General features: G+C 40.8%; 146 protein-coding genes. 47 read left to right on the top strand and 99 right to left on the bottom strand.

Annotated elements, in window-relative coordinates:
• Window positions 1-606: 606 nt before the first annotated feature.
• Window positions 607-1,164 carry a D-glycero-beta-D-manno-heptose 1,7-bisphosphate 7-phosphatase gene (gene gmhB, locus GW828_RS12340; protein ID WP_124016049.1) on the bottom strand — a complete coding sequence of 186 codons (558 nt, stop codon included), beginning with the start codon at window positions 1,162-1,164 and terminating at the stop codon, window positions 607-609.
• A 190-nt stretch (window positions 1,165-1,354) separates the two neighbouring features.
• On the opposite strand from gmhB, the gene GW828_RS12335 reads away from it, so the two are divergent.
• Both GW828_RS12335 and GW828_RS12330 read left to right on the top strand, forming a co-directional pair.
• Window positions 1,355-2,029: a GntR family transcriptional regulator gene (locus GW828_RS12335; protein WP_182742068.1), complete on the top strand. Its 675-nt coding sequence runs from the start codon at window positions 1,355-1,357 to the stop codon at window positions 2,027-2,029.
• A gap of 132 nt (window positions 2,030-2,161) precedes the next feature.
• Complete coding sequence (locus tag GW828_RS12330; protein WP_182699013.1) at window positions 2,162-3,244, top strand: ketoacyl-ACP synthase III; 1,083 nt, start codon at window positions 2,162-2,164, stop codon at window positions 3,242-3,244.
• A 76-nt stretch (window positions 3,245-3,320) separates the two neighbouring features.
• Here the strand turns inward: GW828_RS12330 and GW828_RS12325 are convergent, their stop codons facing one another.
• From GW828_RS12325 to GW828_RS12310, 4 genes are all read right to left on the bottom strand, one after another.
• Window positions 3,321-4,010: a 3'-5' exonuclease gene (locus GW828_RS12325; protein ID WP_182723435.1), complete on the bottom strand. Its 690-nt coding sequence runs from the start codon at window positions 4,008-4,010 to the stop codon at window positions 3,321-3,323.
• Window positions 4,010-5,857 carry a DUF294 nucleotidyltransferase-like domain-containing protein gene (locus GW828_RS12320; RefSeq protein WP_273059024.1) on the bottom strand — a complete coding sequence of 616 codons (1,848 nt, stop codon included), beginning with the start codon at window positions 5,855-5,857 and terminating at the stop codon, window positions 4,010-4,012. The genes GW828_RS12325 and GW828_RS12320 overlap by 1 nt, the downstream gene beginning before the upstream one ends.
• A 128-nt stretch (window positions 5,858-5,985) precedes the next feature.
• Window positions 5,986-7,704: a sodium:solute symporter family protein gene (locus tag GW828_RS12315; protein ID WP_124016054.1), complete on the bottom strand. Its 1,719-nt coding sequence runs from the start codon at window positions 7,702-7,704 to the stop codon at window positions 5,986-5,988.
• An 11-nt stretch (window positions 7,705-7,715) separates the two neighbouring features.
• Complete coding sequence (locus tag GW828_RS12310; protein ID WP_124016055.1) at window positions 7,716-7,982, bottom strand: DUF4212 domain-containing protein; 267 nt, start codon at window positions 7,980-7,982, stop codon at window positions 7,716-7,718.
• Window positions 7,983-8,343: 361 nt separating this feature from the next.
• Here GW828_RS12310 and GW828_RS12305 point away from each other — a divergent pair, with 361 nt between their 5' ends.
• Window positions 8,344-10,506 (top strand): diguanylate cyclase, encoded by a 2,163-nt coding sequence (locus GW828_RS12305; protein ID WP_235781871.1) that lies wholly within the window; start codon window positions 8,344-8,346, stop codon window positions 10,504-10,506.
• On the opposite strand, the gene GW828_RS12300 is transcribed toward GW828_RS12305, so the two are convergent.
• Window positions 10,496-11,995, bottom strand: coding sequence for an alpha/beta hydrolase (locus tag GW828_RS12300; RefSeq protein ID WP_273059028.1), 1,500 nt, complete (start codon window positions 11,993-11,995; stop codon window positions 10,496-10,498). The genes GW828_RS12305 and GW828_RS12300 overlap by 11 nt on opposite strands.
• A gap of 176 nt (window positions 11,996-12,171) precedes the next feature.
• Between GW828_RS12300 and GW828_RS12295 the strand changes: the two genes are divergently transcribed.
• Window positions 12,172-12,738 carry a DUF6942 family protein gene (locus GW828_RS12295; protein ID WP_273059031.1) on the top strand — a complete coding sequence of 189 codons (567 nt, stop codon included), beginning with the start codon at window positions 12,172-12,174 and terminating at the stop codon, window positions 12,736-12,738.
• A gap of 7 nt (window positions 12,739-12,745) precedes the next feature.
• Here GW828_RS12295 and nadE read toward each other — a convergent pair whose 3' ends face one another.
• From nadE to GW828_RS12230, 13 genes are all read right to left on the bottom strand, one after another.
• Entirely contained in the window at window positions 12,746-13,576 is an 831-nt protein-coding gene (nadE, locus tag GW828_RS12290; RefSeq protein ID WP_182723439.1) for an ammonia-dependent NAD(+) synthetase, read from the bottom strand.
• 112 nt (window positions 13,577-13,688) lie between these two features.
• Window positions 13,689-14,993 carry an inosine/guanosine kinase gene (locus GW828_RS12285; RefSeq protein ID WP_124016058.1) on the bottom strand — a complete coding sequence of 435 codons (1,305 nt, stop codon included), beginning with the start codon at window positions 14,991-14,993 and terminating at the stop codon, window positions 13,689-13,691.
• A gap of 336 nt (window positions 14,994-15,329) precedes the next feature.
• Window positions 15,330-15,974, bottom strand: a complete 645-nt coding sequence (gene adk / locus GW828_RS12280) for an adenylate kinase (RefSeq protein ID WP_124016059.1) — start codon at window positions 15,972-15,974, stop codon at window positions 15,330-15,332.
• A gap of 136 nt (window positions 15,975-16,110) precedes the next feature.
• On the bottom strand, window positions 16,111-16,974 hold the full coding sequence (locus GW828_RS12275; RefSeq protein ID WP_273059033.1) for a tetratricopeptide repeat protein: 864 nt from the start codon (window positions 16,972-16,974) through the stop codon (window positions 16,111-16,113).
• 66 nt (window positions 16,975-17,040) lie between these two features.
• Window positions 17,041-18,954 carry a molecular chaperone HtpG gene (gene htpG, locus GW828_RS12270; protein ID WP_124016061.1) on the bottom strand — a complete coding sequence of 638 codons (1,914 nt, stop codon included), beginning with the start codon at window positions 18,952-18,954 and terminating at the stop codon, window positions 17,041-17,043.
• 400 nt (window positions 18,955-19,354) lie between these two features.
• Window positions 19,355-19,957, bottom strand: coding sequence for a recombination mediator RecR (gene recR / locus GW828_RS12265; protein ID WP_124016062.1), 603 nt, complete (start codon window positions 19,955-19,957; stop codon window positions 19,355-19,357).
• A 230-nt stretch (window positions 19,958-20,187) separates the two neighbouring features.
• Window positions 20,188-20,520: a YbaB/EbfC family nucleoid-associated protein gene (locus GW828_RS12260; protein ID WP_011637860.1), complete on the bottom strand. Its 333-nt coding sequence runs from the start codon at window positions 20,518-20,520 to the stop codon at window positions 20,188-20,190.
• Between the two features lie 145 nt (window positions 20,521-20,665).
• Window positions 20,666-23,578 carry a DNA polymerase III subunit gamma/tau gene (gene dnaX, locus GW828_RS12255; protein WP_273059037.1) on the bottom strand — a complete coding sequence of 971 codons (2,913 nt, stop codon included), beginning with the start codon at window positions 23,576-23,578 and terminating at the stop codon, window positions 20,666-20,668.
• 148 nt (window positions 23,579-23,726) lie between these two features.
• Window positions 23,727-24,278 (bottom strand): adenine phosphoribosyltransferase, encoded by a 552-nt coding sequence (gene apt / locus GW828_RS12250; protein WP_101088153.1) that lies wholly within the window; start codon window positions 24,276-24,278, stop codon window positions 23,727-23,729.
• 132 nt (window positions 24,279-24,410) lie between these two features.
• Window positions 24,411-24,776, bottom strand: coding sequence for a YbaN family protein (locus tag GW828_RS12245; RefSeq protein WP_273059039.1), 366 nt, complete (start codon window positions 24,774-24,776; stop codon window positions 24,411-24,413).
• 381 nt (window positions 24,777-25,157) lie between these two features.
• On the bottom strand, window positions 25,158-25,913 hold the full coding sequence (locus GW828_RS12240) for an HvfC family RiPP maturation protein (protein WP_124016066.1): 756 nt from the start codon (window positions 25,911-25,913) through the stop codon (window positions 25,158-25,160).
• The gene (locus tag GW828_RS12235) at window positions 25,913-26,770 is read right to left on the bottom strand and encodes an HvfB family MNIO-type RiPP peptide maturase (protein WP_124016067.1); all 858 of its coding nucleotides are present in this window, start codon (window positions 26,768-26,770) and stop codon (window positions 25,913-25,915) included. The genes GW828_RS12240 and GW828_RS12235 overlap by 1 nt, the downstream gene beginning before the upstream one ends.
• 135 nt (window positions 26,771-26,905) lie before the next feature.
• The gene (locus GW828_RS12230) at window positions 26,906-27,352 is read right to left on the bottom strand and encodes an HvfA family oxazolone/thioamide-modified RiPP metallophore (RefSeq protein WP_273059042.1); all 447 of its coding nucleotides are present in this window, start codon (window positions 27,350-27,352) and stop codon (window positions 26,906-26,908) included.
• Window positions 27,353-27,678: 326 nt separating this feature from the next.
• Here GW828_RS12230 and dusC point away from each other — a divergent pair, with 326 nt between their 5' ends.
• Entirely contained in the window at window positions 27,679-28,623 is a 945-nt protein-coding gene (gene dusC / locus GW828_RS12225; protein ID WP_273059044.1) for a tRNA dihydrouridine(16) synthase DusC, read from the top strand.
• A 408-nt stretch (window positions 28,624-29,031) separates the two neighbouring features.
• Window positions 29,032-29,337 (top strand): TraR/DksA C4-type zinc finger protein, encoded by a 306-nt coding sequence (locus tag GW828_RS12220; RefSeq protein WP_371698052.1) that lies wholly within the window; start codon window positions 29,032-29,034, stop codon window positions 29,335-29,337.
• A gap of 142 nt (window positions 29,338-29,479) precedes the next feature.
• Here the strand turns inward: GW828_RS12220 and GW828_RS12215 are convergent, their stop codons facing one another.
• The 12 genes from GW828_RS12215 to trmJ all read right to left on the bottom strand — a co-directional run bounded on the left by GW828_RS12215 (window position 29,480) and on the right by trmJ (window position 41,643).
• Window positions 29,480-32,008, bottom strand: coding sequence for a TonB-dependent receptor plug domain-containing protein (locus GW828_RS12215; protein WP_124016071.1), 2,529 nt, complete (start codon window positions 32,006-32,008; stop codon window positions 29,480-29,482).
• Between the two features lie 773 nt (window positions 32,009-32,781).
• Window positions 32,782-33,213 (bottom strand): nucleoside-diphosphate kinase, encoded by a 432-nt coding sequence (gene ndk, locus GW828_RS12210; protein ID WP_124016072.1) that lies wholly within the window; start codon window positions 33,211-33,213, stop codon window positions 32,782-32,784.
• A gap of 164 nt (window positions 33,214-33,377) precedes the next feature.
• Window positions 33,378-34,274, bottom strand: coding sequence for a 30S ribosomal protein S6--L-glutamate ligase (gene rimK / locus GW828_RS12205; RefSeq protein WP_273059048.1), 897 nt, complete (start codon window positions 34,272-34,274; stop codon window positions 33,378-33,380).
• A gap of 171 nt (window positions 34,275-34,445) precedes the next feature.
• Window positions 34,446-34,781 (bottom strand): ISC system 2Fe-2S type ferredoxin, encoded by a 336-nt coding sequence (gene fdx / locus GW828_RS12200; RefSeq protein ID WP_124016074.1) that lies wholly within the window; start codon window positions 34,779-34,781, stop codon window positions 34,446-34,448.
• A gap of 8 nt (window positions 34,782-34,789) precedes the next feature.
• Window positions 34,790-36,649 (bottom strand): Fe-S protein assembly chaperone HscA, encoded by a 1,860-nt coding sequence (hscA, locus tag GW828_RS12195; protein ID WP_182699010.1) that lies wholly within the window; start codon window positions 36,647-36,649, stop codon window positions 34,790-34,792.
• A 69-nt stretch (window positions 36,650-36,718) separates the two neighbouring features.
• Complete coding sequence (gene hscB, locus GW828_RS12190) at window positions 36,719-37,243, bottom strand: co-chaperone HscB (RefSeq protein WP_124016076.1); 525 nt, start codon at window positions 37,241-37,243, stop codon at window positions 36,719-36,721.
• Between the two features lie 55 nt (window positions 37,244-37,298).
• Window positions 37,299-37,622: an iron-sulfur cluster assembly protein IscA gene (gene iscA / locus GW828_RS12185; RefSeq protein WP_124016077.1), complete on the bottom strand. Its 324-nt coding sequence runs from the start codon at window positions 37,620-37,622 to the stop codon at window positions 37,299-37,301.
• Between the two features lie 14 nt (window positions 37,623-37,636).
• Entirely contained in the window at window positions 37,637-38,020 is a 384-nt protein-coding gene (gene iscU / locus GW828_RS12180) for a Fe-S cluster assembly scaffold IscU (RefSeq protein WP_124016078.1), read from the bottom strand.
• A gap of 70 nt (window positions 38,021-38,090) precedes the next feature.
• A complete protein-coding gene (locus tag GW828_RS12175; protein ID WP_124016079.1) occupies window positions 38,091-39,305 on the bottom strand; it encodes an IscS subfamily cysteine desulfurase in 1,215 nt (404 codons plus the stop codon).
• Between the two features lie 82 nt (window positions 39,306-39,387).
• A complete protein-coding gene (iscR, locus tag GW828_RS12170; RefSeq protein WP_011637879.1) occupies window positions 39,388-39,849 on the bottom strand; it encodes a Fe-S cluster assembly transcriptional regulator IscR in 462 nt (153 codons plus the stop codon).
• 231 nt (window positions 39,850-40,080) lie between these two features.
• The gene (cysE, locus tag GW828_RS12165) at window positions 40,081-40,902 is read right to left on the bottom strand and encodes a serine O-acetyltransferase (RefSeq protein ID WP_124016080.1); all 822 of its coding nucleotides are present in this window, start codon (window positions 40,900-40,902) and stop codon (window positions 40,081-40,083) included.
• 18 nt (window positions 40,903-40,920) lie between these two features.
• Complete coding sequence (gene trmJ, locus GW828_RS12160; RefSeq protein WP_182699009.1) at window positions 40,921-41,643, bottom strand: tRNA (cytosine(32)/uridine(32)-2'-O)-methyltransferase TrmJ; 723 nt, start codon at window positions 41,641-41,643, stop codon at window positions 40,921-40,923.
• Window positions 41,644-41,793: 150 nt separating this feature from the next.
• Here trmJ and suhB point away from each other — a divergent pair, with 150 nt between their 5' ends.
• From suhB to GW828_RS12115, 9 genes are all read left to right on the top strand, one after another.
• Entirely contained in the window at window positions 41,794-42,597 is an 804-nt protein-coding gene (suhB, locus tag GW828_RS12155; protein ID WP_273059054.1) for an inositol-1-monophosphatase, read from the top strand.
• A gap of 418 nt (window positions 42,598-43,015) precedes the next feature.
• On the top strand, window positions 43,016-43,420 hold the full coding sequence (locus GW828_RS12150; protein WP_124016083.1) for a phosphate-starvation-inducible protein PsiE: 405 nt from the start codon (window positions 43,016-43,018) through the stop codon (window positions 43,418-43,420).
• 258 nt (window positions 43,421-43,678) lie between these two features.
• On the top strand, window positions 43,679-43,981 hold the full coding sequence (locus GW828_RS12145; protein WP_273059056.1) for a PilZ domain-containing protein: 303 nt from the start codon (window positions 43,679-43,681) through the stop codon (window positions 43,979-43,981).
• 101 nt (window positions 43,982-44,082) lie between these two features.
• Window positions 44,083-44,751 (top strand): AAA family ATPase, encoded by a 669-nt coding sequence (locus GW828_RS12140; protein WP_124016085.1) that lies wholly within the window; start codon window positions 44,083-44,085, stop codon window positions 44,749-44,751.
• Window positions 44,738-45,082 (top strand): replication protein RepA, encoded by a 345-nt coding sequence (locus GW828_RS12135; RefSeq protein ID WP_124016086.1) that lies wholly within the window; start codon window positions 44,738-44,740, stop codon window positions 45,080-45,082. Before GW828_RS12140 ends, GW828_RS12135 begins: the two co-directional genes overlap by 14 nt.
• A gap of 258 nt (window positions 45,083-45,340) precedes the next feature.
• Window positions 45,341-47,017 carry a sensor histidine kinase gene (locus tag GW828_RS12130; protein WP_273059058.1) on the top strand — a complete coding sequence of 559 codons (1,677 nt, stop codon included), beginning with the start codon at window positions 45,341-45,343 and terminating at the stop codon, window positions 47,015-47,017.
• The gene (gene btsR, locus GW828_RS12125; RefSeq protein ID WP_182757102.1) at window positions 47,014-47,724 is read left to right on the top strand and encodes a two-component system response regulator BtsR; all 711 of its coding nucleotides are present in this window, start codon (window positions 47,014-47,016) and stop codon (window positions 47,722-47,724) included. Before GW828_RS12130 ends, btsR begins: the two co-directional genes overlap by 4 nt.
• A gap of 171 nt (window positions 47,725-47,895) precedes the next feature.
• Window positions 47,896-49,356 (top strand): carbon starvation CstA family protein, encoded by a 1,461-nt coding sequence (locus tag GW828_RS12120; protein ID WP_124016089.1) that lies wholly within the window; start codon window positions 47,896-47,898, stop codon window positions 49,354-49,356.
• Window positions 49,357-49,465: 109 nt separating this feature from the next.
• Window positions 49,466-49,867 (top strand): VF530 family protein, encoded by a 402-nt coding sequence (locus GW828_RS12115; protein WP_182742138.1) that lies wholly within the window; start codon window positions 49,466-49,468, stop codon window positions 49,865-49,867.
• Between the two features lie 28 nt (window positions 49,868-49,895).
• On the opposite strand, the gene GW828_RS12110 is transcribed toward GW828_RS12115, so the two are convergent.
• From GW828_RS12110 to GW828_RS12100, 3 genes are read right to left on the bottom strand one after another with little or no spacing between them, the layout of a single operon-like run.
• Window positions 49,896-50,828, bottom strand: a complete 933-nt coding sequence (locus tag GW828_RS12110) for a hypothetical protein (protein WP_273059061.1) — start codon at window positions 50,826-50,828, stop codon at window positions 49,896-49,898.
• Window positions 50,829-50,849: 21 nt separating this feature from the next.
• On the bottom strand, window positions 50,850-51,458 hold the full coding sequence (gene ribA, locus GW828_RS12105; protein ID WP_124016092.1) for a GTP cyclohydrolase II: 609 nt from the start codon (window positions 51,456-51,458) through the stop codon (window positions 50,850-50,852).
• 37 nt (window positions 51,459-51,495) lie between these two features.
• Window positions 51,496-51,852, bottom strand: a complete 357-nt coding sequence (locus tag GW828_RS12100) for a YibL family ribosome-associated protein (RefSeq protein WP_124016093.1) — start codon at window positions 51,850-51,852, stop codon at window positions 51,496-51,498.
• Window positions 51,853-52,296: 444 nt separating this feature from the next.
• Here GW828_RS12100 and GW828_RS12095 point away from each other — a divergent pair, with 444 nt between their 5' ends.
• Window positions 52,297-54,774, top strand: a complete 2,478-nt coding sequence (locus GW828_RS12095; RefSeq protein ID WP_273059064.1) for a TonB-dependent receptor — start codon at window positions 52,297-52,299, stop codon at window positions 54,772-54,774.
• Window positions 54,775-54,980: 206 nt separating this feature from the next.
• A complete protein-coding gene (locus tag GW828_RS12090) occupies window positions 54,981-56,234 on the top strand; it encodes an NADH:flavin oxidoreductase/NADH oxidase family protein (protein WP_273059066.1) in 1,254 nt (417 codons plus the stop codon).
• A 79-nt stretch (window positions 56,235-56,313) separates the two neighbouring features.
• Here the strand turns inward: GW828_RS12090 and nrdG are convergent, their stop codons facing one another.
• The 3 genes from nrdG to rssA all read right to left on the bottom strand — a co-directional run bounded on the left by nrdG (window position 56,314) and on the right by rssA (window position 60,447).
• Window positions 56,314-56,781: an anaerobic ribonucleoside-triphosphate reductase-activating protein gene (gene nrdG, locus GW828_RS12085; RefSeq protein WP_124016096.1), complete on the bottom strand. Its 468-nt coding sequence runs from the start codon at window positions 56,779-56,781 to the stop codon at window positions 56,314-56,316.
• The gene (gene nrdD / locus GW828_RS12080; RefSeq protein WP_182699000.1) at window positions 56,781-58,898 is read right to left on the bottom strand and encodes an anaerobic ribonucleoside-triphosphate reductase; all 2,118 of its coding nucleotides are present in this window, start codon (window positions 58,896-58,898) and stop codon (window positions 56,781-56,783) included. The genes nrdG and nrdD overlap by 1 nt, the downstream gene beginning before the upstream one ends.
• Window positions 58,899-59,508: 610 nt before the next feature.
• Window positions 59,509-60,447, bottom strand: coding sequence for a patatin-like phospholipase RssA (rssA, locus tag GW828_RS12075; protein WP_124016098.1), 939 nt, complete (start codon window positions 60,445-60,447; stop codon window positions 59,509-59,511).
• A gap of 183 nt (window positions 60,448-60,630) precedes the next feature.
• On the opposite strand from rssA, the gene GW828_RS12070 reads away from it, so the two are divergent.
• The 3 genes from GW828_RS12070 to GW828_RS12060 all read left to right on the top strand — a co-directional run bounded on the left by GW828_RS12070 (window position 60,631) and on the right by GW828_RS12060 (window position 63,277).
• A complete protein-coding gene (locus GW828_RS12070) occupies window positions 60,631-61,986 on the top strand; it encodes a DEAD/DEAH box helicase (protein ID WP_124016099.1) in 1,356 nt (451 codons plus the stop codon).
• Window positions 61,987-62,117: 131 nt separating this feature from the next.
• Window positions 62,118-62,555: a DUF3010 family protein gene (locus GW828_RS12065; protein ID WP_124016100.1), complete on the top strand. Its 438-nt coding sequence runs from the start codon at window positions 62,118-62,120 to the stop codon at window positions 62,553-62,555.
• Window positions 62,556-62,674: 119 nt separating this feature from the next.
• Window positions 62,675-63,277, top strand: a complete 603-nt coding sequence (locus GW828_RS12060) for a YgjP-like metallopeptidase domain-containing protein (RefSeq protein WP_259395322.1) — start codon at window positions 62,675-62,677, stop codon at window positions 63,275-63,277.
• 14 nt (window positions 63,278-63,291) lie between these two features.
• Here the strand turns inward: GW828_RS12060 and GW828_RS12055 are convergent, their stop codons facing one another.
• The 6 genes from GW828_RS12055 to GW828_RS12030 form a co-directional block, all read right to left on the bottom strand.
• The gene (locus GW828_RS12055; protein WP_273059069.1) at window positions 63,292-65,955 is read right to left on the bottom strand and encodes a sensor domain-containing protein; all 2,664 of its coding nucleotides are present in this window, start codon (window positions 65,953-65,955) and stop codon (window positions 63,292-63,294) included.
• Complete coding sequence (locus tag GW828_RS12050; protein ID WP_273059071.1) at window positions 65,952-68,531, bottom strand: chemotaxis protein CheB; 2,580 nt, start codon at window positions 68,529-68,531, stop codon at window positions 65,952-65,954. The genes GW828_RS12055 and GW828_RS12050 overlap by 4 nt, the downstream gene beginning before the upstream one ends.
• 534 nt (window positions 68,532-69,065) lie before the next feature.
• The gene (locus GW828_RS12045) at window positions 69,066-69,245 is read right to left on the bottom strand and encodes a hypothetical protein (protein ID WP_273059073.1); all 180 of its coding nucleotides are present in this window, start codon (window positions 69,243-69,245) and stop codon (window positions 69,066-69,068) included.
• An 11-nt stretch (window positions 69,246-69,256) separates the two neighbouring features.
• Window positions 69,257-69,517: an MFS transporter gene (locus GW828_RS12040; protein ID WP_273059075.1), complete on the bottom strand. Its 261-nt coding sequence runs from the start codon at window positions 69,515-69,517 to the stop codon at window positions 69,257-69,259.
• Between the two features lie 137 nt (window positions 69,518-69,654).
• Window positions 69,655-70,749 (bottom strand): NADH:flavin oxidoreductase/NADH oxidase, encoded by a 1,095-nt coding sequence (locus GW828_RS12035; protein WP_273059077.1) that lies wholly within the window; start codon window positions 70,747-70,749, stop codon window positions 69,655-69,657.
• A gap of 421 nt (window positions 70,750-71,170) precedes the next feature.
• Window positions 71,171-72,058: a LysR family transcriptional regulator gene (locus tag GW828_RS12030; RefSeq protein WP_273059078.1), complete on the bottom strand. Its 888-nt coding sequence runs from the start codon at window positions 72,056-72,058 to the stop codon at window positions 71,171-71,173.
• A gap of 212 nt (window positions 72,059-72,270) precedes the next feature.
• On the opposite strand from GW828_RS12030, the gene GW828_RS12025 reads away from it, so the two are divergent.
• The 4 genes from GW828_RS12025 to GW828_RS12010 all read left to right on the top strand — a co-directional run bounded on the left by GW828_RS12025 (window position 72,271) and on the right by GW828_RS12010 (window position 76,091).
• On the top strand, window positions 72,271-73,302 hold the full coding sequence (locus GW828_RS12025; protein ID WP_273059080.1) for a sensor histidine kinase: 1,032 nt from the start codon (window positions 72,271-72,273) through the stop codon (window positions 73,300-73,302).
• Entirely contained in the window at window positions 73,303-74,001 is a 699-nt protein-coding gene (locus GW828_RS12020; protein ID WP_124016105.1) for a response regulator transcription factor, read from the top strand. It abuts the gene before it with no gap.
• Window positions 74,002-74,071: 70 nt separating this feature from the next.
• On the top strand, window positions 74,072-74,725 hold the full coding sequence (locus tag GW828_RS12015) for a potassium channel family protein (protein WP_124016106.1): 654 nt from the start codon (window positions 74,072-74,074) through the stop codon (window positions 74,723-74,725).
• 1 nt (window position 74,726) lies between these two features.
• Window positions 74,727-76,091 carry a TrkH family potassium uptake protein gene (locus GW828_RS12010; RefSeq protein ID WP_273059084.1) on the top strand — a complete coding sequence of 455 codons (1,365 nt, stop codon included), beginning with the start codon at window positions 74,727-74,729 and terminating at the stop codon, window positions 76,089-76,091.
• A gap of 238 nt (window positions 76,092-76,329) precedes the next feature.
• Here the strand turns inward: GW828_RS12010 and GW828_RS12005 are convergent, their stop codons facing one another.
• The 10 genes from GW828_RS12005 to GW828_RS11960 all read right to left on the bottom strand — a co-directional run bounded on the left by GW828_RS12005 (window position 76,330) and on the right by GW828_RS11960 (window position 88,057).
• Window positions 76,330-76,893, bottom strand: a complete 564-nt coding sequence (locus GW828_RS12005) for a sugar O-acetyltransferase (protein WP_273059135.1) — start codon at window positions 76,891-76,893, stop codon at window positions 76,330-76,332.
• Between the two features lie 111 nt (window positions 76,894-77,004).
• On the bottom strand, window positions 77,005-77,409 hold the full coding sequence (locus tag GW828_RS12000; protein ID WP_182698466.1) for a hypothetical protein: 405 nt from the start codon (window positions 77,407-77,409) through the stop codon (window positions 77,005-77,007).
• A 113-nt stretch (window positions 77,410-77,522) separates the two neighbouring features.
• Window positions 77,523-77,903, bottom strand: coding sequence for a VOC family protein (locus GW828_RS11995; protein WP_273059133.1), 381 nt, complete (start codon window positions 77,901-77,903; stop codon window positions 77,523-77,525).
• A 103-nt stretch (window positions 77,904-78,006) separates the two neighbouring features.
• A complete protein-coding gene (locus GW828_RS11990) occupies window positions 78,007-78,702 on the bottom strand; it encodes a DUF5677 domain-containing protein (RefSeq protein ID WP_182757090.1) in 696 nt (231 codons plus the stop codon).
• Window positions 78,703-78,759: 57 nt separating this feature from the next.
• Window positions 78,760-79,158 (bottom strand): hypothetical protein, encoded by a 399-nt coding sequence (locus tag GW828_RS11985; protein WP_273059130.1) that lies wholly within the window; start codon window positions 79,156-79,158, stop codon window positions 78,760-78,762.
• A gap of 136 nt (window positions 79,159-79,294) precedes the next feature.
• Window positions 79,295-79,699 (bottom strand): hypothetical protein, encoded by a 405-nt coding sequence (locus GW828_RS11980; protein WP_182698470.1) that lies wholly within the window; start codon window positions 79,697-79,699, stop codon window positions 79,295-79,297.
• Window positions 79,700-80,592: 893 nt separating this feature from the next.
• Window positions 80,593-81,879, bottom strand: a complete 1,287-nt coding sequence (locus GW828_RS11975; protein WP_124016112.1) for a peptidoglycan DD-metalloendopeptidase family protein — start codon at window positions 81,877-81,879, stop codon at window positions 80,593-80,595.
• A gap of 312 nt (window positions 81,880-82,191) precedes the next feature.
• The gene (locus tag GW828_RS11970) at window positions 82,192-85,890 is read right to left on the bottom strand and encodes an AAA family ATPase (protein ID WP_273059128.1); all 3,699 of its coding nucleotides are present in this window, start codon (window positions 85,888-85,890) and stop codon (window positions 82,192-82,194) included.
• Complete coding sequence (gene sbcD, locus GW828_RS11965; RefSeq protein ID WP_273059126.1) at window positions 85,887-87,230, bottom strand: exonuclease subunit SbcD; 1,344 nt, start codon at window positions 87,228-87,230, stop codon at window positions 85,887-85,889. The genes GW828_RS11970 and sbcD overlap by 4 nt, the downstream gene beginning before the upstream one ends.
• 65 nt (window positions 87,231-87,295) lie before the next feature.
• Entirely contained in the window at window positions 87,296-88,057 is a 762-nt protein-coding gene (locus GW828_RS11960; RefSeq protein ID WP_124016115.1) for a TSUP family transporter, read from the bottom strand.
• A gap of 260 nt (window positions 88,058-88,317) precedes the next feature.
• On the opposite strand from GW828_RS11960, the gene GW828_RS11955 reads away from it, so the two are divergent.
• Window positions 88,318-88,995, top strand: coding sequence for an SDR family NAD(P)-dependent oxidoreductase (locus GW828_RS11955; RefSeq protein WP_124016116.1), 678 nt, complete (start codon window positions 88,318-88,320; stop codon window positions 88,993-88,995).
• Between the two features lie 15 nt (window positions 88,996-89,010).
• Here GW828_RS11955 and GW828_RS11950 read toward each other — a convergent pair whose 3' ends face one another.
• Window positions 89,011-89,208, bottom strand: a complete 198-nt coding sequence (locus GW828_RS11950) for a hypothetical protein (protein ID WP_273059123.1) — start codon at window positions 89,206-89,208, stop codon at window positions 89,011-89,013.
• 96 nt (window positions 89,209-89,304) lie between these two features.
• Between GW828_RS11950 and GW828_RS11945 the strand changes: the two genes are divergently transcribed.
• A complete protein-coding gene (locus GW828_RS11945) occupies window positions 89,305-89,511 on the top strand; it encodes a hypothetical protein (protein WP_273059121.1) in 207 nt (68 codons plus the stop codon).
• A gap of 99 nt (window positions 89,512-89,610) precedes the next feature.
• On the opposite strand, the gene GW828_RS11940 is transcribed toward GW828_RS11945, so the two are convergent.
• From GW828_RS11940 to GW828_RS11905, 8 genes are all read right to left on the bottom strand, one after another.
• The gene (locus GW828_RS11940) at window positions 89,611-89,997 is read right to left on the bottom strand and encodes a ribonuclease E inhibitor RraB (RefSeq protein WP_182698474.1); all 387 of its coding nucleotides are present in this window, start codon (window positions 89,995-89,997) and stop codon (window positions 89,611-89,613) included.
• A gap of 10 nt (window positions 89,998-90,007) precedes the next feature.
• Entirely contained in the window at window positions 90,008-90,241 is a 234-nt protein-coding gene (locus tag GW828_RS11935) for an RNA-binding S4 domain-containing protein (protein ID WP_124016120.1), read from the bottom strand.
• 50 nt (window positions 90,242-90,291) lie between these two features.
• Window positions 90,292-91,098: an SDR family oxidoreductase gene (locus GW828_RS11930; protein WP_273059118.1), complete on the bottom strand. Its 807-nt coding sequence runs from the start codon at window positions 91,096-91,098 to the stop codon at window positions 90,292-90,294.
• Window positions 91,099-91,125: 27 nt separating this feature from the next.
• Window positions 91,126-92,325 carry an HD-GYP domain-containing protein gene (locus tag GW828_RS11925; protein WP_182698476.1) on the bottom strand — a complete coding sequence of 400 codons (1,200 nt, stop codon included), beginning with the start codon at window positions 92,323-92,325 and terminating at the stop codon, window positions 91,126-91,128.
• Window positions 92,326-92,478: 153 nt separating this feature from the next.
• Window positions 92,479-93,000: a DUF2919 domain-containing protein gene (locus GW828_RS11920; protein WP_273059116.1), complete on the bottom strand. Its 522-nt coding sequence runs from the start codon at window positions 92,998-93,000 to the stop codon at window positions 92,479-92,481.
• 66 nt (window positions 93,001-93,066) lie between these two features.
• Complete coding sequence (ligA, locus tag GW828_RS11915; RefSeq protein WP_273059114.1) at window positions 93,067-95,079, bottom strand: NAD-dependent DNA ligase LigA; 2,013 nt, start codon at window positions 95,077-95,079, stop codon at window positions 93,067-93,069.
• 101 nt (window positions 95,080-95,180) lie between these two features.
• Window positions 95,181-96,233 carry a cell division protein ZipA gene (gene zipA / locus GW828_RS11910; RefSeq protein ID WP_273059112.1) on the bottom strand — a complete coding sequence of 351 codons (1,053 nt, stop codon included), beginning with the start codon at window positions 96,231-96,233 and terminating at the stop codon, window positions 95,181-95,183.
• Between the two features lie 20 nt (window positions 96,234-96,253).
• The gene (locus GW828_RS11905) at window positions 96,254-99,688 is read right to left on the bottom strand and encodes a chromosome segregation protein SMC (protein ID WP_273059110.1); all 3,435 of its coding nucleotides are present in this window, start codon (window positions 99,686-99,688) and stop codon (window positions 96,254-96,256) included.
• Window positions 99,689-99,848: 160 nt separating this feature from the next.
• Here GW828_RS11905 and cysZ point away from each other — a divergent pair, with 160 nt between their 5' ends.
• On the top strand, window positions 99,849-100,622 hold the full coding sequence (cysZ, locus tag GW828_RS11900; RefSeq protein ID WP_124016126.1) for a sulfate transporter CysZ: 774 nt from the start codon (window positions 99,849-99,851) through the stop codon (window positions 100,620-100,622).
• Between the two features lie 326 nt (window positions 100,623-100,948).
• Window positions 100,949-103,282, top strand: coding sequence for a carbohydrate binding family 9 domain-containing protein (locus GW828_RS11895; protein ID WP_273059138.1), 2,334 nt, complete (start codon window positions 100,949-100,951; stop codon window positions 103,280-103,282).
• A gap of 238 nt (window positions 103,283-103,520) precedes the next feature.
• Here GW828_RS11895 and GW828_RS11890 read toward each other — a convergent pair whose 3' ends face one another.
• Complete coding sequence (locus GW828_RS11890) at window positions 103,521-104,642, bottom strand: beta-ketoacyl-ACP synthase III (protein ID WP_124016127.1); 1,122 nt, start codon at window positions 104,640-104,642, stop codon at window positions 103,521-103,523.
• 398 nt (window positions 104,643-105,040) lie between these two features.
• Here GW828_RS11890 and cysK point away from each other — a divergent pair, with 398 nt between their 5' ends.
• From cysK to pflA, 6 genes are all read left to right on the top strand, one after another.
• Window positions 105,041-106,006 (top strand): cysteine synthase A, encoded by a 966-nt coding sequence (gene cysK / locus GW828_RS11885; RefSeq protein WP_124016128.1) that lies wholly within the window; start codon window positions 105,041-105,043, stop codon window positions 106,004-106,006.
• Window positions 106,007-106,701: 695 nt separating this feature from the next.
• The gene (locus tag GW828_RS11880) at window positions 106,702-109,569 is read left to right on the top strand and encodes a TonB-dependent receptor domain-containing protein (protein WP_182723474.1); all 2,868 of its coding nucleotides are present in this window, start codon (window positions 106,702-106,704) and stop codon (window positions 109,567-109,569) included.
• A 364-nt stretch (window positions 109,570-109,933) separates the two neighbouring features.
• Window positions 109,934-110,824 carry a LysR substrate-binding domain-containing protein gene (locus GW828_RS11875; RefSeq protein WP_124016130.1) on the top strand — a complete coding sequence of 297 codons (891 nt, stop codon included), beginning with the start codon at window positions 109,934-109,936 and terminating at the stop codon, window positions 110,822-110,824.
• 862 nt (window positions 110,825-111,686) lie between these two features.
• Window positions 111,687-113,219: a DUF3360 family protein gene (locus GW828_RS11870; RefSeq protein WP_182757081.1), complete on the top strand. Its 1,533-nt coding sequence runs from the start codon at window positions 111,687-111,689 to the stop codon at window positions 113,217-113,219.
• 401 nt (window positions 113,220-113,620) lie between these two features.
• On the top strand, window positions 113,621-115,903 hold the full coding sequence (gene pflB, locus GW828_RS11865; RefSeq protein ID WP_124016133.1) for a formate C-acetyltransferase: 2,283 nt from the start codon (window positions 113,621-113,623) through the stop codon (window positions 115,901-115,903).
• 74 nt (window positions 115,904-115,977) lie between these two features.
• Window positions 115,978-116,718, top strand: a complete 741-nt coding sequence (gene pflA / locus GW828_RS11860) for a pyruvate formate lyase 1-activating protein (RefSeq protein WP_273059137.1) — start codon at window positions 115,978-115,980, stop codon at window positions 116,716-116,718.
• Window positions 116,719-116,771: 53 nt separating this feature from the next.
• Here pflA and yfbV read toward each other — a convergent pair whose 3' ends face one another.
• Window positions 116,772-117,209 (bottom strand): terminus macrodomain insulation protein YfbV, encoded by a 438-nt coding sequence (yfbV, locus tag GW828_RS11855; RefSeq protein ID WP_182698518.1) that lies wholly within the window; start codon window positions 117,207-117,209, stop codon window positions 116,772-116,774.
• 227 nt (window positions 117,210-117,436) lie between these two features.
• On the opposite strand from yfbV, the gene ackA reads away from it, so the two are divergent.
• Window positions 117,437-118,639, top strand: coding sequence for an acetate kinase (gene ackA / locus GW828_RS11850; protein WP_124016136.1), 1,203 nt, complete (start codon window positions 117,437-117,439; stop codon window positions 118,637-118,639).
• A 61-nt stretch (window positions 118,640-118,700) separates the two neighbouring features.
• Window positions 118,701-120,848: a phosphate acetyltransferase gene (gene pta / locus GW828_RS11845; RefSeq protein ID WP_124016137.1), complete on the top strand. Its 2,148-nt coding sequence runs from the start codon at window positions 118,701-118,703 to the stop codon at window positions 120,846-120,848.
• Between the two features lie 243 nt (window positions 120,849-121,091).
• Here the strand turns inward: pta and topA are convergent, their stop codons facing one another.
• The gene (topA, locus tag GW828_RS11840) at window positions 121,092-123,731 is read right to left on the bottom strand and encodes a type I DNA topoisomerase (RefSeq protein WP_124016138.1); all 2,640 of its coding nucleotides are present in this window, start codon (window positions 123,729-123,731) and stop codon (window positions 121,092-121,094) included.
• A gap of 392 nt (window positions 123,732-124,123) precedes the next feature.
• Here topA and astB point away from each other — a divergent pair, with 392 nt between their 5' ends.
• The 5 genes from astB (at window position 124,124) to xthA (ending at window position 128,677) form a co-directional block, all read left to right on the top strand.
• On the top strand, window positions 124,124-125,458 hold the full coding sequence (gene astB, locus GW828_RS11835) for an N-succinylarginine dihydrolase (RefSeq protein WP_273059100.1): 1,335 nt from the start codon (window positions 124,124-124,126) through the stop codon (window positions 125,456-125,458).
• 311 nt (window positions 125,459-125,769) lie between these two features.
• Entirely contained in the window at window positions 125,770-126,672 is a 903-nt protein-coding gene (locus GW828_RS11830; protein ID WP_273059099.1) for a hypothetical protein, read from the top strand.
• Window positions 126,673-126,979: 307 nt separating this feature from the next.
• Complete coding sequence (locus GW828_RS11825; protein WP_124016141.1) at window positions 126,980-127,531, top strand: septation protein A; 552 nt, start codon at window positions 126,980-126,982, stop codon at window positions 127,529-127,531.
• A 40-nt stretch (window positions 127,532-127,571) separates the two neighbouring features.
• The gene (locus tag GW828_RS11820) at window positions 127,572-127,871 is read left to right on the top strand and encodes a YciI family protein (protein WP_182698485.1); all 300 of its coding nucleotides are present in this window, start codon (window positions 127,572-127,574) and stop codon (window positions 127,869-127,871) included.
• Window positions 127,871-128,677, top strand: coding sequence for an exodeoxyribonuclease III (xthA, locus tag GW828_RS11815; protein WP_182698486.1), 807 nt, complete (start codon window positions 127,871-127,873; stop codon window positions 128,675-128,677). Before GW828_RS11820 ends, xthA begins: the two co-directional genes overlap by 1 nt.
• A gap of 367 nt (window positions 128,678-129,044) precedes the next feature.
• Here the strand turns inward: xthA and GW828_RS11810 are convergent, their stop codons facing one another.
• The 6 genes from GW828_RS11810 to GW828_RS11785 form a co-directional block, all read right to left on the bottom strand.
• Window positions 129,045-130,490, bottom strand: coding sequence for a methyl-accepting chemotaxis protein (locus GW828_RS11810; protein ID WP_182741536.1), 1,446 nt, complete (start codon window positions 130,488-130,490; stop codon window positions 129,045-129,047).
• A 231-nt stretch (window positions 130,491-130,721) separates the two neighbouring features.
• Window positions 130,722-132,965: a xanthine dehydrogenase family protein molybdopterin-binding subunit gene (locus GW828_RS11805; protein WP_182698488.1), complete on the bottom strand. Its 2,244-nt coding sequence runs from the start codon at window positions 132,963-132,965 to the stop codon at window positions 130,722-130,724.
• Window positions 132,966-132,967: 2 nt separating this feature from the next.
• Window positions 132,968-133,420, bottom strand: a complete 453-nt coding sequence (locus GW828_RS11800) for a (2Fe-2S)-binding protein (RefSeq protein WP_182698489.1) — start codon at window positions 133,418-133,420, stop codon at window positions 132,968-132,970.
• Between the two features lie 2 nt (window positions 133,421-133,422).
• The gene (locus tag GW828_RS11795) at window positions 133,423-134,031 is read right to left on the bottom strand and encodes a nucleotidyltransferase family protein (RefSeq protein WP_182723482.1); all 609 of its coding nucleotides are present in this window, start codon (window positions 134,029-134,031) and stop codon (window positions 133,423-133,425) included.
• Between the two features lie 15 nt (window positions 134,032-134,046).
• A complete protein-coding gene (locus GW828_RS11790) occupies window positions 134,047-135,069 on the bottom strand; it encodes an XdhC family protein (protein ID WP_124016148.1) in 1,023 nt (340 codons plus the stop codon).
• 123 nt (window positions 135,070-135,192) lie between these two features.
• Window positions 135,193-135,837 carry an MBL fold metallo-hydrolase gene (locus GW828_RS11785; RefSeq protein ID WP_124016149.1) on the bottom strand — a complete coding sequence of 215 codons (645 nt, stop codon included), beginning with the start codon at window positions 135,835-135,837 and terminating at the stop codon, window positions 135,193-135,195.
• A 194-nt stretch (window positions 135,838-136,031) separates the two neighbouring features.
• Between GW828_RS11785 and GW828_RS11780 the strand changes: the two genes are divergently transcribed.
• The gene (locus tag GW828_RS11780; protein ID WP_124016150.1) at window positions 136,032-137,321 is read left to right on the top strand and encodes an alpha/beta fold hydrolase; all 1,290 of its coding nucleotides are present in this window, start codon (window positions 136,032-136,034) and stop codon (window positions 137,319-137,321) included.
• Window positions 137,322-137,689: 368 nt separating this feature from the next.
• Here the strand turns inward: GW828_RS11780 and GW828_RS11775 are convergent, their stop codons facing one another.
• The 3 genes from GW828_RS11775 to GW828_RS11765 form a co-directional block, all read right to left on the bottom strand.
• A complete protein-coding gene (locus GW828_RS11775) occupies window positions 137,690-138,346 on the bottom strand; it encodes a nitroreductase family protein (RefSeq protein ID WP_182741534.1) in 657 nt (218 codons plus the stop codon).
• Window positions 138,347-138,779: 433 nt separating this feature from the next.
• On the bottom strand, window positions 138,780-140,249 hold the full coding sequence (locus GW828_RS11770) for an ATP-binding cassette domain-containing protein (RefSeq protein WP_273059093.1): 1,470 nt from the start codon (window positions 140,247-140,249) through the stop codon (window positions 138,780-138,782).
• A gap of 531 nt (window positions 140,250-140,780) precedes the next feature.
• Window positions 140,781-142,748 carry a DNA topoisomerase III gene (locus GW828_RS11765; protein ID WP_273059091.1) on the bottom strand — a complete coding sequence of 656 codons (1,968 nt, stop codon included), beginning with the start codon at window positions 142,746-142,748 and terminating at the stop codon, window positions 140,781-140,783.
• Between the two features lie 177 nt (window positions 142,749-142,925).
• On the opposite strand from GW828_RS11765, the gene GW828_RS11760 reads away from it, so the two are divergent.
• Window positions 142,926-143,684, top strand: a complete 759-nt coding sequence (locus GW828_RS11760) for a tRNA (adenine(22)-N(1))-methyltransferase (RefSeq protein WP_273059090.1) — start codon at window positions 142,926-142,928, stop codon at window positions 143,682-143,684.
• Between the two features lie 525 nt (window positions 143,685-144,209).
• Here GW828_RS11760 and purF read toward each other — a convergent pair.
• The 9 genes from purF to fabB form a co-directional block, all read right to left on the bottom strand.
• Window positions 144,210-145,724, bottom strand: coding sequence for an amidophosphoribosyltransferase (gene purF, locus GW828_RS11755; protein WP_124016156.1), 1,515 nt, complete (start codon window positions 145,722-145,724; stop codon window positions 144,210-144,212).
• Between the two features lie 33 nt (window positions 145,725-145,757).
• Window positions 145,758-146,246: a CvpA family protein gene (locus GW828_RS11750; RefSeq protein WP_124016157.1), complete on the bottom strand. Its 489-nt coding sequence runs from the start codon at window positions 146,244-146,246 to the stop codon at window positions 145,758-145,760.
• Between the two features lie 152 nt (window positions 146,247-146,398).
• The gene (locus GW828_RS11745) at window positions 146,399-147,013 is read right to left on the bottom strand and encodes an SPOR domain-containing protein (protein ID WP_124016158.1); all 615 of its coding nucleotides are present in this window, start codon (window positions 147,011-147,013) and stop codon (window positions 146,399-146,401) included.
• Window positions 147,014-147,084: 71 nt separating this feature from the next.
• Window positions 147,085-148,362, bottom strand: a complete 1,278-nt coding sequence (folC, locus tag GW828_RS11740) for a bifunctional tetrahydrofolate synthase/dihydrofolate synthase (RefSeq protein WP_273059088.1) — start codon at window positions 148,360-148,362, stop codon at window positions 147,085-147,087.
• A gap of 89 nt (window positions 148,363-148,451) precedes the next feature.
• Complete coding sequence (truA, locus tag GW828_RS11735; RefSeq protein ID WP_182698500.1) at window positions 148,452-149,237, bottom strand: tRNA pseudouridine(38-40) synthase TruA; 786 nt, start codon at window positions 149,235-149,237, stop codon at window positions 148,452-148,454.
• 128 nt (window positions 149,238-149,365) lie between these two features.
• Complete coding sequence (locus GW828_RS11730; protein WP_273060435.1) at window positions 149,366-152,968, bottom strand: FimV/HubP family polar landmark protein; 3,603 nt, start codon at window positions 152,966-152,968, stop codon at window positions 149,366-149,368.
• A 290-nt stretch (window positions 152,969-153,258) separates the two neighbouring features.
• On the bottom strand, window positions 153,259-154,275 hold the full coding sequence (locus GW828_RS11725; RefSeq protein ID WP_124016162.1) for an aspartate-semialdehyde dehydrogenase: 1,017 nt from the start codon (window positions 154,273-154,275) through the stop codon (window positions 153,259-153,261).
• A 180-nt stretch (window positions 154,276-154,455) separates the two neighbouring features.
• Window positions 154,456-155,592 carry a 4-phosphoerythronate dehydrogenase gene (locus GW828_RS11720; protein WP_273059991.1) on the bottom strand — a complete coding sequence of 379 codons (1,137 nt, stop codon included), beginning with the start codon at window positions 155,590-155,592 and terminating at the stop codon, window positions 154,456-154,458.
• Window positions 155,593-155,997: 405 nt separating this feature from the next.
• The gene (gene fabB / locus GW828_RS11715; protein WP_182723490.1) at window positions 155,998-157,212 is read right to left on the bottom strand and encodes a beta-ketoacyl-ACP synthase I; all 1,215 of its coding nucleotides are present in this window, start codon (window positions 157,210-157,212) and stop codon (window positions 155,998-156,000) included.
• A gap of 132 nt (window positions 157,213-157,344) precedes the next feature.
• Between fabB and mnmC1 the strand changes: the two genes are divergently transcribed.
• The gene (gene mnmC1 / locus GW828_RS11710; RefSeq protein WP_273059989.1) at window positions 157,345-159,435 is read left to right on the top strand and encodes an FAD-dependent 5-carboxymethylaminomethyl-2-thiouridine(34) oxidoreductase MnmC1; all 2,091 of its coding nucleotides are present in this window, start codon (window positions 157,345-157,347) and stop codon (window positions 159,433-159,435) included.
• 135 nt (window positions 159,436-159,570) lie between these two features.
• Here the strand turns inward: mnmC1 and GW828_RS11705 are convergent, their stop codons facing one another.
• The 16 genes from GW828_RS11705 to GW828_RS11630 all read right to left on the bottom strand — a co-directional run bounded on the left by GW828_RS11705 (window position 159,571) and on the right by GW828_RS11630 (window position 178,163).
• Window positions 159,571-160,596 carry an acyltransferase family protein gene (locus GW828_RS11705; protein ID WP_273059987.1) on the bottom strand — a complete coding sequence of 342 codons (1,026 nt, stop codon included), beginning with the start codon at window positions 160,594-160,596 and terminating at the stop codon, window positions 159,571-159,573.
• A 132-nt stretch (window positions 160,597-160,728) separates the two neighbouring features.
• The gene (locus tag GW828_RS11700; RefSeq protein WP_273059985.1) at window positions 160,729-161,829 is read right to left on the bottom strand and encodes an acyltransferase family protein; all 1,101 of its coding nucleotides are present in this window, start codon (window positions 161,827-161,829) and stop codon (window positions 160,729-160,731) included.
• 139 nt (window positions 161,830-161,968) lie between these two features.
• A complete protein-coding gene (gene galU, locus GW828_RS11695) occupies window positions 161,969-162,859 on the bottom strand; it encodes a UTP--glucose-1-phosphate uridylyltransferase GalU (RefSeq protein WP_273059983.1) in 891 nt (296 codons plus the stop codon).
• A gap of 88 nt (window positions 162,860-162,947) precedes the next feature.
• Window positions 162,948-164,318 carry an O-antigen ligase family protein gene (locus tag GW828_RS11690; protein WP_273059981.1) on the bottom strand — a complete coding sequence of 457 codons (1,371 nt, stop codon included), beginning with the start codon at window positions 164,316-164,318 and terminating at the stop codon, window positions 162,948-162,950.
• Entirely contained in the window at window positions 164,318-165,019 is a 702-nt protein-coding gene (locus GW828_RS11685) for a hypothetical protein (RefSeq protein ID WP_273059979.1), read from the bottom strand. Before GW828_RS11685 ends, GW828_RS11690 begins: the two co-directional genes overlap by 1 nt.
• Window positions 165,020-165,022: 3 nt before the next feature.
• Window positions 165,023-165,757, bottom strand: a complete 735-nt coding sequence (locus GW828_RS11680) for a tyrosine-protein phosphatase (RefSeq protein ID WP_273059977.1) — start codon at window positions 165,755-165,757, stop codon at window positions 165,023-165,025.
• Window positions 165,754-168,024: a GumC family protein gene (locus GW828_RS11675; protein WP_273059975.1), complete on the bottom strand. Its 2,271-nt coding sequence runs from the start codon at window positions 168,022-168,024 to the stop codon at window positions 165,754-165,756. Before GW828_RS11675 ends, GW828_RS11680 begins: the two co-directional genes overlap by 4 nt.
• Window positions 168,024-168,560: a polysaccharide biosynthesis/export family protein gene (locus tag GW828_RS11670; RefSeq protein ID WP_273059973.1), complete on the bottom strand. Its 537-nt coding sequence runs from the start codon at window positions 168,558-168,560 to the stop codon at window positions 168,024-168,026. Before GW828_RS11670 ends, GW828_RS11675 begins: the two co-directional genes overlap by 1 nt.
• A gap of 7 nt (window positions 168,561-168,567) precedes the next feature.
• Window positions 168,568-169,779 carry an outer membrane beta-barrel protein gene (locus GW828_RS11665; RefSeq protein ID WP_273059971.1) on the bottom strand — a complete coding sequence of 404 codons (1,212 nt, stop codon included), beginning with the start codon at window positions 169,777-169,779 and terminating at the stop codon, window positions 168,568-168,570.
• Window positions 169,780-169,965: 186 nt separating this feature from the next.
• Window positions 169,966-171,366, bottom strand: coding sequence for an undecaprenyl-phosphate glucose phosphotransferase (locus GW828_RS11660; RefSeq protein ID WP_273059970.1), 1,401 nt, complete (start codon window positions 171,364-171,366; stop codon window positions 169,966-169,968).
• Between the two features lie 24 nt (window positions 171,367-171,390).
• Window positions 171,391-172,452: a glycosyltransferase gene (locus GW828_RS11655; RefSeq protein ID WP_273059968.1), complete on the bottom strand. Its 1,062-nt coding sequence runs from the start codon at window positions 172,450-172,452 to the stop codon at window positions 171,391-171,393.
• Entirely contained in the window at window positions 172,439-173,659 is a 1,221-nt protein-coding gene (locus GW828_RS11650; protein ID WP_273059966.1) for a hypothetical protein, read from the bottom strand. Before GW828_RS11650 ends, GW828_RS11655 begins: the two co-directional genes overlap by 14 nt.
• Window positions 173,652-174,632 carry a glycosyltransferase family 2 protein gene (locus GW828_RS11645; RefSeq protein WP_273059965.1) on the bottom strand — a complete coding sequence of 327 codons (981 nt, stop codon included), beginning with the start codon at window positions 174,630-174,632 and terminating at the stop codon, window positions 173,652-173,654. The genes GW828_RS11650 and GW828_RS11645 overlap by 8 nt, the downstream gene beginning before the upstream one ends.
• A complete protein-coding gene (locus GW828_RS11640; protein WP_273059963.1) occupies window positions 174,625-175,677 on the bottom strand; it encodes a glycosyltransferase in 1,053 nt (350 codons plus the stop codon). Before GW828_RS11640 ends, GW828_RS11645 begins: the two co-directional genes overlap by 8 nt.
• Window positions 175,674-176,957 (bottom strand): oligosaccharide flippase family protein, encoded by a 1,284-nt coding sequence (locus tag GW828_RS11635; RefSeq protein ID WP_273059994.1) that lies wholly within the window; start codon window positions 176,955-176,957, stop codon window positions 175,674-175,676. Before GW828_RS11635 ends, GW828_RS11640 begins: the two co-directional genes overlap by 4 nt.
• A gap of 39 nt (window positions 176,958-176,996) precedes the next feature.
• The gene (locus GW828_RS11630) at window positions 176,997-178,163 is read right to left on the bottom strand and encodes a nucleotide sugar dehydrogenase (protein ID WP_273059961.1); all 1,167 of its coding nucleotides are present in this window, start codon (window positions 178,161-178,163) and stop codon (window positions 176,997-176,999) included.
• 1,617 nt (window positions 178,164-179,780) lie between these two features.
• Here GW828_RS11630 and GW828_RS11625 point away from each other — a divergent pair.
• Genes GW828_RS11625 through GW828_RS11615 form a run of 3 tightly spaced genes read left to right on the top strand, consistent with a single transcriptional unit; the run spans window position 179,781 to window position 182,944 of the window.
• Window positions 179,781-180,431 carry a transglutaminase-like cysteine peptidase gene (locus tag GW828_RS11625; protein ID WP_273059959.1) on the top strand — a complete coding sequence of 217 codons (651 nt, stop codon included), beginning with the start codon at window positions 179,781-179,783 and terminating at the stop codon, window positions 180,429-180,431.
• 26 nt (window positions 180,432-180,457) lie between these two features.
• Window positions 180,458-182,548, top strand: coding sequence for a bifunctional diguanylate cyclase/phosphodiesterase (locus tag GW828_RS11620; protein ID WP_273059957.1), 2,091 nt, complete (start codon window positions 180,458-180,460; stop codon window positions 182,546-182,548).
• 3 nt (window positions 182,549-182,551) lie between these two features.
• Window positions 182,552-182,944, top strand: coding sequence for a hypothetical protein (locus tag GW828_RS11615; protein ID WP_124016185.1), 393 nt, complete (start codon window positions 182,552-182,554; stop codon window positions 182,942-182,944).
• Window positions 182,945-183,291 lie beyond the last annotated feature (347 nt).

Below are 183,291 nucleotides of genomic sequence, written 5' to 3'. Positions count from 1 at the left end.
CGAAGAACAGAAGACAATTTCGAATAACTCAATACCTGTGAATGTCCACACAGATTACTTGATAAATTGTTAAAGAGCGGACCTGGTAACCTGCGTTAGACGCCGTGTTCCGTGTCAGTGGGTTGTATTATAGGGAAAACATTTTATAGCGCAAGCGCTTTTTAAAGTTTTTATGACGATTAAGACTCAACTGCGTACTATTTAAACTCAAAGCCACATTTAAGGATGTTTTTGCTGTATTTACGAACAAAAACGGCCAACTACAGCAGACCTTGAATATATTTTCCCTGCCTATAGAAGGCTTAAGATGTGCTTCATTGAGATTTAAGTAGCTAATTTGGCTTGTTGAGGCTAAATATTTACTCAAGCAAGGTTAATACAGTGTTAACTCAACTGTATATTCGTCTCAACACACAAGATATAGGTATTTTTAATTTTACTGGCAGCAAAAGCAAAACGAAGAAAACTGTTTATAGATGAATAACAGTCAACCGATGTTCATATATAAGTAGGTTAATGCTTATATATGAACAGGTAGGAGATATTTTTTGCTTATCGGCAATAAACAGACACTTTCGCTTATCGGTTTGATGAGGGATTTGTAGACTATGACAGTAATTGATTTAATAAACTCGGTACATCAGCAATGCTATCAACCACGGCACTAGCAAGATTAATACCCGCTTCATCGACTACTTTACCTGAGCGAACCAAAATAGTGGTATTGATTCCAGCGGCTTTTGCTGCGCGCATATCATCAGCCTTATCCCCAACCATCACAGATTGGCTCATGTCTATTTTCAAGAATTCAGCGGCAGTGGTCAACATACCTGGTTTCGGTTTACGACACTCACAATCTTGCTTGTATTCGCCTAGGCCTTTTTCTGGATGATGTGGGCAATAATAAATACCATCAAGATCGACACCTTTATCGGCAAAGTTCCAATCCATCCATTCTGTTAAATGATGAAAATCATCTTCACTGTACATGCCACGAGCAATACCAGATTGGTTGGTGACAACGACTAATAGGTAACCCTTTTGCTTTAACGCTAAACACGCTTCAAATACACCCTCTATATATTCAAACTCGTCCACAGTATGGACATAACCATTATCTTTATTGATCACGCCATCACGATCGAGAAATACTGCTTTATTCAATCTAACACTCCTTAAACACTATACTGGGGTGATTATCCCATTGAGATGAATTTGGAGCCAGACAATCTGGATATTTTTATTAATTTGTTTAATTACCACCTTTATATGCATAATTGTATAGGTTTCACTTTATAAAGCGGCCTCTAAGCGGTACCCTTGCTCGAAGATATTAGTGATTATTATAGAATACATGAGCAATATACCTCCTATTATTCATAAAACTCGAACGCAACTTGTTGTTGAGGCGCTTCGTGAACAGATCCTTTCTGGTGATATTCAGGGAGGTGAACCGCTTAGACAATCTGCTATCGCAGAGCAATTGAACGTGAGTCGCATTCCTGTGCGTGAAGCTCTAGTACAATTAGAAGCAGAAGGTTTAATCAATTTCGAACCACATAAAGGTGCAACCGCAACTCTATTATCAGTTGAGCAAGTCACTGAGTTATTTGAATTACGTGCAATGATAGAATCAGATTTATTAGCTAAGGCAATTCCTAAATTGTCTGATAATGATCTTGCTGAAGCTGAAATGGTGCTCATTCAACTTGAGTTAGCATTTACACTGAAAGAGTCTGTGGCCAGTTGGAGTGAACTGAATACAAGATTTCATACTCGTTTATACCAAGCGGCTAATCGCCCTCATACAATGGATGTGGTAAACGGTCTAAACACAAATTGTGATCGCTATATTCGTCTACAGTTGCTGTTTACTGGTGGGATCCCTATCGCTGAAAGAGAGCATAGAGTGTTACTTGAGTTATGCAAGAATCGAGATATAGAAAAGGCGACAACTTTATTGCGAGAGCATATTCTGCATGCCTCTGATTCAATAAAGAAATTAGTAGAACAAAAAATTAAGTCATAAAAACAATAATAAATCTTAGTTATGGCTATTAAAAATAATGAATACCAAGAGTTTAGCTTAAGCTCGCTTAATACTTAGCACTTGATATTGTGAATAAATTTAATTAACGATTGAACGTATTGAGAGAATTTTATGCAGTATGCACATATTACCGGTTGGGGTAAGTCCGTTCCGCCAGCAACATTAACCAATGCTGATTTAGCGACATTCATGGAAACAACGGATGAATGGATTAAAACTCGCACAGGGATCAGTCAGCGTAACATTAGTCACGTTAACACTTCTGAAATGGCATCGGTTGCAGCTAAGCATGCACTTGCGGCTGCAGGAATCGACGGTAGTGAGTTAGATTTAATTATTTTAGCGACTGCAAGCCCTGATACCTTGATCCCTAATATTGCTTCAACGGTACAAGCCAATATTGGCGCTACATGTGGTGCATTTGATATCAATGCCGCATGCAGTGGCTTTTTGTATGGTGTGGGTTTAGCCAGCTCAATGATCAAAAGCGGCCAAAGTAAGAAAATTCTGATCATCGGTGCTGAACGTCTGTCTTTTTACCTTGATTGGTCTCGCCGTGAAACCGCAGTATTATTTGGTGACGGTGCTGGCGCAGTTGTTCTTGAAGCAAGTGATCAGCCGGGCGGCGTATTAGGTTATGAGTTAAACAATGACCCTGAAGGACGAGATATTTTAAAGTCTAATTTTGGCACCCAAATGGATAGATTTGATAACGATTCGTTAGATTTTTATATCCACATTAATGGTCAAGATGTGTTTAAGCGTGCGATTCATGGCATGGGAAGCTTAAGTGCTAAAGTACTCGAAAAATGTAACACCAATATAGATGATGTCGATTTTGTTATCCCGCATCAAGCTAACGAGCGAATTATCGATACGTTAGTGAGCCGGATGAAAATCCCTAAAGAAAAAGCGTTCGTTAATATCGCTGATTATGGCAATACTTCTGCAGCCACCATCCCTATCGCTATTTGTGATGCATTATCTCAGGGCAAAATTGTCCCAGGGCAAACGATTTTATCATGTGCATTTGGCGCAGGATTAACTTCTGCCGCATTACTATTAAAGTGGGGTGAACGAACCACACCAATTAATACTAGTGATGCTAAATTACCCCCTTGCGATAAAACGGCACTTGAATTAATTAAGCCTGCGGTTGATTACTTTTTCAATAAAGCGAAAGACGCTGAATAAGCCTTATTGAGTTAACTTAAATTAACTTAAGCTAAGCGTTAAAAAAGCCAGTCTAGATGACTGGCTTTTTAGTGTATTAGCGCAGCACATTAATTAAGTCTTTTACCGATAGTTTTTTTACATCGCCTATTGCAGCGACCTGAGCCAAGAGTAATTCAGCACAGGATAATGCATCTATAAGCGCATTATGCGCCGAATAAACAGGTAAACGGTAACGTTCACGACTGGCACCTAAACGTAACGATCCTTCTTTTAATACCGAATGTTGCATTAAACAGCGTTTTTTTTCTATGGCGAGGGTGTCGATAAACACCATAGGAATAGATTGACCAAAACAACGGATTAATTGCTGTTGAATGAACTCGATGTCCAGTGGTGCATGATGCGCCACCAAAATATGACCTTTCGTTTGTGTGAGAAACCATTCCATCGCGTCTTGAATAGATAACGCCATATGCAATTGATTATCTACAATACCATGAACCGTCGCGCTGTGACCGACACTACCACTGATGGCAATCATCATATGTTGTGCCTTTTCAAGCGGGATCCCCCCGTTGATAATGGGTACCATACCAATACTGATGACTTGATCGCCAATAGGATTTAAGCCGGTCATTTCAAGATCAATCGCCATTAAGGGGGCATCGAGAAATGGTTGTGTTAATGCTGGGATAATTGCGTCTAAGTAAGTATCGAGTGGCGAAGGCAGTATGGCCATTTTTTTACGCCACAATATGGCTTTTATCCACCACAAATTAACCACTAAAAACTCCTTAGAAACTTAAGTTTTATGCCCGCTTGAGCATCATGAACCACCTTAAAAGCATCCCGTAATTGGTGGCGCATTAACGAAGAGAGATGTTGTGGTTTTAGAAAGTTATTCACCGGCAGATTATGGGTTGCTTGGTAACCTTGATTCGATAAACGCATATGCGCAATAAACTCATGTGCATCAGCCAAATTAAGTGCATCTTTGCGATTAATAATATTCGCATCCATTAACGCCCTGATCCGCTTGGCGGTATTCACCTCTTTAATACCCGCACTCAAAGCATACACTCTGGCAATATCATTAATAAGCGCACTGCCCTTGTGCTTTAAATCCATGCCTTTGACTTCACTGCCATCACGCTCAAGAACAAACTTTCTAAAAAAACCCAGTGGAGGTGATTCCGTTAAGGAATTCCCCGCCATACCGGCAAGGAAAATATCGTTGTCTTGTGTTGATGCTAACACCGAATCTTGTAATTCATTGAATAGGTTTAACGGACCGAACACAGGTCGCATATCGAAAAAGATGCTTGCATGCATTAATGCTTTTGGTTCTGGCGTATTAACCCATTGCGAAAAAAGCCCTTTCCATTTAACAAGGGATATTCGCCACTTGGGGTTTTGCGCCATAATGTCGCCTGGACAATAAATATAACCACATTCATCTAAGCCCTTACACACAGCTTTGGTTAACGTGTCAAAATAAGCTGCGGCAAACTCATCAGGTTCATGGGCCAGTAATAAACCATTATCTTGATCTGAACAAGCGACTTGATCTTGGCGACCTTGTGAACCAAACGCTAACCAACAAAATGCCATTGGCGCTTGGCCTAAAATTTGTTGATTAAGCTCAATCAGTCTGCGGGTTAATGCATCGGTTACTGAGGTTAGCACACGGCCAATCTCTTCAGCTCTAGCATCGGCACTGATGAGGTTTTGCAACAACAGGGGGATTTGTTTACTCACGTGAATAAGCTTTTCTATGCTGCCTTGGCGGCCAATTTCGCCAATTAACAGCAAAGGCTGTGAGCTTTGTGAACGCAAAATATCAGTACTGGTGATCATCCCGAGCGCTTGGCTGCCTTCTACCACAGGCAAATGATGAATATTATGTTCACTCATCGCCAACATGGCTTCAAATACTAATGCATTGGCATGGGTTGTGACTGGATTAATTGTCATGGCTTGACTCACCAGAGCATTAAAATCGAACCCTTCGGCAATGATCCGATTACGCAGGTCTCTGTCGGTTAAAATCCCGGTTAACTTTTGATTATCGATCACTAATACCGATGATACCCGATGTTCTCGCATCAGTTTGGCTGCATCCATCACACTGGCGTTGGCGTCAATAATAATCGGCCTAGATGACATAATAGAAGTGATGCGGCTCGTAGTGGTCAGGTCTTTGGCGGTAAATTTAGCTTCATTACGTAAACGATTAGCAAAAGCGCGGGCAAAAAACTGATCAAAACTGCGATGATCAGATCTCAACTTGGCAAATACAGATTGTGGTAAATGATAAACTAAACTGTCTTCAAGAATGGCCACTTTATTAACCACTTTTTCACCCGATAGCAAAGTAGAAAAACCAAAGCACTCACCTTCGCCGACACGGTCGACCAACACACCTTCAGGATCGCGAACTTCAAATGCGCCGCTGCGCACCAGATATAATTTGGGGTTATCTTTGTCAAACTCAACAAATGCAGACGCTTTACTGTAATAACCCACAGTAATTTTTTTGGCACAATATTGAATGAGATCTCGAGGAAGCGTATCAAAAGGAGAATGGAGCGCTAAAAACTGCTCGACAGGTTGTAACTCGCTGGCATCCATTAATTAATTCCCTATGGTACATGGGTTAACACTTTCACTATAGCAAAGCATTTCACTTAACGCCTATAGGACTAAAGCCCAACAAAAAGAGCGCCGAAGCGCCCTTTCTAAGCTGTATTGATTATAACTTAGTGATCGTGAGCTTCACCCGATCCTTTAGGGAAACGAATCGACTCTACCATCGCCACTATTTCATCAGGAATTTTAGTGGTAACTTTACTCACAGCAAAAGCCACGACAAAGTTGACTATCATTCCCATCATTCCAATACCTTCTGGTGAAATACCAAATAACCAGTTTTCAGATGTATTAGCTGCTGGATTAATAAACTTAAAGTAAGCGATATAAGCCGCAGTAGATAATAAGCCGATAACCATACCCGAAATAGCCCCTTCTTTATTCATGGTTTTAGAGAAAATACCCATGATAATAGCTGGGAATAACGATGCAGCAGCTAGACCAAATGCAATGGCGACAACCGCGGCAACAAAGCCTGGTGGATTAATACCAAAGTAACCAGCCATAACAACCCCAAAACCTGCGGCTATTCGTGCATACATTAACTCTTTCTTGTCCGAAATGTCTGGCATCAGATTTTTCTTGAGTAAATCATGTGAAACAGACGTTGAAATAACCAGTAATAAACCCGCAGATGTCGACAATGCTGCTGCTAAACCACCCGCAGCAACTAAAGCAATCACCCATGCTGGAAGGTTAGCAATTTCAGGCGTGGCCAACACAATGATATCTCGGTCAATGTTCATTTCATTTTTTTCACCATTGGTGTAAAAAATCTTGCCATCATTGTTCTTGTCTTCCCACTTGATTAAACCAGTTTTTTCCCAGTTTTTAATCCACTCAGGTGCAGTTTCATAAGGAACACCGGTAGAATCTGGTCCATTAATGGTTTCAATCATGTTTACGCGTGAGAAAGCAGATAATGCAGGAATTGTAGTGTACATAATAGCGATAAACACTAATGCCCAACCAGCTGATATACGTGCATCTTTCACTTTAGGAACAGTAAAGAAACGCACAATAACATGCGGTAATCCTGCTGTACCAAACATTAACGCGCCAGTGATAAAGAACACATCGATCATACCTTTAGAACCTTCGGTATATTGGGAGAACCCAAGCTCTGCCGATAATCCATCGAGTTTATCGAGTAAATATACCCCCGTACCATTACCCGCGGCGTCGATCATCTCAGCACCGAAACCAATTTGTGGGAAAATATGACCTGTCATCATTACCGAAATAAAGATAGCTGGAACCATAAAGGCAAAGATAAGTACGCAGTACTGTGCAACCTGTGTGTAAGTAATCCCCTTCATGCCACCCAATACTGCATAAAAGAACACCACCGCCATACCAATATATACGCCAGTTTCTACGTCAACCTCTAGGAAGCGAGAGAACACCACGCCAACACCACGCATTTGCCCTGCAATATAAGTAAAGCAAATAAAGATGGCACAAATCACTGCTACCGTACGTGCTGTTTGAGAGTAATAACGATCACCAATAAAATCAGGAACAGTAAATTTACCAAATTTACGTAAGTAAGGTGCCATGCACAAGGCTAATAGCACATAACCACCAGTCCAGCCCATAAGATACACTGAACCATCATAACCAGTAAAAGACACAATACCGGCTAATGAAATAAATGATGCAGCTGACATCCAATCTGCTGCTGTTGCCATACCATTCAACACAGGGTGAACGCCACCGCCTGCAACATAAAACTCTTTGGTTGAACCTGCTCGAGACCAAATGGCGATCCCGATGTAAAGCGCGAAAGTTGCGCCAACAATTAAATACGTAAGTGTTTGAACATCCATCTTAGTGCCCCTTAGTCTTCCTGAACATTGTATTTTTTGTCTAATGCATTAGCTTTCGCCACATAAACAAAAATCAGCGCCACGAATACATACATTGCACCCTGCTGCGCAAACCAGAAACCCAATTTGAATCCCATAAAGGTAAATTCGTTTAACACATCTACTAATATAACGCCGCAGCCAAATGACACTGCAGCCCAAATTGCAAGCAAACTAAGTACTAAACGTAAATTCTCACGCCAGTAACCCGCTGCCTTATCGTTATTTTCAAAACTCATTGCGACTCCCCTATGTTATTTTTTGTAAAGTCATTGTTAATTTAGCAACTCAGGGGGGCACCACAATCAAGACCTTAGTCGTACTTGATCAATAAAAACTCTGGCTAATATTATAAAACACTTATATATCAATATAATAGAGAAAATAAAAACCAGAAAAACATGTTGTCCACGCCACGAAGTTAGACCAAGGTCGAACAAAAAGACATCTTTGTGGAGTCTGTGCGCTGCATCACGAAAGGCAAAAATAAATATTTGATAGCAAAAAAAATTTTGTTTGCGTTGAAAATAGTTCTATTTCCTGAGATAAGTGTTCTTAAAGGAATAAGTCTATCTAAAATACAGATAATAAGGATATTTTTTGAGCTTGCCACGCATTAATCAACAACACCTTTTATACTCGATTATATTGGGGGTAATCGGACTGCTACTCAATTTCTACCCAATACAGTTTTTTGCCAATGTGCAATTTGTGTTGGGGAATACGATGACCGTTATTGCGGCTGTTTTGTTAGGGCCTTGGTATGCATTTTTAACAGCAATGATGGCATCTACTGGGTTAATGTTGATATGGGATAGCCCTCATGTGTATTTAATCTTTGGGCTAGAAGCGTTGTTTTTAGGATATGCCCGACGCCGTGATATCTATGCGCTGTATGCCGATGCCGCTTATTGGTTATTACTGGGTGCACCACTAGTGTATCTATATGTCGTCTTTTTAATGGATATTCCCCCTTCTCACTTAGGTTTTATCATTTCAAAGCAAGGAATTAACGGTCTTATTTATACCAGTATTGCATCACTGCTTATTTTAGCTATTCCAAAATTATGGTTTTTAAAAGACAAAGTGAAAGATCGTCATCGCAGACAATTAAGCGCGCAATTGACCTATTTTTTCACCTTACTCGTGACGTTAACATTACTGTTTTCAGCGTTAATTTTTAATTATTATTCTCTAGAACGTCAACAAGTCATGTTAAAACAAAACATGACTGAAGCCGTTGCCCACATTTCCGCGTCGACACAAAGTTATATTGAAAACCATAAAACGGTTATTCAAAATACGGCCAATCAATTAACGCTAATCGCTGATAAGCCGGAAAAATGGCAGGCTATTTTATCGAGCTTTCATGAAAGCTACCCCAGCTTTATCAGCATGCTTATTGCTGATCCTGACGCTAAAATTGTTAATGCCAGCCCGGTTTCAAGGCTGATCGCAATCGACAAAAAAGCACAGGATATTAATATTAATGACCGCGATTATTTTATTGAATCATTTTATAATCGCCGCTTATTTGTATCATCTGCCTTTTTAGGCCGAGGTTTCGGCAATGATGCTATTGTCGCTATGAGTACCCCGTTTTATCTCGATGAACAACATACGCAAGTCGCCGGCATCATAGAAGGCTCGCTTGATTTGAGCTACTTTTCACATATTGATCAAGTTAGTGAATATAGTAATGATGAATCGGTGGTGATGGTCGATGAGAAAAATCAAATTATTTTTGCCTCAAAAAAGCTCAGCCTTAAACCGCTATCTCAATTTAATTTTGTCATCAATAAAGGCGGCTATCATGCCAACTTAGAGCTTATCAATATTCACAAAATGACCTCAATTGTACCTGAGTATATTTATACTCACCGTGAATTAAATAATGGTTGGACTGTGTATATTTTAAAAGAGTTCTCACCGTTATTAAAACTGGCTGAAGAACAAATGTTTGCTAGTTTTATAATGTTATTAGTGTCATTGGTATGTACTTTTTATATATCAACAAAGCTCAGTGCACTATTGACCGTGCCATTAGAAGCAGTTGCCAATCAATTTAGCCTACCTGATAGCGGAAAAGTATCGACCATTGACGACAATTCACCTAGAGAAGTCTTCAGCCTTTATCAACGATTAGTGGCCAGTAAAGAACAACTGGTTGCCCATCAAATGGAATTAGAACAAACCGTTGCCAATCGCACTGCAGAATTAGAAAAAGCCAATAAAAAACTCACCGAGTTAGTAGACCGAGACCCGTTAACTGGGTTGTACAACCGCCGTTATGCCGAACGTAAGTTCAGTGAGCTATTGGAGTTTTGTTTACGAAGCGAACAAACCATTACAGTGGCCATATTGGATTTAGATTTATTTAAAACCATTAACGATAACTATGGCCATTTGGCTGGTGACGAGTGTTTACGTAAAGTATCGCAATTATTGCAGAAGTACTTTAAACGCGACATTGATATTGTTGCCCGCTACGGCGGAGAAGAGTTTTTACTGATTTTACCCTTATCCAATACCTTACACATAGAACATCACCTCAATGGGTTTAGAGAAGCACTGTCACAATTAGAAATCACCTCGCCCGAAGATAATCAGGCGTTCAAAGTAATGGTCAGTATTGGTGCTATCACAGCGAATGCCGATTATGAGGCCGACCTGGATAAATGGATTAAAATTGCCGATGAGAACCTCTACCAAGCAAAGCAACAGGGACGTAACAGAACCATCATTGATATCATTACTGACTGATATTTGGTGACTGGTTATCTAAAACTGACTCGGATTGATGGGCTTGGGTGAACTCATCAATGCGACTCATCATATACGGATAAAATGGATTCCATTTCTGCCGTAACATATCATCTGCCGGTACACTAAAAATACCTCGCTCGCCTTGATAAATAGCTCTTCCTATCTGAATTTTTTGTGGCTTATCTTCCGCGAGTGGCCCATAAAGGGTATCTTCAATTGGAAAACTTAACGCGACATGAGATAACGAATACACATCTTTAGGCCATTCTAAGCTCAATGTTAGTACATTATCCGTTATTGATTTATCGGCTAACTCTCTGACTTGAACGTAACGATCACTTTGGGGATCATTTTCAAGCAAACTTAACCGATAAGGCAATGTTGCAGCGAGCCAGAATGGCGTAAAAGATGCCAATGGGTCTTGAAAGAGTAATTGGTTGTTACTTCGAGTTCGGTTGACGTCAAATAACACTAATTGATGCTCTTTGTTTGCGGGTAATCTTTGGTATAACAAATCAACCACAGCGAGTGAAGATACCGTATCATCGACAACGGATTGGAAGGTTAATATGGGTGGGATAGCCGTAAACTGTTGCGCTGACAATGCCGCTAATAAGGTCTGATTACGTTGAGTTAACTGATATACAACATCACCAGCATTAACTGCGAAGGATTGATATTTAAAGGGGTCGTATTCGGTTTGAATACTGTTCCAGTACAGTTTATCTTGCCCAAGCAACTTACCCAGTTGTGCTTGCCAATAAGCACCAGCAGCAATAGGCGCCAGACCGATAGCGGGTGATAACATTATAATGCCATCAAAGCTTGGCGGCTTTTGTAAGCTTATATTCTCAAGCTCATGGTTTAATGCCAGCGCTGCCCCGGTTGAAAAACCCACCACATAAATGGGTTTTCCAGGTAATTGTTCAGATAGATGCGCGACAGCCAGTGACACAGCCCCAGCAAGATCAGGCCAAGTAATATCGGTTAATCCGGAAGGAATGGTTCCGTGTCCTGGCAAACGCAGGCCTAGAACATGTGCCTGATGTTGGTAGTGTTGTGCAAGATGCGATAGCACATAGGGTGAGTCAGACATACCGTGAAGCAGTAATAGACCAAACTCAGCTTGAGGACTTTTCCATTCAAATGAACGGTTCCAATTTTGCTGCCATAATCCAGGGTCAGACAAACTATGACGCTCATAACGATTAATAGGCGACGCTATTTCAGGTTGATATTGGCGGTATACTTGCTGATCGACTTCAGCAAATAGTTTATCTTCTAATTGTAAATATTGACTAAAATCGGTTAAACCTGATTGTTGATGATATTCCGAAGTAAGATGTGTTGTGTGCCATAATGACAAATTAGGCCGCGCATTAAGTAGCCAAACGCCGGTAATAATTAATGCTAAAGCAATACCTAATGCACCATAAAATGCGGCAAATAAAAAATGTTTCGTCGACCCAATCACAATTGCACGCATAACAACCTTATAAATAAAGACTACCGATAAACATCTTGTATAAGTAGTGAGTACACTTACTGAGAACAACTAAGTAGTATAAGACACCATAAATTTAACATAATAAAAATTGTCACTCAGCTTAGGTAATGAGTCACTACTTCGCCATATTAGCCGTTAACGATTGTGGAAATAACATGTCATCTGATTGCTTTAGCCATGTCTGGGGACCGATGAATCCCGATATTATTTTTTATCTACCAACACCGCCAGCTTTACCGGCACATTGGTGTGCTTATGATGCTAATGCAATAACACAACTGGTGGATCTCAATGGTAATCACTGGCGTAAAATTGTTACTATTATGGCCAAAATTTGCTGTTTAGAGCCCGATATCAATATTGAAAAAGGGATTCATTGGAAGTTGATCCGTGATCAGCTGTTTAGCCAACCTAATGACACTCAGACAAAGGATAAACACAGGGATCCTGCTCGGCGTTTATACTGCCAATTACGCATTGTTAACCCCAACATTGATGAGAATAAAAACCAGGCGTTCTCTAGTCAATGTTGGCATATATTGTGTGGTAAAGAAGTACAACATCGAATGGGAATACTGGATGCTAGTCAGTATATCGCTCTAGATCAACAGCAAAAAATACTGCATCAGCAAACCGTATTGCTGACGCCATATTTAGATTATCGACAATATTCTAATGCGCTTATTGAACTAACGCGACAGCAGATACCATCGCATCAGTAACAAGGCGTTAATCATAAATAGTCGGGATCGGTTCGCGCTTATGTTGAGTCCGTTGATAGATACCTACAAGTTTGTCTTCCACAGATTGGATAACATCTTTGCCTTCTAAAAAGTCATCGATTTGATCATAGGTTAGCCCTAAAGCGACTTCATCTTCAAGTTGAGGTTTATTGTCTTCTAAATCGGCGGTAGGTGCTTTTTTCACTAGTAAATCGGGGGCGCCCAAATAAGCGGCTAACTGACGTACTTGGCGCTTATTTAAACCAAATAATGGTGCTAAATCGCATGCACCATCGCCCCACTTGGTATAAAAGCCGGTAATATTCTCTGCGCTATGGTCAGTACCAACGACCAAGCCTCCGACTAACCCTGCAATATGATATTGAGCTATCATCCGCATTCTGGCTTTAACATTACCTTTGACGAAATCAATCTTGTTTTCGTCGGCTAAAGCGATATTGGCTTCAGCTAAGCCAACTAAGGTCGCTTGATGTACACCAATAACACCTTGGGCAATATTCACCGTGACTTGTTTTGATGGTTGAATAAATCGACATGCCATTTGTGCTTCATCTTCATCTTTTTGAATTTGATAAGGCAAACGAACTGCAATAAATTGATAAGATGCTTCACCAAGCTCTTGATTAAGAGAATCTACCGCTAATTGGCAGAGTCGACCGGCTAAAGATGAATCTACACCACCACTGATCCCCAGCACTAAGTAATGAGTCTGGGCTTGTTTTAACTTAGATTTGATAAAAGCAACACGACGCTGAACTTCAAACTCAGGCTCAATAGCCTTAAGTACTTGCATCTCTCTTAAGATTTGTCCTTTCACGTGACGCTCCTGATTGCTGATTAAGATTCTGACTCGATATCTATTCTATAAAAATCTACACAAAAAAAAACGATAATGATGCTGCATTATCGTTTTTTTTATCGACAATTTATTAACGTTCCCAATAAGACTCTTCGAGACTGTCTTCTCGCTCAGGTAAACCACGAGACAGACGAGGACTGTGTTGTGCTAACACCTCATATGCAACCCGATTAGCGTACTTACATAATTGAGAAAATGATGAATAACATAAACCGTCTCGTTTATGTTTGCTTGAACCAGGTATATTGGTTTTATGGAACGTATTGGCTGATAGGTCATGTAAAAGCGCTGACAATGCGCCATCGCCAGCACCATTGGTATTACGGATTAATTCAGGGCCACCCATATAAGGCGCAATATGAGCGTAGACTTTTATTGGGGTGTCACAATCGGCTTGCAATTTAGGTCGAGAGAATTCGTAACGATTAAATTCAGGAATGGCGCCTGGTAGTAAAGTATGGCTGGTTTCGCGCTTTTCATTATCGTCAGTGTAACCTGCGGTATAAAGCCCTATTGCACCAGCAGTGGTTAACACCATGTCACACCATTCAAGCGCAACTTCACTGGCAAGCAGTGGGTCTTTAAAGCCCGTTAACGCTTCGCCTTCATCTTCATTCATGGCTAAGATAGTGACGTGCTCTCGAATAAAGTTTTGCCACCATTGAGGATCTTCTTGAATTAAAAAGCGCGTACCTAAGGTTAACACTACTGGCACGTCGGCTTCTTTAGCGTAATTGATTGCCGTCATTGCGGCATCAGTAATGCCATCTCCATCGCTTGCACGCATTAAGTAAGCCGTTAACACTAATGCTGAACTGCCCTGCACAACTTCTTTATCAATGTATTCAGGAGTAAGCTTATCCATACAGCCTTTGCTAATCGCAAAAGTGCGTTCACCACAGTCGGAAACCAATGTAAAACAACGGCCGATTGGACCATCAACTGGTTGTAAAAAATTAAGGTCAACCTTTGATGAAGTATTACATAAATAGCGATAAGCGTAACTGCCGACCATAATATGTTGGCTCATCACGCCAAAAAGCACTGAACGATCATCCGCTAAGATTGAATAATTGTGTACTGTATTACCAATAGTACCACCGGCAAATTCATCGCTGATCATCTCATTGGATTTTAGTTCGTGATACAAATTATGGGCTTGTTCATCATTAATGAGAGTTGAATTGCCTTTAGGCAAGCCATAGCGTTCAAGTAATTCGTCTTCTACTTTTGCCTCTATATCAACCAAGGTTTGATCAATACCGCAAATATAGGTAGAAAAAGGCTGTGGCTGCTGCGTAAGTTGAGCCAATAATGGATCACGGCTGTTTACAGGGAAATAATGCTTAGACTTACGTTGACCAGGAAACTTCATATGGGGCTCTCGTAGCGTTGCGTCCATGCAAGTGTGAAATGATTGACCACTGACACTCATTCAATGTTGAATAAGATATCGTCCGCGAAAATGGCGGCAAATTTTATCATAGGTAAGCGCTAATTTTACATCACTTTTATCATATTCGTGGCTTAAATACGCTTCGATGAGATTATCTGTGCAGTTTACGAGAGTTTAGCCCCATAACGCCGGGCAGACCACGATAAGGACTGCGTGAAAAACGTCATAAGGGAGACGAGCAGTTACACCGCTACCTTTTATTCGCCATAAAAAAAACCTGCAAAGCAGGCTTTTTATTCAGACGCTGAGCAGCGGTTATTTTAATACACTAGCCAGTTGCTCGCTCACTTTACTGACAGATTGAGTACCGTCAAACTTGTTGTACTGAGTGTTACCAGCTTCTGCAACTTTGCCATAGTAAGCAACTAACGGCTTAGTTTGCTCATGATAAATACCCAAGCGCTTACGCACTGTACTTTCTTCATCATCAGGGCGAATCGCTAAATCATCACCAGTGACGTCGTCTTTACCTTCCACTTTAGGCGGATTGAACACGATATGGTACACACGGCCAGAGCCTGAATGGACACGACGTCCGCTCATGCGCTTAACGATTTCTTCGTCTGGCACATCAATCTCGATAACATGATCGATTTCAATACCATTTTCAGCCATTGCATCTGCTTGTGGGATGGTACGAGGGAAACCGTCTAATAGAAAACCTTTTTCACAGTCGGCTTGTGCAATACGCTCTTTCACTAAACCAATAATAAGATCGTCAGACACTAATTGACCTGCATCCATTACTTTCTTAGCTTCTAAACCTAATGGAGTGCCCGCTTTAACAGCTGCACGCAACATATCACCGGTTGAGATTTGTGGGATACCATACTGTTCCATAATGAACTGTGCTTGGGTACCTTTACCGGCACCTGGTGCACCCAATAAAATAATGCGCATCTCAAAAGTCCTCTTTTAAGTTTATGTTCTTTTTAGGGCGGCGATTTTCGCACATCTGCCACAGTTTTAATAGCGCTTTTGTTATGACATTAGACCTAAATCTAATAAGGCTTGTAACAAAAAGGCATCAATCTGTTTAATACAGCAAGGTATATAATTTACGGCGATATTGATTGGCTATCATGTTGCCCTGTCCTATCGCAGTTAAGATTTCCATGAAGACTTGTTTGACTTTACCCTCTGCAGCATTAAGATCTTTTTGTAAAATGGTAAATAATAACTCCAGAGCTTCTTCATTACGATGAGCTGCATTTAATGCTTTGGCCAAAATGATTACCGCATCAAGATCATCTGGATGCTCAGCAACATTCTGCTGTAATTGGCGAATTTCAGGTGTGTCAGCTGCATCTTCCGCTAAGGCTAATTTGGCGACTAAATTATGATAGTAACTGTCTTGATCAGCCAAACCAATACGAGCAAGTAATACTTTTGCTTCAGCAAGTAAACCTAGCTGTAAGGCTACATCTGTCATAACCAATGCCACTTCAGCCGCTTGCTGTGCATCGGCATAAATCGTTTTTAACTGTTCAGCAATGTTAGTTAAGGCTTCAGACGATAACTGGCCTTGGGCTAATTGTTGCTTAATGTCTTCAAATGCTTGTATCCACATAGGCGGTAAGTGTTTGTCGAGTAAGTCACTAATTTGCTCTTGGCTTTGCACGCCAGCAAAACCATCAATCGGTCTGCCTTTATCTAAAATCAATGTGGTCGGTAAATTTTGAATCTGGAAGTAATTCGCGATTTCTAACTCTGTTTCACAGTCCACTTTGGCAAGAATAAATCGCCCAGATTTGGCGTTAGCCAACAGTTCCAGCGTCTGCAACATCTGCACACTTTCGGGCTGTTGTTGCGTCCAAAATGCCAATACCACCATTTTTTGCATCGAGGTATCAACAACGTGTTGAATATTATCTTTAGTAAGATTAATGAGGTAGTCCATATTGCCTCCGCGGGATGACAAAAACAAAAGCGGACTTATTGTCCGCTTTTGGTGCTTAAATCAAGATTATTTTACACTCGCCAATAACATTTGATTGGTGAGTTTAATAAACGCTGATGGATCAGCCAAACTGCCTTTTTCCGACAACAAGGCTTGCTGTAACAACAAGTTAGCCCAATCAGTAAACAACTTCTCGTCAGTTTCGTTATTCAAATGCTCAACCAAAGGATGAGTTGGGTTAATCTCAAACGTTGGTTTCGATTCTGGTACTGGCTGACCTGCAGCTTGCATTAGTTTAATCATCTGCGTCGACATTTCACCTTCGCCGGCTACAACGCAAGCTGGAGTGTCAGTTAAACGAGACGTCACGCGCACGTCCGATACACTGTCTGCTAATGCCGCTTTTACACGTTCAACTAAATCTTTCGACTCTTCGGCAACTTTATCATGCGCTTGTTTATCAGCAGCATCTTCAAGTTCACCTAATTCTAAATCACCACGCGTAACTGAATGTAATTTCTTACCATTGAATTCGGTTAAGTGACTCACTAACCATTCATCGATACGCTCAGACAGTAATAATACCTCAATGCCTTTTTTACGCAGCAATTCAAGATGAGGACTGTTAGCAGCTGCATCATGACTGTCAGCAACAATATAGTAAATCTTGTCTTGACCTTCTTTCATGCGCTCAACATACGCTTCTAATGACACAGTTGTCGCAGCTGAGTTGTTATCAGTTGAAGCAAAACGCAATAAACCGGCAATACGCTCTTTGTTAGCAAAGTCTTCTGCTGGGCCTTCTTTTAACACTTGGCCAAACTCAGCCCAGAATGACTGATATTGTTCAGGCTCGTCTTTCGCCAGCTTTTCAAGCATTCCAAGCACACGTTTGGTGATGCCTACACGCATTGCAGTGGTGACTTGATTGTCTTGTAAAATTTCGCGAGAAACGTTTAATGGTAAATCATTTGAATCAATTAAGCCGCGAACGAAGCGCAAGTAAGTCGGTAAAAACTGTTCTGCTTCATCCATAATAAACACACGTTGAACAAACAGTTTTAAGCCATGCTTATGATCGCGATTCCACATATCCCAAGGCGCTTTGGCTGGGATGTACAATAAGCTGGTGTATTCTTGTTTACCTTCAACCCGATTATGAGACCATTTTAATGCGTCGCTATAGTCGTGAGAAATATGCTTATAAAATTCTTGGTATTCTTCTTCAGTAATGTCTGACTTGTTACGAGTCCAAAGCGCGGTGGCCTTGTTCATCACTTTCCATTCACCTTCAGTGGCCGCGACCTTCTCGCCATCTGGTCCATCTGACTCAGGTGTGCCTTCATTCCACATTTGCACCGGAACCGAGATATGATCAGAATACTTAGTGATAATAGAACGTAAACGATAATCGTCAGCAAACTCAGTTTCTTCATCACGTAAATGCAGCACGATTTCAGTACCACGTTCATTTTTAGTGATACTTTCTACATTAAACGAACCTTCGCCTTCAGATTCCCACAATACACCTTCGTTAGCAGCATGACCGGCTGCACGAGTGCGTACGGTAACTTTTTTCGCCACGATGAAAGCCGAGTAAAAGCCCACACCAAACTGACCAATTAATTGTGAATCTTTTGACGCTTCACCAGAAAGATTACCGAAAAACTCTTTGGTACCTGATTTTGCAATAGTGCCTAAATGTTCAATCACGCTATCGCGGGTCATACCAATACCATTATCAGAAATGGTAACTGTGCCCTTTTCTTTATCGGCGCTAACACGCACGCGTAAATCGCCGTTACCTTCATATAAAGCATCATCTGTTAAGGCTAAATAGCGAAGTTTATCTGCTGCATCGGCCGCATTTGAGACAAGCTCACGTAAGAAAATCTCTTTATTTGAATACAGAGAGTGGATCATCAATTGCAGAAGTTGCTTTACTTCGGTTTGAAAGCCATGAGTTTCTTGTTGTGACATGAATAATTTCCTTGGTGTTACGTTAAATCAATCACGAGTCGAAACATCAACTCGCCTTAAAAATCTTCGTTAACCAAGAGATGGGGGACGTTACACTATTTTCAAGGGGCAACCCCATCTTGTTGAATAATAAATCGCCAGTTATGCTCAAATCAGGCAAATATCGTTGCTGATTCACCTCGATATGGCCATTAACTGAGCCATCTATTCAGCTTTGATCAAATAAAAATGCCAGCAACCCCGATTAAGGAGCCGCTGGCCGCTGGCACAAGATCGTTTCAATACCGTATCGATTTATCGCCGTGAAACACGACCATTGACTTAGCCTGCATCAGATAAAAATGCCAAAAATCCCGATTAAGGTGACGCTGGCACAAGATCGTTTTAATACCGTATCGATTTATAGCAGTGGAATACGACCATTAAATGATAGCGCTAAGGTAGTGCTATCGACATATTCAAGCTCACCACCGACAGGCACACCATGTGCAATACGACTGATGACGACATTATGTCTTCTGGCCATATCGGCAATAAAGTGTGCTGTAGCATCCCCCTCAACGGTCGGGTTGGTGGCAAGGATTAACTCACTGACATCATCAGAGGTTAAATGACGTTCCAGTAAAGCCAAACCAAGCTCTTCAGGGCCAACACCATCTAAGGGTGACAGATGTCCTAACAGCACAAAATATCGACCATTAAAATGTCCACCCGCTTCAATCGCTAGCACATCAGCAGGCGTTTCAACCACACAAATGATCCCCGAATTAACCCGGCGATGGCTACTGCAGATAGGGCATAAATCCTGTTCGGTGAACGTACGGCAACTTTGGCAATGTCCAACTTCTGACATGGCTTTTTGTAGCGAATCGGCAAGCTTGAGACCCACTTTACGTTCACGCTCAAGTAATTGAAATGCCATTCGCTGCGCAGACTTTGGCCCAACGCCAGGCAGTGCACGTAAAGATTGGATTAATTCATCAACCAAAGGACTAAATTTCATAAATTGCCAATACCTTAATAACTAAACTTATTTTGATGTCATGGGTAAAACTGTCGAGATGAAAGGCTGTGCCAATCTGCGGTCACACCAACGCAGTGCGATTATTGTCTGTGCGGCGCTCGAATGCAAAGGTTAATCCATTTGGGCGCTAAACGAGCTTTAGATATTTTGGACTGAAAATAAAAAAGCTCAAGCATTAATGCTTGAGCTTTTTTAGCAAATAAATGCGATTAAAACGGCATTTTCATGCCAGGTGGTAGTTGCATACCCCCAGTGACTTCGGCCATTTTAGTCTTTTGATTTTCTTCAATGCGACGAGCTGCATCATTACAGGCGGCAGCGATAAGATCTTCTAACATCTCTTTATCGTCTTCCATTAAACTCGGATCAATTTCAACTTTACGCACATTGTGGTTACCTGTCATGGTTACTTTAACCAAGCCAGCACCCGCTTCACCCGTCATTTCGGTGCGCGCAATTTCTTCCTGCACTTTAGCCATCTTGTCTTGCATCATCTGGGCTTGTTTCATTAAATTGCCCATACCGCCTTTTCCACCAAACATAGTCGTTTCTCTCTCTAATTAAGGTTGTTAGCAAGTCGCCATAATGACGCTAATCTTACTGAAATAAATTCGATTGGCAATCTTACTGAGATACTTTTGAGATGAAGATAACTTCATCTCAAGCAAGATTAGCGTATTTGTTCATTTATGAGGCACTAATAAGCGCAATCTCTTGGGCAATTTGCCCCAATTGCTCCGATGGATATTCAATACTGTCACTGTCTAATTGCGCTGATAAACGCTGGACCATCCACTGCACTTTATCATCAAGCAAAATAGACTGTTGCGCCTGTGCGATAAGTTCACGGTGAAAACGCTTACGTAACTCAAGCGGTGTTTCTCGTTTTGGTACAACGCCAATCTGGATCTGTACTTCAGTCGGTTGCTCAAGGTATTCAGTTAACGCCACTTGCAATTGATCGATAGCCGTTTGCGCTGACAAATGTTTTTGATCCGGTTTTAACACCAACACTATTGGATTGGACAAACCAGAGCACACTGAATTAACACCTAATTGTCGCACCCTACCACCAACAGAGACATGGGTCATCACTTTATACCAGTGCAAATCAACCTCATCACCTTGGATACTGTGTGGCTCAAACTGGGCCAATGCATGCGATTGAGTCATTTTAGGCTCTGTCATGCTCTGTGGTTTAGCGGCGACGACAGCGCTAGCAGGCTTTAGATCTTGTTGATTAACCTGATGAGAAACATTGCTCGGCTGGTTAATTGTGGCTTTAACGGCAGATTTATCATGTGATTGAACATCTGCAAATGCATTAACTTGTTCACCCTCTTTAGGCGCGACCCAAGGAGGTCTATCATAATCACTGACAGCCGGAGAAATGTCGCTTTTAGTGGCAACAGCAGATAACACTGCACTGGTATTGGGCGCAGTAGATTCAGGTGTTTTAGGCTCAGCGGCTAAGTGTTCTGAGTTTACTGCCGGCGTATTGGATGGTTTTATCACTCTTGAAGAAACTGATTTAGTGGCTTCTTTTTTGGCGAGTTCATCTTTTTGCTGTAATGCCCCAACATCAGCGATGAGAGAATCACGACTAGCGAGTACTTCGTCAAGAAAGTCGTCTAAATCATCAGCGCGAAGCAAATCTTGTTCAATGCTATGACTGACATTTTTGCTGCTAATGTCAGTGCTGTCATCAACATTATTGTCTACACTATTGCTAGCCGAGGCATCACTATGATGATCCGCCGTTTTCGGCGAAGACATCAAGCCCTTTGCAGTATCAACACTGTTCGTCTCTGGAGTCTGATTTAACGCCGAAAAAGCTATATATTCATCATGATCAGACGGCTGGTATTCCATTGATGCTTCATCAGAGGCATCATAATCCGTAAAAGAATAACCATCAAATGATCCATTATCTGCGTCCTGAGCATGCTGATTTTCTTGACTATCTTGTGCGGTATTGGCGTCGACATCGCTCTTGCTGCTTGTATCTGTGGGATTAACAGCTAATGCCTGTTGCTCACAAAACTCTTGCGCTTCAGTGGTGTCATGTTTGGGCGCATCAATCTTGCTGTCTGAAGCAGTTGATTCGCCGATTTCAGTGCTCACGGCAATATTATCAGCCGTTGAATGAGCAAACGCCTGTGCACTTATATCAACGTGGCTTTGGGTATCAACGCGGCTTTGGGTATCAACGCGGCTTTGGGGCGATTGTTCATCAAAACCTTGGCTTTGTGCTTGGCTGAGCAATAAAGCTTGTTCTGCTATTAGTGAGGCTGCGGCTGGCTCATCATCAATAACCTCGTCAATGTCAGTCTCAACATTCATCGCCGCAGCTTCTGCCTGAACTGGTAATATCGTTGCTGCTAACGCGCTATTCGCTTGAGACTGATTATCAAGCTTTGGGCCTGTTTCAATGACCTCTTGCGTGGGAGGTAAAGCATGATCAATCACGCTTAAATTAATATCTGCAGGTGTAGTTGTCACCCAACGTTTTACTTGTTTTTCAGGGGTGAATGCAACGGCGCGCAATAATGCCATTTCCAAGCCTGATTTAGGATCAGGAGCAAAAGCCAAATCTTTACGACCGTTAAGTAACATTTGATAATAAAGCTGAACTTGCTCAGGCGCTAATTGCTGTGCAAACGCTAAAATTTGTTCACTAAACAATGATTGCTGCGCAGCGGCTGGGGCAAACTGAGTCAAGGTAATTTGGTGCAGTAGCTCTAATAAACTGCGCAGAACTTCTTCTGCGTCCGCACCAAATGCTAATACTTTTGACACGGTTTGCATTAATGGACCCACATCAGCGTCACATAAGGCTTTTAATAAAGCCAGCACATGTTTTTCATCAATGCTGCCGAGCATGGTTTGTACTTGTGTCAACATGACTTGACCACTACCAAAAGCGATGGCTTGATCCGTTAAACTAAGCGCATCACGCATACTACCATTAGCGGCTTTAGCTAATAAACTCAATGCTTGTGGCTCAAAAGGTAGGTTTTCTTGGCTGATGATATACGCTAACTGCTTAGTAATTTCATCTTGCGACAAACTTTTCAAATTAAACTGTAAGCAGCGAGATAATACGGTAACAGGTAATTTATGCGGGTCAGTGGTCGCCAGTAAAAACTTAACGTGTTCGGGCGGTTCTTCTAACGTTTTTAATAATGCATTAAAACTGCTACGCGATAACATGTGTACTTCGTCAATTAAATACACTTTAAAACGGCCACGTGAAGGACGATATTGAACATTGTCGAGGAGCTCACGAGTATCATCAACTTTAGTACGAGAAGCGGCATCGACTTCAATTAAATCAACAAATCGACCTTGAGCAATTTCAATACAACTAGAACATTCGCCACAGGGTGTAGCCGTTACACCAGTTTCGCAATTGAGACCTTTAGCAAATAAACGCGCCAAACTGGTTTTACCTACACCGCGCGTACCGGTAAACAGGTAAGCATGATGTAACCTTTGCTGACTTAATGCATTGGTTAGTGCCATTAATACATGAGATTGGCCAACCATTTGGTCAAATTTAGCTGGACGCCATTTGCGGGCGAGTACTTGGTAAGACATGAAATTCCCCACAGAGAGCTATCGGGAGTCAATCCCTATAAAGGGGTTAACAATAACATGCCAAGGGCTGGCATGCTATTGTTGAGCATGTATTTGATAGTGCAGAATACAGTTAACTGCTTAATAAAATAGCAGTTTATTTTACTATTTACTCACCATCAAACTCACATAAGCTTAATACTTCAATTCCCATACCTTGCAAACGCTTCTCACCACCAATTTCTGGTAATGAAATTACAAATGCAGCGTGAGACACTTCACCACCAAGTTGGCGGATAAGCTTTACTGTTGCTTCGATCGTGCCACCCGTGGCGAGCAAGTCATCAATCACTAACACTTTATCATTGGCATTAATGGCATCGACATGAATTTCTAAGGTATCTTTACCGTATTCTAAATCATAGGTTTGGCTAATGGTTTTTCGGGGTAATTTACCTGGTTTACGCACAGGTACAAAACCAACACCTAGCTCTAAGGCTAGTGGCGCACCAAATAAAAAACCACGCGCTTCCGTACCAACCACTTTAGTGAAACCTTTTGATTGATAATGAGCCACTAAAATCGCAATAGTGGCTTTATAAGCTTCTGCATTTTCAAGCAAACTCGTGACGTCACGGAACATGATGCCTGGTATTGGATAATCAGGAATGGTTTTAATGCTTTGCTTAATAAGCGCTAAACTGTCTTGGTTCATCATAATTTTAGTTAACTCTATAAAAGTGATTACGCAATAAAAAAGTCCACGTTGCGGGTGGACTCTGGTAAAAATACTTAGCTGATCTTATGCCCGTTTAATCTCAGTTGCAACTAGCTTACCTTAACTGACGATTTATTATTCTAACTCTGGGATCCGCCACAAAAAAAATACTAAAAAAAGCATCATGCACAATAACATCATTTTCACCCAAACAATCGGCACAATGGCAATGCTAACCCCAAAGCTTAGCACGGTCATCAACATGGCTTTTTTCTTAAGAGGACGACTCAATGCCCTGTTCGATTGCCATTGACGAATACCTTCGGCAAACCATGGATGATTGACTAACCAATGGTGCAAGCGAGCATTTGAACGGGAAAAACAAAAAGCAGCCAGCAGAATAAACGGGACTGTTGGCAATAAAGGCAACACAATACCGATTAAGCCTAAAACAAGACTGCACAGGCCTATTATTAGAAAAAAACCACGTTTTACCGCCATAAGCACCCTCATCAGAAACAAAAAACCACTCTAGCAGAGTGGTTTAGTAGACACATCATGACAGGTTAACCTGAAGTTAGCGTTAAATTAATCCTGTTGCTTTCAACCATGAAAGACTCGCGGGTAATGTTGGAATTAATAAAACCAAAATAAAACCAACGAAATAAAATATGTTAAACGGGTCTTTAAAAGGCTGACTCATGATTATTCCTACATTCAGGTGATGTTGTTACTGCAATAGCTTAACACTTTCATTCGCTATGATAGGTCAACATTGGGTTAACTTAGCGAACAGCAAGTGTGAGGCCAGTCACAAAAAGTGGCTCATTTTAGACCTATCTTTATAAAATAAAAACCATAAATTTTTTAAGCCTATTATGACTAAGTTGATGAAATAATAATCCCCTTTTGCGCCAATTGTTGGAGTAAAGGTAAACAGCCTGATAATAAGGTGTCATTGGACATTTGTGGGTAGTGTTCACTTAACCACACAATAATCGCCTCTACGGTGACACCTTGTTGAGAAAGGCTCATTTGCTCAATGTAAGCCAATACTTGTGCGCTTAGAGGCGTCAGTTGCAAAAAAGCAACTTGCTCAGTTAAATCTCGAAACACACAAAAAAAGTTCGCTTGCGGTGTAGGTTCAATGGGTTGGTAGTCAACACTAATATGTTGAACATCAAAAGCGTATTGCGCGACCTTGGCACAAGTGGCCAAACATAATCGCCGCTGGGCGAGATCGCCAGAAACGAGCAACTGAGATGATGGTGTGTCTGGCGCGACTGCCACACATAACTCTAACCATTCATAATGCGCTAGCTGCAACATGAAAATCGGGTCATCTTGTGTGATTTGATATTGATGCTGCAAAAACGCTAAAAACTCACTGGCAATTTCGACAAATATTGGTGTTTGACAATCATGAGACCGAAAAAACTTCTGCACTAATGCTTGCCATTGTTCATCCTGATATAGACTGTTAAGTACCGGAAAAGCACTGGAGACAAAACCACTAATATTATTAAAAAATAACTCTCGATAGATATTCATCCGCCTAGGCTCAATACCCTCTGGTAATGGCAAGCTAGGATCACGAATGTAATCCATAAATTGTTGCTGTACTTGCATAAAACCCATTATGCCTTCCTCAGTAATGACTGCTGACGTAAAGCTTGTTGTTGATATTGATGGATTTGATTAATTTCATTGAGCAGAATGTCGGTTTTAGGAATGTTAAAGTCGCGCTCAAGTAGTGTGGGATGTACACCGTGTAATTGATAGCATTGCTGTAATAATCCCCAAACAGGATCGATAATGTCGGCACCATGGGTATCAACAACCAAATCAATGTCTTCTTGATAATGCCCAGCAATGTGTAAATATTCAATCCGCTCGGTCGGCATAGCCGCCAAAAAAGCATTAGCATCATATTGATGGTTAATTGAATTAACATAAATGTTATTCACATCAAGTAACAGCTTACAGTCAGCTTCTTGCAAAACGGCATTAACAAACTCAACTTCACTCATTTGTGCACCAGGAGCGGCATAGAAGGAAACATTTTCTAAAATAAATGGCCGCTCAAGTATCTCTTCAACCTGGTTTATTCTTTTAGCTGTGTGGATCACTGCGTCGTCAGTAAAAGGGATCGGCATAAGATCGTACATGTGACCGGCTCCCGAGCAATAACTTAAATGTTCGGAATAAATATCGATGTTATGCCGATCTAAAAAGTGTTTTATCTTGTGTACAAACTGAGTGTCTAAAGCTTGCGGGCTACCAATAGATAAAGATAATCCATGACAAAAAAAACGATGTTGTTCGGTTAATTGAGCAAATTGACGACCAAACTTACCTCCTAGGGTCATCCAGTTTTCAGGCGCAACCTCAAAAAACTCAATTGCGGCAGGCACATGCTGACAAAATTCGTCTAACATTTCTCGACGAAGCCCTAAACCGACATTGGCTAAGCCATGAGCATGATTTGTAGACATAATGCGTGTCCTTGATGATTTTTTTAAGTATTGATATAACTAAATATTCGATAAAAAACAGATAAATTTAAGGCCTGAATCTCAGGCCTTAATTGTATTAGATAAGCCTAGGCATTATCAAACAGAAGCAAACTGTTATTTTTGACCGCCGCACTTACCTTCAGTCATTTTTTCAGCAGATTGTTTCATGTCGCCACACTTGCCTTCAGCTGCTTTTTCCGCTGATTTTTTCATGTCACCACACTTACCTTCAGCCGTTTTTTCCGCTGATTGCTTCATGTCGCCACACTTGCCTTCAGCCATTTTTTCCGCTGATTGCTTCATGTCGCCACATTTACCTTCAGCCGCTTTTTCCGCTGACTGTTTCATGTCGCCACATTTACCTTCAGCCGCTTTTTCCGCTGATTTTTTCATGTCGCCACATTTGCCTTCACCACACTTACCTTCTCCGCCATCAAGTTGATAACCAGAAGTTAATTGTTGAAAACCAAATGGATTTGCTTCTACTTGCGCCGAAAAACCAGCCGTCATTACAACTGAACCTAACGCAACCGCTAACGTAGTTTGTTTGATTGAATTCATAATAATTATATCCTTAAGTCGTGATTATAATGCTGACCAGCATTATTGCCGGCTTGTGTAAAGAGACCTGCCGTTAGTAACGTTTATTACAAAAAAATATCCGAAATGTGAAAAAAATCCATTTTATTAACATTAATTGTTGCTAGGCAAGCTTAAAAATAACGCTATATACATTTAACATAGACACAACCAACATTCATATCAATATGATTATTAATAATAATTTACTTAACGTCGTGACAAAGATGGTCATGGCACTATTTAGTGCTGCTATCCGATAATAAACACGTTAAAATAGCCCACTTTTTACTGCAGCAAGGTGTATTGTGCGCGTTATTTTAGCTCCGATGGAAGGTGTGGTAGATGACCATATGCGTGAAATTTTGTCAGCCATCAATCCATTTGACTTGGTGGTGACGGAATTTGTTAGGGTAGTGAATCAACTATTACCTGAAAAAGTCTTCTACAAACTGTGTCCAGAGTTACATCATCAAGGTTTAACCGCATCAGGTACACCAGTTCGTGTTCAGTTGTTAGGACAAGAGCCAGAGTGGATGGCACAAAATGCCATTAGAGCCATAGAACTAGGGTCAAACGGTGTTGATGCAAACTTTGGTTGCCCAGCAAAAACCGTCAATAAAAGTAAAGGCGGCGCAGTGTTACTGCAATACCCAGAGAATATTTATAACATTGTTAAGGCCATGCGCGATGCTGTACCGTCAGAACATCCAGTTACTGCCAAAATCCGTTTAGGTTACGAAGATAAGTCGTTATTTATGGAAAATGCCTTAGCTGTGTATGAAGCCGGCGCAACAGAGCTGGCTATTCATGCTCGCAGTAAAACCGACGGTTATAAGCCCCCTGCTTATTGGGAATACATTACCGAAGTCAGAAAACGCCTGCCTATTCCCGTTATTGCTAATGGAGAGATTTGGAATGCTGCTGATGCGCAACGTTGTATGGACGTAACTGGTTGTGACAGTGTAATGATTGGCCGAGGTGCTATATCGCTACCGAACTTAGGTGACACCATTAAAACTGGTGCAATCCCGTTTAGCTGGCAACAAACATTAAGTTTACTCATGGCTTATAGTGACAAAGAACTCACCGGACGAAAGTCGGACTATTATCCCTCACGGATTAAACAATGGTTTAGTTACTTAAATCGTCAATACCCAGAAGCGGATACCTTATTTAGAGAATTGCGAGTGTTTAAAACAACCGAAGAAATCGTTAATACCTTACTAAACGCTCATCGCGCACTGTTATAGACTAGCAATATCGCGGCTCTAGGCTAGGATCTAACGCAGTGTGATTGGGTTATGTCATTCACCTCGTTAAACTGTGTTTATCCTAAACAAAGTTAATAGCGCAACGTTATTATTATGAGTGTTCTATATAGGGTGGTTGATTCACCGCCTATTCGTTAATAAAGCCCCTAGAGCCTCTCCAGTACAGACTATTAACCTTGGCTAACATGAATATAAAGTAAATTATTATTCATGTTTTTATCTCATAAATCTAATCGAGAATTGATCTTCGTCATAACGTCGGCTCTATTTGTGCTTAAAATAGATTATCTACATTGGCATAGTCAGTTAAGGTTATCTCAGTTGCACAATTCTCAGGATATAAAGCAAAAACTTCAACAACTTGAACTTATTTTGAGACGTGAGTTAATGCTCGTTATTAAGGATTCATTAAAATCGACTGAAGTTGCTCATGTCACAATGCAAACCCCTCTTGGGCAACTAATTGATTATCTACCACAAGTAAAACTCGCCGACACCGATATTTTTACTCGGCTAATGCGACTAGATGCTGCATATTGTCAACTTGAACTGGGTTTATATGGGCTTTGCTCAGATTGTGAAGTCGACATAGAAGCATATCGCCTAATCACAGATCCAACGGAACAACGTTGCACTCAATGCGAACAAAAATTTCGTCGAGAACATCGGCATGAATTACGCTTAGATCACTAGCCATTAACGTCTGTAAAGCACACTTAGATCTGCAACCTAGCTAGCCAGTATAAAATAATCATCATAAAAAAGGCCTACATAAATGTAGGCCTTTTCGTAATAAACATTATCAATATCAGACTGTTTTATGTGTCTCTGTTATTTAGAACTTAACAGATACGCCACCGTAGTACTGACGACCGATAGTGTCATACACTTCTGGTACAGTACCGCCGTCACTACCATTAGATACGCGTGATGGCTCTTCGTTGGTTAAGTTTTTCACGCCAGCGCTCAAGGTAATCATGTCCGTAACATAGTAAGTACCGGCAACGTTGTGGTACAGAATCGCATCCACTTTATCGCCTGTATTTAAGTCGTCCATTTCACCAATGTAACGGTTGAAGTAGTTAACACTCCAGCTGTCTTGACCAGCTTGAATATTGAAGTTGTTACGTATACGAGCATACGCGCCAAAGTTACCATCAATATTGTTGGTGTAGTTGTTATCTTCTTGCTCAAACTTGATCAAGTAAGTTGTATCGTTGCTGATTTTCCAATCTAACGATAACGCTTCAAAGTTATAAGCTAAGTTAAAGTCTAATCCGCTTGTGTCTTGGCTACCTACGTTAGTTAACGTATTTGTTAAGTTAGACAAATCACCATTTGGACCAATGTTAAAGGTTTCACATGCAGCAGCAGAAGCATTAGCAAAACATGCATCAAGACCCGCTTGAACATCTAAACGTGTAATAGCATTGGTGACTTTAAAGCGCCAGTAATCAAGCGTTAAAGATAAACCTTCAACATAGCTAGGTGAGTAAACTAAACCAGCTGTGTAAGAATCTGATTCTTCAGCTTTTAAGTTACTGTCTGAAGTATAACGCGTTAAGATCTGTGGATCTTGAGCATTGCCCCAAGGATCATCTAAATAGTCGTATGAACCGGTATCACCGCCAAATAACTCGCTGATACTAGGTGCACGGAAACCTGTTGCCGCTACACCACGAAGCATTAAATCATCAGATGCTTCATAAGTAAGGCCCACTTTCCAAGTAGATGCTTTACCGAATGTTGAGTAATCGTCATAACGAAGTGCAAAATCACCGGTTAATTTTTCGGTAAAAGGAACACTAACTTCTTCGAATACAGAGAAAACATTGTAGTTGCCGTCAGTAGGATCTTGCTGAGCAGCAGTACTATCGCCAGCTACTGTTACAGGATCTGGATTATAGAAACCACTTTCGTAACGATATTCAGCACCGATAGCAAAAGCAACTGCACCAGCACTTACATCGAACAACTCACCATTTAAGCCTGCAGAAACAACATGCTGCTCGTTACCACCATTAGCATTATCGGTAAAGCTAATGTCATTAACAATATCACCCGTTAATGGAACACCTGTGAACCATGCATCTTGGTTAGCATAAACAGATTGCTTAAGATTAGTTGCATTGATTGAGTTATCAACGCTTGAATCAGCTTTGTTTTTACCGTAAGTGTATGCGATATCCCAGTTCATACCGGTATTGATATCAAACTCACCAGCCAAAGCCGCAGAGATACGGAATGTATCAGTATCTTGAGAATAAATACGCGGACCAGCATCAGTCGTACGACGACGGTAATTTACACGACCAGTATCATCAGCTTCAACACCACCGGCTGTCATAGCAGAATCAAGAGTAATACATGCTGCGCCAGCTTCAACACCTGGAGCGCCACATACGTTTAGCATAACATCAGCAGGTTGCGGAGCAAGTTGCTGATCAGACTTACGTTTAGTGTAAAGAACGTCTCCACTTAGCACTAAATTATTGTCTAACTCTTGAATCATATTAGCAAACAAGCTGTAACGCTCGTTTGGTGTTTGGTAATAACTGCTCGTGGTGTAGTCATAACCTGTAGAGCGAGCAACCCATTCACCAGCGTCATTGCGTACTTTTCCGCCTAATGAACCAGTAGGTAAAAATGAACTTGCACCTGGCTCTGTCCAGCTACGATCTGACTGAATAACGCTTTCACGTTTTGAATACGCAGCACCGACAGTATAGTTACCGCCATCAGTATTGAAACCGTATAAACCGCTTAACTCACCTGTCTCACCGTCGCTTTCGCTAGTAGTGCTACCGTTAAGATCGAATTGGAAGCCTTCGAAGTCTTTCTTGGTGATGATGTTAACAACACCAGCAATAGCATCAGAACCGTATACCGCAGAAGCGCCATCTTTTAAGATCTCAACGCGAGCGATCATCGATACAGGAATAGAGTTCAAATCGACAGAACTGTCTGCACCTGAACCAGAGTTAACCATACGACGGCCGTTTAATAACACTAGCGTACGTTGAGAACCCATGCCGCGTAAGTCAACTTGTGCAATACCATCTGAACCGTTATTTGAACTAGAACCTAGAGCGGCACCGGCCATTGAGGTTTGAGCTTGAAGTAGTTGGTCAACTGAAGTGAAACCTTCTGCGCGAATAGCTTCAGCAGAAATGATAGTTACTGGAGAAGCTGTTTCCATGTCTTGACGTTGGATACGAGAACCAGTTACTTCGATTCTTTCAACTTTCTGTTCGTCGGCAGCAAATGCTACTGAAGAAAATAAGCCTGTTGTCGCGACACTTGTTGCTGCTACAGCTATTAAACTACGGCGAATTGCCTTAGCAGTTAATGTGACTGAACTCATGAATAAACTCCCTATAACTTGGAATAAAATAAAACAAGTCGTTATATTTTTAATTATGAATAATTGGTCAGTGCCAATCATTGAAAAACATTATTAATGAATAAAAAACCTTTAGTCAATAAGGGCAACATGTGAACAACATCACACTTGACATCAAGATTGATAATTAATTTGACTTAAACCAATCCCATTAAAATCAATAATTTAGCAAATTACACTGTATTAACTCAGTCTATTAACATTTATTAACATAAGAAAATAAACATATAAGGCACCACAAAAGAACAAACAAAAGCCAATAAAAAAAACAAACTTAAAACAAAGGCAACAAATAAATAACAATTGATCATGAAATGCATCAAAAATTAATTTTTAATATTTACAAAAAAATTTAATAATTGCCCTAAAAATCATCAGAATGACATTTCAATATTATTGATTATTTATTCAAAAACTAACTCTCCTCCTATTTTATTAGCTGAATTCCATTCAAAAAACCTAATATAAACCGACATATGCTCTGCTAATAAGCCCTAAAAAAATCAAGATTGATTATATTTAACCCAATTATGACTCATTAAAGTTGGAGAGTTTCGAACATAGCAGACTGTCAATTCACATCACACACCGAAGGTGGAATGTTACATAAATGTAGCGTTTCTGATGTGACTGGCTGCTTTATAAATCGCAGAGTAGACATTAATAGAGGAGGTATTGAGGAAACGAACAAAAAAAAGGAGCCGAAGCTCCTTTTAATCAACTTACAGCAATAATTAACGAGTGCGTGGGCACACTTCATCAGCGCTGAAGAAGTAAGCAATTTCACGAGCTGCTGATTCAAGAGCATCAGAACCGTGAACTGCGTTTTCGTCGATGCTTGCAGCGTAATCACCACGAAGCGTGCCACGAGCAGCTTCAGCTGGGTTAGTTGCACCCATGATTTCACGGTTAGCTAGGACAGCGTTTTCGCCTTCTAACACTTGAACCATAACTGGACCAGATGTCATGAAAGACACTAAAGCGCCAAAGAAAGGACGTGCGCTATGTTCAGCGTAGAAACCTTCAGCTTGTTCTTTAGATAGGTGAACCATTTTAGAAGCGATGATCTTAAGACCAGCTGATTCAAAACGGTTGTAAATAGCGCCAATGTGGTTGTTAGCAACTGCATCTGGCTTGATGATAGAGAATGTGCGTTCGATCGACATAACGAGCTTCCTTAATGTGAGCAAGTTTAAAAAATTCGCGCGGATTATACGTAATTTAAGGTTATATTCCTAGCCATATCCGCTTAAGCAGTGATATTTCATCACTTAATTGCGTCATTTATATTAACATGGCGCAATTTATGCTCCATGAGCAAACATTCATCTTACTCTGCAGCCTTAACCGTTTTGTTAATACTTTTTTCCATAAAGCTAATGATGGCGTCAGCAACGTCTTTTTGTGTCGCTTTCTCAATGCCTTCTAAACCAGGAGATGAATTGACTTCCATCACCACAGGACCATGATTTGAGCGCAGTAAATCAACGCCAGCAATATTCAACCCCATTGTTTTGGCGGCACGAAGTGCAACAGAACGTTCTTCTGGGGTTAACTTAACCAAAGTTGCACTGCCACCACGGTGCAAGTTAGATCGAAACTCACCCGGCTTTGCTTGGCGCTTCATCGCTGCTATCACTTTATCACCCAACACGAAACAGCGAATATCTGCGCCTTTGGCTTCAGCAATATATTCTTGTACCATGATGTTAGTCTTTAAGCCCATAAAGGCTTCTAGCACGCTCTCAGCCGCTTTGCGAGTCTCCGCTAATACCACGCCAATACCCTGAGTCCCTTCCAGTAGTTTAACCACCAAAGGTGCTCCGCCCACCATATCAATCAAATCAGGGATGTCGCTTGGTTTATTGGCAAAACCGGTGATCGGTAAGCCAATCCCCTGCCGCGACAACAGCTGCATTGAACGCAATTTATCCCGTGAACGTGCAATCCCAATGGAGCCATTAACCGCATACACACCCATCATTTCAAATTGGCGTAATACAGCGGAACCATAAAAGGTTACTGAAGCGCCAATCCGTGGAATAACCGCATCAAAATGGCCTAAATCTTTGCCCGCCATATGAATGCTAGGCTTGGTCATATTAATATTCATATAACACTTTAACGGGTTGATAACCTTGACCTCATGTCCCCGGGCTAATGCAGCTTCAACTAAGCGTTTAGTAGAATATAATTGCGGGCCTTGAGACAGTATTGCAATGCGCACAGAGTGCTCCAAAAGAGAAATTTTCCGGCATCATACGCTGAGTATATTTAAAATCAATGACTGCTATATCCATAGATAAAAAAAGAGCCAATCCTAATAGATTGACTCTTTTTTTGTGACCAATTACCCACAATGAATAAAGATTTTGATGGGTTAATCTACCAGTAAAGGCTAGCCTTCGCTCACCATGTTCACTGTGTATTTAGGGATATCGATGATCATATCGCAATCAACCACTTTAGCTTGGCAAGATAGACGGCTTTCAGGTTCTAAGCCCCATGCTTTATCGAGCATGTCATCTTCTAGCTCATCACTTTCTTCGAGTTGATCAAATCCTTCGCGTACAACTACATGGCAAGTAGTACAAGCACAAGACTTTTCACAGGCATGTTCAATATGAATACCGTTACGCAATGCAACGTTTAAAATCGTCTCGCCTACTTCAGCTTCAAGTACTGCGCCGTCTGGACAAAGTTCTTGATGGGGTAAAAATACTAACTGTGGCATCATTTCACCTATATGTTGTCGACCGACTGCCCTTTAAGCGCCGCTCTAATAGAATTATCCATACGTCTTGACGCAAAATCTTGAGTCTTATCGTCGAGATTTGCAATTGCTTTTTCAATAGCATCAATATCGTCTTGTTGCGCGGCGGCATCAAGTTCTGCGATCGCTACCACTAACTGTTGACGTTCTTGCTCATCCAGCAGTGCAGCATCTTTAGCCAAGGCTGCGTTAAGGGATTCTATCACCCGCGCGGCTTCAACTTTTTGCTCTGCTAGCATACGACGAGTAATGTCTTCTTTAGCATACTTCATCGAATCTTTTAGCATGGTGGCGATTTCAGTATCGGATAAACCAAATGAAGGTTTAACTTGAATCGATGTCTTAACTCCAGTGGACTTTTCCATCGCAGTAACACTGAGCAGACCATCAGCATCGACTTGGAATGTCACTCGAATATGAGCAGCTCCAGCGGCGAGCGGCGGAATACCGTGCAGTGTAAAGCGCGCCAAAGAACGACAATCGTCAACCAGCTCTCGTTCCCCCTGAACCACATGAAATGCCATCGCAGTTTGACCATCTTTAAAAGTGGTAAACTCTTGTGCCCGTGCAACTGGAATAGTGGTATTACGCGTAACCACTTTTTCAACCAAGCCACCCATGGTTTCAACACCGAGCGATAATGGGATCACATCTAACAGTAATAAGTCTGAATCGGGTTTATTGCCAACGAGAATATCGGCTTGAATAGCCGCACCAATGGCAACAACGCGATCAGGGTCAATTGAAGTCAACGGTGTTTTTTTGAAGAATATTTCAACTTGTTCACGAACTAAAGGAACTCGAGTTGAACCACCGACCATGACAGTTTCAATCACCTCATCCACGCTCACACCTGCATCACGTAAAGTGCGACGACAGCTACCAATGGTTTTTTTCACCAATGCGCCAATGAGTTCATTAAATAGATTTTTATCGACACTACAGCTGACGGTTTGGTCGCCAATGACAACAGAGGCTTCAACGCTGTCATTTTCAGTTAATGCTTCTTTGACCCGGCGAGCCTCAATCTGTAACTGACGTGCTAACTGATTATTCGGCTCAGTGATGTTCCACGTTGTTTGCAAATGGCTAACAAGTAAATGATCAAAGTCATCACCACCCAAAGCAGAATCACCGCCTGTGGCTAACACTTCAAATACGCCACGATTCAAACGCAGAACAGAGATATCAAAAGTACCGCCACCTAAATCGTAAATGGCAATCACGCCTTCTTGCTTCGAATCAAGTCCATAGGCAATAGCTGCAGCAGTAGGTTCGTTAAGTAAGCGTAATACTTTAACGCCTAATAATTCTGCAGCGTCTTTAGTACCTTGACGTTGTGCATCATCAAAATACGCAGGTACGGTAATGACCACGCCTTCTAACTCGCCACCTAACGTGGTTTCCGCACGGGCAATTAAAGGTTTTAAAATTTCGGCAGACACTTGAATTGGATTAACTTGCCCAATAGGCGTGGTAAACACCGGCAAGCCGTTTTCACTCGCGTGTAAAGCGTAGGGTAATCGATGAACGCCAGACTGAATATCAGTAAGGCTTCGTCCCATAAAACGCTTAACCGAAACGATAGTGTTTTGTGGATCTAATGCTGATTGTTGTTGAGCTTCGTAGCCAACGAGTACATTGGTATCACCATAATGCACCACAGAAGGCAAAGAATGACGTCCTTGCTCATCAGGCAAAGTCAATGCTTGAGCACTTCTTACCGCAGCAACAAGTGAGTTGGTGGTACCAAGATCTATTCCAACCGCAAGACGATGCTGGTGCGGTGCGGCGCTTTGGCCAGGTTCTGCAATTTGCAACAGTGCCATAGTGTTCCAACTTGTTGTGTTATCGATTAGCCAAGCTAATCATAAATAAGGTTCAGAATTTAAGGTAATTTAGTCGAGCAAGCTATCTTCAATACGAGCTAGCTCATCTTGCAATTTTGCCATAAATTTTAGCTTACGAATTTGATCAGCCGCTAATAATGCATCTGCATTATCATCACTGGCTAATAACGTCGCTAATTTAACCGATAATACCGACTCAAACTGTGCAAATGAATCATACAGTTCATCAATTGAAGACTGCGGATCACTGCTATGAGTTATATCTTCAAGCGCTTCACGCCACTCCATTTGTTGCATCAAAAATGTACCATCTTTGAGCGTAGTGGTTTCGTGGCTTAATTCAATACCACGCAGGCTCAACATATGTTCAGCACGGCGTAAGGGATTTTTTAACGTTTGATAGCCGTCGTTAACTTGTGCAGTACGCTGAACAGATAGCAGCTTTTTTTGCTCGGTATCATTCGCGAATTTATCGGGATGGACCGCCCGTTGCAGTTCGCGGTAGCGCTCTGCAAGTAAGGCGGTATCGATATCAAAGGCAGGTGCAACATTAAACAGATCGAAATAATTCATGGGCAGATATCATACTTACTGTTTGATATAAAACGACTTAACAGGTGAATAATGGTTAAACAGTGAAACTTTCACCGCAACCACATTCACCCTTTGCGTTAGGATTATTGAACTGAAAACCTTCGTTTAGGCCTTCTTTGACAAAATCAAGTTCAATACCTTGCAAATAAATGAAGCTTTTGGCATCGATGATGATATTCACACCATCGATGTTATAAAGCTCATCATCGTCATTGAGATCATCAACGAACTCAATGACGTATGCCATACCTGAACAACCTGATGTTCTCAACCCAAGGCGCAAGCCGAGGCCTTTCCCGCGATTAGCAAGAAACGATCTTACTCGATCAGCCGCAGCGGGGGTCATTGAAATAGCCATCTTAACTCCAGGTATTACTTAGCTTGTCTGCTTTTATACTCTTCAATCGCTGCTTTAATGGCGTCTTCAGCCAAAATAGAGCAATGAATTTTAACTGGCGGTAGTGCTAGTTCTTCAGCAATGTCAGCATTTTTAATGGTCGCTGCTTCATCAACACTCTTGCCTTTAACCCATTCAGTCACTAATGAGCTTGATGCAATTGCGCTGCCGCAACCATAAGTCTTGAATTTTGCATCTTCAATAATGCCATCAGCATTAATTTTAAGTTGCAACTTCATTACGTCACCACATGCTGGTGCACCAACCATACCGGTAACAATTGATGGGTCGTTCTTATCAAATGAACCTACGTTACGTGGGTTTTCATAATGATCGATTACTTTTTCGCTATAAGCCATGATACTGCTCCAAAATCTGTGTCGTTATCAGTTTACGAATAATGGTATTACACTTATTTAACCATCTAAATTAGTGATGTGCCCATTGAACTTGATCCAAATCGATACCATCTTTGAACATCTCCCATAATGGAGACATTTCGCGTAACTTATCGATAGATTCAGTTATCGTTTTGATAGCATGGTCAATTTCTTCATCGGTAGTAAAACGGCCGATTGAGAAACGAATTGAGCTGTGTGCCATTTCATCATTTAAACCCAATGCACGTAATACGTAGCTTGGCTCTAAACTTGCTGAAGTACAGGCTGAACCAGAAGAAACCGCTAAGTCTTTTAAGGCCATCATTAACGATTCACCTTCAACAAAGTTGAAGCTCACGTTAAAAATACCACTGTAGCGTTGTTCCATATCACCATTGATATAGGTTTCTTCTATATGTTTAATACCGTTCCATAACTTATCGCGAAGGCGAGTAATACGCTCGCTATCAGCAGCCATGTCTTGTTTGGCAATCACAGCAGCTTCACCTAAACCAACGATTTGATGAGTTGCTAATGTGCCACTGCGCATTCCGCGCTCGTGTCCACCACCGTGCATTTGCGATTCAAGACGAATACGTGGCTTACGGCGAACATATAATGCGCCGATACCTTTTGGTCCATACATTTTATGGCCAGAAATCGAAATCAAATCAACTTTAGTGGTTTGCACATCAATCGGTAATTTACCCGCACTTTGGGCAGCATCCATATGGAAGAAAATACCCTTTGCGCGGCATAACTCACCAATGGCATCGATATCGTGAATCACACCAATTTCGTTGTTCACGTGCATAATGCTGACTAAAATAGTGTCATCGCGCATCGCCGCTTCTAAGCGTTCCATTGGGATGATGCCATTATCATCAGGAACCATATAAGTGACTTCGTAACCTTCACGCTCTAACTGACGGCACGTGTCTAACGTAGCTTTATGTTCAGTTTTGCTGGTAATGATGTGCTTGCCCTTTTTGTGATAAAAATGGGCAATACCTTTAATTGCAAGGTTACTTGATTCTGTCGCACCTGAGGTAAATACAATCTCACGGTGATCAGCGTTGATTAAATCAGCAACTTGATTACGGGCGATATCAACCGCCTCTTCAGCTTGCCAACCATAACGGTGTGAACGCGATGCTGGATTACCAAATACGCCGTCCATCGTCATGTGTTGCATCATTTTTTCAGCAACACGCTTGTCTACAGGCGTTGTTGCGGCATAATCTAAATAGATAGGAAGCTTCATAATACACTCCGTACTCAGCAGTCTCAGATGAGGCTACATACAACGTACAAATAATAATGATATATCAATCAACATAGTTGAGTTATAGACTCACTCTATGTTCCTTTTGTATCTCATCTTGCTTTAACGAAATAAATCTTACATCTCGCTTTTGCATCAAACCTGCAAGAGAAATACCATCTAAAAAATCTGAAATTTGTTTACTTAAGTCACCCCATAAAGAATGGGTTAGGCAACGAGTACCACTTTGGCAGTTACCTTTTCCTTGACAACGGGTGGCGTCTACAGATTCGTCAACAGCATGCACGACCATGCCAACTGAGATATCTACGGCTTCTAAACCTAAACGGTAACCACCACCGGGTCCGCGGACACTCGACACTAAACCATGTTTACGTAACTTAGCGAAGAGTTGTTCAAGATAAGACAAAGAAATTCCTTGTCTTTCAGAAATATCAGCTAAAGGCACAGGACCAGTAGCAGAGTGAATCGCAACATCCAGCATAGCTGTCACTGCATAGCGACCTTTTGATGTAAGTTTCATAACTTGTACTGCTCCCAAAAAGTATGCAGTAATTTCAACATACCCGAGTAATTTAGTCAAGTATTAATCCTACTAAATCACTCAAGTATTATGATGTTGTTTGACTATAAACGATCCCAATTTCGCCGCGGGTATTTAACCTTTTTATCTTGTAAGATTCAATGCCGACAAGGCAATTAATCGCATTATTAACTGATTATTTGACTTGAATCGACAATGACTTATTGAATTTTAAATACTCGGGTCGAACTTATCAATGTCTTGTTTACGAATGGTCGCGGCTTCTCGCGATGCCTCATCAAATGCATCCACATTTAACTCTGGCAACTTTTTAGTACAAACTTCACCACCCATTTGCTGAATGGCATTACACAGTTCTTGTACTTTCGAGTCCATTAAATGCATGTGATCAAGCATTTGTCCTATGGCATTAGCCACAGGATCAGGATTATCTGGTGACACAGCGTACGCATCAAAGCCATACTTTTTAGCCATCTCAGTGCGACGTTCAGTTTTTTCTTTTGACTGGTTGGTCGGCGAAGACACCACACGCCCAGGAATGCCCACCACAGTGTGATCGCTGGCGACATCCTTAACCACCACAGAATTAGAGCCAACACGTGCACCATCGTGCATTGTGATAGGTCCAAGTACTTTGGCCCCAGCCCCAATCACCACATTATTGCCTAAAGTGGGATGACGTTTACCTGGCTGCCAGGTTGTTCCGCCCAAAGTAACACTATGATACAGCGTGCAATCATCACCAATTTCGGCAGTTTCACCTATTACAACGCCCATACCGTGGTCAATAAAGAAACGTCGGCCAATCGTCGCACCTGGATGAATTTCAACACCGGTGAGCCAGCGAGAAAATGTCGATAAACAACGGGCTGTGAAACGCCAGTTCGCTAGCCACAGTTTATGACTAATACGGTGGATCCAAATAGCATGCATACCCGGGTAATTAAATATTATCTCTATGGTACTGTTTGCAGCAGGATCACGATGATAAATCGATTCGATGTCTTCTTTTAACCTAGCGATGATGGCCATGGTGTGTTCCTTTACTGCTTAATCTTGTTTATCCATTTTCTTATCAATGGAAGTCAAAATGCCACGAAGAATATTCATCTCAGGTGCTTCAATACGGGCACGAGTGTATAAACGACGCAATTTAGTCATGACTTGTCCAGGATGATTTTTAATCACAAAACCAGTTTTAGACAAGGTCGACTCTAAATGAACAAAAAAGCGTTCAAGTTCAGATGTTAATGGGTATTCTTCTGTGACAACTGGCGTTGCTGTTTGCGCTAAATGCGCAACGCGAGTTTCATAACAAATAATTTGTACTGCTTGAGCCAAGTTTAGCGAGCTGTATTCTGGGTTTGCCGGAATCGCCACATGATAAGTACATTGCTGTAATTCTTCATTACTCAGGCCATGATTTTCACGACCAAAGACAATAGCAACCGGACCATTTAGGCTTTCTTGAGTTAACTTTAAACCCGCTTCTCGAGGGTCAAGCATGGGCCAATCAAGGGTACGACTGCGAGCACTCGTTGCTATCACTAAACTACAATCGGCAATGGCCTCTTCTAATGAATCAACACGAGTTAGATTTTTTAGAATATCAGATGCACCTGCAGCAAGTGCTATCGATTGCCCATCAGGCTCCGCTCTTGGCTCGGCGAGATATAAATTTGATAAGCCCATGGTTTTCATCGCTCTAGCTGTAGAGCCAATATTACCAGGGTGTGAGGTACCAACTAAAACAACACGAATATTACTGAGCATGTAGCACTTTCTTTTAGCAAAAAATATTGCCCGTATATTAACACAATCGTTAAAAATTACGTTATATGAAAATCTGCATTTGATATAACGGCTAAATTAAGTATAATGCGGGCGCTATTTTACTCGTTCTTTAACATCCAGGGGATTGCAATGCATCCGATGCTGACTATTGCCACACGCGCTGCACGCGCTGCTGGCCAAACTATTATGCGCGCCTATACTGAACTTGACCGTGTTGAGGTAAGCAGTAAAGGTATTAATGATTTTGTGACTAGTGTAGACAAGGAAGCAGAAGCAACTATTACTTATCAAATTCGTAAATCTTATCCAGACCACGCCATTATTGGTGAAGAAAACGGTGAAAACCGTGGTACTGATAAAGACTACATTTGGATAGTTGATCCTTTGGATGGAACTAACAACTTCGTTCGTGGTATTCCTCATTTTGCGGTGTCTATCGCTCTTCAGTACAAAGGCAAAATTGAAGTTGCCGTTGTTTACGATCCTGTTCGTGAAGAATTATTTTCAGCTGTTCGCGGCAAAGGCGCTAAGGTTAACGACTTCCGCATGCGCGTAACTAACGTCAATGATTTAAGCAACACTATGATTGGCACAGGTTTTCCATTTAAAGCTCGTCAACACACAGAAAGCTACATGGCCATTTTAGGCGAAGTATTTTCATTGTGTGCCGATGTTCGTCGTGGCGGTTCAGCGGCATTAGATTTAGCTTACGTTGCAGCAGGCCGTTTAGATGGTTTCTTCGAAATTGGTTTAAAACCTTGGGATATCGCAGCAGGCGACTTAATTTGTCGTGAAGCCGGCGGTACAGTGACCGACTTTACGGGTGCACATAACTATATGACTTCAGGTAACATTGTGGCAGGTAGCCCAAAAGTAACCACTCAGATAGTCAAAATTATGCGTCCTCTACTGAATGAAGGTTTAAAGCGTTAATCGCTAACTAACTTTTATTGATAAAAAAACCGCTCAAGCCTCGCCTGAGCGGTTTTTTTATGCTTATAAAATGGCATGACTGTTAGCCACAATGGTACATAATCCGCTATTAAAAGCTCATTTTTCGATGACTTAGATATTCCCGCCATCAATAGCAAACCCATAACCAGTGCACTAAACCAAACAATCACTCAATAGGCCGGTATACAGCAAAGAAGCCTTGCCGGTAAGCTAATCGCCATCACTAACAATGCGCGTTTAACCTATGTAATAACAATGCAAACGATGTCGTGTTGTTCATTCAATTAAACATCGATTGAACAAGTCACAGCTTATCTCACAAAATCGATCGAGATCACTGGGAAAATACCCTGAAGTCGTCAATAATAGTATTTTGATTTTATTGATGAAGATGAGTATGCCGTTACTGCGAAAAGTAGGATTAAAAACCTTAAAAAATATCGAACATCTAGTGTTATTAATTATCGCTATGGCGACAGTATTTGCTATTGGCGAAGAAATTCTTCATATGATCGTCATTCAGACTGTCGAATTAGCCGATTTACTCTTACTATTTATCTATCTTGAAGTATTGGCTATGGTCGTTAATTATATTGAATCAGGTAAGTTGCCTATTCGTATGCCGCTCTATATCGCGATTGTAGCATTGGCGCGATACTTAATTTTAGACATGAAAGCAATGGAAGATTGGCGTATTTTAGCCATTTCACTGTCGACTATTTTACTGGCAGGCACAGTAATTGTGATCCGTTGGGGTCAATTAAAAATGCCTTACCCTAAAAACCAAGACTACGATACTTAATCAACTTGGTGGTTCAGGTAGCCAATGCTAAGTCTTTTTATTGGCATTGGTTGCTAAATTTAGTTTTGCTTAACAAAGTCGTTATGCTAAAAATGAATACAATCAACTGAGTTAATGCTAAAGATAAAACCCTAAACGAACATCTTAGAAAAGAATGCTATAACTTTACCAATTAATTGAAATAAGTCGTGTAAATAAAATCAACATCAAATTGCAGAAAAACATACATAAAGACTCATCATTTCAAGGAGAAACAGAATGGGGCAAGAGCCAACCGGATTCGAAGAAAAACGCAGTTCTTTACGTGTAGATATGGAAGCAGAGCGGATCCGCCTAGATTGGATCAATTCACAAGGTGAATCATGCACAGATCATGCTATTTGTATTGATCTGGCCCGAAAAGGCGTGTTAATCGACTTTAAGGCTGCTTTTAAAATTGGGGATTTGATCGCCTTAACATTTAATGAAAAGACTGATAAACAAAATACCATTAAAGGCCAAGTTTGCCGTAGTTCCGAATGTTCAGTAAATAGTTACCATATTGCTTTACAGCTAATTTAGTTGATTATTTTTATGCAGCTCTCAATGGCTACTCTATAATCAAGTTACATACCTAGCGAAACTTTCGGTGCAACAAGGCGCCTATCATCAAGGATCACAACATGATATTGCTCGTTGGCGGTGAAAAAGGTGGCAGTGGTAAAAGCTGTTTAGCACAGAACATTGCTGTATATATTAGCCAAAAGCACGATGCGAATGTGCTCATGGTTGACTGCGATCCGCAACGTACCACGTCAGACTGGATCCAAGCTCGTAATAATGACCCCAGCCTAAAAGCGATTAATTGCATCCAGCTTTATGGCAAAATTCGTAATGACTTACTGAGTTTAAATGAACGATTTGACTACGTGATTGTCGATTGTGGTGGCCAAGATAACCTTGCAATGCGCGCCGCGATGTCGGTAGCCACCTATGTTGTTATCCCACTTCGTCCCAAACGTCGCGATCTTAAAACCTTACCTCACATGGAAGACATGCTCAGTACTTGTAAAATGGTTAATCCCAAGATGATTGCTGCCATTGTGATAACACAGTGCCCTGCTCTGCCATCTCAAGGTAAGCGTATTTTAGAAGCGAAAGAAGTGGTTGAGTCTTTTGGTTTACGCGCCCTTAATTCGGTCACATTTAGCCGTAATATCTATGATGATAGTGAAGAAAGCGGCTCTTCTGTGTTGGAAATCGAACCTAGCGGTAAAGCGGCTGATGAAATTCGTGCTATTGCTGATGAGCTTTTTGCCATACCACCAGAAAATAGTTATGAGTTTAACTGATCTTAAGCGCAAGAAACCCAAAGATACCCGAGTCAAGGTATCTGTAGATGACTTTATTGAGGATGCTAATAAATATGCATTAGGTCTTGACGCGTCCCATGGCCAAAGCAATATCGCCTCAAACACGCAAGAGTTCTTAAGAGGGCTAGATAAAAAAAGCACTAAAATTTATCGCCATGCCACATTTACATTAACTGAAAAAAGTATTTCGCAATTAGACGAAATAGCGAAAGTCAGTAAAGTGGCTAAATCAAAAATACTCAGAATACTCATTGATGAGTTTTATCAACAAAGCAGCACTGAGCAAACAAATTTACTCGCCAGAAAGTAATCATTAACATAAGAGTATTCACTTAACCTCAACGGGTTAATTATTAGGTTCACGGCTCTATTGTCAGATTAGGCAGGTGATATTTGGCGACATAAGTCAGGATATAATATTGAACACTTATGTTCATCACCCTAATGGTAAATCAATATTAAGATGTCAGTAATCAATAACTAATTACTGATGGCGCCTAAGCAAAATAATAAGCCAGGTGTTAACAATCCAATTTGACTGCATTTAATTACATCCTAAAGAGATAATATGGCGTTAATAGTACTACTAACACAGCAAATGTGTGTTTACTTAGTTATCGTTTACTTAGTCAGTAAAACGCCATTATTTAAATTCTTTGCCGAAACATCGAAACGATTACCTCACAAAATCTTCATCTACTTAGTGTTCTCAAGCTTTTGTATTATGGCAACTTACTTTGGAGAACAAACCTCAGGAGCAATAGCCAATACTCGTGCAATGGGCGCGGTATTAGGCGGATTATTGGGTGGTCCAATTACCGGGCTTTTGGTTGGCTTAACCGGAGGCATACACCGTTATTCTATGGGTGGATTTACCGATGTTGCTTGTGCAATATCGACTACGTTAGAAGGTTTATCTGCAGGAATGATCAGCTATTACTTCAAAAAAGCCGGCAAGTCTGAAATGGCTTATCAGCCAATGGTGGTATTTGGAGTGACATTTATGGCTGAAATTATGCAGATGTCGATTATTGTATTAATCGCCAAACCCTTTGATCAAGCGTGGGAGTTAGTTAAGCTCATCGCTCCGCCAATGTTATTGATTAATTCCCTTGGTGCTGCCATGTTTATGAGTATTGTTCGCGACCAAAAAGCGATGTTCGATAAACTCTCGTCCAGTTTTTCAACCAAAGCCCTCAAAATTGCCGAGCGCAGTGTCGGATTGCTGTCAAAGGGCTTTAATTTAGAGTCGAGCAAACAAGTTGCGCAAATCGTCATAGAAGAAACCCAAGTTGGTGCGGTAGCCATTACAGACAGGAATAAATTACTCGCCTTTATTGGTATTGGCGCTGACCACCATATTCCTAATACACCCATTTCATCTCAAATCACTCTCGAGGCCATTGCACAAAATAGTGTCATGTTTGCCGATGGCGTTGACACGCCTTATTCATGTTCTCTATCCGCAAACTGCAGCTTAGGCTCAAGCTTAGTGATCCCGCTGCGCAGTAATGACGAAGTCATTGGCACGATTAAATTGTATGAGCCGAAAAACAAGCTGTTTTTAAACATTAATCGCACCTTAGGCGAAGGAATTGCCAGATTACTATCTAACCAAATACTTTATGGGCGCTTTGAACAGCAAAAAAGTTTACTCATGCAAGCAGAGATAAAGTTGTTACAAGCCCAAGTGAATCCTCACTTCTTATTTAATGCTCTCAACACAATTAGTGCGATTATTAAGCGTGACCCGCAAATGTCTAAACAGTTATTGCAGCAATTATCGCAATTTTTACGCATTAACCTAACCCGAACAACAGGGCTAGTCACCATGGCTGATGAACTTGAACATATAGACGCTTATTTGTCGATTGAACGTGCTCGCTTTATTGATAAGTTACAAGTGAGCATTGATATACCGAGTATTTATCATCACTTAAAAATGCCTGCATTTACCTTACAACCTTTAATTGAAAATGCAGTGAAACATGGTACATCGCGTATGCTTGAAGCCGGTGTTATTAATGTACAGGCGACAATTGATGGTGATGATCTTATGCTTAATGTCACGGATAACGCCGGTTTGTATCAACCATCGAACAACACCGACGGCTTAGGAATGAACTTAGTCCATAAGCGAATTCAAAATTTATTTGGCAGCCAATACGGTATTGAAGTTGAGTGTAAAGCAGATGAATTCACCCGTGTCAGTGTGCGTGTACCGTTAAAGGAAATTGACCAATGATCTCATGTCTAATCATTGATGATGAACCGTTTGCCCGCCAAGAAGTGGCCGATTTACTCGACAAACATCCTGATATAAGAGTGTTGGGGCAATGCAGTAATGCCATTGAAGCTCTACAGCAAATTAACCTTGTAAAACCTGATCTTATTTTTGTTGATATTCAAATGCCGCGGATCAATGGTATGGAGCTGCTTGCGATGCTCAATCCAGAGCAAATGCCACGAGCAGTATTTATTACCGCATTTGATGAATATGCGATAAAAGCATTCGATAACAATGCTTTCGATTACTTATTAAAACCCATCGATGAGAAACGCTTCAACCAAACCTTAGATAAAGTTAGAGCCAATATCGCGCCGCAACGGATGTCTCAGATATTACCGACGCAATTAGCTCATTTACCCTGCTACAGTGGTAATAAGCTCAAAGTTGTCGCAACCGCTGACGTTGAATTTATTGTTAGTGATATTGGCGGTATTCATGTGTGTTCAAATAAAGGTTTAAGCCATACTCAATTAACCCTAAAAGTCTTAGAGCAAAAAACCGCACTTTTTCGTTGTCATAAACAATACCTACTGGCACCGAGTGCAATTTCTGAAATTGAAATCACCGACAGCGGCGCAGAAGTCACTACCCATAGCGGTGCTAAAGTTCCTGTTTCACGCAGATATCTCAAAGAATTGAAACTGTTGCTTGGATTTCAATAGTATTTAGTTCAAAAGACATGTGATACAGGCCACATTTACTCTGCTGGTCAAACCGCTCACAGTGAATATTTACCGCTTACGCAAGACATTCAACCTGTCACAGAGTTCGCCCCAAATTGACCACCTTGATGCTTTAAAGTGGCCACACGATATAAATGGGGAGATATAAAAATGACTTGGTTTCTACTCTGTGTTGCTTTACTCATCGGCGGTTACTTTATTTACGGGACCTTTGTCGAAAAAGTATTCGGCATTAACACTCAAAGACAAACACCCGCTTTTACACAAACAGACGGCGTCGATTTCGTGCCAATGTCTAAAGGCAAAGTCTACTTAATTCAATTATTAAACATTGCTGGAGTCGGCCCAATTTTTGGCCCTATTCTCGGTGCACTATACGGCCCAGCAGCTATGCTGTGGATTGTATTTGGTTGTATTTTTGCTGGTGCCGTTCACGATTATTTTTCGGGGATGTTATCGGTACGCAATAACGGTCAATCGGTTCCTAACCTAGCGGGTAAATATTTAGGCAAAAGCGCTAAACACTTTATGAACTTTTTTGCCATTATCTTATTATTGTTAGTTGGAGTGGTGTTTATCTCTGCTCCTGCGGGCTTGTTGAGTAAACTAACTGGTTTAGATGTCACCATTTTTGTCGGTATTATTTTTGTCTATTACTTAGTTGCCACTATCGTTCCTATCGATAAAATCATTGGCCGCTTATATCCATTCTTCGGTGCATTACTGGTATTTATGTCACTGGGTCTTATCATAGCCCTAGCAGTGTCAAGCGAACATACCATGTTGCCAGGCTTTGTAATGGGCGACTTTTTTAGCAACCTAAACCCTAATGACATGCCGCTATGGCCTGCATTATTCATCACCATTGCTTGTGGAGCCGTATCGGGTTTCCATGCAACACAATCTCCATTAATGGCGCGCTGTGTTGAAAATGAGTCAAATGGTCGCTTTGTGTTCTTTGGTGCCATGATTGGTGAAGGTGTGATTGCGCTAATTTGGTGTGCTATTGCATTATCATTCTTTGGTGGTGTGGAAGGATTAAATGCCGGCATGGGTGGCAACCCCGCTAACGTGGTATACGAAGCATCTAATGGACTACTAGGCACATTTGGTGGTTTCTTGGCTATCTTGGGTGTGATTGTATTACCTATCACCTCAGGTGATACTGCATTTCGTTCAGCACGTCTAATCTTGGCTGAGTTCTTTAACATTAAACAAGTCGAGCTACCTAAGCGCTTACTGCTAGCATTACCATTATTTGCTGTTGGTGCAATGCTCACTCAAGTCGATTTTGGCATTATCTGGCGCTACTTTGGTGTTGCAAACCAAACCACTGCGGTATTGATGCTATGGACTGCAGCGGCTTACTTACTGCGCCATAATAAGTTTCATTGGATTTGTACTGTACCAGCGATGTTCATGACCTGTGTTGTCATTAGCTTTATGTTGAACTCATCAACATTAGGTGCGGGTTTACCAATGACAGTATCAACCATTGCAGGTTTAGTCACTACCGCAATTATTGCCGCAATGATTATTATTAATACTAAAGGTAAAGGCGATATAGATTCAGATGATGAAGAAAAAGTCGTATTCGTCAAAGAGCAATAATCGCTCATATTAAATAAAAACGGCAGCCTAGGCTGCCGTTTTTGTGTAGATATCTCTTTGGTTGCAATATAGGTATAATATCACCAAACTCAATTAGCTCGCACGGTCCATGACACAAGCAAACAACCCGCTTCACGGCATAAAACTAGAAACGATAGTGACTTCACTGGTTGAAAAATACGGCTGGGAAGAACTCGCATCGAGGATAAACATTCAGTGTTTCAAAGATAACCCGAGTGTAAAATCAACCTTGAAGTTTTTACGTAAAACGCCTTGGGCGCGCGACAAAGTTGAATACTTGTACCTTAAAGCTAACAAGCTGCCATTGCCGCCACCGAAAGAAGATAGTCGCGGAGCATTGACGACTAAACCTCGGCCATCAAAGGCAAAAGTAGCCTCAACGAGACCTGCAACCCACAAAGCGGCTACAGCAAAACCAAGCTCAAGCACAGCTGCAGAAAAGTCGACAACACCTGTCAATGTGGATATTTGGGGAACAAACTCAAATTAATGTATTAAGAGGTAACCATTGCAGGGGCTTATAACGGAAACTCAAAAATCAATCGCCACACTTTAAGCCCACCACCTACTTGATAACTTAATCCAAAATGCTCTATTTCAACACTGTCTAAACCTATTGCACTCAAGGTAATAGGTTTAGAAAAAGCCAACGTAGTACCAATTTCATAAGTATATGAGGTTAATACATTATCCCCAACCGGCGAGACAAATTTTAGCTTATCGAAATACCAATGTCCGGCAATAAAAAATCTCGGTTCAACCCGAGTATCCTGCCACTGCCAATCATAATTAACCCCAAAATCAATACCGCTTTTAAACACGGAATAGCCTTCTGTACTGTCATTTTGATTACTTTGATAACCCGCATAATAAATCCGATTGACCCATACTGGAGTGAATAAAGGCGCATCGAGCTTATAGAGTGCAGAAATGCCAGTTGAAAAAATGCCTACATGGCTGGAAGTTGAAAAATTATGCCCATAGCCTAAATCAACATAACTCTCTAAGGTTAACTTATCATCCACTCGCCAGTGATATTCAAGCCCAGGGGTTAACGTTATCGTACCAACACTTTTAGGAATGCTGCCTTGAGGTAAATCGTTAAATGAATAATCAAAAAAACCCAGCGATGCGGTAAAGCGAAGTTTAAGTAAATAATCGTCGGTTGAGTCAAGCACAAACCCCAAAGGAATATTGGCCACAGCAGCACTTTGGCCTGAGGTACGATAAATACCACTGCCTAAATAATTGGCAAACGCATAATGTGAAGCATCAGGTTCAGTGATTAATTGAGGGGATGTTGGTGAAGGTAATTCAGATCCATAGCTACCCATACTGCAAAAAAACAGAAGCGCTACCAAGATTAAGCGAAAAAATAGCGCTGCAAAGCGCGCAGAAGCAAATGATGATGACCCAATAAGCTGTGTGTTCTGCCCTTGTCTCATCATCATTTAAACTATTTCTGTGCCAAACTATTCATCGTGAAAATGATATTCCGACATCATATGACCTAGCTCAGTGGACTTGGTCTTTAAATATGATTCGTTGTAGCGATTTTTACCGACTTGCAACGGAATACGTTCCACTACTTCAATGCCCACATTTTGCATTGCCATCACTTTACGCGGATTATTGGTCATCAACTTCACTTTGGTCACCCCAATTTGGGTTAACATCGGTAAAATCATGTCGTATTTACGCATGTCGGCTTCAAAACCCAAACGCAAATTGGCTTCTACGGTATTAGCACCCGCATCTTGGAGCTCATAAGCACGAATTTTATTGAGTAAGCCAATCCCACGCCCTTCTTGACGTAAGTACAACAAAAAGCCTTGGCCTTTTTCAGCGATACTTTGCATGGCGGCTTGTAATTGAAAACCACAATCACAACGTAAACTAAATAATGCATCACCGGTTAAACATTCAGAATGAACACGACCTAGCATAGGTTGAGTGGGATCCAGTTGACCAAATGTCAACGCAACGTGTTCTTTACCAGTAGCAATTTCTTCGAAACCGTGCATGGCAAAAACACCCCAAGGTGTGGGTAACTTAGATGTTGCGATATATTTTATCGGCATGAATTAACCTTACGACAACTAACTGTAAAAGAAAATATTAGAACTTAGCAGGAGCAAAACCCGTGACTTCTTTTATGCCCATCTCACGGCCTAACGCCGTTAAAGGATGAACAACCACTAAGCCTTTAACCGATTTATTTAACTTACCCATATCAGCTTGTTCAGCTTTGGTTAAAGTGCGCTTAAAACCGAGCGCTTTTAGTGCTGTACCTTCTTGACTAAACTGACGCGTTTGTTGGCCTTTAATACTCGCGATTCGCTTAGTAACAGTGGCCACTTCTTTCTTAAACTGCAGGACAATCGTGGCGTCGCCACGTGCTTCAGCCGCAGCTAATTTGCGACGAAACTTGTCTAATTTATCATTCAATGTCTGCAGTTCTAGCTTTAAATTCATTTGATTACCTTAAGTGCTTTGGTGTGTTAGTGAATCGTTTACGTTTATACGTTTATCACAACACCGTTTCGGAGGCAGATTATATACCCAAAACCCCCTAAGATGCGAATAGGAAACGCTTCTTATAGACATGTACTGGTAAAGTTTTTCAACCTCGATACACAATTTAGCCAGTACTACCCTGCGAAAAACCAACGCTACTATTCCACTTTGTCCTGACCTTGTGAGCATAATTAATGATTTTTATGGTCTCGACTCACTAATTCCTCGCTGATGTAACACTTTAAAAGCTCCTCACCGCTGTCTAATTACCACTCATCTTGTTTAATTGTTCAGCAACCACATCTAGCAAAGCCGCTTTCTACAGCATTTCCGTCAAGCCACTATTGCAATACTTATGATAATCATTATCATTCGCATAAATATTAATAGAGGTCCCATGTTATGTCGCCACTGCGTTTATCACTACTTGCTATAGCTTGCCAAAGTGTATTGTTTCCCGTTTATGTTCATGCCCAAACACCTATTCCATCGCCAGAGATTATTGCACCAGCATCAAGTGATTCGAGCAGTGCATCAGACTCAGAACACTATGAGCGAATGACGGTTTACGGCAGACAAAATCAAGTAGTAATGAACTCAGGATTAGCGACTAAATCTGATATGTCGCTTATGGAAACGCCTGCAGCGGTAGTGATCGTTGATGAGACACTCATCGACTCACAAGGCATCACCAATATGCAGGATTTAGTGCGTAACATAAGTGGTGTAACCCAAGCCGGTAATAATTATGGTATTGGCGATAACATAGTCGTGCGAGGGTTAGGTGCAAACTACACTTACGATGGTATGTATGGCGGCGCAGGTTTAGGTAACACCTTTAATCCCACTCGTTCATTGACTAATGTGAGTTCTGTTGAAGTTCTCAAAGGTCCAGCAACAGGGCTTTATGGTATGGGCAGCGCGGGCGGTGTAATTAACCTTATTGAGAAAAAGCCTGAGTTTGTCAGCAAACAACTGTTTGAAGCCGAAGTAGGTCAATGGGATACCTACTCTCTTATGGCTGATTCTACAGGCGGTATAACTGACGATCTAGCCTACCGTTTAGTGGCCAAAACCGCCCATAGTACCGGTTATCGAGATCTAGGTACCGATCGCGATGAAATATATGGCTCGCTTAAATATGTGCTTAATGAAAATCAAAACATCATGCTATCAACGGCTTATATTAATGATGCCATTCCCGTCGACTCAATAGGCCATCCTATCCGCATCTATAATGCCGCCTCTGTCGAGGGCAAAACCGCAGGTGAAGTGAACTGGCAGGATTTGATCAATGATCCAACCAATAATGGCTTACAGCTAACCGATCAACAACGTCAACAATTAGCGGATTCATTAAGTGCAAACGATGGCTTAACACCTTATCAATTTGGCCATAATGGTCTTATTTCACCGATGGCGAAAGACAACAAGGGTGAAGAGTTACGCTTTAAACTCAGCCATAATGTGTACTTAACCGATAATTTGTTTTTAAATCAGCAGTTGCAACACCGTGATTACGAAACCAGCTTTGCACGTCAAACTGGGGCTTATAATTACGTTTATTGGCGACGAAATGGCGTTATTAATGCCGATCCCCGTGCGCCTTTAGTTGAGGATGGCACCTTATACCCTTTTGCCGCCCGTCGTCAGGAATATCGCAAAGTCTCGGCAGAAGAAAAGTCGTGGCAGTATTTTGCTGATTTGCGCTATGACTTCGATATCGGCAATATCAGTAACGAATTACTGATCAATGCTAACTTTGAAGACCGCGACATCCGCTTTAAACAATATTCGATTTACGATGCCGATTACACCTTGAAAGATGCCAATGGCAATCAATCCTATCAAGGAAGCTTGCCGTACATTTATGACATCCGTAACCCCAATTGGGGCGAGGGAGAGTTTGAAGAGTACGATCCGTTATTAACCAGTAATTATAATAAATCAGTAACGGCATGGGGGTTAGGTATACAACATGTGGGCTATTTAGGCGGCGGATTTACCAGCCGTATTGGGTTTGCTTTTAACGAAATAAAACAAACTTACCAACACTTAGGCGTTGATGCTCGTTACAGCAGTAGCCTTGCGGATCCACAACCAGAAGCAGACACCACAGATAACGGTATAACCTACAATTTAGGCCTAACCTATATGCCTACTGATGATATCTCTGTATTCATTAATCACTCTAAAGGTCGCACGACTTATAGTGTATTAGGTGATGTAAAAGGTAATGAAGCTGACCGTGATGATTCACAATCAATCAGTAATGATTTGGGTATTCGGATTAAAGCATTTGATGACCAATTACTGGCATCATTAGTATTGTTTAAAACCTCACGAACCAATGTAGCCTACAGCAATCCAGATTACGACAGTAGCGCAGTCACGCCTAACATTGACCCATACTTTTATAATGGTAGCGAAGACACCAAAGGGGTTGAATTAGATCTTAATGCATATTTAAGCGAACAGTGGAAAGTCAACGTTAACGCAGTTTACCAAGATGCCAGAGACAACCAAAACCCCAATAGTAATGATTATGGACAACGCCAAAAAGGCATACCTTATGTTACTGCAGGCGCTTGGGTAACTTATGCCGCAGCATTGGGCTTACCTGCGCCACTGTCATTAAGTTTAGGCGCTAAATATGTCGATGAACGCAGCACGCAGTCTAGCTCATTTGGCATACCTGACGGTTATGTCCCCAGTTATAGCGTCATCGACTCTGCTATTAGCTATGATGTTGAGCGTTATAAAATCCAACTGAACATTAATAACCTATTTAATCAAACGTATTTCGATAAGGCCATGTTCTTAGGGGGTCTTCCTGGCGAAGAGCGTAATGCGAAGTTAACCTTAACTTATCGTATTTAAAAACATATCAATCTGGATTTTGTTTGCTCGAAATCTAGATCTCAATTTAGCGCTAAATCTAACGCTAAATTGAGTAACGAGATGATGAAAGCACTGCCTGTGGCAGTGCTTTTTTTATCGCTATCTAATGAGCATAATTGACTATTTAGGCTACATGTAGGATAAACGAAGCATTAATTCAATAGCTTATCTTAGGATGTTATTTGATGGCTAATACCATTTTTAGTCCATACACCTTGACCAATGGTGCGATCATTGCCAATCGCTTAGTCAAAGCGGCAATGGAAGAGAATCTTGCCAACGTTCAGCAACAACCAGATCAAGCATTGTTCAACTTATACGATGCTTGGGCCAAGGGCGGTGTTGGATTAATAATTACCGGTAATGTGATGATTGACCCTTTAGCCATGACAGGCCCTGGTGGTGTGGTACTCACATCCAGCAGCGCACTTGAGCCGTTTATCCAATGGGCCAAAATAGCCAAGCAAAATAACGCCAGGGTGTGGATGCAAATTAATCATCCAGGCCGTCAGGTATTTAAAGCGATGGGGGGCAAAAATATTGCACCTTCAGCTGTCGCACTTGATTTAGGTAAACACTCATCGATGTTTTCTCAGCCTAAAGCAATGACAACCACTGACATTGATGATGTTATCCAACGCTTTGTCACGACCGCAAGCATGGCTCAACAAGCGGGTTTTGATGGTGTACAAGTTCATGCCGCACATGGTTATTTGTTAGCGCAGTTTTTATCACCGTTAACTAATCAGCGCGATGATGAATGGGGCGCAAGCTTAGAGAATCGAGCTAGGTTATTAATTGAAGTGGTCAAGCAAATTAGGCATAAATGTGGTGCAGATTTTGATATTGCGGTAAAGCTTAACTCAGCCGATTTTCAACGCGGTGGTTTTGATGTCGACGATGCCGAAAAAGTGATTAATATGCTCGCACCGCATCAAGTTGAAATGGTCGAGTTATCCGGCGGCAGCTATGAAGCCCCCGCAATGCAAGGTCGCAGCGCCGATGAGCGCACCTTAGCTCGAGAAGCTTACTTTTTACATTTAACCGCACAGTTAGTACTGCGTAGTCCGATTGCGTTGATGTTAACGGGAGGCATTTATCGCCTGCCTGTTGCGCAACAAGTCGTTGATGCCGGCTTTACCTTATGCGGCATTGCCAGCGCCCTTGCCTTTTATCCTGACTTAGCCAATATATGGCGCAGCAAACCTGAGTTCACCCCCACGATGCCCACAGTGAATTGGCAGAGCAAACCTTTAGCCGGGCTAGCGACTATGGCAGTCATTAAACGCCAGCTTCGCCGAATAAGCCAAGGCAAACACCCTCAAATTAATGACTCCCCCATATGGAGTTTATTGGTCGATCAATTTAACACCAGACAACGCACTAAACGTTATCGCTATGGTCTAGGTCTTTCTAATGATCAACATGTAAACGATTAGCCTCTTAAAAATTAACGTGCTAATAATGAACCCGCTAACCATTAAAGCGCTGGCATTAAACGACTAGTCTTAAAAAATGCTAGCGCTTAAAACGATAAATCTGCTGATTGCTGCTGCCACGCCATAATAACGCCGGATCGGCTTTATCTTGTTCAAACTTACCGTCGATGAGTACATCGACTAACGCCACCACAGCTTGCTGCTGTGGCGTGAGATTGGCTTGTTGATAACCAGTCCATAACCAAATGTCTTTATCGGGACATTCAGTATTTACCCTAGTCACTAATTGCAATACGGCTTCTAGATTAGCCGGATGCAGTGGGTCACCACCACTTAACGATAGGCCGCGCCGATAAATACGGCTGTCGGTTAAATCAGCAATAATCTGATCTTCTAACGCTTGGCTAAATACATGGCCAGCATCTACACGCCAAGTACTTTGGTTATAGCATCCCTTACAGGCATGTTCACAACCGCTAACAAATAAGCAGCAACGGGTACCTTCGCCGTTGATCACATCAACACTATGGTAAGCACTGTAATGCATTATAAATGCTTCACTCTGCGTTTAACTTCTTCTTGCTTACCAAAGTTAAACGGCCGCGCATCAGGACTGCCTAAATAACCACATACACGGCGAGTCACCGATACCCTACTAGGCTCATGGTTACCGCATTTAGGGCAGACAAAGCCCTTACTGGTACAATTGAACTCTCCAATGTAGCCGCAATCGTAACACTCATCTATCGGGGTGTTAGTGCCGTAATATGGCACCCTGCTGTAGCTGTAGTCCCAGACATTTTCCAGTGCTTCAATGTTGTTTTGCATGTTAGGAAATTCGCCGTAGCAAATAAACCCACCATTAGCGATGGCTGGATAAGGTTGTTCAAAATCAATTTTATCAAAAGGATTCACTTTCTTTTCAACATCTAAATGGAAACTATTAGTGTAATAGCCTTTGTCAGTCACCCCAGGTACTACACCGAACTGGGTGGTATCAAGTAGGCAAAAGCGACTACATAAATTTTCACTTGGGGTGCTATACAAACTAAAACCATAACCGGTTTCTTGCTTCCAAGATTCAGTGGCTTGTTTTAGATGATGAATAATGGCGACCGCTTTTTCACGTAGTTGCGCGTTATCAAACACATGCTCAGCATTGCCATATAAAGCATTAACCGTTTCGTGCAGGCCAATAAAGCCTAACGAAATTGACGCACGGCCATTTTTAAAAATGTCGCTAACATCATCATCGGCATTTAAGCGTACACCGCAAGCACCTTCCATGTATAAAATCGGCGCAACACGGGCTTTAACCCCGGTTAAGCGTGCAATCCGCGTATCTAACGCTTTGCGAGCAACTAACAAACGTTCATCGAGTAATTGATAAAAACGCTGCTCATCTTTACCCGCTTCTAACGCAATACGCGGTAAGTTAAGGCTAACCACACCTAAATTATTGCGACCTTCATGTACTTGTTGACCATCTTGTTCATAAACCCCCAAAAAGGAGCGACAACCCATGGGGGTTTTAAATGAACCAGTGACTTTAACCACCTGATCATAATTTAAAATATCTGGATACATACGCATAGTTGAGCAAGTTAAGGCCATCTTTTTGATGTCGTAATTGACGTCAGTAGCTTGATGATTGACGCCATCTTTAATGGCAAACACCAATTTAGGAAAGACGGCCGTTTTGCGGTTTTTACCTAAACCAGCCATGCGCACAGTTAACATCGACCGCTGAATTAAGCGAGACTCCCACGACACACCTAAACCAAAGCCAAAGGTCACAAACGGCGTTTGGCCATTGGCGGTATGCAAGGTGTTGACTTCATATTCCAACGACTGGAATGCATCATGACACTCTTTTTCGGTTTGCGTCATTGCATAACCTTCGACATCGGCTACTTGCCATTTGCGAGCCACAGCAAGGTGTTTTTGATAACTAATTTGCACAAACTCAGCCAACACTTCATCAATACGGTTAATGGTTGTACCGCCGTAAATATGGCTCGCCACTTGGGCAATAATTTGCGCAGTCACCGCCGTTGCTGTTGAGATGGATTTAGGCGGTTCAATTTCAGCATTACCCATTTTAAAACCATGAGTTAACATGCCAGCTAAATCAATTAGCATGCAGTTAAACATCGGGAAAAATGGTGCATAGTCGAGATCATGATAGTGAATTTCTCCTTTCTCATGAGCGCTAACCACATCTTTAGGTAACAAGTGAGTTTTAGCGTAATGCTTGGCAACAATCCCTGCGAGTAAGTCTCGTTGAGTTGGAATCACTTTGGCATCTTTATTGGCATTTTCGTTTAAAATGGCATTGTCTGATTGCTCAACCAAACCACGAATAGCGCAGTTTAATTTACTCTGAGTCTCACGATGAGTATCACGGTCGTGTCGATACTCAATATAGTGACGTGCCACCGACTTAAACGGTCCTGACATTAATAAGTTTTCAACTGCATCTTGTAGCTCGTGAATATCAACTTCGGTTTTGCAAGCCATTTGCTGCTCAACCGTTTGCGCTAACTGCAGCGCATATTGATGGTCAGCTTGACCTGCAGACTCCATTGCAGCCACAACAGCCTCTTTGATCCGACATCCATCAAATGCTGTCCGGCATCCATCCCTTTTCACGACTACAAGCATACAACCATCCTTACAAGCACTATATATAGAGCTTTAATTTACAAAAGACACAATATAGAGTGTATTAGATACATTAACGCTGAGTATTACTTTGATCCAGATCATAATTGTCGGCAGTACTTTTTATTGCAAATAACTTGCTATTCGCAATAGATATTGTAGGTGTGGAAAATGATTTTTATGACGGGAGATCGCATGGTAGAAAAAATTGAAAACAGCATCGCGATGTAAGATTTTGGCAAACAAGTTATCTCATAGGTAACCGTGTAGTTGTGGTTTTTAGCCGTTCAAAATGATGATTATTTCGATGACCTGGCATCAAATACAGCGTTAATGACAGTATCAACCGTATAAGTGACTTATTCATTACGACAAGATGAATAATCAGGACGAAAAGGCGCGACATGAGATTGAATAAGTCAAACTAATACAGATTGCGCCGATAACGCATCCCAGAATAAATAAGCGCCCTCTCCTTGATGCTGAACATCCATGTGATACCAATATCTGTACCACGATTAACAGGCACTACCTGATTAATCACCCATTAAGCACTTAGACGCGAACGGGTATATTGCCATCAATACACCAGTCCGACATCGCCTAAATGTTACTTTAAGGTTGCTTCAATTAAATGATGAATATCTTTAACTGCCTGCTCACCCGCTTCAATGGCCTCTTTGGCGCGATGAAACTCCATGGTGCCAATATCAGCCACATCGGGCACAATACAAATATCAGGTGGCTCGCCCATTAAACGCGAACGTTTATGGCGTTGTTCTAAAATATCCATGGATTGTGACATCACCGCCAACATACCAGGATGAGATTTTGAGCTGCCCATGGCCAGCTTATCGGTTAAGCCACTCATGTACTCTTTGCCTTTCCCCCATAAATCCATAAAGCCGGTTTCAAGCTCACGCTTTTGTTCAATAGGTTCTGACTTACTGGCTTTGCGGCTTTTTACTTGTTCTGGGATCAAATGCATTTGGCCTCGGCGATGAGCATTTAAATCTACCGCAATAACCACATCAACGCCCATCGAACGGGCTAATGAAACAGGAACCGGATTGACGACTGCACCATCGACAACCCATCGATTACCTTGCTGCACGGGTGGTAAAAATCCAGGCATCGAACATGAAGCACGCACGGCATGGCGCAAGTCACCCTCTTTAAACCAAATCTCTTGCCCAGAATATAAATCTGTCGCCACCGCAGCAAACGGGCGCTGCAATTGTTCAATATTAAGGTCACCAATACGGTTAGCTAAAACATCAAACACTTTCTCACCACTAATAAGTCCGCCTTTACGCCAGCCTAAATCCATTAGACCAAGTACATCCCAGCTTGAAAAGCCACTGACCCAAGTTTCAAGCTCAGCCAAATGATCATTGGCATAAGCTGCGCCGACTAACGCCCCCACCGAACAACCAGCCACTTTGTCTGGGTAAATGTCTAACTTGGCTAACCCATTCAATACCCCAATATGTGCCCAACCTTTAGCGGCTCCACTGCCTAGCGCTAATCCCACGGTGAGCTTTGTCATCTTTGTTCCTTCCATACTCTGTATTCATCTTTACCATAAAGCTCGGCTTAGTCGACCAATGACCTCGTCGAACTCAGGCAATAATATAATGCTAAAAAATAGCATAACTAAAGCGACTCTTGTTGGCTATAGCAAGGTGAAACAGCTATAATCGTCGGCTTACATTTTTTAGGGGATCTACCTTTGCAATTTACCGATTTTTCGTTGGACAAGCGCCTGCTTGACAGTTTAAAGCACCTTGGCATTTCTACGCCTACCGATGTTCAAGCGCAAGCACTTCCCATTGCCTTATCAGGTAAAGATTTAATGGCATCGTCTAAAACCGGCTCAGGTAAAACCTTAGCGTTTTTGTTGCCTGCTATGCAGCGAGTGATATCCACCAGAGCATTGTCGAAAAAAGATCCGCGGGTATTGATTTTGTTACCTACGCGAGAACTCGCCCAACAAGTTTATGGCCAATTACGTTTATTAGTTGCTAATACTCAATATAAAGCCATTAGCGTACTTGGTGGTGAGAACTTTAACGACCAAGCTAAAGCCTTGGCCAGAGATCCGCATTTTATCGTTGCCACACCAGGGCGTATTGCCGATCACTTACAACAACGCCACTTATATTTAAACGGCTTAGAATTGTTGGTGCTAGACGAAGCAGACCGCATGCTCGATTTAGGTTTTGCCCCGCAATTAAAAGCCATCAACGATGCCGCCGATCATAAACGTCGCCAAACCTTAATGTTTTCGGCCACTTTAGATCATGACAGCATAGGTGATATTGCAGCAACATTACTGAAAACCCCAAGCCATGTATCCATTGGTGAGTCTTACAGTGAACACAAAGATATTGAACAACGGATTATTTTGGTTGACCATTTAGACCATAAACAAGCCTTGTTGCAGCATATATTAAGCCAAGAACAGCATAAGCAAGTGATTGTATTTACCGCGACGCGTTCAGATACAGACCGTTTAGCGACCCTGTTAGCCGCACAAGGTTTTGCGACCTCAGCGCTCAGTGGTGATTTAAAGCAATCGGCTCGTAACCAAATTATGGATCAATTTGCTCGAGGCCAATCGCAAATACTGGTGACTACCGATGTGGCATCACGTGGCCTTGATTTAATCAACGTCTCCTTAGTGATTAACTTTGATATGCCAAAGTTTGCTGAAGAGTATGTCCATCGTATTGGCCGAACAGGTCGCGCAGGCGCTAAAGGCGATGCAGTGTCGTTTGTGGGCCCTAAAGATTGGGACAGCTTTAAAAAAATCCAACTATTTTTACGTAAAAACTTTGACTTCACTGTGGTTGAAGGTTTAAAAGCCAAATTTAATGGCCTAAAAGATAAGCCTCAAGCAGCTAAAGCCGGTACCAGTGCAAAAGCCGCCGTAACCAGCAATAGAGCTAGCGTGGCGAAAAAAGCCAAAGCAGCCCCTAAAAGTGATAAACGCTTTATTACCGGGGTTGATGTGGGTGATGCACCTGTGCGCCGTAAAGTTAAACCGATTGTCATTATTGAAGACGACGGAACAACAGAAGACTAAACGGCACATCAATCGCTGATAAACTGCGATGACAGAATAATCAATGTAGGGCAGAACACTGCCCTACAACAAATGAACAATAACGAGCATGCTAACAGCATTATCGTATGAATAAACCAGTAAGGATTAACATGAAAATTTGTGGTGTGGAATTAAAAGGCGGCGAAGCCATTATCTGTTTACTGACCTATGAAGGCGAAACGTTTAACGTGCCAGCATGTCGTAAAGTTTCATTCAGTATTTCACAATCAGCTAGCACTGAATCCATTCGTGAATTTGATTTTGCGTTTAAAAAACTAATGAGCGATTATAAAGTTGACGAAATCGCCATTATTGAACGTGAGCAAAAAGGTAAATTTGCAGGCAGTGCCACCAGCTTCAAACTTGAAGCGACACTACAATTAATGGACCTTCCGGTTTCGCTTATTTCTCCTTTAACCATTAAAGAGCAACTAAAGCGCAACCCACCACAAGTTGACTTTGACTCATTGGACCTAAAACGCGTCCAGTTAAATGCTTTTGACGTTGCTTATGTTCAACATAATCGACTCATTTTCGGTAAAGTGTAAACACAGAACCGTTGTATTGTGGCGTTACCCATACCGAAAAAACGGTCGCGGTAGCGCCAGAACTAATCAGTTGATTTATGACAGACACTAAAACTAAAACGCTCAAAGCCCCGCCTAAAATGCCAGTCAAATCGGCGAGCCAGTCATTAAAACCCAAAGCAGACCTCAGCCTGCTAGTCACTAGCGCGGATATCAAAAAACAGCAGAGTGAACAGAGCCCTTTACGTTACCTAAACGGTTATCGGCCTGATGTTGTTGATAAAATCCGCCAATTGGTTGATACCAATGCATTGGGTGATCACTTTCTAACCCGCTACCCCAAAGTACACCAAGTACGTACAGACAAAGCCTTATATGATATGGCCATCGCATTAAAAAACACCTACATGCGTCAGTCAGACCCATTAGCCAAAGTCATTTTTGATGAAAAAATTAGCTTGAGCCATCACGCGCTAGGTTTGCATTCTTATGTTAATCGCCGTCAAGGCAATAAAGTCAAAGCCAAAAATGAGATTAGAATAGCCTCACACTTAAAGCATATTCCGTTTGAGCTTTTACAAATGGTCGTGGTGCACGAACTGGCCCACTTGCGCGAAAAAGAACACAACAAAGCTTTTTATCAGCTGTGTACTTTTATGCTCGCCGATTACCATCAATTAGAATTTGATATGCGAGTATGGTTAGTCGCTGAAGAAGTCGGCCAATCGCCCTACGGAAAATAATCGAAGGATTTTAATCATTGCCAACTCGCATCAGGCTTCCAGTTCTTCATCCACGCGGGGATATCACAGGCAGGCATAGGTCTGGCAATGCCATAACCTTGTGCTAATTCACAGCCTAGTTGTAATAATGCAGAGCCATGTTCAACAGTTTCAACACCTTCAGCAATCACGTCACGTTTAAATGATTTCGCTAGGGCGATTACGCCTCCAACAATGGCGAAATCGTCAATATTACTCAACATGTCTTTGACAAAGCTCTGATCTATCTTAATCAAACTGGCAGGCAAGCGCCTAAGGTAAGTTAGCGACGAATATCCAGTGCCGAAATCATCTAAAGCAAAATGGACTCCTAGGCTCATGCAGTCATTCATGATAATTGACACATGATTAACATCTTCTAATGCGCTGGTTTCCAGCATCTCTAGCTCTAAATAGCGAGGTTCAACATTGGGGTGGGCAGCGAGAAGATCCGTTAACGTCTGTATGAAGCCAGGTTGCATTAATTGTACTGCCGCAATGTTAACACTAGTACTTACCGGGAGATCAAGCGCCATAGCTTGCCATTGGCCGATTTGTGTTAATGCGGTATCAATAACCCATTCACCTATTTCAATCATCATGGTGTGATTTTCAATTACAGGCAAAAACTCGATTGGACTTAATAATCCGCGCTCTGGATGTTGCCAACGAATAAGCGCCTCAACGCCCACTACTGTACCTATCTTCATATTAACTTTAGGTTGGTAATAGAGGACAAACTGATGATGATCTAAAGCATAGCGAATAGCCTCTAGACTTTCTCGTTGTATTTTAACGGCATCATCTTGCGCGGTATCAAATAAATGATAACGATTCTTGCCGGATTCTTTAGCCATATACATAGCTTGGTCGGCATGCCTCATCAATAAATCAGCATCTACATTATCTCGCGGATAAAGCGTAACACCAATACTGGCGGATATATTGAGTACCACACCACTAACGGTTACAGGCTCTGACGCGGCCAATAATAGCCGCTCCAATACTGGCTCACAATCTTCAACTTTGGCTAAATCGGCCAACACAGCGACAAATTCATCACCGCCAATGCGGCTTAAGCTGTCACCTTCACGAAGCGCCTCTTTCATCCGGATCGATAGTGCAATAAGCAGTTCATCACCGATATCATGCCCATAGGCATCGTTGACCATTTTAAAACCATCTAAATCTAGAAATACCACCGCTAAGGACTGTCCGTGTCGACTGCACTGCAGCATGGCTTGAGATAATCTGTCTGCCAGCAATACCCGATTGGGCAAATTGGTCAGTACATCATAATGCGCAATACGTTCTAATTGTTCTTGATGCTGTTTCATCGGCGTAATGTCGCTCGCTAAAGAGACATAATGGGTCGTTATACCGTTTACATCACAAACTGCACTGATGGTCTGCATTACTGCATACACTTCATTATTTTTACGGTGATTCCAAATTTCGCCATACCAGTATCCTTCGTTGACGATGGCTTGCCACATATCAACATAGAACTCTGGTGATTGACGTTCTGACTTGAGAATGCGAGGGGTTTTCCCTATCGCCTCTTCACGGCTGTAACCTGTGATGTCACTGAAGGTCTTATTGACTTCGATAATAAGACCTTCAGCATCCGTGATCATAATGCTTTCACGAGCATGAGTGAATACCTTGGCGGCAAGGGCTAATTGTTTTACGCGCTGCTCTTTCTCTGCGTTGGCCAGAACTAACTCGTCTGCCCGCTTATCTTTCTCTTGGTTTTGAAAAGCCAGTTCTATGTTAGCAAGGGCTAATTCATTAGCACGCAGCTCTTTGTCTGCATTGGCCAGAACCAACTCGTCTGCCCGCTTATCTTTCTCTTGGTTTTGAAAAGCCAGCTCTATGTTAGCAAGGGCTAATTCGTTGGCGCGCTGTTCTTTGTCTGCGTTGGCCAGAACCAACTCGTCTGCCCGCTTATCTTTCTCTTGGTTTTGAAAGGCCAGCTCTATGTTAGCAAGGGCTAATTCGTTGGCGCGCTGTTCTTTGTCTGCGTTGGCCAGAACCAACTCATCTGCCCGCTTATCTTTCTCTTGGTTTTGAAAGGCGAGCTCTTTGTTAGCTCGGTTTTGACTATCTTCAGCTTGTTTTCTATCACTGATGTCAATCATAGCGGCAAGACAATCTGTGCCTGTGATACCGAGATTAGCCTCAATATCGAGCCAAAGCGTATTATTACTCACTTGGCCTAATACTTCGCAAGATTGAATACCACTACCGCTAAAGGCTTTTCCTAAGCAACGTTTAAAAATTTCACGATATTGTGCTGTGACATAGTGTGAAAACGGTTTGCCGACTAAGTGATCGCGATCAATACCCAATAGGCTGGCACCTCGTAAATTGACTTGACTAATCATGCCATTGAGATCAAATACAAAGTAAGCAATCGGAGCAAATTCAAATAACTCGGTGTAACGATAATATAACCGTTCTGTTATCCGAGCTTGCTTTAACTCCTCATTTTGCATTTCCAATTCAATCTGATGAACCTGCAACTCATGGAGCATCTTTTTGGCTTCATAGTCACTAGAAGGAGATTGCGTATCACTAGTTTGTTTTTTCAGTTTAGCTTCCGCACGCTCACGTAGCACTTTGGTAGACAGCTTGGCTGACTTAGGAGTAGTCTTCATAAGCTAGGCCTGATCTTACGTAACTCTGATTCAAGCAGCTTGGCTTCACTGATATCGGTAAAGGTGATCACCACACCATCAATCACATCATCTTGGGTACGGTAAGGCATGATACGGACTTTGAACCAACGTTGGTTTTTAGCAGTTATTTCTTTTTCTATGAAGATAAGCGTCTTCAATACTTCCTTTGAATCTTCTTGTAGCAGGACATAATCTAATTCCGTAACGATATCAGACAACGCACGGCCCACATCACTTTGGATAAGCTTAAATAAATGCGTCGCATAGTTAGTGAAGCGGCGAACATGCAGTTCATTATCCAGAAAAATGGTGGCAATTTGAGTACTATTAAGCAGATTTTTCATGTCGTTATTGACCCATGACAAATCATCCACTTTTGATTGCAGCTCATTATTGACGGTTTGCAATTCTTCATTCATTGACTGCATCTCTTCTTTGGATGTGGTCAATTCTTCATTGGTGGATTGCAATTCCTCATTGGCAGATTGCAGCTCTTCATTGGCAGACCTTAGCTCTTCTTGAGAAGATTGCATTTGCTCGCGAAGTGATTGGATTTCGTCATAGGCCTGTTGCAGTTCGGCCTGAGTTTCTTTGGCTAGTGAATCGCTTTTTCTACGCGGATATGGGGGCGGTGTCGCCACCTCAGTAAAGACCACCATCATCAAGCCGAGCAAAGCTTTTGGTTTAGAAATAGCTTGTACGGTCAAATTGATCGTACATGTGTCTATGCTTAGATTTTTAATGATTACGGGATCGACTTGCATCTGGGCATTCTTCATAGCCAGGTCAAGTTGATATTGCAGTTCTTCACGCACCATCACATGAATATTCCAGTTGGCTTTTCCTGCCGCGGGTTCTAAATATTTTCCAGTGCGGCCATTAATATAAATAATGTCACCTGCCGCATTAACCAAAACCGCTGCTGGAGAAAAGTGCTGTAGGAGAAGTTGATCAGCCTGCATTTGTAGATTAGTAATCGTTGTAGTCATCTTACTGGTTCTCTCAGGTTCATTTTCTACTAAAGATATAATCGGAAATATCCTGGGTAAAAAGTCGACTTTCGTCTGCGGTGCAGGGCCATCAATGCGGGTGTATATGCGTGTATTTTCTTTGAGCTCTGAGAACAACGAAGTGTAATGACCAATGGTTTCAGCACTTCCCAAAATTAACATACCTTGAGAAGTTAATGAGTAGTGGAACAAGGGGATTAACTTCTTTTGTAATTCCGGTCCCAAATAAATCAGCAGATTACGACAGGTAACAATATCTAACTTAGTGAACGGTGGATCCATGATGATATTTTGTGGCGCAAAAATGACCATGTCTCGAATGCGCTTATTAATGCGATAACCACTTCCATCTTTAATGAAGTATCGATTCAATTGCTCTGGCGAGACATCAGCCTCAATACTTGCTGGGTAATAACCTTTTCGTGCAACATTGATGGCATCCTCACCAAGATCAGTTGCAAAGACCTGTAATGTGAAATGCCCTTTTGGCTTAACATCATCCAATACACCCATAATCGTCATCGCAAGCGAGTAAGCCTCCTCGCCGGTAGAACAAGCCGTTACCCATGCTCTAAGTTGTTTACCTTGTGGATAATGAGCCAACAGTGCAGGAAGTGAGACGCGCTTAAGCTGCGCCCACACTTTTTGGTCTCGAAAAAAATGAGTAACCCCTATTAATATTTCTTTGAACAGCAGGTCTTGCTCTTGCGGATTATCACGCAAATAGTGCGCGTAGAGTTCAATGTTTTTAAGCTGATGCAAATCCATACGTCTTTCTATACGACGATAGATAGTGTTTTTCTTGTACAGTGAGAAGTCATTGCCACTGCGTCCACGTAAGATAATAATAATCCGCTCAAGCGCGCTTGTTGACATGAGCTCCGCACTCGACTCAAAATCGTTTGGTACACCGCGAGGGCTATGTTTGAGAAAAGCGATAATCTGTTCTGGTAAAGCTTCAGCAGGAGCAACGATGTCAGCCAGTCCAGTATTAATCGCGCTATAAGGCATTGAATCAAATTTGGCAAACTCAGGTGATTGCACCACAGACACCCCAGCATTTTCTTTAATGGCGCGTAAACCTAGGGTGCCATCAGACCCCATACCAGACAAAATAACCCCTACAGCCCGCTCATTCTGATCATTAGCCAAGGCCCGAAAAAAGAAATCAATCGGTAAACGCAATCCGCGACTGGCGATTGGATCAAGCAGAAATAGCGATCCGTGAAGCATAGATAAATCTTTATTAGGTGGTATCACATATACACAGTTCGGCTTAACTTCCATCCCATTGCTGGCTTGGGTGACTTTCATTAAGGTGGTGCGTTGCAAAAGCTCAGGCATAATGCTTTTGCGAGTTGGGTCAAGGTGTTGAATAACAACAAATGCAATGCTGCTGGGAGTTAATACATGGGAAAAAAAATCTGCCAATGCTTCCAAGCCACCAGCTGAAGCACCAATACCCACAATGATAGGTGTATTCACCACAGCCAACCTACTGTAATCCTTAAGTGGCTTAGTCAATGTTTTACTTTGGTTTTTCATTGGGTGAGCTTTTTATTATGCATGCATTGATTGTAGACGAATTAATCAGACAAGTATGTCAACTCAATCACTGCGGGACAGTAATTTATCCATTAAGCATACCTTTGGCCTAAATATGAGTGACTTTATTAACGCAGACCTTTGTTTGTTGATAAAAAGCGTCTAAGTTTGTGCGTGAAACGGTGAGGCGGTTTATTTTTAAAAGTGCTTAGCTTGTACTTTTAGCGGTCAAATAAATTGAACACCGTTTGCGATTTTTTTCTTAAGGTTGTGAGTACCGAAAACGGATAAAAGCTACAGAGCTAAGTGATTGAGGCCATATCTCTGAGGCGGTCGAAAACAGCAACTATTCCGGAGTCTCCCATTAAATTCATCTCAACATTATAAATACTTATATATTTATTACCCCCTGCCGAAGGCAATTGATTGTATTTAATTGATGCTCTAAACAAGCTTTGAGACATAACAGTGACGGGCAAAGATGTCTGAGTTTGAGGGCAAACGGTTGGTGTATCCCCCCTCGGTTATATGAACTTAGACATGCACCTGTTTTTGACTATTTGTACTACTTAGCGCTGATATTCTCATAAATAGGATGAGTGCCAACAATGGCAAAGCACTGCCAATTGCCGCGACGTAAATCCAACCACCATGGGCATACACAACACTGGCCAATATAGAACCAAGGGCGCCACCAATAAAAATACTCGTCATATATAGTGCATTCAAACGACCACGACTGTGTGATCAAGTGTGTAGACGGCTCGCTGACCTAGCACCATATTCATTTGCACGGCTAAGTCGAGTAATACGCCGGTTAGCGCCAGAAATATCACACCATGCGGCAGATTAAAAAAAAACGGAACAAAACTAATCACGGCTAACACCATGGCAAAATTTGACATTTTTTCGGTGTGCCCCGCATCCGCCATTCGTCCTGCAATAGGCGCAGCAACAGCACCTATTGCACCAACTAATGCAAACAACGCAATTTGCGTTTGGCTTAACCCTTAGACAGATGACAACAGTAATGGCGCAGCGGTCCAAAACAAGCTGAATGATGCAAACATTAACCCTTGATACAAAGCACGCTGGCGTAATAAGGGATAGCGCTTAAATGGCACTACTTAATGGGCGAAGGCATACCATGAGGTGACGAGCGAAGATACTGCGGTGGTGCAGTCACTTGCGCCCCTAATTCAGCGGCCGCATGCCAAACCCAATGTGGGTTGTAAAGGATCCCTCGAGCTAATGCCACGGCATCGGCCTTGCCAGTGGCGATGATCTCATCGGCCGCCTTTGGCTTGTCTATTAAGCCCACCGCAATAACCGGGATATCAACAGCGTGTTTTATGGCGTCAGCAAATGGCACCTGAAACTCTGGTGCAACGGGGATCTGTTGTTGAGGACTTAATCCTGCTGTGCTGACATGAATAAACTGACAGCCCTTAACGGTAAGGGCTTTGGCTAATATAATACTTTGCTCAAGATCCCAGCCACCATCGACCCAATCGGTAGCTGAAATACGCACTCCAAGCGTGATCTTATCGGATACTGCAGCGCGGATGGCATCAATGATCTCGAGCAATAAACGCATACGGTTCTCAATGCTTCCACCGTATTGGTCATCACGCTGATTCGACAATGGAGATAAAAATTGATGGATTAAATATCCATGGGCAGCATGCACTTCGATGGCATCAATGCCTAATCGCTCTGCACGTTTAGCCGCTGCGGCAAAATCTGCCACAATATGACCAATATCGATAATGCTGGCGGCTTCTGGTCGCGGTCCATCAAGGGTAAACGGTATTGGTGAGGGGGCAACGGGTTGCCATCCGTTCGGTTGATCAGCAGCGATAATATTGCCACCATCCCATGGTTTTTGAGTTGATGCCTTACGGCCAGCATGTGACAACTGAATGGCAATGGGCATAGTGGAATAACGGCGAGCAACAGCCAATGATTTAGCGAGTGCCTGCTCTGTTCTGTCGTCCCATAATCCCAAATCGGCATAGGTAATACGCCCAGTCGGATTGACCGCCGTGGCTTCAAGAATGAACAATCCTGCACCAGATAATGCAAATCGTCCCCAATGCAAAGTATGCCAATCCGTTGCGGCGCCTTCATCTGCTGAATACTGACACATTGGCGCAATTATGACCCGGTTTTCCAAAGTTAACTGACCCATTTTCAGGGATTCAAACAAATGACTCATAAAAAGGTTTCCTTGTTGATATAAGGTGACACAGGTGACTCATGGATCGGCGTCAGTAGTAAATATAAATTCGTGGTAACAATAGATCTAAACGACTTAGGTTTAGTCTTATTTTTCTTCGCTACACCATTAGCCTATTTATCAACAATCAGCTAAATACTGTTAACCCGTTGATAAAATTGTTTCAAGTGGCTTAGGTAGATACGTTAAATTGTGCCATAGCTTAGCTGGTAATAATCACGCTAATGAAGAGATTATGACCCAGAGACGAGAGCTCAAGCGTACTGATGATTTTAATCAGACATGATAAAGGAATAACTATCACAGCAGAATATCGACTGGACGCAAAACACCATTGCTTATTTTGCAACACTCGCCCCGTAGCGTATATCAGTTTATGAACCTGTGAGTTAATCGCTGATTATGTAACTATCTCTCTAATGAAATCGATAAACGCATTAACCCTTTTCGAACCACGATGATTAGGTAAATATAAGGCCGAAATTGCCGCACTGGAACTGTTGGGATTAACTTGATATGACGTCAGTAAACTGATCATTTGGCCACTATTAATGTCTTGTTGAATTAACCAATCTGGTAATAAAGCAATACCATGGCCTGATAACACCACTTCTCTGATCACTTCAACATTATTGGTCTTTAGCTTACCTTTAATAGGGATCCGTTGCTCTTCGTCTTCAGACAAAAACGTCCAGACCAGCTGACTACTAAAGCGCAAACATTGGTGATATAACAAATCTGCTGGTTGCTGTGGCAGGCCATATTGTTTTATATACTCTGGACTGGCAACCACTAGCCTTCGAAACTGACCTAGGGGTCGACTGATTAATTCTTCGGTCGGTGCAGCAGAACCCAACCTGATGGAGAGATCGATGCGCTGGGTAAATAAATCAGTAATGTCATCACTGAGCTGCAAATCCAAATCTAATTTGGGGTATTGATGCAAAAAACGGCCAATGTGTGGTGCAATAACAAAACTGCCAAATGTTGTTGGCACTGTCACGCGCAGTGGACCTGATGCCTCATCTTGGCTGTCTTTTATTTGTTCATCGGCATCTAACACACTGTCGAGAATTTTCCTCGCACTCATGTAATAAGCCATGCCCGCATCAGACACAGTAATTTGACGAGTTGAACGGTTTAACAGCACGGTACCGAGCTCAGATTCAAGCGAATCGACCATGCGAGTTACCGATGACGTAGCCACCGAAAGATTGCGTGCCGCCGATGAAAATCCCTTCGCATCAACTGTCTCAACAAACATTTTCAACGCCAGTAATTTATCCATCTAAGATCGTACTACCTCATTATGGTTTCTAACTTATTCAACGCGACTTAGGTTATCACCACGATAAAAATAGCCGTTACACGCTATTTTGCAGTGTAGCCTACTGCTCTATTGTATTCAGTACAATTGATAATTTTACGGTTTTTTTACGCGATATACTGCTTATCATTTGATATTGTTACTTCACTGAATTTTAAGTGATAAACAGCATTATGTGGGCAAATTTAATTTCAACTCGCTATATTTTTAGTTTTGTAGTGCTATTTTTGGTATTAACAAGTGCCTGGATTATCGATTATGTATGGGATTCACCAGCTGTAATATTATTGCTATTACAATTGGCCATCGTGGTTATCGCGTTGCAATGTAGCATCAAGCTTGCCTATTTTTCTGCCATCATTGAAGCATTAAGCTTCAATTTTTTGTTCACCACGCCGCGTTATTCACTACAAATGTTCAACATTAACGACATCATGAATTTACTGGTGTTTATTTTTGTGGCATTTGCTACAAGCAAGCTGGCGCAACATTACCGTCGTCAACAGCATGAATTAAAGCAGGCGCAACTTAGAAATAGTATCTTATTGTCCGTGTCTCACGATCTGAGAACGCCACTGGCGACCATTATTGGCACATTAACGACACTCAAAGAATACATGGCTAAACTTAGCGAGTTTGAAAAGCAGGAGTTGCTCGATAGTGCAACTGCTGAAAGTCATCGATTACATCAATACATTGAAAATTTACTGCAAGCAACCAGAATGCAGCATGGAACATTGACGTTTAAAAAACTGCCTGTGTCTATTGTTAGTGTGATTGATCGTGTTGTTGAACGTTTTAGCGATGGCTCGAACCGAATTGCCTTGAACACGGAAAAGGTTTCGCAGTTATACATTAGTAGCTCATTGATTGAGCAGGCGATATTTAATGTTGTTGATAATGCCCTCCGATATTCCCCGAAAAATAAATCTGTCAGTATCAGCCTTTATTGCGCCCAAGATTATGTTCATATTGATGTCCAAGATCATGGCCAAGGCATTGATCCCAAATACGCAGACAATATATTTGAGCTTTTTTATTCAAGCCACGATCACCAACCTAGTGACTCTGGCAGTGGATCGGGTATTGGACTTGCCGTTTCAAAAGGCATAATTGCCGCGCATCAAGGCCATATTTCGTTCATTCCTGTTGAGCAAGGCTGCTTAATCCGCATTGCGCTCCCCATAAGTAAACCTGAGGCATAAATGACTTATAAAATACTGGTCGTTGATGATGAACCGCAAATACATACCTTTATTCGTATTTCGTTAACGGCTGAAGGTTATTGCTATGTTGGTGCGCAGTCTATTGAAGAAGCTAAAACTATATTCAATCAACAGCGTCCTGAAGTGATTATTTTAGACTTAGGTTTACCTGATGGAGATGGCATAGATTTCCTTAACTATGTTCGCCACAGCAGCAAAACACCTGTGCTTATTTTGACAGCAAGAGATCAGGAAGACGAAAAAATCCGCTTATTAGAGGCAGGAGCAAACGATTATCTGATCAAACCCTTTGGTGTAAGAGAGTTAATCGCACGTATTAAGGTATTAGTGAGAGATTTAGTCATCAATGAGCCTGTCACAGATGTAATCAAACATGGGGCATTAAGCTTACAAAAAAGTACTCATCAGTTCTGGCTTAATGGTAATGAATTAGCGTTAACAAAAAAAGAGTTCGCCTTTATTGAGCTCTTACTGGCTCAGCCGGGAAATCTGGTTAAGCAAGAAGTCCTGCTCAAACGGATTTGGGGACCGAGTCATCAGGAGGACACTCATTATCTGAGAATTATGGTTAGCCAATTACGTAAAAAACTCAATAACACTGCTGAGCAACCATTTATCAAAACCGAAGCCGGATTAGGTTATCGATTAAATATAGTGACGGATCCTGAAGATCAGTGATCGCTCGGAATATAAAGTTATCAATCGGGCTATTTCGTTTTCTTTTTATCAACAAAAATACAGGTCATAAATGGCACATTTTACAGTAATTGGCTTAGGCCGTTTTGGAGTGTCAGCTTCTTTAGAGCTGATCCATTTAGGGCACACGGTAACAGGCGTGGATCTTGACCCTAAAATTGTCGAGAAATACGCAGAAGATCTAACCGAGTCGGTTATATGCGACTCTTCAGATGAGAGCGTTTTGAGGGAGCTTAATCTGTGTACGAGTGAGGCGGTGTTGGTGGCAATTGGAGAGGACATGCAATCAAGTTTGCTCTGTACTCTGGCCCTTAAAAATATTGGTGTTAAAAATATTTGGGTAAAAGCCAGTACCAAAGCCCATCATACTATTGTGTCTAAACTCGGGGTACAAAGGATCATTCATCCCGAAGATGAAATGGGCATTCGAGTGGCTCAGTCACTCAATTATCCTATGGTGAATAATTATCTTGCCATTGGTCATGGCATTTATGTTGTGGAGATCCATATAAAACAGATCCTCAACGGTCAGACATTATCGCAAGTATTAGGCGACGTAAAAAACACCATTAAGCCAATAATGGTTAAACGGGAGGAAACTATTTTCTCTCAGCTCGAGCCTTTATTTGTATTACAGGCTAACGACATCTTGCTGCTGTGTGGCACTCGTGCTCAATTAAAATACGTTGCGCCAAGGCTGGTATAACATGATTTTATGGCATCCCTCTATCACGCCTATTGAGCGAAAACCCAAAGCGGGTAAGAAGTTATTTGCAGCACCGCCGCTTATCTTATGTGGCAGCTTTGTCGTATTAATCTTGCTCGGGTCAGTGTTATTAAAATTACCGATAGCCACTTATGTCCCAATAAGCTGGCTTCAAAGTATCTTCACTGCTACCTCAGCGGTAACGGTAACAGGATTAGTCGTTGTTGATACCGGCACGGTTTTCACGCCTTTTGGTCAGATTGTTATTGCCATATTAATTCAATGTGGTGGTTTGGGTTTGATGACGTTTGCCATTGTGACCTTAATCGCATTAGGGGGTAAGATTGGCTTTTTACAAAGTACTGTCGCACGAGAAGCATTTAATCAAACCGACTCGTCAACCTTAGTTTCAACAGCGAAATCAGTGATCATTTTTGCGCTCATTGTTGAATGCATTGGTATGCTGATTTTGACCCTGTATTGGCGTAATGAATTAGGTTGGGAAAAAAGCCTATTTCATGGCTTTTTTTATACTATAAGTGCATTTAACAATGCTGGTTTTGCACTCAGTGCGGACAGCTTGATGCCTTACGTTGATGATGTAGTGGTGAATATAACGATTACGTCGCTGTTTGTTATTGGCGGACTAGGATTTTCTGTTTGGATTGATCTTAATCGAAATCGAAAATGGGCGCGTTTAACTGTCTATAGCAGAATGATGATTTTGGGAACCATTTTCATTAATGCAATCGCTGTTATCCTGATTTACCTTATTGAATATGATAACCCAAATACATTAGCGCCATTGAGCGAGTCTGGAAAATGGTTAGCGTCTTGGTTTCAAGCATTAACCCCCAGAACCGCGGGCTTTAATACACTGGCGATTGATCAACTTGAAGATGCAACTACGGCAGTCATGTTGATGTTAATGTTTATCGGTGGCGGCTCGATGAGTACAGCAAGTGGCATAAAAGTGGTGACATTTATGATTTTAATATTAGCCACTTACTCCTATTTTAGGCGTGATGAAGCGGTTTACGTGTTTAAACGTGAAATTCCAAAAGAAACCGTCAGCAAAGCGTTTGCGTTAACCATCATGTCTATCGGAGTCAGTTGTTTAGCCATATTTTCTTTGTTACTCAGTGAGAAAGCCCCTATGTTGGATATCATTTTTGAGGCAATCTCGGCCCTAGGTACAGTTGGCTTATCAAGAGGTTTAACTGCCAATCTGTCTAGCGCTGGCGAACTTATCATTATCTTCCTGATGTTTATGGGACGCTTAGGACCGTTAACATTGGCCTATTTCCTCGCGAGCCCTCGGACTACCAAGCTGCGTTATCCATCAACCAAACTGGCTATTGGATAACTTATATCAACAAAGATTAGACAACCGAATATCATTTTTTGATTATAAAGTTTGATCACTTTCAAACTCACTTTTGGACATTTCCGAGTTGGAACATTAATGTTAATTCGTGAGTTTCAGGTTAAATTTTCTATGTGTAACGAATAGTTAAGAGGAAAAAAATTATTGACTAAAATTAGCGACGAAGGAGCAAAAGCCAACGGTTTTTTGTCCTTTTAAACGACTTATTATGAGTAAGTTACACCGTAGTTGTAATCTGTTTAATTACTTTCGCAGGATTACCACCGATGACAACATTGCTACCAAAGCTCTTTGTAACTACTGCCCCTGAAGCAACAACTACGTTATCACCTAAAGTCACTCCAGGATTAATTGTTGCGTGCCCCCCAATCCAGCAGTTATCTCCGATAGTAATTGGTTTAGCAAGTTCTAGTCCGCTATTTCTCTCAATTGGGTCTAAGGGGTGGGTTGCAGTATAAATGCCTACTTGTGGTGCAATCATACAATTGTCGCCAATTCGAACCTCTGCTACATCTAAAATAACACACCCAAAGTTAACGTAAAAATTTTCTCCAACGTGAATGTTAGAACCGTAATCACAGTTAAATATTGACTCAATATGTATATTTTTACCCGTACTACCGAACAGAGACTTTAATAATTTAGTTCTTACCTGTAAATCTGCTACAGAGGTTTGATTTAACTTCTCTGTCGTTAGGCGAGCACTTAATCTCATCTCAACAAGTTCTTTATTGCTAGGATCATACAATTCCCCTGCTAGCATTTTTGATTTTTCTGACACTTGATGAAGCTCCTTAATACAAGATTTACTCATAACACCCCAAGCAGCGGAAAGCGCGAACGCTGTGGCGCAGCCAGTGACTGATTGTCCGATAACTTGGTTTGTTATGTGTTACCAAACTCGTACCTTTATTTCTAAATAAATGGAGGTTTCGTCCAACTCTCCAGATGGCATAATTGTAATTGACTTGGTTTCAACTAATTTATCGACCGCTACAGCTTCATGCAACCAGAAGTCTTCACGATCAATAAGTTGTTCTGGATATCCACCGGCACTGTGGTAGTCGTTATCTAATATTTCGATGGAAATAACATCAACCAATTCACCATCTTCAAGCAAGGGACCTGCGTGGCTAATCTTCCCGTTTGTAATTTCAAATTCAGAAGACTCCCACCACTCATCTGAACCCACAAGAGGGTTTTGATCGAAAAAGCTGGGAAAGGCAGCAGCAATTTCTTCATTTATATCTGTTGCCCACTCACAAGATTCTGACTTAAGGTCAAAAATTATTGTCACAAAACCTCCAGTAACACATAACGCCCGCCGATGCTGCAATTATGAGTGTTTTGCAACGAAGTTGCAGCGAGTAATGTCCAAGCCCAACTTGTTGGGTGAATATAAGGCGCTTGTTATGCACGTTTGTCTACTTTCCATGGTGGGTTTAAACGATTTTTACCAGCCCAATAAAGCTTTATTTTATTACCAGACGGATCTTTAATTATCGCTTCTTTCCAAAGATAACGCTGTTCTGTTGGTTCTTGTTCAAAGACAATACCTTTTTGTGCTAGGTTTTCACATAGTTCTTCAAGGTCTTCGTGCTCGAAATAGATAACTGAATGATTTTCAAATTTGTCGTTTTCGAGAGAAAGAGAAAAGGTAGAATCGCCGTCTGGACAAGAGAAACGAGCATAATGGGGGGTATCAACTATTTGAGTGAAGCCCAGCTTTAGATAAAACTGAACAGCATCTTCCATATTTTTAACGGGTAAAGTTACCTGATTAAGTTCCATCTATCCTCCAAGTGCATAACGCTTTGCTAAGCGGCTATAAATGGCTGGCTATAATAACGAGGAACGAGCACAGCCAGCTGTTTGTGTCAGTTTAAGTAACTTGTTATACGAATTTTCTGCATAGAGCCTTAACTTTATCATGACTATCCATACATTTTACAAGCTCGGATTCTGAAGTATTATAAAAACTTAAAACATCGTGAGTTGAAGATATTGCAACATTAATTGTGGATGACAAAATAAAGAGTAAATCAGCATCACTAATTTTAGCGGTCATAACTACTCTATCATTTTCAAAATTTTTAGATGCTAATGCACTTATATTTCCGTGGGTATAACGACACAAAGTATTATAAACAGTTGAATAAAGATCTTCACAACCAGCTTTTTTGAAGCGTTCAAAGATATTAATACTATTAGTTTTTTCTTCTTTTAAGTTTTCAATATGTTTGGGACTTGCTTTAGCTATACCCTTGTAATAAGGGTTAGACTCAGAATGTTTTTTTAAGTTTTTATACATAGAGTCAGCTTCCGCTGCCATGATATTTTTTACATAGTCCTCATCTGAAATTAAACACCGAAGATCAACGAATGACTCCAGAGTACTCCGCATTAAAATCTGAGGTGAAACAAAACAATCACTCTTAACTAATACAATGGTTTCTTCACAAAGTGAATTTATTCTTACCCATAAAGCCAAAATAAATTTTGATCTGTCATCGGTAAAATTTAAACTTTCCAAATAGATATTTCGAAAATCACAAAATTCATCCCATATTTGATAAAACGACGCTTTCATAAATGCCTATTCGTATAACGCCGCAATTTGCACACGGAGTTCCGCAAGATTACCTTGTTAAATGCTGAGTTCAATGATTTCACCATCTTTATTTATATATTGAATGCCACTATATTTTTTAGTTGTTCTTGACCATTTAGCGGTTGCCTCAACAGGAAGTTGGTAGTCATTACTTAACAAAAAATTAGACATACTTTCAATATCTTTTTGCTCAGGTTTGACGACGCCATACCAAAATGAAAACCCTTGATCATTTGCTACTAAAGTAAATGATGACGCACCATCGTAAATACCTAAGGCTACCTTTCCATTTGCGAACTTAAATTCAGCCAACTCTAACTCAATGGTGTCTGCTGAGAAATCAGGATGGGTATCTGGAATTACATGTTCAAAAGCATCGAAGCCTTCTTCGTCATTTTGGTAAAAGCACCATCGATGAGACTGTAGATCTTCCAATGTTACTTCTCCAATCAGTTTAGGCTTGCACATATTATTGCCATTTAACGCCTTACTAATGGGCGCATAAATGCTTGGCTAAAATTAGCGACGAAGGAGCACAAGCCAAGCGTTTTGCGTCCTTTTGAGTAACTTGTTATAGCTCGCGTTCCCACGGTATATCTTTAGCTACCTTTACACCCTGATAATTGCAATTTACAAAATATTCAAAGTCCAACCGTTTACCATTAATTGTTAGGTTGCCAACAGCTTCGTTGCAATCCTTGGTAAATTTAATGTACCTCAGAATGTTGTTTATTTGGACTTTAGTACCTTTAGGTAATAAAACTATCAGTCTCCCGCTAGCGCAACAGTCTGATTGGCGCACTAACGCACTTTTAAAAAAGCTAAAGTTATGTTCGTTGTTTTCAAACAATGCCATGTCTTCGGTAAGATAAAAGTCTCCACCAATATATTCAGGATAATGATGTGACATGTTTTCGGTTTTTGCTGCACATGCTGCTACTAGCATGATTGATAGAAAAACGAGAATCTTACGCATACTTTCCTTGAGAGCTATAACAGCTTATTGAACGGCTCACCCGATAAAGTCGGCTGTTCAAATTATTGATTAATAACATCCTACATTTTTTATCTTATTGATGTAAAACAATAAGTTATTATTGAACCATAAAAACAAATCGAGGTTGCACGATAAAAGTGGCTAAAAAATGATAATTATTTTAAATAAATAACTATCAACAACTTAGGGGGTAACGAGATTATTCCATCATACTACTTTCGTTTACTTATTCATCGTTCTCATTCAATTTGCCCTAAAAACTTATTATAACTGTATATAAAAACAGTTAACCAATATGTTCATTAAATTAACCATAAATGGTCTTTGCTACAGAGGAATTATGATCTTTTTTATTAACGAGAAATGATGACCCATAAATGAAATAGAACGCTATTCCTAACTTGGAACGAGGCAAAACCAAGTTAGCTGTTAACTTAACATTCGTACCAAATGAAGCTAAATCGAAGAGATAGCATGAACCAGTGTAGATGCGACTGAGGGTATCGAAAACAGGGACGTTTTCGTTAAGCGGCCATGGATAGCGTAAAGCGTCCCGAAGCAGTATCTGCACATAAGTCCACTGCAGGTGATTGACTGTAATGAAGGCACAAGCTTCAAACCCATTTAACCAATACCCACTCAGCTAAATACGACTCAACCAAACATAAAAATGCCAGTTTAGCGGCAATACTGTAATGGCTATTTGCTAATGGCCAGGAAATACATGCCCATGCATAATGACATCAGCGTAACTAAATACGGTGTATGATTAAACTTAAGAAATAAAACAAAAATGCAGCCATCAGGCTGCATTTTTATTTTGTACTAACGCTAAGCAATTGAGATAAATAGCGTGGATTAATCGAGGTTAATTAGCCTAAATCCATCATCATGCTTCGGCTTTTAACCAAAGCTTGAAAGGCTTGCAATTGCTTTTTAGGTAATACTTTGGCTTCTGCGATATTGGCTTTCATCGCGTCAACAGGGCGACCATTTACAATGAATTCATAATGTAAATGAGGACCTGTTGAAGCACCGGTATTACCCGATAGGGCAATCACTTGACCACGAGTCACTCGTTGTCCTTTTTTAACCAAAAACTTCGACAAATGTAGGTAGCGAGTGCTGACTTTATTATCGTGTTGAATCACAACATAGTTACCCGCAAAAGGATGCTTAGTCACCAAGGTCACCACACCATCACCGGGAGCCACAACAGGAGTGCCAATTGGAGTTGCAAAGTCGGTACCATTGTGAGGACGCACGCGGCCTGTAATAGGATGTTTGCGATTAGGGTTAAAGCGAGAACTCAAACGGTATTGTCTATTAAGCGGTACACGTTGAAAAGCTGGGGTTAAACTTTGGCCTTGGATGTCGTAATAGTTGCCATCAGTGTTTTGAAATGCGGTTATGTCGCGACGACTGGTATTAATCCTAATACCTTCAATCGTTGTCATCCCCGTTAGTTCACCTTCAACGAACTGATCATTTACCAAAACCGAAAAGGTGTCACCTGCATGTAACTCGCGTGAAAAGTTTAATTTCGACTTTAATAATGATTCGACTTTTTGAATTTCAGCAGCACTTAAACCGGCTTTTTTAGCTGACACATAAAAAGAACCATTTATTTCGCCGCCGACGATACGATTTTGCCAAATACCATCAATATTAATGTCATTTACAGCGTAAGTTCCGTCTTCAAAACGAGTGAAAACCACTTGATGAGCAGGATTAAAATATAACTCTAACTTATCAAGTTCGCCGTTCGCGTTATCCCAGAACTGGATACGGTTACCGGGTAACAAAGTATCTAACGCTAACACTTCTAAATCAGCCTCAAGGACTTTGTACATGGTTCGTTGGTCGATACCAGCTAACTCAAATAACTGACTTAAAGTATCACCACTTTGGATCACGCGGTCTAAAATTGGCGATGTCGGCTTAACAATTTTCAAGGTACTGTCTTGCTGAGCGATATGTGGCAATAGTGAATCGATATCAATAGCCACGGGAATTCGTTGAGATGAAAACTCTTGTTGTGTTGGCCATAATAAGGCGGCACCGACAACAAACACGCTTGCTAGCAAGAATTTCTTGTGCAAGTTTGGTAAGTTCAATTGACTTACCGATGGCCGTTGGAAGGCCATTATTTTACTCATTAGCAATGTTTAATCCACCCTAAAAGATGACGTTTTATATTTATTGTTTTTTCTTTTACTGCAAACTGTTATTGCGATACTGAGAATAAAATGAGCTAACACGTTACGTTTAGGTCATTTTTGTCATCAATATGGCCTAATATTTGATACTTCGCAGTCCGGTAAAAACAGCTTAAAACGCGGGCTTCTGTACTCAAATTGCATTTCAACGCTCTTTTATATCAAAAAAAAATCATATTACAAATATAAAATGTTATTTAATTAATATTAATTTTGAACTCAATGGCAGTAATAACGGGAGTTTGAGGTAGATCAACTGCCGTTAATCGCAAATTCATGCTGTAATTTACTTATACCAAGACCATTCATTTTATTCACTTTTATCTGCACGTCGATCCGCTCTTTCATCGCTTCAATATGGCTAATCACGCCTATCATTTTGCCCGATGCATTTAAATTATCTAATGCATCGAGTGCGGTATCTAGAGTTTGGCTGTCTAAGGTACCAAAGCCTTCATCCAAAAACAGTGAGTCAATGCTCGTTTTATGACTTACCAAGTCAGATAGCGCTAACGCAAGCGCTAGGCTAACCAAAAAGCTTTCACCGCCAGACAAGGTTCGGGTATCGCGAACGGCATCACCTTGCCAGGTATCGAGCACTTGTAACTCTAATGCATCCGACTCTTTGCGCTCTAATAAGTAACGGCCCTGGAGACGTTCAAGCTGTCGATTAGCTAACGCTACTAAATGATCTAAAGTAAGCCCTTGAGCAAATTTGCGGAACTTATCGCCTTTTTGTGAGCCGATGAGAGCATGCAAATAGGCAAGATCGTCATAAACTTGCAGTGATTGCGCCTGCTGTTTTAACAGTTGCTGCTGCCCTTCTCGCCTACTGGCATCAAGTTCGAGCTCGTGCGTTAAGCGCCACAAGGTTTGGGTTAATTGTTGATGCTCTGAATCGAGCGTCTGATGCTGCTGTAATATTTCACCTTGTTGGGCTAAATCATAACGATGTTGTTGCCCAAGCTGCATCAACTCAGTTTGGCGCGCAACGGCCTGCTCAACCAAGGTTTTGGCTTTAACAATTTCATTGTCTAATTGCTGTTTAAGTTGTTGCAATCGATAACGTTCATCCGCGCTAAGTAACGCTTGCTCAAAAGCCTGTCGATCATCAAATGGACTAGCATGTAAGGCACTCATCCATTGGCGGTGTAATTGCTGCCATTCTTGATTAACTTGTGTTGTCTGAGTTTGGGTGGCGCTTTGCTGCGCACTTAAGCTAGCAAGATGTTTATCCGCTGCTTGTAATTGCTGCTGTACTGTCGCTAATTGTTGCTGAGCTTGCTCTAATGCTGTTTGGCTTAGCTGTTTTTCATCCTCAATCACTTTATCTGCAAAAATAAGCTTACGTTGTGCCTGTAGGTTGCTAAGCTGCTGTTGTGCATTATCGAATTGCTCTGTCACTGCACTTAACCTTGTACTCAAATCCTCCGCTTGCAGATTATTGGCCATGAGCTTTTCAGCCGTAATACTCAATTGCTGCTGATTATCATTTGCCTGCTGCTGCGCTTGAGTCCAAAGCTCGAGTTGCTGTTGTAACTGGTTTAGCCAATCCACGGCATCGGCTATTGTCGGCGCCGTTAACCCTGTGGCGATAATCTGCTTTTCAAGCCCGTTGAGTAATGACGTTTGCTGCGCAGTCACCGTCTCCACTTGCTGCTGATGACTGAGTAAACCTTGCTGCAAGTTATCAAGCTGTTGTTGTAACAGCGCTTGCTGATTAATCAACTCAGCAAGCACTTGTTGAGCTTGCACCACATACTGCTGATGCTTATGTAAGGTTTTTTGACATTGGCTAAGCTGAGAGATTGTGAGCGCTAATTGCTGTTGCTTGGTTTCAGTTTGGTCGATGTAATCGCTTAATGCGCACTGCTGCTGCAAATCCAATTCAAGAGATATTGATAAAGCCTCTGTTTGCTGCTGCCACTGATGAACTATGGCTTGGATGTCTGCTTGAGTTTGAGTTAACTGTTGTTGCGTATTGTCATAATTAATTTGCAGCGCCGTTTGTTGATGTTTAAGTTGCTCACCTTGTTGTTTAATCGCGTCAAGCTCAGCCTGCAACTGTTGTGCTCTTTGTTCTGTCGCTGACACATTGAGTGTTTGGTAGCGCTCAACTAACGGATGCTCGGTTGAACCGCATAAAGCACAAGGCTCACCGGCTTTAAGTTTGGCACGTTCTATGGTTAAACTGGCAATTTGCTGTTCTTGATGTAATAACATTTGCACATCTTTAACTTGCTGATTTTTATCACTCCACTGGCTTCTTACCCCAGAAAGAGACTGCACCAGAGCTTGCAACTCAGTCTCAAATTGCACCGAATGAGCAGTTAACTGCTGGCATTGCTGTTGCTGGCGGATAAATTGGCTCAACAACTGGGTTAATTGATAGCGTCCCGCTTGCTGCTCAATCAGTTGCTGATAATCAGCATTAATTTGTGCTTCATCTTGGCCGGCCAATAATGCTGCTAATGCTTTTTGGCTGTCTTCTTGCTGTGATCTTGCTTGAGCAAGCTCAGTTTGAGCTTGTTGTATTTGCGGCGCGAACGCCCCTAGCGTCAGCTGATTGTGCTTGATCGCATCTTGTTGCTGCGTACATAGGCTATTAATCTGGCTCAGCTGCTCGCTAAGTTGCACAACTTGTGTGTACTGGTTTTGCCAAGCGGCAAACTTTTTAGCCACTTCCTGGCCTTGTGGCAAACTCTCGAGCTGGTGCTGAATGTGTTGCTTTGCGGCGGTCAGTGTCTGTTGCTGCACTAATAAATCTTGTTGTTGCTCGCGCGTCTTTTGTTGCTGCTCATGGGTTTGTTGATGAGTTAATTTAATGTGGTTTAATTGATAATTGTGTTGATGGATCTGCTGATCCAACGGCAACACTTGCTCATCAATTAATGCCAGTAAAACGTTATGTGCCTGATTAACATTTTCAAGCTGTAGTAGGCTTTGAGTCTGCTTATGTTTATGCTCTTGCAGTAGCGTTTCAGCTTGCTCGGTTTGTTGACTTAATTCACTCAACTGCGCCGTTAATAGTTGCGCTTTTTCGTGCGCTTTCTGCTGTTGTTCAAATAATGGCAAAATCTGCTGCGCAGGTTCACTGCGCTGTAATTGCATTAACGCGTCACTGTGTTGTTGCTGATGTATTAGCGCCTGTTGCTGCTCAGCCTCAAGCTTAGCTAATGACTGCTGGGCTTGCTCAGAACTATTGGCCCAGGTAATAAACTGACTTAATTGAGTCAGCTGTAATTGTTGCTGCTGCAAGGTTTGGCTATATTGTTCAATCTGGTCTTTGTGTTGCTGTATTTGCTGTTGATCAAACAACTCGACACTGCCAAGTTTTGCCTCAAGCAATTTCAAATTGGTTTTGGCTTCGCTAAAATGCTGGTGAACTCGTTCTGAGATCAGTCCATAAATTTCGGTGCCGGTGAGCTCTTCTAACAATTCAGCACGATCATTGGCATCGGCATTCAAAAAAGCCGCAAACTGCCCTTGAGACAACATCATTGATTTGGTAAAACGAGCAAAGTCGAGGCCAGTAATTTGTTCAATTAATTCTGTTTTACGCTTTATTTGGCTGGCAAGAATTTTACCGTCACTTAGCTGTGCCAGCTCCACTTGTGCATCTTGCAGATTACCATCGGCTTTATCACGCGAGCGCCTTTGACTCCAAAAAGCACGATAAGCAACGCCTTTAACTTCAAACTCAACTTCGGCTAAACATTCAGCGGTGCCTCGCGTCATTAACTCATTAGTGGTTTTAGAGATATTATTTAACCGTGGCGTGCGATGGTAAAGCGCTAGGCAAATAGCATCCAGTATGGTGGTTTTACCCGAACCTGTGGGCCCAGTAATGGCAAATAAACCGTTTTCAGCAAAAGGTGATTGGGTAAAGTCGATTTTCCACTCATTTTTAAGCGAGTTAATATTTTTAAAACGAAGGCTTAAAATTTTCATGACTGTTCACCGTCTGTCGCACTTTGTGTAACAACCTCAGTGTTAACCTGATGAGACATAGTCTCTTGCAACACATGACTTGCAGCGGTTTCTTGAGTATGTCGCTCAGACTCAACCTCAGCAACCACTTGGCTAAAGCGCTGCTTAATGCGACCTAACTGCGCCTGCTGCAACTCACTGTCAAATGTTTCTTGAGCTAAACGTCGAGCAAAGACCTCATCAACACTTAACTCAGATAAGGTTTCATTATCTAACTGTTTAATATGTTGTTGACGTTGGCTACGGGCACGTTTTAATTGCAATACCTCAACCGCTTGACCTTGAGTCATGTCGGCGATACGCGATTGCAGATCTGAGAGGTAATCTTGCTGCGAGACTTCAATGCTTAACCAAGTCATGGTTGTGGCATCGGCTTGCACAGCAAATGCACTTATCTGTTGTTCAATACTGTCTAAGTCGCCTTTGAGCACCTGCATCGGCTGAAAAATGGGTACAAGCAACGGCGTAACCTGGCTGAGTGCGGCATGGCTAAACTCAACCAGAAATACCGATTTATTTGGCGTATTGTCGCTTGATAGCTCATCAAAACTGAGTGCAATAGGTGAGCCGCTATAACGAATATGGGCAGATTTCGCCACCACTTGTGGCCGATGAATGTGGCCTAAGGCAATGTAATCTGCGGCCGGGAAAAGTGCCGCGTTAAAGGCATCTAAACTGCCAATATAGATATCACGTACGGATTCAGAAGTACTTGCACCAACAGTGGTTAAATGGCCGGTCGCAATAATAGGCACTGGTGTTGCCAGCCTTGTATTAACAAGCTTTGCTTGCTCAAAACAACTTTGATAGAGCTCACTAATGGCATCACCTAATTTGCGTTGTTTATCGATTGAAGATTCACCAGATTCACTTAACACCACATCTCGTGGGCGTAAAAAAGGTAACGCACATAAAATAGCTCCTACTTCACCCATGCGATTTTTTAGGGTAAAGACATGCTCTTCAACACGTTCGAGAGCCCCTGGGATAACCACGGTATTAAGGCAAGCTAACAGGTTTTTAGATTCATTTAAGGTTGATACTGAATCGTGATTACCACCCAGTAAAATTAGCTGACAACCTGTTTGTTGAATTTGAACAATGAATTGATTATATAAGGCGCGGGCATAGCTTGGCGGCGTGCCAGTATCGAAAATATCACCCGCAACAATAACGGCATCAACTTGATGAAGGTCGATTTGCTCAAGTAACCATGCCATAAAAGCTTGATGCTCGGCTGCGCGGCTTTTGCCATAAAAATATTGGCCGAGGTGCCAATCTGATGTGTGAATAATGCGCATAACATCCCTTTTAATCAAAAACGCTTAATAATGGCGTGAGTAAACCCGAATTGCCGCTATTACGATCACATATATTGCGACCACAATAATTTACCGCTCATTCCCAATGACATGATCACCACCAAAGGTTTAATAATTTTAACTCCTTTAGTGACCACAAGGCGTGAGCCTAATGTGGCACCAATGGCCTGGCCTACCAGCATAATTAATCCTAATATCACCGCCACTTGACCACCAATTAAGAAGAAAATGAGCGAAGCAATGTTCGTGGCAAAATTGAGGAGTTTTGCATGCGCAGTGGCTTTAGCTAAACCAAAACCGGCTAATGAAACAAATGCCAAGGCAAAAAAGCTCCCAGTACCTGGGCCAAAAAAACCATCATAGAAGCCAACGCCTAATGCAGCAGTAAATGCAAATACGCTTGGCGTGAGAATTTGTTGGCGGTCTTGCTCACTGATTTTTTTAGACAATAAAAAATAACAACCAATGGCTAAAATCAAAAAAGGTAACACTACCTCTAACAGTTTCGCGTCGATCATTTGTACTAATATGGTGCCAATTGAGGCACCGATAAAGGCGCAAATCAACGACAGTTTTATACTGCGTAAATCGACCAAGCCTTTACGGACAAAATATAGACTTGCAAAAAAACTCCCACCACAGGCTTGTAACTTATTGGTGCCTAAAGCCGCTGCTGGCGGCAGCCCAGCCCACATCAATGCCGGAATGGTGAGTAACCCCCCCCCACCAGCTATTGCGTCAATAAAACCTGCAATTAAAGCAACAGCAAACAAAATAACGCCGAGTTGGAGCGTGAGTTCAAACATGAAAGTTCTCTATAATGGCAACAAATGTGAAGTCAGTAAGACAATAATAAGGCGTTATTAGACAATCTTTAACGTCAAAATACAAAGCGTTCCGAGTTATTTATTCGATTTAACTTAACTAATCGCTACTCGCATAAATAAATGATTATCAAACAGCTCAATGTTTGCATTGATTATCGTTTTAGGACACTGGCACTTTGCGCTTCAGTTGTGCATTGATATAGTAGCCGACCTAATGAACACTAGCTGAAGGCTTTATTATGATTGTTATTACCGGCGCGAGCAGCGGCTTAGGTGCCGCATTGACCCATCTTTACGCTGCAGAAAAACACAGTCTGTTGATCACTGGTCGCAGTGAGCAAAAATTGGCTAATGTCATGGCAGACTTAACCCCACTTGAACAAGCTAATGTAACCGCTCACGCAGCAGACTTATGTGTGGCACAGGATGTTAGTGATTTATTTTCGCGTTTATCGACGCCGCCTAGTCGGGTAATTCATTGTGCAGGTAGTGGTTACTTTGGCCCAATTGAACAACAATCTCCACATGCGATTAATCAACTAATTAACAATAACCTCACCTCAAGCATTCTACTATTACGAGAGCTAGTAAGTCGTTATCGTCATCACAAGGTGACGGTTGTTGTAGTCATGTCGACGGCAGCGCAGGCTGGCAAAGCAAATGAGTCAACCTATTGTGCTGTGAAGTGGGCGGTAAAAGGGTTGCTTGAATCCTTGCGACTAGAATTAAAAGACAGTCCCATGAAATTAGTTGCCGTTTATCCCGGAGGCATGGCAACCGACTTTTGGCAAACCAGTGGCAAAGACATCGATACCTCAAGCTTTATGACTGCAGCAGAAGCAGCCACGATGCTTAAGCAAGCTTTAATCGCTACTGAGCATGGTTATGTGTCGGACATTACCCTTAATCGTAGTTAACAAGCCGTTTGTTGATTAAAGAGTTGGCTTTATTGACCAATACCAGCAATATATCCAACCTGCTGGAGCAAAAACAATGTTTAACACTAAGGCATAAAATCCGACAAGCGGTAAATTAGTGGTTTTACCTTTGGCAAACTTTAAGGTGAAAAACACCACAACCAAGGTTAGAACGAAAATAATTTGGCCAATCAATGTGGCATTTAAATTCATGATTTTACCCTTTAATCATCAAGCCCGTTATGCTGAAATAGCAATATCGTTAACTGATGATACATTTAATATTAGATTATTGATAAGGCCACCACAATGTGTAAAAAAGTCGTCGTAATACTGGTGTCGATCAACCTGCTTGTTGGCTTGTCAGCTTGCGCTGAATTAAAACACACTGGCAAAGAAATCGGTCACACCACAAAAAAAGTGACCACAGCAATCGGTCACGGTACGCGCGATGCCGTAAAGGCCATTGGTCACGAAACTAAAGAAGTCATTAATGACATAAAAGAAGATGACTAAATTTCGTCGTATAAATTAAGAAAAAGCCGTTAATGCGGGGCATTAACGGCTTTTTTTGAATTGGACAATTCAATTTTTAATCATGACTAAATGGCGATATTAGTGTTTACAATGCTCACCGTGTACATGGTCGTCATCTGCAAATTCATCATCGCCACCTTGATTTTGCATTACGCCCCAACCATCAGAAATACCGTCAAATTCTTGCGCAAAGCTATTTAACTCGGTCTCTTTACCAACCAGTGCCGCGTATTCTGGCACCATTTGCAAGCAAACAATCACTTCCCACTTAGTGTTTTCTTCATCAAAATTTAGCTCAAGCTCGCCTTGCATATCAGTTTGGCTTAATGCCTCTAACGCTGACTCTGCATCACGTTGGTCATCAAACACTAAGAAGAAATCGACTTCTATTGACTTAGTAAGATCAATACCGGCATCCGCCATTGCTGCCAACATTTGGCCATTATCATCTTCTGGGAATTGCATTTATCAATCCTTACTCTGCTGGAACAATTTCAATTGTTGTACCATTGAACGACACCATATCGCCAACAACACACTTTTTACGTTTCCGCGTATCAACTTCACCATTAACGGTAACCTGACCTTCGGTAATGACATGCTTTGCTTCACCACCACCGTTAACTAAACCAAGCACTTTGAGTACTTTGTACAGTTCTACGAATTCATCACCTTGAAGTAATGCAAACGCTTGAGTTTGAGTCGTCACAATAATCGCCTTTTTATCAAAATATATCGGCTATTATAGCCTATGCCAGTTTAGCAAGCATCAAGCATTTTAAATGGACTACTAAAGGCATATTCAAAGCCTAACTGATGGCAGATTAATTGACCGTCGATAATTTTACTGGGTTGTTCCTGTTGATTAAACTGCGGCGCAATTAATCCCAGATGCTTGGTCGCAGCAACATAAAATTCACCGCGAGTAGGATGCTCATTTGCAGTAAGATTATAAATAGCTGAGGTATCTTTACGTGACAAAATCAAGCTAACGGCAGCAATACAGTCATCTAAATGCACTAAATTTACCGCAACATTGGCACCACTCACATCGGTTTTACCCGCAAAAAAACGTCCAGGATGACGTTTGGGTCCAACTAAGCCTGAAAATCGCACAATACAGCTGTTTTGCATTGCAGAAAATATCGCTTCTGCTTGTAATAAAATATCACTGCTATCATTAAACACCACCGCATCTTGTTCGGTGACGGTTTGATCTAGCGACGGATAAACCCCTGTCGTACTAATAAAAATCACTTTTTGGTATTGGCGTTCACCGATAAAGTTTTTCAATTGAGTTAAATAAGCAAGATAGTCAGTATCACCGCGCCTTAGTCCAGGCGGTATATTAATCACGATCGCATCGGCATCGAATAAAGATGAGTGCTTTGCATCAGCAATAATATGGGCCAAATCGAGTTGATAAGCCTCAATACCCGCTTGCTGTAACTGAGCTAAATCATCAGGATCACGCTTTGAAGCTTTTACCTTGAAACCTTGTTTAACTAACTGTGTGGCTAGTGGGAAACCAAACCAACCACATCCGATAATGGTAATTGTATTCATGTGTTCTCAGTGTAACTAGGTGATGTATTAGTGATTAAAGTGGTTAAAATAAAAGCTGATTGGGCTGTTAGCTTGTAATGTTTTAATCGCGCCTTCTGATAAGTCTTCTAGCTTAATGACTTCTTTTATTTGCACATCTTCATCAATTAAAAATCGAAAGCTTGGCTCTGAACCGCTGTCATGGCAGGACCATACATGAGGTTGTTTGACATCGGTAGTCGTCATCATCACCTTGGCAATATTATCGTCGGTTAAGCGAACTATTGTGCCTGGTGGATAAATACCTAATATTTTAACTAACACCGAAATCAAATTGTTACTGTGCTTACTGCTTTGAGTTTTAAATAATATGCCCAATGCAATTTGTGGACTCTGATGTTGATGTAAAAGGATTTCATAACTATTGGCCAAAGACACTATTTGGGTTGTCTGTAAAATTTTTGCTTCGGTTAAATGATTAGGAAATCCACTGCCATCAATAAACTCGTGATGATGCAGCACAATATCCAGCATGGCTTCAGGAAACAATCCGGTTCGATTAAGAATGTCATAACCAAAGTTAGGATGCATTTTCAAAAAGTTACTTTCGTGATCGGTTAATTCACCCCGCTTGCGCCTAATGGTTTCAGGCACTTTGAGTTTACCGATATCATGAAACAAACTGCCTAATGCAATGTCACGCACCTCACTTTTAGTCAGTGATAAAGTATGAGCAATCAGCATAGAAATAACCGCCACTGAAATACCGTGCTGTGTGACGCTGATATCGGTTTCACCGCTGCCCACTAAGGTTAAATGAGGGGTTTCGCTTTCATACAAATGATCAACTAAATCTTCGACTAAAGTGGCCGCTTCCCGATAAGCGCCTTCAGGATCGCTAACGATTTTGCCAAACACGGTTCGACTATCATTAACTGATTTAAGAAAATGTTGTTGGCTAACGCGCATACTCTTTTTTGCTAATGGCCGATAATCGATTTCTTCAGCAACCACTTCTTCAGGTAATTCGATGTCTTCAGGTTCTGCAATTTGCGGCAATAAATCATGACCTTCAATCACATAAACGTATGACAAATCGAGACCTTTTATCATCTCAATTTGGACTTGTTTTTCAAGCTTAACTTTACTGCGGAAAAAAGGATGGCTAGTCCAAGATAAAGGCAGCTTAACGGTTAACCCGAGCACCATTTGCGAAACAGGTATTTTTAGTAATTCTGCTTTAGCCAAAATATCGATCCTTTTCACATTCGCCAAATGATGGCGGTAATGAAAGTGCCATTGTTACACTGACATTTTCACAAATAGAGTTATGTGTATCAAGGTGTTACATCTTTACCTTTGGTGATGATCAAATATAGTGCATTTATGCCTAGGCGTACATTATTTCGTATCTTGCTTACTCTCATCTGTTGATGACGTTGCAACTTGCACCTCGGTCTCATCTTCAGTCCAATCGGCAAAGTAGTAGTATAATCGTTTTGACTTTAATACATAAATCACTGACCAAAAAAGAAAAAGTGCGTCAATTGAATAGCCAATTTTAAACAAAAAGTCATCGTGCATCATCCGCTGGAATAAAAATATGCCATCAAGGATAAGCAATGCCCATAAAAACCAACCACTGTTCTTAAACAGTGGAATGAGTATCGGCCAACTGCGTTTTCGTTCGGCAATAATAAGTCCATAAAGCAACACGGCGCCAACGCCAGCAATTAATGCTAAGACAAAGTCGCTTTTTTCAGGATAAAACAACCGAACTAAACCCGCGCGGTCATTAAACTGAGTGAGTGAGGCGATAAAAATACACCAACCGCGGGCTAAAAAAACTAAGATTAAATACAAAAACAACGGTGGTTTAATATGACCGCGGTCATCAAGCCAAGTAATATTACTAAAATTCACAATAGCCTCTTATCGGCTGTCACAAGTATAAATAAAACACCTTTATTAGCATCAATATCAGCTCGGTTAGTTTGATCCATTGAGTAAATCCAGCAAACCTTGCTCGTCGATGACCTTAACCCCCAACTCCTGTGCTTTAGCAAGCTTAGAGCCAGCAGCTTCACCAGCAACAACACAATCGGTATTCTTAGACACACTGCCGGCCACTTTTGCACCTAAGGCCTGTAATTGGGCTTTAGCATCATTACGATTAAGTTGAGTCAATGTGCCAGTTAATACCCATGTTTGACCTTTTAGGCTTAATTGTGACTCATCGGCTTGTTCTATAACCGGCCAAGTAATACCCGCAGCAAGCAATTGTTGTATTACTTCGATGTTGTGTGGCTGAGCAAAAAATTGACGAATGTGCTTTGCAACAATGTCACCAACATCTGCCACCTCAAGTAACTGTTCCACACTGGCACTGCGAATTAGTTCAAAATCAGCGAAGTGTTGTGCCAAATTAGCTGCGGTTGCTTCACCGACTTCTCGAATACCTAGGCTATATAAAAAACGCGCCAAGGTAGTGGTTTTAGCATCTTTAATTGCAGCCACGATATTGGTCGCCGACTTCATTGCCATGCGATCTAACATGGTCACCGCAGAAGCCGTTAGGGTAAATAAATCGGCAGGGGTTTTAACTAATTCTTTATCAATAAGTTGCTCGACAATTTTATCGCCCATACCATCAATATTTAACGCTTTACGTGAGGCAAAATGCTTGATCGCTTCTTTACGTTGCGCTTCACAAAATAAACCACCACTGCAACGCGCAACGGCTTCGCCCTCTAAACGCTCAACAATACTTTGGCAAACAGGACAATGCAGTGGAAACACAATATCTCGAGCATCATCAGGGCGCTGCTCTGGGACTATCGCAACAATTTGTGGGATAACGTCGCCAGCGCGGCGAATGATCACAGTGTCGCCAATCTTAACCCCAAGGCGAGCGATTTCATCTGCATTATGCAAGGTAGCATTTGATACCGTCACGCCACCAACAAATATCGGTTTTAGACGGGCTACTGGGGTAACGGCGCCAGTTCTGCCGACCTGAAAGTCAACCGACTCCAGTAAAGTCATTTCTTCTTGAGCAGGAAATTTATAGGCTATGGCCCATCGAGGGGCTTTAGCGACAAAACCAAGAGTTTGCTGCTTAGCAATGTCGTTAACCTTGATGACTACGCCATCGATTTCATATTCAAGTGCAGGGCGTCTGGCCATAATGTCAGCATAATAAGCGTACACTTGCTCCAATGACTCAGTCACTTTCACTTCATTGCTAACCGGTATCCCCCATTGTTTTAGCTGTGTTAACTGGCCAAAATGAGTGGTTTGCATCGGTTGTGATTCACCTTCAACCACACCGAGTGCATAAGCATAAAACCCTAGTGCGCGTGCAGCGGTAATTTTACTGTCTAACTGGCGTAAACTCCCTGCAGCCGCATTACGCGGATTCACAAACACTTTGTCACCTTTGCTGATTTGACGTTGGTTTAATGCCTCAAACGCCGCTTTAGGCATAAACACTTCGCCACGCACCTCAACAAGATCGGGAAATCCTTCACCACGTAATTTAAGAGGAATGGAACGGATAGTGCGCACATTTTCAGTAATGTCTTCACCGACACTGCCGTCACCCCGTGTTGCTGCTCGCTCAAACAGACCCAAACGATAAGTAATACTCACCGCGAGACCATCGAGTTTGGGTTCGCAGACATAATCAACGCTATCGACTTTATCAGTGATACGCTTGTTAAAGGCAGCAAAGTCGGCTTGTTCAAAAGCATTATCAAGGCTTAGCATTGGTTTAAGGTGGGTAATTTGAGCAAACTTTTGCAGGGCCATACCACCGACTCGCTGTGTCGGTGAGTCAACTGACTTAAATTGCGGATACTCTTGCTCTAACTCAGTTAAGCGTTTAATTAATCTATCGTATTCAGCATCGGGAATTGACGGAGCATCATCAACGTAATAACGAATATTATGCTGATTAATAGTATGAGTGAGTTGATCCATTTCAGTTTGAATAGCGTGCATTGTGGTATCCGTAATACGAGTTGTAACCGTGATTTTCTTATAAAAATGAACAGGTATAAAACAATTAAGGCCGCTGATGCGGCCTTAATAAAAACATCAACCTACGCCGCATTGAGTCGTCGTAAATACTCTTTTTTGGTCCCATCGGTCCAAGGTTGACGTTGTCCATCTAGTAATTGTGCATTGAGATCGTCGGCAATTTGATAAGCCGAGTTCAACATAATGGTAAAGTTCATCATTGGATCGCCGTATCCAGGTAAGGTCATAAATAACACCACACCTTGAGTCACAAACTGCTCCATTTCATCTGGATCAAACACGCCTGGCTTTAACATGTTGGCAAGTGAAAACAGTACTTTACCTGTACCAGCGTTATCAATGTGACGATGAAAAATATCCATGTCACCAAATTTAAAATTAAGCGATAACAAACTTGGTAATAATTCAGCGCCCTGAATTTGTTCACCTTCTTTTGCCACGATATGCAGTACTAATACATCGGTCGGCTCTAGCGGTTCATCAGCCGGGGCATCAGCTAGCTGAGTTGAATTAGCGTTATTGTCTAACTTAACCTCAGGGTTAATCTCAGCGGCAGGTGTTGGATCTGCCATTTGCGTTGCTTTATGGGGTTCGGCTTTGGCTGCCAGAGGCTTACCGGTATAGCTTTCTAACTTGGCTGTACTGGTTGAAGGATTAAATATCTTTTTAGGTGTATTCATTGATACGCTTGGCGTCACAGCAGCTTGAAGATCATCTTCAACAAACAATGTCTGTTGTGTTGGTTGCGCAGTTTTAGCTTCAGCATGGCTAGGCTCAGATGGCTTAATCGCGGGCTGACGGAGCGAGTCTTGCAAGGGTGTGTTGGAAAGCTTTGCATCACTTGAATGAGGCTTTTGGCTTAAATTAGTTTTTAATATCGGCTTAATGACCGTCTCTTCAACCTCGCCAGGTTTACGCACGCGCACCGGGCCAATACCATCGGCGTCAAAACCGTCAGAGTCGATACGTTTAGCTTGTTCTTTATAAAACCCAGCCATAGGACTTTGTTTCATTGACTTAGGTTGTTGCTTACGAATCGACCAAAAACCGTGCACTAACACCGCAATGATTGCGATTGCGCCTAATACGAATAACACCAGTTGTAGATCTTTCATAGATTCCCTGTCTTCCTAATTTATACCGCGTCAGCCATGGCGACTGCGGCTTCAATGTCCACTGCGACTATTCTTGAAACGCCAGGTTCATGCATAGTAACGCCAATAAGTTGATCAGCCATTTCCATTGTTATTTTATTATGACTGATATAAATAAATTGCACACTTTGTGACATTTCTTTCAGTAACCGACAAAAACGTTCGACGTTGGCGTCATCCAAAGGTGCATCAACTTCATCTAGCATACAAAAGGGTGCTGGATTCAGTCTAAAAATGGCAAAGACCAATGATAAAGCGGTTAACGCTTTTTCTCCACCACTAAGTAAATGTATGGTGCTATTCTTCTTACCTGGCGGCTGCGCCATGATGGTAACCCCCGTTTCGAGAAGGTCATCACCCGTTAAGGCCAAGTACGCTTTTCCGCCACCAAAGACTTTAGGAAATAGCAGACCTAAATCATGATTTACCGTTTCAAATGTTGCTTTAAAACGACTGCGGGTTTCTTTATCTATCTTACGGATAGCGTCTTCTAATATCGCTAACCCTTTATTTAAGTCGTCATCCTGACTGTCTAAATACGCTTTTCTCTCTCGTTGCGATTCAAATTCTTCAATGGCTGCAAGGTTGATGGCACCAAGACGTAAAATGTTCTGTTTCACTTTTTCAAGCTGTTGCGACCAAGCGTCAATAGATGCCTGCTCTGGCATGTCGGCAATCACTTGTTGCAGCTGGATTTGCTGTTCTTGTAGTAATTGCAGCTGACCATTGGCCTGCCCTTTTAAACCTTCACGACGTAACTTTAACGCGCTTATCTTTTGAGTCAAGTCCTGTAGCACTACAAGCTGTTGTTTTTGCATCAATACTAAACTGTCTAAGCTGGTTTGCAGCTCTGCTTGTTGAGAACGATTATGCTGTAATTGCTGCTGCAGAGCTTGCTGCTGCTCGAGTACTTGAGCTAACTGAGTTGAAAGTTGGCTCAAATCATGTTGACCGCGTTGCTGCTGATTGTCGAGTAACATTTGTTGTAACTGAGTCAATTGGTTGATTAATTCAGTCTTTTTTTCATGCTTTTGCTTTAATTTTTGCTCGCTCAATGCTTGTTCAGTGACATGCTGTTGCACTTGTGCCTGCTGGTGCTTAACACGATTGGCAGCATCAGAGCGAATAGCTTTGGTTTCTCGAAGCTTAGCTTGACTCGTTTGCCAAGCTTGTTGGGCCAGCTCGTGTTGATTCATTGCCTGTAACAATGCTTCTTCTTGAATAAGGATCTGCTCTTCAAACGCATCAACTTGTATGTGTTTATCGTCTATTTGCTGAGTAAGTTTGCTTATAGTCTGACTATATTGTTGTTGCTTTTGACGTTTATCAGCGACTTGCTGAGTTAAACTCGTGACCAAAGAGTGCAGTTTTGTCTGCTCTATTTGTAACTGATGACAGGCTTGTTGGCATTGATTCAGTTCTAGCTGAGTGGTTGCGGCCCGTTGAGTTAACGATGTCAGTGAGTGTTGAGACGATACCTGCTGTTGCTCAAGTTCTGCTAGTTGCTGACTTAAACTTAAGCGCTCTTGGCTGAGCACAATAGCTGATTGCCCTGACTGAGTATGATTAAGCACAAAACCGTGGCCAATCAAAAAACCTTCTTGGGTGGCAATATATTTTTCGGGGGCTAATGTCGGCAATAACACTTTGGCTTCAGCCATACTCGTCGCCCACACCACGTGTTGTAACCAAGGCGCTAAATTCACCGGCGTGGTCAAAGCAGGATAAGCCACGGTTTCTTGCTGTTCAAACCCCACTATTGGGCTGGTTTCATCTACCAAAGACGTTATGTCATCAGCTAAAATAGGTAACTGACTTAACCCTTGTAAGACTTTATCGACCGCTTTGTCCCAGCCGGGCATCACCTCAATCACTTGCCATAATTGTTGACCCTCATCTTGAGTGTGCTCAGCCAATAGCTCGTCAATAAACTGCAAGCGCGAATGATGATGAGTCACCGATTGCTTGAGTTTTTGATAGGTTTCGCTTGCTTCAGTCACAGCTTGCTGCCGTTCAACTAAGGTCAATTTAAGTTGACTGTGTTGCAGCTGTTTATCAGTAAGTTGTTGATCAACTTTGGCTAATTCGGTCTCACTGAGTTGCAATTCTTGATGGTTATTCTGTTGTGCCAAAGCAGCGAATTCGCTTTGAGATTGAGATAAACGCTGCTCGTCTTGCCGAACACTTTGCTGTTGATGACTGAGGGTTGATTGACTCAGTGCCAACTGCATTTTATTGCTCGCCAAGGTTTCGGCATATTGGGTTAGCTGGCGTTGCTGATCATCACAAGCTTCTTCAATAGCAAACACCTGCTCATCGATCTGCTCAAGCGCCTGGTTTGCCTGATCATAAGCGGGTTGATGAGTATTCACTTGTTCAACTAACTGCTGGTGAACGTCAGTCATCCTGACAATATGTTCCTCAGCTTGCTCAACTTGCTGTTGTAACGACTGAATTTGTTGTTGCAGCTGGTTATCTTGTTGCTGTTGATGCGCAAGCTGTTGCTCAAGCTTGGTGGTGGTATTGCCAGCTTGGTAATACTGTTCAACCAGTTTATGTTCGGCATCACTGAGTTCAGCCAATTGCTGTTTCAGCTGAATAACACTGGTATCGCCCTGCTGGGCATTCTTGGCTAACGCTTCAGCTCTCAGTTCACCTGCAGCCGTTTCGGTGTCGAGCTTGTCGGTTTGCTGTAATAGTTGTTGATAGCGCATAACGAGGAGCTGGCTATGTAACTGGCGTTCGCTGTGTTTTAATTCGCGATAGCGCAACGCCGCTTTAGCTTGTTGCGATAATTTATCTAACTGAGCGCCGAGCTCAACCCGAATATCATTTAAACGTTCAAGGTTTTCACGGGTATGACGAATCCGATTTTCAGTTTCACGGCGGCGTTCTTTATAACGCGAAATACCGGCGGCTTCTTCAATAAATACTCTCAACTCTTGAGGTTTAGATTCAATTAAACGTGAAATCGTCCCCTGTTCGATAATTGCGTAGCTTCGTGGCCCAAGACCGGTCCCCATAAATAAGTCGGTAATGTCTTTGCGACGACACTTTTGACCATTTAAAAAGTAACTTGATTCACTATCGCGGTTGACTTGGCGCTTAACCGATATTTCTTGATAACTAGCGTACTGACCAGTAAGTCGTCCTTGGGTATTTTCAAATACAAGCTCTACCCCTGCCACCGAAATAGGCTTGCGCGAAGATGAACCGTTAAAAATAACATCGGTCATCGAATCGCCACGTAAATGCTTGGCACTACTTTCCCCCAGCACCCAGCGTACAGCATCAATCACATTGGATTTGCCGCAGCCGTTAGGGCCAATAATGGCCGATAAGGCATTATCAAATGGGATTTTTGTTGGGTCTACAAACGACTTAAATCCAGCAAGTTTTATTTGTTTTAATCTCATGTTGCCAGTTCAGGTACGCATTAAAAGGAAAAAGCAGTTCACTTTAGCAATTGAGCCGCATTTTGTAACGATTTTTATCCTATTGATCCTGTTTATCACTTGTTTTATTGTCTCTGGCTGGTCAAAATCAATGTTATGAGTCATAAAAAAGGCGCGTTAAATGGTAAACAACACTCAGACCGTTAAAAAGAGCGGTGTAAATTATTTTATGCAAGGCTTTCAATTAATTAAACAGCCGGGGTTACGCTCGTTTGTGTTTATCCCGTTAATGATAAATTTACTGCTGTTTGCTGGGGCAATGTATTTTGCCTTGGGCCAATTGACTGAGCTATTCGATTGGATGAATGGCCAACTCCCAGACTACTTAAGTTGGTTACATTTTTTCTTATGGCCATTAGCCTTGTTAACCATGTTAGTGGTCATGTCATTTATATTCAGCTCAGTGATGAACTGGCTGGCAGCTCCCTTTAATGGCTTATTGGCCGAAAAGGTTGAACAACACTTAACAGGTAAAAATTTAAATACCGGCACATCTGTCGATATGGTGAAAGATTTGCCCCGTGTGTTAGGCCGAGAATGGATCAAACTGAAATACTATTTACCCAGAGCATTATTATTTTTAGTGTTGTTTTGGGTGCCGGTCATTGGTCAAACAGCTGCACCTATTTTATGGTTTTTATTTACCGCTTGGATGATGGCGATTCAATATTGTGACTATCCTTTTGACAACCACAAAGTCAGTTTTGATGATATGAAGTTTGCCCTTAAGAACACTAAAGGTTCAAGCTACAGTTTCGGGGCATCGGTGACCTTATTTTCGATGATCCCTATTGTTAACTTTATCGTTATGCCTGTAGCCATTTGCGGCGCAACCGCGATGTGGGTAGATAAATATCGTCAAGCCTACAAAAACAATATTATCGCTCCGGATTAATCGGCTGTTATTGGCCTCGATGAATAAATACTAATCTAACAGTCTAATGGCATACCTTCAGAGATGATTTATGAGTAAGGCGTCATTGGAGAATAGATCGACTTGATACTCCCTCAGCCCGATGCTTAGCAGCGGGCTTTTTATTATATTTACCATCAAGATTTAACACTTGGTAACAATTTATCGGTAATTTTAACACGGGCCAAACCTCCGCTTTAATAGGTTTTTTGAGATAATGGCGCAAATAACAAAAATATCAAAGAGTACCTGTGACCAACTTGTTAACCTCAGCTAAGAGCCCGCGTCCAATCAACCGTTTACGCCAAATGAATAACCTTGCTTGCGGGTTAATGTTGAGCAGCTTTCTATCCTTCACTGCACTTGCAGGTTCCAGCCAACAATTTCACCTCGACATTCCGACCATCAATGAAGATATAGTACTTGATGGCGACTTTAATGAAGCAGCATGGCAACAAGCCACTGAAGTGATGCTTAATTACGAAACTTCTCCTGGAGAAAACACTGCCGCGCCAGTCAGTACTAAGGTCAAGGTATATGCGTCAAACACCAGCCTATATTTTGCATTTACTGCCCAAGACCCTAATCCCGATAATATTCGAGTCAACTTACGTGACCGCGATAAATCCTGGGGCGATGACATGGTGGGGATTAAACTGGATACCTTCAACAATGCTCGTTTAGCGTATCAATTTTTTATTAATCCTTATGGCGTCCAAAGTGATTCCATTGAAAATGAACTCACAGGCCAAGAAAGTGATGCCTGGGACGGTATTTGGTATAGCGAAGGCAAACTCACCGCGAACGGCTTTCAAGTTGAAGTGCAGCTGCCATTAAGATTATTTAATTTTGATGGTACTAACCCTATCCAAACCTGGGGCATTGAGCTGATCCGCTTTTACCCTCGCAATGAAACCCATCGTTTATCCACCCACCAAATTGACCGCAATGTGTCATGTCAGTTATGCCAATTAGGCACGGCATCAGGCCTAGCAGGTGCCACTCAAGGTAAAGATTTACAGCTCACACCATCGATTGTTGCTAACCAAAGTCAACAAAGAGATGTCGGTCAATCCCAACCTTGGAATGATGAAAATAATGTTGATATTGGAGTTGATTTACGTTGGGGAATCACCCCGACTACATTGTTAAATGCCACCCTCAACCCTGACTTTTCTCAAGTAGAAGCCGATGCTGGCCAGCTTGATGTTAACAACACCTTTGCACTGTTTTTTCCAGAAAAACGAGCCTTTTTTCTCGATAATAAAGATTACTTTGATACTCAACTGGATTTATTGCACACCCGTAATATTAGTTCGCCAGATTATGGCTTAAAACTCACGAGCAAAACCGACGACCATACATTTGCAATACTGGCAGCCAATGATGTCCAAAGTCAGTTTTTAGTGCCCGGTAATTTAAGTTCAGACATTGCCGTTATCAACGAGCCAAGCAATAACTTAGCAGCCCGATATCGTTTCGATCCTAGTAAGCAATTTTCAGTCGGTGGTTTAGTGACGTTGAAGCAGGCGAATGAATATCATAACTATGTCGCTAGCGCCGACATCAAGTATCAACCGACAAAGCAAGATACATTAACGGCTCAATATGCCCACTCACAAACTGCCTATCCTGAGGCGCTATTTAATCAATTTTGTGGCGGCGATAATTGTAGCCAAAGCCAACTTGATTGTGACCGAGGAGATTGTGCGATAAATGAGCGCGTGCTTCGTACTCGTAAAGACGGTGAATTTAGAGATGCTATGTACAGCATCACTTACAAGCATGAACGCCGTAATTGGTATGCCAACACACAATATCAATCTATTGGCCGCGATTTTAGGGCCGATTTGGGATTCATTGATAAAGTCGATGTGAGCAAGTTTGTTGCTGGCGGCGGCTATATTTGGTACCCAGAAAATAACTTCTTCAGCAAAATAACATTCGGTGGCGACTGGGATATTAGCCATAGCCAAGATAATGAGCGTTTGGAACAAGAAACAGAAATGCTTGTTGAATTCGAAGGTGGTCTACAAAGCTATATCGCCTCAGGTATCGTACAACGTGAACGAGTGGGTCGGCGTCATAATCCAAGCATCATCAACATTGATGGCAATACCACCATGTTTGAAGAAACCTTAGGCTGGTTTTACACTAACTTCACACCCATTGGTTCACTCAAACTCGAGCTGGATGTAAACTATGGCGATGATATTGATTTTGCCAACGATCGTCCGGCAACAATTACCATGTTCAATCCAGGTGTGGAATGGAAACTAACCGAATCTCTTGTGCTGGATATCTCGCATCGTTACCAGGTATTAGACGTTGACGATGGACGTTTATTTACAGCCAATCTCAGTGATGTTCGCCTAAATTGGCAGCTGACGCTAAACAGTTTTATCCGCCTTAGTAGTGTGTACACGCGTATTGAGCGCGATGCTGATTTATACCGCTACCAACGCCCTGATTCACTTTATCAAGATATGGGTAATGAATTACTGTATGGCTATAAACTCAACCCCCAAAGCGTATTCTATCTCGGTTACTCAGATGCCTTTATTGCTAATGATGACATTGATTCATTAACCCAAGACGAAAAGACCTACTTTATGAAAGTCAGCTACGCTTGGTTACTGTAAGCATTAATCACAAAACCGTGACGAGTAAGCTAATGCGATAGATTTCTGCCATGACGAAATACCCCCAGCACCAAGCAAGTTGCTGTAGACGCAATAAGGCCGTTGATACTGAGTATCAACGGCCTTATTCATTACAGATCTTATCGGCTCACTTAGCCATAGAACAAAAGCTACTTTTATTATATTGAATCAATCGCCGCTAGCAAGGTAGGCATCTTAATGACGGCCTATCACTCAATTAGCACTTTTCAAGTACAATACTACCAATAGAATAACCCGCACCAAATGAGCACAATAAACCTAAGTCACCGGTTTTGAAATCTTGATTAAATTTATGGAAAGCAATAACCGATCCCGCAGAAGCGGTATTGGCATACTCATCGAGTACTATTGGTGCTTTATCTGCTTCAACATTGTCGCCAAGAAGCTTTTTCACCACAAACAAATTCATATTAATGTTGGCTTGATGCAACCACAAACGCTTAAATTCTTCAGGCTTTATTTGCTCATCAGTAAATTGGGCATCTAAATGCTGGTAAATCATCGGTAATAATTCTTTAAATACTTTACGACCTTGTTGATGGAACAATTTATCAGCCGTAGTAGCATTTTCAGGATCGCAACGATTTACAAAGCCAAAATTACTGCGAATATTACTAGAGTAATCAGTTAAACAACGCATAGACAATACGCTAAAGGCACGTTTTGAGGTCGATAACTCTTCGCGCTCAACCACAACTGCGGTAGCAACGTCACCGAAAATAAAATGACTGTCACGATCACGAAAATTGATTTGTGGTGAGGTTAATTCAGGATTGATGACCAATACTCTGTTTGCCGTACCACCACGAATCGCATTAACCGCATTCACAATCGCAAAAGTCGCTGATGAACAAGCCACAAGCATGTCATAAGCAAATCCTTTAGTGCCCATAGCTTGCTGGATCTCAATCGCAATCGCCGGGTAAGCCCGCTGTGTATAAGCACAAGCAACAATCACTAAATCAATGTCTTCAGCCGTCAGGTTTGCTTGCTCTAGGGCTTGTTTGGCTGCGTTAATCCCCATTTCAGCTTGCATAGATAATAATTCAGAAGACTTATCAGCAATTAATGGCATCATGATATCGGTATCGAGAATCCCCTCTTTCACCATCACATAACGGCTTTTTATCCCAGAGGCCTTTTCGATAAACTCACTTGAAGAGTACGCCATTGCAACCGTGGCTCCGGCTTCGATATCTGCTGCATTTTGCTGATTAAATAGGTCTACATAGCTGTTGTAACTGTTAACCAGTTCGTCGTTAGAGACACTGTAAGGTGGTGTGTATAAACCACTGCCTGAAATCACAACTTTATTCATTTTGCTCTACCATTTTTAGTGAATGAGTTAGCGAAAGTTCATCTGCGCCAGAGAGATCGACATCAATTCATCGATCTAATTTATTGAAAGGTTTACTCTCCCTTATCAATAAACCATGCTCGTCAATTGGGTAGCACGACATAGAAACATTTGCTGATTAACGCCATTCTAGTATTTTATGATTTATTCTTGGCATACTAAATTAAATTTATCTGATGGTCAGACCATTGAATGATGATAATTCGCCCCAAAAGCCTAATATAGCAGCACATAGAGGTTTTTTAGAATAAAGGTTTACACCTTAATAACTAAAAGGAATAAAGAAGAACAAATTATCACTTCTAAATCCTGCTAAGCAGATTATGATTAGACAATGCAACCATAGGAGCAAATAATCCATGAGCAAAATTTTCGAAGATAATTCATATACTTTAGGCAACACACCGCTAGTTCGTTTAAACCGCGTCAGCAATGGCAATGTGTTAGCAAAAGTAGAATCACGTAATCCTAGTTTCAGTATCAAATGCCGTATTGGCGCGAACATGATTTGGGATGCTGAAAAAAAAGGTCTACTCACTAAAGATATCGAGTTAATTGAACCTACATCTGGTAACACAGGTATTGCACTTGCTTATGTTGCTGCAGCGCGTGGTTACAAATTAACCTTAACTATGCCAAACACGATGAGCTTAGAACGTCGTAAGCTGCTTAAGGCATTAGGTGCTAACTTAGTGCTAACAGAAGGCGCTAAAGGTATGAAAGGTGCTATTGAGAAGGCTGAAGAAATTCGCCAATCAGCACCAGAAAAATATCTAATACTTGGCCAATTTGATAATCCTGCTAACCCAGCAATTCATGAACAAACCACGGGTCCAGAGATCTGGAATGATACTGATGGTGAAGTTGATGTATTTGTCGCAGGTGTAGGTACTGGCGGAACATTGACCGGTGTCAGTCGTTTCTTAAAAGCACAAGGTAAAACCATTACCTCTGTCGCTGTTGAGCCTGTTGACTCACCTGTTATTGCTCAAGCTTTAGCTGGACAGCCTATACAGCCTGGTCCACACAAAATTCAAGGTATCGGTGCTGGATTTATTCCTGGTAACTTAGATTTATCTCTTATTGATCGCGTAGAAGCCGTTACAAATGACGAGTCAATTGAAATGGCCCGTCGTTTAATGAAAGAAGAAGGTATCCTTGTAGGTATTTCTTCTGGTGCTGCTGTTGTTGCTGCTAACCGTATTGCAGCATTACCAGAATTTGCCGATAAAATGATTGTGGTTATTCTTCCATCTGCCGCAGAGCGATATTTATCAACAGCATTATTTGCTGGTGAATTTAGTGACAGTGAAAACGTGCAGTAATACCGGTTAGCTTAATTTAATCGTTAAGCACTAAATTAACCCAAAAATGCCAGCAAATTGCTGGCATTTTTTATCGTGAATACTAATACCCCCTCGCCTACTTTTCTGCTCTTGTGAGTTAGATATTACCGAATAAAAATTAACCACCAATCAACAACCGATTAAACAGGAATAACAAATCAAGATAACCGCATAAATACCACTTCAATTATCTTTCCTAGTAAGAAAATAATATCGCATGAGTCACTTAAGTTATTAATAGCGTTATTCATAACTCTATTAATGACTAATACTGCTTAGTCTAAAAAGGATTATTTACCCTATCATTTTCAGCGTAATTAAATAATTTCATCTTTTTTTACACTAACAAAAATTACAACCCTATAACAACCAGTAGTTAAAACCCGCTCAACACCTCAGCAAATAAACATATATACAACAATAAGCCAAAAATAACGAAACTAATTAGCATCAAATTACTCACATTCAAGTATTTTAGACACTGAATTGCTTATTTTGTGTTAATTAAAGATGTTTAATGTGTTAACGCCTATCTAGGTAACATGCTGATTTATAAGTATTGTATTTTAATCTCATTATGGTTATATCCATATTGGTGTAATTTTGTTTCATTTTTATATTAAAAATGTTTAAAAAAATCATCACATAATAAAAAATAATTCTGGGAGAGATAAATGCAAGTAAATTCACAACTAGCCAATGCGATTCGCGTAGCGCTAATCGGTGGTGCGGCACTGTCTGCTGCAACTACTTTTAATACTTTTGCAGCAGAAGACACTGCAGCTGCACCGGTAGAAAGAATATCTGTAACGGGGTCACGTATTATTCGTGAAGGCGCTGTAGCACCAACACCGGTTACAGTAATTACTGGCGACGAGTTATTATCAACAGGTGTAACTAATATTGGTGAAGCGCTAAACCAATTACCTGCACTCGGTAATACCTACTCGCTAGCCAACTCTGGGCGATTTATTGGTACATCTGGTCTTAACTTGCTCGATTTAAGAAGCATGGGCACCGCCAGAACACTAGTATTAGTCGACGGTAAACGTCATGTATCAAGCTCTGCTGGTACATCCTCTGTTGATGTTAATACTATCCCAAGTGTTTGGATTGAGAGAGTAGAAGTGATCACCGGCGGTGCATCTGCTATTTATGGCGCTGATGCGGTAACTGGTGTAGTTAACTTTATCTTAAAGAAAGACATTAACGGTTTAGATGTATCAGCAACCAAAGGTTGGGCTGATGACAGCGGCCACAATAAGGATCGTTTTTCTTTATCTTATGGAACTGACTTCGCCCAAGGTGATGGTAATGTTGCCTTCGCAGTTGAATACAGTGCTCAAGAGCAACTTCGCGCCTTTGATCGCGATCAAACATCAACTTCATTTTCGAGTCTAGCAAATAAAAATCGTCCTACCGATAATAATGACCCATCAGATCCAGATAAAATATGGACACCTAATGCTGGTCATTACACCATTAGTAATGCGGGCACTTTCAATTTAGACGGTTGGAAAAGCTTTAATCCTGATGGCTCGTTAAGAGATGTCTATAGTGGTCAAAATGTTGATGGCATTCGTTGTGCTAATTGCGATGTAACCAACTTGAATCAATTTGTTGAGTTACAACCCGAATTTGAACGTTACAATATTAACTTCAAAGCAAACTACCAGCTTAATGATAACCATAACGTTTATTTTGAAGCTAAATACGTTAACAGCCAATCAACAGATGAAGGTCAACCGGCATTTTTCTTTGGTAACCCGGTTAACAATATTAAAATTGATAACGCTTTTATCAATCCTGAGCTTGTTGCTTTAATGAAAGCAAACAAAGATAGCGACGGAAATGCTGCGCCATTAGACACTCTCAATATCCGTCGTTTTATGACGGACTTGGGTGCACGCATTGAAGATGATACTCGTGAAACCCAACGCTATGTTGTCGGTCTTGAAGGCATAGTATTTCAAGATTGGGATTACGACGCCTATGCGATATACGGTCAAACGGATTTAGAACGGGTTAATAAAAATAACTTAATCTATGATAATTATACCAACGCACTTGATTCAGTTTTAGAAAATGGTGTTGCGGTATGTCGAGATCAAGCCGCTAGAGATGCTGGCTGTGTGCCGGTTAACATCTTTGGTTTTGGCGCGCCAAGTCAAGATGCAATCAATTATATAAATACCACTTCAACAGGTACTTCAGTTATTAAGCAAACTGTACTTGGTGGCTCATTAACTAACTCGAGTTTATTTGAATTACCTGCCGGTTATGCAGGCTTCTCTACCGGTGTTGAATACCGTAAAGAAGAGAGCGAGATTTTTGAACCATCAAATGCGGCAGGTACTTTCTTTAATGCATTAGGTGAAGATAAAGGTGATTTTGATGTCAGTGAGGTTTTTGCTGAAATCACGCTACCATTATTAGCCGATTTACCTATGATGCGCCAATTAGATCTTGATCTTGCGATTCGTTTTGCCGATTACAGTACTATTGGCAATGCAACGACTTGGAAAACAGGTTTAAGCTGGGAGGTCGACGATCAACTCCGCGTTCGTACAACATACTCTGAAGCCATGCGTGCGCCAAACATCAGTGAGTTGTATGGTGCAGAAAGCCAAACATTCTTCTCAGTAAATGATTCTTGCCGTGCTAAATACTTAAATGATTTAGAAGATCCAACTCAACGTCAGACAAATTGTGCCGCTTTAGGGATCCCAGCTGGCTTTGATGCAGACTACGACGATAAAACGCTTGAAGGATTAAGTGGTGGTAACCGCGAGCTAAAAGCAGAAGAATCGAAAAGTTTTACCCTAGGGATTGTCTATCAACCTGATTTTATCGATGGACTATCGATCACTACCGATTACTGGAATATTGAGATCGAAAACGCCATCAGTGCCGTTGGTGCTCAAGATATTATTGACCGTTGTGTCGATTCTAAAACTGGTGTGAATAACGAGTACTGTAGCTTAATTACTCGTGATCCAGCGAGCCATGAAATTACTCAAATTAGACAGTTCTCGTTAAACATTGCGTCGCTTGAAGCTGCTGGTATCGACTTTGATATTGGTTATAACTTTGAAGCCTTTAGTGGTGATGTACGCACTAACCTTATTGCGACTCGCCTATTAAAACGTAAAGACTTTTCATTCCAGGATGAGCCAGATACATTTGAAGAACTTGCAGGCACTGCCGGTTATGCTAAATGGCAAGCAAACTGGAGCTTAGGTTACTCAATCGATAGCTGGGATATTAGCTGGAGAACACGCTTTGTTGAGGGTGTAAGCCTTTATACCGATAAAGAATTAGCCTTAAATGCGAATCCAAACAGCAACATGGAATTTGGTGATTACTTTATCAGTGATATGGCAGTTGCATATAACTTTAACTCAGGTATTACCTTGAAGTTTGGTATCGATAACGTATTTAACCGTGACTTGCCTTACGGCTATACAGGTACAGATACCACCAGCTCAGCTTACGATAACGTTGGTCGCTTCTTCCATACTACCGCTAGCTATAAGTTTTAAACATTGAGCGCTAAGCTATTTATCTAACCACTAAGGTTAGATAGGTTAAACGGCATCTTAGGATGCCGTTTTTTTATTGTTAATTCATTCAATTACAATCTGATGCCCATCAAAATTCAGGCAACGTCTTATAGAGATCGTAAACCTTTGTCTTGTTCACTTCGCCAGTTAATTTCATCATTTAGATTTAAGCATTGTAAAAGTGAACATTGTTAGATAGCAGATATGGCGATTTTTCCAACGGATAAATAACGATTATTGAAGCAAGGCCACAAATTTTATAGTGTTAAGTATACCTAGGATCAAAAATAGCTGATCATGGAAACATTGTTTTATATCTTGTTTTTCAGCAATAAGGGATCTCATGCATTATACGCTTAAGCAAATAGCCGTTTTCGATGCTGTTGCAAGTTTAGAGAGCGTTAGCGCAGCAGCCAAGAAACTGTCAATGAGTCAATCAGCGGTTAGCATGTCGTTAAGCCAACTCGAACATTTATTGGGCCGACCATTATTTATCCGCCAGGGAAATCGACTTATCTTGAGTCATTGGGGAAGATGGTTACGTCCAAGGGCCCAAAAACTACTGCAAGACGCACAACAAATCGCTCTGGGCCTTCACGATCAACATATTATTAGTGGCACAGTAAAACTGTGCGCGAGCCAAACCGCTGCGGAGCATTTATTACCCGCCTTGATCAGTAAAATTGATAACGATTTTCCAGAGCTCAGAATCGAAATTGCCGTTGAAAATAGCGACCATGTAGCACAAGAGGTACTCGATTATCAATTTGATTTAGGGGTTATTGAAGGTCGAATTGATGACAGTCGATTGCATCAAGAACCATGGATTGATGATCACCTAGTTGTTGTTGTCTCTCCGCACCACCCGTTTGCGCAAAACAAACGCACTAGCATCGCTCAACTTGAACAAGCCAAATGGGTTTTAAGAGAGCCAGGTGCTGGCACTAGGCGTATTTTTGATGCCGCCATCCATGGGGTAATTGTTAAATTAAATGTCTGGAAAGAATACGATCACGTCGGATTATTAAAAGCTTTAGTTAAAAATGGCGTGTATTTAAGCTGCTTGCCCTATTTGGATGTCGAACAAGATGTCGCCAATGGCGAATTAGTTGTGTTAACTACGCCTGAATTAAACTTAAAACGACATTTATCATTTATCTGGCGCCAAGATACTGGTGATAACCCACTCAGAGATTGCCTTATTGCAGAAGCAAAGTGTGTTACTCGCAGTTAAGCTTCATTATTGACCAAGAACTTGTACAACATATTTAGTGCCGGTTGTTAATCGGCATGGCCTCTATCTTCGCAGCTTAAACACCACACCATTAGCGCTAAGCGCAATAGTAACAGGTTATGCTCGCCTGCTTTACTGCATCTATTTTGATACGACCGACTAACCTGCCTCATAACATCGCGCTGTGGCAGGCTAAGTTGGCGTAAACTCAGCTAACACATGTCGATTGTATTTAACGCCAACTCGAGTTAATTATTCCTGCTACAGTCATATTAACTAAAATAATATTGAGCTTTAAGCAACAGTAAGATTCGTCATTATCATCAGTATCAAGTTTCTCGATACTGAGTTTTACCTTCAAACGATTTGCATGAGCCGAGATAATTTTTATCTCAACAAAATTTTTTGTCTAGTATTGATGCTATAACCTGCTTTGATATCAACTACGATTGAACGATGACGATACTTTGTATCAATTATATTGATGTGGCATGATATTTTTAACAGCAAAGGGCTAAGCGAGCTAACTTTTAGACTCATTTCTTCGTCTAATAATGCAGTCAACTTGTTATCCAGCTCTCACTTCCAACAAACAAAACATCAACTTTATTGATACCAAGTGATGCAATCAAATCACTATGCTAAAATTCGTGAGGTAAATTGGTCTTACCAAGAAAGACTTAAATAAGGACATCACTGTAATGCTTCACAAATGAAAGGCATTGCAGATGAGCAAAGTGATAAGAGCTATTAGCGGCTCACTGGCAAGCAGCTCTTATGGATATCGCCATCACTTCAAGGGAACACACTTAAACTTCATCATTTGATGGATTAACCTGTTCTTTTCGGAGAATGAGAAATTATGTCAGAAACTGTCAGCAATTCAGAAAAACAAGCACAAGAAGCGAGCTATCGCGAACTTCACCGCCCTGCGAGTGAATTTGATACTCGCGATGCCTATTTAGAAAACGAACTAAAAATAATGAAACCAAGACGCTGGGGACTTAACCTCCCTGGACGTGATTTTCGCTTTGAATGGGAAGACTTAGTTCCAGCTATCGCAGGAACCATTGGTATTACTGTGATGTATTCAGCAGTAATGGCTGCTTGGGCTGCTGGCTTAAGCGAAAAGTGGGACCACATCAATCTTGGCGCTGACTTTGCTATCCAAGTCGTGCGGGTAGAAATGCTCATCCCAGCTTTACTGTTCTGTATTATTAGCTCAGGTTTTATTAACCCAAGGGCAAACCTCGGCGGCAACCATGGACCAATGATCCCGTTAATTGGTACTATCGCACTCGCCGGTGCTCACCCTTTAGCCTTAGCAATTCTCATTGGTATATTTGGCTTAATTTTAAGTTATTTCAAAGGTGGCTCGAAACTGGTCAATCTCACCAGTAGCGGCGTGGCTGGCGGCTTATTAGTGTTCTTAGGCTTCATGGGAGCGAAAAGTCAAATAGGCTCGTTATTCGACTGGGCTGGCGGACTGCAAGCCAAGCATAGCTTGGACTACTCACTCGGTTATGTTGCCTTTGCCATATTGTTAATCAATGTGATCATTTATGCAGCATTAGCTAAATTTGGTAAACGCTGGTTAGCCATTCCTTTGTGTTCGATTGCAGCAGTCGCACTGGCATTTGCTTTTGGTGCAGGCTTAGATTTGCAGTTTACCACGGCGCCTGGGATTCCTAATTTAAACCCTGTGTATTGGTGGGGCTCAACTGAACACGGTTGGCAGTTAGGTTTACCTAATATGGCCCATTTTATTGCATCATTACCGTTTGCTATTCTTGCTGTTGCCATGTGGTCACCAGACTTCCTTGGTCATCGTATTTTCCAAGAATTAAATTACCCAAAAGGGGCTGAAAAAGTACTGATGGATGTCGATGACACCATGACCACCTGTTCAGTGAGACAGATCGTAGGTACAGCAGTAGGTGGCGGTAACATTACCTCTTCTTGGGGAACCTATATGATCCCTGCTGCAATAGCCAAACGTCCTATTCCTGCTGGCGCAATCTTGCTTGGTAGCTTATGTATTATTGTCGCTGTCATTGGTTATCCTATGGATATCACAGTATGGCGCCCGGTTATGTCAATTGCGTTGTTAGTCGGTGTGTTCCTACCGTTACTGGAAGCCGGCTTACAGATGGTTAAAGACACCACCAGTAGCCAAGCTGCAGGGATCTGTATTTTTGCCTCATTTGTAGCCAATCCGGTATTAGCATGGGCATTAACCATGTTGCTTGATAACAACGGCTTAATTGGTGACAAAGAACGTCCTAAAACATTATCGTTTGCCGACCGTATCGTGATCCCAACGCTAGCATTCGTGATTTGTTTAGCGGCGATGTTAGCAGTAGGCATGATTGAAGGTATCCCAGCCTTCTTATAATCGCGTTGTGCTTGGTAATATCACTCTTAAAAGGCGAAATCGGCAACGATTTCGCTTTTTTATTGGCTAATATTAATGTGTGCTACTCTTAATTCTAAACAGATATGTTAGCCAGTTAACACTTTTGTTATTCAATTATCAAAAGCTGCCGATATCGTCATTTAGCTGTGCTATTATCAACTCATGGATAAATGGTCTTACCAATTAATTCATTGACTAAAACAATATCGATTAGCGTCATTATAAAAACCAGGCGGAACATTTCTGCCACCAATGTCGCAGAAGATGTTAACAGCTCAATCTAGCGAATGCGCCTAGATGACAGAATGTAAATACTCACGGATACCAGCTCGTGCTAATTGAGACAGTATCCGTTGAAAATCAACCAGAGGGTTAAGTAAATGACAGATAAAACCGAACTATTTGCCAACGCGTGGGAAGGTTTCGTAGCTGGCGATTGGAAAACAGAAGTTAATGTACGTGACTTTATCCAACAAAATTACACACCATATGAGGGTGATGAGTCATTCTTAACAGGTGCAACAGATGCAACATTAACTTTGTGGGACAAAGTTATGGAAGGCATCAAGCAAGAGAACCAAACTCATGCTCCTGTCGATTTCGATACTGAAATGGTCTCTACCATTACTTCTCATAATGCTGGTTACATTAATCAAGAGCTTGAAACTATTGTCGGTTTACAAACTGATGCACCATTAAAACGTGCCATGTTGCCTAATGGCGGCATTCGTATGGTTGAAGGTTCATGTAAAGCATATGGCCGTGAACTTAACAGCGATGTTAATTACATTTATTCTGAATTACGTAAAACCCACAACCAGGGTGTGTTTGATGTTTATACCCCTGAAATTATGGCTTGTCGTAAATCAGGTATATTAACGGGTTTACCTGATGCTTACGGCCGTGGTCGTATTATTGGTGATTACCGCCGCATTGCTTTATACGGTATTGATTACTTAATGAAAGATAAGTTTGCCCAATTCAGTTCACTGCAAGCGCAGTTTGAAGCAGGCGAAGACTTATCAAGTGTGATTCAATTACGTGAAGAAATTTCTGAGCAGCATCGTGCTTTAGGCCAAATGAAAGTCATGGCAGCTAAATACGGTTGTGATATTTCTGTGCCAGCCAAAAATGCTAAAGAAGCCATTCAATGGACTTACTTTGGTTATCTTGCTGCAGTAAAAAGCCAAAATGGCGCAGCAATGTCACTGGGTCGTACTTCAACGTTCATTGATGCTTATATTGAACGTGACATTAAAAATGGTGTTCTTACTGAACAGCAAGCCCAAGAAATGGTTGACCATTTTGTGATGAAATTGCGTATGGTTCGTTTCCTTCGCACACCTGAATACGATGAACTATTCTCTGGTGACCCGATTTGGGCAACTGAGTCTATCGCAGGTATGGGTCTTGATGGCCGTACATTAGTCACAAAATCTAGCTTCCGTTTTTTACATACCTTGTACAACATGGGCCCAAGCCCAGAGCCAAACATTACCGTATTGTGGTCAACAAAATTACCACAAGGGTTTAAAAGCTACTGTGCAAAAGTATCAATTGACACCAGCTCAATTCAATATGAAAACGATGATTTAATGCGTCCAGACTTCGAATCTGACGATTACGCCATCGCCTGTTGTGTTAGCCCAATGATTGTGGGTAAACACATGCAGTTCTTCGGTGCCCGTGCTAACTTAGCCAAAACCATGTTATATGCCATTAACGGTGGTGTTGACGAAAAACTTAAAACTCAAATTGCTCCAAAAGCAGATCCAATCACTGCCGATGTACTTGAGTTTGATGATGTGATGTCTCGTCTTGACGGTTTAATGGACTGGCTTGCAACACAATATGTGTCTGCACTTAACGCCATCCACTATATGCACGACAAATACTCTTACGAGTCTGCGTTGATGGCATTACATGACCGCGATGTGCGCCGCACTATGGCTTGTGGTATTGCTGGTTTATCAATTGCTGCCGATTCATTGTCTGCAATTAAGTACGCTCAAGTTAAGCCTATCCGTGACGAAAATGGTATTGCCGTTGATTTTGATATTCAAGGTGACTATCCAAAATTTGGTAACAATGACGCTCGTGTAGATGACATTGCTTGCGATTTAGTTGAACGTTTTATGGCAAAAATTCGCGATAAGAAAATGTATCGTAATGCCATTCCAACTCAATCAATCTTAACCATCACTTCAAACGTGGTTTATGGTAAGAAAACCGGTAACACTCCAGACGGTCGTCGTTCAGGTGCACCATTTGCTCCAGGTGCAAACCCTATGCATGGTCGTGATGAAAATGGCGCAATTGCTTCATTAACATCAGTCGCCAAGCTACCATTTGCTCACGCACAAGATGGTGTTTCTTACACTTTCTCTATCGTGCCAAATGCATTAGGTAAAGATGACACAGGTCGTCGTACTAACTTAGCGTCATTAATGGATGGCTACTTCTTAAGCAAGCCAAATCGTGAAGGTGGTCAACACTTAAACGTTAACGTGATGAATCGTGAAATGTTAGAAGATGCGATTGTTCATCCGGATAAATATCCACAATTAACAATCCGTGTATCAGGTTACGCCGTTCGCTTTAATGCGCTCACTCCAGAGCAGCAACAAGACGTGATTACTCGTACATTTACTAAAAGTATGTAGTCTCTGCTAAAATTGGCTGTATCGATGTGTAACAAATTATCGATACAGCCTTTTTTATAGATATTTGAGGAATAATAATGACCTTAGGTCGCATTCATTCAGTGGAATCATTCGGAACCGTAGACGGTCCGGGGATCCGTTATATTACTTTTATGCAGGGCTGCCTTATGCGCTGCCAATATTGTCATAATCGTGATACGTGGGATTTGGATGGCGGCAAAGAAATATCTGTCGATGAAATAATGAAACAAGTTATTGCTTATCAACCCTTTTTAGACGCTAGCGGTGGTGGTATTACGGCCAGTGGTGGGGAAGCAATTTTACAAGCTCAATTTGTCAGTGAATTATTTAAAGCCTGCAAAGATCAGGGTGTCCACACCTGTTTAGACACTAACGGTTTTGTGCGCAAATACGAACCTGTGATTGATGAGTTACTCGACAATACCGATTTAGTATTACTTGATATAAAACAAATGGATGATGCTAAACACATCGAACTGACAAAAGTCAGTAACCATAGAACATTACAATTTGCTCAATATCTCGCTAAACGAAACATAAAAACCTGGATCAGATATGTCGTTGTCGCCGGATTTACCGAAGACGTAGAGTCGGCCATTGCATTAGCTGAGTTTATTAAACCGATGAATAATGTTGAGAAAGTTGAGCTACTGCCTTATCACCCGTTAGGTCAACATAAATGGCAAGCCTTTGGCGAAGCATACACCTTGTCTGATATTGCACCGCCAAGTACTGAGACGATGCAAAAAATTAAACAAGTGTTTTTAGATCGAGGCATTAGCGCTACATTTTAGTCATAACAAAAATAAACCGACTTAAATGAGCAACAGATTACCAAGCAGATAGATTAGAGTTCTTCCCAGTAACTTTGATCCAAACGTTCAAAAGCCAATTTCAAGATGGCGGCCATGTCTGAATAACAGGCTCTGGCACCTAGGGGTTGGCAATAGATACCCATCTCGGTCAATTTAGCACTGAGTTGATTGCCCCACTCGAATAACGATAAAGGCAATGGATGGCTCGCTCGCCAGCCTAACCATAATAAGCCTTGTAGTGGCAGGCTAATAAAAAAGAGCAGTGTTGTTAATGCTTGCGGTAAGTAATTCCAGCCCAAAACGTAGAGTTGGCTGGCCGCAACCACTAATGCCAAAATCGGCATGGCGATGATCGCTAACTGAGTCGCTTTGACGACACGGTACTCGGGGAAATAAAACCCAAGTTGCCTAACCATTGGCCAAGTCTTCATATAACGTTGACCGTCGCCAAGTAATTTAACCAGATTCATGTTCAATATACGGTTACCTTTACTGCCTAGGACATGAGTGAAACATTATCATAATACAGTGTCGTACCAAAAATGCACTGGCCGATTTGACACTTTAATGATTTAGCTTACTGTGCCAATCAGCAAAAGAACACCAAAGTGTAGCGTTTATGAATAATGTTCATAAACCTTAATCAAAATGGAATTTTACTATTTTATTTAGTTTCATTGACTTAAAAGGCGTTAACATGTCAGACAAATTAGTACTCGTGCTCAACTGCGGTAGCTCATCATTAAAATTTGCCATCATTGATGCTCAATCAGGCGATGATAAAATTTCTGGATTAGCTGAATGTTTTGGTTTAGAAGATTCGCGCATTAAATGGAAATTTAATGGCGGTAAAAATGAAGCCAAATTAGGCGCCTTTACTGCACATCGCGAAGCAGTCGAATTCATCGTTAATAACATCTTGGCGGAACACCCAGAACTGGCGGCACAAATTAAGGCTATTGGCCATCGCATCGTTCACGGTGGTGAAAAATTTACCCGCTCTGTCATTATCACCCCTGAAGTCATACAAGGCATCGAAGATTGTGCCTCATTAGCACCGCTACATAATCCGGCCCATTTAATTGGTATTCGCGCAGCGATAGCGTCTTTTCCTCAGTTGCCACAAGTGACAGTGTTTGACACCGCATTTCATCAAACCATGCCTGAGAAAGCGTATATTTATGCCCTACCTTACAAATTGTATCGTGAACATAGTATTCGCCGTTATGGCATGCATGGTACTAGCCACTTTTACGTTTGCCGTGAAGCGGCCAAAGTATTAGGCAAAGATGTTAAAGACATCAATGTTATTTGTGCTCATCTAGGTAATGGCGCATCAGTTGCAGCCATTAAAGGCGGTAAAAGCGTCGACACTTCAATGGGTTTAACCCCGCTTGAAGGTTTAGTCATGGGTACCCGTTGTGGCGATTTAGACCCATCGATTATTTTTCATTTAGTCAAACAACTTGGCTATACCCTGGATGAAGTAAACAACCTACTGAATAAACAAAGTGGTTTACTGGGCATTTCAGAGCTTACTAATGATTGTCGTGGAATTGAAGAAGGTTATCATGATGGCCATAAAGGGGCCACGTTAGCCTTGGATATTTTCTGCTACCGTTTAGCTAAATATATTGCCTCTTACACTGTGCCATTAGGGCGTTTAGACGCCATCATTTTTACTGGCGGTATTGGCGAAAACTCGAATCTTATTCGTGAGAAAGTCCTTAATTTATTAGAAATATTTAACTTCAAAGTTGACGACATCTTGAATAAAGCTGCTCGTTTTGGCCAACAGGGTGTAATAACCCAAGCAGGTACCCCTATTGCTATGGTCATACCAACAAATGAAGAGTGGGTTATTGCCGAAGATGCCATTAAGCTGATCACAGCTAAGTAAAACCGCTATTAGGTTTATATTCGGTTAACTATCATGAACACTACGCACATAAGAGGTCGTCATGTCTCGTAATATTATGCTTATTCCAATTGGTATTGGAGTAGGATTAACATCGCTTAGTTTAGGTATGGTTCGCGCCCTAGAACGCAAAGGCGTTAAAGTGCAATTTTTTAAACCTATTGCACAAATTCGATCTGGTGATACAGGTCCTGAGCGTTCAACCACTATTTTAAGTACTTCTCCTACGGTTAATCCGTTGGAGCCTTTTTCAATGGAACACGCTGAAGCTTTAATCCGCTCAGAGCAAACTGATGTCCTATTGGAACAGATTATTGCCCGTGCGTCGGAATGCGCCAATAATACTGAAACCTTAGTGATTGAAGGCTTAGTGCCAACACGAAGTCACCCTTTTGCTGATGACATTAACTACGAAATTGCTAAAGCATTAGATGCAGATGTTATTTTCATCGCAACCCCAGGCAACGATACGCCTAATGGATTAATGAATCGCTTAGAGATCGCCTTTAACTCTTGGGGTGGGCAGAAAAATAAACGCTTAATTGGCGCTATCATCAATAAAATTGGTGCCCCCGTTGACAACGAAGGTCGTACACGTCCTGATTTATCAGAAGTCTTTGATGATAAAAACATGAACGCGGTTGATAGCTCGGGGATGTTCCAACTGCCGGGTAAAAGTCCACTGCGCATATTAGGTAGTGTGCCATATAATTTAGAGTTAATTGCCCCACGCGCATCTGATTTAGCTAAGCACTTAAATGCAAAAATCATTAATGCCGGTGAAATGCATACTCGTCGTATGCGCCGGGTGACATTTTGTGCTCGCAGTCTTCCAAACTTGGTCACTCACATCAAAACCAACTCACTTTTAGTGACTTCAGGCGATCGCTCTGACGTGATAGTCTCAGCGTGTTTAGCTGCAATGAATGGTGTGAAAATTGGTGCATTATTGCTGACTGGTGGCTATTCGCCTGAACCAGAAATCATGAACCTATGTGAGCAAGCATTTGAAACTGGCTTGCCAGTATTTTTAATTGATTCAAATACATGGCAGACATCGCTTAATATTCAACGCTTTGATCATGAAGTGCCTGTTGATGATGCTGTACGGGTTGAGAAAGTGCAAGAGTACGTTGCCAGCCATATCGACCAAACATGGATTGAAAGTGTTACTCAAGATTCTCCCCGTGAACACCGATTATCGCCACCAGCATTCCGTTATAAGTTAACTGAATTAGCCCGTGCTGCGCGTAAAACTATCGTGCTTCCGGAAGGTGAAGAACCGAGAACCGTTAAAGCGGCCTCGATTTGTGCTGAACGCGGTATCGCTCGCTGTGTGTTATTAGGTAACCGCGAAGAAATTTTACGCGTTGCATTGTTGCAAGACGTCGTTTTAGGTGATGGCATTGAAATCATTGAGCCTGAAACCGTGCGTGAAAAATACGTAGAACCAATGCTTAAATTACGTCGCAGCAAAGGCTTAACCGAAGTCGTCGCCCGTGAGCAACTTGAAGACAACATGGTGCTTGGTACTATGATGCTGGCACAAGATGAGGTCGATGGTATTGTGTCTGGCGCTGTTAATACCACAGCCCACACGATTCGCCCACCGTTACAGTTGATTAAAACGGCACCGGGTTCTAGCTTAGTATCGTCAATTTTCTTCATGCTGATGCCAGATCAAGTGCTTGTTTATGGTGACTGTGCGATTAACCCAGATCCTAATCCTGAGCAGTTAGCCGATATTGCGATTCAGTCAGCGGAGTCCGCTAAAGCCTTTGGTATTGAACCTCGCGTTGCGATGATCAGTTACTCAACGGGCACCTCTGGTACAGGTTCTGATGTGGATAAAGTCCGCGAAGCCACACGAATTGCTAAAGAAAAACGTCCAGATTTAATTATCGATGGCCCTTTGCAGTACGATGCCGCAGTGATGCCTAACGTCGCTCAATCTAAAGCGCCTAACAGCCCTGTTGCCGGCAAAGCTACTGTGTTTGTGTTCCCAGACTTAAATACTGGTAACACCACATACAAAGCCGTACAGCGTAGCGCGGATTTGATCAGTATCGGTCCTATGCTTCAAGGTATGCGTAAACCGGTTAACGATTTATCTCGTGGTGCACTTGTCGATGATATTGTCTACACAATTGCATTAACCGCGATTCAAGCTGCGCAAAACAGTGCCAAATAATTTGCGATATTTCGGTTTAACGCTGAGGTAATCCGCAATACTTTATCACTAAAAAAGCACTGATTATTATCAGTGCTTTTTTGTGTTTGCTTGGCTAAATTAACTTGTTGGTAAGAGTCTAAACAACACGTTAGCCCAGCTATTCACTATACAAAAATGCAATAACCCCTATCTGGCGCAAACAAAAACGCTACCCAATCGGGTAGCGTTAATCAACAACGATGAAGTAACTAAAGCTAGAAACTATTTCTTGGCTTTTTTCTTAGTTGCTTCACTGACCCATTTACCGCCAATAAACTTAGAAGACCAACCGGTGGCTTTACCATCAACTTCAGTAGCAACATATTGCTCTTTGGTTTTACGGCTAAATTTAACCGAGGCTTTATTACCATCATCATCTTCTGTAGGTGCGTCAGCAAGGTACGCATATTTAGGCCATAACAGATCACGATACTGAACTAACTCTTCCACTAATGGCGCACGTGTTTCACGCGATTTAGGGAAAGTACTTGCCGCTAAAAATATGCCCGCAGCACCATCACGAAGCACAAAATGCGCATCTGACTTAGTGCATTTTAATTCAGGTAGAAAAATGGGATCTTCTTTTGGTGGCGCAGCTTCGCCGCTTCTTAACAACTTACGCGTATTTTTACACTCGCTGTTAGTGCAACCAAAATACTTACCAAATCGACCATTTTTCAGTTCCATATTATTGCCGCAACGATCGCACTCAATAATTGGACCTTCATAACCTTTAATCTTAAATTGCCCGGCTTCCACTTCGTAACCATCACATGAGGGGTTATTACCACAAACATGTAATTTACGCGTCTCATCAATCAGGTAACTGTCCATCGCTGTGCCACACTTACCACAACGATGTTTAGCACGTAACGCTTCCGTTTCGCCATCTTCATTGTCGCTAACCGCTTCTTCACCTGGGGTTAAGTTAAGCGTGGTTTTGCAACGTTCTTTAGGCGGTAAAGCATAACCAGAACAGCCTAAAAATACCCCAGTAGAACCGGTTCTGATCCCCATTGGACGGCCACAGGTAGGACACTTAATGTCGTCTGTTAATACCATCTCATTGGGGCGCATGCCACCTTCATCTGGGTCTAACTCAGCCAACAATAATTGTTTGGTAAAGTCACCGTAAAAACCATCGAGTACTTTTTTCCAGTCAAGCTTACCTTGAGCAACATCATCTAATGTTTGCTCCATGCTTGCGGTAAAGTCGTAACTCATTAATTCTTTAAAACTGCCCACTAAACGTTCGCTAACTATCTCACCCATTTTTTCAGCAAAGAAACGGCGATTGTCCACTTTGACGTAGCCGCGATCCTGAATGGTTGAAATAATTGTCGCATACGTTGACGGACGGCCAATACCACGTTTTTCGAGCTCTTTAACTAAAGAGGCTTCGCTGTAACGTGGCGCAGGCTTGGTAAAGTGCTGTTTAGGCGATAAGGTTTCAAGCACTAACTTGTCACCTTTTTCGACTACTGGCAGTGTTTTATCGTCTTCGTTTTTCTTACTCATCTGTGGTTGAACACGCGTCCAACCATCAAAGCGTAAGGTGCGACCACTGGCTTTTAATTCGTAATCACCCGCAGTTACGGTTAAACGTGTTGCGTCATACTGAGCAGGGGTCATTTGACACGACACGAATTGACGCCAAATGAGCTCATACAAGCGCTGAGCGTCTCTTTCCATGTCGGTTAGGGATGCAGACTGCACAGCAACGTTCGACGGTCTAATCGCTTCATGCGCCTCTTGGGCACCTTCTTTGCTACCATAACGGATAGGTTCAGCCGGTAAATACTTATCACCAAACTCAGAAGCAATCATTTCACGTAAATTTTCAACCGCTTCTTTACTTAAATTGGTTGAATCGGTACGCATATAGGTAATGTGGCCAGCTTCGTATAAACGCTGCGCCATCATCATGGTTTTCTTCACACCAAAACCTAGACGAGTACTCGCGGCTTGCTGCAATGTAGAGGTTATATAAGGTGCTGTTGGTTTGCTTGAGGTTGCTTTATCCTCACGCGCACTGACCACGTAAGACGCCCCACGCAATGCATCGACTGCCACTTTAGCTTGTGCTTCATTAATCGGCTCAAATGCAGCAGATTGATACTTCATCACCTGCATTTTCAAGCTTGCTGCGGTTGGCGTATTTAATTCTGCATGTATGTCCCAAAATTCTTCTGGAACAAATGCTTTAATCTCACTTTCACGTTCTACAACTAAGCGAACCGCAACCGATTGCACACGCCCAGCCGATAGACCACGAGCAACTTTTTTCCATAATAAAGGTGACACCATAAAGCCAACGACACGGTCTAAGAAACGACGTGCTTGTTGGGCGTTAACCATATTAGTGTCAAGTACAGACGGGTTACTAAATGCATCTTGAATCGCAGTTTTAGTAATTTCGTTAAACACAACTCGCTGATACCGTGAAGCATCACCACCAATGATCTCCTGCAAATGCCAGGCGATGGCTTCCCCTTCACGGTCCAAATCCGTTGCGAGATATATTTGGTCAGCATCTTCTGCTAACGCTTTGAGTTCTTTAACAACTTTTTCTTTACCAGGCAGGATTTGATACTTAGCCGCCCAGCCTTTATCTGGGTTGACACCCATTCGCGCCACAAGCGCTTGTTTGTCTCTGATTAGCTTGTATTTAGCTTTTTCTTCAGGAGATAATTTCTTAACTTCTGCTGCGGTTTTAGTCACAGTTGTACCGTCAGAAGTAGACGAAGTTGGTAAGTCACGTATGTGACCTACACTCGACTTCACAATGAAGTCTTTACCAAGATATTTATTAATTGTCTTGGCTTTGGCCGGCGATTCGACAATAACTAGCGATTTACCCATAGTTTTATTTGCGCCAAAAAGTCTCGAAAAAAAGAAAATTGATTCCATATATAGAGGGTTGAGACAATAGTTTCAAGTTAATCCCTCTTTTACATGGCTAGTAAGTCATTTTTTAAGCAAAATTTATTCAATAATAAAAAATGCGAAAAATAATATGCGTTTTTTAAACGTAATTTTTCACTTAATGATACTTGCGAGCACCTTCAGTGCATTTTTAGTCATTTATACACATTTGTACAAATTAACCACACCTTGTTAACCCTTATAGCTTCAGTATACTGGGGTTAAATTAGCGTTAACTGTAGTCAGCAATCACGTTCCTTTTTTATAAGTAACACAAATAAGTGCAACAACAATAATAATTATTCACTAAAAACTCTCAAGGATCACGAATGAAGCATTTTGAAGCAAACTTTGATGGCTTGGTAGGACCAACCCATAACTATGCCGGATTATCATTTGGTAATGTAGCCTCATTTAGTAATGCGGCCCAAACCTCAAATCCCAAAGCGGCAGCTAAACAAGGTTTGCAAAAAGCCAAATCATTAGCAGACTTGGGAATGATACAAGGGGTATTAGCCCCGCAAGAGCGTCCAGACCTTTATACACTGCGTCGAATTGGTTTTTCTGGGTCAGACGCTGAAGTTTTACAAAAAGCGTCTCAACAGGCTCCTGCGCTACTTAATGCTTGTTGCAGTGCATCAAGTATGTGGACAGCTAACGCGGCAACCGTATCCCCCAGTGCCGATAGCCGGGACGGTAAAGTTCATTTCACGCCAGCTAACTTAGTCGACAAATTACACCGCAGCATTGAGCCTGTCACCACAGGCAATATTTTACAGGCAACATTTAACAACGATCGCCATTTTAAACATCACCAACATTTACCAGAACATGCAAGTTTTGGTGATGAAGGCGCCGCAAATCATACCCGCCTATGTGCTGAATACGGCTATGCTGGTGTTGAACTGTTTGTTTATGGACAATCGGCAACCAATCCCGATGCACCAAAACCGAAAAAATATCCCGCCCGTCAAACCTTAGAAGCATCACAAGCCGTTGCTCGTTTGCATCAGCTTGAAGATGAAAGTTGCGTGTTTATGCAGCAAAACCCTGATGTGATTGACCAAGGTGTATTCCACAACGATGTGATTTCTGTTGGTAATCAAAACGTCCTTTTTTATCATGAACAGGCGTTTTTACATACCGAAGCAAAATTTGATGAAATTCGCCGAAAAATGGATAGTGACATGCATTTTATCAAAGTAGCAACCAGCCAAGTGTCAATTGATAATGCGGTCAAAAGTTACTTGTTTAATACGCAGATCATTACCTTACCGTCTGGTGAAATGGCCATTATTGCACCGACAAACTGCCAAGAAAATCCCGCAGTTTTTGCTTACTTAAATGAACTGATAACCTTAGGCACGCCAATCAAACAAGTACGTTATTTTGATGTGAAACAAAGTATGCAAAATGGTGGTGGGCCAGCTTGTTTACGTTTACGTGTGGCAATGAACCAACAAGAAGTTGCCGCAGTTAATCAAAACACCCTCATGAGTGATAGCTTATTTACTCGTCTAAATACCTGGGTTGATAGGCATTATCGCGACCAATTAACGGTTCAAGATTTAGCCGACCCGCAATTGATTATTGAATCGCGCACTGCGTTAGATGAGCTAACCCAAATTTTGAAACTAGGCAGTGTGTATCAGTTCCAAAAGTAAACTTTAACGGGGGTCAATAAATGATAACGGTATTTACAAAATCATAAACTTGACCCATCTCATATCAAACGAGTAATGTGTTTACCAAGCAAGAAACAATAACGTATCCAGCGCTAAGCTTTAGCAAGTTAAATTGTCCACACTAGCGGGCAAATAACGGTTTAATAAACGTTTTTTATCCCGCTTATAGGTTACTGATAAAAATAACAAAAAAGAGTAATTATTCCAGCTATTTTTTTATTGTTAACTATACTTTATTTATCATCAATCAATCACTAAATCGGCGCTGTATGAAAAGTCAGTTGATAAGGATGTTAACACTTATAATCTTATGTTCATTCAATACCTCAAACGCCTCAGAAAATGCGTTAGAGTTTGAACACACCATAGTTAATTATAATGCCTCCGTTCAAGGTGTTGATCCTAAGCAAGCCTATTTTATTTCACTGTTAGCACTTGCTCTGGATAAAAGTGCTAGCCGCTACGGTACGTTTCAAATGCGTGCAGCCATGATTAATATGCCTCAAAGTCGTACCCTAAAAATGCTGGCCGAAAACAAAAATATCGATGTCGCGTGGAGCATGACAAGTATTGAACGGGAAGCACAGCTTCAAGCGGTCTATATCCCACTATTAAAAGGGCTTATGGGATATAGAATTGGGATTATACGTAAAGGCGACCAGCCACAATTTGATCAACTCACCAGCCTAGAAGACCTAAAAAAAATCCTTATGGGTCAAGGTTTAGATTGGCCTGATACCAATATTTTGAACAGCAATGGCTTTAATGTGGTCCCAGGACCAGAAAAGAGTTTAATTAGTATGTTGCTTAAAAATCGGTTTGATTATTATCCTCGTGCTCTTTTTGAACCTTGGCGCGACCTTGCTCGTCACAGTGAATTAGTGTTAGAAAAAAATATCTTAATACGCTACACAGCCCCGATTTATTTTTTTGTCAGTAAAGACAATCCTCGGTTAGCAGAGCGAATTGAATATGGCTTACGAGTCGCCATCGATGACGGTAGCTTCAATGCCATGTTCTATAATCACCCCATCACCGATGGCATGCTCGAAAAATCCGAACTCGACAAACGTAAAGAATTTGTTCTGCATAATCCCTTGTTGTCAGAAAAAAGTGCCAGTCTTCTTGATGAGCCTAAATTATGGTTAACCATCAAAACAGCAACCTCTATTGCGGTACCACTTTACAAATAAACGCTCAACCTATGCGATGCCCATTGATGATACAGAGATTGCAGGTTTTATCAAAAATATTGATAATCAATAATTTACACTCAACCACAACAGGTTTAGCACTACTGTAATCACCTTCTATTACTCATAAACCTAATTAAAAAGGTTTACATTCTTTTGCACAATAGAGGTTTAGAATCCGCAGATTAACCACCATATTAATGCGAATGGCAATAACATCATGCTACAATTGGCCACAATTACGATTAAAAATATGATGCAATCATGTCCGAACTAGACATTATCGTTTCCCTAGCCTGAGATTTATATGAAGCAACTGTTAGATTTTTTACCATTAGTCATTTTTTTTGCGGTTTACAAGTTCTATGATATTTACGCCGCTACAGGAGTATTGATCGCGGCAACAGCGCTTCAACTTGTGATCACTTATCTGCTTTATAAACACATTGAAAAAATGCATTTAGCCACCTTCGCCTTGGTCACTGTGTTTGGCTCACTCACACTGTTTTTCCATGACGATGCCTTTATCAAATGGAAAGTCAGTATCGTTTATGCCTTATTCGCCATAGGACTAATTGCCTCACAAATGATGGGCAAACCTGCGCTTAAAAGCATGCTTGGTAAAGAAATGAAAGTTGACGATAAAATATGGGCTCAAGTCACCTGGTATTGGGTTGGATTTTTTGTCTTATGTGCCTTTGCTAATATTTACATTGCGTTTAATTTACCTCTGGAAACCTGGGTAAACTTCAAAGTGTTTGGCCTAACCGCCCTCACCTTAATCAACACCGTTATTACGGTCGTTTATTTGTATAAAAATATGCAAGATGACGATTCGCAAACAACTGATGGTCAATAAGCATTCATGTAAAATAAAATCAAATAAAGGAAGCAACGATATGTGGTATATGATTTCATCTCAAGATGTGGAAAACAGTTTAGAGAAACGCTTATCTGTTCGCGCTGAACATTTAGCTCGTTTACAAGATTTAGCTGATGAAGGCCGTTTATTAACTGCCGGACCACATCCTGCTATTGATAACGAAAACCCTGGTGAAGCAGGTTTTACCGGCTCATTAGTTATTGCCGATTTTGCCTCATTAGAAGATGCACAAGCATGGGCTGATGTGGATCCTTACATTGGTGCTGGTGTGTATAAAAGCGTTATTGTTAAGCCATTTAAACGAGTGCTCCCATAATGAAGATTGTTTCTTTTAACATTAATGGCATACGTGCTCGACTGCATCAATTGCAAGCACTTATAGACAGCCACGCGCCTGACATTATTGGCTTACAAGAAACCAAAGTGCACGACGAAGCCTTTCCGGTTGCAGATGTTGAGGCAATGGGCTACAAAGTTCATTACCATGGCGGCAAAGCACATTATGGCGTAGCCATGCTGTCAAAAGCTGAACCCATTAGTATTATTAAAGGTTTTGAATCTGATAATGAAGATGCTCAGCGTCGACTTATTATTGGCCAATTTACACAAGATAATGGCCGAGTATTAACGGTATTCAATGGATATTTTCCACAAGGTGAAAGCATTCACCACGAAACAAAATACCCGGCTAAACGTAAGTTCTATCAAGACTTAATGCTATATTTAGAGAAACATCACCAACCAAGCGATGACATAGCAATCATTGGTGATATCAATATATCGCCCACCGATTTAGATATCGGCATCGGTGAAGTGAACGCTAAGCGTTGGTTAAAAAGCGGAAAATGTAGCTTCCAACCAGAAGAACGTGAATGGTTAGCACGTTTACAACAATGGGGCTTTATTGATAGTTTCCGCCAATTGCATCCAGATCGCACTGAACGTTACTCGTGGTTTGATTACCGCAGTAAAGGCTTTGATGATAACCGTGGTCTGCGCATCGACGTGATATTAGTGACCGACTCATTAGTGTCACGCGTCGTCGAATCTGATGTCGATTACGAATTACGCGCGATTGAGAAACCGTCCGATCATGCTCCCATTTGGACTACGTTTAGTTAATCGTTAGGGTGCTGACATAACCTAGCTCCCGACATCGCTTAGCAACAAAAAAGCTATAAGCAATCTTGCTTATAGCTTTTTTAGTTTTACAGCATTCCTTCACCACCGGCTAAGCTTGATAGCTTGATAGTTTGATAGTTTGATAGTTTGATAGTTTGTCAACACGCTCACATGAGCAGAGTAAACGACTCACGTTAGTATATTACAGGCCAAATAATCGCCCTTAAAAGGTTGCTGCTATAAAAATCAAATAATGGCTAAGCATGCATATTAGTAACCCAAGTGATTATCATCACTACTATGCCATCTTTATCGAGCACCTTAACTAACTATCACTGAACGTTGTTATGGGCTGCTTGATACAAAATTAAATTCTATATTGACTTAAAATCGCCGCTAAACCTTGAGATGATTGATGTAAATCTTTCGCTAATATTCCGGCATGTTTTGCAGTACTGCGAATCGTCTCCGATTGCTGACGGATTTGATTAAGTTGCGAGGCAATATCACCAGCTGAGACACTTTGTTGTTCAGCTGAGGCGGCTATCTGGCTACTCATATCAAACACGGCATTAATCGACTCAGCCATGTCGGTAATATCGTCACCGACCGCTTTAATACTTGCACTGCCCTGATCGGCTTCGGTAACAATCACATTGGTAATGCTGGTCAGTTTTTTAGAACCTTGTTGTAAGCCTTCGATCATATTTTGAATTTCAACGGTCGCTTGTTGAGTCCGCCCTGCAAGAGTACGTACTTCATCAGCCACCACAGCAAAACCCCGGCCTTGCTCACCGGCACGCGCCGCTTCAATGGCTGCATTTAACGCTAATAAATTAGTTTGTTCAGAAATACTTTCAATGGTAGTAACAGCAACATTAATTTGGGTGGCATCATGAGATAACTGCTCTACAGATGAAAACGCTTCAGCAATGCGCTCAGACAAATAGCCAATCCGCTTAACTGCATCATTAATCTTGCCCTGACTCTGACCCATTTGGGTAGCATTTTGCTTAGTATTCAAAGATGCATCACTCGCATGATGTGATACATCTGCAATGGCTCCGGTCATTTGATCCATGGCATGCGCTACAGAATCTAAATAATGATGTTGCTGATCAATTAAGTCATCATTAGTGTTAGCTTGATGGTTAAACTCATTGGCGGCAGTCGCTAGGGTTTCTGCATTACTACGAATAGCGGTTACCATTTCACTCATATTATTAGCACAGCGATCAATTTCATTGGCGATTAAACTGAAATCGTCAGTACCAAAGAAGTTTAATCTCAAGGTTAAATCACCATCAGCTAATCGTTTGATTGCCATATACATATCCCATAAACCGCCACCTAACGAGGTTGAGATCCAGTAACTCAGTTGAAATAATGGTAGCAAGCCAACTAATGCGATGATTAGCATAAAATAGCTTTGGCTTAATGGTTCCTGTTCCCAGGATTGAACATTTTGACTCACGCTTAGAAACTGATCGCCGACACTCGCTGATGCTGTAACTTGATCACCACTGCGAAAAGTATTATCACGACCAGATAACTGTAATTGATGAGTTTGTGCAAATTGCTCCAGAGCAGTATTTGTTAAGCCTTGATTATTGGCAACCGAGGCATAACTTTCAGCACTTGCTTTAACCCGCTGTAATGATGACTGAGCAATTAAATCAGTCGTTTGTTGGTAATTCATCAGAGCAATAACACTGGTGATCAATGCAACCAGCGAACACACCACCCAAAATTTTCCATTCAGGCTAAATTTAATCAAAATTGCATCAATGGTTCTAAACTGAATTTGCTTCATATAAGCTTCCTAAGGCAATGCGTTACTATCTCAAATATGAGAATAAGATTAAATAAACAACAGCACCCACTCAATCTGAATCAATACTAAAATTCATTAACGATTCAATTGAGAGTGATTTTAAATTATCGTAAAAAAAACAATGCCTAAGTGCGAATACACTTAGGCATTTAGCTTATTTATTATCGGCTTAAGCGCAGTAAACTTAAGTGTTGTAGCTCACGAAAATGGCTAAACCGATAAAAATTTATTAAGCGGTAAATCGCGATATCGTATCCCCGTTGCCGCAAAAATGGCATTGGTTAAACTGGGCGCAACAGGAGGCACACCGGGCTCACCGACACCAGCAGGCTTTGCTATCGACTCAATAATATAAGTGTCAATCTGTGGCGATTGCGGCATACGCAATAACGGATAGTCATGAAAGTTAGATTGTTCGACTTTACCGTCTTTAAAGGTAATTTCGCCCATGGTCGCTAAACTTAAACCAAAAATGATCGCACCTTCTAATTGTGATTTCACTCGATCAGGATTAATCACTCTCCCAGCATCCATCACCGCAATAGATTTCAATACTTTAAGCTGTTTATCTACCACTTCAACTAGCGTAGCAACGGCAACATAGCTAACAAAGCTGCGATGCACCGCCATACCCCAACCTTGGTTTTTAGCCGCTTTAGGGGCATCTGCCATTACGGCTTCTAACTTGTCGAGCACTTTATGATAACGCCCTACATCCACGGGATGATCGGCTAAGTCTTCACCGTAATTTCCATAGGTAAAGTTTTGGTTTTCAAACGGTTCGATACGCGCTTTACCTAATAAATCACGCCACATTTGTACACAGGGCTTATTAGCATTTACGGCTATCTCGTCAACAAAACTGCCAATACCAAAAGCATGCTGAATATTACACACAGAACGCATCCAACCAATACGCGTATGCGCGGGCGCTTTGACGGCTTCAAGTTGAATGTGCTTAAGCGCTAATGGTACGTCACTAAAACCTAAGTCGAGCTCACCAGCTGAAGGGTATTCAACCCCTTCAGCAAATGTTGAACTGATTGACGGAAAGCCTGTACGGGCTAATAGTGCGGTGGGCATCTTATTATTGTCGAGAGCGACTTGGTACATCTGCGCACTGATAGCATGATAATAACCATTCTGAATTTCGTCTTCACGGCTCCAACATACTTTGACGGGTTTATTGAGCTTTTGCGATAAAATGGCGGCTTCAACACTAAAGTCAGGCTTAGATTTACGCCCAAAACCACCACCCAGTAAAGTCACGTTAACGGTAACTTGCTCTTCTTTTAACCCTAATGCACCAGCCACATTTTGCTGGGTACTTTGTGGGGTTTGGCTCGAAGCCCACAACTCACATCCATTAGCAGTTACATTTGCTGTTGCTACTGGTGGCTCCATCATGGCATGGGTTAAATAGGGCACAGTGTAAACAGCCTTAACTGTTGACGCTTCAGGCCAATCAGTGACTGACTCACCTAACTGGCGCATCACTTTACCTGGTTGGTTTACTCTCTCGACCAAGCCCTGCAGGTATGTGTCTGAATTGTGGCTATCGTTAATCGATTTAGACCAGGTAATCACTAACGCTTTACGCGCTTCAATCGCACTCCAACTGTTAGTGGCAATCACTGCGACGCCGCCTAAAGCCTGAAATAATGGTGCACCTTTCGGAACGGGTAAGGTAATAATATCGACCACCCCGGCTATTTTACGGGCTTTGGTGTCATCAAGACTCAGCACATCGCTGCCTAATACTGGCGGACGAGTGATACTGGCATACAACATACCGTCTAATTTAATATCATAGCCGTAAATCGCTTTGCCCGTGAGCATGGCATCCATATCGATAATAGTATGAGATTGACCAATATGGGTAAATTCACTTTCTGGCTTTAGCACTACAGAATCTAATTCTGGCATCGGTAATCTCGATGCCGCTACAGCCAACTCACCGTAACTAAGGCTTTTGTTACTGCCTTTATGATGGATCTTATGGGCTTTAGCATACACCTCCGCAACCGGAACTTGCCAAATTTGCGCCGCAGCTTGTTCAAGCATGGTTCTTGCGGTCGCGCCCATTTGACGCATACGATGATAATGTTTACGAATACTGCGGCTACCATCAGTATTTTGGCTGCCATAGCGTTTATCCGCTAAGCCTTGCACCACTACAACCTTATCCCAATCAGCTTCTAACTCGTCAGCCAAAATTTGCGGTATGCCTGTTCTAATCCCTTGTCCCATCTCAGAACGATGACAAGTCAAATACACTTTATTGTCTTCACCGATAGCAACAAACAAGTTCATCAGCGCTTGCTTGTCTTCAGCTAAGGCCATTGGGCTCCAACTTAAACTGGTTGCCCCTAGAGCGAGTCCACCACCGACTGCACCAAATAACTTTAATACATTACGGCGACTAATATTCTCAACAGCTGTGAATGTGGTCATGATCACGCCTCCGAAGCCGATTGAATGGCGGCTTTTATCCGTGGATACGTACCACAACGACAAATATTACCCGACATCGCATCAAGGATTTGGGTTTCAGTCGGTTTAGGCGTGCTGGTGAGTAAGGCTGCGGCAGACATTAACTGCCCAGCCTGACAATAACCACATTGCGGCACATTATGCGCTAACCAAGCTTGCTTTAGTTTTTCAGCCTCAAGACCTTCAATAGTGGTAACTTGCTTACCCTGAACTTGCTTTAAGCTGGTTAAACAACCACGCATTGGACTGCCGTCAACATGGATAGTGCATGCACCACAAAGCCCTGCTCCACAACCAAATTTAGTGCCGGTTAGACCTAATATGTCACGCAATGCCCAAAGTACTGGCATATTCGGGTCGGCATCAAGGGTAAAATCCTTTCCATTGACCATCAATTTTTGTGTTGGGGTTGTCATAATCAATCCTTATTATCTAACCAACGTACTAAGTCAGCAGGTGTATCAATATCAAATTGCGCTTGTTCCATCACAATAATGTTCAAGCTATTATTTTTATCATTTTGTTTTAAAATGCTTTTTGCACCATTATCGCCATCAAGAGACATCAATATTTTAATATCTTCAGCTGAAAAGATAGCAGGTACACCTACGCTATGCAGGTAAAAAGCACAGCTAGTTAACTTATTATGGATATACGCTTGGATCAATTGTAAATAATTACTGCTTTGTAATGCGACTTGGTCGGCTAACACCACCAGTAAAGCATCCGCCTGTTGCGTTTGGGCATATTGACCAGCAAGTTTCACTGAACTGGACAAACCTAAATGCCAATCATGATTAATAATTCGCTGATGATTGGCCGTTATCGCTAACACTTCATCGGTTTGATGGGCACCCAACATCACCACCGCAGGTGCAATACCTGCCGTTTGAGTCACAACATCAAGTGTCTGTAAGCTGTGTGCCAGCAAACTTTGTTCGCCTTGCACTTTAGCAACAATTTTAGCGCTGTTAAATCGGCTGCTTGCCCCAGCAGCTAGGATCACTGTAACTATGTTTGCCGTCATTTACGTATCAACTCGCTAAGACAGCATTACAGTATCAAGACTAGTTATCTTGCTTTGATAAAGTACGCCATGGCACTGGGACAATATGCTCAGTCCAACCGAACCAGGCAGCTCGCCCCCTAATGCCAACCCTGCTGGTGCCGAAAAATAACCACTAAAGTCATCGATATTAAGTTCAGCCATGCTCAACACCTTGTCACGGCGGTGAGTCGGACCTAATAATGAAATATACGCTAGGGATAAAGTTTGCAGTACCTGTAATGTTTTAGCATCAATCTGTAAATTATGACTCATCACAAAGGCAGCATCTAAACTGGCCAACAGTGAGCTTGACACATCCTTGGTCGCTTTTTTGATGATCTGGCAGCCAGGAAAATCATAAGTGCGTGCGTACGCAGTACGTTCATCAAATACAGTGACTTTCCAACCTAACGTTTGCGCCATTTGCGCAATTGGTTGGGCATCTAAACCGCCGCCAAAAATACCAATATGCACAGGTGGTCTAATAGGAATATGTAACACAGAGTGATCTTCAAAGGCTTCTTTGTGGGTTTTAGTATTGAGAGTGATAACGGTAGCTTGCTCTGATTTTTGTTCAACAAAGTGACCACTGAGTTGATCGGCCGGCGTGCCATCAGCAACGATATCAATTTGATATACACCTGAATGACTGCGCATCAAAGCATCATGAACACTCACTAAACCAAGATAATTGTTAGATTTATTCAACGACACCATCATGATATTAACGATGCCACCACAACCAAGTTGATAACTGGTATCAGACTCGTCAGTTGCATCATAGGTTAACTGAATAACTTGCTGAGTTTGAATCGCACGTTGCGCGTGACGACGGAGATCCGCTTCAAGGCAACCACCACTTAACATTCCTAAGCTTTTGCCCATGGGATGAAATAGCATTATTGCGCCTGGTTTACGGTAAGAAGAGCCTTGTACTTGAGTAAGAACGGCGAGTACCCAGTCTTCTTGATAAGAAGGTAACCAGGTATCGAGTAAATCAACGAGGTGTTGAACCATTTGAACTGTCCATCATATGTAAACGCATACTCTTAAGCTAACAGACTGGGTTTACAATGCAAAGAATCAATAGTTTCAACTTATTAATAAATAACCTCAACGACCTAATTGTGTAGAAAAGTGTTAATCAAATAACTGATCCGCAACAAAAGGGTTATGTTGTCGTTCATCTGCAAACGTCGACATTGGGCCATGACCAGGAATAAAACTCACATTGTGACCTAATGGCCATAACTTAGTGGTGATTGATTGAAGTAAGTCTTGATGATTGGATTGCGGGAAATCGGTACGACCAATTGAGCCACGAAAAAGCACATCGCCCACCCAGGCTAAATTAGCAAAAGCATTATAAAAAATAATGTGTCCCGGTGTGTGTCCAGGGCAATGCAAAACTCGTAAATGTTGCTCACCAACACTTAACTCATCATCTTCATTAAGGTATTGGGTTGGCTCAAAAGCTTCTACACGCGGAAACCCAAAGTTTTGACTTTGTTTAACCAAGTTTTCTAACCAAAATTTATCCGCAATGTGCGGACCAATGATCGGAATAGCTAATTCGCTCGCCAATGCCGCCGCCCCACCAACATGATCAATATGCCCATGGGTTAATAATATTTTTTCAACCGTTAAGCCTAACTTAGCCACCTCGGCTAAAATCCTATCAATGTTACCACCAGGATCAACTACCGCAGCCTTCAAGGTCTTTTCGCACCAAATAACACTACAATTTTGCTGAAAAGGCGTTACGGGGATGATTTGATACTTCATTGACAACCTCGTTGTTTAATAATCAGTGGCTAATTATCGGTTAATTCTACCTAGGCAGATTTGATCTAGATAGCTATTTAAGATGATTTGCATCAAGTTAGTGATTGTTAATCATTAACATGGCTCATAAAATAACGTTACTTACGGCTGAATAAGCTTGATATCACCATTAATCATGACCCAATAGGCATTTTATGCACACAGAACTCACCTTAGCAGACATTGTTGCTCGTAAGCACTTTTTCTCGGTGCCATTAGATTATCAACAAAGTCCCAGTAAACAGATTACGGTTTTCGCTCGGGAAATTGTCAGTGTTGAAAACCAACATAAAAAACTGCCTTATTTAGTATTCTTTCAAGGTGGGCCAGGATTTGGTGCCGTCAGACCGATCAGCAATAACGGCTGGATAAAACGTGCGTTAACTGAATATAGAGTGTTATTGCTCGACCAGCGGGGCACCGGATTATCAAGCCCAATCAATGCCACCAGCTTAAGTTATATGAACGCCACCGACCAAGCTGATTATTTAAGTTTTTTCCGTGCCGACAACATTATTCGCGATGCAGAATATATTAGAGCCAAACTATCCCCAGACCAGCCTTGGAGTATTTTAGGCCAAAGCTTTGGTGGCTTTTGTGTGCTGCATTATTTGTCTGCCGCGCCTGAAGGCCTAAAAGAAGCCTACATTACTGGCGGCATACCTTCACTTAGCCGCCCTGCTGATGAAGTATATCAAGCGACATATCAACGAGTCATCGCCAAAAACAATGACTTTTTCAAACGCTTTAGTGATGCCCGCAGTTTAGTTGATAACTTAGCCAGCCACCTTTATCAAAACAAAGTGTACTTAGCCACAGGCGAATTACTGACAGTTGAAATGTTGCAATTGTTAGGGATTAATTTAGGCATGGAACAAGGGCCAGAAGCGGTCTACTATTTGCTTGAACAAGCCTTAATCGAAACACCCCACGGTATTGATGTTAATCCGTTATTTTTACATCAATTTAGTCATTTCCTCGACTACAGCACTAATCCTATTTTTGCTTTATTGCACGAATCTATTTACTGCCAACATAAGGCTTCAGCGTGGGCGGCCCATCGAGTGAGAGCGCAGTTTGAACAATTCAATTACCGTCCGAATAAGCCATTATTGTTTACAGGTGAAATGATTTACCCATGGATGTTTGCTCAATTTGAAGCATTAATGCCATTACAACCTGCAGCAGACTTAATCGCGGCTAAGAAAGATTGGCCGGCATTATATGACCTTGAAACGTTAGCGAATAATAAGGTTCCGGTAGCAGCCGCTATTTACAGCAACGACATGTTTGTCGAAATGCAATACAGCCTAGAAACCGCTAAGCAAGTCAACAATCTCAAGTATTGGCTCACATCAGAATATGAACACAACGGCATCCGCATGGATGGCGAACGCATTCTTGATAAGCTTATTAGCCTCAACCGCGGTCATTGTTTACGTTAATGCATCAATCAACCAAGTTTGTGTGATGAAAATAAACTGGCATAAGATTAACTAAAACAAAGCGATAAACCTAAAGTCACCGTCCGAAGTGTTCGAAATAGCATGATGAGAACCCTGTGGTAACATCATGCAATTTATCACACATCACGGCGTCAGAGGTTTTTCACATCAGATGTACTCTCTGGGCTATGAGGTGATTGTTATTATGATATGGAAGATCAACACCTTGGCGGAATTGATGGAGTGATCAACAAGGGCAAGCAGTGTTCCCCTTGTTGATCCTCTGTGGGCGAAGCGCTACAAAGTTAATATTTTCTAACCAAGGTTTATTCGACATTGAAACGAATAAAATCAATATCAAAGCCTATTTATACGACCTGTAATACTTGCTCTTTAGCCAAACGAGATTTAGGTAACTTAGCGTTATAGTCTTCATCCGAATGATGATAACCAAATGCTAATGCAACTTCACACACATAACCGCCAAGTTCTTCAGCAAAAATTTCACCTAGCAACTCACTGTCTACGCCTTCCATCGGCGTAGAATCGATACCAAGACGAGCTAAAACATGCATAGTGTTACCTAATGCTAAATAGGTTTGTGACTTAGTCCATGCCGCATTGTTGCCCGCTTCATCAGTGTTTAAGTCAACAAATGCGTATCCACCAAATGCAGCTTCGCGATCTTCAGGCTTAGTACGGCCATCGATAATGCCTTGATCAACCACTTTGGCATAATCTTCACGGGTATACTTAGGGTTATATGCAAACAATATGGTATGTGAAGCCGCTTTAGCATGCGGTTGGTTAAACTGAAACTTGTTAGCATAAGAGTCATGTAGGCGTTGTTTTGCTTGATCACTTTCAATCACGATAAATTTCCATGGTTGAGAGTTAATAGATGAAGGTGATAACACCATTGCGTCATAAATGACGGCTAAATCTTGTTGTGATACGCGCTTAGTCGCATCATAACGTTTGGCGGTGTAACGTTTTTCTAAATCAGTAATAATAGCGTTGGTCATGTCAGACTCCATATTAATTTTAAACACTCAGAGAAAGAGTTAGCAGTGAAACGACATGTCGTAATGTTATCGATTAACCTACAATCTGGCTCAATAGACTTGATACGAACAATATAAAACAACAAAACAATATTAAAAAAATTGAGTAAATACACTATAAGACGGTTATGGTGCCAAAACATGAGGTTTTCAAGGTTTATCACTAACTAAAGTTCGATTAGGCTATTCGACCAAGCCGCCCAAAGATGCTATTTACTGCGGATATAAAGTCATTCAGATTTTCAATCCGCTTACTGACTTTAGCTGCCGCATACAGTGCCAGGATGGCAAGGTTATCGAGTGAATTTTGCCATTAAGCAGACGAAGAAAAACAGCCAACAAATGTTAGCTGTTTAGATAAGCGTCATAGCCTTAAACAATAGCCATGCAATGATTAGCTTTCAGTTACCACAGCACGATAGCCGCCTTGATGTTCGTCGGCGACAAACTCAATAAAGTGCTGAATACTATCAAGGCTATCTTCTTGATAATGTGACACATACAACAATTGGCTCAAGTGCTCTTTAGCGATGAGTTCAAGGGCATTTTTAATCAATCTTCGGCCTCGGTAATCTAAGCCTTGGTAAGGCTCGTCAAGGATCAATAACGTTGGCTGCTTCACAATAGCGCGAGCAATGAGCAACAAGCGTTGCTGGCCATATTCTAATTGTCTAAAGGCCGTTTTACTCAACTGACCCATGTGTAAAATGGCTAACCATTCGGATGCGATAGCTAACTGTTGTGCTGTCGGTTGTTGATACAAACCAATCGAGTCATAAAAGCCCGATACAATCACATCTAAGGCACTGCAATTAACCCGATACTGTAAATGCAACGCTGATGACACCATGCCGATATGCTTTTTTATCTCCCAAATACTCTCGCCTGAGCCTCTTTTTTTACCAAAAATATCAATGTCGTTACTGTAACATTGTGGATGATCGCCAAAAATAAGCCCTAGCAAAGTACTTTTACCACAACCATTTGGGCCTTTAACTTGCCAATGTACGCCATTATCGATGCGCCAATTAACCCCAGAGAAAATCACTTTGTCACTGTAAGCTACTCGGCCATTGTGTAACTGAAAGACCGGATTTGCGAATAAGGGCTTATGTCTGTGACGACGAATAAGCGCCAACATATCTTCACTTTGTTGGCCTGATTGCGCCGTAAGTTGACTAATCAGCGGATGATTATCCCACTCAGTCTTAGTCATTATGCTGTCTAACGCGCCATGATTAAATATCGCAACATGCTCAATCCAGTCAGGCATATCCTCTTCACGTGACACGACCACCAGCATTTGTACCGTTTGCGATAACAACTGTAAATATTGACTTAACGCTTGTCGATGGCCCACATCAAGCCCTGCATAAGGTTCGTCGAGGACTAAAAATGGTACTTGGGTTGCCACAGCACGGGCCAGCATGACTCGGCGACTTTCACCGGTAGAAAGCTGAGTAAACTGGCTATCGCTTAACCGAGTGAGATCCAGCTGCTCTAATAAGCGCTTTGTCAGTGCGTGATCATCACATTGGGTAAAGATCACCCCATAAACGCTAGTATTAGGGTCGATGTAGCCTAAAGCCTCGCTGTCATCTTGCTCAAGAATCTGTTCGAGTAACAGCTGCTGTTCATGCAGTGACACCAAAGCGACCTGCGAGTAGTCAACACCCGATAGTATGCCAGAATAGGCCAAAGCGTTATCTTGTGCTTGCTGAGTCAATAACTGGCCCAATATGGCGCCTAAATCACCTTCGGTACTAAACACGCCCCAAGATTGTTGTGATTCAATGAGCCAATCTTCAATGTTCATGGTGACACTAGACGAACGGCATTGCAGCTGAGTAAACCGAATTTCCATTGTGGCGCTTATCCCTGTCTATTAATACTGATTCTTCACCAGAGTTTATCTTCTGAGTGTCTCACAGGAGTCTTAAAAAAATCGACAAAAAAAGTAGAACATTTTGGTTCTACTTTGCGATTAAAATCACTTCAGTTGATCACACTGACGATTATTCACGAAAACGGCCATTTCATGTAGCGTAGATTCAATTATCGCATCCTCTGCCATTGCTACATAATCAGCTTAATACTAAGTCTGCATAGACTTGGCATAATTCACGGCTCGGCCAGATTTCATAAAACATAAAATCAGCCTGGTTAGCATCACCTTGCTGTATCGTGTTTATTGCTCCTCAAACTTGTATTTTGCCTACTCAAGCTTGCTCCTCTACTTTTGAGAAGATGTGAATAGGTTACTGGCAATAATCTTTCTTTGACACCTGACTGTTTTAAACCATGTCGTCACCAACCTAGTCTGGCCAAGGCGACTAGCCTGGGTAAGTTTGCCTGTTATCATCCCTCTTAACGATTTTCATCGCTTGCCACCCTGTTAACTTTTCGCTTTAGTTTTCTTTTTATATGGCTTTTTAAAACTGCGCTTTGGTGCACTGCTGGCAACACCTTGTAATGCAGAAGGTAATTGACTCGATGCTTGGGTAATTAGGTTATCTAATTGGCTGAGTAATGGCTGCATAAACGCATCATACTTAAGCCTTTTTTGACTGATGGCATCGAGGCTGTTTTCCCATAATGCGGTCATGTCTGGTGTGGTTGCAGATTCAGGTAAACTGCGGATCAAACCAACACCCACAGGTGTGGCCAGTATTGATTTACCTTGGCGAACTAAATAACCGCGCTTAAACAGTAATTCAATAATCCCAGCACGAGTCGCTTCAGTGCCTAAGCCATCAGTTTCTTTAAGAATTTTCTTAATATCGCTGTTTGTCACATAACGGCTAATGCCAGTCATCGCGCCTAATAATGTCGCGTCGGTAAAATGCTTGGGCGCTTGAGTCATTTTTTCTAGTAATTCACCACGCTCACATTGGAGTATTTGCCCTTTAACCAGCGGCGGTAATGATTGTACCGTGTCGTCGTTATCGTCATCGCTGCTAGTTGAACTAGAATCAGAACTCGCTTGATTTACTGTGGTCGCCCGCTTATACAGTTGTTTCCAGCCTAAGCTTTTGTCTTGACGCGCTTTAGTGGTAAACAAACCTCCAGCAATAGTCACTTCCACAGCGGTTTCAGCATACATATAAGCTGGATAAAACTGGGCTAAATATTGCCTCGCAACGTGTTGATATAACTTGGCTTCGTTACTGGATAACGATGACAAATTAGCAACTTTCTCTGTGGGTATAATGGCATGGTGAGCATCGACTTTACTGTCATCCCAAGCTTTAGACTTAAGCTTGGCATTTGGTGCCTCACAACCATCAACTAATGCAGCAGCACCTTTGAGTACCGCGTCCAATACTTTTGGTGCCAAAGCATGTTGCTCTTTAGGTAAATAGCGACTGTCTGAACGCGGATAGGTAATTAATTTATGGCGCTCATACAAACTTTGGCAAGTATCAAGTACCTCTTTTGCCGAGAGGCCAAAACGTTTAGCCGCGTCTATTTGCAATGCTGATAAGCTATAGGGTAATGGTGGATTTTGGCGCTTATCTTTGGCTTCAATTTTAGTCACTTGCGCTGGTTTACCATTAATACGAGCAACGACATTTTCAGCTAAGCCTTTGGCTAACACTCTGCCATCTTCATCCATGTATGGTTGGCATGCTTCACTCGGTTGCCATTTGGCGGTAAAGGTTTGTTGCTGATCGGTAACCAGATGGGCCAGCACTTCATAAAAAGACTTTGGCTTGAAATTGGCAATCTCATCATCGCGGCGCACCACTAAACCAAGCAAAGGCGTTTGCACTCGGCCAACAGACAACACGCCTTGGTAACCCACTTTGCGCCCTTGAATGGTATAAGCACGAGTCATGTTCATGCCATATAGCCAATCAGCGCGGCTGCGGGCTAATGCAGAAGTGGATAAAGGAATAAACTCACGGTTACTGCGTAACTGCCCTAACGCACGTTTGACTGCTTGTGGATTTAAATCACTAATTAATAGTCGCTGAACTTGATTGAGCTTGTCACCCTTGACGCCTAAATAAGCAATCACTTCATCCACCAGCAACTGCCCTTCACGGTCTGGATCGCCAGCATTAATGATTGCTGAGGCTTGCTTAACCAGTTTACGCAACACAGTAAGTTGACTGCGAGTTTTGGTTTTAGGCATGAGCTTCCACGTTTGTGGCACTATGGGCAAATGTTCTAGCTTCCATGATTTAAATGCATCATCGTAAGCATCAGGTTCGGCTTGCTCCAATAAATGGCCAATACACCATGACACGCAATCACCATTGGCGGCAGTGATAAAGCCATCACCTTTTTTATGTGGTTTTGGCAGAACATCGGCAATAGCACGGCCGAGACTGGGTTTTTCAGCAATATATAGAATCATAATCCATTATTAGGGCGCTAAAGTTCAATTAGATAAAACTCGATTGCACCGCTTAACTGTATAAATTTACAGTATAGATTAGCGCTAAATACGCCAAGCTGCAAATACGAAATAATTCACCACTTATATCGTCAAAATATTACAATACGCAGCTTAAATCCCAAATACGATGAACAGATGAAACTCGGCCAGCGTTTAGCACAAATCAACAGTATGATCCCCATGGGTTATAGCCATATTTGGGATTGTTGTTGCGACCATGGATTTCTTGGTGCGGCATTACTCGATAGGCATGCAGCAAACATGATCCATTTTGTCGATATTGTGCCGGCATTAATGCAGCAGTTAACCGCTAAGCTTGAACTTTTTTACCCACTCCAAACTGCCAATCAATGGCAAGTACATTGTGTCGATGTGTCAGCGATACCTCTGGAGCAAGACGAGCAAACCCCATTAGTGATCATTGCTGGTATTGGCGGAGATTTGATGATCGAGTTAGTGAATACGCTTTGCCAATTGCACCCTAACCGTCAAATTGATTTTATCTTGTGTCCGGTCCATCACCAGTACGAACTTCGCCACCAACTCATTGAACTTGATTGCCGTTTAATTGATGAAAAACTGATTGAAGAAAATCGCCGCTTTTATGAAATTATCTATGTGAGGCGTGACAGTCCATCGTCGCGAATAGAAAGTGATAGTGATAGTTCTACCACTAACATTAGAGCTGTGGGCGATAAACTTTGGCAATGTAACAATGACCACGAGCGCAATATTGCTATACGATATTTACACAAAGTGCTGACTCACTATCAAAAAATAACCCTGTCGAATCCGCAAAAAGCATCACAGGCGTTGCCAAATTATCTAGCAATTAAAGTACAAGTCGAGCGTGAAGAACGGACGTCGACCTCCGAGTGTACGGCCCTATTTTAGACGCTGGATCCCGGCTCAAAAGCATTACCGGGATGACGGTAAAAGGAATCATATCTGGTTGACGATAAAAGTAATCGCTATCTGATTGAAAGTGTAGAAAATATATTCATTTGACGATTAAAGCCATCTATATCTGATTGAAGGTATAGCAGACATATTCGTCTGACGATGAAAGTAATCGCTATCGGATTGATGCTGTAATAATCATATCTGGTTGCGGTGATAGCAATCGCTATCTGATTGAAGGTGTAGTAATAATGTCTGATAGAAGGTGTAGACAATATTGCTGGATGACCGTATTTGAAAGCGATCCCTTAAATCCGATGCGTATACTCTCAGGTTATCACTTACTATCGTTCTTTATCGCTTTTATAGCCTCTAGCCGCGAATCGACCTGGTATCGAGATATCTATCTTGTTATCGCCTGTTATCGCCTGTTATCAAGTAATACCGAGTGTTTAAAGCGGACATAAAAAAACCAGCATTTTCATGCTGGTTTTTTATGGCTATGAAAACCTGGCTAGCTTATGGATGACACTCGTTGTGCATTTCTAAGTTAGTTCCAATGTCTTTTGAGCGGTTAGCTTTGGCATCATCATTACGTAATTGTGTTAAATGATCCAAGTAAGCTTGGTCAACGTCATTAGTAATGTAATGACCATCAAACACTGATGTTTCAAAACGCTTAATCTCTGGATTTTCCATTCTTACGGCTTCAATTAAGTCGCTTAAGTCTTGGAAAATAATGCCATCGGCACCAATGATTTTAGCAATTTCGTCAGCATCACGACCATGAGCAATAAGCTCATTTGAGGTCGGCATATCGATACCATAGACATTAGGGAAACGAATTTCAGGAGCTGCTGATGCAAAGTACACTTTCTTTGCTCCAGCTTCACGCGCCATTTCAATGATCTGCTCAGACGTAGTACCACGTACTATTGAGTCATCAACTAATAGTACGTTTTTGCCTTTAAATTCAGTGTTAATCGCATTCAATTTACGACGAACTGATTTTTTACGTTCTTGCTGACCAGGCATGATAAACGTACGACCAATATAGCGGTTTTTAACAAAACCTTGGCGATACGGTAGATCCATGCAACGGGCAATTTCTAAGGCGATATCACACGAGGTTTCAGGAATAGGAATAACCACATCAATGTCATGATCTTCCCATTCTTTCTTAATCTTTTCGCCCAACTTGGCACCCATGTTTACACGGCTAGCATAAACAGACACTTTATCAATGCTCGAATCAGGACGTGCAAAATACACGAATTCAAAAATACACGGAGCATAGCTTGGGTCTGCAGCACATTGACGGGTAAATAATTGCCCATCAAGTGAAATATAAATAGCTTCGCCAGGTGCCACGTCACGCATCACTTCAAAGCCAACAGCGTCTAAAGCAACACTTTCTGAAGCAACCATATATTCAGTGCCGGTAGGCGTTTCATGTTTACCAAGTACCAATGGACGGATACCAAATGGGTCACGAAATGCAACTAAACCTTGACCGATGATCATGGCCACTACAGCATAAGCACCGCGGGTTTGCGCATGCACTTTGGCAACAGCATCAAACACTTCATCAGCACTTAAGGTTAAACTGCGCGTTTCTTGTAACTCATCGGCTAACAGGTTTAACAAGATTTCGGAGTCAGAAGTAGTATTAACATGACGACGCTTTGTCACTAGGCTTTCAGCCAGTTCAATCGTATTAGTCAAGTTACCGTTATGTGCTAACGAAATACCAAATGGCGAGTTAACATAAAACGGTTGAGCTTCTGATGCACTCGAGCTACCAGCAGTAGGATAACGAACATGTCCAATACCGGCATTGCCTTGTAAACGCTGCATATGTTTAGGCTCAAACACATCTTTGACTAAGCCGTTTGCTTTACGTAAACGAAACGCATTCATGTCAACAGTCACAATACCTGCTGCGTCTTGACCACGATGTTGAAGCACAGTTAGCGCATCATAAATGGTCTGATTAACTGTTGATTTTCCTACTATTCCGACGATACCACACATGGGTAAGGTTCCTCACTGTAAAGTGTTTTATGTTTATATTTGGGGTACAAAGCTTGACGTGTTTTCCAGATAGTTAAAAAACCACTGAATAACCACACCAAATTCAGGTACAAGTACAGAATCGTGCCACCATTTAGAATCTGGAAATGCTGTAAACGCATCCATGAAAAACAGTAAAGCACTAACGATCAACGCGCCACGAATGGCACCAAAACACAGGCCTAACACTCGGTCTGTGCCCGATAAGCCTGTTTTGGCCACTAGCTGGCCGAGTAAATAATTAACGAGTGCCCCTAAGATCAGGGTAATGATAAAAAGAATAGCAATCGCCACACCGTTTCTGACTAACTCGTCCTGCATTTGGGTTAAATGAGCAGCAAGATCGAGGTAAAACTGGCTAGCGATAAAGAATGCAGCAAACCAAACCACAAGAGACATGGCTTCTTTGGCAAATCCGCGGATCAAACTGATTACAGTTGATAACCCGATGACGATAATAATTGCGTAATCAATCCAAACCATGAAGATGGGGATCCGGTATAGGGTTCAAGACGGCGGGATTCTAACAGAGACAGAGATGTTTCTCACCTCTGATTGTACAAATTATTCTTGCGTGATTAAGAACAATCAAATTGTAAATATTAATCACCCAAGCAAAATACCGTCTGAATAGGTTATTGTTCTTGTGGATTATAGGCAACGATTTTGCCTTTTAATCCGGTTAATTTGAATATAGGTTGCTGACGAGCTTTAAGTTTATCTTCTGATACTTCAGGGCCAACGAACACTCGGGTGAGTTTTCCCTCGACAGGCGTTTTAGGCAGTGTGTAAGCCGTAAATCCAGCTTTACGCAGTTGAATAATCAACGCTTTTACATTAGTAATATTATTAAAACCGCCTAACTGCAGCGTAAAGCCTGCGGTGATCGGTGCAGAGGTTTTATTCGCTACCTGGACTTGAGGTTTTTTGACCGTTTTAACCACAGCAGGCTTTTCAACTACTTGAGCCACTTCTTTAGCCGGTTCTTTGGTTGCTTCCTCTTCACCTAATGCCACAATATCGTTGCTAAGGTCTTGTGGTTCTGCAATCGTTAATACTTGGAACTCTTCTACTTTTTCAGCAGAATTAGGGCGATTTGGAGCTGTTAATCTAGCTGGTCGTAAAGGAATTTCAGTGAATTCCTCAACAACCTGAGCTTTTTTACCGTCTAATAAATCAGGTAAAAAAATCACTCCCAAGGCCACGAGTACTATGGTTCCTACCAAACGATTTTGAAATTGACGATTCAAAGCTAATTCCCTTCTTTAACCAAATGACGTTTATGATGATTTCTAAAAACGACGTCTTAAACAAATAGTGTTTATAACAATTTAAACCCTGCGACAGTATAAAAAGAGCCAAATACAATGACCACATCATCGGCTTTCACTGTCGTTTGGATCGCGTGCCATGCACTGCTGATATCAACAAACTCACTGGCACGGTCACGGCAAGCATCATTAGGCAATGCTTGACGCAGAGTTTGCGCTGATGCGCCACGTGGAATATCTAAACTGACGAAGTTCCAGTGACTAATTTGCTCGGCTAATGTCGCTAATACTGACGTAATATCTTTATCTTTAAGCATGCCACACAAGGCTACAATACGACGACCTTGATACGCCTGCAATTGCTGGGCTAAATATCTGGCCGCATGGGGGTTATGTGCCACATCTAAGAGTACTAAAGGTTGCTCACTGACTTGCTCTAATCGTCCAGCGAGTTGAGCTTGCTGCAAACCTTGGTTAATCTGCTGCTGACTAATGTGCGGCCAAATATGGCTTAGCAAGGCTACAACACTCGCCGCATTGGCCAGTGGTAGCTTTGGTACACTCAGCCCTGAATATGTTTGCTGCATTGATGTAAAGTGCCATTGGTCTGAATGGCTCTGGTCTTTATGGTAATCAAACTCATGACCAACACGATAAAGTGTAGTCCCAATTTGATGCGCATATTCAGTGACGCTCATAGGCAAATCGGGTTCACCAACAATGGCCAGGCAATCGGGGCGAAACACACCGGCTTTTTCTCTGCCAACCAGTTCACGGGTATCCCCTAAATATTCTTGATGATCAAGGTCAATAGAGGTAATGATCGTGGCGGTGGAATCAATCATATTGGTGGCATCTAACCTGCCCCCTAAGCCCACTTCCAGAATAATCACATCGACTTTAGCAGCTTTAAATAAATATAAACCGGCTAAGGTAGCATATTCAAAAAAGGTTAATGAAATATCACCACGAGCGGCCTCAATGGCACAAAAGGCTTCAATAAGAGAGGCATCACTGGCGTCTTGCTGATTAATCTGTACTCGTTCATTGTAGTGCAGTAAATGCGGTGAGCTGTAAACACCCACCGACAAATCAGCTTGGCGTAAAATCGACGCCAGCATGGCGCAGGTGGTGCCTTTGCCATTGGTACCGGCTACAGTAATCACTTTAGCAGGAGCCAAATCAATCACCTCAAGACGCCTAGCAACAGCGCTCACTCGAGTTAATCCCATATCAATTTCACTAGGATGAATAGCCAGTAAATAATCCAGCCATTGATTTAAGCTTGATTGTTGATTAGGAACAGTAATTTCAGACGCGATTGACATAATTCAATACCATTTAACGTATGCAAACCTTAGCAGGTGTTGCAGTAATATACTCTGGGTTTAACAACTCAAAAATGACCAACATCACTTTAGTCGAGCATAAACAATGGCCCGAGAGACAACTTAGGCAGCTGATATTGCTCTGGGTAAGTCACATCGACTAAATACAATCCATTAGGTTTAGCCGTCGCAGCAGCTTGCTTGCGATTTTTCAGAGCCAACAGTTCAGAGATCCACTCAATAGGTTGATTGCCTAAACCGATTTGCAATAATGAACCCACAATATTACGCACCATGTGATGTAAAAATGCATTAGCTTGAATATCGACCATGATGTACATGCCTTGGCGAGTCACATTGACTTGATGCACATTACGAAATGGGGTTTTAGATTGACAATGCAGCGCTCTAAAACTGGTAAAATCGTGTTCACCAACAAAAAGTTGCGCAGCTTGATGCATCAATTTTTCATCAATATCGCCGTGATAATGACTCACTCCGGCACTGAGAATACCAGGGCGTAGCTTATGATTATAAATAACATAACGATAGCGTCTGGCCAATGCACTGTATCTGGCATGAAAACTGTCATCAACTTCTTTTGCCCATCTCACCGCTACACTGTTGGGTAAATTAGCATTAACGCCTTGTGTCCACGCCGTCATTGGACGTTGCACATTGGTGTCAAAATGCACCACTTGCCCAGTACCATGTACTCCGGTGTCAGTTCGTCCAGCACACGATACGGTTATAGGCTCATTAGCCACATAACTTAACGCTTTCTCAATCTGGGCTTGCACTGAATCGACATCGAGTTGGCGCTGCCACCCACAAAACCCACTACCATCATACTCAACACCTAACGCGACCCGCATGCCTATATCCTCTACTCAATAATGGCGCGCAGTTTATCACAAAAAAACGGCGCATGTATCTGCGCCGTTTGCTTTTATATGGTCAACATAAGCCTGTATTTTAAGCCTATGAGACCTCATTTAGTGGGTTAACTGAAACTGTTAATTAAATTCTTAGCTTCTAATTGTTGACGTTCATTACCGTCGATTTGCACTTCTTTTAATAATGCTCGAGCACTGTCTTGATCTTCAATTTCAATGTATGCCCTGGCTAAATCAAGTTTGGCATTAACAGAGTTTTCTTCATCATCAACATCAACCATATCTGGATTGCCGATTAACGAGTTTACAGAGCCCATATCAACACTAACGTCTTTATATTGATCTGTTTTATCGTCATCTTCATCCGCATCGTTCAACAATTTATCAATATCAATGTAGCCGTTTTCACGTTCAAAACGCATTAAGTCATCATCACTGGCTTTATATGCTGAAGATTTGCTACGTTCTTTTTCGTCAAGTGCCGCTAATGCTTCATCAACCGTTAAGTTGTTATCGCTAAGGATATAATCGTCTTCAGAGCTATAGTCATCATCATTGTCATCATCTTTTAATGACTGTGAAAATGCTGCCAATAAATCATCATCACTTACCTGTGGCTCATCGACTTCTCTTTCATCAGCCGCTGACTCAACCGCATTAAGTAAATCACTTTCCCAATCTAATAACTCAGGTTTAGGTTTGCTCGATTTAAGATCATTAAAGAAACCAGAATCTTTATTGGCCTTATTTTGCGCGACCGATGGCGGCGTATCGTCATCGTCCATTTGAGCCAACAATGCCTCAAGACCATCATCATCTGTCTCTGCCGCTATTTTAGTAGCAGGCTCTGGCTCAACCTCGGTATCACTATCAACATCGCTGTCAGTCGCGCTACTTGATGCTAATGCCGCCTCAAGTTCAGCCTCCAACCAGCTGTTATCTTCCTCTTCGCTGTCGACTGCAGTATCAACTTTGGGTTCTGCTGCCGCAGGAGCTTGGTTGTCTTCAATATCATCGTCTGTTGAAGCTAAGTCGGTTTCAGTTTCAGTTTCAGTAAGATATTGGTCAAACTCGTCAAATAATTCATTATCTTCAAGAGCCTCTTCGACAGATGTCGAACTATCAGCATCAGTGGCAGAAGGTGAATCGTCGGTTGCTTTCTCTTCAAAGCTGGCCAATAGAGCATTAATATCATCATCGATAGATTCATCATCGGCGACTAGTTCTTCAGCAGCGGTATCATCCTCTAACTCAGCGGCAATTTGTGCTTGTAGCGCAGCGTTGTCCTTATCAGTAGTATCAGACTCAATAACCGGGTCATTAAGGCTAGCTAACAATGCATCGATGTCATCATCACTGGTTTCATTATCGTCATTAGCATCAGTGATATCTTCATCAGTTAATTCTGCAGCAATTTGCGCCGCTAAATCATCATCTTCTTCGGCAAATGTAGAATCAATAACCGGTTCATTTAAGCTCGCCAATAATGAATCAATATCTTCATCGCTGCTCTGTTCATCCTGGTCATCTGCATCGTCTTGTAACTCAGCAGCAATTAACGCGGCAATGTCATCATCATTGTCAACTGAATCGCTGGTAAGAGGTGCCAATTCGTCTGCTTCAGCACGGTTATCGCCGCTATCTTGCGAACCGTCTTGATCACTCTCATCTTTTGTGGCAGATAAGCCAGCAAGCAGCTCGTCAGCATTATCTTCAGTATTGGTGTCATCAGTGGATAAAGTGTCATCAGCAGGTGAGTAATCATCTGCAGATATAGTCTCATCCGATTCAGCAGGCGTATCACCAGACTCGGCAGGCATGTCAAAATCAGCTAATAATGAATCGATATCATCTTCAGCGGTGGCCGCTTCGGGTTTACTCTGTGCAGGCGCAGCATCAGACTCAGCCGGCATATCAAATTCAGCTAACAATGAATCAATATCATCTTCGGCTGTGGCCGCTTCGGGTTTACTCTCTGCAGGCGCAGCATCAGACTCAGCTGGCAGATCAAATTCAGCCAATAACGAATCGATATCATCTTCGGCTGTGGCCGCTTCGGGTTTACTTGCTGCAGGTGCAGCATCAGACTCAGCTGGCAGATCAAATTCGGCCAATAACGAATCAATATCATCTTCGGCGCTATCCGCCATAATGGGTTTATCAGCTTCATCAGACTCAGCCGGCATATCAAATTCAGCCAATAAAGAGTCAATGTCATCTTCGGCAGTTGATTGCTGAGGTTTTACAGCAGCAGCTGCAGCAACCGACTCTGCTGGCATATCAAATTCAGCTAATAACGAATCAATATCATCTTCGGCAGCTGCATCTAAAGCATCAGTGTCATTATTTACAATGTCGTCAGCATCTAGCTCAGCTAATAAGCTGTTTATATCATCCTCTGACGCGTTAGAATCTAGGGATTGATCAGGATCATCATCTAACCCAGCAAGCAGACTGTCTAGATCATCGTCATCTTCAAGCGGTGGCAGATCAGAATCTTGATCATCCATGGCTTCAGCCCATAAATCGTCTAAAGAAGTGCCCTCATCTTCAGGCACTTTTTCATCAATGAACATATCTGAAGCCATGTCCATCTCAGCATCACCGCTCATTTGGACTTCAGGCTGTAAATCAACGCTATCTAAATCCAATAAATCATCAATCGACTCTTCATCATCGGTATCTAAATGAACCACTATATCGTCAGAGTCGTCAGCGGCTTGTGTTGGATCGAGCGCTTTCTCGGCTTGAGTTTCTGTATTTGCTTCAGAAAGCTGAGACTTCTTACTCCGGCGACTGAGTAACCAAAATATAAGCCCAAATATCGCCAAAAGCGGCACCGATGCAGCCAAGATCAGCAACATAGTGTTGTCCATTAAGCTGCGCCAAAAGTCAGTCGGCTCCTCAATAACGGGGGCAGCATTCTCGCCTTGGTCTACGAGTTTTTTATTTTCTAAACTTAGGGCATCAAATTTTTCGCGTAATAGCTGTAAATCTTCTTCAAGCGACGAAATGTTTAATGACATTTGTTCAATTTTATTTTTCAACGCTTGATTGTCATTGTTACTGACCATTAACTCATCTTGTGAGCGCGCTAGCTCATCGGTAAGCATTAATGTTTTTGCATTCGCTTTATCTAGCGAGCTGTTTAGCTCACTCACTTCAACAACATTCGCTTGGTTAATCGCTTTGGTTTGAACCTCAACAGCAGGGGGTTGTGGGGCTATTTGCAGTGGTTTTGTTGCTGTAGGTTTTTTGGCAATATCCACTTTAGGAGATTGCACCGGTTTGCTGGCGGGACGGGGCTGAGTTTGTCTACTCATGCGGCTGTCATCTTGCTCTGCGCGGCGTTTAGCGACATCATTGGGAATAGCGGCTATCTCATCGGCAGAAGGAATCAGTAATATCATTCCTCGCTCTAGTGTATTGTAATTATTACCGCTAAATGCGTGCGGATTAGCATCAAATAACGCCGCCATCACTTGATAAACACTAACCTTGTCACTGGGTCTGACTTTTTGCGCAATACTCCAAAAGGTATCTCTTGACGTCGTCGGACCATATTGGCGTTTGGCTGGTTGTTTAACCTCGCCATTGGGACCAGTAATTTTGAGCGTTTCAGCTTGTGCCGACTCAATAATTTGTACACTGGTTAAGCCAACGGCTGTGCAGGCGATCAAACCTACAATATATGAAGTACGCAAAGTCATCCCATCCTTCCCATTTAGCGCTATTGAGTTACCGACTTGGCAACAGGCTTTAGGCAATTTTTATCGTTAGTATTATGGTCGTTAACTATATCTGATCACATCCATGATGAGCCAATTTCGCAGGCAATTTCAATGTTATTGATGTTAAAAATGATATGTTTACGACTATAAACTAGATTTACCACACCTGCTACTATTGGGATCAGTAAAACGAAAAAAGCCTGCGCATTGCAGGCTTTTTAAACTAAATCGCGTAACTGATTAAGTCATTACTGATCATAAAAACGTGACTAGTAATAATCTCTAATCAAAATCTCGGCGATTTGCACACTGTTTAATGCTGCACCCTTACGAATATTATCGGCAGTAACCCATAAATTTATACCGTGAGAATGAGAAATATCTTTACGAACACGACCAACGTAAACAGGATCGTTACCAGCGGCTTCAGTGACAGCTGTTGGATATTCGCTATCATCATCAAATAATTCTACGCCAGGTGCGTTACGTAATACGGCTTTAACATCTTCGGCATCAACAGGTTGACGAGTTTCAATGTGGATAGCTTCTGAGTGACCATAAAAAACAGGCACGCGCACAGCCGTTGGATTAACGACAATTTCATCGTCACCAAAAATTTTCTGCGTTTCCCACACCATTTTCATTTCTTCTTTGGTGTAGCCGTTTTCCATGAACACATCGATTTGCGGCAATACGTTAAACGCAATTTGCTTTGGATAAACCGACGGCTCTGAAGGCAAACCTTGCAGTAATTTAGCTGATTGACCCGCTAACTCATCAATCGCCTTTTTACCGGTACCCGATACAGACTGATAAGTCGCCACGTTAATACGTGAAATGCCAAACGCATCATAAATAGGCTTAAGCGCCACTAACATTTGGATGGTTGAACAATTAGGATTGGCGATAATATTGCGATTTCGAAAATCAGCAATCGCTTCTGGATTAACTTCAGGCACGACCAATGGCACATCAACGTCATATCTAAAATGTGAAGTATTATCGATAACGACACAACCTGCTTCACCTGCAATAGGCGCCCATTTAGCCGAAACATCGCCACCAGCAGAAAAGAAACCAATTTGTGCTTGGGTCCAATCAAACGTTTCTACGTCAAGAATTTCAACTTGTTTACCGTGAAAACTGACCGTTTCGCCAGCACTGCGACTGCTCGCTAATGGAAACAACTTAGCAACCGGAAAATTACGCTGCTCGAGGATCTCAATCATAGTTTGACCCACTGCGCCCGATGCACCTAAAACGACTACATTAAATTCTTGAGACATAATTAACGCCCGACTCCATATTTTCCAGTTTGAACAATCAATCTACCTTAGTTTAGTTGTGCTTTACTAGGGTTAATGTACTAAAAAAGCCGACTTTGAAGTGATTTTTTCTCAACTGGCTAAAATTACTGTTTTTTAGCCTTAATCTGTGCGCTTGTCGGCAATATTCACATTAGCTTATCAATTAAAACCTAAAGCATTCAACATCGATGGGTTTATCGAACCAGCAGATAAATAGTCTACAGATTGCGTTAACGAGATAGCACTATATTCACGACGATAAGTGTGATTTTTACGCATTAGATCAAAACCTGTCGCGGTTGAAAAACACCCCCTAAAGTTAAAATCATCATCACGTAAATCATAGACCAAACGCGACAATTTCAGCAATTGGCCTTCAGTTAAATCGCCTTGGCTAACAATTTGGTTAAATTGGAACGCCGGTAATAAACTCTCCAATGATTTCTTTACTGGAAAATCAAGTAACTCACACCACTTTTGATACAACATAAACGTACCGCGAGCTTTGCCTTCAAGGCTATAACCAGCAATATGCGGCGTAGCAAACTCTGCCAAGGCAACTAATTCGGCCATTGGGTTAGGTTCACCTTCCCACACATCAAGCACCAGTTTGACATCATCGCGTTGCAGTTTAAATTTGATCAACGCTCGGTTATCAATCACCTCACCTCGACAGCAATTTAGTAACCAAGTATTGGGCTTTAACTTATTCAGTCGAGCCTCATCAAACAAGTACCAGGTTTTGTGCTCACCTTCTTTGGTGATAGGTACATGCAAACTGATAATATCGGCCTGCTCAATAATCGTATCAAGTGACACAAACTCACGGGTATCACCTTGCAAGGCTTTAATGGGGTCACACAACAACACTTTTAGCCCATAAGCTTGCATACACTTCGCGGCTGCAGTGCCGGTATTACCAGCCCCGACAATCCCCACCACTTTACCGGCTAAAGACTCACCAAAACGCTGAGCTAATTCCAACATGGCAATAAAAGCATACTCACCGACTGCTGTGGCGTTACAACCAGGGGCGTTAGTGAAGTAAATATTGCGTGTCGAAAGATACTCAACATCAACATGATCGGTACCAATGGTCGCACTGCCGACAAATTTAAGTTTATGTGCATTGTTAATTAATGCAGCATTCACTTTCGTCACCGAACGCACCAGTAACACATCAGCATCTTCGACTTGTTTAGGGGTCAAGGTTCGGCCGTTTACATATTCTATCTTGCCTAAGTAGCCAAATAAGGCATCAACATAAGGCATGTTTTCATCGGCAATTATTTTCATTTGGGTATCTTATTCACTGCGAGTTTAACGACATGGCATCGCGTTTTTTTATGGCCAGTATCTTATACCAAATTCACCCAGCTCGTCATTGGAAATAGCGCTGAATATTATCGCTGACTAAACCTAGATACTAGAGCGGACTTCGTCCTGCTAGTTCGCTTCGCGGCTATAAAAGCTAAGCAGTTACAATCAGAAATAACCGACAAATATCTACGATATACGCTTAAATCGCTTTCGCTTTTATAGCATCTAGCCGCAAAGCGACCTAGCATCTAGGCATTTAGGCATTTAGCCGCAGCGTTCGCTTGTTATCTTTTTTTCTCTAGGCAAAAGGCAACAAAAAAGCCAGCAAGGTTACCCAAGCTGGCTTTAACATCATTCGCGGCTTAAACCACTAACAACGCATTATGCTTTATATTTACGCATCACTAATGTTGCGTTAGTGCCACCAAAACCAAAGCTGTTGCTCATAATGGTGTTCAACTCAGTGTTACGCATTTCACGAACCACAGGCATGCCAGTCGCTTTTTCATCAAGATTATCGATGTTGATGCTTGGCGCAATGAAACTGTCTTCCATCATGATCATGCTGTAAATCGCTTCATGAACACCCGCAGCACCTAAAGCGTGACCAGTCAAAGACTTGGTTGACGCGATAGCTGGCATTTTTTCACCAAATACTTCGCGTAACGCTTCAAGTTCACGCATGTCACCTACTGGAGTAGAAGTACCATGAGTATTGATATAATCAACCGGCGTATCTACATCGGCTAATGCCATCTGCATACAACGCACCGCACCTTCGCCAGACGGAGCAACCATGTCATAGCCATCAGATGTTGCACCATAGCCAATAATTTCAGCATAAATCTTCGCACCACGTGCTAATGCATGCTCTAATTCTTCAACAACAACAATCCCGCCGCCGCCAGAAATAACAAAACCATCACGGTCAGCATCATAAGTACGAGACGCTTTTTCAGGGGTATCATTGTATTTAGTTGATAACGCACCCATAGCGTCAAAGCCCATGGTTAATGTCCAATCAACTTCTTCAGCACCACCAGCAAACACCATATCTTGCTTACCCATCTGGATAAGTTCAACAGCATGGCCAATACAATGGGCCGAAGTGGCACAAGCTGAACTAATTGAATAGCTCATACCTTTAATTTTAAACGGTGTCGCCAAGCAAGCACTTGCGGTACTAGACATAATACGAGGTACTATATAAGGTCCTACACGCTTAACGCCTTTTTCACGCAGCGTATCAGCGGCCTGAACTTGGTTTTTTGACGATGCGCCACCCGTACCAGCAATCAGACCGACACGGAAATTAGAATACTGTTCTTCTGTTAAATTAGCATCAGCAATCGCTTCCTGCATAGCTATGTAAGCATATGCAGCAGCATCGCCCATAAAGCGAAACGCTTTACGATCGATATGATCAGCTGGGTTCATTTTAATGTCGCCCCAAACTTTGCTGCGTAATTGCATTTCTTCAAACTGTGCCGAGTGAGTAATACCGCTACGACCCGCTTTCAATGACTCAGTCACTTCTTGCTTGTTATTGCCGATACTTGAAACAACACCCATTCCGGTGATCACGACTCTTTTCATTTTTATACTATCCATTTGGTACATGTCGGTACTTAATTGTGGCAATCATAGCTGCTTTAACGCAATTAAGTGGTCAGCTTTCCATAAACGCAGGTAAAATAATGCCAACTTATCGGCTCTGAGTAAAATATTTTGAATAAAACTACTTTGTTATCTACATCTAACAACTTACACACATTACCAATCTGTGAATTGTTAGGCGACAACGTCAATCAAAACAGTCGATATTCACAACAAGTTAACCACTATATCAGTACTGTATTGCAAACCAGTGACTATGATGCAAAATCTAACCGCAATCAGCGTGAATTATTAACGCTAGGTCAATTTGGTTTTGGTAATGGTCATGAAATCATACTGCTATTAGCAGCCTTACAACAGGTAAACCTGCAAAACGACTTAAAACAGGTCCACAAACGAGTTCATATTAGTGTATTTGAACCCATCGCCATAAACCGCAAGCAAATCGAACATCAATGGCAACAACAAGGGCTACTAAATACACATAATCCATTATGCCCTTTTGCTCAAGCTTTGCTCGATTGTGAAATAGCTGCAATCGAAGGTTGCCAACGCCTAAGTCTTCTGCAAAGCCAAGTGACGATTGACCTATATCAAGGTTCGCCACTGGAGCAAGTTAAAACTATCGCTACGCCGAATAAACAAAGGATAACACATTGGTTTGCCCTACCCCATACGAGCCTAGAGACTTATTCGGATCATTATTTTAATCAGCAACTGCTTTGGCAATGTGGACGCATTAGTACTGATAATGCAACATTTTTTGCCAGTACAAGTCATGACGATGTTGCGCTATCCATTAATGAGCAATTATCACGTTGTGGTTTTTTAACTGCCACATCATCGCAAGAAAATGATGACATAGCTATCGCAGAACGTCAGGCACTGAGACAACAAACCCGCCAGCAATTTGCTTATAACCCCATACCTCCTTTACCTTCTCGCGACGGCAGTCCTATCGCTATTATAGGTGGCGGCATTGCTTCAGCAAGTCTTGCCCTATCTTTAGCTGAACGTGGTAAAGAAGTGGTCATTTATTGTAAAGACGACACATTAGGACAAGGCGCCTCGGGCAACAAACAAGGCGCTATTTATCCTTTATTAACGCCAGAAAATGGCCCACTAAGTCAGTTTTTTCAACAAGCCTTTCTATACAGCCGACGAAGAATTCAGGCTTTAGCGGATAATGGATTTAATATTAGTCATGACTGGTGTGGTGTTTTGCACACAGGCTTTGATCAGCGTAGCCAAACAAGATTAGATAAAATCATTGATGGTCAAGCATGGCCAACTGAAATTGCTTTTAAGGTAAACCCGAGCCAAGCGACACAACTGGCCAAAGTGGATATCGATAAGTCGGGCTTTTATTATCCATTAGGTGGCTGGGCCTGCCCGTTTGAATTCGCACAAGCTAGCATTATCAAAGCACAATCATTAGCCAAGGTTCGCGTTATCTATAATAGTGACATTAGCTCACTGGAATCACATCCATCTGGCTGGCAACTGCTTAGTGGCGAAAATAACACCCTTATAGCAAGGCACGACCAGGTCGTCATTGCATCAGGTGCTGAACTGACTCGCTACAAGCAAACAAAACAGCTACAAATCACCGGTTTTAGAGGCCAAGTGAGCCATGTTCCTCCACAAGGTGAATTGGCACAACTCAATACTGTTATCTGCGCTAATGGTTATCTTACGCCACAACACAATCAACTTCATTGCGTTGGAGCAAGCTATGTCAAAGATCCTAAGCACTTAGATTTTTGCCCATTAGAACAACATGAAAACAGTCTAAAAATGCAACAAAGCTTTCCCAATTCAAACTGGCCTAATGATATTGATGTTTCAAACAACGATGCCAGAGTTGGCGTAAGGATGGTCAGTCGCGATCATTTCCCAGTAATGGGCTGCGTACCTGATGTTGAAGCGTTATTTACCCGATATGCCGTGCAGCAGCAATCGAAAGACAAGCCCAGCCTATGGCAACGTTACTGGCAAACAACACCAGCACCAATTTATGACGGGTTATATGTATTAGGAGGACTCGGCTCACGCGGCCTAAGCTCAGGCCCACTCGTAGCCGAATGCTTAGCAGCAAACCTCTGCGGCGAGCTATCACCACTAAGCCTAGAGCTACAAGCTTTGCTTAGCCCCAATAGAATGTGGCTGCGTAAACTGCTAAAAGGTAAGGCGTTGATTTAATAAGAGCTGTTACCGAATACAAAGCAAAGTAGACAAAGACCTGGGTCTGAAGTTTTTACTTTTGGGGGCCAGAATTGTCATCATCTTAACGAATCGTATATATTCCTCATTGGTTTGAATAATTATATCCATAAATTATTCACATGACTTATTCCATCCACCTAAGCGCTGCAACCGTAAACTTGACTTATATTTATTACGAATATAACGCATAGCTGGCACTTCTATCAGTCTCGCCATTAGACTTGCAATAATCAGACTAATGAAAATAGCACATACTATACCGACGTAAGGATTTAAACCTTGGGAATAAAATTTATTGATTATTACATACCCAATATTCTGATGAATTAAGTATAGTGAATAAGATATACTTCCTAAAAAAACTAATGGTCTCAATGACAAAAACTTCAAATAACCAAATAGAGCACAATAAAATATAATATAAAAACAAATAAACAAAAAACAAAAACCTATAGAATAAGTAAATAATGTTGAAGCCAATGAGAATAAAAGATAGAAATAAGTAGACTTACTTGGATTTACACTAGATAGTTTATAAAAACAAATTCCAGCTAGAAAAAAAGACAAATGTTTAAGTAAAAAAATAACATAAATTGATGATGGAAGTGTATAAAAACCTAATGAGTTAAAAATACTAATCAAAATTATAAACGAGAAGATTTTCTCTACGTGTTTTAAAGTAGAAGATAAGTACAATAAAAAGATCCAAAAATAAAATGTCAGTTCAACAGTTAAAGTCCAATAAACACCATCTACATTGGGTACTTTTAAATATTCCTGGAACATAAGAAGATTAAAAACTGCATCAACAAATGTAACTTCACGTCCCGGTAATGAAAAAATTGCTACGACAGAGAAAGTTAAAAAAACAGCAAACCAATAAGCAGGATACAGTCGAGATATACGAGATATAATAAAATCTAAAGGTTTTTCTGTCCGATTAATGGTCCAAAAAATAACAAAACCACTAACCATAAAAAAAAGCTGCACACCGAACTGCCCATAGTAAGACCAGTCAGTAATAACATTACTGTGTCCATATATGTTATTGTAGTGATGAAAATAATGAAAAAAAACCACTGCAATTGCTGCGATACCCCTTAAAGCGTCTAACTCTAACAATCTTTTTTTACTCATAACGATTCTCTAAAATTATCAAAACAAGCCTATTACTCTCAAGCATTATTGACTGTAAAAATACTTGAACATAAATATTGAATATGTTGTGTTATTACTATTAAGTATTTAATAATAGCTACAACCTTACTATTATCTATTTGATTTTTTATTATTAAATAGTTGCCCTGGAACTTCTATATATTTATATGTAAATATTGATACAGTTACAACCATAGCTAATATAATAATTGAGATTATATTGTTGATAAAACCTGAACCAAATGTTAAAAACCTAACATTGTCAATCATAGGTGCTAACTTTTCTCCTGTTAATTTCTGAGCAACCATGGCAACTGAAATAAAACAAAACAATAGTGCAGCATGAGTCATATAGATAGAATAAGATAACTTACCAATAAATTGAAAAAAATTAGCCTTTAATATTCTTGAAAAAAAACCTGACTCGAATGAGAATAAAAGCACGGTAAATAAAAACAGTAATGGAGCTAATGTTTCACGATTGTCAATCTTTGATTGGGTAATAAAAAAAACACAAGCTAACAAAGAGAGTTCCATTATACTTCCAAGAAGATATGATGGTTTATGGTTTAATGTTTTTTTATAAACAAAATATGTAAAAGCACCACCAAAAAAGCAAAATAGACCGCTAAAAGCCTGAGGTGTTAAAATTTTGACATCCAAATTAATACACAAAAGAGATAATAAAAAAATAAAAAACCAAGAGTACACACGTTTAAATTTAAAGATTGATACTGATAAAAAAAGAAATACATACAGGTAAAACTCAATACTTATACTCCAAGATGGATAATTAAACGACAGGTGGTTAGCAGACCATATCCATGATTGTAAAAGTAATAAATTTGGCACTAACTCTTCAATAGAGGCCGCATTTGTAAAGGGCATATTTGTAAATATAAACCCACCAAAATTATAAGCAAGTAACTTTCCAACTTCAATAATAATGAATACAATCAGCATAAATAAGTGTAATGGGTAGATCCTAAAAAATCTTGCTCTCATAAAGTGAGCAAATTTTATTTCAGGTTTAAACCCATAACCATGCGCTAATACAAAACCACTTAATACAAAAAAGAATTCTACAAATATTGCACTACCTCTAAAAAAATCAAGCTCTGTAAATGAACCAACCAAACGTGTGTGAAAAAATACAACAGAAAGAGCACACAAACCTCTAAATGAATCTAATACTAAAAACCTTTCTTTCATTATATTTGACCTTTAAATCAATATGACCGATGTTATACTAAGTAAATTAAATATCAAAATGAAAATAGACATATTACATTTAAAATCCAAATAAACCATATGCTTATTAAAATAAGCATATGGTGAGTTTTATAATTAATCACTTATAATGATTTAACAATAATGTAATTTCTTTAGTAAAATCACTACCTAGTTTAGGGTCACGTAAGCCGTATTCAACAAACGCTTTCATGTAGCCCAACTTGTCACCACAATCGTGTGACTTACCAGTCATATTGAAGGCTTCAACCGTGTCAGATTCAATCAGCATATCAATAGCATCAGTTAATTGAATTTCATCACCGGCACCCGGTAAGGTTTTAGCCAGAAGATCCCAAATCTTTTCTGACAACACATAACGACCAACAACTGCTAGGTTAGAAGGTGCTTTTCCAATCTCTGGCTTTTCGACCATATTAAATATTTTAGTCGAGTCACCTGGATTAATCGTTTCACCGTGACAATCGGCAATACCATACTTATTAACTTGGTCATCCGGAACTGGCGCAACCATAATTTGACTGGCATGAGATTCACGATAACGAATTAACATTGACGCTAAGTTTTCGGTGCGTTGATCAGCAGAATACGAATCTAAAATTACGTCAGGTAACACAACCGCAAAAGGATTATCACCAATACACGGCTTAGCACATAAAATAGCATGCCCTAGCCCTTTAGCTTCGCCTTGGCGAACATGCATGATGGTGACGTTTTTAGGGCAAATAGCCTGTACTTCGTGTAATAACTGACGCTTAACACGTTTCTCTAAGGTAGATTCAAGTTCATAAGATTTATCAAAATGGTTTTCAATGGCGTTTTTACTGGCATGAGTCACCAATACAATTTCTTTAATCCCTGCGCTCACACATTCATCAACAATATATTGAATCAATGGTTTATCTACCAATGGCAACATCTCTTTCGGGATGGCCTTAGTCGCTGGTAACATACGAGTACCTAAACCAGCAACGGGAATAACAACTTTCATAAATATCCTTATTTAGCTGACGCTAAGACTAAAGTGATTAAAAGTGAAAAGTAAAACTGAAATTTAAAAGTAAATAACAAGAATAAAACTAAAATACATTAGGCATGGCTTGAGACCTTGGCGTATCTGAAGGCAAATAACGCACTAACCAGCACAAGCTTAAGATGGTTAAAAAGAGTAAGGTATTGGAAGGAGACTGAAGATTAAAATCAACAGAAATATGCAGTAGCATATGCACAATAGCCATTGCACAACCAAAAGCGACACCTTTATAAAGTTTATTGTTGCGTAAATACATGGTTCGGCACGCCAACCAAAATGCATACAACACCCATAACCCTAAAATAGCTGTCATCACCACGCCGTACTCCACTACAAATTGTATATATTCATTGTGGGCATGATCATAAAAGCCAGAATAGAACTGCGGCTGGTATTGTGGAAATACGGTATAAAAACTGCCGCCACCTGTGCCGGTGAACAAATGCTCTTCAATAATTGGAATACTATCAATCACCACCTCATCACGAGTTTCTGACGCAAATGAAGTATCGTCTAAACGCTGCTTGAGCTTATCAACGCCAAAAATTGAACCGACAATCAACAAATCGAGAATAAAAATACTCACCACTAGAGGCTTAAACAAGGTGGGTGGACGACGGTAAATAAACATCGACAATAAAGACACAAGGCCCAAGGCGGTAAAAAATCCGGCATTGCCCATGCGTGAGCGACTTAAAATTAACCCAATCACCATGATGATGATGGCTAAACGTAAAATAAGTTTACGGCTGAATAATGTCGACAATAACCCAACGATGATGTCTCTGACGTCATGATCATTTTTAGTGGTCTTTAATTCAGATAGCAGCCAACCAAACGCGATAGAAAGACATAACGCCAAATAATTAGCAAAGTGATTTTGATAAACAAACGAACCTCTTGCTCTATCGCCGTCGTGGTAACCAAATATAGGCGATACATCGAGTTGTAATAAATGAATCAAGGTACCATAAAATGCTTGCAAGCAACCTGAAACGATAATCGCAATCAATAACCAACGAAGCGCTCGAGCATGTTGAAAGTATTGAGTTAATAACAGAATAAACAGGCTATAACAGAATGTTTTTAATAATTGCTGAGCAGTTTGATAAGCATCAACCGTATTAATAGCGGGGATCCAATTCAAGATCTGCAAACACAAATAGGCCAGCATTATTCCGGTTGGGATCAGTAAATGTTTTTGCCAACGATATCGTAATAAGAGTGCATTATGTTTAAAACAGTACACCACATGGCTAATCGCAAGTACTACGATAACAAACTCTAAAATGGCTAAGGCCCAAATACGATTACTGCCTAACGGAATTGGCATCCACACAATCAATGCGCATATTGCCAATATCATCACGCGATCAAACACCCCAAAAGACTGAGAACTACGTATACGATCATCCATTACCGGCACATATCCTTTTCAATCCATGTAATATCATTTTGGTTAACATCCACAGGTAAGTACTTGAAGTAGGTACATATAGTCGGCGTTAATTGATATTGTAAGGCGAGCATTTTTAAATCATTGCGCATAGTCCAATTAGCCATTGCAGCAATTTTTGCAGTGCTAAACACCAACTGTTTTTGCGTCGCCGTTAAAGATGACCAATGAGCAAACCCTATCGCTAATATTTGATGTAACACTTCTGGTGTATAGGGGCCATAGTGGAGTGCCTGTTGTAAATAAGGCCAAGCTGCTGCTAAGTCATGCTGAATAAAGGCTAGATTATAGGCATAATCGCTATAAGCATTTGGCCATGTTGGTCGTTGATTAATCGCATCGCGGTAAAGCTGATTAAAAACCTCATTATTGGGGGTAACTAATTGTGAAAAAGCGCCCCACTCCATCACTTTCACTAGCGTGAGCAAATAATGCGGATTCTGATCATCAATTTTAACCGCATAGTCGGCAGCCAATAACGCATTCGAATATTGTAGTGATGTCGGTGTATTGCCACTTTGCCACTGATCAACGTAAAAACGTGATTTAAAATAGTAGGCATTGGCCAAACCTTTCTGCAACAAAATGGGCAATAAACCCAATAAAACTAAAATAATGAGTGCGTATGTCACACGTCTTGCAGACCAGGTCATCTTACTCATTTACTACCTCGCCTGTTCAAATAATGGACTGGAAATACTATCCGGCATTGCTGTCGTCATCGAATAAGCATAGTCCTCATCAACTAACTGACGTATGGCATCATAAGCTAAGGCTAACTTAGGCGGGCGACGATTTAACGAATGACAATCGGATGCAACAATCGAATACAACTTGCGTTTAAGCAGATATTCACTCAATTGCTGTGGGCTAGGCCCCATATCACCAATCAGAGATGCGGCGGTTAATTGCAGCAAACACCCAGCCTTTACAAAAGGCATAATCCGATCCGGATGTGCTTGCAACTCTCTGTTTCGCTCAGGATGAGCGATCATTGGCAATACATCGTGGGCAAGTAACCACTGGATCAGTTTATCGGTACCCGGTGGAATATGGCTGCTAGGCAGCTCAAGCAGCAACACATCTTTTTTCTGGTGACGGCCTAAAAAAGGCAGTTGCTGTTGTTCAATAAACTGCAAAATCTCGGGAGTAATGCGCACTTCTGCAGCCACGCAAACTTCGATATTAAGATCAGTTAATGCTAATGCATCCGACAACACACCATAAGCGGAATGGATCGTTTGCAAGTTATTGTCAAAAGTCCCTAAATGAATATGAGGGGTTGCCACCATACGAGTTACCCCTTGCTCGACGGCTAATGCTACCAAACCAAGGGCCTCGTCAATTGACCTCGCCCCATCGTCGATATTCGGCAATATGTGGCAATGTAAATCTATCATGCCTTAGTGCTGTCCTTGCCTGATTGGCTATTATCCTTTATGGAATAGTCTGCACCATAAGCTTGATAGTAGCCATAATCACCCTGATAACGTTGTGCATCTTTAGTATTAAATTGATTTAACACCACACCAAACACTTTACTGCGGGCTTGATTCAATTTAGCTAAGGTTAACTTAATGGCTTCGCTACGGGTATGACCGGCTTTAACAACCAATACTGTGGCATCGCACAAGGACGTGATAATTAACGCATCACTAACCGCATGAACCGGCGGGGTATCGATAATGATTTTACCGTACTGAGTTTTAAGCTCGGTAAGTAGTTCAGCAAACTGAGCTGATGCCAATAACTCTTGTGGATTTAATGGCACAGCACCCGCTGGCATCACATCCACATTAGGCTTAACATCTTTTACAATACAGTGCTGTATACTGTCGGTACCCGATAACACATTAGCAAGCCCTGGCTGATAGGTGGGTAACCCAAAGCGCATACCTAAGCTAGACTTACGTAAATCAGCATCAATTATTAGCACTTTTTCCATGGTGGCATAAGCAAAAGCGATATTCATTGAGGTAGTGGTTTTACCTTCATTTGGATTTGACGAGGTCACTTCAATCGTAGCAAGTTTACTGCCCATGGCCATTAATGACATCGATGTTCGAATCGTTCTAACCGCTTCAGCATGTAAAGGTAAACTCGCATCATAAAAAGCAAAGTTAACCTCTTCGTAACTAGTACCTTTTTTCGCTTTCGGTACATAGCCCAAGGCTCGTTGTGATAAGAGTTTTTCAACATCATCACTGGTTTTAATAGTGTCGTTTAATGCATCCAGCACCAATACTAGTACCATGGCAAAACCTAAACTGGCAAAAAACGCCATGATAATGATGATTTTCTTTTTAGGTTTTTCAGGAAATAAAGGAACTACTGCACGGTCGGTAAAACGTGCCACAGGCGAATCAAAATCACCGGTAACAGCGGTTTCTTTTTGACGAGCTAAAAAAGTATCAAATAACTGTCTATTAGTATCTACTTCACGAAGTAAACGCTGATAATCAGTATCTTTAGTGCTTAAATTTTGAAAAGCGCCCTTTGCTTTACTAAACTGGGCTTCTAATGCCTGCAGTGTTTGCTCTGCAGTTTGCGCCTCATCCTCAATGCCTTGTACTAAACGACTAATTTGTTTGCGTAAATTTTGCTGCACCGTATTAAGTTCTGCTTGAGCAGCTATCATTTTAGGATGTTTAGGACCATACACTTGTTCAAGTTCTGACACTTTTCGTTCAACTAGGACGACTTCACGTTTGACGTTTTGAATTGATTGATGGGATGTGACCTCTGGTAGACTTTCTAAGCGACTGATATCTGTGGCACCGTAACGCTTAACCACCGCCATAAAACTATCAGCTTGAGCTTTGCGCGATCTTGCAACAGTAATTTCATCACTTAAACGTTCGAGTTCTTTGGCATCTAATGCAGTCACACCTTCTACGTCAATCAGACCATTTTCGGTACGAAACTGCTCTAACTTATGTTCAGATTGATCTAACTTCAAACGTAAATCTTCTAAACGACCGCCTAACCACACATTGACTTTTTGCGTCATGCCGAGCTTAGCTTCAAGCTGACTTAAAATGTAAGCATCACCTATAGCATTAGCAACCTTCGCCGCTAATTCTGGATCAGAGCTCTCATAACTAATATTAACTAACTGTGTGCTCCTTACCGGGTAAACACTTATTCCATTCACAAAATCATCGATCATTTTATGTTTTTCAATGTCTAAGTTTACTTGAGGATTATCCTTGATCTCATCTGGAATAAAATTAAATTGTGATTTAAACTTAGAAAACCAACTTAGAGGCTGATTAAAGTTTGGATGATTAACTAAATCTAATTCATTAAATACCCTCTCAGCAATGCTACGTGATTTAATAATTTCGAATTGAGTTAAGTAATATTCCTGTTGAGTTGAATTAATCCCATACACTTCGTCAATTTTAATAGCTTGCGCTTGAGTAGCCTCAATTAACATTGTTGATTTGGTGCTATAAATAGGAGTCATATTCAATACAACAAATACTGTTAACGCTGTTACGAGCAAAGCAAAAACTAAAATACGCCACTTGTATCTTAATAGTGGTAACAATAATTTACGAGCATCATTTAATTGATCAATTTGCATAAAATTTGGTGTATGTTGTTGTGTATTTGAGTTAAAACCCGATACTGGTTGACTATTACGTCTATCTATAAAACTCATTAAAAAAATCTCTGCTCAATAGTAATGGTATCACCAGCCTGAATTAAGCTATTGATAGTGCCGCGCTCAGAGTCAACTTTACTACCTTCACGCGATATAGCGATTTTTTCTTGCGACGCTCGTTCGGTAAATCCCCCAGCTAAAGCAACTGCTTGATTGACTGTCATCCCCGGCTGATATGGATAGCCTCCGGGTTGTTTAACTTCGCCATGAATATAAAAAGGACGATACTCGACCATACCCACAAACACATTAGGCTCAACAAAATAATCACCTTTTAAGCCGCGATAGACTATTTGCTCAACCTCTTTAATGGTTAAACCAATTAAAGTTAATGAGCCTAAAAATGGATAATTAATCGTGCCACTGTTAGTGATTTGGGTTTCTAACGTTAAAGCATCCTCGCCATACACTTTAATAACAATGGTATCACCAGCACCTAAACGATAACTTTGTATTTCAGCGGCAATAGATGTTGTTGTGAATATGATTAATGCAGCGAAGCATTGAATCAAAAAGGTTAAAAAATACTTCATGGGCTTCCTATAAGGTCATTTCGGCATTAATAAAGTACACATTTCTATCGAATGCATATTGGCTATCAGTCGAATCAACTTGATTGATCATTACACCACTTTTTAGTGTCAACCAACGGGTAGCATTATAATTCAAACCGAACTGATAAACTTGTGTTTTATCCTCACGATCAATACCCGTGTAGGTATCACGTATTTGATTAAAACCAATTATAGAAGTGAATAACTTGCTCCACTCATGATTCCATTTAAATCCGTAATTTGTTGCCTGGATGAAGTCACCGGCACCATTAGGATCTTTACTTGCTCGGCCGGTGGTCAAATCAAAGGTTGAATAAGTCAGTGGCTTCCAAGTAATTTTGGCATCCCAAGATAGACCACTAAAATCCTCTCGAGCATCGTTATCAAAATTTTTCTGTTGGTAACCTATCTTAATGCTACCTTCTGTAGCAGCAGTGGCCTCCCATTCAACACCTAATCTTGCGGTATTAGTCTGGCTATCACGGTCGCCAGTTGGATCGTTCTCATCATAAGCGGTATCTACACTTTGTAAGTCAATGAAAAAGCTAGTATCGACCTGAGAATCATAATAAAAAGTACTACCAAAAGTTGTATTAGCAAAATTACGATATTGAGTTACTGTTTCAAAATTAGTGTATTCTTTACTGTAATAGTTCGCATTAATTCTAACCCTTGCAGGTGTTGATTTCGCTCCGTACTCATAAAACCCACCTAAATTTAATATATCAAAAGTGTTAGCTTCATCTTGTAAGCCACCACTAGTACCTTCAAAAATGCCACTACCACGATCCTCATGACCCGATACATAAAAAGCTTCAAACTGTGCTCGATTAGACTGATTAAATTCGATCTCTGATTTGGCTTTCAATAAAGCATCTAAATAATTATCATCACTACTATTGAAATAGTCACCGTACTCAAAACCAGCCTCAAGCGTATATACATTGTTGCCATCAAGTAACTGTGCTAGTAACCCTGGAGTCACTGTTAATACCCAACTATCTAGTTTATCCGCAGAAACGCTAGCACTGGTAATGTTATCATCGTATTTAAATCCAGAATTTAAACCTGGAATAAAATCAATTCCCGATTCAGTTTGGATCATTCCAGCATTTTGCTCTGCAGAAAAGGCTGAATTAACCAGTAAGATTGAACTAATGACGGTAGCAATACAGCTTAATTTTAACGGTCTGTTCATGACAAATATCCTTATAAAGTAAATATTTTTAATTTTGAAAATGAATGCTTCATATGATGATTTTCATTTTCGTTTTTAATATTAAATAAATTTTTGATTAGAAATCTCAGCTACTTCGTAATGTTCTAACGATCAAATCCAAGATTAAATTTTTTAGTTTTTAAAGTGAAAAGTATTGCCATAACATTAATAAACGTTTTTACCGACAAAACCTTTAAAAAGTGTCAAAAAGACAATCTTAACATCCCACCAAAGTGACCAATTACGAATGTAAGCAAGATCGAATTCAATTCGTTTTTCCATTTTATCTAAGGTATCAGTCTCACCACGCCAACCATTGACTTGCGCCCAACCAGTAATACCAGGTAATACCTTATGGCGTAACATGTAATAGCTTACTAAATTTCTGTATTCCTCATTATGAGCAACGGCGTGTGGTCTTGGGCCTACTACAGACATGTCACCTTTGAGCACATTAAAAAACTGCGGTAATTCATCCAAGGACGTTCTGCGAATAAATGCGCCTACATTAGTAATACGAGCATCACCTTTATGTGCCTGGGTAACCTTGTCGGCATTTTCAGTTACCGTCATTGAGCGGAATTTCCAAACCTTAATTTTTCTGCCATCTAAACCATAACGATCTTGTTTAAACAAAATGGCTCCTGGAGAAGATAGATAAACCGCTATCGAAACGGCAATTAATACAGGAGAAATAGCGATAATCGCGCATAGGCTAAAAAGAATATCAAAGGTTCGTTTATAAAAACGTTTAGTCCCATTAACAGGAGATTCAAACACACTTATAGTATCAACTTCCCCAACATTACCAATGCGAGCATGCATTAAGTTTTTCATTAAAAAATCAGGAGTAATTAATACGTCAATAGTCGAGTTACCCAGCTGTTGAATAATATCGGCAATACGCTTTTCTGCTAGCATAGGCAAACAAACATATAATTTTTTAATATTACCACTTTTAGCTAAATCAATGGCTTGGCTAATTGATCCTTGAATTAATTGGGTATCTAAATTATCTATTCTGTTAGCATCACGGTCATCAAAAAAACCTATACAATTAAAACCTAACTCATTATGCTTTAATATTTCATCATACAGAAGCATTCCTGTTTCAGTAAGGCCAACAATAGCAACATTCTCAATACTCAACCCTTTTGAACGTCGGATCAACTTTATTTCTCGAACACATAAACGCCAACTGAGTAGTAAAAAAACTGATAAAGAGAACCAACCAATCATAACCACACGAGAATATAACGCCGCATACTTAAAAAAGAAAAGCGCAGTAAAGGTGATCAAAAAACAAACAGTGACTACAGCAAATAATAGTCGGCACATATGAGAAAATTTACCTAAACGCCAAGATCGATATAGACCAAACAATTCACTTATATAACTAAACAAAAGTAGAACAGCAGCAACGACCAATAAATAATCTTTACTAAATTCGACATGATAGCCTTGCATTACTACAAGTAATGCAAAAACAACTAATGACATGTCAATAATTCGTAATAAAAAACTTGAAGGAGAACCAACAAATTGAAACTTGGAAGGATTATCCATTATAAAAACCTATATTAAAAACAACTAAGCCGCAATTGATTTAAAGTATAAAAAGTAATCTTTATTCATAATATCTTGATGATATAATCTAGAAAATACATCTCTACACGTTGAACTTCGTTTAAGAACGGACTCCTTGTTTATACTACACAAAGAATCTTCGAGACTTTTTAAATTATCTATATCATAAACCCAACCTATTTCATCAGTTACAATTAATGGTAAAGCCCCCTTATTTGAAACTAATACAGGAGTTGAGTTACGTATTGATTCAATAACAACTAAACCAAATGCTTCATATAGTGATGGAATAATAGTAACATCACTTTCAAAGTAATAAGAGTCTAAATCAGCATTATCAACCCAACCTAAAAACTCAACGTTAATATTTTTAAATTTATTTGACTTTAAAAATTCAAACTTATGTATATCATCAACAACCGGCATACCGATAACTTTCAGATTTATTTCATATGGAATGTTGACTTGATTTATTGAATTTAAAAATTCGAAAAGACCTTTTTGTCGATCTAACCTACCTACAAATAAAAAATTTGCTGTGAAAGAACTATGTTTATCTATATTTTTAAGCTGAGTGTCTCTAACACCATTCTGAATAACTTTTAAATTACGAAGGTTATATTTATTGGCAGAAAAATAGTCATGGTTTGAAACACAAACAACACCATGACAAAAAAAGGATAAAACATATTCTACAAAAACATATATGTACTTTGAAAGTATACCTTTCTCACTCATATCCCAAGACCAACCATGACTACAATAAACAACCTTAAAATCATAAAAAAAACTAAAAAGATATAATATAGGCCTTAATAAACCAGCAAATGTTGAGTGTAAAAAAATAAATTTATATTTTTTAAAGTCTAACTTATATAAAATAATTATCAAATGAATCAAATTATTGAAACGCTTATTGCTTCTGGTATATTTATATATTGAAAAATCATAATCTGGCAATAAAAATTCATTATTCACAAATTCAGATGTACGAAGAGAATTCATAAAGGTCTCAATTCCACCTTTAGTAGTTTCAGATATATTTAAAACATTAATGTTGGACATTACCTTTACCTTTAAAAATTATTCGCGAAAAAAGAATTGCATATGCAAAAGGTGCTATGTATCTAGTTTCAATTGGCACAAAAGCACTAAGAGACAAAAATAGAAAAAGTGTAGTAATGAATTCAATAAATAAACTAGACCTGTAAAAATTAATCAACATAAAATAATTAATATAAAGATAACCAATAAAAAATGGTAACCCCATAAAAATAATCCAATCGAATAAGAAAGATTTTGTTCCTACACTTTCTGTTTCACCGACAATAAAATAATTTATAACTTCGCTAAAATTATTATTAAATGGTGATAATAATACGTACAAAGAAATAGTCTCTTCACCGTAAGAGTAAAATGCAGGCAAATATCCAAAAAAACCTGTCCCCAACGGATTGTGAAACATAGTTACGATTGAAAGAAGCATAACGGAACCACGAGTGGTAACCGTTGTATATTTGGCAATATCATTTGCAAAACTTGGTAATAAAAACTCAATAAAAATAAAATATCCAATAATTAGAGAGAATATTAAAAGAGGATACTTTAATTTACTTTTATTGCCGATAAAGTAATAGCAACTGCAAGAAATCAATAAACAGATTAACGCTCCTTTTGATGTAGTGGATATACAAGCAGCAATCAAAATAGGGAAATACAAAGGATTTTTCTTTATATAAATCAACACTAAAAGTGAAGATAGCACTAATTGAAACCCAAAAGTACTAGCCTCTAAAGTAAAACCACGATATCGGTCGCTAGAGAATGCAGCAGTACTTTGTATTATAGATTTAGAATTAATAATGTCAGGAGCAACAACATTAATTACATATGAAAAAATTACTACTGAGAAACAGATAAAAACACCATACTTTATAACATCTAGATCCTGCCTTAAGGCATACAAAAAAATTATACATGGTGGTAAACTAAGAAGAAGAAATCTAAGACCTCTATCAAAAACAAAAAATTGATCATATTGGATATACAAGAAATAAGTACAAAATGAATAGACACAGAAAACAAAATAAACAGATATAAATCTTATCTCATAAGACCTAGGATTTCTTATAAAAAACAAAGCAAGTAAAACAGTGAAGTATGGTATAAAAACAATCCCGGCAGACTTTGTGAAAGCTCCTCCTAACAAGCCCAAAACAGTATTTTCAAATGGAATTAAAAAACAAAAAAAATAAAATAGTACTTTATTCAACTTGTCGCCTTTTCAATTTAAACCTAACAATTCTATACATAAAATTGAATGGAAGTAAAAATAAAAAATCTACAAAAAATACTATATAAGTAAGCTTATTAAGTATTAGTTTAGGATTTGAAAAAACATTAAAATTAATATATTCTCTCTTAGAATAAATCAAGTCCCATATATGTAGAGACTCCACACCAAATATCAATACAAATTTAACAATATTTATGTAGCATAATGATACATAGAATTCCTTACTCGAACTCATATGTTCATCAATTTCAACTCTTAAAATTTCATCAAAAGACTTAAAATGACTTAAAGATTTAATACTGACTGGTGAGTTTATTGCTGATCCACCTCTGAAATTATATTTAAAAAGCACATCAGATATAGAAAATGATTTTTTTGAAACTGAAAAGCTTCTAGCAATAAAACTTAAATCCTCACTATGACTTACGCCTTCTGTAAAAAGTAAAAAATTATCTAAAATCATAGTTCTTCTAAATAAAATAGAGCAAATATGAGGTTTTATTTTTTTACAAAAAAATGAGGCTAACAACTCTGAATTAAGATACTTTCCATTCGGATTTATTACTTTTATAACTTTATTATCAAAAACTTTTTCATATGAAAAAACAACTACATCTAACTTCGAATCAACACTAACTATAAAGTCATCTAAAATAGTAAAGATTTCATCATGATAAACATCATCAGAATCTAGAAATAATATAAACTCACCAATAGCTTTAGAAATACCATAATTCCTGGCACTTGAAACGCCACCGTTAATCTTGCTATAGACTTGTATACCATCGTGTAGAAATTCGAATGCATTTAAATTTATTGTTGAACCATCATCAACTAATATTAACTCAACGTCATTTCTGGTTTCCGCAATTCTATCATACCAATTGATAATATTTTTCACATAAGACTGCGTATTATAATAAGGTACTATAACTGAATATTTAATCATTGATCAAACACTCCCACATCTCTTTAATCGCACTAGCCTCAGTTTCCTTAGCTTTATTTAACGCATTTTTTGACGTTTTGTTAAAAATATTAGTATCATTGGTTAAACTACATATTTTATCTATAAAGTCATTTTTATCATTAGGATCTATACAATAACCATTTATCCCATCATCAACAATCCAACTCAATGCATCAAAAGTATTATATGCGACAATTGGTAACCCTTGGCTTCTTGCCTCAATTAGTGATTGACCAAACCCTTCATAGTTAGATGTCATAATAAATAATGAGTATTTTCTCAATACCGTTTTAACATCATTTGTTGGTCCCATGAATCTAATTTTTTTGTTATTTCCAATTATAAATTTTAAATTTGATATTTCGTCTATTGTACCATCACCATAAATATCAAGATTATAATCTGATGGTAAGTCTTTCAATATTAAATTCATAGCTTTGAAATTTTTTTGATGATTATCAATACGACAAATCGTTACAAGTTTCTTACTCATTGCTACAGGTGATGTTGATGTTTCTAACTTGCAACCTCGAGGAATAACCTTGACAATATTATTAAGCGATGGATATAAACTTAAAAGCACCTCTTTATCCTTCTCAGTATAAACAGTGAATGCCCATATAGATTTATAATAAAACCTCATAACAAATTTAGAAACACCTTTAAAAAACACGTTAAACTTATTTGTTTGTACTAGTACGACTTTGGTTTTTTTTAGTATCCACAATGGTATATACAATATATCATTAGGATGATATATAAAAATAAAATCAGGCCTAGCATAACTATTTAATAGATATGCTAACCTAAGTTTAGTTAATATTTTGTTTTTTAAACTTAACCTGTCATAACCGAATTTAATATACTTTACATTTAAATTATAACTTAAAAGATCGGCATTCCTTTCATGCTCATAAAACTCATAAAATTCAGTTATATTATCTAGACCGTGTAACTGACGGATCAAGGACTCCACCCCACCTAACGTGCTTGATTTTTGAGGATTTATTGAGAAAACTATCATGCGGCATCACTCATATAATAAACAAATAATAAAATAACTAGAATAGGAGACAATATACTTACAATATATTTAATACTACTTTTCTTAAATATATACTTATACATCAAGTAGTAACATTGAATGAATGATATATGATATACAGCAACTACTAACCAACACATTAATGTAATGCTTTTAAACTCCATAATGAGTGCTGCAGAAAAAATCATTAAGAAAGAAGTAAACAAACCATTAGCAAATAACAATGTTACTTTTGAGAAAGCTTGATAAAAACTAGCGCTAGTTGAAAGCACACATTGAATGGGAATGGCTAATGATAGGATCTTAATAAGAGGTATAACATCCAGCCATTGCTCACCAAGAACATAATAAACTATATATTGAGCACTGAAAAAAACGAAAATTGATGCAGCGATACCAAGCGCGGTTAATTGAAGTGTAAATTTAAAATGTAAAGATTCTACAGCTTCAATATCATTTATCTTATCTCTTAAAGTAGGCTGAATGGCTGGTGTCATCGCAAAAGTTAGCAACATTAATGGATAACGCATCAATTGATAAGCTCTATCGTATAATCCAATTGACGTAATACCTAAGACTCTAGCAACTATTATGCTGTCTATATTTCTTGTAAAAAAATTAACTATATTATATCCATATTGAAAAATAGAAAAAGACAAGAATGGTTTAATTGCAAGCAAGTTATATCCTACATTAGGTCTACCAAATTCAGTTTTTCTTGATGAAAAATAAATACAAATAAAATTTACTATTGGTATACACACTAATCGACTAACTAAAGCATATTTTGGTTCAAAAAAATTAATCAATATTAATGTAAGAGCTAACCCCGTAAGTTCAGATAGAATATTTGAAAATGCAATAACATAATATCTTTGTTCCCTAAGCAAAAATGCATTCGGTAAGACAGTTATTGAAAAGAAAAATGTACTTACTACAACAAAAGGTATTAAGTCTTTTATCTCTTCATTGTTATATAATATTGATATCAATGAAGATGAAAAATATAATATCAGAGACAAAACACATCCCATAATAAGAGTTATACTAAATATTCCATCTCTTTCATTCTTAGTTAATTTATTACAATTAATAATTGCCGGGCCGACACCACCTTCACTCAGAAATTGAAAGAATATGTAAAAAACATTAACCATTGCAACTAAGCCAAACACATCTGGCGTAAAATAACGAGCTAACACCATTAGTGTTATTACATTTGATATATAAACAGCATATTTACTGCTCATACTTTTCAATATACTTTTATAAAGCCCCAAAATTAGCCCTTATTAGAATCAGTCATTACCAAATAAATCTCTGGTATATAATTTTTCAATTACATCAATCAGCTCTTCTGACTGACGGTTTGATATAATAATATCTGCATCTATTTTGAACTGCTCGAGATTTTTATATACCTTTGAGTTAAAGAATTCATCTTGCTCCATGACAGGCTCAAAAATGATCACTTCAACGCCTTTGGCTTTTATGCGTTTCATTATCCCTTGAATACTTGATGATCTGAAGTTGTCTGAGCCGGACTTCATGATTAGGCGGTAAATACCAACAACTTTAGGGTTACGTTTTAAAATTGATTCGGCAATAAAGTCTTTACGGGTAGTATTTGAATCAACAATTGCGCCAATTAAATTATTAGGAACATCGGCATAGTTTGCACGTAATTGCTTGGTGTCTTTTGGTAAACAATATCCACCATAACCGAATGAAGGATTATTATAGTGATTGCCTATTCGTGGGTCCAAGCAGACTCCATCGATAATTTGTTTACTGTTGAGGCCGTGTGCTTCTGCATAAGTGTCTAACTCGTTAAAGTAAGCCACTCGCAATGCTAGATAGGTATTTGAAAACAACTTAACGGCTTCGGCTTCGGTTGAGTGAGTAAACAAAACCTCGATGTCTTGCTTAATTGCACCCTGTACTAACAAGTTAGCAAAGATTTGAGCGCGCTCACTTTGTTCGCCAACAATAATCCTTGATGGATACAAGTTGTCGTGGAGTGCCTTGCCTTCGCGTAAAAATTCTGGTGAAAATATAATATTGTCACAAGAAAATTCTTGCTTGATGCGTTCGGTATAGCCCACTGGCACAGTCGACTTAATGATCATCACTGCACTTGGGTTTATGCTGATTACATCTCTTATGACTGACTCTACCGATGAGGTATTAAAATAGTTTGTCGCTGGATCATAATCTGTGGGTGTCGCGATAATGACAAAACTTGCATCTTTATATGCTAACGCTTTATCTAACGTCGCAGTAAAATTTAGCTTTTTATTTGCTAGAAAGTCTTCAATTTCTGTATCGGCAATCGGTGATATTTTGTCATTAAGTAAGGCAATTTTTTGTTCTATTATGTCTACCGCTACAACCTGATTATGTTGTGCCAATAGCATAGCGTTAGATAAACCGACATAACCTGTTCCTGCAATGGCTATTTTCATTTAGATAAACTTCCTGGTGATCTTGAATAATTTTTATTGGTAGCTTTTTAAGCTTACATATCGGTATTTGCGATGATTGGTCAGGAGAGTGCTAAAGCAAACATCTACAGCTGGATTCCCAATAACAGATCTTGGGAATGACGGCGCTTATGGATCTAATAATGACAACGTTTGTGAATCTAGTAATGACGGCCTTTATAAATCTATTAATAACGGTGTTTATAAATCTTATAGTGATACTGTTAATTAATCTAACGAGATACTATTCATGGTTCTAGCATTGGCGAAGTTGATTATCTAGTAAGACACCGTTTATGAATCTAGTAATAACATTGTTGATTAATCTAGTGATAACACCGCTTATAGGGCGAAACTTATACTATTGATTAATAAGATTATATTTTATCTTATCAATCTCAATAGGCAGATTTCCAGCTAAAAAAGACACGCTACCGCCACTAGATTACAGCTTCCAGATTGCTATGACGCGTTTCAAATTGTCTGTTTTTTGAGGTTTAACGCTTCAGAACGAAGCAGTAGAAGGTCCCTTGGTAGATGCTTTTTAGCACTACTTACTGATTTTTGACTTAAGTACTTAGACATTATTAAGTAAAATCAGTTTTACCCTATCTAACAGGTAGTTAGCACAAAACCACTAACCCGAAGTGATAGGCTGGGATGTAGCGGAAAATAGTAATGATATGAGTTCACGTTGGAAATAAGCTAACGAAGCAAAATCTTCTGATTTTAAGCTCAACAATAGTTATTTGTGGCCTCATGCCTTATTTACAATTCCTTCTCTACTATTCGTTTTATCTTCGTTCCTCTAATTCGCCGGGATTATAATGTATACCGTAAGTTAATGACAGTTTTTTTGACTAATTTAATTAAACGTCATTTTTTCGTCAATCTGTGCATTCTTTACCCGTATTTTTCGTCAATAGCTACTTTTTGAGCATATGCTTGACTGGCATCGTTTCAAACTAATCTGTGTTTACTTGCAACATGATGTTAATGCTTATTAGCAACATTCTTAACTAGCCTACAAATTTATGACGCACCACTTAGCCGCAAAACCTAATAATTCGCACCTTTTTAGTGCAATGTAACGTCATAGTCTGACACTCTGCTGAGGCGGTATAAGTGAAACCCTTTATCACCTACATAACTAGTAAAACTAAAACTAGAACACTGTTTAATAACTATTAAATATCATTATTAATTTTATTACTCTATGTTGACTATCGAAGTGACTAGGTTTGTTAGCCGCTTAATTAGACTGTTCAGTACAACATTTATGTTGAAATAGTCCTTTTCACCCCTCGGGTTAATCAAGTTACGTGCCAACAAATTGACACGGTCAAAAAAACCATCCGCCTAATTGCTTTTTGGTTAAAAATAAGACTAAATGCACTTGTTGAATTTTTACGCTATGCTGATGCAGTTTTCTGGACGCGTTATATAAATTTATGTAATACGTCATTTTATTGTCGTTTTGACATTAACTAGATTATGATGTGTATAATTATTACTGCCATTTATGTATCTTTATTACACTTAGCTAAATTTGCTCACATGATTAGTAGGAATTAACGTATTAAGTTTGCTGTGTTTGGCATGGATAAATATCGCCATTGGCTAGTAATGTCTGTGGTGTTTTCTGCTGTGTGTTGGGCAACCATAAGTGACGATTTGTTTACCGACGATTTCTTTAAACAAATTCAACAACGTTATGGTGAAGACAGGCTAGAAGATTTTAGTGATTGGCGAGATACCATCTCTGAAGGAAGTACGCTTAGTGACATGGATCGTTTACATTTAGCCAACCAGTTTGCTAACAGGCGTATCCGTTTTGTAAGCGATAATGATCATTGGCAAAAAAGTGATTATTGGGCGACTCCACTTGAATCATTAGGCAGTAAAGGTGGTGATTGTGAAGACTTTGCCATCTTTAAGTATTTTACATTAAAGGCCATGGGGGTTGATGAAAGTAAGATGCGCTTGATGTATGTGCGTGCTTTATTGATAAATGAACCCCACATGGTGTTAATTTACTTTGAAAACCCAAAGGCAATGCCCTTGGTGTTAGACAACTTAAAAACACAAATTTTACCTGCTAGCCAACGCCGAGATTTAAAGCCTGTTTATTCATTTAATGGCCAAGGGTTGTGGTTAGCAAAAGCGCAAGGGTTAGGCAGTAATAAGCCAACTAGCGGTGGCACTAAAAATTGGACTGATTTAATCAATCGAATTGAAAATGGCGAATAATCGTTACAAAGGATCTGGAGCAAACCATGTTTTCTAAAGGAATGTCGTTACGAGTACAGTTGTATCTCCTAATAGGCTGTTTATCGATTTTTAGCTTTGGCGCTGCGTTATACAATAACGTATCGAATATGCGTGGCTATTTAAATGAGCAGTTGGCATCTCATGCACAAGGTGCTGCACATAGTTTAGGATTATCGATATCACCTTATATGGATGAAGAAGGCCTGGTAATTGCAGAAACAATGACCAATGCTATTTTCGATTCTGGCTATTATCAACACATTACATTTACCGATCTTGATGGCAAAGTATTATTTGAACGCACCAACCCTCAAGGTAACTTTGCTGTACCAGAATGGTTTATCAGTTGGTTTACGCTGCATCCTCCTGTAATGACCAGTGAAGTGAGTGACGGCTGGCGTATTGCCGGTAAACTGGAAGTGCAATCGCATGCGGGAACGTCATATAAAAGTTTATGGGATCATGCGGTTAGTAATTTAACTTCAACGTTATTTCAACTTGTTATAGCCCTATTGTGTGCTTACTTCATTTTAAAGTCGGTGTTAACCCCTCTTAATAGTATTGAGAAGCAAGCTGAGTCGGTGATTCAAAAACGCTTTGAGCTTAATCCTATTAAGCCCTTTACCACTGAATTACGTACTTTAGTTAATGCGATAAATCGTATGATTGAGAATATTCAACGATCATTTAACGAACAAACTCAATTGGCAGAAACCTTGTCGCGTGAGGTTTACATTGACTCGCATACTGGGTTGCCAAATCGCCGAGCATTGTTAAAAAAGTTTGAGTCAATCCAAGCTGAATATGAACAACACGGAAACCGATTTTATTTAGGCTTGCTGTCGATGACCTCTTTAAAGCAGGTGAATGACGATGAAGGTTATGGCAGTGGTGATGACTATATTTTATCTGGAGCACAGCTTTTTAGTAAGCAGATAAACAGTTTACAAGAGTCGACCTTATACCGTATTTCTGGGTCTGAATTTGCCTTTTTGAGTTCACTTACTGAAGATGAAGCCAAAGAAGTCGATGAGCACATTGCTGAGAGTATTTTGATTGAAAGCTCATCACGTTTTGGTAATGGCTTTGCAAAACATAGCCTCACACGCGTAAACCATCAAGAAGACTTTGCTGATGTCGTTATGCGTTTAGATAATCAGCTTGTTCATAATCAATATGCAGATAAGGCCAAGGGGCTCGTTTCTGCTCAGGGGATGCAAAAGAATCATTCACGTGAAGAATGGGTTGGAATTTTGACTCAGTTTACTGAGTATTTCAAAAACGAAATTAACCACTCTAGCAGCAAAGATTTTGCCATTAAGTGTATTCCGTTAGATAAATTATTCGATTTAATGCTCCAGCCTGTAGTAGATGATAATCAATCGATTTTATATGTTGAGTCGTTTGTTCGCTTTAAAATAGCGGGAGAAAATTTATCGACTTTAGACGTGTTTGCCATGGCTGAAAGATTGGGCTTGTTGCAAGATCTTGAACAAGCTGTTGTGTGTTTTATTTTTTATAAGCTGCAACACATTGAACACACGCGTGTGGCGATTAACATTAGCAACCGTGCGCTGCATAACCCAGTGTTTACCGATTGGTTGTTTGATTTATACCAAAAATTGCATAGAACCCTTCCACCACTTTTGTATGAATTTAACGAGTCTGGTGCAATGCTTTCGCTTGAATCGACAGAGAAGTTTATTAGCCGAGCGAAACAATTAGATATTGATATTGCCATTGAACGTTTTGGCTCTAGCTTGAGCTCATTTTGCTACATCAGAAACTTAAACATTGATTACATTAAGATTGATCCTAGCTATGTGCGTGACATAGCTCAATCTGACACACGCTTTTTTGTTCAAACGGTGATTCAAATTTGTCATGGTATTGGCATTAAAATCATCGCACCACAGGTAGAATCGGTCGTTATAGGTGAACATTTTTCACTCATGAATATCGATGGTTTACAAGGTAATGGATTGTATGCTGTACGAAATTTCAGTACAATTATCCCCGCTAACGCAACAAGTACATGGATCAGTGCATTGCAACTGAATAACTTTAGTCATTCAACAAATATCGAGGCAGAATAAATAATGCGCAAAAGTAAATTAACCCTGTTATTGGTTTCAGCATTATTGACTTCGGGCATGTCTGCCGGTGTTATGGCTGAAGATACTTTAACCGCTAGTACTCAAAATACTCCTGTTTCAGATGCTGCAACACAATTAGCTAGTTCTCTTGTTGCCGCTAATGGCGATGAAGCATTGATAATCGAAGCATTAAAAGCTGCTGTTGCTGCAGGTTTGAGCTCTGATGACATCTTAGCTATTGCGATTGCTAACGGGATTGACCCTGCTATTGTTGCAGCCAATCTTGAAGATGCACAAACTGCTGGCGGCGGTGCATTTGGTGCAGCTCCAGCTCCAGGTGGCCCAGGCTTCGGTGGCGGCTCAGGCGGCGGCGCTGGAACAATATCTAGCAACTAATTTTTTAACGCGGTTTCGTTTTATTACAGTTTACATAACTACAAAACGAATTTGCTTTAAAACAAAAAACAGCGCAATTTGCGCTGTTTTTTATGCCTAAAATTCAATATATTCTTTAGCCGCCATACAGAATCATTATCCAATCGTCATCCCCGAGATCTGTTATATGGTTCTAGCTGATGATTAGATTTGGGTTCCTAGGTTCTAGATTCTAGGTGTTGCCCTACCCACTCATCATCCCTGAATGCTTGTATCAGGGTTCCAGGTGTTGCTGTTGATCTTACTTAAAAGCGTAAAAACTAACACCTGGATTCCGGCTCAAAAGCATTGCCGGAATGACGGAGTAG

The organism is Shewanella vesiculosa (assembly GCF_009994065.1).
GTDB classification, from domain to species: Bacteria; Pseudomonadota; Gammaproteobacteria; order Enterobacterales; family Shewanellaceae; genus Shewanella; species Shewanella vesiculosa.
The sequence above is the reverse complement of the archived record's forward strand: the minus strand, read 5'-3'. Positions and strand labels throughout refer to the sequence as shown.

What these genes read in the sequence shown, in the direction of transcription:
- GW828_RS11775 (WP_182741534.1), bottom strand. Translation starts at nt 138,346, where the DNA reads ATGACCAACGCTATTATTACTGATTTAGAAAAACGTTACACCGCCAAA.
- GW828_RS11905 (WP_273059110.1), bottom strand. Translation starts at nt 99,688, where the DNA reads ATGAGATTAAAACAAATAAAACTTGCTGGATTTAAGTCGTTTGTAGAC.
- GW828_RS11825 (WP_124016141.1), top strand. Translation starts at nt 126,980, where the DNA reads ATGAAGCAACTGTTAGATTTTTTACCATTAGTCATTTTTTTTGCGGTT.
- GW828_RS12115 (WP_182742138.1), top strand. Translation starts at nt 49,466, where the DNA reads ATGACACAAGCAAACAACCCGCTTCACGGCATAAAACTAGAAACGATA.
- GW828_RS11955 (WP_124016116.1), top strand. Translation starts at nt 88,318, where the DNA reads ATGATTGTTATTACCGGCGCGAGCAGCGGCTTAGGTGCCGCATTGACC.
- GW828_RS12245 (WP_273059039.1), bottom strand. Translation starts at nt 24,776, where the DNA reads ATGGCGGTAAAACGTGGTTTTTTTCTAATAATAGGCCTGTGCAGTCTT.
- hscB (WP_124016076.1), bottom strand. Translation starts at nt 37,243, where the DNA reads ATGAATTATTTCGATCTGTTTAATGTTGCACCTGCCTTTGATATCGAT.
- nrdD (WP_182699000.1), bottom strand. Translation starts at nt 58,898, where the DNA reads ATGCTTGTAGTCGTGAAAAGGGATGGATGCCGGACAGCATTTGATGGA.
- GW828_RS11870 (WP_182757081.1), top strand. Translation starts at nt 111,687, where the DNA reads ATGTCAGAAACTGTCAGCAATTCAGAAAAACAAGCACAAGAAGCGAGC.
- GW828_RS11980 (WP_182698470.1), bottom strand. Translation starts at nt 79,699, where the DNA reads ATGCGTAAGATTCTCGTTTTTCTATCAATCATGCTAGTAGCAGCATGT.
- ribA (WP_124016092.1), bottom strand. Translation starts at nt 51,458, where the DNA reads ATGCCGATAAAATATATCGCAACATCTAAGTTACCCACACCTTGGGGT.
- GW828_RS12055 (WP_273059069.1), bottom strand. Translation starts at nt 65,955, where the DNA reads ATGAAGACTACTCCTAAGTCAGCCAAGCTGTCTACCAAAGTGCTACGT.
- GW828_RS11645 (WP_273059965.1), bottom strand. Translation starts at nt 174,632, where the DNA reads ATGATTAAATATTCAGTTATAGTACCTTATTATAATACGCAGTCTTAT.
- GW828_RS11940 (WP_182698474.1), bottom strand. Translation starts at nt 89,997, where the DNA reads ATGCAATTCCCAGAAGATGATAATGGCCAAATGTTGGCAGCAATGGCG.
- truA (WP_182698500.1), bottom strand. Translation starts at nt 149,237, where the DNA reads ATGCGGGTCGCGTTAGGTGTTGAGTATGATGGTAGTGGGTTTTGTGGG.
- dnaX (WP_273059037.1), bottom strand. Translation starts at nt 23,578, where the DNA reads ATGTCTTACCAAGTACTCGCCCGCAAATGGCGTCCAGCTAAATTTGAC.
- GW828_RS12260 (WP_011637860.1), bottom strand. Translation starts at nt 20,520, where the DNA reads ATGTTTGGTGGAAAAGGCGGTATGGGCAATTTAATGAAACAAGCCCAG.
- GW828_RS11725 (WP_124016162.1), bottom strand. Translation starts at nt 154,275, where the DNA reads ATGTCTCAAGAATTTAATGTAGTCGTTTTAGGTGCATCGGGCGCAGTG.
- GW828_RS12135 (WP_124016086.1), top strand. Translation starts at nt 44,738, where the DNA reads ATGAGTTTAACTGATCTTAAGCGCAAGAAACCCAAAGATACCCGAGTC.
- GW828_RS12140 (WP_124016085.1), top strand. Translation starts at nt 44,083, where the DNA reads ATGATATTGCTCGTTGGCGGTGAAAAAGGTGGCAGTGGTAAAAGCTGT.
- GW828_RS11990 (WP_182757090.1), bottom strand. Translation starts at nt 78,702, where the DNA reads ATGAAAGCGTCGTTTTATCAAATATGGGATGAATTTTGTGATTTTCGA.
- GW828_RS11760 (WP_273059090.1), top strand. Translation starts at nt 142,926, where the DNA reads ATGAAACTCGGCCAGCGTTTAGCACAAATCAACAGTATGATCCCCATG.
- GW828_RS11930 (WP_273059118.1), bottom strand. Translation starts at nt 91,098, where the DNA reads ATGAATACAATTACCATTATCGGATGTGGTTGGTTTGGTTTCCCACTA.
- GW828_RS12240 (WP_124016066.1), bottom strand. Translation starts at nt 25,913, where the DNA reads ATGGGTTTTATGCAAGTACAGCAACAATTTATGGATTACATTCGTGAT.
- GW828_RS11660 (WP_273059970.1), bottom strand. Translation starts at nt 171,366, where the DNA reads ATGGATAATCCTTCCAAGTTTCAATTTGTTGGTTCTCCTTCAAGTTTT.
- GW828_RS12320 (WP_273059024.1), bottom strand. Translation starts at nt 5,857, where the DNA reads ATGGATGCCAGCGAGTTACAACCTGTCGAGCAGTTTTTAGCGCTCCAT.
- GW828_RS11995 (WP_273059133.1), bottom strand. Translation starts at nt 77,903, where the DNA reads ATGGAACTTAATCAGGTAACTTTACCCGTTAAAAATATGGAAGATGCT.
- GW828_RS11960 (WP_124016115.1), bottom strand. Translation starts at nt 88,057, where the DNA reads ATGTTTGAACTCACGCTCCAACTCGGCGTTATTTTGTTTGCTGTTGCT.
- GW828_RS11780 (WP_124016150.1), top strand. Translation starts at nt 136,032, where the DNA reads ATGCACACAGAACTCACCTTAGCAGACATTGTTGCTCGTAAGCACTTT.
- hscA (WP_182699010.1), bottom strand. Translation starts at nt 36,649, where the DNA reads ATGGCACTGTTGCAAATTGCAGAACCTGGCCAAAGCGCCGCACCGCAC.
- GW828_RS12330 (WP_182699013.1), top strand. Translation starts at nt 2,162, where the DNA reads ATGCAGTATGCACATATTACCGGTTGGGGTAAGTCCGTTCCGCCAGCA.
- GW828_RS11795 (WP_182723482.1), bottom strand. Translation starts at nt 134,031, where the DNA reads ATGACGGCAAACATAGTTACAGTGATCCTAGCTGCTGGGGCAAGCAGC.
- iscU (WP_124016078.1), bottom strand. Translation starts at nt 38,020, where the DNA reads ATGGCTTATAGCGAAAAAGTAATCGATCATTATGAAAACCCACGTAAC.
- GW828_RS12285 (WP_124016058.1), bottom strand. Translation starts at nt 14,993, where the DNA reads ATGAAGTTTCCTGGTCAACGTAAGTCTAAGCATTATTTCCCTGTAAAC.
- GW828_RS11665 (WP_273059971.1), bottom strand. Translation starts at nt 169,779, where the DNA reads ATGAACAGACCGTTAAAATTAAGCTGTATTGCTACCGTCATTAGTTCA.
- GW828_RS12235 (WP_124016067.1), bottom strand. Translation starts at nt 26,770, where the DNA reads ATGTCTACAAATCATGCTCATGGCTTAGCCAATGTCGGTTTAGGGCTT.
- nrdG (WP_124016096.1), bottom strand. Translation starts at nt 56,781, where the DNA reads ATGCATTACAGTGCTTACCATAGTGTTGATGTGATCAACGGCGAAGGT.
- astB (WP_273059100.1), top strand. Translation starts at nt 124,124, where the DNA reads ATGAAGCATTTTGAAGCAAACTTTGATGGCTTGGTAGGACCAACCCAT.
- fdx (WP_124016074.1), bottom strand. Translation starts at nt 34,781, where the DNA reads ATGCCACAGTTAGTATTTTTACCCCATCAAGAACTTTGTCCAGACGGC.
- GW828_RS11950 (WP_273059123.1), bottom strand. Translation starts at nt 89,208, where the DNA reads ATGAATTTAAATGCCACATTGATTGGCCAAATTATTTTCGTTCTAACC.
- GW828_RS11675 (WP_273059975.1), bottom strand. Translation starts at nt 168,024, where the DNA reads ATGAGTTTTATAGATAGACGTAATAGTCAACCAGTATCGGGTTTTAAC.
- ndk (WP_124016072.1), bottom strand. Translation starts at nt 33,213, where the DNA reads ATGTCGATCGAACGCACATTCTCTATCATCAAGCCAGATGCAGTTGCT.
- GW828_RS11640 (WP_273059963.1), bottom strand. Translation starts at nt 175,677, where the DNA reads ATGATAGTTTTCTCAATAAATCCTCAAAAATCAAGCACGTTAGGTGGG.
- GW828_RS11670 (WP_273059973.1), bottom strand. Translation starts at nt 168,560, where the DNA reads ATGAAGTATTTTTTAACCTTTTTGATTCAATGCTTCGCTGCATTAATC.
- GW828_RS11770 (WP_273059093.1), bottom strand. Translation starts at nt 140,249, where the DNA reads ATGGAAATTCGGTTTACTCAGCTGCAATGCCGTTCGTCTAGTGTCACC.
- GW828_RS12100 (WP_124016093.1), bottom strand. Translation starts at nt 51,852, where the DNA reads ATGAATTTAAAGCTAGAACTGCAGACATTGAATGATAAATTAGACAAG.
- yfbV (WP_182698518.1), bottom strand. Translation starts at nt 117,209, where the DNA reads ATGAATCTGGTTAAATTACTTGGCGACGGTCAACGTTATATGAAGACT.
- GW828_RS12295 (WP_273059031.1), top strand. Translation starts at nt 12,172, where the DNA reads ATGTCATCTGATTGCTTTAGCCATGTCTGGGGACCGATGAATCCCGAT.
- GW828_RS12060 (WP_259395322.1), top strand. Translation starts at nt 62,675, where the DNA reads ATGCCAGTCAAATCGGCGAGCCAGTCATTAAAACCCAAAGCAGACCTC.
- GW828_RS11970 (WP_273059128.1), bottom strand. Translation starts at nt 85,890, where the DNA reads ATGAAAATTTTAAGCCTTCGTTTTAAAAATATTAACTCGCTTAAAAAT.
- GW828_RS12130 (WP_273059058.1), top strand. Translation starts at nt 45,341, where the DNA reads ATGGCGTTAATAGTACTACTAACACAGCAAATGTGTGTTTACTTAGTT.
- GW828_RS12150 (WP_124016083.1), top strand. Translation starts at nt 43,016, where the DNA reads ATGCCGTTACTGCGAAAAGTAGGATTAAAAACCTTAAAAAATATCGAA.
- GW828_RS12015 (WP_124016106.1), top strand. Translation starts at nt 74,072, where the DNA reads ATGGCACATTTTACAGTAATTGGCTTAGGCCGTTTTGGAGTGTCAGCT.
- rssA (WP_124016098.1), bottom strand. Translation starts at nt 60,447, where the DNA reads ATGACAAAGCTCACCGTGGGATTAGCGCTAGGCAGTGGAGCCGCTAAA.
- GW828_RS12065 (WP_124016100.1), top strand. Translation starts at nt 62,118, where the DNA reads ATGAAAATTTGTGGTGTGGAATTAAAAGGCGGCGAAGCCATTATCTGT.
- ligA (WP_273059114.1), bottom strand. Translation starts at nt 95,079, where the DNA reads ATGCACGCTATTCAAACTGAAATGGATCAACTCACTCATACTATTAAT.
- cysK (WP_124016128.1), top strand. Translation starts at nt 105,041, where the DNA reads ATGAGCAAAATTTTCGAAGATAATTCATATACTTTAGGCAACACACCG.
- GW828_RS12025 (WP_273059080.1), top strand. Translation starts at nt 72,271, where the DNA reads ATGTGGGCAAATTTAATTTCAACTCGCTATATTTTTAGTTTTGTAGTG.
- GW828_RS11975 (WP_124016112.1), bottom strand. Translation starts at nt 81,879, where the DNA reads ATGAGTAAAATAATGGCCTTCCAACGGCCATCGGTAAGTCAATTGAAC.
- GW828_RS11820 (WP_182698485.1), top strand. Translation starts at nt 127,572, where the DNA reads ATGTGGTATATGATTTCATCTCAAGATGTGGAAAACAGTTTAGAGAAA.
- GW828_RS12175 (WP_124016079.1), bottom strand. Translation starts at nt 39,305, where the DNA reads ATGAAGCTTCCTATCTATTTAGATTATGCCGCAACAACGCCTGTAGAC.
- GW828_RS11630 (WP_273059961.1), bottom strand. Translation starts at nt 178,163, where the DNA reads ATGAAAATAGCCATTGCAGGAACAGGTTATGTCGGTTTATCTAACGCT.
- folC (WP_273059088.1), bottom strand. Translation starts at nt 148,362, where the DNA reads ATGTCAATCGCGTCTGAAATTACTGTTCCTAATCAACAATCAAGCTTA.
- GW828_RS12145 (WP_273059056.1), top strand. Translation starts at nt 43,679, where the DNA reads ATGGGGCAAGAGCCAACCGGATTCGAAGAAAAACGCAGTTCTTTACGT.
- GW828_RS11945 (WP_273059121.1), top strand. Translation starts at nt 89,305, where the DNA reads ATGTGTAAAAAAGTCGTCGTAATACTGGTGTCGATCAACCTGCTTGTT.
- iscA (WP_124016077.1), bottom strand. Translation starts at nt 37,622, where the DNA reads ATGGCTATTTCAATGACCCCCGCTGCGGCTGATCGAGTAAGATCGTTT.
- GW828_RS11730 (WP_273060435.1), bottom strand. Translation starts at nt 152,968, where the DNA reads ATGACTTTGCGTACTTCATATATTGTAGGTTTGATCGCCTGCACAGCC.
- purF (WP_124016156.1), bottom strand. Translation starts at nt 145,724, where the DNA reads ATGTGTGGTATCGTCGGAATAGTAGGAAAATCAACAGTTAATCAGACC.
- suhB (WP_273059054.1), top strand. Translation starts at nt 41,794, where the DNA reads ATGCATCCGATGCTGACTATTGCCACACGCGCTGCACGCGCTGCTGGC.
- htpG (WP_124016061.1), bottom strand. Translation starts at nt 18,954, where the DNA reads ATGTCACAACAAGAAACTCATGGCTTTCAAACCGAAGTAAAGCAACTT.
- GW828_RS11620 (WP_273059957.1), top strand. Translation starts at nt 180,458, where the DNA reads ATGTTTTCTAAAGGAATGTCGTTACGAGTACAGTTGTATCTCCTAATA.
- GW828_RS11880 (WP_182723474.1), top strand. Translation starts at nt 106,702, where the DNA reads ATGCAAGTAAATTCACAACTAGCCAATGCGATTCGCGTAGCGCTAATC.
- iscR (WP_011637879.1), bottom strand. Translation starts at nt 39,849, where the DNA reads ATGAAACTTACATCAAAAGGTCGCTATGCAGTGACAGCTATGCTGGAT.
- GW828_RS11655 (WP_273059968.1), bottom strand. Translation starts at nt 172,452, where the DNA reads ATGTCCAACATTAATGTTTTAAATATATCTGAAACTACTAAAGGTGGA.
- GW828_RS11800 (WP_182698489.1), bottom strand. Translation starts at nt 133,420, where the DNA reads ATGACAACCCCAACACAAAAATTGATGGTCAATGGAAAGGATTTTACC.
- GW828_RS12110 (WP_273059061.1), bottom strand. Translation starts at nt 50,828, where the DNA reads ATGATGATGAGACAAGGGCAGAACACACAGCTTATTGGGTCATCATCA.
- GW828_RS12095 (WP_273059064.1), top strand. Translation starts at nt 52,297, where the DNA reads ATGTCGCCACTGCGTTTATCACTACTTGCTATAGCTTGCCAAAGTGTA.
- GW828_RS11875 (WP_124016130.1), top strand. Translation starts at nt 109,934, where the DNA reads ATGCATTATACGCTTAAGCAAATAGCCGTTTTCGATGCTGTTGCAAGT.
- zipA (WP_273059112.1), bottom strand. Translation starts at nt 96,233, where the DNA reads ATGAAAGATCTACAACTGGTGTTATTCGTATTAGGCGCAATCGCAATC.
- GW828_RS12310 (WP_124016055.1), bottom strand. Translation starts at nt 7,982, where the DNA reads ATGAGTTTTGAAAATAACGATAAGGCAGCGGGTTACTGGCGTGAGAAT.
- GW828_RS11890 (WP_124016127.1), bottom strand. Translation starts at nt 104,642, where the DNA reads ATGAATAAAGTTGTGATTTCAGGCAGTGGTTTATACACACCACCTTAC.
- GW828_RS11805 (WP_182698488.1), bottom strand. Translation starts at nt 132,965, where the DNA reads ATGACCACATTCACAGCTGTTGAGAATATTAGTCGCCGTAATGTATTA.
- sbcD (WP_273059126.1), bottom strand. Translation starts at nt 87,230, where the DNA reads ATGCGCATTATTCACACATCAGATTGGCACCTCGGCCAATATTTTTAT.
- xthA (WP_182698486.1), top strand. Translation starts at nt 127,871, where the DNA reads ATGAAGATTGTTTCTTTTAACATTAATGGCATACGTGCTCGACTGCAT.
- adk (WP_124016059.1), bottom strand. Translation starts at nt 15,974, where the DNA reads ATGCGCATTATTTTATTGGGTGCACCAGGTGCCGGTAAAGGTACCCAA.
- ackA (WP_124016136.1), top strand. Translation starts at nt 117,437, where the DNA reads ATGTCAGACAAATTAGTACTCGTGCTCAACTGCGGTAGCTCATCATTA.
- GW828_RS12045 (WP_273059073.1), bottom strand. Translation starts at nt 69,245, where the DNA reads ATGACGAGTATTTTTATTGGTGGCGCCCTTGGTTCTATATTGGCCAGT.
- GW828_RS11705 (WP_273059987.1), bottom strand. Translation starts at nt 160,596, where the DNA reads ATGAGTAAAAAAAGATTGTTAGAGTTAGACGCTTTAAGGGGTATCGCA.
- GW828_RS11680 (WP_273059977.1), bottom strand. Translation starts at nt 165,757, where the DNA reads ATGATAGATTTACATTGCCACATATTGCCGAATATCGACGATGGGGCG.
- galU (WP_273059983.1), bottom strand. Translation starts at nt 162,859, where the DNA reads ATGAAAGTTGTTATTCCCGTTGCTGGTTTAGGTACTCGTATGTTACCA.
- GW828_RS11690 (WP_273059981.1), bottom strand. Translation starts at nt 164,318, where the DNA reads ATGGATGATCGTATACGTAGTTCTCAGTCTTTTGGGGTGTTTGATCGC.
- GW828_RS12035 (WP_273059077.1), bottom strand. Translation starts at nt 70,749, where the DNA reads ATGAGTCATTTGTTTGAATCCCTGAAAATGGGTCAGTTAACTTTGGAA.
- GW828_RS11830 (WP_273059099.1), top strand. Translation starts at nt 125,770, where the DNA reads ATGTTAACACTTATAATCTTATGTTCATTCAATACCTCAAACGCCTCA.
- pflB (WP_124016133.1), top strand. Translation starts at nt 113,621, where the DNA reads ATGACAGATAAAACCGAACTATTTGCCAACGCGTGGGAAGGTTTCGTA.
- GW828_RS11785 (WP_124016149.1), bottom strand. Translation starts at nt 135,837, where the DNA reads ATGAAGTATCAAATCATCCCCGTAACGCCTTTTCAGCAAAATTGTAGT.
- GW828_RS11895 (WP_273059138.1), top strand. Translation starts at nt 100,949, where the DNA reads ATGAATAACCTTGCTTGCGGGTTAATGTTGAGCAGCTTTCTATCCTTC.
- GW828_RS11625 (WP_273059959.1), top strand. Translation starts at nt 179,781, where the DNA reads ATGGATAAATATCGCCATTGGCTAGTAATGTCTGTGGTGTTTTCTGCT.
- GW828_RS11615 (WP_124016185.1), top strand. Translation starts at nt 182,552, where the DNA reads ATGCGCAAAAGTAAATTAACCCTGTTATTGGTTTCAGCATTATTGACT.
- GW828_RS11720 (WP_273059991.1), bottom strand. Translation starts at nt 155,592, where the DNA reads ATGAAAATAATTGCCGATGAAAACATGCCTTATGTTGATGCCTTATTT.
- GW828_RS12010 (WP_273059084.1), top strand. Translation starts at nt 74,727, where the DNA reads ATGATTTTATGGCATCCCTCTATCACGCCTATTGAGCGAAAACCCAAA.
- GW828_RS12090 (WP_273059066.1), top strand. Translation starts at nt 54,981, where the DNA reads ATGGCTAATACCATTTTTAGTCCATACACCTTGACCAATGGTGCGATC.
- GW828_RS11700 (WP_273059985.1), bottom strand. Translation starts at nt 161,829, where the DNA reads ATGAAAGAAAGGTTTTTAGTATTAGATTCATTTAGAGGTTTGTGTGCT.
- GW828_RS12230 (WP_273059042.1), bottom strand. Translation starts at nt 27,352, where the DNA reads ATGAATTCAATCAAACAAACTACGTTAGCGGTTGCGTTAGGTTCAGTT.
- cysE (WP_124016080.1), bottom strand. Translation starts at nt 40,902, where the DNA reads ATGGCCATCATCGCTAGGTTAAAAGAAGACATCGAATCGATTTATCAT.
- recR (WP_124016062.1), bottom strand. Translation starts at nt 19,957, where the DNA reads ATGAAATTTAGTCCTTTGGTTGATGAATTAATCCAATCTTTACGTGCA.
- btsR (WP_182757102.1), top strand. Translation starts at nt 47,014, where the DNA reads ATGATCTCATGTCTAATCATTGATGATGAACCGTTTGCCCGCCAAGAA.
- GW828_RS11790 (WP_124016148.1), bottom strand. Translation starts at nt 135,069, where the DNA reads ATGGTTCAACACCTCGTTGATTTACTCGATACCTGGTTACCTTCTTAT.
- GW828_RS12275 (WP_273059033.1), bottom strand. Translation starts at nt 16,974, where the DNA reads ATGGACTACCTCATTAATCTTACTAAAGATAATATTCAACACGTTGTT.
- GW828_RS12215 (WP_124016071.1), bottom strand. Translation starts at nt 32,008, where the DNA reads ATGAGTTCAGTCACATTAACTGCTAAGGCAATTCGCCGTAGTTTAATA.
- topA (WP_124016138.1), bottom strand. Translation starts at nt 123,731, where the DNA reads ATGGGTAAATCGCTAGTTATTGTCGAATCGCCGGCCAAAGCCAAGACA.
- fabB (WP_182723490.1), bottom strand. Translation starts at nt 157,212, where the DNA reads ATGAAAAGAGTCGTGATCACCGGAATGGGTGTTGTTTCAAGTATCGGC.
- GW828_RS12335 (WP_182742068.1), top strand. Translation starts at nt 1,355, where the DNA reads ATGAGCAATATACCTCCTATTATTCATAAAACTCGAACGCAACTTGTT.
- GW828_RS12300 (WP_273059028.1), bottom strand. Translation starts at nt 11,995, where the DNA reads ATGCGTGCAATTGTGATTGGGTCGACGAAACATTTTTTATTTGCCGCA.
- GW828_RS11765 (WP_273059091.1), bottom strand. Translation starts at nt 142,748, where the DNA reads ATGATTCTATATATTGCTGAAAAACCCAGTCTCGGCCGTGCTATTGCC.
- GW828_RS12120 (WP_124016089.1), top strand. Translation starts at nt 47,896, where the DNA reads ATGACTTGGTTTCTACTCTGTGTTGCTTTACTCATCGGCGGTTACTTT.
- GW828_RS12030 (WP_273059078.1), bottom strand. Translation starts at nt 72,058, where the DNA reads ATGGATAAATTACTGGCGTTGAAAATGTTTGTTGAGACAGTTGATGCG.
- GW828_RS12050 (WP_273059071.1), bottom strand. Translation starts at nt 68,531, where the DNA reads ATGAAAAACCAAAGTAAAACATTGACTAAGCCACTTAAGGATTACAGT.
- GW828_RS11685 (WP_273059979.1), bottom strand. Translation starts at nt 165,019, where the DNA reads ATGAGTAAGATGACCTGGTCTGCAAGACGTGTGACATACGCACTCATT.
- pta (WP_124016137.1), top strand. Translation starts at nt 118,701, where the DNA reads ATGTCTCGTAATATTATGCTTATTCCAATTGGTATTGGAGTAGGATTA.
- GW828_RS11810 (WP_182741536.1), bottom strand. Translation starts at nt 130,490, where the DNA reads ATGAAGCAAATTCAGTTTAGAACCATTGATGCAATTTTGATTAAATTT.
- GW828_RS12020 (WP_124016105.1), top strand. Translation starts at nt 73,303, where the DNA reads ATGACTTATAAAATACTGGTCGTTGATGATGAACCGCAAATACATACC.
- GW828_RS12220 (WP_371698052.1), top strand. Translation starts at nt 29,032, where the DNA reads ATGCTCGTTATTAAGGATTCATTAAAATCGACTGAAGTTGCTCATGTC.
- GW828_RS12315 (WP_124016054.1), bottom strand. Translation starts at nt 7,704, where the DNA reads ATGGATGTTCAAACACTTACGTATTTAATTGTTGGCGCAACTTTCGCG.
- trmJ (WP_182699009.1), bottom strand. Translation starts at nt 41,643, where the DNA reads ATGCTCAGTAATATTCGTGTTGTTTTAGTTGGTACCTCACACCCTGGT.
- GW828_RS11750 (WP_124016157.1), bottom strand. Translation starts at nt 146,246, where the DNA reads ATGGTTTGGATTGATTACGCAATTATTATCGTCATCGGGTTATCAACT.
- cysZ (WP_124016126.1), top strand. Translation starts at nt 99,849, where the DNA reads ATGGTAAACAACACTCAGACCGTTAAAAAGAGCGGTGTAAATTATTTT.